Annotated in this window: 175 protein-coding genes and 12 pseudogenes (1 of these 187 cut by a window edge); 92 read left to right on the top strand and 95 right to left on the bottom strand. The window is 68.5% G+C overall.

The genetic code is table 11. The features are described 5' to 3' along the window. Window positions 1-288 precede the first annotated feature (288 nt). Window positions 289-2,916 carry a DNA mismatch repair protein MutS gene (gene mutS, locus FZ025_RS16190; RefSeq protein ID WP_046977273.1) on the top strand — a complete coding sequence of 876 codons (2,628 nt, stop codon included), beginning with the start codon at window positions 289-291 and terminating at the stop codon, window positions 2,914-2,916. A 130-nt stretch (window positions 2,917-3,046) separates the two neighbouring features. Here the strand turns inward: mutS and FZ025_RS16185 are convergent. After that, window positions 3,047-3,229, bottom strand: a pseudogene (locus FZ025_RS16185) (glutathione S-transferase); the annotation flags it as partial. 271 nt (window positions 3,230-3,500) lie between these two features. On the opposite strand from FZ025_RS16185, the gene katG reads away from it, so the two are divergent. Further along, window positions 3,501-5,750: a catalase/peroxidase HPI gene (katG, locus tag FZ025_RS16180; protein ID WP_046977272.1), complete on the top strand. Its 2,250-nt coding sequence runs from the start codon at window positions 3,501-3,503 to the stop codon at window positions 5,748-5,750. A 173-nt stretch (window positions 5,751-5,923) separates the two neighbouring features. Here katG and FZ025_RS16175 read toward each other — a convergent pair whose 3' ends face one another. Together FZ025_RS16175 and FZ025_RS16170 are read right to left on the bottom strand one after the other, a co-directional pair. Then, on the bottom strand, window positions 5,924-6,331 hold the full coding sequence (locus tag FZ025_RS16175) for an RNA-binding S4 domain-containing protein (RefSeq protein WP_046977271.1): 408 nt from the start codon (window positions 6,329-6,331) through the stop codon (window positions 5,924-5,926). A gap of 52 nt (window positions 6,332-6,383) precedes the next feature. Next, window positions 6,384-6,602 carry a hypothetical protein gene (locus tag FZ025_RS16170; RefSeq protein ID WP_046977270.1) on the bottom strand — a complete coding sequence of 73 codons (219 nt, stop codon included), beginning with the start codon at window positions 6,600-6,602 and terminating at the stop codon, window positions 6,384-6,386. Window positions 6,603-6,790: 188 nt separating this feature from the next. On the opposite strand from FZ025_RS16170, the gene FZ025_RS16165 reads away from it, so the two are divergent. Next, window positions 6,791-8,251, top strand: a complete 1,461-nt coding sequence (locus tag FZ025_RS16165) for an MATE family efflux transporter (RefSeq protein ID WP_046977269.1) — start codon at window positions 6,791-6,793, stop codon at window positions 8,249-8,251. A gap of 205 nt (window positions 8,252-8,456) precedes the next feature. On the opposite strand, the gene rplS is transcribed toward FZ025_RS16165, so the two are convergent. The 7 genes from rplS to ffh all read right to left on the bottom strand — a co-directional run bounded on the left by rplS (window position 8,457) and on the right by ffh (window position 14,336). Further along, window positions 8,457-8,873, bottom strand: a complete 417-nt coding sequence (gene rplS / locus FZ025_RS16160) for a 50S ribosomal protein L19 (protein WP_003470862.1) — start codon at window positions 8,871-8,873, stop codon at window positions 8,457-8,459. Window positions 8,874-9,004: 131 nt separating this feature from the next. Next, entirely contained in the window at window positions 9,005-9,787 is a 783-nt protein-coding gene (gene trmD, locus FZ025_RS16155) for a tRNA (guanosine(37)-N1)-methyltransferase TrmD (RefSeq protein WP_046977268.1), read from the bottom strand. 72 nt (window positions 9,788-9,859) lie between these two features. Further along, a complete protein-coding gene (gene rimM / locus FZ025_RS16150; RefSeq protein WP_046977267.1) occupies window positions 9,860-10,372 on the bottom strand; it encodes a ribosome maturation factor RimM in 513 nt (170 codons plus the stop codon). Window positions 10,373-10,415: 43 nt separating this feature from the next. After that, window positions 10,416-10,673, bottom strand: a complete 258-nt coding sequence (rpsP, locus tag FZ025_RS16145) for a 30S ribosomal protein S16 (protein ID WP_046977266.1) — start codon at window positions 10,671-10,673, stop codon at window positions 10,416-10,418. Between the two features lie 96 nt (window positions 10,674-10,769). Continuing rightward, the gene (locus FZ025_RS16140) at window positions 10,770-11,573 is read right to left on the bottom strand and encodes an aminotransferase class IV family protein (RefSeq protein WP_046977265.1); all 804 of its coding nucleotides are present in this window, start codon (window positions 11,571-11,573) and stop codon (window positions 10,770-10,772) included. Beyond that, entirely contained in the window at window positions 11,570-12,640 is a 1,071-nt protein-coding gene (locus FZ025_RS16135) for an NAD(P)H-dependent flavin oxidoreductase (protein WP_046977264.1), read from the bottom strand. The genes FZ025_RS16140 and FZ025_RS16135 overlap by 4 nt, the downstream gene beginning before the upstream one ends. Window positions 12,641-12,947: 307 nt before the next feature. Then, on the bottom strand, window positions 12,948-14,336 hold the full coding sequence (ffh, locus tag FZ025_RS16130; protein ID WP_104558908.1) for a signal recognition particle protein: 1,389 nt from the start codon (window positions 14,334-14,336) through the stop codon (window positions 12,948-12,950). Window positions 14,337-14,482: 146 nt separating this feature from the next. Here ffh and FZ025_RS16125 point away from each other — a divergent pair, with 146 nt between their 5' ends. Next, complete coding sequence (locus FZ025_RS16125) at window positions 14,483-15,277, top strand: cytochrome C assembly family protein (RefSeq protein WP_104558910.1); 795 nt, start codon at window positions 14,483-14,485, stop codon at window positions 15,275-15,277. Between the two features lie 149 nt (window positions 15,278-15,426). Here FZ025_RS16125 and FZ025_RS16120 read toward each other — a convergent pair whose 3' ends face one another. Continuing rightward, window positions 15,427-16,479: an aldose epimerase family protein gene (locus FZ025_RS16120; RefSeq protein ID WP_104558907.1), complete on the bottom strand. Its 1,053-nt coding sequence runs from the start codon at window positions 16,477-16,479 to the stop codon at window positions 15,427-15,429. A gap of 201 nt (window positions 16,480-16,680) precedes the next feature. Between FZ025_RS16120 and FZ025_RS22735 the strand changes: the two genes are divergently transcribed. Further along, a complete protein-coding gene (locus FZ025_RS22735; protein ID WP_280117185.1) occupies window positions 16,681-16,812 on the top strand; it encodes a hypothetical protein in 132 nt (43 codons plus the stop codon). Window positions 16,813-16,910: 98 nt separating this feature from the next. Here the strand turns inward: FZ025_RS22735 and FZ025_RS16110 are convergent, their stop codons facing one another. From FZ025_RS16110 to FZ025_RS16100, 3 genes are all read right to left on the bottom strand, one after another. Further along, on the bottom strand, window positions 16,911-17,384 hold the full coding sequence (locus FZ025_RS16110; RefSeq protein WP_046979611.1) for a hypothetical protein: 474 nt from the start codon (window positions 17,382-17,384) through the stop codon (window positions 16,911-16,913). Window positions 17,385-17,514: 130 nt separating this feature from the next. Then, entirely contained in the window at window positions 17,515-19,578 is a 2,064-nt protein-coding gene (gene fusA, locus FZ025_RS16105; protein WP_046979612.1) for an elongation factor G, read from the bottom strand. A 442-nt stretch (window positions 19,579-20,020) separates the two neighbouring features. Further along, window positions 20,021-21,181 (bottom strand): dipeptidase, encoded by a 1,161-nt coding sequence (locus FZ025_RS16100; RefSeq protein WP_046979614.1) that lies wholly within the window; start codon window positions 21,179-21,181, stop codon window positions 20,021-20,023. A 245-nt stretch (window positions 21,182-21,426) separates the two neighbouring features. On the opposite strand from FZ025_RS16100, the gene FZ025_RS16095 reads away from it, so the two are divergent. Further along, the gene (locus FZ025_RS16095; RefSeq protein WP_046979615.1) at window positions 21,427-22,695 is read left to right on the top strand and encodes a cation:proton antiporter; all 1,269 of its coding nucleotides are present in this window, start codon (window positions 21,427-21,429) and stop codon (window positions 22,693-22,695) included. Between the two features lie 204 nt (window positions 22,696-22,899). Here the strand turns inward: FZ025_RS16095 and FZ025_RS16090 are convergent, their stop codons facing one another. From FZ025_RS16090 to FZ025_RS16080, 3 genes are all read right to left on the bottom strand, one after another. Continuing rightward, complete coding sequence (locus FZ025_RS16090) at window positions 22,900-23,619, bottom strand: hypothetical protein (protein ID WP_046979616.1); 720 nt, start codon at window positions 23,617-23,619, stop codon at window positions 22,900-22,902. A gap of 107 nt (window positions 23,620-23,726) precedes the next feature. Then, complete coding sequence (locus tag FZ025_RS16085) at window positions 23,727-24,347, bottom strand: glutathione S-transferase family protein (protein WP_046979617.1); 621 nt, start codon at window positions 24,345-24,347, stop codon at window positions 23,727-23,729. Between the two features lie 82 nt (window positions 24,348-24,429). Beyond that, window positions 24,430-24,729, bottom strand: coding sequence for a hypothetical protein (locus FZ025_RS16080; protein ID WP_104558905.1), 300 nt, complete (start codon window positions 24,727-24,729; stop codon window positions 24,430-24,432). A gap of 18 nt (window positions 24,730-24,747) precedes the next feature. Between FZ025_RS16080 and FZ025_RS16075 the strand changes: the two genes are divergently transcribed. Then, window positions 24,748-25,731: a LysR substrate-binding domain-containing protein gene (locus FZ025_RS16075; protein WP_046979619.1), complete on the top strand. Its 984-nt coding sequence runs from the start codon at window positions 24,748-24,750 to the stop codon at window positions 25,729-25,731. Window positions 25,732-26,032: 301 nt separating this feature from the next. Next, a complete protein-coding gene (locus FZ025_RS16070) occupies window positions 26,033-27,442 on the top strand; it encodes an alginate lyase family protein (protein WP_104558904.1) in 1,410 nt (469 codons plus the stop codon). Window positions 27,443-27,534: 92 nt separating this feature from the next. Here the strand turns inward: FZ025_RS16070 and FZ025_RS16065 are convergent, their stop codons facing one another. Beyond that, window positions 27,535-28,332: an SDR family NAD(P)-dependent oxidoreductase gene (locus tag FZ025_RS16065; protein ID WP_046979620.1), complete on the bottom strand. Its 798-nt coding sequence runs from the start codon at window positions 28,330-28,332 to the stop codon at window positions 27,535-27,537. 173 nt (window positions 28,333-28,505) lie between these two features. Between FZ025_RS16065 and FZ025_RS22785 the strand changes: the two are divergent. Together FZ025_RS22785 and FZ025_RS22485 are read left to right on the top strand one after the other, a co-directional pair. Further along, window positions 28,506-28,772, top strand: a pseudogene (locus FZ025_RS22785) (dihydroxy-acid dehydratase domain-containing protein); the annotation flags it as partial. 76 nt (window positions 28,773-28,848) lie between these two features. Then, entirely contained in the window at window positions 28,849-29,316 is a 468-nt protein-coding gene (locus tag FZ025_RS22485) for an IlvD/Edd family dehydratase (RefSeq protein WP_053057259.1), read from the top strand. 81 nt (window positions 29,317-29,397) lie between these two features. Here FZ025_RS22485 and FZ025_RS16055 read toward each other — a convergent pair whose 3' ends face one another. Further along, window positions 29,398-30,024: a lytic transglycosylase domain-containing protein gene (locus FZ025_RS16055; RefSeq protein ID WP_053057260.1), complete on the bottom strand. Its 627-nt coding sequence runs from the start codon at window positions 30,022-30,024 to the stop codon at window positions 29,398-29,400. A 4-nt stretch (window positions 30,025-30,028) separates the two neighbouring features. Then, window positions 30,029-31,036, bottom strand: coding sequence for a hypothetical protein (locus tag FZ025_RS16050; RefSeq protein WP_146093610.1), 1,008 nt, complete (start codon window positions 31,034-31,036; stop codon window positions 30,029-30,031). A 301-nt stretch (window positions 31,037-31,337) separates the two neighbouring features. On the opposite strand from FZ025_RS16050, the gene FZ025_RS16045 reads away from it, so the two are divergent. Beyond that, on the top strand, window positions 31,338-31,667 hold the full coding sequence (locus tag FZ025_RS16045; RefSeq protein ID WP_046979622.1) for a hypothetical protein: 330 nt from the start codon (window positions 31,338-31,340) through the stop codon (window positions 31,665-31,667). 52 nt (window positions 31,668-31,719) lie between these two features. Here the strand turns inward: FZ025_RS16045 and sctC are convergent, their stop codons facing one another. From sctC to FZ025_RS15995, 10 genes are all read right to left on the bottom strand, one after another. Further along, on the bottom strand, window positions 31,720-33,531 hold the full coding sequence (gene sctC, locus FZ025_RS16040) for a type III secretion system outer membrane ring subunit SctC (RefSeq protein WP_046979623.1): 1,812 nt from the start codon (window positions 33,529-33,531) through the stop codon (window positions 31,720-31,722). Window positions 33,532-33,542: 11 nt separating this feature from the next. Further along, window positions 33,543-34,901, bottom strand: a complete 1,359-nt coding sequence (locus FZ025_RS16035; protein ID WP_208803820.1) for a helix-turn-helix transcriptional regulator — start codon at window positions 34,899-34,901, stop codon at window positions 33,543-33,545. A gap of 468 nt (window positions 34,902-35,369) precedes the next feature. Next, window positions 35,370-36,191: a type III secretion system export apparatus subunit SctT gene (sctT, locus tag FZ025_RS16030; RefSeq protein WP_046979625.1), complete on the bottom strand. Its 822-nt coding sequence runs from the start codon at window positions 36,189-36,191 to the stop codon at window positions 35,370-35,372. Continuing rightward, window positions 36,188-36,697 carry a type III secretory pathway component gene (locus tag FZ025_RS16025; protein ID WP_046979626.1) on the bottom strand — a complete coding sequence of 170 codons (510 nt, stop codon included), beginning with the start codon at window positions 36,695-36,697 and terminating at the stop codon, window positions 36,188-36,190. Before FZ025_RS16025 ends, sctT begins: the two co-directional genes overlap by 4 nt. Continuing rightward, window positions 36,690-38,006, bottom strand: coding sequence for a type III secretion system ATPase SctN (gene sctN / locus FZ025_RS16020; protein WP_046979627.1), 1,317 nt, complete (start codon window positions 38,004-38,006; stop codon window positions 36,690-36,692). Before sctN ends, FZ025_RS16025 begins: the two co-directional genes overlap by 8 nt. Then, window positions 38,000-38,737 (bottom strand): type III secretion system stator protein SctL, encoded by a 738-nt coding sequence (gene sctL / locus FZ025_RS16015; protein ID WP_046979628.1) that lies wholly within the window; start codon window positions 38,735-38,737, stop codon window positions 38,000-38,002. The genes sctN and sctL overlap by 7 nt, the downstream gene beginning before the upstream one ends. Further along, window positions 38,719-39,333, bottom strand: coding sequence for a type III secretion protein HrpB4 (locus FZ025_RS16010; protein ID WP_104558909.1), 615 nt, complete (start codon window positions 39,331-39,333; stop codon window positions 38,719-38,721). The genes sctL and FZ025_RS16010 overlap by 19 nt, the downstream gene beginning before the upstream one ends. Window positions 39,334-39,338: 5 nt before the next feature. Beyond that, window positions 39,339-40,118, bottom strand: coding sequence for a type III secretion system inner membrane ring lipoprotein SctJ (sctJ, locus tag FZ025_RS16005; RefSeq protein WP_046979630.1), 780 nt, complete (start codon window positions 40,116-40,118; stop codon window positions 39,339-39,341). Further along, the gene (locus tag FZ025_RS16000) at window positions 40,115-40,504 is read right to left on the bottom strand and encodes a type III secretion protein HrpB2 (protein ID WP_046979631.1); all 390 of its coding nucleotides are present in this window, start codon (window positions 40,502-40,504) and stop codon (window positions 40,115-40,117) included. Before FZ025_RS16000 ends, sctJ begins: the two co-directional genes overlap by 4 nt. A gap of 16 nt (window positions 40,505-40,520) precedes the next feature. Then, window positions 40,521-41,000, bottom strand: coding sequence for an HrpB1 family type III secretion system apparatus protein (locus tag FZ025_RS15995; protein WP_046979632.1), 480 nt, complete (start codon window positions 40,998-41,000; stop codon window positions 40,521-40,523). Window positions 41,001-41,195: 195 nt separating this feature from the next. Between FZ025_RS15995 and sctU the strand changes: the two genes are divergently transcribed. The 11 genes from sctU (at window position 41,196) to FZ025_RS15940 (ending at window position 49,894) form a co-directional block, all read left to right on the top strand. Further along, complete coding sequence (gene sctU, locus FZ025_RS15990) at window positions 41,196-42,284, top strand: type III secretion system export apparatus subunit SctU (RefSeq protein ID WP_046979633.1); 1,089 nt, start codon at window positions 41,196-41,198, stop codon at window positions 42,282-42,284. Further along, window positions 42,275-44,197 (top strand): FHIPEP family type III secretion protein, encoded by a 1,923-nt coding sequence (locus FZ025_RS15985; protein ID WP_104558901.1) that lies wholly within the window; start codon window positions 42,275-42,277, stop codon window positions 44,195-44,197. The genes sctU and FZ025_RS15985 overlap by 10 nt, the downstream gene beginning before the upstream one ends. Window position 44,198: 1 nt before the next feature. Then, the gene (sctP, locus tag FZ025_RS15980) at window positions 44,199-44,846 is read left to right on the top strand and encodes a type III secretion system protein SctP (protein ID WP_046979747.1); all 648 of its coding nucleotides are present in this window, start codon (window positions 44,199-44,201) and stop codon (window positions 44,844-44,846) included. Window positions 44,847-44,869: 23 nt separating this feature from the next. Continuing rightward, window positions 44,870-45,904 (top strand): type III secretion system cytoplasmic ring protein SctQ, encoded by a 1,035-nt coding sequence (gene sctQ / locus FZ025_RS15975; protein ID WP_046979748.1) that lies wholly within the window; start codon window positions 44,870-44,872, stop codon window positions 45,902-45,904. Then, entirely contained in the window at window positions 45,891-46,538 is a 648-nt protein-coding gene (sctR, locus tag FZ025_RS15970) for a type III secretion system export apparatus subunit SctR (RefSeq protein ID WP_046979758.1), read from the top strand. The genes sctQ and sctR overlap by 14 nt, the downstream gene beginning before the upstream one ends. Window positions 46,539-46,542: 4 nt before the next feature. Then, the gene (gene sctS, locus FZ025_RS15965; RefSeq protein ID WP_046979749.1) at window positions 46,543-46,803 is read left to right on the top strand and encodes a type III secretion system export apparatus subunit SctS; all 261 of its coding nucleotides are present in this window, start codon (window positions 46,543-46,545) and stop codon (window positions 46,801-46,803) included. 218 nt (window positions 46,804-47,021) lie between these two features. Then, window positions 47,022-47,636 (top strand): type III secretion system export control protein, encoded by a 615-nt coding sequence (locus tag FZ025_RS15960; protein WP_244292390.1) that lies wholly within the window; start codon window positions 47,022-47,024, stop codon window positions 47,634-47,636. Next, window positions 47,633-48,574: an HrpD5 family protein gene (gene hrpD5, locus FZ025_RS15955; protein WP_046979751.1), complete on the top strand. Its 942-nt coding sequence runs from the start codon at window positions 47,633-47,635 to the stop codon at window positions 48,572-48,574. Before FZ025_RS15960 ends, hrpD5 begins: the two co-directional genes overlap by 4 nt. 18 nt (window positions 48,575-48,592) lie before the next feature. After that, the gene (hrpD6, locus tag FZ025_RS15950; protein WP_046979752.1) at window positions 48,593-48,838 is read left to right on the top strand and encodes an HrpD6 family protein; all 246 of its coding nucleotides are present in this window, start codon (window positions 48,593-48,595) and stop codon (window positions 48,836-48,838) included. 199 nt (window positions 48,839-49,037) lie between these two features. Further along, entirely contained in the window at window positions 49,038-49,319 is a 282-nt protein-coding gene (locus FZ025_RS15945) for a hypothetical protein (RefSeq protein ID WP_046979753.1), read from the top strand. 104 nt (window positions 49,320-49,423) lie between these two features. Further along, window positions 49,424-49,894, top strand: coding sequence for a CesT family type III secretion system chaperone (locus tag FZ025_RS15940; RefSeq protein WP_046979754.1), 471 nt, complete (start codon window positions 49,424-49,426; stop codon window positions 49,892-49,894). On the opposite strand, the pseudogene FZ025_RS22945 reads toward FZ025_RS15940, so the two are convergent. Both FZ025_RS22945 and FZ025_RS15935 read right to left on the bottom strand, forming a co-directional pair. Continuing rightward, window positions 49,781-50,147, bottom strand: a pseudogene (locus FZ025_RS22945) (hypothetical protein); the annotation flags it as partial. The gene FZ025_RS15940 and the pseudogene FZ025_RS22945 overlap by 114 nt on opposite strands. A 199-nt stretch (window positions 50,148-50,346) precedes the next feature. Beyond that, window positions 50,347-51,101, bottom strand: a pseudogene (locus FZ025_RS15935) (IS5 family transposase). Between the two features lie 815 nt (window positions 51,102-51,916). On the opposite strand from FZ025_RS15935, the gene FZ025_RS15930 reads away from it, so the two are divergent. From FZ025_RS15930 to FZ025_RS15910, 5 genes and pseudogenes are all read left to right on the top strand, one after another. Further along, window positions 51,917-52,744 carry a winged helix-turn-helix transcriptional regulator gene (locus FZ025_RS15930; RefSeq protein ID WP_046981729.1) on the top strand — a complete coding sequence of 276 codons (828 nt, stop codon included), beginning with the start codon at window positions 51,917-51,919 and terminating at the stop codon, window positions 52,742-52,744. A 75-nt stretch (window positions 52,745-52,819) separates the two neighbouring features. After that, window positions 52,820-53,166, top strand: a pseudogene (locus FZ025_RS22475) (transposase); the annotation flags it as partial. A gap of 220 nt (window positions 53,167-53,386) precedes the next feature. Then, a complete protein-coding gene (gene hap3 / locus FZ025_RS15920) occupies window positions 53,387-53,845 on the top strand; it encodes an Hpa3 family type III secretion system protein (RefSeq protein ID WP_046981730.1) in 459 nt (152 codons plus the stop codon). Then, window positions 53,842-55,893, top strand: coding sequence for a type III secretion system effector XopF2 (gene xopF2, locus FZ025_RS15915; RefSeq protein WP_167523886.1), 2,052 nt, complete (start codon window positions 53,842-53,844; stop codon window positions 55,891-55,893). Before hap3 ends, xopF2 begins: the two co-directional genes overlap by 4 nt. 414 nt (window positions 55,894-56,307) lie before the next feature. Further along, on the top strand, window positions 56,308-57,636 hold the full coding sequence (locus tag FZ025_RS15910) for a hypothetical protein (protein ID WP_244292389.1): 1,329 nt from the start codon (window positions 56,308-56,310) through the stop codon (window positions 57,634-57,636). A gap of 110 nt (window positions 57,637-57,746) precedes the next feature. On the opposite strand, the gene FZ025_RS21885 is transcribed toward FZ025_RS15910, so the two are convergent. Continuing rightward, the gene (locus FZ025_RS21885) at window positions 57,747-57,986 is read right to left on the bottom strand and encodes a hypothetical protein (protein WP_167523860.1); all 240 of its coding nucleotides are present in this window, start codon (window positions 57,984-57,986) and stop codon (window positions 57,747-57,749) included. On the opposite strand from FZ025_RS21885, the pseudogene FZ025_RS15905 reads away from it, so the two are divergent. Further along, window positions 57,920-60,773, top strand: a pseudogene (locus tag FZ025_RS15905) (TonB-dependent receptor plug domain-containing protein). The gene FZ025_RS21885 and the pseudogene FZ025_RS15905 sit on opposite strands and share 67 nt — an antisense overlap. Window positions 60,774-61,041: 268 nt before the next feature. Here the strand turns inward: FZ025_RS15905 and FZ025_RS15900 are convergent. Beyond that, window positions 61,042-62,634, bottom strand: coding sequence for a phytoene desaturase family protein (locus tag FZ025_RS15900; RefSeq protein ID WP_046980417.1), 1,593 nt, complete (start codon window positions 62,632-62,634; stop codon window positions 61,042-61,044). Window positions 62,635-62,994: 360 nt separating this feature from the next. Between FZ025_RS15900 and FZ025_RS15895 the strand changes: the two genes are divergently transcribed. Both FZ025_RS15895 and FZ025_RS15890 read left to right on the top strand, forming a co-directional pair. After that, complete coding sequence (locus FZ025_RS15895) at window positions 62,995-65,139, top strand: M13 family metallopeptidase (protein WP_208803677.1); 2,145 nt, start codon at window positions 62,995-62,997, stop codon at window positions 65,137-65,139. A gap of 263 nt (window positions 65,140-65,402) precedes the next feature. Continuing rightward, window positions 65,403-67,412, top strand: a complete 2,010-nt coding sequence (locus FZ025_RS15890; RefSeq protein WP_046981314.1) for a M13 family metallopeptidase — start codon at window positions 65,403-65,405, stop codon at window positions 67,410-67,412. Between the two features lie 445 nt (window positions 67,413-67,857). Here the strand turns inward: FZ025_RS15890 and FZ025_RS15885 are convergent, their stop codons facing one another. Then, entirely contained in the window at window positions 67,858-68,055 is a 198-nt protein-coding gene (locus FZ025_RS15885) for a hypothetical protein (protein ID WP_046981313.1), read from the bottom strand. 269 nt (window positions 68,056-68,324) lie between these two features. Between FZ025_RS15885 and FZ025_RS15880 the strand changes: the two genes are divergently transcribed. Further along, on the top strand, window positions 68,325-68,675 hold the full coding sequence (locus FZ025_RS15880) for a helix-turn-helix domain-containing protein (RefSeq protein ID WP_046981312.1): 351 nt from the start codon (window positions 68,325-68,327) through the stop codon (window positions 68,673-68,675). Between the two features lie 198 nt (window positions 68,676-68,873). On the opposite strand, the gene FZ025_RS22730 is transcribed toward FZ025_RS15880, so the two are convergent. From FZ025_RS22730 to FZ025_RS15855, 6 genes and pseudogenes are all read right to left on the bottom strand, one after another. Further along, window positions 68,874-68,996, bottom strand: a complete 123-nt coding sequence (locus tag FZ025_RS22730) for a hypothetical protein (protein ID WP_280117172.1) — start codon at window positions 68,994-68,996, stop codon at window positions 68,874-68,876. 21 nt (window positions 68,997-69,017) lie between these two features. Continuing rightward, window positions 69,018-69,408, bottom strand: a pseudogene (locus tag FZ025_RS22470) (acetylhydrolase); the annotation flags it as partial. A 173-nt stretch (window positions 69,409-69,581) separates the two neighbouring features. Continuing rightward, the gene (locus FZ025_RS15870) at window positions 69,582-71,159 is read right to left on the bottom strand and encodes a DHA2 family efflux MFS transporter permease subunit (protein ID WP_104558615.1); all 1,578 of its coding nucleotides are present in this window, start codon (window positions 71,157-71,159) and stop codon (window positions 69,582-69,584) included. Window positions 71,160-71,167: 8 nt separating this feature from the next. Further along, complete coding sequence (locus FZ025_RS15865) at window positions 71,168-72,349, bottom strand: HlyD/EmrA/EmrK family protein (protein ID WP_046981153.1); 1,182 nt, start codon at window positions 72,347-72,349, stop codon at window positions 71,168-71,170. 10 nt (window positions 72,350-72,359) lie between these two features. Continuing rightward, window positions 72,360-73,844, bottom strand: coding sequence for an efflux transporter outer membrane subunit (locus FZ025_RS15860; RefSeq protein ID WP_104558614.1), 1,485 nt, complete (start codon window positions 73,842-73,844; stop codon window positions 72,360-72,362). An 8-nt stretch (window positions 73,845-73,852) separates the two neighbouring features. Beyond that, window positions 73,853-74,302, bottom strand: coding sequence for a MarR family winged helix-turn-helix transcriptional regulator (locus FZ025_RS15855; RefSeq protein ID WP_046981151.1), 450 nt, complete (start codon window positions 74,300-74,302; stop codon window positions 73,853-73,855). A gap of 239 nt (window positions 74,303-74,541) precedes the next feature. On the opposite strand from FZ025_RS15855, the pseudogene FZ025_RS15850 reads away from it, so the two are divergent. Next, a pseudogene (locus FZ025_RS15850) lies at window positions 74,542-74,975 on the top strand (helix-turn-helix transcriptional regulator); the annotation flags it as partial. 57 nt (window positions 74,976-75,032) lie between these two features. Next, the gene (gene parC / locus FZ025_RS15845; protein ID WP_046981150.1) at window positions 75,033-77,276 is read left to right on the top strand and encodes a DNA topoisomerase IV subunit A; all 2,244 of its coding nucleotides are present in this window, start codon (window positions 75,033-75,035) and stop codon (window positions 77,274-77,276) included. Window positions 77,277-77,449: 173 nt separating this feature from the next. On the opposite strand, the gene bfr is transcribed toward parC, so the two are convergent. Further along, the gene (gene bfr / locus FZ025_RS15840) at window positions 77,450-77,935 is read right to left on the bottom strand and encodes a bacterioferritin (RefSeq protein WP_046981149.1); all 486 of its coding nucleotides are present in this window, start codon (window positions 77,933-77,935) and stop codon (window positions 77,450-77,452) included. 220 nt (window positions 77,936-78,155) lie between these two features. On the opposite strand from bfr, the gene FZ025_RS15835 reads away from it, so the two are divergent. Both FZ025_RS15835 and FZ025_RS15830 read left to right on the top strand, forming a co-directional pair. After that, a complete protein-coding gene (locus tag FZ025_RS15835) occupies window positions 78,156-80,537 on the top strand; it encodes a penicillin acylase family protein (RefSeq protein ID WP_104558613.1) in 2,382 nt (793 codons plus the stop codon). A gap of 116 nt (window positions 80,538-80,653) precedes the next feature. Then, window positions 80,654-81,700, top strand: coding sequence for a right-handed parallel beta-helix repeat-containing protein (locus tag FZ025_RS15830; RefSeq protein ID WP_104558612.1), 1,047 nt, complete (start codon window positions 80,654-80,656; stop codon window positions 81,698-81,700). A gap of 184 nt (window positions 81,701-81,884) precedes the next feature. On the opposite strand, the gene asnB is transcribed toward FZ025_RS15830, so the two are convergent. The 6 genes from asnB to map form a co-directional block, all read right to left on the bottom strand. Next, complete coding sequence (gene asnB, locus FZ025_RS15825; protein WP_046980913.1) at window positions 81,885-83,579, bottom strand: asparagine synthase B; 1,695 nt, start codon at window positions 83,577-83,579, stop codon at window positions 81,885-81,887. 295 nt (window positions 83,580-83,874) lie between these two features. After that, window positions 83,875-85,002 (bottom strand): succinyl-diaminopimelate desuccinylase, encoded by a 1,128-nt coding sequence (dapE, locus tag FZ025_RS15820; protein ID WP_046980914.1) that lies wholly within the window; start codon window positions 85,000-85,002, stop codon window positions 83,875-83,877. 41 nt (window positions 85,003-85,043) lie between these two features. Beyond that, window positions 85,044-85,400 (bottom strand): arsenate reductase, encoded by a 357-nt coding sequence (locus tag FZ025_RS15815; RefSeq protein WP_104558611.1) that lies wholly within the window; start codon window positions 85,398-85,400, stop codon window positions 85,044-85,046. Between the two features lie 162 nt (window positions 85,401-85,562). Then, window positions 85,563-86,561 (bottom strand): 2,3,4,5-tetrahydropyridine-2,6-dicarboxylate N-succinyltransferase, encoded by a 999-nt coding sequence (gene dapD, locus FZ025_RS15810; RefSeq protein WP_046980916.1) that lies wholly within the window; start codon window positions 86,559-86,561, stop codon window positions 85,563-85,565. Further along, a complete protein-coding gene (locus tag FZ025_RS15805; RefSeq protein WP_046980920.1) occupies window positions 86,561-89,176 on the bottom strand; it encodes a [protein-PII] uridylyltransferase in 2,616 nt (871 codons plus the stop codon). The genes dapD and FZ025_RS15805 overlap by 1 nt, the downstream gene beginning before the upstream one ends. 29 nt (window positions 89,177-89,205) lie before the next feature. Further along, window positions 89,206-89,982: a type I methionyl aminopeptidase gene (map, locus tag FZ025_RS15800; protein WP_046980921.1), complete on the bottom strand. Its 777-nt coding sequence runs from the start codon at window positions 89,980-89,982 to the stop codon at window positions 89,206-89,208. A 225-nt stretch (window positions 89,983-90,207) separates the two neighbouring features. Here map and FZ025_RS15795 point away from each other — a divergent pair, with 225 nt between their 5' ends. The 23 genes from FZ025_RS15795 (at window position 90,208) to FZ025_RS15685 (ending at window position 117,428) form a co-directional block, all read left to right on the top strand. Further along, a complete protein-coding gene (locus tag FZ025_RS15795) occupies window positions 90,208-90,711 on the top strand; it encodes a Csu type fimbrial protein (protein ID WP_046980917.1) in 504 nt (167 codons plus the stop codon). 13 nt (window positions 90,712-90,724) lie between these two features. Then, the gene (locus FZ025_RS15790; RefSeq protein WP_046980918.1) at window positions 90,725-91,465 is read left to right on the top strand and encodes a fimbrial biogenesis chaperone; all 741 of its coding nucleotides are present in this window, start codon (window positions 90,725-90,727) and stop codon (window positions 91,463-91,465) included. Then, complete coding sequence (locus FZ025_RS15785; protein WP_146093559.1) at window positions 91,419-93,779, top strand: fimbria/pilus outer membrane usher protein; 2,361 nt, start codon at window positions 91,419-91,421, stop codon at window positions 93,777-93,779. The genes FZ025_RS15790 and FZ025_RS15785 overlap by 47 nt, the downstream gene beginning before the upstream one ends. Further along, complete coding sequence (locus FZ025_RS15780) at window positions 93,776-94,780, top strand: Csu type fimbrial protein (protein WP_046978823.1); 1,005 nt, start codon at window positions 93,776-93,778, stop codon at window positions 94,778-94,780. The genes FZ025_RS15785 and FZ025_RS15780 overlap by 4 nt, the downstream gene beginning before the upstream one ends. Before the next feature lie 79 nt (window positions 94,781-94,859). Then, entirely contained in the window at window positions 94,860-95,186 is a 327-nt protein-coding gene (locus FZ025_RS15775) for a Csu type fimbrial protein (RefSeq protein WP_046978824.1), read from the top strand. Window position 95,187: 1 nt separating this feature from the next. Continuing rightward, window positions 95,188-95,901, top strand: a complete 714-nt coding sequence (locus tag FZ025_RS15770) for a fimbrial biogenesis chaperone (protein ID WP_053057204.1) — start codon at window positions 95,188-95,190, stop codon at window positions 95,899-95,901. Between the two features lie 285 nt (window positions 95,902-96,186). Next, window positions 96,187-96,984 carry a 30S ribosomal protein S2 gene (gene rpsB, locus FZ025_RS15765; RefSeq protein WP_046978826.1) on the top strand — a complete coding sequence of 266 codons (798 nt, stop codon included), beginning with the start codon at window positions 96,187-96,189 and terminating at the stop codon, window positions 96,982-96,984. A gap of 147 nt (window positions 96,985-97,131) precedes the next feature. Next, window positions 97,132-98,010: a translation elongation factor Ts gene (gene tsf / locus FZ025_RS15760; protein ID WP_046978827.1), complete on the top strand. Its 879-nt coding sequence runs from the start codon at window positions 97,132-97,134 to the stop codon at window positions 98,008-98,010. Between the two features lie 115 nt (window positions 98,011-98,125). Beyond that, on the top strand, window positions 98,126-99,634 hold the full coding sequence (locus FZ025_RS15755) for a sensor domain-containing diguanylate cyclase (RefSeq protein ID WP_046978828.1): 1,509 nt from the start codon (window positions 98,126-98,128) through the stop codon (window positions 99,632-99,634). A 95-nt stretch (window positions 99,635-99,729) separates the two neighbouring features. Beyond that, on the top strand, window positions 99,730-100,452 hold the full coding sequence (gene pyrH, locus FZ025_RS15750) for a UMP kinase (RefSeq protein ID WP_104558608.1): 723 nt from the start codon (window positions 99,730-99,732) through the stop codon (window positions 100,450-100,452). 201 nt (window positions 100,453-100,653) lie between these two features. Further along, window positions 100,654-101,211 carry a ribosome recycling factor gene (frr, locus tag FZ025_RS15745; protein ID WP_104558607.1) on the top strand — a complete coding sequence of 186 codons (558 nt, stop codon included), beginning with the start codon at window positions 100,654-100,656 and terminating at the stop codon, window positions 101,209-101,211. A 38-nt stretch (window positions 101,212-101,249) separates the two neighbouring features. Beyond that, window positions 101,250-101,987: a polyprenyl diphosphate synthase gene (uppS, locus tag FZ025_RS15740; RefSeq protein WP_046981168.1), complete on the top strand. Its 738-nt coding sequence runs from the start codon at window positions 101,250-101,252 to the stop codon at window positions 101,985-101,987. Further along, entirely contained in the window at window positions 101,984-102,808 is an 825-nt protein-coding gene (locus FZ025_RS15735; RefSeq protein ID WP_046981163.1) for a phosphatidate cytidylyltransferase, read from the top strand. Before uppS ends, FZ025_RS15735 begins: the two co-directional genes overlap by 4 nt. 2 nt (window positions 102,809-102,810) lie before the next feature. Then, window positions 102,811-103,998: a 1-deoxy-D-xylulose-5-phosphate reductoisomerase gene (gene dxr / locus FZ025_RS15730; RefSeq protein WP_104558606.1), complete on the top strand. Its 1,188-nt coding sequence runs from the start codon at window positions 102,811-102,813 to the stop codon at window positions 103,996-103,998. A gap of 26 nt (window positions 103,999-104,024) precedes the next feature. Further along, complete coding sequence (rseP, locus tag FZ025_RS15725; RefSeq protein WP_046981164.1) at window positions 104,025-105,389, top strand: RIP metalloprotease RseP; 1,365 nt, start codon at window positions 104,025-104,027, stop codon at window positions 105,387-105,389. Window positions 105,390-105,474: 85 nt separating this feature from the next. Beyond that, entirely contained in the window at window positions 105,475-107,841 is a 2,367-nt protein-coding gene (bamA, locus tag FZ025_RS15720) for an outer membrane protein assembly factor BamA (RefSeq protein ID WP_104558605.1), read from the top strand. Window positions 107,842-108,260: 419 nt separating this feature from the next. Further along, complete coding sequence (lpxD, locus tag FZ025_RS15715; protein ID WP_046981166.1) at window positions 108,261-109,283, top strand: UDP-3-O-(3-hydroxymyristoyl)glucosamine N-acyltransferase; 1,023 nt, start codon at window positions 108,261-108,263, stop codon at window positions 109,281-109,283. After that, complete coding sequence (fabZ, locus tag FZ025_RS15710) at window positions 109,280-109,735, top strand: 3-hydroxyacyl-ACP dehydratase FabZ (protein ID WP_104558604.1); 456 nt, start codon at window positions 109,280-109,282, stop codon at window positions 109,733-109,735. Before lpxD ends, fabZ begins: the two co-directional genes overlap by 4 nt. A 19-nt stretch (window positions 109,736-109,754) precedes the next feature. Further along, window positions 109,755-110,546, top strand: coding sequence for an acyl-ACP--UDP-N-acetylglucosamine O-acyltransferase (lpxA, locus tag FZ025_RS15705; protein WP_104558603.1), 792 nt, complete (start codon window positions 109,755-109,757; stop codon window positions 110,544-110,546). A 23-nt stretch (window positions 110,547-110,569) separates the two neighbouring features. Continuing rightward, the gene (lpxB, locus tag FZ025_RS15700; protein ID WP_208803676.1) at window positions 110,570-111,856 is read left to right on the top strand and encodes a lipid-A-disaccharide synthase; all 1,287 of its coding nucleotides are present in this window, start codon (window positions 110,570-110,572) and stop codon (window positions 111,854-111,856) included. Beyond that, complete coding sequence (locus FZ025_RS15695) at window positions 111,853-112,545, top strand: ribonuclease HII (RefSeq protein WP_244292388.1); 693 nt, start codon at window positions 111,853-111,855, stop codon at window positions 112,543-112,545. Before lpxB ends, FZ025_RS15695 begins: the two co-directional genes overlap by 4 nt. Window positions 112,546-112,687: 142 nt before the next feature. Further along, complete coding sequence (dnaE, locus tag FZ025_RS15690; RefSeq protein WP_104558602.1) at window positions 112,688-116,275, top strand: DNA polymerase III subunit alpha; 3,588 nt, start codon at window positions 112,688-112,690, stop codon at window positions 116,273-116,275. Between the two features lie 193 nt (window positions 116,276-116,468). Next, on the top strand, window positions 116,469-117,428 hold the full coding sequence (locus FZ025_RS15685) for an acetyl-CoA carboxylase carboxyltransferase subunit alpha (protein WP_046977882.1): 960 nt from the start codon (window positions 116,469-116,471) through the stop codon (window positions 117,426-117,428). A 163-nt stretch (window positions 117,429-117,591) separates the two neighbouring features. On the opposite strand, the gene FZ025_RS15680 is transcribed toward FZ025_RS15685, so the two are convergent. Beyond that, a complete protein-coding gene (locus FZ025_RS15680) occupies window positions 117,592-118,047 on the bottom strand; it encodes a CopD family protein (protein WP_046977883.1) in 456 nt (151 codons plus the stop codon). 81 nt (window positions 118,048-118,128) lie between these two features. Between FZ025_RS15680 and FZ025_RS15675 the strand changes: the two genes are divergently transcribed. Both FZ025_RS15675 and FZ025_RS15670 read left to right on the top strand, forming a co-directional pair. Further along, complete coding sequence (locus FZ025_RS15675) at window positions 118,129-118,734, top strand: methyltransferase (protein ID WP_046977884.1); 606 nt, start codon at window positions 118,129-118,131, stop codon at window positions 118,732-118,734. 63 nt (window positions 118,735-118,797) lie between these two features. Continuing rightward, on the top strand, window positions 118,798-120,108 hold the full coding sequence (locus tag FZ025_RS15670; RefSeq protein WP_104558601.1) for a polyhydroxyalkanoate depolymerase: 1,311 nt from the start codon (window positions 118,798-118,800) through the stop codon (window positions 120,106-120,108). Window positions 120,109-120,140: 32 nt separating this feature from the next. Here the strand turns inward: FZ025_RS15670 and FZ025_RS15665 are convergent, their stop codons facing one another. Further along, window positions 120,141-120,638: a sensor domain-containing protein gene (locus tag FZ025_RS15665; protein WP_244292541.1), complete on the bottom strand. Its 498-nt coding sequence runs from the start codon at window positions 120,636-120,638 to the stop codon at window positions 120,141-120,143. 9 nt (window positions 120,639-120,647) lie between these two features. Between FZ025_RS15665 and FZ025_RS15660 the strand changes: the two genes are divergently transcribed. Next, the gene (locus tag FZ025_RS15660; RefSeq protein WP_046977886.1) at window positions 120,648-121,562 is read left to right on the top strand and encodes a peptidylprolyl isomerase; all 915 of its coding nucleotides are present in this window, start codon (window positions 120,648-120,650) and stop codon (window positions 121,560-121,562) included. Between the two features lie 331 nt (window positions 121,563-121,893). On the opposite strand, the gene FZ025_RS15650 is transcribed toward FZ025_RS15660, so the two are convergent. Further along, complete coding sequence (locus tag FZ025_RS15650; RefSeq protein ID WP_046977887.1) at window positions 121,894-122,802, bottom strand: DMT family transporter; 909 nt, start codon at window positions 122,800-122,802, stop codon at window positions 121,894-121,896. 213 nt (window positions 122,803-123,015) lie between these two features. On the opposite strand from FZ025_RS15650, the gene FZ025_RS15645 reads away from it, so the two are divergent. The 4 genes from FZ025_RS15645 to FZ025_RS15630 all read left to right on the top strand — a co-directional run bounded on the left by FZ025_RS15645 (window position 123,016) and on the right by FZ025_RS15630 (window position 127,764). Beyond that, on the top strand, window positions 123,016-123,957 hold the full coding sequence (locus FZ025_RS15645) for a LysR substrate-binding domain-containing protein (RefSeq protein ID WP_046977888.1): 942 nt from the start codon (window positions 123,016-123,018) through the stop codon (window positions 123,955-123,957). A gap of 161 nt (window positions 123,958-124,118) precedes the next feature. Then, entirely contained in the window at window positions 124,119-124,412 is a 294-nt protein-coding gene (locus tag FZ025_RS15640) for a hypothetical protein (protein WP_046977889.1), read from the top strand. Window positions 124,413-124,733: 321 nt separating this feature from the next. Continuing rightward, the gene (locus tag FZ025_RS15635) at window positions 124,734-126,530 is read left to right on the top strand and encodes a DUF885 domain-containing protein (protein ID WP_046977890.1); all 1,797 of its coding nucleotides are present in this window, start codon (window positions 124,734-124,736) and stop codon (window positions 126,528-126,530) included. Between the two features lie 364 nt (window positions 126,531-126,894). Further along, window positions 126,895-127,764: an EamA family transporter gene (locus FZ025_RS15630; protein WP_046977891.1), complete on the top strand. Its 870-nt coding sequence runs from the start codon at window positions 126,895-126,897 to the stop codon at window positions 127,762-127,764. Between the two features lie 52 nt (window positions 127,765-127,816). Here FZ025_RS15630 and FZ025_RS15625 read toward each other — a convergent pair whose 3' ends face one another. The 3 genes from FZ025_RS15625 to FZ025_RS15615 form a co-directional block, all read right to left on the bottom strand. After that, window positions 127,817-129,649, bottom strand: coding sequence for an ABC transporter ATP-binding protein (locus FZ025_RS15625; protein WP_046977892.1), 1,833 nt, complete (start codon window positions 129,647-129,649; stop codon window positions 127,817-127,819). A 172-nt stretch (window positions 129,650-129,821) separates the two neighbouring features. Continuing rightward, window positions 129,822-132,344, bottom strand: a complete 2,523-nt coding sequence (locus FZ025_RS15620; RefSeq protein WP_104558620.1) for a glycoside hydrolase family 3 protein — start codon at window positions 132,342-132,344, stop codon at window positions 129,822-129,824. A 59-nt stretch (window positions 132,345-132,403) separates the two neighbouring features. Then, window positions 132,404-135,169 (bottom strand): TonB-dependent receptor, encoded by a 2,766-nt coding sequence (locus tag FZ025_RS15615; protein ID WP_053057221.1) that lies wholly within the window; start codon window positions 135,167-135,169, stop codon window positions 132,404-132,406. 79 nt (window positions 135,170-135,248) lie between these two features. On the opposite strand from FZ025_RS15615, the gene FZ025_RS15610 reads away from it, so the two are divergent. Together FZ025_RS15610 and FZ025_RS15605 are read left to right on the top strand one after the other, a co-directional pair. Beyond that, window positions 135,249-136,793 (top strand): glycoside hydrolase family 30 protein, encoded by a 1,545-nt coding sequence (locus tag FZ025_RS15610; RefSeq protein ID WP_244292387.1) that lies wholly within the window; start codon window positions 135,249-135,251, stop codon window positions 136,791-136,793. Next, on the top strand, window positions 136,790-137,818 hold the full coding sequence (locus tag FZ025_RS15605) for a LacI family DNA-binding transcriptional regulator (protein WP_046979079.1): 1,029 nt from the start codon (window positions 136,790-136,792) through the stop codon (window positions 137,816-137,818). The genes FZ025_RS15610 and FZ025_RS15605 overlap by 4 nt, the downstream gene beginning before the upstream one ends. A gap of 681 nt (window positions 137,819-138,499) precedes the next feature. Here FZ025_RS15605 and FZ025_RS15600 read toward each other — a convergent pair. From FZ025_RS15600 to rraA, 3 genes and pseudogenes are all read right to left on the bottom strand, one after another. Next, window positions 138,500-138,910: a VOC family protein gene (locus FZ025_RS15600; RefSeq protein ID WP_208803675.1), complete on the bottom strand. Its 411-nt coding sequence runs from the start codon at window positions 138,908-138,910 to the stop codon at window positions 138,500-138,502. Next, complete coding sequence (locus FZ025_RS15595; protein WP_386269857.1) at window positions 138,907-140,496, bottom strand: serine hydrolase; 1,590 nt, start codon at window positions 140,494-140,496, stop codon at window positions 138,907-138,909. The genes FZ025_RS15600 and FZ025_RS15595 overlap by 4 nt, the downstream gene beginning before the upstream one ends. Window positions 140,497-140,552: 56 nt before the next feature. After that, window positions 140,553-141,033, bottom strand: a pseudogene (rraA, locus tag FZ025_RS15590) (ribonuclease E activity regulator RraA). 180 nt (window positions 141,034-141,213) lie between these two features. Between rraA and FZ025_RS15585 the strand changes: the two are divergent. The 3 genes from FZ025_RS15585 to FZ025_RS15575 all read left to right on the top strand — a co-directional run bounded on the left by FZ025_RS15585 (window position 141,214) and on the right by FZ025_RS15575 (window position 144,246). Further along, entirely contained in the window at window positions 141,214-142,044 is an 831-nt protein-coding gene (locus FZ025_RS15585) for a DUF72 domain-containing protein (protein ID WP_046979057.1), read from the top strand. 205 nt (window positions 142,045-142,249) lie between these two features. After that, window positions 142,250-143,215, top strand: a complete 966-nt coding sequence (locus FZ025_RS15580; protein ID WP_046979058.1) for a 2-keto-3-deoxygluconate permease — start codon at window positions 142,250-142,252, stop codon at window positions 143,213-143,215. Window positions 143,216-143,298: 83 nt separating this feature from the next. Then, window positions 143,299-144,246 (top strand): DMT family transporter, encoded by a 948-nt coding sequence (locus FZ025_RS15575; RefSeq protein ID WP_046979059.1) that lies wholly within the window; start codon window positions 143,299-143,301, stop codon window positions 144,244-144,246. A gap of 27 nt (window positions 144,247-144,273) precedes the next feature. On the opposite strand, the gene FZ025_RS15570 is transcribed toward FZ025_RS15575, so the two are convergent. Continuing rightward, the gene (locus FZ025_RS15570) at window positions 144,274-144,993 is read right to left on the bottom strand and encodes a pseudouridine synthase (protein ID WP_046979060.1); all 720 of its coding nucleotides are present in this window, start codon (window positions 144,991-144,993) and stop codon (window positions 144,274-144,276) included. A gap of 146 nt (window positions 144,994-145,139) precedes the next feature. Beyond that, window positions 145,140-147,146 (bottom strand): DEAD/DEAH box helicase, encoded by a 2,007-nt coding sequence (locus FZ025_RS15565; RefSeq protein ID WP_046979061.1) that lies wholly within the window; start codon window positions 147,144-147,146, stop codon window positions 145,140-145,142. Between the two features lie 159 nt (window positions 147,147-147,305). Between FZ025_RS15565 and FZ025_RS22465 the strand changes: the two genes are divergently transcribed. Beyond that, window positions 147,306-147,704 (top strand): hypothetical protein, encoded by a 399-nt coding sequence (locus FZ025_RS22465; RefSeq protein WP_053057222.1) that lies wholly within the window; start codon window positions 147,306-147,308, stop codon window positions 147,702-147,704. Then, window positions 147,680-147,901, top strand: coding sequence for an RNA-binding S4 domain-containing protein (locus tag FZ025_RS15555; protein WP_046979062.1), 222 nt, complete (start codon window positions 147,680-147,682; stop codon window positions 147,899-147,901). The genes FZ025_RS22465 and FZ025_RS15555 overlap by 25 nt, the downstream gene beginning before the upstream one ends. A 223-nt stretch (window positions 147,902-148,124) precedes the next feature. Here FZ025_RS15555 and FZ025_RS15550 read toward each other — a convergent pair whose 3' ends face one another. The 10 genes from FZ025_RS15550 to hflK all read right to left on the bottom strand — a co-directional run bounded on the left by FZ025_RS15550 (window position 148,125) and on the right by hflK (window position 161,945). Beyond that, window positions 148,125-150,794, bottom strand: a complete 2,670-nt coding sequence (locus tag FZ025_RS15550) for a M1 family metallopeptidase (RefSeq protein WP_046979063.1) — start codon at window positions 150,792-150,794, stop codon at window positions 148,125-148,127. Window positions 150,795-151,828: 1,034 nt separating this feature from the next. Beyond that, entirely contained in the window at window positions 151,829-154,186 is a 2,358-nt protein-coding gene (hsdR, locus tag FZ025_RS15545) for an EcoAI/FtnUII family type I restriction enzme subunit R (RefSeq protein WP_046979064.1), read from the bottom strand. Beyond that, the gene (locus FZ025_RS15540; protein WP_046979065.1) at window positions 154,170-154,469 is read right to left on the bottom strand and encodes a type II toxin-antitoxin system RelE/ParE family toxin; all 300 of its coding nucleotides are present in this window, start codon (window positions 154,467-154,469) and stop codon (window positions 154,170-154,172) included. The genes hsdR and FZ025_RS15540 overlap by 17 nt, the downstream gene beginning before the upstream one ends. Before the next feature lies 1 nt (window position 154,470). Continuing rightward, the gene (locus FZ025_RS15535) at window positions 154,471-154,758 is read right to left on the bottom strand and encodes a type II toxin -antitoxin system TacA 1-like antitoxin (protein ID WP_046979066.1); all 288 of its coding nucleotides are present in this window, start codon (window positions 154,756-154,758) and stop codon (window positions 154,471-154,473) included. A gap of 76 nt (window positions 154,759-154,834) precedes the next feature. Then, on the bottom strand, window positions 154,835-156,022 hold the full coding sequence (locus FZ025_RS15530; RefSeq protein WP_158185582.1) for a restriction endonuclease subunit S: 1,188 nt from the start codon (window positions 156,020-156,022) through the stop codon (window positions 154,835-154,837). Between the two features lie 17 nt (window positions 156,023-156,039). Further along, complete coding sequence (locus tag FZ025_RS15525; RefSeq protein ID WP_244292386.1) at window positions 156,040-157,782, bottom strand: class I SAM-dependent DNA methyltransferase; 1,743 nt, start codon at window positions 157,780-157,782, stop codon at window positions 156,040-156,042. A 127-nt stretch (window positions 157,783-157,909) separates the two neighbouring features. After that, complete coding sequence (locus FZ025_RS15520) at window positions 157,910-159,202, bottom strand: adenylosuccinate synthase (RefSeq protein ID WP_046979068.1); 1,293 nt, start codon at window positions 159,200-159,202, stop codon at window positions 157,910-157,912. Between the two features lie 262 nt (window positions 159,203-159,464). After that, window positions 159,465-159,650, bottom strand: coding sequence for a DUF2065 domain-containing protein (locus FZ025_RS15515; RefSeq protein ID WP_046979069.1), 186 nt, complete (start codon window positions 159,648-159,650; stop codon window positions 159,465-159,467). Window positions 159,651-159,933: 283 nt separating this feature from the next. Beyond that, window positions 159,934-160,797 carry a protease modulator HflC gene (gene hflC / locus FZ025_RS15510; protein WP_046979070.1) on the bottom strand — a complete coding sequence of 288 codons (864 nt, stop codon included), beginning with the start codon at window positions 160,795-160,797 and terminating at the stop codon, window positions 159,934-159,936. Further along, window positions 160,794-161,945 carry an FtsH protease activity modulator HflK gene (hflK, locus tag FZ025_RS15505; protein WP_046979071.1) on the bottom strand — a complete coding sequence of 384 codons (1,152 nt, stop codon included), beginning with the start codon at window positions 161,943-161,945 and terminating at the stop codon, window positions 160,794-160,796. The genes hflC and hflK overlap by 4 nt, the downstream gene beginning before the upstream one ends. Window positions 161,946-162,089: 144 nt before the next feature. Between hflK and FZ025_RS15500 the strand changes: the two genes are divergently transcribed. After that, window positions 162,090-163,094: an acrylyl-CoA reductase family protein gene (locus FZ025_RS15500; protein ID WP_046979083.1), complete on the top strand. Its 1,005-nt coding sequence runs from the start codon at window positions 162,090-162,092 to the stop codon at window positions 163,092-163,094. An 85-nt stretch (window positions 163,095-163,179) separates the two neighbouring features. After that, window positions 163,180-163,563, top strand: coding sequence for a twitching motility response regulator PilH (pilH, locus tag FZ025_RS15495; protein ID WP_046979072.1), 384 nt, complete (start codon window positions 163,180-163,182; stop codon window positions 163,561-163,563). Window positions 163,564-163,623: 60 nt separating this feature from the next. Here the strand turns inward: pilH and FZ025_RS15490 are convergent, their stop codons facing one another. From FZ025_RS15490 to nudE, 7 genes and pseudogenes are all read right to left on the bottom strand, one after another. Further along, window positions 163,624-164,055 carry an NfeD family protein gene (locus FZ025_RS15490; RefSeq protein ID WP_046979073.1) on the bottom strand — a complete coding sequence of 144 codons (432 nt, stop codon included), beginning with the start codon at window positions 164,053-164,055 and terminating at the stop codon, window positions 163,624-163,626. A 3-nt stretch (window positions 164,056-164,058) separates the two neighbouring features. Continuing rightward, on the bottom strand, window positions 164,059-165,027 hold the full coding sequence (locus FZ025_RS15485) for an SPFH domain-containing protein (protein ID WP_046979074.1): 969 nt from the start codon (window positions 165,025-165,027) through the stop codon (window positions 164,059-164,061). A gap of 67 nt (window positions 165,028-165,094) precedes the next feature. After that, window positions 165,095-165,271 (bottom strand): annotated as a pseudogene (locus tag FZ025_RS22460) (Mpo1-like protein); the annotation flags it as partial. Continuing rightward, the gene (locus FZ025_RS15475) at window positions 165,259-165,582 is read right to left on the bottom strand and encodes a YnfA family protein (RefSeq protein WP_046979075.1); all 324 of its coding nucleotides are present in this window, start codon (window positions 165,580-165,582) and stop codon (window positions 165,259-165,261) included. The pseudogene FZ025_RS22460 and the gene FZ025_RS15475, both read right to left, overlap by 13 nt. Next, window positions 165,579-166,358: a nucleoside triphosphate pyrophosphohydrolase gene (gene mazG, locus FZ025_RS15470; RefSeq protein WP_046979084.1), complete on the bottom strand. Its 780-nt coding sequence runs from the start codon at window positions 166,356-166,358 to the stop codon at window positions 165,579-165,581. Before mazG ends, FZ025_RS15475 begins: the two co-directional genes overlap by 4 nt. A gap of 273 nt (window positions 166,359-166,631) precedes the next feature. After that, a complete protein-coding gene (gene cysQ / locus FZ025_RS15465; RefSeq protein WP_104558596.1) occupies window positions 166,632-167,432 on the bottom strand; it encodes a 3'(2'),5'-bisphosphate nucleotidase CysQ in 801 nt (266 codons plus the stop codon). After that, a complete protein-coding gene (nudE, locus tag FZ025_RS15460; protein WP_046980926.1) occupies window positions 167,429-167,983 on the bottom strand; it encodes an ADP compounds hydrolase NudE in 555 nt (184 codons plus the stop codon). Before nudE ends, cysQ begins: the two co-directional genes overlap by 4 nt. A gap of 74 nt (window positions 167,984-168,057) precedes the next feature. Here nudE and bioA point away from each other — a divergent pair, with 74 nt between their 5' ends. Both bioA and FZ025_RS15450 read left to right on the top strand, forming a co-directional pair. Beyond that, the gene (gene bioA / locus FZ025_RS15455) at window positions 168,058-169,449 is read left to right on the top strand and encodes an adenosylmethionine--8-amino-7-oxononanoate transaminase (RefSeq protein WP_046980924.1); all 1,392 of its coding nucleotides are present in this window, start codon (window positions 168,058-168,060) and stop codon (window positions 169,447-169,449) included. After that, complete coding sequence (locus FZ025_RS15450) at window positions 169,440-170,171, top strand: 16S rRNA (uracil(1498)-N(3))-methyltransferase (protein ID WP_046980923.1); 732 nt, start codon at window positions 169,440-169,442, stop codon at window positions 170,169-170,171. Before bioA ends, FZ025_RS15450 begins: the two co-directional genes overlap by 10 nt. 177 nt (window positions 170,172-170,348) lie before the next feature. On the opposite strand, the gene FZ025_RS15445 is transcribed toward FZ025_RS15450, so the two are convergent. After that, on the bottom strand, window positions 170,349-171,371 hold the full coding sequence (locus FZ025_RS15445; protein WP_104558595.1) for a glucokinase family protein: 1,023 nt from the start codon (window positions 171,369-171,371) through the stop codon (window positions 170,349-170,351). 898 nt (window positions 171,372-172,269) lie between these two features. On the opposite strand from FZ025_RS15445, the gene FZ025_RS15440 reads away from it, so the two are divergent. From FZ025_RS15440 to FZ025_RS15395, 10 genes are all read left to right on the top strand, one after another. Beyond that, entirely contained in the window at window positions 172,270-174,888 is a 2,619-nt protein-coding gene (locus FZ025_RS15440) for a TonB-dependent receptor (protein ID WP_046978396.1), read from the top strand. Window positions 174,889-174,991: 103 nt separating this feature from the next. Further along, window positions 174,992-176,686, top strand: a complete 1,695-nt coding sequence (locus tag FZ025_RS15435; RefSeq protein ID WP_046978397.1) for an alpha-L-fucosidase — start codon at window positions 174,992-174,994, stop codon at window positions 176,684-176,686. Window positions 176,687-176,700: 14 nt separating this feature from the next. Further along, window positions 176,701-177,756, top strand: a complete 1,056-nt coding sequence (locus tag FZ025_RS15430; RefSeq protein WP_046978398.1) for a glycosyl hydrolase family 18 protein — start codon at window positions 176,701-176,703, stop codon at window positions 177,754-177,756. Between the two features lie 55 nt (window positions 177,757-177,811). Next, entirely contained in the window at window positions 177,812-180,295 is a 2,484-nt protein-coding gene (locus FZ025_RS15425) for a family 20 glycosylhydrolase (RefSeq protein WP_046978399.1), read from the top strand. Between the two features lie 16 nt (window positions 180,296-180,311). Further along, complete coding sequence (locus FZ025_RS15420) at window positions 180,312-183,026, top strand: beta-mannosidase (RefSeq protein ID WP_046978400.1); 2,715 nt, start codon at window positions 180,312-180,314, stop codon at window positions 183,024-183,026. Between the two features lie 29 nt (window positions 183,027-183,055). Then, the gene (locus FZ025_RS15415; protein WP_386268915.1) at window positions 183,056-185,806 is read left to right on the top strand and encodes a glycoside hydrolase family 3 C-terminal domain-containing protein; all 2,751 of its coding nucleotides are present in this window, start codon (window positions 183,056-183,058) and stop codon (window positions 185,804-185,806) included. 140 nt (window positions 185,807-185,946) lie between these two features. Continuing rightward, window positions 185,947-187,392 carry a glycoside hydrolase family 125 protein gene (locus FZ025_RS15410; protein WP_046978401.1) on the top strand — a complete coding sequence of 482 codons (1,446 nt, stop codon included), beginning with the start codon at window positions 185,947-185,949 and terminating at the stop codon, window positions 187,390-187,392. Between the two features lie 146 nt (window positions 187,393-187,538). Then, complete coding sequence (locus FZ025_RS15405; RefSeq protein WP_046978402.1) at window positions 187,539-189,887, top strand: GH92 family glycosyl hydrolase; 2,349 nt, start codon at window positions 187,539-187,541, stop codon at window positions 189,885-189,887. Window positions 189,888-190,033: 146 nt separating this feature from the next. Next, a complete protein-coding gene (locus FZ025_RS15400; RefSeq protein WP_046978403.1) occupies window positions 190,034-191,881 on the top strand; it encodes a glycoside hydrolase family 35 protein in 1,848 nt (615 codons plus the stop codon). Between the two features lie 310 nt (window positions 191,882-192,191). Next, a complete protein-coding gene (locus tag FZ025_RS15395) occupies window positions 192,192-192,860 on the top strand; it encodes an AbiV family abortive infection protein (RefSeq protein WP_046978411.1) in 669 nt (222 codons plus the stop codon). A gap of 79 nt (window positions 192,861-192,939) precedes the next feature. Here the strand turns inward: FZ025_RS15395 and FZ025_RS22040 are convergent, their stop codons facing one another. The 4 genes from FZ025_RS22040 to FZ025_RS15375 form a co-directional block, all read right to left on the bottom strand. Continuing rightward, on the bottom strand, window positions 192,940-193,857 hold the full coding sequence (locus FZ025_RS22040) for a hypothetical protein (RefSeq protein WP_208803673.1): 918 nt from the start codon (window positions 193,855-193,857) through the stop codon (window positions 192,940-192,942). A 3-nt stretch (window positions 193,858-193,860) separates the two neighbouring features. After that, a complete protein-coding gene (locus FZ025_RS15385) occupies window positions 193,861-194,646 on the bottom strand; it encodes a hypothetical protein (RefSeq protein WP_146093557.1) in 786 nt (261 codons plus the stop codon). A 941-nt stretch (window positions 194,647-195,587) separates the two neighbouring features. Beyond that, complete coding sequence (locus tag FZ025_RS15380; RefSeq protein WP_046978405.1) at window positions 195,588-195,812, bottom strand: hypothetical protein; 225 nt, start codon at window positions 195,810-195,812, stop codon at window positions 195,588-195,590. Between the two features lie 254 nt (window positions 195,813-196,066). Continuing rightward, window positions 196,067-197,449: an alpha-L-fucosidase gene (locus tag FZ025_RS15375; protein ID WP_104558593.1), complete on the bottom strand. Its 1,383-nt coding sequence runs from the start codon at window positions 197,447-197,449 to the stop codon at window positions 196,067-196,069. Window positions 197,450-197,558: 109 nt separating this feature from the next. Between FZ025_RS15375 and FZ025_RS15370 the strand changes: the two genes are divergently transcribed. Then, window positions 197,559-198,632 (top strand): sialidase family protein, encoded by a 1,074-nt coding sequence (locus FZ025_RS15370; RefSeq protein WP_046978406.1) that lies wholly within the window; start codon window positions 197,559-197,561, stop codon window positions 198,630-198,632. Window positions 198,633-199,106: 474 nt separating this feature from the next. Further along, a complete protein-coding gene (locus FZ025_RS15365) occupies window positions 199,107-200,606 on the top strand; it encodes a leucine-rich repeat domain-containing protein (protein ID WP_146093555.1) in 1,500 nt (499 codons plus the stop codon). A 136-nt stretch (window positions 200,607-200,742) separates the two neighbouring features. Here the strand turns inward: FZ025_RS15365 and FZ025_RS15360 are convergent, their stop codons facing one another. Both FZ025_RS15360 and FZ025_RS15355 read right to left on the bottom strand, forming a co-directional pair. Further along, window positions 200,743-201,465, bottom strand: a complete 723-nt coding sequence (locus FZ025_RS15360; protein WP_046978408.1) for a copper homeostasis protein CutC — start codon at window positions 201,463-201,465, stop codon at window positions 200,743-200,745. Between the two features lie 14 nt (window positions 201,466-201,479). After that, on the bottom strand, window positions 201,480-202,529 hold the full coding sequence (locus FZ025_RS15355) for a glycosylasparaginase (protein WP_104558592.1): 1,050 nt from the start codon (window positions 202,527-202,529) through the stop codon (window positions 201,480-201,482). Window positions 202,530-202,663: 134 nt separating this feature from the next. Here FZ025_RS15355 and FZ025_RS15350 point away from each other — a divergent pair. Next, window positions 202,664-204,218: pseudogene (locus tag FZ025_RS15350) on the top strand (IS3 family transposase). A gap of 390 nt (window positions 204,219-204,608) precedes the next feature. On the opposite strand, the gene FZ025_RS15345 reads toward FZ025_RS15350, so the two are convergent. The 8 genes from FZ025_RS15345 to pilG all read right to left on the bottom strand — a co-directional run bounded on the left by FZ025_RS15345 (window position 204,609) and on the right by pilG (window position 221,740). After that, on the bottom strand, window positions 204,609-209,264 hold the full coding sequence (locus FZ025_RS15345; RefSeq protein ID WP_244292384.1) for an RHS repeat-associated core domain-containing protein: 4,656 nt from the start codon (window positions 209,262-209,264) through the stop codon (window positions 204,609-204,611). Between the two features lie 219 nt (window positions 209,265-209,483). Further along, a complete protein-coding gene (locus FZ025_RS15340) occupies window positions 209,484-209,948 on the bottom strand; it encodes a chemotaxis protein CheW (protein ID WP_046981265.1) in 465 nt (154 codons plus the stop codon). Between the two features lie 44 nt (window positions 209,949-209,992). Next, window positions 209,993-211,351: a chemotaxis protein CheB gene (locus tag FZ025_RS15335; RefSeq protein ID WP_046981264.1), complete on the bottom strand. Its 1,359-nt coding sequence runs from the start codon at window positions 211,349-211,351 to the stop codon at window positions 209,993-209,995. Beyond that, window positions 211,338-218,237, bottom strand: coding sequence for an Hpt domain-containing protein (locus FZ025_RS15330; RefSeq protein ID WP_104559032.1), 6,900 nt, complete (start codon window positions 218,235-218,237; stop codon window positions 211,338-211,340). Before FZ025_RS15330 ends, FZ025_RS15335 begins: the two co-directional genes overlap by 14 nt. A 112-nt stretch (window positions 218,238-218,349) precedes the next feature. Further along, entirely contained in the window at window positions 218,350-220,386 is a 2,037-nt protein-coding gene (locus FZ025_RS15325; RefSeq protein WP_046977634.1) for a methyl-accepting chemotaxis protein, read from the bottom strand. Window positions 220,387-220,426: 40 nt separating this feature from the next. Beyond that, window positions 220,427-220,957, bottom strand: coding sequence for a chemotaxis protein CheW (locus FZ025_RS15320; RefSeq protein ID WP_046977633.1), 531 nt, complete (start codon window positions 220,955-220,957; stop codon window positions 220,427-220,429). A 1-nt stretch (window position 220,958) separates the two neighbouring features. Further along, window positions 220,959-221,321 carry a response regulator gene (locus FZ025_RS15315; RefSeq protein WP_046977632.1) on the bottom strand — a complete coding sequence of 121 codons (363 nt, stop codon included), beginning with the start codon at window positions 221,319-221,321 and terminating at the stop codon, window positions 220,959-220,961. A gap of 17 nt (window positions 221,322-221,338) precedes the next feature. Further along, window positions 221,339-221,740: a twitching motility response regulator PilG gene (pilG, locus tag FZ025_RS15310; protein WP_003472648.1), complete on the bottom strand. Its 402-nt coding sequence runs from the start codon at window positions 221,738-221,740 to the stop codon at window positions 221,339-221,341. 243 nt (window positions 221,741-221,983) lie between these two features. Here pilG and gshB point away from each other — a divergent pair, with 243 nt between their 5' ends. Both gshB and FZ025_RS15300 read left to right on the top strand, forming a co-directional pair. Beyond that, complete coding sequence (gshB, locus tag FZ025_RS15305; protein ID WP_046977631.1) at window positions 221,984-222,934, top strand: glutathione synthase; 951 nt, start codon at window positions 221,984-221,986, stop codon at window positions 222,932-222,934. Continuing rightward, window positions 222,931-223,812, top strand: a complete 882-nt coding sequence (locus FZ025_RS15300; RefSeq protein WP_046977630.1) for an energy transducer TonB family protein — start codon at window positions 222,931-222,933, stop codon at window positions 223,810-223,812. The genes gshB and FZ025_RS15300 overlap by 4 nt, the downstream gene beginning before the upstream one ends. A gap of 207 nt (window positions 223,813-224,019) precedes the next feature. On the opposite strand, the gene FZ025_RS15295 is transcribed toward FZ025_RS15300, so the two are convergent. Then, window positions 224,020-225,161 (bottom strand): IS3 family transposase gene (locus FZ025_RS15295; protein WP_208803672.1). Its coding sequence is split into 2 segments (ribosomal slippage): window positions 224,020-224,891 and window positions 224,891-225,161, totalling 1,143 coding nucleotides; the frame shifts between segments, so codons are not numbered across the junction. Between the two features lie 565 nt (window positions 225,162-225,726). On the opposite strand from FZ025_RS15295, the gene FZ025_RS15290 reads away from it, so the two are divergent. After that, a complete protein-coding gene (locus tag FZ025_RS15290) occupies window positions 225,727-228,711 on the top strand; it encodes a TonB-dependent receptor (protein WP_104559003.1) in 2,985 nt (994 codons plus the stop codon). Between the two features lie 57 nt (window positions 228,712-228,768). Here FZ025_RS15290 and FZ025_RS15285 read toward each other — a convergent pair. The 3 genes and pseudogenes from FZ025_RS15285 to yoaA all read right to left on the bottom strand — a co-directional run. After that, a pseudogene (locus tag FZ025_RS15285) lies at window positions 228,769-228,953 on the bottom strand (ADP-ribosylglycohydrolase family protein); the annotation flags it as partial. Beyond that, window positions 228,950-229,651: a tRNA (adenosine(37)-N6)-threonylcarbamoyltransferase complex dimerization subunit type 1 TsaB gene (gene tsaB / locus FZ025_RS15280; protein WP_046980199.1), complete on the bottom strand. Its 702-nt coding sequence runs from the start codon at window positions 229,649-229,651 to the stop codon at window positions 228,950-228,952. The gene tsaB and the pseudogene FZ025_RS15285, both read right to left, overlap by 4 nt. A 79-nt stretch (window positions 229,652-229,730) precedes the next feature. Then, window positions 229,731-230,686, bottom strand: partial view of a DNA repair helicase YoaA gene (gene yoaA / locus FZ025_RS15275; RefSeq protein ID WP_104559002.1) — the 3' portion only. Its footprint extends 1,045 nt past the window's final position; the window shows 956 of its 2,001 coding nt (coding positions 1,046-2,001); the start codon falls outside the window, past its right edge; its stop codon occupies window positions 229,731-229,733.

Below are 230,686 nucleotides of genomic sequence, written 5' to 3'. Positions count from 1 at the left end.
ACCCGAGCGCAGCTGATGCCCGGCCGGCCAGCCGGCGCAACCGCACCGGGCTTGAACTCGGCACCGAACGTGCTGCGCGTGGACAGAACATTCCTCGTGGCCCTGATCGGCCGTCCTGCAAGTGTCCATGGAAACGGGGCAGCACCCGGAGTTCCACAGTGGATCGGCAGATGGCGCGTCGGACCGTAGAGCCACGCTGGAGCTGCGCCACCCTGTCATTTGTTGGCTGCACGCGTCCATACTTGCCCACAGACAACCATCCCGAAATTCTTTAACCCATTGAATCCGATGCAAAATCGAGAGAAAACCCAAGCTCCTGGAAGCGCGGCAGAGCACACCCCGCTGATGAAGCAGTTCTTCGCCGCCAAGTCCGAGTACCCGGACCTGCTGCTGTTCTTCCGCATGGGCGATTTCTACGAGCTGTTCTACGACGACGCGCGCAAGGCCGCGCGGCTGCTGGACATCACCCTGACCCAGCGCGGTAGCTCCGGTGGTGCGCCGATCCCGATGGCCGGGGTGCCGGTGCATGCCTACGAGGGCTACCTGGCGCGGCTGGTGGCGTTGGGCGAGTCGGTGGCGATCTGCGAGCAGATCGGCGATCCGGCGCTGGCCAAGGGCCTGGTCGAGCGCAAGGTGGTGCGCGTGGTCACCCCGGGCACGGTCACCGACGAGGCGCTGCTCGACGAGCGCCGCGACACCTTGCTGATGGCGATCGCGCGCAACAAGCACGGCTACGGCCTGGCCTGGGCCGATCTGGCCGGCGGCCGCTTCCTGGTCAACGAGGTCGACAGCGAGGACGCGCTGGAGGCGGAGCTGGCGCGGCTGGAGCCGGCCGAACTGCTGGTGCCCGACGAGGACCAGTGGCCCGAGTTCCTGCGCGAGCGCCGCGGCGTGCGCCGCCGCGCGCCGTGGCTGTTCGACGCCGACAGCGGCCGCCGTCAGTTGCTCAACTTCTTCCAGCTGCACGATCTGAGCGCATTCGGCCTCGACGACGACAATTCCGGCAAGGGCCGGCGCGCCATCGCCGCCGCCGCCGCCCTGCTCGGCTACGTGGAGGAGACGCAGAAACAGCGCCTGCCGCATCTGACCGCGATCGCGATGGAGACCGCCAGCGAGGCGATCGCGATGAACGCCGCCACCCGCCGCCATCTGGAGCTGGACACGCGGGTGGACGGCGATACCCGCAACACCTTGCTCGGCGTGCTCGACAGCACGGTCACGCCGATGGGCGGACGCCTGCTGCGGCGCTGGCTGCACCGCCCGCTGCGCCTGCGCGAGGTGCTGGTGCAGCGTCACCACGCGGTCGGCACGCTGATCGACCGCGGCGCCGATGCCGACCTGCGCGACGCGTTCCGCGCGCTCGGCGACCTCGAGCGCATCCTCACCCGGATGGCGCTGCGTTCGGCGCGGCCGCGCGATTTCTCCACGCTGCGCGACGGCCTGGGCCTGCTGCCGGCGGTGCGCGCGGTCCTGGCGCCGCTGGATTCGCCGCGGCTGGCCGCGCTGGCCGCGGAACTGGGCCAGCACGACGAGATCGCGCACCTGCTGGCCTCGGCCATCGCCGAGCAGCCGCCGCTCAAGCTCAGCGACGGCGGCGTCATCGCCGCCGACTACGACGCCGAGCTGGACGAACTGCGCCGGCTCAGTACCCATGCCGACCAGTTCCTGATCGACCTGGAAGCGCGCGAGCGCGCCAGCAGCGGCATCGCCACGCTGAAGGTCGGCTACAACCGCGTGCACGGCTACTACATCGAGATCAGCAAGGGCCAGGCCGACAAGGCGCCGGTGCACTACACGCGGCGGCAGACGCTGACCAACGCCGAGCGCTACATCACCGAGGAACTGAAGAACTTCGAGGACAAGGTGCTGTCGGCGCGCGAGCGCGCGCTGGCGCGCGAGAAGCTGTTGTACGAAGCCCTGCTGGACACCCTGGGCGAACGCCTGGAACCGCTCAAGCGCGCCGCCGCCGCGCTCAGCGAACTGGACGTGCTGGCCGGCTTCGCCGAGCGCGCGCAGGCGCTGGACTGGGCGCAGCCGGAACTGGAAAGCGCGCCGTGCCTGCGCATCGAACGCGGCCGCCACCCGGTGGTGGAAGCGGTGCGCGAGCAGCCGTTCGAACCCAACGACCTGGACCTGCATCCGGAGCGGCGCATGCTGGTGATCACCGGCCCGAACATGGGCGGCAAATCCACCTACATGCGCCAGAACGCGCTGATCGTGCTGTTGGCGCACATCGGCAGCTACGTACCGGCCACGCGTGCGGTGATCGGCCCGATCGACCGCATCCTGACCCGCATCGGCGCTGGCGACGACCTGGCGCGCGGCCAGTCCACCTTCATGGTGGAAATGGCAGAAACCAGCTACATCCTGCACCACGCCAGCGCGCAGTCGCTGGTGCTGATGGACGAGATCGGCCGTGGCACCTCCACCTACGACGGCCTGGCCCTGGCCGACGCGGTGGCGCGCCACCTGGCCCACCACAACCGCTGCTACACCCTGTTCGCCACGCACTATTTCGAACTGACCGCGCTGGCCGACGAATCGGTCGCAGGCGGCGCCAGCGGCATCGCCAACGTGCACCTGGATGCGGTCGAGCACGGCGACAAACTGGTGTTCATGCACGCGGTCAAGGACGGCCCGGCCAACCGCAGTTTCGGCCTGCAGGTGGCGGCGCTGGCCGGCCTGCCCAAGGCCACCGTCGCGCAGGCGCGGCGGCGGCTGGCGGAACTGGAGCAGCGCGGCGGCGAGAGCCACGCCTCGCAGATGGTGCCGCAGGCGCTGGACGCGCCGCAGCAGTTCGGCCTGTTCGCCGCCGCGCCGTCGGCGGCGCAGGACGCGCTGGCGGCGCTGGACCCGGACGAGCTGACCCCCAAGCAGGCGCTGGAAGCCTTGTACCGGCTCAAGTCGCTGCTGTAGCGCCTTGCACGCAGCCTGCCCCGGACCGGACCGCACCTCCTCCACCCCGGCAGCCCCTCTCCCACCGGGAGAGGGGTTGGGGTGAGGGTCCGGCCGCGCAGCACACGCAACCGCTGCAGACCGCATTCCGCTAGACGCTAGCCGGCGCCACGCTCGCCGACATGTCCGGATTCGGATGCGCCGCGATCAACGCATCGTCGATGGCGTTGGCACGCAGCGCCCCGGGCCGGGCGACATGCTGTTGCGCGAAGGCGACGCATGCGGGACGCCGCTCGAGCAGGCCGACACGCAGGTAGAAACCCAGCACGGCCGCGGCAAGGCCAATCCGGTCGGCACGCTCCGGTCAAACCGCGGACACGGTCTACGGCGATCCTCGAGCCGCTCCGCACCGCCATTTCATAGAGATTACCTATCGATCCCGTAGGATCATTCGAATTCCCTACCGCAATGACTCCGCCTATCGTGTCTTCCAATCGCCGTGCGCCATGCTTGCATTCCTTGCATCCAAGCGCCCGGCCCCGCAATCACGCGCACCGTACGACCACGGCGCGCGGCCACCCAGCGTCCATCAAGGTAGCCTAGCCATGACCAGCGAATCGAAGTGCCCGTTCCACAGCGCCGCCAGCAGCGGCACCACGAACCAGGACTGGTGGCCGCAGCAGTTGCGCGTGGACCTGCTCAGCCAGCATTCGTCCAGGACCAATCCGCTGGGCGACACGTTCGACTACGCCAAGGCCTTCAACACACTCGACCTGCAGGCGCTGAAGCAGGACCTGCACGCGCTGATGACCGATTCGCAGGACTGGTGGCCGGCCGACTTCGGCCACTACGGCCCGTTGTTCATCCGCATGGCCTGGCATAGCGCCGGCACCTATCGCACCGGCGATGGCCGCGGCGGCGGCGGCCGCGGCCAGCAGCGCTTCGCCCCGCTCAACAGCTGGCCGGACAACGTCAGCCTGGACAAGGCGCGGCGCCTGCTGTGGCCGATCAAGCAGAAGTACGGGCAGGCGATCTCCTGGGCCGACCTGCTGATCCTCACCGGCAACGTCGCGCTGGAATCGATGGGCTTCAAGGCCTTCGGTTTCGCCGGCGGCCGCGAAGACACCTGGGAGCCGGACCAGGACGTGTACTGGGGCCGCGAGACCACCTGGCTGGGCGGCGACGTGCGCTATGCGCATGGCTCGGACGGTGTGGACAAAGCCGACGGCGTGCTGGTGTCCGACGACGATGCCGATGGTGACGTGCACACGCGCAATCTGGAAAACCCGCTGGCCGCGGTGCAGATGGGCCTGATCTACGTCAATCCGGAAGGCCCGGACGGCAATCCCGATCCGCTGCTCGCCGCCAAGGACATCCGCGACACCTTCGCGCGCATGGCGATGAACGACGAAGAGACGGTCGCGTTGATCGCCGGCGGCCATACCTTCGGCAAGACCCACGGCGCCGGCCCGGCCGACAATGTGGGCGCCGAACCCGAGGCCTCCGACCTGGACGCGCAAGGCCTGGGCTGGCGCAACCGCTTCGGCAGCGGCAAGGGCGGCGACACCATCACCAGCGGCCTGGAGGTCACCTGGACCACCACCCCGACGCAGTGGAGCAACGATTTCTTCGAACACCTGTTCAAGTTCGAGTGGGAGCTGAGCAAGAGCCCGGCCGGCGCGCACCAGTGGGTGGCGAAGAACGCGCAGGCGCTGATCCCGGACGCGCACGATGCGTCGAAGAAGCGCCTGCCGACCATGCTCACCACCGACCTGGCGCTGCGCTTCGATCCGGCCTACGCCGCGATCTCGCGCCGCTTCCTGGAGCACCCCGAGCAGCTCGCCGATGCCTTCGCCCGCGCCTGGTTCAAGCTGACCCACCGCGACATGGGCCCGCGTGCGCGCTACCTCGGCCCCGACGTGCCGGCCGAAGAACTGCTCTGGCAGGACCCGATCCCCGCGCTGGACCATGCCCTGGTCGATGCGCAGGACATCGCCGCACTCAAGCGCAGCCTCCTCGACTCGGGCCTGAGCATCGCGCAACTGGTCTCGACCGCGTGGGCCTCGGCCTCCACCTTCCGCGGCTCGGACAAGCGCGGCGGCGCCAACGGCGCGCGCATCCGCCTGGCGCCGCAGAAGGACTGGGAGGTCAACCAGCCCGAACAGCTGGCGCAGGTGCTGGCTGCGCTGGAACGCATCCAGGCGCAGTTCAACGGCGCCCAGAGTGGCGGCAAGAAGATCTCGCTGGCCGACCTGATCGTGCTCGGCGGCGCCGCCGCGGTCGAGCGGGCGGCGCAGAACGCCGGGCAGACGCTGACCGTGCCATTCGCGCCGGGGCGCATGGACGCCTTGCAGGAACAGACCGACGTCGAATCGTTCGCGGTGCTGGAACCGGTGGCCGACGGCTTCCGCAACTACAGCAAACGCCGCTACGCGGTGCCGGCCGAGGCGCTGCTGATCGACAAGGCGCAGCTGCTGACCCTGACCGCGCCGGAGATGACCGTGCTGGTCGGCGGCCTGCGCGTGCTCGGCGCCAATGTCGGCCAATCGGCGCATGGCGTGTTCACCAAGCGCGCCGACACGCTGAGCAACGACTTCTTCGCCAACCTGCTGGACATGCGCATCGAATGGAAGGCGACCTCGGATGCAAAGGAGCTGTACGCAGGCCGCGACCGCGCCAGCGGCGAACAACAGTGGACCGGCACGCGCGCGGACCTGGTGTTCGGTTCCAACTCGATCCTGCGCGCGCTGGCCGAGGTGTATGCCAGTGCCGACGCGCAGCAGAAGTTCGTGCGCGACTTCGTCGCGGCCTGGAGCAAGGTGATGGAGTTGGACCGCTTCGACCTGGCGGCCTGAGTTCGGCGACAGGCCCGGCATCGCCAAGGCGGCTGGGTGCCCTGTAGGAGGGACTTCAGTCCCGACTGCATGCTGCCTCGAAAAGTCCGCCGCTTCGCCCGTCGCGGCTGAAGTCGCTCGCACAAGGGTGTAGGCGCGGCAATGGCACACCGGCCCTTCGATCATGCCCCCGCCTACAGCGCGTCCAGGTCGCCCAGCGCGCGGATCAGGCGCCGCGCGCGCTTGTCCGGCTTGCCCTCAGGCGCCTGGTAGCCGTTGCGTTCGGCGCTGCGTTGCGCGCGTTGCTGCGCGCGACGCGCGCGCGAGGCCTCGCTCTCCAGGTACAGCGTCTGCGCGACGCTGGCCGGGCCGCGGTTGTCGCTGAGCGCCAGCACCTGGATCTCGAACACCTCGTCGCCGCGCTCCACCCGCAAGCGCTCGCCCACGCGCACCGCGCGCGAGGATTTCGGCCGCTGTCCGGCCACGTCCACCTTGCCGGTTTCCACCGCCTGCTTGGCCACGCTGCGGGTCTTGAAGAAGCGCGCGGCCCATAGCCAGACATCCAGCCGGACCACACTCGGTTGCGCTAGCGGTTCATTCATCGTGCTTACGGAAATCCACGTTCATCGGTCGGTCGTCGCGGCGCGCGCTGGACTACTGCAGCGACGCCGACGGATGGCGGCGCAGCCGGCGCTGGCTGACCGCCAGGCCGTCGGCGCGCGACGGGATCGCGCTGTCGCCCTCGCCGACCAGGCATTGCGGGGGTTCGCCCGGCCGCGGGTTGGCTCCGGTCCCACGCGCGTCGTCGGCGCAAGCGGCCAGCGCCAGCGCGCTGCATCCGATCCACTGCAGATTGCGGCGCGATCGCGGCATTGCAAGTTTCTCTGGTGGGTACTGCGCCGACAGCCTGCGCCCCGGCCTGCAGCTACGCCGCAAGCCAGCATCCGCATCGACGCATTCAGTCTAGGACGTTCCCAACCGCGCCACCTCTGCCATGCGTCGCCCCCCGGGTTCGCGTGCAGGTGCTAGTGTGCCGGGCTTCCCATCCGTGCAGGCATGCAATGCCCAAGTCCGCCGCGCTCACCGAAGGCCCGATCGGCCGGCAGTTGCTGCTGTTCTCGCTGCCGATCCTGGCCGGCAACATCGCGCAATCGCTGAACGGCTCGGTCAACGCCGTCTGGATCGGCCGTTATCTTGGCGAAGCGGCGCTGACCGCGGTGGCCAACGCCAACAGCATCATGTTCTTCCTGATCGGCTCGGTGTTCGGCATCGGCATGGCCGCCACCATCCTGATCGGCCAGGCGATGGGCCGCGGCGACGTGGCCCAGGCGCGGCGGGTGATGGGCACCAGTGCCACGTTCTTCATCGGCATCTCGGTGCTGATCGCGGCCGGCGGCTGGTGGCTGGCGCGGCACCTGCTCGCGGCGATGGGCACGCCGGCCGCCTCGCTGCCGCTGGCCGAGGCCTATCTGCGCGTGATCTTCCTGGCGATGCCGCTGCTGTACGCGTTCGCGTTCCTGTCCGCGGCGCTGCGCGGCGCCGGCGATGCGCGCACCCCGTTCCGCTTCCTGCTGCTGTCGGTGCTGCTGGACATCGGCTTCAATCCGCTGCTGCTGTTCGGGCTGGGGCCGTTCCCGAAACTGGGCATCGCCGGCGCCGCCTGGGCCACGCTGATCGCCCAGGCCATCGCGCTGGCCGGGCTGCTGCTGTATCTGCGCCACAAGCGCCATGTGCTGTGGCTGGGGCGGCAGGACGCGCGGCTGTTCCGCATCGATGCGACGATCCTGCGCGCGCTGATCGTCAAGGGCGTGCCGATGGGGCTGCAGATGGTGCTGATCTCGCTGGCGATGATCGTGATGATGTCGATGGTCAACGGCTACGGCACCGATACCTCGGCCGCCTACGGCGCCGCAATGCAGCTGTGGACCTATGTGCAGATGCCGGCGATGGCGATCGGCGCGGCCTGCTCGTCGATGGCCGCACAGAACGTCGGCGCGCAGCGCTGGGACCGGGTCGCGGCGACCGCGCGGCAGGGCGTGCTGTTCAACTTCCTGCTGACCGGCGCGCTGATCGCACCGCTGATCCTGCTCGACCGCTGGACCCTGGCGCTGTTCCTGCCGCCGCACAGCGCGGCGCTGGAGAGCGCGCGCCATCTCAACCACATCGCGGTGTGGTCGTTCCTGTTCTTCGGCGTGACCTTCGTGATCTCCGGCGTGGTCCGCGCCACCGGCGCGGTGCTCCCGCCGCTGCTGATCCTGGCGCTGTCGCTGTGGGGCATCCGCGTGCCGTTCGCGCAGCTGCTGCAGCCGCAGTTCGGCGCCGACGCGGTGTGGTGGAGCTTCCCGACCAGCGCGACCTGCTCGATGGGGCTGTCGCTGGCCTATTACCGCTGGGGCAACTGGCGCAAGGCGCACATGCTGGCGCAGCCGCGCCCGGAGGAAATGGCGCATCCCGCGGAAGTGCCGGCGCAGCCGCCGGCGCCGGTGGCCGACGTGGCGATCGCGCAGGATCCGGCGCGCTGAGCGCTGCGCGCGGACCCTGGACAGAACGGCCTAGCGCTGCATGCGAAAGCAGGCTGAAGCCCCGACCGGAAACCAACAGTCGCGGCAATGCCCATCGCAAGCGCGCATCTGCGCGCATCGCGACGCAGCTGCGCGCAGCAACCCCGCAAACGCAAACGGCCGCCCGAAGGCGGCCGTCGCGGCAGCGACCGGAGTCGCTGGGGGATTACTCGGCCTTGGCGGCGGCCGCAGCGGCCTGGCGCGCGACCTTGGCCTGCGCAGCGGCGGCCAGATCTTCCTTGATGCGGGCGGCCTTGCCTTCCAGGCCACGCAGGTAGTACAGCTTGCCGGCGCGGACCTTGCCGCGGCGCTTCACTTCGACCGAGTCGATGATGGCGCTGTGGCTCTGGAACACGCGCTCCACGCCGAAGCCGTGCGAGATCTTGCGCACGGTGAACGAGGAGTTCAGGCCGGCGTTCTTGGTACCGATCACCACGCCTTCGTAGGCCTGGACGCGCTCGCGGTTGCCTTCCTTCACCTTGACGTTGACGACGATGGTGTCGCCCTGGTTGAACTCCGGCAGCTTGCGCTGGATCTGGGCGGCTTCGAAGTCGGCCAGGATGGTCTTGTTGAGCTTGCTCATGGTGGGCACCGCTTGTGTCTGGTGAGGTGGTCCGGCAGTCGCCGCACGGCGATTGCGCGATATACGGATGGGCCAAGCACAGAGGGCTTGACCGGAAAGCCGCGCATTTTAACCCAGTCGTGCCGCCATGGCTAGGGCTTGGATGGATTTTCCTGCGCGGGCGACGGATCGGCCTGCAGGCCCTGGCGGAATTCCTCCAGCAGCCGCCGGTCGACCGCGCTCAGCGCGGCCTGGTCCAGCAGCTCCGGGCGCCGCAGCCAGGTCCGGCCCAGCGCCTGCATGCGCCGCCAGCGCGCGATCGCGGCATGGTTGCCGGAGCGCAGGATGGCCGGCACCTCGCCCAGCGCGTGCTCGCGCGGATGGGTGTAGTGCGGGCAGTCGAGCAGCCCGTCCGGGCCTTCGAAGCTGTCCTGGGCGGCGGACTCGGCATCGTTCAGCGCGCCCTCCTGCAGCCGGGTCACCGCATCGACCAGCACCGCCGCGGCCAGCTCGCCGCCGGACAGCACGTAGTCGCCGATCGAGATCTCCTCGTCCACCGCGGCGGCGACGAAGCGCTCGTCCACCCCCTCGTAGCGTCCGCACAGCAGCACCAGCCGCGGCAGCGCCGCCAGTTGGCGGGCCCTGGCCTGGGTCAGCGGCGCGCCCTGCGGGCTCAGGTAGATCACCGGCGCCGGTTGCGGGTCGGCGTCGCGCACCGCCTGCAGGCAGGCCTGCAGCGGCTCGATCATCATCACCATGCCCGGGCCGCCGCCGAACGGGCGGTCGTCCACCTTGCGGTAGCCGCCGGTGGCGTAATCGCGCGGGTTCCAGCCGTGCAGCGCCAGCAGCGCACGCTCCTGCGCGCGGCCGACCACGCCGAACGCGGCGCACTGGGCGACGAACTCGGGGAACAGGCTGATGACGTCGATGCGCATTGGGGCGGGGAATGGGGAGTCGGAAACGGAGAATGGCAGAGCAAAGAGCTCAGCCGAAGTCGGCAGCTTCGCTCAGAACTCGGGGTCCCAGTCGACCACGACCAGGTTGGCGTCGAAATCCACCGATTTGATGTAGTCCGGCTGCACGAACGGCAGCAGCCGCTCGCGGTCGCCGCGCACCACCAGCACGTCGTTGGCGCCGGTGGAGAACAGGTGCGAGACCTGGCCCAGGGCCACGCCGTCGACGGTGCGCACGTCCAGGCCTTCCAGGTCCACCCAGTAGTATTCGTCGGGCCTGGGCGGCGGCAAGGTATCGCGCGCCACGTAGATCTCGGTGCCGCGCAGCGCCTCGACCGCATCGCGATCGGTGACGTCGGGCAAGGTGACCACCAGGTGCTTGCTGGATTCGCGGCCGCGCACGCCGCTGAGGGTGCTTTCGCTGCCGTCGGGCTTGCGCACGATCCAGGGCTGGTAGCGAAAAATGGCGAGGCGCGGCTCGGTCCACGACTCCAGCTTGGCCTCGCCACGTACGCCGAAGGCGCCCAGGATCCTGCCCAGCAGGATACGGCGCTGGCTGTCTTTCATGGGTGCAAAAACCGAAGGGCCGCGCCAGGCGCGGCCCGCAGGATCAGGCCGCGGTGGCCTGGGCCTTCGCTTCGCGGTACAGGTTGCGCACCTTGTCGGTCAGCTGCGCGCCGTTGGACACCCAATGGTCCACGCGCGGCAGGTCGAGCACGATGCGCGGCTCGGCGCCCTGCGCGACCGGGTTGTAGTAGCCCAGGCGCTCGATGTTGCGGCCGTCGCGCGCGCTGCGCACGTCGGTGACGATGATGTGGTAGAAGGGGCGCTTCTTGGCGCCGCCACGGGTAAGGCGGATCTTGACCATGGTGAGTTTTCCGGTGTTGCCCAGTCGCCAGGATGGCGCGGTAAGCCGGCGATTATAGCGGGCGGGTGGAACCCTGCCAAGTCGCCCCCAGACGCGTCAGATGGCTTGCCAGGCTTGTGTCTCGACGGCGGCGTTCAGTATTTGCAACAGCTCCGCGCCCGGCCCCAGCGCCTGCCCGTCCACCGCGGCGATGGCCTGCTGGCCGCGCGCGTTGCAGGCGAACGCAGCGTAGTCCCCGGCCAGCAATTCATGCAGTTGCAGCGGCCGCACCTGTTGGGCGACGCCGAGCGCGGCCAGGCCGGCCTGCAGCAGCCGTTCCTGGGTGCCGCGCAAGGCCGGCGCCTGCGGCCACACCACGCCCTGCCCGTCCCAGGCGCCCAGGTTCCAGGTCGAGCCCTCGGCGATCAGACCCTGCGCATCGACGAACAACGCGTCGTCGAAGCCGGCCTGCAGCGCCAGCCGGCGCTGGTGGAACAGGGCGAAGCTGCCGGCGTGCTTGATCTGCGGCAGCTCGCGCGCGAACGCCACGCTGCGCAGCCGCAATGGCGTGGCGTCCGCCTGTGCCGGCGCCGCCAGCGACACCAGCAGCTGCGGCGTGCAGGCCGCGGCGGCGCGGCGGAAATCGAAGTCGCGCGCGAACACGCTGGCGCGCAGCGACGCATCGCCGCTGCCGAATGCGGCCAGCGCCGCGCGCAGCTCGGCGCGGATCCGATCGGCTGGCAGTTCGCTGCCGAACAGCGTGCGCGTGGCCTCGTCGAGCCGCTGCAGGTGCAGGTCGAAGCCGCGCACTGCGCCGGCGCGCACCTGCATCGTGCTGAAGTGGCCGTAGTTGACCAGCGCCGGCGCGGCCAACGCGTCCGCGCTCGCCGGGCGCCCGTTGCAAAAGAGTTGCCCGTTCACAGCAGCGCCTGCGCCTGATCCCACCAGCTGTCGAGCAATGCCGCCGCAGGTTGCGCCGGCGCCATCCACGCCGACTGCCCGGCCCAGGCCTGCATCGCCGCCAGGCGGCCGTCGCGCACCGCGGCCTGGCGCATCGCTGCGGTCAGCCCGCGCTGCACCGGGTAAGGCCGCGGCGGCGGCGCCGTGGCGGCGGCCGCGGCGCGCACGTAGTCGGTGGCCAGCGCACGGCCGAGGCGGCCGGAAAAGGCGCGGGTCAATGCGGTCTGCTCCGGCTCGGCGCGCGCCAGCCCCGCGGCCCAGGCGGGCGCCAGCGCCGCCTCCGGCGTGCGCAGGAACGCGGTGCCGATCTGCACCGCGCTGGCGCCCAGGGCCAGCGCGGCGGCGATGCCGCGGCCATCGCCGATGCCGCCGGCGGCGATCACCGGCACGTCCAAGCGGTCGGCCAGACGCGGCAAGAGCGCGAACAGCCCGGTCAACTGCTGCTCGGCGCGGGCCGCATCGAATGCGCCGCGGTGGCCGCCGGCCTCGGCGCCCTGCGCGACCACCGCATCGGCACCGACTGCCTGCGCCGCCAGCGCTTCGTCCAACGTGGTGGCGCAGGCGAACCAGGCGATGCCGGCCTGTTTCAGCCGCGCCACGAAGGCGGGCGGGAACAGGCCCATGATCGAGGAGGCCACCGCTGGGCGCGCGTCCAGCACAGCGGCGCATTGCGCATCGAAATCGGCCGGACCGGCATCGCCGGCAGTGGCCTCGACCGGCGGACCCCATTGGGCGAGGAAGGCGCGGGTGGCGGCCTCGGCGGCGGCATCGCGCAGCGGCGGCGGATCGGGCACCCACAGGTTGACCTGCGCCGGCCCGGAACTGCCCTGCCGGAACGCCTGCATCCAGTGGCCGATGTCTGCCGCCGACGACAGCACCGCGCCCATCGCGCCCATGCCGCCGGCCTGCGCGACCGCCACCGACAGCGGCACCGGGCAGGCGCCGGCCATCGGCGCCAGCAGGACCGGCGTGCGCAGGCCGAAGCGGGTGCAGAACGTGGTGACGCGGTGTTGCAGCGAATCGTTCATGGCGGGCAGATGCCGCGGTGGCGTGGCGGATGGCGCAGCGGATGATATCGCCAGTTTCTGCGCAGCGGCTGCGGGAGGTGGCTTCGCCCCGACCCTCACCTAGCCCCTCCATGCATGGCGAGGTGGCTTCGCCCCGACCCTCACCTAGCCCCTCCATGCATGGCGAGGTGGCTTCGCCCCGACCCTCACCTAGCCCCTCCATGCATGGCGAGGTGGCTTCGCCCCGACCCTCACCCCAACCCCTCTCCCGGGGGGAGAGGGGCTTTACGTGCGTCGGTGCTCCTTTTCGGGGCGCTGTTGCGCAGGCTCAGCGGAACGGCAGGCCGCCGCGGCCGCCCATGCCACCCATGCCGCCCATCATGCCCTTCATGCCGCGCATCAGGCCCTTCATGCCACCGCCGGCCATCTTGGACATCATCTTTTCCATCTGCTGGTACTGCTTCATCAGCTTGTTGACGTCGGCCGGCTGGGTGCCGGAGCCGCGCGCGATGCGGGCGCGGCGCGAACCGTTGAGCAGGGTCGGATTGCGCCGCTCCTTCTTGGTCATCGAGCCGATGATGGCGATCATCCGCGGCACGTCCTTGTTGCCGGCGACCTGCTGCTTGAGGTGCTCGGGGATCTGGCCCATGCCCGGCAACTTGTCCATCAGCCCGGAAATGCCGCCCATGTTCTGCATCTGCTCGAGCTGGTCGCGCATGTCGTTGAGGTCGAACTTCTTGCCCTTGGCGACCTTCTCGGCGAGCTTCTGCGCCTTGTCCTTGTCGACCTGGTGCTCGACCTGTTCGACCAGCGACAGCACGTCGCCCATGTCCAGGATCCGGCTGGCCAGGCGGTCGGGATGGAACACGTCCAGCCCGTCGGGCTTTTCGCCCACGCCGATGAACTTGATCGGCTTGCCGGTGATGTAGCGCACGCTCAGCGCGGCGCCGCCACGGGCGTCGCCGTCGGTCTTGGTCAGCACCACGCCGGTCAGCGGCAGCGCTTCGCTGAACGCCTTGGCGGTATTGGCCGCGTCCTGGCCGGTCATCGCATCGACCACGAACAGGGTTTCGGCCGGGTTGATCGCGGCGTGCAGCGCCTTGATCTCGGTCATCATCGCTTCGTCGATGGCGAGGCGGCCGGCAGTGTCGACCAATAGCACGTCGACGAAGGACTTGCGCGCATCGGCGATCGCGGCGCGGACGATGTCCACCGGCTGCTGCGAGGCCTCGGACGGGAAGAACAGCACGCCGACCTGCTCGGCCAGGGTCTTGAGCTGCTCGATCGCGGCCGGACGGTAGACGTCGGCCGAGACCACCATCACCTTCTTCTTGCGCTTTTCCTTCAGGTGCTTGGCCAGCTTGCCGACCGTGGTGGTCTTGCCCGCGCCCTGCAGGCCGGCCATCAGCACGATCGCCGGCGCCGGCACGTTGAGGTTGAGGTCGCTGGCGGCCGAGCCCATTACCGTGGTCAGCTCGTCGCGCACGACCTTGATCAGCGCCTGGCCCGGGGTCAGGCTCTTGAGCACTTCCTGGCCGACCGCGCGCACCTTGATGCGCTCGATCAGCGCCTGCACCACGGGCAGCGCGACGTCGGCCTCGAGCAGCGCGATGCGCACCTCGCGGGTGGCTTCGCGGATGTTCTCCTCGGTCAGGCGGCCGCGGCCGCGCAGGCGCTGCATGGTGCCGGAGAGGCGTTGGGTGAGGGATTCGAACATGCGGGCGGGTCGCAAATGGAAAACGGTTGCCGATTATAGCCGCGCCCGCCGGCGATCCCGGCGGCGGCGGCGTCCTGGCGCCTCCGCCGCGCCCGCAGGACGGTACCCGCGCCACCAGCGCCGGCCCGATATGCGAAACTGGCGCGATGCTCCTCATCCTCGTCGCGACCCTGCTGTACCTGACCGCCACCGGCCTGCTGGTCGGCTCGGTGGTGCGCGACCGGGTCGAGCGCAGCCGCGGCTGGCTGTGGGCGGCGCTGCCGGCGGTGGCGCTGCATGCGGGCTACCACGTGCAGGTGGCGCTGCACACCGCCGGCGGGCCGGACATGCACTTCTTCGCCGCGCTGTCGCTGGTCAGCCTGGGCATGGCGCTGATGACCGCGCTGGTCGGCGCCAGCGGGCGCATGGCGGCGCTGGGCGTGGTGGTATTCCCGCTGTCGGCCGCGCTGCTGCTGGCCTACCACTCGCACGGCCACGAGCCGGCGCCGGTGCTGGACTGGCGGCTGCAGCTGCACGCGTGGATGGCGCTGCTGGCCTACGCCACGCTCGGCATCGCCGCGCTGCTGGCGGTGATGCTGTGGCTGCAGGAACGCGCGCTGCGCCGTCGCGACTTCCATCCGTGGCTGCGTGCGCTGCCGCCGCTGACCGCGCTGGAGACGCTGCTGTTCCGCACCATCGTGGTCGGCTTCATCCTGCTGACCCTGACCCTGCTGACCGGGGTGCTGTTCGTGCAGGATTTCCTGGCGCAGCGGCTGGTGCAGAAGAGCGTGCTCAGCGTGCTGTCGTGGATCGTGTTCGGCGCGCTGCTGTTCGGCCGCTGGCGCTACGGCTGGCGCGGGATCAAGGCGGTGCACTGGACACTGGCGGCGATGCTGTTGCTGCTGCTGGCGTTCTTCGGCAGCAAGTTCGTGATCGAACTGGTGCTCGGGCATCCGCAGTAACGGCTGCGGGTAACAGGGGAGCCGGATTCATCCCTGTGGGAGCGACTTCAGTTGCGACGGGGCTTTATCGGGAATGCCCATCGCGACTGAAGGCGCTCCCACAAGACTCCGTTTACCTGCACCCGATTGAGCCGCCTCTGCATCACACCTCAATCTGCCAGCGCCGCCTCCACCGCGGCCCACTCGGCATTCGCGCCGACCTCGGCGAAGCGGTATTCGATGCGGTGCCGGTAGACCTGGCCGGGACGCAGGATGGTGTCGGGAAAGCCGGGCTGGTTCGGCGCATCCGGATAGCCCTGCGGCTCCAGGCACACGCCGCGGCCCAGGCCCGGATGCTGGCGGTCCAGCCAATGCCCTTCGTACAGTTGCAGCGCCGGCATCGCGCTGGCGATGCGCATGGCCACGCCGCTGTGCGGCGAATACAGCACGGCGCTGCAGTCGCGCGCCTGCGCCAGCACCAGGCAATGGTCGTAGCCGCCGCTCAGGTGCAGCTGCGGATCGGCGGCGATATCCTTGTCGGCGATCGCGCGCGGGCTGCGGAAGTCGAACGGCGTGCCGGCCACCGCAGCGATCTCGCCGCTCGGCAGCAGCGCCGCGTCGGCCACCGGCAGGTAGCGGTCGGCCGGCACCCGCAGCCATTGCGCGGCGGCCGCCACGCCGGCATCGCCGGCCAGGTTGAAGTACGGATGATGGGTGAGATTGAGCGGGGTCGGCGCATCGCTGTGCGCGACGAACTGCAGTTCCAGGGTGCGGTCGTGCACGCTGAACTCGGCGCTGACCTGCAGGTTGCCCGGATAGCCTTCCTCGCCGGCCGGCGAGTCGTAGCGAAGTTGCAGGCTGCGCTCGGACTGCGCCTGCACCGACCACACCCGGCGCCCGAATCCGCGCGCGCCGCCATGCAGGTGATTGGCGCCCTCGTTGGCGGCGACCGCGTAGCGCTGTCCGTCCAGGTCGAAGGCTGCGCCGGCGATGCGATTGCCGAAGCGGCCGACCAGCACACCGAGATAGGCGGGGTCGTGCAGGTACGCGTCCAGCGTCGGCAGGCCGAGCACCAGTTCGGTGCGGCCGCGCGCGGTGTCCAGGCTCAAGCTGCGCAGCAGGCCGCCATAGGTCAGCAGTTCCGCGCGCAGGCCCGCACCGCCGTCCAGGACCAGGCGTTGGATGGCGGTACCGTCGGGAAGCTGGCCGAAGATCGATGACATGCGCGGGTCCTGGTTGGGCGCGCGCGGAGTCCACGCGTGCCGCGCAGCATAACCAGCGCAGCCGCTCGCAAGCCATCGCCGCGCAATTGGCGCAGCGATGCACCACGCCGCACGGCAGCATCTGCGATTGCACGCTACTGCCAGGCGCGTGCGATGCCGCAGTCCACGCACGCAATCTGCGGCATTGCATCACTCGTGATGATGCGCGAGGCCACCAAGTTCCTGGCCGGGCTGCGCATGCACTACGACACCATCCCCGGCGGCTGGCCGCCGCGCGGCACGCTGGAAGTGGCGCTGCCGGCCAAGGCGATCGTGATGCTGAAGCTGCAATAGTCGCGGACGCCTTCGCGCCCACCCTCCCGTTGCGGGGCGCGGGCAGGTCGTGCGAACCACGCCGACGCAGGTCGGCGTGGTTTTTTTGTGTTCGGCGATTATTCCGGCGCGTCGGACAGCCGCGCGAACAGCGATTCGCCGGCCGGCGAGATCAGGTCGCTGACCGCCCAGCAGCCGTTGCCGCGGCGCTGCAGTTCGATCTTCACCGTACCCGGCCTGGTGGCCGCGCCGCCGAGCGCCAGCCGATAGTCCACCCGCACCTCCAGCACGGTGGCCAGGGAGCCGCCCGACACCAGGGTGAAGCGCGGCGTGCCCTGGATGTCGCCGTCCTGCGCATTGGTCCACGGGTCGTAGTGCAGGCGGCAGATGCCTTCGCGCTCGGCGCAGGCGAGCTCGGTCTTGATCGCATGCGCGAAGGACGGCGTCAGCAGCCCGTCCAGGTTCTGCGGCCGCCAATAGAAGTCGCGCGCCTGGTACAGCCGCGCGGCCACCTGCAGCGGCGTCGCGCACGGCGGTGCCTGCGCCGCGGCAAGCGCAGGCAGCAAGGCCAGGATGGCAACGAATCGGCGCATGCACGGCTCCGGGGTCGGGGGCGCCTATCAAGCCCGGATCGCGGCGCGCGCGCAAGCGCCGGGCAAAAAAAGAGGAGCCGGCGAACCGGCTCCTCAACGTCCTGCTGCCTGGCATGACGGTCAAGCGAACTCACGCCGCCCTGACCGCCGCGTAACCGTCGAAGGTCATGCTCGCCGAGGCGCGGCCCTGGGTCAGCGAGCGCAACGCGGTGGTGTAGGCCTGCAGTTGCGCCAGCGGTGCCTGCGCGAGCACGTCGGCGCGCGTGCCGTGCTCTTCGATCGCCACGACGCGTCCATCGCGCCGCTGCAGATCGCCGAGCACGTCGCCGACGCTGGCCGCCGGGGTGTCGATCGCCAGCGCCATCACCGGCTCCAGCAGCAGCGTGCCGGCCTGCGCCAGCGCCGCCTTCACCGCTTCCGACGCCGCACGCTGGAACGCCAGGTCCGACGAATCCACCGCATGCGCCAGGCCATCGACCAGCGCCACCTCCACGCCGACCACCGGGTAGCCGCGCGGGCCTTGCGCCAGCGCCGCACGCACGCCCTTCTCGGTCGCGGCGACGAAGGCCTTCGGCACCACGCCGCCGCGGCTGCGGTCCACGAACGCGACCTCGCCGTCCGCGCGCGGCACGATGTCCAGCACCACTTGCGCGAACTGGCCATGGCCGCCGTTCTGCTTGGACAGCCGCCCGACCACGCCCAGCGCCGCGGCGCGCAGCGTTTCCTGGTAGGCCACGCGCGGCGCGGCGCTGCGCACATCCACCTGCCACTCGCTGCGCAGGCGCTCCACGGTCACCTCCAGGTGCAGCTCACCCATGCCCCAGACCAGGGTTTCGCCGGTCTCGGCATCGCTGTCGACGCGCAGCGAGGGATCTTCCTGCGCCAGCCGCGCCAGTCCCTGCCCCATCCGCACCAGTTCCGCGGCATTGGCCGCGCCGAGACGCCACGCCAGCACCGGCGGCTGCGTGCGGATGCTCTCCAGCACCCAACGCTGATCGCCGTCGCTGAGCGTCTCGCCGCTGCTCGCGTCCTTCCAGCCGAGGATGGCCACGATCTCGCCGGCGCAGGCCTGCACCACGTCGTGGGTGCGCTGCGCCTGCACCACCGCCAGGCGCCCGACCCGTCGCAGGCGCCGCGCCTGCGACGTCCACACCGTGTCGCCGACACGCAAGGTGCCCGCATACACGCGCACGAAGGCCAGCGGCCCCTGCGCGGTATGCGCGACCTTGAACACCAGCGCCGCCAATGGACCGGACGGATCCGGCGCCAGTTGCGCAACGTGTGCGGCATCCGTGCCGCTGGCGTCATCCGCGTCGCGCGTCGCCGGCACCGGCGGGCGGTCCAGCGGCGACGGCAGCCAGTCGACGATCGCGTCCAGCAACGGCTCGATGCCCTTGCTCTTGAACGCCGAGCCGGCCAGTACCGGCACCCCGGCACCGGCCAGGGTGGCGCGTCGCAACGCCGCGCGCAGTGCGTCCGCGTCGATCGCACGCCCTTCCAGATAGGCCTGCGCCAGCGCGTCGTCGTGCTCGGCCACCGCGGCGATCAGTCGCTCGCGCGCAGCGGCGAACGCGGCAGCGTCCTGCAGGTTCCATGCACGCGCGGACATGCGTCCGTCGCCATCCCACGCCAGCACGCGGCGCCCGACCAGGTCGACCCAGCCGTCGAAGCCGGAATCGCCCGGCAGCGGCACGCCGACCGCCCACACCGTGGCGTCGAGCTTGCTGCGCAGCTGCGCCAGCACGCCGTCGAACGAGGCGCCGGCGCGGTCCATCTTGTTGACGAAGGCGAGCAGCGGCACGCCATGCCGGCGCGCCTGGCGCCACACGGTTTCCGATTGCGGCTGCACGCCGTCGACCGCGGAGAACACCGCGACCGCGCCGTCGAGCACGCGCAGCGAGCGTTCCACCTCGATCGCGAAATCGATGTGCCCGGGGGTGTCGATCAGGGTGAGTCGATGCGCCGGCTGCCCGCGCGCGGACCACTGCGCCTGCACCGCGGCCGCGCCGATGGTGATGCCGCGGGCGCGTTCGATGTCGGAGAAGTCGGTGGTGGCGGCGCCGTCGTGGACTTCGCCGACGCGATGGATCGCGCCGGTGGCCCACAGCAGGCGTTCGGTGAGGGTGGTCTTGCCGGCGTCGATGTGGGCGATGATGCCGAGGTTGCGCCAGCGGGAAAGGGTTTGGGTGTTCATGAGATGGGTTCCAGTGCCAACACGGAGAGGCCGCATGCCCCGGTTGGCGCGTGGGCATGCGGCTAGATTTCGGGTTCGGCGGCGTGGTGCATGGCACGTTCTCCTTCGCGTCTCGGAAGTGGGAAAGCTGGAAAAAAGGCAATAAAAAAGCACCCATCGGGTGCTCGTCTGCGGCGGATCGGCGGCGGCGGAGCGCTACGGCTCGGCGTTGTCCATACCGTCAGGCAGGCGCACCCGGCCCGCGCTGGCGCGCAGGGCATCGTTGGGCAATATCAGCAGCGGTGCGTGCGGCATGGGAGGGCGGGCGATACGGTGGACGAGGGCGCAAGTCTGGACCTGCGCCATAAGCGGGTCAATGCGTTCGGCGCAGCACCGCTGGAACAGTCCGGCGCGCTGCATGCAACGCCGCAGTCCACCGGCGCACGCGATCTGGGCGCGCGCGTCAGGCCGCCCAGATCGCGCCGAAGACCCGGTCGAAGTTCAGCCCCAGCACCTTTTCGGTCACCCGCGCGCCGTAGCCGTGGCGCAGCAGGCCATCGGCGACGCGTTCGAGCTTGCGCACGCTGTTGACGTCGGGCAGGTACGGCGTGCGGTTCTCGCCGGGTGCACCGATGCCGTCGCGGCGGCGCTGCTGCATCTGCTTGTCCATCTCGCGCACGTCCTGCGCGGTGACCGGGAAGAACATCGAATCGGTACCGATGCCGACGTGGTCCTCGCCGCACACGTCCAGCGCATGCCGCATGTGCCGCAGATAATCGGCCAGCTGCGGCTGGCGGCTGTCCTCGGTCAGGAACGGCAGCATGTAGATGCCCATCACCCCGCCCTTGTCGGCCAGCGCGCGCATGTCGCGGTCGAGCTTGTTGCGCGGATGCGCGAACACCGCGCTGCAGCCGGCGTGGGTGATCACCGGCGGCCGCTGCGACAGCGCGATGCCCTCGCGGGTGGTCTGCGCGTTGGCATGGCTCAGGTCCAGCGCCACGCCGAGCCGGTTCATCCGCGTGATCGCCTCGTGCCCGAGCGCGGTGACACCGCCGGCATCGCCGTCCAGGCAGCCGCTGCCGAACGGCGAGGCGTGGTTGTAGGACAGCTGCATCACGCGCACGCCGAGCTGGCGGAACAGGTCGATGCGCTCGGGCTTGTCCTCCAGCATCGCGGCCGATTCGAAGGAGAAGATCAGCGCGATCCTGTCCTCGCGCTTGGCCCGGCGCAGGTCGTCGTGGCGCAGCACTTTCAGGAAGTGCTGCGGATAGTGCTCGACCAGCGCCTGCGCGGCGGCGATGTCCTTCACCGCCGCTTCGAAGTCGCCGTCGGCGCCGCCCAGCGTGGTCTTCAACGCGGTCACGCCGGAATCGCGCAGCTGGCGTATGCGGTCGGCACTGTCGTCGTCGCCGGCCAGCTGGCCGATCGAGGCCAGGGTGTTGGCGTCGAGCACCAGCGCGCGCCGGTACAGCGCCGCGGCGTCGGTCGCGCCCTCGCGCTTGGCCGTGGCTGGCACAGCCGGCACCGCCGCCGCGCCTGCCGGCGCCGTCGCGGGCAGCAGCCCCGCCAGCAGCGCGCTGCCGGACAGGCCCAGCCATTGCCGCCGGGTCCATGCTTCGCTCATCGCCCTCTCTCCCGCTGTAATCAAGTGATGACCCACCCCGTGGCCGCTGACAGCCGTGCGCGCCGCCCCGCATAGCACTGCATCCGGCGCGCGGCGGTCAGTGCCGAAAGTACCGCCGGCGGTTCGCCGCGCCGGCCGGCGCTGCATGGCCGCGCCGGCCGGCACGCGTCGCAGGCGGCGGGCAAGCATGGCGTTCTCCGCCACGCGCTCCTATCATCCGCCGACCTATCAAGGATGCGCGCCCAATGACCACCCCGCAGATGTCGGTGTATTTCTTTCTGCAGGCGGCGGCGATCCTGTTGATATGCCGCCTGGTCGGCCTGCTCGCCAAGCGCGTGGGCCAGCCGCAGGTGGTGGGCGAGATGATCGCCGGCGTGGCGCTGGGGCCGTCGCTGTTCGGCCTGGTCCTGCCGGACCTGCAGCAGGCGCTGTTCCCCAAGCAGACCCTGGACATGCTGTACGTGGTCGCGCAGCTCGGCGTGGGCCTGTACATGTTCCTGGTCGGCACCGACTTCCGCGGCGACCATTTCCGTGCGCGCTACCGCAGCGCGATGAGCGTGTCGCTGGCCGGCATCGCGGTGCCGTTCGTGCTCGCGTTCCTGCTGCTGCCGTGGTTGCTGCACACCCCGGGCCTGTTCTCGGCCAAGGCCAGGACCCTGGAAGCCTCGCTGTTCCTCGGCGCGGCCATCGCCATCACCGCCTTCCCGATGCTGGCGCGGATCATCCACGAGCGCGGCCTCACCGGCAGTTCGCTCGGCACCCTGGCGCTCACCGCCGGCGCGGTGGACGACGCCGCGGCGTGGTGCATCCTGGCCATCGTGCTGGCCAGTTTCGGCGGCAGCTGGAACAGCGCCTACCTGGCGATCGGCGGCGGCGTGGGCTACGCGCTGTTCATGATGTTGGTCGGCCGCCATTGGCTGCGGCGCCTGGCCGACCACGTGCGTCCCGACCAGCCGCTCAGCACCAGCGTGCTGGCGGTGGTGCTGATGCTGTTCTGCCTCAGCGCCTGGGCGATGGACGCGATCGGCATCCACGCGGTGTTCGGCGGCTTCCTGCTCGGCGCCTGCCTGCCCAAGGGCGCGCTGACCGAGAAGCTGCGCGAGCAGCTGCAGCCGTTCGTGGTGGTGTTCCTGCTGCCGATGTTCTTCACCTTCTCCGGGCTCAAGACCCAGCTCAGCGTGCTGCTGGACCCGCAGATCCTGATCGCCGCCGGCGCGATCCTGCTGGCCTCGTTCCTGGGCAAGGGCATCGCCTGCTGGGCCGCGGCGCGCATCAGCGGCGAGAACAACCGCGACGCGATGGCGATCGGCGCGCTGATGAACGCACGCGGGCTGATGGAGCTGATCATCATCAACATCGGCCTGCAGGCCGGGGTCATCGAACAGGGTCTGTTCTCGATCCTGGTGCTGATGGCGATCGTGTCCACGCTGATGGCCACGCCGCTGTTCAACTGGGTGATGCGCCGCGCCGCCGCACGCGAGGCGGCGCCGGCGGTGGCCGGCGGCAGGCTGTAGCGCCCTGCGCGCCGCGCTGAGCATGTTCGAGCGCTGTAGTTGCAGGCGGCGCGTGATGCGAGCAAGGGTGGCGATAGGGCTTGCCGGTGAATTCCTGTCGCGGCCGATGGCCCGAGGCCATCCGGAGCCGCTCCTGCAAGTGCGGTTGCCTGCACCGATGAAACAACGGCGCCAGCTGCGCGCCGCGCATCCCGGATCGCCAGCTCACAGCGGCGTCAGCCGCCACAAGCCGTAGGGATTGGCGAACAGGTCGCCGGGCTGGAACTGCGTGCCGGGTTCGGCGTCGAGCCGGTAGCGCGGCGCCTGCGGCGCGACGGAGAAGGTGTGGCCTTCGCGCATCGCCGACGCTTCGGTGAACAGATACCAGGTGAAGCTGTGCAGCAGCGCAACCGGATCGGATGCCGCCTGCACAGCGACGATCGCGTCCTTCATACCGAAATGATGCATGCCGCAGGAATGGACCTGCGCGCCGGTGACGTTCAACACGTAGGCGCGATGCGCGCTGCACTGGGATCGCTCGGCGCACAGCTGGCGCCAGGCCGCCGCGCTGTGCGCGACACCGCTGCTCTCGACCTTCACCCCCAGGCCGCCGGCCTCCAGCAACGCCGCAGCCGCGGCCATCATCGCCTCGGCGCGCACCCTGGAGCCGCCCACGCCGATCAGGTAGGCGACGGACGCGTGCGCGTCGATGCGCGCCATCTCGGCGGAACCGCGCCAGTGCGGCCCGGCCGCAGCGAATGCCGCGGCCATGCGCGGATCGCGCGGCTCGTATTGCAGCTCGAACGCGTCGCCGGTTTGCACGTGCCGCAGAATCCGGCCGGCGAACAGATAGCCGCCGCTGCCGCGGACGATGGCGGCCAGGAACTGGCTGCGGTCCTGCCATGGGCCGGGAATGCACAGCACGATTCTCGGGGCCTCGATCACTTGCGGCTCTTTTCGTCAGGTGCCGGGCGGACAGGGGCGAGCGCTCGAACGCAAAGGCGGCAGACGCACAACGCGTCCGGCAGCGTCGTCCGGAGGCCATGCCTTGCTCAGGTCAGCGCCGTCATCACGCCCTTGCGGTAGGCCGGACGCCGTTGCAGGCGCCGGTACCACTCCTGCAGATGCGGCAGCGCCGGCCGCTCGATCGGCATCTCGAACCAGGCGTAGGCGAAGCTGCCGAGCGGGATGTCGCCCATCGCGAACTGCGCGCCCGACAGCCACGGCTGCTGCGCCAGCGCCGCATCGGCCATGCCCAGCAACTCGCCCGAACGCGCCAGCGCCGCGGCGATGCCGGTTTCGTCGCGCGCCTCGGGCGCGGCGCGCAGCGTGCCCCAGAACAGGTCGCGGAACGCGCCGGCGAAGCTCGAGGTGGTCCAGTCCATCCATTTGTCACCGCGCGCGCGCTCGGCCGGATCTTCAGGATACAGCGTGCCCGGCGCGTAGCGCGCAGCCAGGTAGCGCACGATGGCGTTGGACTCCCACAGCGCCAGGCCCTGGTCTTCGATCGCCGGCACCAGGCCGTTGGGATTCAACGCGCGGTAGGCGGGATCGGCGGTCTTGCCGAACGCGCCGCCGACCTCGATGGACGCGTACGCCACGCCGATTTCCTCGGCGCACCACAGCACCTTGCGCACGTTGCTCGAATTGTGTCGGCCCCAGATCTTCAGCATGGCAGCGCTCCTGTCGCGAGCGCCAATTCTATGCTGGCGCATACCGGCCTGCGGCGCCGGCACGCAGCAGCGGCGAGCGCGCTCAGTCGAACTGCAGCACGCAGCCGCCGCGCGCCGGCAATGCCACTTCCACGGTCTGCGTCGGCGCCACGGCGATGCGGCGGCTGGCCAGACCCAGCAGGCCGTCGCCATCGCCATCAGGTCGGGCCAGGTGCGCTGCCAGCCGCGCGGCCGTTGCCCAGCAGCTCGGCGCAGTCGAGCACGCTGTCGCCGAGCCGATGCGTGGCGGCGTCGTCCAGGCCGGTGCCGCGGATGCGCTTCTATTCTGGCCGGATGACCTATATGCAACAAATATCATTTTTGGCTTAATGTATACGAACATTCATATGTATTGGCCGCCATGCCTGCCGCCACGCCCTGGTTCGTCCGCGCCCGCCTGAAGACCCGGCAATTGATGCTGCTGCTGGCGATCGAGGAGGAAGGCAACATCCACCGCGCCGCCGCGACCTTGAACATGTCGCAGCCGGCTGCGTCGAAGTTGCTCAAGGACCTGGAGGACATGCTGGCGGTGCCGCTGTTCGAGCGCCTGCCGCGCGGCATGCGCTCCACCTGGTACGGCGAGGCGATGATCCGCCACGCGCGCATCGCCCTGTCCAGCCTGGGCGAAGCCGGCGCCGAGATCGAAGCGCTGAAGGCCGGCTATTTCGGCAGCGTCAGTGTCGGCGCCATCGCCGGGCCGGCGATGACCCTGCTGCCGGCCGCGCTGGCCCAGGTCACCGAACAGCATCCCTTGCTGCGCGTGGCGCTGCGCGTGGACGGCAGCGACGTGCTGCTGGAGCAGCTGGCGCAGAACAGGCTGGACATCGTGGTGGCGCGGCTGTTCGCGCACCACGACAAGCGCAACCTGCACTACCAGGCGCTGGCCGAGGAAGAGGTGCGCGCGATCGCCCGCCCCGGCCACCCGATCCTCACCATGCCGCAACCGGCGCTGCCCGCACTGGCCGCGGCCGGCTGGATCGTGCCGCCGGACGGCAGCGTGCTGCGCCACCGCTTCGAACTGATGTTCCAGAACGCCGGGCTGGAGCCGCCCAAGCGGGTGGTCGAGAGCTCCGCGCTGCTGCTGCTGCCGCAGCTGCTGCGCCACGGCGACTATCTGGCGGTGGTACCGATGGACGTGGCCCGGCATTTCGCCGACCACGGCAGCGTGGCGATCGTGCCGGTGGAGCTGTCGTGCCGGATGGACGCGTTCGGCATCATCACCCGCACCGACTGGCTGCTGTCGCCGGGCGCGCGGATCATGCTGCAGGCGCTGCAGGACGCCGCCGGGCCGGTGTACGGCGACGGCGAGCCGGCCGCGGACGGGGCACCGCCGGCAGATGCGTGAATGGGGCAATACCTAGAAGCGTCGCGGCCGCTGGTCCGGGCCGGGGCCCGGCCGCTCCTGCGCCTGCCAGCGGCTGCTGACTGCCCGGTTCAGATTACCGCTGCATGAACAATGGCAGCGTGTTGCAAAATCAGCAACAGAGTGTTGCAAGCGATGCCGCTTCCTGCCATCTTCCGCGTCCTTGCATGCATCGCATGCAAACGCGTCGGCATGCCCTGCTTGCCCGGGTTTTCCCGATGGCCACGATGGCGCAACAACGAACGATCCTCGCAATTTCACAACGATTGACATAGGACACAGCATGGCTCGCGACCGTTCACTCAGCTTTTTCGATGGCCTTTCCCCGACCGCCAGATCGGCTTCTCGCTGCCTGGCGCCGTTGACGGCAGCACTGTTGCTCTGCGGCAGTGGAGAGGCGTGTGCGGACGTAGCGGCCACGTTCGCGCATCCCGGCATCATGCATACCGCCAGCGACATCGCTCGCATCAAAGCGCACCTGTCGCAGGAGCCATGGGCAAGCGGCTACGCAAAATTGAAGAGCGACAACCTCTCCTCGCCGCTCTACCAGATTCAGGGCGGGCATTGCCCCAAGGTCGTGCGCGACGTGCCGTCCAAGACGCTGTGCATCAATCAATTCACCAACGACGGCAACGCCGCATACCAGCAGGCACTCATGTGGACACTGAGCGGCGATCCACGCTATGCCGCCAACGCCAAGGGGATCCTGAACGCCTGGTCGGGCACATTGACATCGATCGAAGGCCAGGACGCGCAGCTGGCGGCAGGACTGGTCGGCTTCAAGTTCGTGGCTGCTGCGGAGTTGATCCGCTATGGCGACGCGGGCTGGTCGCAAGATGACGTTAAAGCATCGGAACGCATGTTCGTCGACGTGTTCTATCCGGTCATCAAGGGCTTTGCCCCCAGGGCGAACGGCAATTGGGACAGCAGTTGCATGAAGACCATGATGGCCATCGGCGCGTACACGAACGACTGGCAGATGTTCAATCGCGCGCTCGATTACTACTACAACGGGCCTTCCAACGGAGCGCTGCTCCACTACGTCATCAATGCGGAAGGCGAAACCCAGGAAAGCGGACGCGATCAGGCGCACACCCAGCTTGGCATAGGCAACCTTGCGGAAATGGCCGAGGTGGCATGGGCACAGGGGTTCGATCTCTACGCTGCCTATGGGAACAGACTGCTGGCTGGCTTCGAGTACGTGGCCAATTACAACCTTGGCAACGAGGTACATTTCGTGCCCATGGTGGATACGACCGGCAAGTATCCCCACGACACGATATCCAGCATCGGTCGAGGCGAATTCCGTCCCATCTACGAAATGGTCTTGAACCATTACGTCCACCGTGGCGCGCTGTCGGCCCCGTTCACGCAGCAGGTAGCGGTAAAAATGCGTCCCGAAGGACGTACACCGTATGCCGACAACAACGGTTTCGGCACCTTGCTGTTCACCCGCGACGACACCCGGAAGATAACGCCCAGGGGCGTGGACGAGGCGCCTGAGGGTTTCGCCGCATGCGCCACGCAAGGCGGCGTCTGCAACGTCTCCCAGGGCACGGGTCTGGTCGCGTACGGTGCCAATGGGTCCTGGTATTACCGCAACGTGGGCGTCGGCCAGTCCGTCGCTTGCTCGAACGCCTCCTTCGCCGGTGCCGAGGCAGGTGCCGCCATGACCTGCTCCATTCAGCGCTGAGCGGGCAGGCCGGACGCGTTCGGCGCGGACACCGTCCGCGCCGACGCGATCCTCCGAATCAAGGCAGGGCAGCCGGGATCGGCCACCCGCCCTCAGGTCCAGCCCGCATCCACCACGAATTCCTGCGCGGTGATCGCGCGCGACTGGTCCGAGGCCAGGAACAGCGCCATGCGCGCGATGTCCTCGGGCATCACCTTGTCCGGCAGGCACTGGTTGCGCGCCAGTTCGCGCTCGCCGGCCTCATCCAGCCACAGCGCGACCTGGCGTTCGGTCATCACCCAGCCCGGGGTCAGCACGTTGATGCGGATCCGTGCCGCGCCCAGTTCGCGCGCCAGGCCACGGGTCAGCCCGTTCACCGACGACTTGGCGGTGGCGTAGACCGGATAGCCGCCGGTCTTGCTCTGCCAGCCGGTGGAGCCGAGATTGACGATCGAACCGCCACCGAGCCGCTGCATGCCCGGCACCACCGCCTGGATCGCGAAGAACGCGGCGCGCTGGTTGATCGCCACGCAACGCTCCCAGTACTCCGGGGTCACCGCGTCCAGCGCATGCCGGTCGTCGCTGCCGACGTTGTTGAGCAGCACATGGAAATCGCCCAGCTCGGCGGCGGCCTCGCCCAGCGCCGCCTGCAGCGCGGCCACGTCGGTGACGTCGCAGCGGCGCCACCACGGCTTGGCCAGGCCGGCGGCGGCCAGCCGCTCGGCCAAGGCCGCGCTGGCCGCAGCGGCCACGTCGACGAAGGCGACCTGCGCGCCCTGCCCGGCGAAGGCCTCGACCAGGGCCGCGCCGATGCCCGAACCGCCGCCGGTGATGAAGACGCGGCGCCCGTGCAGGCTGCCGTAGGTTGCGTTACCGGTGCTGTGGGGCGTCGCGCTTGCCGTGTTGTCCATGCCGTTTCGCTCTAGGTGGATGAGATTTTGATATATGAAAACAAATATCCATAGCCAGATATTTATTATTTTTCATGTATCAATATGCCCGCTGGCATCGCCAACGTAAAGCACTCGGGCGACGCCGCACAGGCACCGATCCGGGCCGATCATGACGCGAGGATTCCGCCAGCATGGGCTCACCCACCAAACCGGTCCGCCGCAGCCAGGCGTGGTTCGGTCGCGAAGGCAAGCAGGGTTTCTACTACCGCAGCTGGCTCAAGAGCGCGGGCCACCCGCACGACATGTTCGACGGGCGCCCGGTGATCGGCATCTGCAACACCTGGTCGGAGCTGACCCCGTGCAACGGCCACCTGCGCGAGCTGGCCGAGCACGTCAAGCGCGGCGTCTACGAGGCCGGCGGCTTCCCGCTGGAATTCCCGGTGATGTCGCTGGGCGAGACGCAGATGCTGCCCACCGCGATGCTGTTCCGCAATCTGGCCAGCATGGACCCTGAAGCCGTCCGGCCAGTACCTGATGGAAGATTTCTACTACGCTGGCGGGCTGCCGGCGGTGATGCGCGAACTCGGCGCCGCGCTGGACCTGGGCGCGCTCACCGTCAACGGCCGCAGCCTCGGCGAGAACGTGGCGCAGGCACCGTGCTGGAACCGCGCGGTGATCCACGCGCTGGACACGCCGTTCCGCGAGCAGGCCGGCAGCGCCGTGCTGCGCGGCAACCTGGCCCCGGACGGCGCGGTGATCAAGCCCTCGGCCGCGGTGCCGCACCTGCTGCGGCACCGCGGCCGCGCGGTGGTGTTCGAAAGCATCGAGGACATGAAGACGCGCATCGACGACGAGGCGCTGGACATTGCCCCAACCCCGGCGCGCGGCTGGAGCAGGCTGTACGTGGAGTACGTGGAGCACGTGCAACAGGCGCACCTGGGCGCGGACCTGGATTTCCTGGTCGGCGGCAGCGGCGCCGTGGTGGCGCGCGACTGGCATTGAGTCGCGACGCGTGGTCGCCCGACCCGCACGCCAAGCCGAGGCCGAGGCCGCAGGCAATCGCACTGCCTGCGGCAACGGCATTCAGCACGCGGCCAGATCGGAAAACGGGCAGCGATCGTCTTCCGGTGGTGGATCCCGCCGCAGCATGCGCTCGGCGATCTGCACCGGATCGCTCGCTGCCGCCGGCTGGCGCGACGCCGCGGCACCAGCCCGGCCATCCGCGCGCGCGCGCGCGACGCGCAAGTCCGGCCCTTGCGGCAGCGCCCCGGCCTGCTCGAAGCGCGCGAAGCGCTGGTCCGACTGCAGGATCTGGCGCACGGATTGCGCATAGCGGTCGCGCTCGGCAGGCGTCTCGGAATGATAGGCGCCCACCGCCGCCCAGCTGTTGCCGTACTTGTTCATCATCTGCCGCAGATGCCAAGCCGCCACGTAGGTGCTGGCGCAGGGATCCATCAACTCACGCACCGAGACCCCATAGTGCGACAGACGCGGCAGATGGATCGAGTTGATCTGCATCTGCCCGTAGTCCACGCTGCCGTTGGCATTGCGGTGCATCGCCTGCGGCTTGCCGCGCGACTCCTGCCAAGCGATGGCCTTGAGCACGCGTGCATTGACCCGCTGGTAGTCCGCGGCCTGTTCGAAGCACCCTGCATGCGCCAACGGCGTGGCGAGCCACGCCGCAAGCAACGCTCCGGCACGACGACGCATGAGGCTACGCCGACAACTGCGTCGCCACCCGCGGGGTCGCCGTGGCGTACGCTGGCAGGCTGGCAAACACGTCCACGGGGGCGGACGAATCGCTCTGGCCATCGGTGTCGGCCACTGCGTTGTCCGCGCCGCAGTCCAGCCCGTCCGTGGCACTCAGCGCCAGGGAGTCCGAACATCCCATCCCATTTGCCGTCGGGCACTGCGACGAGAAATCGGCGCCAACGGGCATGTCGATCCCGATCGCCGTGTCGGACCCGGCCTGGAACGCATCGCCCACCGCGTCGCAAGCCAGCGGCTGTTGTGGCTGCATGGACTGGCTGTCGCCGGCGAAGTCTTTTTGCAGCAGCGGATCGACCACGCCCGTGGCCATGGTGGTGGCTCCGTCGCGCAGCACCCGCCACGGATTGCCCGTCACCGCGTCGCCGATCACTTGGCCGGCCGCCCCCAACCCTGTGCCGCTCAGCGCCGCACCTGCGATACCTGCCGTAACGGCGGCGACAGCGCCCTCGGGGGTCAGGCACTCAGCCACGTTAAACACATTGCCAGCCATCTTCGCAGCGTCCATGCCCAGCGCGTCGACGCGGCCGTGCAGCGCGTCGTCGACGCAATTCAAGCCGCCGCTCACCAGCCCCACGCCGGAATCGGCAAAATTGTCGTACGCCTGCGTGACGCCCTGGCGCGTGTCGTCCAGCACGCTCTTGGCCCCACCGGCAATCTTGGTCAATAAAGGGTTCAAATGCGCATTGGCCACGCTTTCCGCGGCGATGGTGGGTACCGCGGTGACGAGGCTCACGCCGGCCTGCAACTCGTACTTGCCCGCATCCACCACCCCCTGGCCGGCCTGCCCCAGCTGCTTCAAGGCGCCGCCGAAATCCCCACAGCACACGTCGCCGACGGACTTTCCAGCATGCTCCGCCGCGCCGACCAAGTCTTTGCCTGCCCCCACGATAGCGCCCCCGATCGCGTTTCCGACATGCTCGAACGCATGACCAATACTCGAAAAAATACTCATAAAAAACTCCTCGATTGTTGGAGCAGACCTGTAGCGGCCCGCGAACTGCGGCGATGCGCCGCTGCAGTCCAACATATACCGATCCGCACCTAGCGCAGCCACGCCAACGAATCGATCGCTCCATCTGCGAAACAAGCGCGAACGCGCCGATCGGGCCGCCCGATCGGTGCGTTCGCTTCGCAAGCGGCGGACCGGCTTCGTCCATTGGCCGCCGCACGGCGGGCCGAATGACTATTTTTGCCACCGGGCGCAATGCCCATGCCATCCCAGCCAACGTCCACTCCACATCGATGAGATATCCATGAACGTTTCAGGACCCAACCTCGACCAGATCTACTCCCCCTACCAGCCGGCCTGCTCACCAGCCGACATGCCACCCCCGAGCCAGGCAAGCAATTCGTACCAGCTCGATGCGATGATGGCGATGATGGTCGCCATGATGCTGTTGCAGCGCGGCGGCCAGACGCAAGATCAGAATCAGAATCAGAACTACAACGGCAACGACATGATCGGAAACGAGTTGATGCAGATCATGATGCAGCTCATGATGGGCGGCTGCGACCCGAGCACGAACGGCAACGACATGATCGGTACGTGCCTGGCCTCTCCCAGCCGTCCGTCGGCGAACTGAGCATCGGCGCCTCGCTCGCGGCAACGAGCGAGGCGCATCCGCTGGGCCTGTCTCAGGGCGATATCACGTGCGGGGTCAGCAGGAACAAGCGCTGCACGCTGCTGCGCTGCCTGGAGCGATGCTGGAACAGCCGGCCCAGGACCGGCACCTTGGATAGCCCCGGCACGCCATTCACCTGATTCTCGTCGTCGTTGCTCTCGTAGCCGGCGATCAGCAGGCTCTCGCCGTCGTTGACGAAGGCCTGGGTATTGATCTGACTGGAAGAGATCACCGGAATCTGGTCGACTGTCTGCGCGGTCACCTGCCCGTCCTCGATGTTCACATCCAGGCGGATCTGCTTGGAATCGGAATTCGGCACCACCGTGGGCAGCACGCGCAGCGAGACGCCGGCGGACAAGCCGTACAGGTCCGCGCTCTGGTAGCCGGCCACGCGCACGAAGAAGCGCTGCCGTTGATCCATCATCGCCTCGACGTTGTCCAGGGTCGCCACCTTGGGAGTCGAGACGACCTTGGCGCGGTTGCTCTGCTCCAGCGCCGACACCCGCGTCATCAGGAAGCGCCCGGCATCGCCGAGCACGGCGGTGAGCACGCCGCCGCCGGGACTCAGGCCGTCGGCAGTATCGCCCAGCCCCGGCGTGGCGCCCGGCACCGGGTAGGCCAGCGCCGAACCTTTCCCATCGCCGCTCTGCAGGTCGAGGTGGCGATTGTGCAATCGCCAATCCACGCCGAGGTCGCGCAATGCGCCGTCCTGCACTTCGATGATCGTCGCATCGATCTGCAGCAGCTGCGGACGCGCATCCAGTTGCTGGATCAACGACGCATAGCCGTCCATGCGCTCCGGGCGATCGCGGATCACCACCGCATTGATGCGCGGATCGGCCTGGATATAGGGCAGGTTTTCGGCAGCGCCGCCACTGTGGTCGGCGCTCGCGCCGACGGTGGCGGCGCTGCCGCCGCTCGCCGCCGCAGACCCGCTATCGGCTACCGGCGTATTGGGCAACGGCGGCTTGACCTGAGCCTGAGTGCCGCCCAGGCCAAACCAGTTGTTGGGCAGCCCCACGCCGGATGATGCGCCGCTGCCGGCGCCGCCGGGATCGATCCGCGCCACACCGGTATCGCCACGCTCGCCCAGCGAGCGCATGCGCTGCTGGTCGCCGCCGCCTGCGCCGCTGCCGTCCGCCTGCGCCGAGCCGGACTGCCCGTACATGCCTCGCAGCAACGTGGCCAGGCCCGGGATCTGGTTGCTCTGGCCCTCGATCTGCGCCGTACGATCGGCGGCGCGGGCATAGCGCAGTGGAAACACGCGCGTCTCGGTGCCGTCGCGCTGTCCGCTGCTGCGGTCCACCGATCGCACCACTGCCGAGACGATGTCCACGTACCCCGGCGGGCCGGAGACGATCAGCGTGCGCGCCGTATCCTCGTAGCGGATTGGAAATCGTCGATCGACCAGCTCCATCCGTTGCAGCGCCGCCCGCACCTCGCCGGTGGTGGCCGCGGACAGGGTCAAGGTTGCGCTGGCGACTTCGTTGCCGCCCCACACCCGCAGCACCGTGCCATCGTAATACCAGACGAAGCCGTAGCTGGTCGCCAGCGTATCCAGGAATTTCTGCGGCGGTGTGGCGAACCTGCCGCTGACCGTACCGCTGACCTCCGGCGAGATCCAGGCCATCAGCCCCTGGCTGGAGGCGAAGTCGCGCAATACGTCCTTGAGATCCTTGTTGTCGACGGTGTACTGGAAATTGCCGCGATGCCATGGCACCTCGGCCGCCATCGCCGGGGCGATGGCCGCGTTCACTGCGATCGCCAACGCCACCGCCAAGCACGCGCGCGGCACTGCCGCCGATCGCCAACGATGCTGTTTCATTGGGCCTCCCGTCAGCGCTGCAAGGTTTCGGCGGGAACTTCGTCGAACTGCCGCCTATAGCACTTGACCAGCGCCGAGCGGCTCACCACGCCCCAATGCTCGGCCGCCTGCAGCACACCGCCGCAGCCGGATTCGGACAACAGCTCGTCGCGGATGCCCTGCATGCGGTAACGGCGCAGCACCTGGGTCGGCGACATGCCTGTGGCCGCCTTGAACGCGAGCTGCAAGGCGCGTCCGGTCACCCCGATCTGCGCGGCCACTTCGTTGATCGACAGGTCCGGGCGATGCACGTTTTCCAGCATATAGGTATAGGCGCGACGGTACTTGGCCGGCAAGCGCGCCGAAATGTCGTCGCTGCACTGCGTCACGGGACCGTCTTCCAGCGATCGCGCGACCTGCACTTCGCTGCGCAGGCATTGCACCGCATCCAGCGCATAGCGGTTGTACAGGCGCAGGGCCTGCTCGGTACGTCCGGTCGCATGGCAGATCTTGGCCTGGCAATACTCCAGCTCAAGATCCCAGCGCATCGATGCCTGCCTGACCACGCCGGCCAAGGCGCGCTCGGCCAGATCGGCGCGTCCTGCGGCCAGTGCAGCCAGCGCCAGCTCCAGCTTGGCGCCATGACGCGAGTTGCTGCCGCACGCCGATGCGTACTGCGGCATCGTATCGAAGACCGCGTCGAAGCAGCCGGTGTCTCCGGCAGCGATCCGCAGCAACGACCGCACGAACTGCAGCCGGCGCGCCAGCACCGGCATCGACTCGGCGACCTCGCCGGTAAAGCGTTTGATCTCGTCCGCATCGAATGTGCCGGTCCATTTCTCGTTGCACGCCGCGGCCTGCCAGAACACGTGATCGATCAGGCGTTCGGCGCGGCGGATGCTCAACTGCGCGAGCATGTCCAAGCGCAAGGCCTGGGCGACAGGAACCAGGCGATGGGCGATCTCGGTCTCCGCCGCCGCTTCCTGGGCGCGCTCCACGACCTGCAGCGCCTGCATGCTCTGGCCCAGATGGAAGTGCGACAGCGCCTTGCCCATCAGGCTCTCCGCCCGCAGCAGCTGATCGGCGTCGCGGTCCACCACCAATTGGCCGAAACAGTTCAGCGCCGCGCTGAGCCTGCGCTGCTGCAACATCTGCCAGGCGGTATTGCGGCAGGAAAACAGGCGCAGGTGCGCACCGCCGTTGCGCATGCGCTTCTGCGCCAGGCGATAGGCCTCCTCGGCCTCCTCTTCGTACTCCATCGTCAACAGTCCATCACCGATGGCGCGCAACAGGCTCGCCTCGCCGGCGCCGGCGCCGGCACCGTCTCCGTGCTCCTGATCGCGACGATGTTGCAGGTATTGCAATGCCTGCGGCCAGGCTCCGCTCAGAATTTTCTTCGAATAAGTCGGCAGCGCTTCATCATGGGTTAATGCAGAGATCGCAGCGAGATAAGTGGACAAAAACATGGCGTTGTCTCTCCGGGGGAGTGAGAGGAAAGAACTGCAGAAACTTCCGCAACACGTGAGGCGCGATGGCGCAATTCATTGTAGGTAGGCGCCGAAACGGAATTTCTCACTTAATCTCATGGCGATGATCAAAAAATCTCATTCTGTCGCCGTTGTCGGATAATTTTCTTCAAAAACATATTAATTCGACGCGGCTGCCGCCGATGCGAAGCGAACAAAGCCTAATTTCTACATTTCGCGAAGATCCACAATTAAAGCAATCGGCGAAAAACGCCGATTGGCTCCATCGACCGCGCCCATGCAGGCCGCGCGCGCAGCCGAACGGCGCTGGCGGCACGCAGCGGTGAAGGCTCAGGCGGCGACGGGCGGCGGCGCGAACGCGCGGCGACGCGGTCAATGGGTGCCGGGAGATCCGACCAGGAACTGGCCGATCTTGGCCTGGAAGTGGACGAAGGACAGCTCGTCCAGCAACTGCGAAACGAAGACTTGAATCAGCAACGCCAGCATCAGCAATGCCAGCGCGCCGCGCACCGGCTGGCTGAGGTTGGACGGCTCGAGCTTCTCGGCGCTGCGCGCAACCAGGCCGAAGCCCAGGTCGACAAGCACCAGGACCAGCATCACCGGCGCCGACAGCTTGATCGTTGCCGTCATCATGTTGTCGGTGCTCTGCAGCACGAATTGGGCGGCCAATTGACTGGTATCCGGCTGCAGTTTCGCCAGCGGCCACCACCGGTAGGATTCGAACACCGCGCCCAGCAGCGTGACCATGCCGCCCAGCACGTAGAACAGCGTGATCGACGTCTGCAGCATGGTGTTGGAAACCGGCGTACTCTGCTCGCCATGCATCGGGTTGTTCATCTGCACGTTGTTGAAACCGGCCAGGTCGTCGATCACCGTGCCCACGTTCTGCGCGATCCAGAAGATGCTCGATGCGGCATAGCCGATCATCAGGCCGAGGAACGCCTCTTTCCCGACCAGCGCGATCAGGGTCAGCGGATCGACCCGCGCAAACAGATCGGGGGGTTGTCCATAGGCGACGAAGCCCGCCAGCATATAGACCACGCCGTTGCGTGCGGCTCCTGGAATGGCGTCTTCGCCGGTTGCCGGCAACACCATGAACAGCACGAAGCAGCGCACGCATGCCACGGCCAGCAAGACCACCAGTCCGATGCCTTGCGAGTGCAGCCAGACCAGCGCCTGGTCGGAGGCGTTCACTCCCGCCTCGCGCGTTCGCCTGCGTCCAGGCGCGCGCGCGCCACGATGGTTTCGGCGATTTCCTCGTCCTCGGCAAGCTCGCGCTGCTCGGCGCGCTGGCGCTCGAGGCGATCGGCGCGCGCCTGGTATTGCTGCGCCTGGCGCGTATGCCGCGCCAGCCGCGCGCGCACTTGCGCGAGCTGCGCCTGCTGCGCGTCGCAGGCCTGCTGCGCACGCTCCAGCGCCTGCTCGGCGCCGCGCAGTTGCCGATCCAGTTCCTCGCGATGGCGCTCGCCGTCCAGCCACGACGCGATGCACATGCGCGGCGCCGCGCTCAGCTGCGCCTGCTGCTGCGCCCGGTCGCCGCAACGCTGCAGCAAAAGCGCCTGCTGCTGGGCGCAGCCCTGCAGCGAATCCTCAAGCGATTGCAGCTCGTGCAACGCCTCGCGCAATTGCGCCTGCGTCGCCTCGCCGCGGCGGCGATGCAAATCGGCCAGCAGCCGCCAGGGCGCCCGCCGTTCACTCATACACCACCTGCTGCAGTTGCGACAACGACTCCCGGTAATCGGCGACGTCGGCGGTTTCCTGGGCAAGGAACGCGCGGATCGCCTCGATGCGCGCCACCGCCTCGTCGGCCAGCGCGTCGCTGCCGGCACGGTATTCGCCGACCTGCAGCAGCGGCTCGATCTCCTGGTATTTGGCCAGCAGCCGGCGCAGCTGCGCGGCCAGCTCCGCATGCTCGCGGCCGACGATCTGGGTCATTACCCGGCTCAAACTGTTCAGCACGTCCACCGCCGGATACTGGTTGCGCGCGGCCAACTCGCGCGACAGCAACAGATGGCCATCGAGCAGGCCGCGCACCTCCTCGGCCACCGGGTCGGAACCCGACTCGTCTTCGGCCAGGACGGTATACAACGCGGTGATGGAACCGTTGTCGCCCATCCCGGCGCGTTCCACCAGCCGCGGCAATTCGGCGAACACCGACGGCGGAAAGCCGCGCCGCGTCGGCGGCTCGCCGCTGGCCAGGCCGATCTCGCGTTGCGCGCGTGCGAAGCGGGTCAGCGAATCCATCATCAACAACACGCGCAGGCCGCGGTCGCGAAAATGCTCGGCGATCGCGGTGCCGACATAGGCGGCCTTGGCGCGCTCCACCGCCGAGCGATCGGAGGTGGCGCAAACGATCACGCTGCGCGCCATGCCATCCTCGCCCAGGATGAACTCGATGAACTCGCGCACTTCGCGGCCGCGCTCGCCGATCAGCACGATGACGTTGACGTCGCAGCTGGTGCCGCGCGCGAACATGCCCAACAAGGTGCTCTTGCCAACCCCGGCCGGCGCGAAGATGCCCAGGCGCTGGCCCTCGCCCAGGGTGGTCAGCGCGTCCACCAGGCGGATGCCGGTGGACAGCGGCGCATCGATCAGACGGCGCCGCATCGGGTCCGGGGCTTCGGCATGGATCGGCACCTGCGCCTGGCACTGCACCGGGCCGCGCCCGTCTGCCGGCTCGCCCAGGCCGTCCAGCACCCGCCCCAGCAATTGCTCTCCCACCGGCACCGACAGCGGTCGCCCCTGGCCAATCACTCTGGTGCTCGCGGACAATCCGAGCATCGCCCCAAACGGCGCCAGCACCGCCTGATCGCGCGCGAAACCCACCACCTCGGCGCGCTGCAGCAAGCGGCCATCGGGATTGCGCAATTCGCAGACTTCGCCGATGGTGACCGCCAGCCCCTCCACGCGCAGCAGGGTGCCGACCAACTCGACCACCTTGCCGTAGCGTATTCCCGGCGCCAGCGCCGCCAGCTCGCGCCGCAGCGCGCCGCGGTCCACGTTCAGCACGAGACGGCCTCTGCGTCAGCCTCCTCGACAACAGCGCAGGCCGCCGCAGTGTCGTTGCCCAGCACTTTGCAGAGCACATCGCGCAAGCCGTCCAGTTGCAACTGCAATCCGGTTTCGAACACGCCGCTGTCCCACTCGCAGCGGCATTCGCCCGCTGCCAGCGTCGCGCATTCGGCCACCTCCACGCGCAACCCGCCCGCCTGCGCGGCGAGCCCATCGAATGCCTGCTGCGCGGCCGCGCCCTCGCCAGGCGCGACCTGCACCTGCAGGAACTTCGCCGCGGCGCAGGCCTGCTCCAGCGCATGCGCCGCCCGCCGATAGAGCGCGCCGCGGTCTTCGCCCAGGATCGCGGCGCACGCATCGACGACCACCTGCAGCAGCCGTTCGCGGCTGCGCAGCCATTGCTGGCGTTCGTCATGCAGCGCGCGCACCGCACGCAGGTTCCAGTCGCGCAGGGCGCCACGCCTGCCGGCGGCATAGCCAAGCCGGGCAACGCGCTGGAATCGTGCGCGCGCCGCGCTGCGCAGGCGTTCGGCTTCCCGCTGCGCGTTGTGCACCAACGCCTGCGCCTGGTGCTGGGCGCGTTCGGCGTCTTCCCGCAAACGCGCCTGCTGCTGTGCCTCGGCCTGATCCAACGACAGGACCGTGACCAATTCCTCGCGCCGTACGATGTCCTCGTCAATGGCGACATCGCTCCCCGCCCGCAACCAGATCATGCCGCGTTCTCCCATACCGTGGTCTCCTGTGCAAGTTCGCGCCATTGCGCGATGAAATCCCGGCTGCACCCATCGGCCGCCAATGCCGCCCCGCCCGGGTCCAGGCCGGCGCTGGCCGCGGCCATCCGCGCCAGGCCCGGCCAGGGCCACACGCCATCGGCAACCAGGCGGCACCAGCCGTCCAGATGCCATGCATGCTCGCCCGCGTCGCGCGCCAGCAACGGCAACCGCGTGGGCTCGACCGTGCAGTCCCGCAGCCATTGCCACAGCGGCGGGCCCAGGCGCTCGGCGAACCACTGCCGCGGCGCACGTTCGACGCAGTGGCGCAAGGCGTCCAGCCGCGAGTACAGCGCGCGCGTCAGCAGCAGCCGCCGCAACGGCGCTGGTTCCAGCAGCGCAAGATCGCTATCGGCATCCTCGAAGCACGCGGCCGGCAACGCGTCCAGCCCCAGCGCCGCGATCACCACGTCCTGCCGCCGCGCCAGCTCCGCGCCGGCCCAGGCCCGCCGCGGCAGCGCCGCTTCGCTGCACAGCGGCGGCGGGTCGGGCTGCCGCGCCAGCGCCTGCACCCGCATCCGGTAGCGCAGCAGACGCCGACCGGCCGCCGGCATCGCGGTCACTGCGCCGCGTCCTCGGATCGGGGCGGCCGCAACCGCAGCAGCAGCGCGCGCCAGCCACCATCGCGGCGTGCGAACCAGAACGCGGCGGCGCCAGCGGCGGCCAACAGCAGCAAGAGCAAGCCCCATGGTAGCCACCATGTCCACTCCACTGCCGGCGCCGCCTGCCCCGCCTCCAGCAGCTGCGCCGGCACCATGGTGACGCTGACGTTGTCGTAGCTGAGGCCCTCCACGCTGTGCACCACCAGGTTCTTGATGCTGGGCACCAGCGGCGTCACCTCGGTGCCCGGCCGGTACTTGACGAACACCGCGGCGCTGGACGGCTTGATCACGTTCGACAAGGGATCGTTGTTGGGCAGCACGATCTGCACATCCGCGGCGACCACGCCGTCGATTTCCGACAGCGTCTGCGACAGCTGCTGCGAGACGCCGTAGATGAAACGCACCCGCTCCTCGGTGGGCGTGGAGATCAGGCCGTCCTTCTTGAACATCTCACCGAGATTGGCGTGCTTTTCCCGCGGCAGGCCATGCGCGCGCAGCACCTCCAGCGCATCGGCCAACTGCGCCTGCGGCGCTGCCACCGACCAGGTCTTGCCCTCATCGGGACTCTCCTTCTCGGCGTGCACGCCCTTGCGCAACAGCACCACCAGCATCTCGTTGGCATCGGCCTCGCTCAAGCCGCTGTACAGCATGGCGCTGCAGCCGCTCAGGAAAAGCGTCAGCAGCAACGCGCACAGCCAGCGGCAGGCGCCTCGCCGGAACACGATGGCGCACGTCATTGGTTCTTGAACAAGGTCTGCACCGCGGACTTGCCGCCCTGGGCAACGCTGGTCCCCACGCTCAGGTGCACCATCGCCGTGGTCACGCGATCCATCATCTGCATCTGTCCGGCGACCAGTTCGTTCATGTTCATCGTCGGCGCGCGCGCGGCGAAGTCGTCGGCCTGGGCCAAGAGCCCGTGCATCGCCTTGTCCTCGGCGCTGATCAGCCGCCCGATGGCGTTGGGATGCTGCCCCAGCTGCAGGTTTGGCGCAACCTGATGGCCCTGCTGCAGCAATGCCTGGAACTGCTGTACCGACGCCGCCGACGGCGTCGCCGCGACCGGCGCGACGCCACTGCCAGGCACGACGGCGGTCACGGCGCTGATTGGCGCGATGGGGTTCATCTGCAATCCTCCTTGCTCAGGCGCGTAGGGAGCCGAACGGTGCTATGTCGAGATGGCCGCTGCTGTCGGCGTCGGCAGCGGCTTGGCCGGCATGCTCGGCGGCGTCCTCGGGCGGCACCTGCAGCGGCTGGCCGCTGAGCATCTTGACCAGCGCCACCGCGTTGGGATCGTCATTCTCGACGATCACCTGGTTGGCGCTGATCATCCACTCGGGGTCGCCGATGGCGAACAGGCAACAGGCGAGCAATGCCTTGCCGATCGACGCCGCATCCTGCATCGCGTTCAGGTTCCGCAGGATCCGTGCCGCATCGGTGAAGCGGTTGCGCCTGAGCGCCAGCCACGCATCGAAGATGTCCAGCGCCGAATTTTCCGGCCGCAGCACGCGCAGCGCCGCCAGCACGCCTTCGGCCTCGTTCAGGTCGCCGTTCTGCATCGCCGTGGTGACAATCTCGATCAGGCCGTTGGTGAACTCTTCTCTGGCTTGGAACGTCGTCATCGTCGTCTCTCCTGCTGCGCCTGGTCGAGACCGCACACTAGCGTCGATCCGGACAGCGCCGCGTCGGCCGAGCGAAATCCGCAACACACTCGCGAAGCCGCCGCCGCTTCGCCTGCGCGTCGGTGCGTTCGTGGCGAATCCGACCAGGCCCGCACCGTCTCTCCACAATCCGGTGCCCCAGCATGGCTTCAGGCAATGTCCGAGAAGACCGAAGAACCGACCGAGAAGAAACTGCAGGACGCGCGCCAGGACGGCGAGCTGCCGTTCAGCCAGGACGTCGGCATCGCCGCCGGCATGATCTGCGCCGTGCTGGCCATGCAGGTGTCCGCGGACTCGCTCGGCGCGCATCTGCGGGCGCTGCTGCATCTGGCGATGGACATGGGCAACAGCCGCGACGACACGGTCCTGCGGCAGAGCATGCAGCGCATGGCCATCGAAGGCGCATGGCTGACGCTGCCGCTGATGCTGGCGATCGTCGCCGGCCCGCTGTTCGTCGGCCTGCTGCAGACGCGCTTCAACCTGTCGTTCAAGAAGCTGCAACCGAAGCTGGACTCGCTGAATCCGGTCAGCGGAATCAAACGCACCTTCTCGGCGCGTACCCTGATCGACCTGTTGAAGATGCTGGTCAAGGCGCTGCTGATCGGCGCGGTCCTGTGGAAAGGAGTGGCATGGCTGATGCCGCTGCTGCTGGGCACGGCATACCTGCCGCTGCTGGACATCGCCCAGATCGGCTGGAGCGTCCTGATCCGCCTGTTCGGCATCACCTGCATCGTGCTGCTGGTCATCGGCGGCATCGACCTGGGGCTGCAGCACTGGCTGTTCATCCGCGACCACCGCATGAGCAAGGACGAGATCAAGCGCGAATACAAAGACTCGGAAGGCAATCCCGAAATGAAGGGGCAGCGCAAGCAGTTCGCGCACGAGGTGCTGTTCTCCGATCCGCGCGAACGCCTGCCCAAGGCCAAGGCGCTGGTGGTCAACCCTACCCACTACGCGGTGGCGATCGCCTACCAGCCCGAATTCGGCGTGCCGCAGGTCGTCGCCAAGGGCGAGGACGAGGGCGCGCTGGCGCTGCGCGAGGCGGCGCTGGCGCAGGGCCTGCCGATCATCGCCAATCCGCCGCTGGCGCGCGCGCTGTACAAGGTCGAACTGGACGCGGCCATTCCCGGCGAACTGTTCGCGGTGGTGGCGGCCATCCTGCGCTGGGTCGACGGCCTGGTCGGGGAATCGCCGGAGGCGGCGTCCGATTCGGCGGACGGCCTGGGTGCTGGCGCATGCGACTGACCCGCGGACTGCGCTACGGCGGCGAGGCAGCGATCGCACTGCTGGTCGTCGCCGTGGTGGCACTGATGATACTGCCGCTGCCTACCGCGCTGATCGACGCACTGCTCGGGGTCAACATCAGTCTCAGCGTGGTGCTGCTGATGGCCACGATGTACGTGCCGGACTCGCTGGCATTGTCCTCCTTCCCCTCGCTGCTGCTGTTCACCACCCTGCTGCGGCTATCGCTGAACATCGCCTCGACCAAGTCGATCCTGCTGCACGCCAATGCCGGCCACATCATCGACAGCTTCGGCAAGCTGGTGGTCGGCGGCAATCTGGTGGTCGGCATGGTGATCTTCCTGATCATCACCACGGTGCAGTTCATCGTCATCGCCAAGGGCTCCGAGCGCGTCGCCGAGGTCGGTGCGCGCTTCACCCTGGATGCGATGCCCGGCAAGCAGATGAGCATCGATGCGGATCTGCGCGGCGGCAATCTCAGCGCGGAGGACGCGCGGCGCAAGCGCGCGCGGCTGGCGCTGGAGAGCCAGCTGCACGGCGGCATGGACGGGGCGATGAAGTTCGTGAAGGGCGACGCCATCGCCGGCCTGGTCATCACCCTGGTCAACATCGTGGCCGGCATCATCATCGGCATCACCTACCACGGCATGAGCGCGGCCGAGGCCGCCAATCGCTTCGCGATCCTGTCCATCGGCGATGCGATGGTGTCGCAGATCGCCTCGCTGCTGATCTCCGTGTCCGCCGGCATCATGATCACCCGCGCCGGCGACGAAAACGACGCCGGCGACAGCTCGCTCGGCAACGAGATCGGCAAGCAGCTCACCCGCAGCACGCAGGCCCTGTTCTCCGCCGGCGGCATGCTGGCGTGCTTCGCGCTGGTGCCGGGCTTCCCGGCGCCGTTGTTCCTGCTGCTGGCCGCAACCATCGCCGGCAGCGGCTATTGGCTGCGGCGGCGGCGGCAGGCGTCCACCGGCCCGGTGCGCGGGCCGGTGAGCGGCGCCGCGCGCCGCGGCAGCAAAGGGCAGACGCCGACGATCGGCGATCACGCGCCGGACTTCGCCGCAGCGCTGTCGGTCAGGCTCGCCGCCGACCTCGCCGACCGCCTGGAGCCGGAGACGCTCAGCCTCGCCATCGAACACGAGCGCACGCAACTGGTCGAAGAACTGGGACTGCCATTCCCGGGCGTGAGCCTGTGGCGCACTGCGGATCTGCAGTCGCAGGAATTCGAGGTCCTGGTGCACGACGTCCCGGTGCAGCGCGAATGCCTGGCGCCGACCACGCGGCCGGAAGCGGAACTGGCAAGGCAGGCCACACGCCCGCTGCGCGAGCGCGCGCACCAGTTCCTCGGCCTGCAGGAAGCGCAATGGGTGCTGGAGCAGATCAATGCCGAGTACCCGGGGCTGGTGGCGGAGGTGCAGAAGTCGGTGCCGTTGCAGCGCACCGCCGATGTGCTGCGCCGCCTGCTCGAGGAGCGCGTGCCGATACGCAACATCAAGCTGATCATGGAAAGCCTGGTGATCTGGGGGCCGAAGGAGAAGGACCCGGTGATGCTGACCGAGTACGTGCGCGGCGATCTCGGTGCGTTCCTGGCGCACCGTGTCGGCGGCGGCGCGGCGCAATTGCCGGCACTGCTGCTGGAGCAGGCGCTGGAGCAGGCCATCCGCCAAGCGATCAAGCCGACTCCGGCCGGCAATTTCCTGACCATGGCCCCGGAAGACGCGAAGGCACTGACCGAACGCATCATCGCGCTGGCGGGGGAAACCCCGAGCGCGCCGCTGGCCCTGGTCACGTCGATGGACATCCGCCGCTACGTGCGGCGAATGATCGAAGCACGCATCGGCTGGCTGCCGGTCCACTCCTACCAGGAACTGAACGGCCATATCGAACTGGCGCCGATCGGGCGCATCGGTCTGTAGCATGCGCCGCCCGCTGCGTCCCACCATCATCGTCAACGTGCCCCTGGCGACGCCGTCCAAGCCGCGTCCGACGCCGTCCCCATCGCGCGCGCAATGGCTGCTGCACACCACCCTGCGCACTCGCAACCTGCGTCCGGGCCAGCTGCAACGCAAGCAGGAGGAGGACGCGGACGCCACCGGCGGCATGCTTGCGCCGGACGCGAAGCCTGAGCACGAATGCGACCGGGCCGACGCGTGCGACCGGGAACCGGCCGCCGCCGTGGCGCCGGACCAGGCGGACGCGCCGCAGCCCCGCCTCGCGCCAGACCCGGCCCTGTCCGCGAGCCTGGAGCGGCGTATCGCCCAGGCGCTGCTGGACGACAACCGCGCACGCCTGGCGATGCAGCGCGTCGCCGCGCACGTTGCCGCGTTCTGCAATGCCGCGCCGGTGCGCAACAGCGGCCTATGGGAGGCGCAGCTGGACCTGCGCGAAGACGTGCTGCCGGCCAGCCGGCTGTGGATGCAGCTTTCGCCTGGCTCGCTGTTACTTCGCTTCCGCTGCGGTACGCCGCTCGCACAGCGGCTAGTGTGCGCTGGTCGGCAGAGTCTGCACGCAGCTCTGCAGGCCGTGCTGCAGGAACACTGCGACGTGGAAATAGAAGTCGTTTGATTCCCTCCTCCCTTTCGACGCCCATGTCCAGTCCAGCGATCGCCGCCATCTCGCAGCTGCAGACCCGCTTGCCGCACGTCGCGCCTGGCGTGGCGCGCCTGGCGCGCCTGCTTTGCAGCACGCCGCTGGCGGAAGCGGCGGCGCTGTCGCTGCAGCGACGGCTGCACGCTGCGGGCCGCTACGCACGTGTCGGCCTGGAGCTTGGCGATGGCGGCCGGTTGTGGCTGTGCATGGACGTCAGCGCCGATCCCGGGTTGCGCGCGCTGCTCGTGGATACCTGCGCATCCGCATCGCAGCTCGCATTGGCGGCGCTGCTGCTGGACGCGCCGTTGGCGCCGCTGCAGCGGCTCGGCCTCGGCCAGACCCGCCTCGTCGAGTTCGCGGCCTGGCCGGGCGCCCTGCCGTCCGCATGCGGACCGGCGCTGGCGTTCGGCGATGCGCAGCTGCCATTGCCGTGCGTGCCGGTGGAGGCCTGCGCCAGCGCCATGCGCGCGCTGGAAGCGGCGGCCGCCGCGGTTGCCGCAGGCGCGGCGGCCGGCACGGCGCCGCCCTCCTTCCGGCTGTTCGCGCATCCCTGCCTTGGCCAGCGCCGCTACCGCAAGCAGCGGCTGGCCTCGCTGCGTCCCGGCGACGTGCTGATCGCGCCATTGCAACGCCACCGCGACGGCTATCGCGCCTGGCTGCACTGCGGCGCGGCCACCGGCCGGCAGTGGCGGCTGCCGGGCCGCATAGATCGAAACGCGTTCCATATCGAGGACATCGCCGAGATGAGCAGCAGCAACGAATCCGAGCCGAACGCGGTCCCGTCCGCAGCCCTGTCCGTCGAGCACGTGGACGTTCCGGTCCAGCTGCAGCTGGACCCGCTGGTCCTGCCATTGGGCGAGCTGGGCGCGCTGCACCCGGGGCACGTGCTCGAACTGAACGTCCCGGTGGAAGATGCCTGCGTGCATTTGACGGTCTACGGCCAGAGCATCGGCAGCGGCCGGCTGATCGCCATCGGCGACCAGCTTGGCCTGCAACTGGTCAGCGTGAACGGGCATGCGCATGCAGACGCCTGACTTCGGCACCATGCTGCTGCTGGTCCTGATGCTGGCGCTGCTGCCGTTCGCGGCCATGGTGGTGACGTCCTACACCAAGATCGTGGTGGTACTGGGCCTGCTGCGCAACGCCATCGGCGTGCAGCAGGTGCCACCGAACATGGTGCTCAACGGCATCGCCCTGATCATGTCCTGCTTCGTGATGGCGCCGGTGGGCATGGAGGCGATGCGCATCGCCCGCGGCGGCGGCGGCACCGCGGCCGGCGCCAACCAGGTGCTGGTGATGATGGATGCGGCGCGCCAGCCGTTCAAACGCTTCCTGCTGGCGCATACCCGCGAGCGCGAAAAGGCCTTCTTCATCCATTCGGCACGACAGATCTGGCCGAAGGAACAGGCCGACGCGCTGAAGCCCGACGACCTGATCGTGCTGGCCCCGGCCTTCACCCTGACCGAGCTGACCGACGCGTTCAGGATCGGCTTCCTGGTGTACCTGGCCTTCGTCGTGGTCGACCTGGTCATCGCCAACGCGCTGATGGCGCTCGGTCTGTCCCAGGTCACCCCGACCAACGTGGCGATCCCGTTCAAGCTGCTGCTGTTCGTGGCGCTGGACGGCTGGTCCACGCTGCTGCACGGCCTGGTCCTGACCTACAGGTGATGCCATGGGTGCCGACGACCTGGTCCGTTTCACCTCCGATGCGCTGATGCTGTGCCTGATGGTCTCGCTGCCGGTGGTCGTGGTCGCCGCGGCCTCGGGCCTGGTGATCGCGTTTTTCCAAGCCGTGCTGTCGCTGCAGGACGCCTCGATTTCCTTTGCGTTGAAGCTGATTGTGGTGATCGTCACCCTGGTCGTCGCCGCACCCTGGGGCGCCGGCGCAATCCTGCAGTTCGCCAAGACCATGTTCGGAGCCGCATTCCCATGATCAAGCCCCGTATCGGCCGCAGTGCGAGGTCGAGCTCGCCCGGCATCTGCGCGGACGAAACCCAATCGCCCGCCCACGCTGCGGCGGCGGATCATGCGCACGGCTGCGGCGAGGACACCATTGCCTGGACGCACGTCGCCGGCGCGGCACGGCTTCCGCCAAGCTGGCGCAGGCGCAGGCGCCTGGTCGCAGGCCGGCAGGTCGACGATGAAGGCGAGATGCCCGAGCACCCGGAACTGCAGCACGATCCGGATCAGGCCATCGACGCCGCAGCGTTGCAGGCGCATGCCGGTGGCCAGCAGCAACAGCATGGGCAATCGGACTCGCGCCACAGCCCGGGCGGCAGCCAGGCGCGGCATGCCGCAGCGGCCGTGTCCGAGCCGACCCAGTCGGCCACTGCGCCGGCAGCGGCAGCGCCGCTTGCCGGCGTCGATTCGGCGCTCGAGGAGCTCCTGCAGCGCTGCCGCGGCGAACCTTCCGACCTGGCCCAGCCAGCGTTGGCGCAGGCACTGCTGCGGCTGCGCGACGGCGTGCTCGATCGCGCGCTGCCGGCATCCTTCAACATGGCGACCTGGACGCTGCTGCGCGAACACCTGACCCGCGCGGCGCCAGCCGCCGCCGCGCCGGCACAGACGCTGCAACAGGTGCGAACGCAGCTGTTGCAATTGGTGCGACCGGCAGCGGACATGCCCACGGCGGCGGCGCAGTCGCTGCATCTGCTGTTGCCGCTGCTATTGCTGCACGCGGAACGGCCGCGCCGCGGCCGCCATCTGCAACGCACCCTGGCGATGCTTGACACCTTGTGTGCCGGCATGGAAGGAGTTCGCGCATGAACGTGGAGCTTCGCATTCTGACCGGACGTCATGCAGGCACCCGGTTAACGTTGCTTCCAGGCAGTTACCAGCTGGGTCGCGAAGAAGACGTCGATCTGCAGCTGACCGACTGGACCGGCCCCACGCTCACCCTGGAGATCGATGCAGATGCAAACCTGCGCTACACAATCGAAGATCCTGCAGCTGCGGCCCAGCCGATGCGGCACTTCGTGCCCGCGTGCTTCGATGCCATCGTGCTGTGCGCCGGGCCTGCCGAGCAGGTTTGGCCGGACGAGCTGCAATTGCTGCGCGCTGCGCTGCAGCCGCAGAGCGCTGCGCTGCATGCGCCCGCGTCTGCCGCACGGTCCGCGCCGCGCAACCGGCGCCTCGCCTGGATCGCGCTGGTGAGCGCGCTCGCGCTGACATTGACGGCATGGTGCTACGACGCACCGGGCGCGCATCGCCGGCACGCCGCGCCGACGCCACTTGCGCAGGCGCGCCAGGCGTTCGTGCGGATGGGACAGACGGAACTGCGCCTGCGCGACGCCGCCGACCACGTGGAGGTCGAGGGCATGGTGCGCAGCGAGGCCGATGCGCAGCGCGTCGAGCAGTGGCTGGACCAGCATCCAGGACCGTGGCAGATGCATTTCGGCGTGGCCGAGAGCCTGATCGAATCGATGAGCGAATCGCTGCACGAGCCGAGCCTGAGCATCCGCTACCGCGGCCACGGCGTGTACGCAGTCGCAGGCGCCAGCGAACACCGCGACGCGGTGCGGCGCAGGCTCGAGCAGCTGCAGCGCGACATGGGATCGCAAGTGCTCAGGATCGATGCCAGGCTGCGTGCGCTGGATCCGCGCGATGCATTGCCGGACACCTACGACACGGCCCTGTCCGTGGACGAGCTGCACTACGTCGAGACCCCCGACGGCTCCAAGCACTTCAACAGCATCTCTCAATAAACGACCGGTGACGCCGCCATGTTCGAGACATTCGATTCCAGCATCGCCAACGACCTGAACACGCTGCTGCAGACGCATCGGGAAGATCCGTCCGGGCAGCGCCTGGAGCGCGCCATCGCCGCCCTCGGCGAGGCCGCCGAGCGGGCTCGCCAGCATTGGATAACGTCCGCCGACGCCAGCGAACGCAGCCAGGCGCAGGCGCTACATGAGGGGTTGCGCGCTGCCGCCGAGGTGGTGGCCCAGGTGCGCAGAACCAACGTATAGAAATTTGCAGCAGCTGCAACGAAAGCCACTGGAGATCTGTGGATATCTGCTACCGATAGCAGCTGGAAAAACAGATTTCCCAAGCGACTTGCAGCCGCTCTTTGACCCTGCGGGGTCAACAGCGATCCGCGCGGCAACCCCGCGGAAAACCACGCGAAAGCGTGTTCATCAAAAGCCACAAAGTCCAGGAGATAAAAAAATGACCATTTATTCTTCGCTATTCAATCCCCTCATCGCCGGTAAAGGCTTCTTAAATCAAATTGGCACCGCTGGCCTTTCCGCCGCCACCTCCATGGGCAACACCGCCATCGCCCATCAGCAGATTCAACACACGCTCGGCTCGATGTCAGCAAATGTCACGGACCAGGAAAACATGATGGATCAAATCACCCAGATGCAGAATGAATTGAATATGCGCATGGCAATGGATCAGCTTATCAAGCAGGCCGGCAGCAACGCCAAGTCCCTAACCCAGGGTTGATGGCGCTGATCGGTAGCCGCCATGCGCGCTGCCAGCGACGGCGTGGCATCCCCGGGATGCCACGCCGTTCATACGCTTGCAACTAAATTCCGGTTCGCAGCACGATGAGCGACCCAGCCTTCACCGCGCTGATCGAGGAATTGTGCGACGCGCTGGACATGGTTGCGCCCGACATCGCCGGCAACCATTTCTCGTTCGAGAGCGACGGGTTCCAGATCACGCTGCGCTATCCCGACCCGGCCGCGCTGGCCGAATCGGATGCGGCGATGTACCTGTTGGTCGGCTTCGGCGTGATGCCGCCCGGCCGTACCCTGCAGGCATTCCGGCTGATGCTGGAAGCCAACCTGAGCGTCTATGCGCAGGACCAGGCGCAGCTGGGACTGGAGCCGGCCAGCGGCGAAGTCGTACTAATCGCGCGCGTGGCGCTGGACGCCGACATCGATGGTGGCTGGCTCGCCGATCTAGTGAACCACTATGTACAGCACGGCCGCTACTGGCGCGATACCATCCTCGCGTGTACGGACGAAATGTACGCGGCGCTGTGTACTGGAGAATATCTCTGGATCCGAGTCTGACCCACCCGCGTCGCCCGCGTTTTCCGGTTCCTTCACGCTACGGAACACGCCGCGCCCGATCTGCTCTTCGGTCAAGTCGCGGAAGAACCGCTCGACCAGGTTCAGCCATGACGCGCTGGTCGGGGTGACGTGTCGTCGTGCGTGCGCGTCTGCGCGCGCGCTTGAGCGGAAGGCCCGGCTGCGTGCGGTCCAGCGCCTGAATCCGGTTCTTCTCGTCCACGCACAGCACGAGCGCCTTCTCCGGCCGGTCCAGCTATGACCCCACCAGCTGCTGGCCACGCCGCCGTCGGTGAGCAAGATCATCTCAGCGCGCCGGGCCTACTTGCGCGGGGTCTTGCCGCCGCGGAGCCAGCGGCTCAACCCGGCGCGTTGTTCGCTCGTAAGCTGGATCGGGCTCATGCACCCTACGATTAGGTGCTGTCTTGTTGGAAACACTCCACTAGGGCGTGTCATCAATTAAGCAGGATGACAGAGGCGATCCAGTAAATCGCGCCGCGGAAGTTGCCGGCGGTCTTGTCGTATCGGGTGGCAATGGCCCGGTACTGCTTGAGTTTGGCAAAGAAGTTCTCGATCAGGTGTCGATCCTTGTACAGCACCCGGTCGTAGTCGCGCTGCACTTTGCGCGTTGGATGGGAGGGGATGACAATCTGCGTCCCCTGCCGCTGCATCGGCTCGATGACACGTGCCCTGGCATCGTAGGCGCGGTCAGCGAGCAGGGCGCCGACCGACAGTTGCGGCAGCAACGCATCTGCACCTTCCAGATCCGACGCCTGGCCTGCGGTCAGATGAAACGCCACCGGATTGCCCAGTGCATCGACCACGGCGTGGATCTTGCTGCTTAGCCCGCCGCGGCTGCGTCCGATGGCCTGCGGCGCCCCCCTTTTGCCCCGGCGCTGTGCTGATGCGCCCGGACGATGGTGCTGTCGATCATCGCGTACTCATTGTCCGCCTCCTCTGACAGGGCGTGGAACACGCGTTGCCAGACGCCGGACCGGCTCCAGCGGCTATGCCGCAGGTGGATCACGCGGAAGTCGCCGAAGCGCTCAGGCAGATCCCGCCAGGGGATGCCGGCTCGGTAGCGGTAGAGCACGGCTTCGACAAACAGCCGGTTGTCCTTGGCGGTCACACCCACATGGCCGGCTCGGCCGGGGAGCAGGTCACGGATGCGATCCCACTGATCGTCTCGCAGGGCGTAGCGGCGTGCCATTGCAGGGGTGTGCAGGAAAGAAAGGGGCAACAAGCATCGCCTATCCGAACAATTGATGACAATCCCTAGCCGCTTCCCCGCACCCTGAGACACGCTGCGCCGCATGGCGTTGGCTCGATGCCGCGATAGCCGAGCCGACACGCACCGCTCCAGGCCGCGGTCGAGTTCGCGCCGGCCTTCGCACCGCGATCGCGACAGCGCTGCGACCAGCGCATGGCGTCTGCGCACACATCCACCAGCGCAGCGCTGCGCCCGACCGCGAGCGCCACCGCGCATCTGTGCGCCGATCGGCTCCATTTCCGTCGCGGCGACTCTCCGGCGGCGCAGCGCTGCAGCACCGCCAGGCATTGCCATCGCCGGCAGGCGCAGGTCTGCTGGCTCGGGCTCGGGTGCCGCCGCACCCGGACGGGCCTGCGCCAGCGGCCGATGCAGGCGTCGCTTCGCCCCAACCGATCACGCACGCGGCACTGCCGGACCCGGCCCGAAGCGCTTAGCACAGGCCCGCCCGCGGCGGATGAACCGGTGCTGGCTTGGCAAGTACAACCACAGTCGGAGAATGACCGCAAGCTAAAGCAATCGATGTCATAGGCTGCAATTTGAGAACGGAGTGTTGCTAATTCCTTGTCTTTCTCGTGATTATGTGGAGCCAGTGCTGCTTTGACGCGCCATTGTCTACCTCCCCGATAGCGACTCCGCGATATTTGTATGCGCTCCGACACCATCGTCACCCTCCGTTCTTTCGCCGGCGCCCGCGCCACCGCAACATCCACTTGCCCGCACGGCGGCACCGCTGCCGGCGCAGTTAGGAGAACGCGATGACGCGCTCGGATTTGGCCCCTCGAGGACAGCACTACGCGCTGCTGAGCCGCGATGCCGCCCTGGTCGCCCAGGTCACCGAGAGCTTGCGCAACCTGCGCCCGGAACTGCACGTGTTCAGCGACGAACTCGACGTGCTGCGCGCCCTGCGCCAGTCCCCGTGCGAATTGATCCTGTTCGACGCGAACTGCGCCTCGCCGCTGGACAGCGCGGTGCTGGCCTGGCAGAACTGCCACCAGGGCCGGCCGATCCCGCTGATCGTGATCGGCCGCTTTCTGAGTTCCACGGCAATCTTCGATTGGTATCGCGCCGGCGCGCTGGATGTGCTCAGCATCCCTTTCGACAACAACGAACTGCACGTCCGCGCCGCCCTGGCCACGCGCAGGCTGGAGCCGGCCGCCAACGACGACCAGCGCATCGGTGTGGGGGCCTATCGGCTGGATCGCGCCAGCAGCATGGTCTATCTGAACGACGAGCCGATCAAGCTGACCGCGCGTGAGTTCTGCATCGCCTGGCTGCTGTTCTCCAACCCAGGCGTGTGCTTGCGGCGCTGCCAACTGGCCAAGACGATCTGGGGCAACAACAGCGACTTCACCGACCGCACCCTGGAGCAGCATATCTACAAGCTGCGCAAGAAATTGCGGCTGTGCAGTAGCGGCAGCGTGCGCATTCACACCATCTACTCGCATGGCTATCGGCTGGAGCTGAGCAACAGCGACTGTCCTGCCGAATCGTCATTGCCCCCATCGTCCTTGCCCGCGGCGCTCACCAGCGTCTACGCACCCTCGATGGACGCTCCCATCATTCCCCCGCGGCTGGGAACGTAGTTCAGTCATCCATCCGCCCGGGTGGTCGCCACCTGCCCGACCTGGCCTGCGGCGCGCACCTTGGCGCCTTTGCGGATGTTGCACACTGCCGGGACGCGCAAGAAGACATGCCCCGGCGACATGCGTCGTGGACGATTCGAGCGAATCCGGCCGCTCCTGGAACAGGTGGAACAGGCGCGCACGCGCACCAAGCGACTCATGTGGCCTAGACGAGGTGCAGTGCGCGGTGCTGTACCTGCTGCGGACCGGCTGCCGATGGCGCGTACTCCCCGGTGGTTTCCCGAAGTGGCGAACGGTGCGCTCGGACTGTGCCAACTGGAGCGACCTGGCCGCTGAGGGAGTGCGCCTGCGGGAGCGGGCGCTCAAAAGATCGGGTTGGCGAGACCGAAAACAAACAGGGGCGTAACGCCAGTAGCGCGTTCCACGTTGGATGCGTGCGATGGGGAATCGGGATTACGCAAGCCATACGGCTCACAACTTCCGCAACAGCCTGCCGCTGCCGCTGGTTTCGCTTTCACGGCATTCGCTTCGCCTGCTCCCGCGTCCGGCACCGAGGCGGCGCCTTCAAATGCAAGCCGCAGCTGCATCCACGCAGCGCGGTGTCGGATCGCGACGCCCCTCTCCCCTAGCGTCGACCATCCCATGCCCGACAACAACGAAGCCCCCCCATTGCCCACCTCGACCCGGGCCTTCTTCGCGCAGATCGGCCTGCATCTCGGCGTGGACACGGACCTCATGCTGGCCGCTGCCTGTGGCGAACCCTTCGTGGCTCCCTCGGGACTGCTGTGCCGCCTGCATGCCGAACAACACGAAGCGACATGCCGCGCCTATCCCGAAGTGCTACTGCCGCTGGCCGGCGCCGAACTGGGCGGCGCGGATGTCGAGCGCCTGCTGGCGATCCAGGAGCATGCGCTGACCGAATATGGTTGGCGGCTCGGCCTCGCCGACGAGGGCCTGTTGTCGCTGCGCCCGCTGTTCTATCCCGATGGCGCCGAGCAGGTCGCCACGCAGTTGGACCAGGCCCAGGCCCTGGGCCGCGCGATTCTTTCCGCGATGCTGGAAGAAGCACCGGCCGCGCACAGCGTGGAGGCGCAGCGGTGAAAACGACGATACCGGGCACCTCCGGCAGCCCTTCGCGCACGCAACTCGCCCGCGCCAACGAAGCGGCCGCGGCGCGCCAGTCCCCCGCGCAGGAAGAAGCCTTGCCCGGTCCACACACCGGTCCGCTCGCCGCGCTCGCATCGCCTCCTCCGCAGCGGCAGCGCAGCGGACGCGAGCAGATCGGCATCCAGCACGCATCAGGCAGCGCCACGCCCCCCCAGGGAATCGCCGGGGAAGTGCGTCTGCAGATCGAGTATGAGATCGCGCACGCCGCCCCCGATCCCACGCGGTCCGCATACTTGCAGTTGCACAGGCAAGACGTGGGGGAGCAGTCCTTCCATTCCGCGTTCGGATCCTTCTCGCATCTGCAGACCGACGAATCGACGGCCTCGGACCACCAGAACCCCGAGTGCGCGGCTACCGCGCGCCGCGAGTTGGCAGAGCACTTGCGCCGATACGACGCGGTAGCCGATGCGACCGATGCGACCGAGAGCCAAGCGCAACTGGAGCAGGAATACATCGGCTGGGCGGCGGAACGACTGCAGCAGCGGCGCGAGGCGTTCGGCCCGAACGGCGGCTATCGATTCAACGTGGACATGAAAGCGGCGGGCACGGACGCATCGCTGCCGACGGCCTACCGGGCACTCAAGGGCTTCCTGGCGTCGGCGCTGCGGATGCCGTTCGGAAACGCGGCCGCCACCCAACTCGACAAGAAAGACGGCGAACTCACCCCCAAGTTCTGCCCTACCGTCGCTGGCGGAGCCGCCGCGGGCCTCGGCTCCGCCTTCACCGAACAAATTCTGTTGAGCGCGATCGAGCGCCGCGCGCGCCTGGCCAACATGCCGGCATTCAGGCCGGTGCCGCCGGCCATCCTCAGCCCGGAGCCGGGACCGGTACGGATGGAGATCACGCCAGAGGGAACCAAGCGCTTCTGGCGGCCGCCGCACGCCGACCAGCTGTCGCAGCTCGGGAACCATGACGACCGCCCCACCTTCGAAGTGCTGCAGTGCGACGCGCAAGACCGGCAACGGCAACTGCTACAGCGGCAGAAGCTGCTGGAAGGCCACGCCGAAGCGACATTCCTGCGACCGCTGCTGAGCGGTGGATTCAGCGGCATACGCCGCGGCCTCAGCCCCGCCAGCGTGCTGCTGTCGCCGATCAAGGTGCTGGGTACCTCCATGCTCAGCTCCGGCACCGGCGGCGCGCTCACCAATGCGATTCTCGAGACCGGCAAGGCGCTGCCCTGGACCGGCCAGGCCCGGGTGGACAACCTGGTCGGCGGAAGCCAGACGGTCAACCTCTTTCGGCTCGCCCGCCCCGACGAATCCATGGAACCGCTCCGCTGGGGCGACATCCGGCGGCTGCACAACACGCTGCTGGATATCGTCCAGGAAGCGGGCGCGCTGGCAGCGCAACCGCTTACCTCGCCGCGCATGGCGATGCGTACCGCGCGCGACCTGCTGCTGCACCACATCGGCGGCAACATCTTCAGCAGTTGGGTCGCCACCGGCGGAGGCACGCTCCTGGCATCGTTGGTCAGAGGCGGCTACGGCGCGCCTCCCGCCGACGAAATGCTGTCCTCGCCGGGCAGCGTTGTCCAGCAATCCGGGCAAGCCTTTTCCGACAATACCGTCTGGCCCGCGCTCAACAGCACCCTCGGCGATACCAGCCAGAATCTGGCGGCCAGCCTGGACCGGCGCCGGGACAGCGAACAGGCGCGCCTGTGGTCGAAGGCGGCGACCATGCGCAACCAGCTGCTGGCGCAGATCGACACCGTCCGCCGGAACGCCGACGGCGCTCAGGATCAACGCCTGCACGAGCTTGCCGGCACACTGTCGCAATCGTTGGAGCACCGCGGAGGCGCGGCCGACCTCGATGCAGCGCTCGGCGCGATCGATCGGGTCCTCGGCGAGCCGGGTGGCGCCACCGAGGCGACACTGGAACGATTGCGCGTGCTGAAAGACACCGTTGCGCAGCAGCGCGCAGTGCTCGTGCGAAGCCAGGCGTTGCGCGAGTGGCGCAGCGGGCGGCGGCAGACAAGCGCGTAGCCCGGTCGCGCGGTGCATGCGGTTTGGCGCACGCCGGGCGCCAAGTCGAGGCCGTCGCGTGCCAATCGCGGGCGCTCCACGCCCCTCTCCCCCGAAGGAAAGGAAAGATCCATGCGCACTTTGAATCGAGCAGCCAGCCCGTCGCCAGCAACCGCGTCCGCCTCGCGGGCGCATGCCGCAGGCGCGGAAAACGAACGCGCCGGCGACGCCAGCGCCTGCCTTGTCTCCTCGACAGCGCCCTTTCCAGCAGGACTGGATGGCCTGCCGCCGTCGCGCAGGTCGCACCGCCGCTCGAGTTCCGAAGCAACCTCAGCGTCGAGTGCGTCATGGCGCACGGACGATGGCGATGCGTCCCCCGGCACTCCAGGCTCCGTAGGGTCAGCCGCTTCGTTCGCAACCGCGCCGGAAGATCTGTTGGACAGTGCCGCGGCGAGCGACGGCGAATCCGACCCTGGCCTTGCACCCGCGCGCGACCACGTTGCCATCGACATCGACATCGAACAGAACCCCGCGCCGGAGATCAGCCAATCGCGCCAGCTCCTGCCGCACTGGTGCGATGCCGGCACCGGCGCGATCGGACGCGGTGCGGCGACCGTCAGGGATGCCGTCTTCAACTACTTCGCCCAATCCGGCGCAGTGTCCGGATTGCGCGTGTTCACGGCCGACCGCAAATTTCTGGGCGCGGCGTTCGGCCATCTGATTCATCAGTTCGCCGCGGTCGGCACGACCACCTTCCTGCGCGAAATGGGCGGCGAGGCGCTGCTCGCCGCCCTGCGCAAACTCCCGCCGGAAGTGTTGATCCCCCTGCACGTGGCGACCGGTTCGGCAACCATGGCGTTGCACCATCTGCGACAGAAGCGCGAGCAACGCAATCCCGACGCCGCCGCGCGCGGCTTCCACAACCTCAGTCCCGCGCAGTGGAACGGGCTGTCGGAGCGGCAGCGCGAAGAAAAGAAGCAGGAGCAGCGCCGTTATTCCGATGCGGTCTCGACCTTGGCCTTGGCCAGCGTGGCCGGCAACATCGCCATGGGCGCAGCCGGTCCCGCTGTGGGACATCCCGAAATGAGCGCACGCCTGCTCGCGTCGGATATCAAGATCGCCACCTACGCGCTGGCACGCGACGCGGTCCAGGCCATGTTCCGCATGGTCGGCACCGCAGCACGGACCAACGGCGGCGTGAGCGGCGCGCACACCACCGCGGCAGGTCACTTCTACTCGATGGCCAACGTCGTCGCCAACAACGTCGGCGCAGTGTTCGTGCCGGCGGAGCTGGACAAGGCCAGGTTGGCATTCGCCGGACTGGCACCGATGCTATCCAAGGCCGATTCGATCCACACGCTGCTGCACTCCGCTGCGGTCAAGGCGGCGATCAATACGCTGCTGGAAGCCGCCGACTGGACCAACGTCACCCAGGAAGAGGCCAACCAGGCAGGCACGCGGCAGCAATGGGATCCGGCGCTCAAGGGCAAACGCGAAGACTTCATGCGCGTCCTGGATCAATCGATCGCCCGCACCGCCGCGATCAACTCCAACGTCGCGCTCAGCACCGCGTTGTCGCTGGTCGCGGAGATGGCGGAACTGTCCTTGCCGGCCGCATCGCTGCTCAGCAACACAGCGGCGGGTGTGGCGGCGGGCATGCAGTACAAGATCATCGCCGGCACATGGCAGGCCGAGGCAGCGGTCAGAGCCGAGGAGGATCGCCATCGGCCAGCACTCGAGCCGGATGGAACCGCGCCTGCATAGCGCCAGGCGCGGATGCCGGTCTGCGCTGGCCGCGTCCGGTTCTCCGCAGCGTGCCGTTTTGCTGGGGAGCCAGGCGCACAGGCAGCGAATGCCGTATTCGATTCGCCCCTTCAATAGCGCAAATCGGCGCCGAACATGCCGTGCTTCAGGCATTCGTTTGCGGATGCAGACAAATGCAGGCGATCGCCGAAACAGACGACGGCTGCGCATAACTCCTGATTAACTGCATGTAGTTTTTGCGCCGCGCACGGATGCGACACCACTTCAAGGCGCACGCCGTGGCATGACGCCGCTTGCCTTGCTTCTTGGCTTTCCAGGAGTAAAGACAGAAATAAGCGATCGGCGGACACATCGTTTCAATCGCAGCCGTCTGAGCGCGGCGCTGGTGGCCGCCACGGCGGTGCCGGCCGCGTTCGGCGCCTTCGCGCAGGACAGCACCGCCACCAAGGCGACCGACCTGGAGAAGATCACCGTCACCGGTTCGCTGATCCCGCAGAGCCAGATCGAGACCGCCACGCCGGTCACCACCATCACCGCCGAAGACATCAAGGCCCGCGGCTTCAACTCGGTGGCCGAGGTGCTGCAGAAGAGTTCGTTCGCGACCGGTGGCGTGCAGGGTGGTCAGACCTCCGGCTCCTTCACCCAGGGCGCGAAGACCGTCAGCCTGTTCGGCCTGCCGCCGGGCTATGTGAAGTACCTGATCGACGGCCGGCCGATGTCGAACTATCCGGCGCTGTACAACGGCAGCGACACCTTCAACAACATCAGCGGCATTCCGATCGACCTGGTCGACCGCATCGAGATCCTGCCGGGCGGCCAGTCGTCGCTGTACGGCTCGGACGCGATCGCCGGCGTGATCAACGTCATCCTCAAGAAGAAGATGGACGGCGCGGTGTTCAGCATCCGCGGCGGCGGCTACTCCGACGGTGGCGGCAGCAACGTCCGCGCGACCTTCGCCGACGGCTGGAGCTCCGCCGACGGCCGCACCTCCGTGCTCGGCGGCGTGCAGTACGAAGAGAAGGATCCGATCTGGGGCTATGACCGCGATCTGACCAAGCAGTTCAATACCCAAGGTTATTCCGCGCAGCTGGTCAGCCGCGACTTCCTGGTGAACAGCCGCACCACCAGCTACAAGTTCCTGGACCCGGCCAATTGCGCGAATGTCGCCGGGCTGTTCGGCGGCACCATGGAACTACGGAATCGCCCGGGCTTCGGCGACGGTCTCTACTGCGGCTCGAAATACTCGCCGGGCTACCGGACGCTAGATGCCGGTCAGAAGTCTCTTCAAGCTTATTTACACGGTACGTTCGGCCTCAACGATAACGTGCAAGTGTATGGCGACGTGCTGTACAGCGCATGACGAAGTCAAGTACCACTCCGGCTCCAACTTCCTGTGGTGGGGCACCTCGGCGGACTTCGGCTATTACTACGATACCGGCTTGCGTCAGTTGGTTAATCTGCAGCGGTCGTTCGCACCGGAAGAAGTCGGCATCAACGGTTTCGACGACACGATGAGCCGCGACAAGAGCGATTCGGTCCGCGTCACGTTCGGCGCGCAGGGTACGCTTGGCCAGTCGAGCTGGGATTACGACGCCGGCGTGACTTACACCCAGTACGAGTTGCAGGAAAGGAACTTCGTCCGCTTCGCAGATGAGATCGATCAGTTCTTCATCGACAGGGTGCTCGGCCCGCAGCAGGGCACGGTCTCCGGCTATCCCGCTTATTCTCCGAACTACGGGGCTTTCTACCAGCCCATCACGCCAGATGAATTCGCCAGCTTCACCGGCCATGCCACCAACAAGAGCAAGACCTCCGACGGCATGCTGCGCCTGCAGCTGACCAACGCCGGGCTGTTCGGCCTGCCCGGCGGCGATGCGGGCCTGGCCGTGGTCGGCGAATACGGCAGGCAGAAGTGGAACTACGATCCGGCGCCGGAAATTCTCAACGGCGAAGTGTGGGGCCTGACCTCGGTGACCGGCGGCGGCGATCGCGACCGCTACGCGCTGACCTCGGAACTGCGCCTGCCGGTGTTCGCACCGCTGACCATCACCCTGGCCGGCCGCTATGACGCGTTCAAGGCCGGCGGCAGCACCGTCGACAAGCCGACTTACAGCATCGGCATGGAATACCGCCCGTTCCAGTCGCTGCTGCTGCGCGGCAAGTACGGCACCGCGTTCCGTGCGCCGACGCTGTCGGACCAGTACCAGGGCCCCAGTGGCTACTACAGTTCGGTCGTGGACTACTACCAGTGCGCACAGCGCGACTACCTGCCCGGCAACACCGACAACTGTCCGGAGCAGTATTCCAGCGCACAATTCTTCGGCACCCAGTCCGGCAACCTCGGCCTGAAGCCGATCAACGCCGACGTGTGGAGCGCCGGCTTGGTGTGGTCGCCGCTCGACCGCATGGCGCTGACCGTCGACTACCTCAACTGGAACATCCGCGATGAAGTCACCCAGCAGAGCGCCGACGCACTGAGCCTGCAGGACTATCGTTGCCGGGCCGGCATCGACGATATCGACTCGTCGCTGTGCGTCCAGGTGATGTCCCAGGTCCAGCGCGATGCGTTCGGGGAACTGGTCGGCATCTCCACGCCGAAGATCAACGTTTCCAACCAGAAGCTGGAAGCAGCGACCGCCTCGTTCCGCTACGGCTACGACTTCGGCCGCTGGGGCGATCTGAGCACCGTTGTCAGCTACAGCGAAAACCTGCGCCACAAGTACGTGCAGTACGCGGGAGACGAGCCGGTCGACCTGCTCGACGATCCGCACTGGAGCACGGACCCCAAGCGCAAGGCCGATGCCTCGCTGACGTGGAAGATCGGCGACGTCTCGACCACCTGGTACGCCACCTGGTTCGACAAGACCCCGAACTACGCGGCGGCCAACTTCAGCCAGAATGATGACGAGGCAGCGCGCGCCGGCAAGCTGCCGTCGCACATCGTCCACAACGCCAGCATCGCCTACACGGCGTTCGAGGGCATGGAGCTGTCGCTGATGGTGAACAACGTGTTCAACAAGATGCCGCCCTTCGACGCCTCCTACCCGGGCAGCTCGAGCTCGCCGTACAACGCGTACAACTTCGACGTGTACGGCCGCGCGTACTACCTGGAAATGCGATACGCGTTCGGCAAGTAACAACGCATCACGCGACACCGACGCCCACCCGCGAGGGTGGGCTTTTTTGTGGTTCTCCACCCAAATCCGGAGAAGACAACGGATCTTGAGGAAGAAATAGGCGTCATCGCAGTCCCCGTCGCCATGCGTTTGAACCGCTCCGGGAAGGAGGTTTTTCGCGCACCGCGGCGTAAGCGCCGGCATTGCCTTCACCGCCGATGTCCAGGGAAACGCGGGCAATGCTCGCCCCCTTCTTCACCGCGCGCCGTCCCTTATACATACGCAAGCCTCAGCGACCCAGCAGCGCCATCGCCGCATTGTGCCCGGGCGCGCCGGTCACGCCGCCACCCGGATGAGTCCCGGAACCGCACAGGTACAGGCCGGGAATCGCGCCGCGGTAGTTGGCCTGGCCGAGCATCGGGCGCGCGCTGAACAATTGGTTGAGGCTCAGCGCGCCGTGGAAGATGTCGCCGCCGATCAGCCCGAAGGTGCGTTCCAGATCCAGCGGGGTCAGCGCCTGCTGGCCCAGCACCGAGGCGGCGAAGCCCGGTGCGTAGCGTTCGACGGTGGCGATCATCCGCTCGGCGACCTCGTCGCGATGCGCGTCCCAGCTGCGCCCGTCCGCCAGCTGCGGCGCCACATGCTGGCAGAACAGGCTGGCCACGTGCTGGCCGGGCGGCGCCAGCGAGTCGTCCAGCGTGCTCGGGATCAGCAGTTCGACGATGGGTTCGCGCGACCAGCCGTGGTCGCGCGCATCGCGGTAGGCGCGGTCCATGTAGTCCAGGCTCGGCGCCAGGATGATGCCGGCGGTGAGGTGGTCGCCCGGCCCCGGCAATGCGCGGAATTCCGGCAATCGCGACAGCGCCACGTTCATCCGGAACGTGCCCGAGCCGCAGCGCCACTGCGCCATGCGCTCGCGGGTGGCGGCGGGGACGTGCGCCGGATCGAGCAGGCCCTCGTACAGCAGCTTGGGATTGACGTTGGCGACGACGCGCCGCGCCTGCAGGCGCTCGCCGCGTTCGGTGACCACGCCGACCGCGCGCCCGTCCTCGACCAGGATCTCGCGCACGCCGGCGTCGGTGCGGATCTGCGCGCCGGCGGCGGTCGCCGCCTTGGCCATCGCCTGGGTGATCGCGCCCATGCCGCCGAGCGCGTGGCCCCAGGCGCCCTTGACCCCGTTGCTCTCGCCGAACACGTGGTGCAGCAGCACGTAGGCCGAGCCCGGCGTGTACGGGCTGGCGTAGTTGCCGACGATGCCGTCGAAGCCGAACAAGGCCTTGACCGGGTCGCTCTCGAACCAACGCTCCAGGTAGTCGGCGGCGGAGATGGTGAACAGGTCCAGCAGCTCCTGGCGCAGGCCGGGGTCGAGCGCATGCAGGCGGCGGCCGAGGCGGCCGGCGCGCAGCAGTTGCGACAGCGCCTGCGCCCAGCCGCCATCGGTGACGTTCGGCGGCGGCTGCAACGCCAGCGCGCGCAGCACGTCGGCGATGCGTTCCAGCCGCGCTGCGTAGGCCGGCAGGCGCTCGGCGTCGCGGGCGGAGAACTTCGCCACCTGCGCCTGGGTGATGCCGGCGCCGGCCAGCAGGTAGCGGTCGTCGGGCAGCGGCACGAAGTTGTTGCAGCGGCGCGGCACGATGCGCAGGCCGTGCGCGGCCAAGTCGAGATCTGCGATCACCTTCGGCTGCAGCAGCGACACCGTGTAGGACGCCACCGAATTGCGGAAGCCCGGGTGGAATTCCTCGGTGACCGCGGCGCCGCCGACCACGCCGCGCCGCTCCAGCACCGTGACCTTCCAGCCGGCGCGGGCCAGGTAGGCGGCGCAGACCAGGCCGTTGTGGCCGGCGCCGACGATCAGGGCATCGCAGGACGGTTCGCGCTTCATCGTGCAGATAGTATGCGAGTCCCTCGCAAGAGCCCGCATATCCCTGTAGCGGCAAACCATAAAGCCCCTCTCCCCCCGGGAGAGGGGTTGGGGTGAGGGTCCGGCGCGAAGCGTCTCGTGGAATTGGGTGCACGAGGCTTCGCCCGCACCCTCATCCGGCCCTGCGGGCCACCTTCCCCCGAAAAGGGGGCCATGGTCCCGGTGGGAAAAGGGGTGCGCTGGCCTGCGCGCGCGGCGCAGCGGCGGCCAGTCGGCCGCGCCCCGGCTGACCGCAGCACCCAGCCCATGACCTTCGACACCCCTGAAACCCCCGGCGGCGGCGTAAAGTCTCGCCAGGCCCATCCGGGCCATCCCGTATCCATGCTGGCTTGGAGCTTCCTTGTGACCTTTCGCAATCCCCAGATGCTGCTGTTGACCCTGGCCGTGAGCGCCGCCCTGAGCGGCTGCAGCAAGCCCGAGGCGGCAGCGCCCGCCGCCGACACCGCCAAGACCGAGGCCGCCGCGCCTGCGCCTGCCGCCGCGCCGGCCGAGCTGAAGCTCGACACCAGCAAGCTGCCGCCCTACAACGCCTTCAGCGCCAACGACCTGGACCCAAGCAAGGACGCCTGCAGCGACTTCGCCGGCTACGTCAACGGCAAGTGGCTGGCCGCCAACGAAATCCCCAAGGACCGCAGCAGCTGGGGCGCGTTCTCGATCCTGGACGAGCGCTCGGTCGCCGTGCAGCACCAGCTGGCCGAACAGGCCGCCGCGGCGGCCAACGCGCAAGGCGTGGACAAGATCGTCGGCGATTTCTGGGCCTCGGGCATGGACGAAGCCAAGGTCAACGCGCAGGGCATCGCGCCGCTGAAGGCCGACCTGGCCGCGATCGACGGCCTCAAGGACGGCCCGGCGGTGGCCGAATATCTGCGCCAGAGCGCGGCCAAGGGCGAGAACGGCCTGTTCGGCTTCGGCGCCGAGGCCGACTTCAAGAACTCCTCGATGAACATGGCCTACGCGATGCAGGGCGGCCTGGGCCTGCCCGACCGCGGCTACTACTTCGACGCCGACAAGAAGGACAAGCTCAACGCCTACCAGGTGCACGTGGCCAAGGTGCTGGAGCTGTCCGGGCTGCCGGCCGCCGCTGCGGCCACGCAGTCCAAGGACGTGGTGGCGCTGGAAACGCGCCTGGCCAAGGTCTCCAAGTCCAGCGAACAGATGTCGCGCGACGCCGAGCTGGCCTACAACCCGATCGCCCCGGCCGCAGCCGACAAGCTGACCCCGAACTTCCCGTGGACCAAGTTCTTCGAATCGCAGGGCGTGGCGGTGCCGGAGACGTTCTCGCTGGCGATCCCGGCGTTCCACCAGGAAGTGAGCAAGGCGCTGGGCGACACCGATGCGTCGGTGTGGCGCGCCTACCTGCGCTTCCACACCGTCGACAGCGCCGCGCCGTACCTGAGCGATGCGTTCGCGCAGGAGAGCTTCGCGTTCTACGGCAAGGAACTCAACGGCCAGGCCGAGATCAAGCCGCGCTGGAAGCGCGTGCTCGGCAGCATCGAGGACGGCGCCGGCGAGGCGATGGGCCAGATGTACGTCAAGGTCGCCTTCTCGGCCGACGCCAAGGCCACGATGCAGCAGCTGGTGGACAACCTGCGCCAGGCGCTGAAGGCGCGCATCGAGAACGTCACCTGGATGAGCCCGGAGACCAAGGCCAAGGCGATCGCCAAGTGGGAGACCTTCACCCCGAAGATCGGCTACCCGGACAAGTGGCGCGACTACAGCGGCCTGCGCACCCAGCGCGACAGCTACCTGGACAACGTGCGCGCCGCCACCGCGTTCAACTACACGTACAACCTGGGCAAGATCGGCAAGCCGGTGGACAAGACCGAATGGGGCATGACCCCGCAGACGGTCAACGCCTACTACAACCCGCTGCAGAACGAGATCGTGTTCCCGGCCGCGATCCTGCAGCCGCCGTTCTTCGATCCCACTGCCGACGACGCGTTCAACTTCGGCGGCATCGGCGCGGTGATCGGCCACGAGATGACCCACGGCTACGACGACCAGGGCGCGCGCTTCGGGCCGACCGGCAACTTCGAGAACTGGTGGACGCCGGCCGACGCCAAGAACTTCGCCGCGCTCACCGGCAAGCTGGTCAAGCAGTTCGACGCCTACAAGGTGGACGGCAAGCCGGTCAACGGCAAGCTGACCCTGGGCGAGAACATCGCCGACCTGGGCGGCCTGTCCACCGCCTACGACGCGATGAAGAAGGCCACCGCGGGCAAGGACGATCCGAAGGTCGGCGGCATGACCCGCGACCAGAACTTCTTCCTCAACTGGGCCACCGTGTGGCGCACCAAGTACACCCCGCAGAACGCGATGGTGCGCCTGGCCACCGATCCGCACGCCCCGGCGCAGTTCCGCGCGATGGGCGCGCCGTCGAACCTGCCGGCCTTCGCCGCCGCGTTCCAGTGCAAGGCCGGCTCGCCGATGGTGCGCGCCGGCGACAGGCAGGTCGTGATCTGGTAAGCGCAGCGCTCCGCTGCAACGCGAAAAGGCCCGGCATGTCCGGGCCTTTTCTTTGCGCGCTGCGCGCGCCGGACCGTGGAGCGCGCGTTTGCGCGGGTACCGCAACGACGGCGGATCCGTGCGCAACGGCGCAGCGGCGGCACCCGCACGGCCGCCTGGCGCCCATGCACAGCCATCTGAACCGGCCAGGGCGCCATGGCCACAGCGGCGGGCCGCAGCTTGTTAAACTCCGCCGACTTTAATCCTGACCGGATTCGTTCCCGATGCTCAATGCCCGTCCGCTTGCCCTCGCTGTCGCCCTCGGCCTGATCGCCCTGGCGTCCACCGCCGATGCCGCGCCCAAGAAGAAGCGCGCCGCCGCCAAGGCGCCCGTCGTCAGCGCCGCCTGCACCGATTTCTACGACTACGCCAATGCCGACTGGCTGAAGAGCAACCCGCTGCCGCAGACCGGCGCGGTCACCGCGCTGGGCCAGTTGTCCGCGCGTGCGCAGCAACAGCAGCGCGATCTGCTCGACGCCTCGATGCAGTCGCCGCAGAACGCGGTGCAGAAGGCGCTGGGCGATTTCTGGGCCAGTGGCCTGGACGAAGCGGCGGTGGAGAAGGACGGATCCAACCCGATCGCGCCGCTGCTCAGCCGCATCGATGCGATCAAGAAGGCCAAGGACGTGCCGGCCTCGATCGCCGCGCTGCACCAGATCGGCATCCCGGTGGCGTTCAACTTCGGCGCCGACGTCGACCTGAAGGCGCTGGACCGCCACATCGGCTACTTCATGCAGGGTGGCATGGGCCTGCCCGACCCGGCCTTCTACACCCGCACCGATGCCGACGCCGTGGCGCTGATGGGCCGCTACCGCGCCTACGTCAGGCAGATCCTGACCCTGACCGGCACCGCGGCGGCCAAGCTCGATGCCGACACCCAATCGGTGCTGCAGATCGAGACCGCGCTGGCGCGCAGCGCCAAGTCGCTGGCCGGCATCAACAACCCGTTCAACAACTACGCGCCGATCTCCACCAAGGACCTGAACAAGCAATACCGCAACCTGCAGCTGGACGCGTTCCTGAAGGCGCAGGGCATCAACGACGACCTGGTGTCGCTGGCCGACCCGGACATGTTCAAGCAGCTCGACGGCATGATCGCCAGCATCAAGCCCGAGCCGTGGAAGGCCTACCTGCGCTGGCGCGTCGGCGATGCGATGGCGCCGTACCTGTCCAAGAGCTTCCGCGACGCCAGCTTCGAGTTCCGCGGCCGCGTGCTGGAAGGCCAGGCCCTGCCGCCGCAGCGCTGGGCGCAGGTGCTGGACGCGATCAACGTCGCCGCCGGCCCGATGCTGGGCCGCGAGTACGTCGGCCGCTATCTCAACGCCGACACCCGCCGCCAGGCCGAGAGCATCGCCGACCAGGTGCGCGATACCCAGATCGCCGCGCTCAAGCGCGGCAGCTGGCTGAGCGCGTCGGCGCGCACCGAAGCGCAGGCCAAGCTCGCCGCGCTGAAGATCGAGGTCGGCGCGCCGCGCCGCGACCTGGACTACGGCGTGCAGCCGATGGGCCGCGGCAGCTTCGGCGGCAACATGCTGATCGCCTCCACCTGGCGCCACCGCGAGGAAATGAAGCGCATCGGCAAGGGCAACGCCGACCGCCGCTGGGACGTGCTGCCGCAGCAGCCGGCGCTGACCTACGACATCGCCCAGAACCGCCTGATCGTCACCGCCGCGGTGCTGCAGGCGCCGGTGTTCGTCGCCGGCGGCGATGCCGCCGCGCTGTACGGCGGCTATGGCGCACTGGTCGCGCACGAGCTGATCGGCGCGATCGACAGCAAGGGCAGCCTGGTCGATGCCAAGGGCGAACTGCGCAGCTGGTGGACCGCGGAAGACAAGAGCGCGTGGAGCGCATTGAGCGCGCGCGCCGCGGCGCAGTACGGCGCCTACGACTTCCCCGGCGTGAAAGGCGCCAAGGTCAACGGCCAGCTGACCCAGGAAGAAGACCTGACCGACATCGGCAGCGTCGAGCTGGCCTGGCAGGCCTACGCCGCGGCCCAGCCCGCCGCCGGCGATGCCGGCAAGCAGGCGTTCTACAAGGCCTGGGCCGGCCTGTGGGCGCAGCAGCTGTCGCCGAACGAAGCGGTGCAGCGCGTCACCGCCGACGTGCACGCGCCGGGCCGCTGGCGCGCCAACGGCCCGCTGGCCAACCTGCCCTCCTTCGCCGCCGCCTTCACCTGCAAGGCCGGCCAGCCGATGGTGCGCAGCGACGCCGAGCAGATCCGCGTCTGGCCGTGATCGCAATTCGATAAGCAGTGCATGCATGACGGCGCGGGCAACCGCGCCGTCGTCGCGTATGCCGCCGGCGATCCGTGGCGCGCGGTATCGGGAGCAGGCGAGTGACTGAAGCGTCCTGCACGCTGCCCGGCGCAATCGCCTCACCCGCAGCCGGGCGGCGATCTGCCCCGCACGCATCGCGATGGAGTCAAGCGGCGTGCTTCAGCTTCTTGTTGGCATCGTCGTTGGGCGACAGGCATCCGCGCGCCGAGGCGGGCGCGCGGGATTGGAGAAGCCATGGATATAGCTGGCGATAGCGGCGTGGGCTGCCGCCTTGCTCGCGTACACGCCGGTGGCGTCCTCGTTGTTGCCTGCGCCGGACGCAGCGCTCGCTTCGGCGGCCCACGCCGGTCGGCAGTGCATGCCGCTGCGGCGCGCTCATGCCGTTTGGCGCACACGCACGCACTCAGCGATCCGGCGGCCGGAACGCGCCGATGTCCACGCGCACGCCGTTCACCCACACCGCCACCATGTAGGCGCGATAGCCGGGGTTGTGGCGCTCGGCGGCGCGCGCGGCCAGATACGCGTTGGCGGCGTGGACCAGCACGTACAGGACCGGCTCCAGGTGCGCCACGCGCCTGAGTTTCACTTCGTAGGTGGCCATGCCCCACCCTTTGCCGCGGCGGCGGCCGGGGTTGCCTGGCGCAGCGCCATTGCGCTGCGCTGCGATGTCGCTGCGACGATGATGAAAAATGGGCGAAACACCATGCACTCCTCGGTCGTCCGTGTCCGGCGTGCGCGCCCTCACGCATCGGCGTAGCCCGCACCGTCAAAGTATCGGATTCCCGAACATCTAGAGTCAAGCATGGCTGTACGACAAGGCTGCGGATGCTCCATATCTTGGTAGGCCCTGTAACTGCAAGGCCCACCGCGATGAAAAGCTTCGGCGACCGATTGCGCGAAGCCAGGAAAGCCGCCGGGCTGACCCAGGAACAATTAGGTTTCGCGCTGGGCGTGACCAAGTCGTCGGTGTCGGCATGGGAGAACGATCGCGAGACCCCGAGCTTTCGCCTGTTGCCCAACCTGCGCGGCGTGCTCAAGCGCTCGCTGGACGAACTGATCTGCGGCCAGGGCCACAGCGGCGCGCGCCTGCAGGACCTGCCGGCCGATTACGCGCTGCAGGCGCACGACACCCACGAACAGGCGTTGCTGACCCGCTACCGCAATCTGCCGGCGCGGCGCCGCGAAGCGGTGCTGGAACTGCTCAAGCCGGACAAGGGCTGAGCGCGCCGCCGCATCCGCTCTCGCCTCACCGCTATACCTGCATAAGACCCAAGCGGCTTTAGCCGCGACCGGGCATTCCCGGTCAGCGGCTCGGTCGCGGCTGACGGCCCAAGGCCACGTAGAGCCGTTGCTACAGGACCGCCGTGGCAGGCAAGTCCCTTCCGGCAAGAATCCCCAGTAGCACAGCGTCGGCGTGTTTCAGCCGCCCACGCCGATCTCGCGCAGCGCCTCGCCCCAGATCCGGTAGCCGTCCTCGCTGGGATGGGTGCTGTCGGGCATCAGCGCCGGCGGCAGGCGGCCGTCGGGCTGCAGGCCATCCACCTCGGCGTGCTGCAGGCGTCACAGCACGTGCTCGGTGGCATCGCCGCTTGAAGCCGAGGTTGAGCGCGCCGCGGCTGCCGTAGAAGGTCTGCCAGGTCGGCTGGAAATCCTCGTCGGGCGGACTCGCCTTGTCGTCGTTGTGGGTGATCGCATCGTCGATCAGCAACAGCGGCGTGTCCGCATGCGCGCGCGCCTGCTCCAGCACCTGCTGGTGGCGCTGCGCCCACCAGGCTTCGTGCAGGCGATCGCTCGGCGTGGCCGCCGCCACGCCCGCGTCGGCCTGCGCGCTGGCGCCGCCGAGGGCGCCGAGGCACAGCAGCAACAGTACCGCACGCTGGCGGGCGCGTGCGCCGGCGCAGCGCGGCAGCGAGAACGCCAAGCGAGACCGCAGTACGCGCAGAAAACGCGGCATGTCCGAACCTGCCGATGCGTGCGAGGGGGCGGCATTCTGGTCCGCCGCTCGCTGCGGCGGCAAGCGCGGCGCCCGCCCGCCCGCCCGCGCGGGCAGGTGCAGGTGCGCGCGCATCCGCCGCACAAACGAAACCCCGCACAAGGCGGGGTTTCTCGGTTGCCGGCAGCCTGGACTCAGTGACCGCCCGCGGCGGCCGCCCCGCCGCCGCCCGCGAACGGCGGCTTGGCCAGCCACAGGAAGAAGATGATGCCCAGGAACGTCCAGCCCAGCAGGTAGAAGATGTCGTTGAAGCCCATCTGCGAGGCCTGGTGGTTGATGGTGTTGTTGAGGAAGGCCGCACCGCTCTGCAGGTCGCCCTGCCCCATCGCCTGCACCTGCTCCTGCATGCCCGGCGTGTAGGTGGAGATGTGCTCGGTGAGGTGCGCATGGTGCAGCTGCGTGCGCTTGGCCCACAGATAGGTGGTCAGCGAGGCGGCGAAGCTGCCGCCCAGCGTACGCAGGAACGTGGCCAGGCCGGAACCGGCCGCGATCTCGCGCCCGTCCAGGTCCGACAGCAGGATCTGCAGCACCGGCATGAAGAACAGCGCCACGCCCACGCCCATCAGCAACTGCACCCCGGCCACGTGGGCGAAGTCGACCTGCAGGCTGAAGTCCGAGCGCATGAAGCTGGTTACCGCCATGGCGATGAAGGCGAGGCTGGCAAGCATGCGCAGGTCGAAGCGCGCGGCGTACTTGCCGACGAACGGGGTCATCAGCACCGGCAGGATGCCGATCGGCGCGGTGGCCAGGCCGGCCCAGATCGCGGTATAGCCCATGTCGCGCTGCAGCCACTGCGGGATCAGCAGCGACACGCTGAAGAACGCGGCGTAGGCCACGATCAGCGCCATGCTGCCGGCGCGGAAGTTGCGGTGGCGGAACAGGCGCAGGTTGACGATCGGATCCTTGTCGGTCAGTTCCCAGATCAGGAACACCGCCAGCGCCACCGCCGAGATCGCGGCCAGCACCACGATCTTGTCCGAGCTGAACCAGTCCTCGTCGTTGCCCAGGTCCAGCACCAGCTGCAGGCAGCCGACGCCGATGATCAGGGTGATCAGGCCGACGTAGTCCATGCGCGGGCGCTCGGTCGGTTCCAGACGGCCGCGCAGCTGCGCGCCGACCACGATCGCGGCGATGATGCCCAGCGGCACGTTGATCAGGAAGATCCATTCCCAGCTGTAGTTGTCGGTGATCCAGCCGCCCAGGATCGGGCCGGCGATCGGCGCGACCACGGTGATCATCGCCAGCAGCGCCAGGGCCTGGCCGCGTTTCTCGCGTGGGTAGATCGACACCAGCAGGCTCTGCGTGATCGGGTACATCGGCCCGCACACGAAGCCCTGGATCGCGCGCGACACCACCAGCATGCCCATGCTCTGCGCCAGGCCGCACAGCAGCGAGGCGATGGTGAAGGACAGCGTGGCCCACACGAACAGTTTGGTCTCGCCGAAGCGCCGGCTCAAAAAGCCGGTCAGCGGCAGCGCGATCGCGTTGCTGACCGCGAACGAGGTGATGACCCAGGTCGCCTGCTGCGAGCTGGCACCGAGGTTGCCGGCGATGGTCGGCAGCGAGACGTTGGCGATGGTGGTGTCGAGCACCTGCATGAACGAGGCCATCGCCAGGCCCACCGTGCACAACGCCACGCTGGGCGGGCGGAACGCGGCGGCCGGGGCGCCCGGAGTCCCGGGCGCGGCAGGAGTGGCAGCTTGGTTGGACATGGCCGGACTCAGTTCGCCTTGGCCGCGTCGGGCAGGTTGGCATGGATGATCTGGGCGATGGCCGTGTCGGCCTGGCCCAGCTGCTGCGCATAGACGTCGGTATCCAGCAGCGTGCCGGTGGCGAACTTGCTCGGCAGCACGCCGCCGCTCTGCTGGTGCAGGTTCACGTCCACCTTCATCGACAGGCCGATGCGCAGCGGGTTCTGCGCCAACTGCCGGGGATCGATGGCGATGCGCACCGGCACCCGCTGCACGATCTTGATCCAGTTGCCGCTGGCGTTCTGCGCCGGCAGCAGCGAGAACGCGCTGCCGGTGCCCAGGCCCAGGCTCTGCACCGTGCCCTGGTAGCGCACCGCACCGCCGTACAGGTCCGACTCCAGCTCCACCGGCTGGCCCAGGCGCATGTGCTTGAGCTGGGTTTCCTTGAAGTTGGCTTCCACCCACACCTGCTCCAGCGGCACCACCGCCATCAGCGCGGTGCCGGGCTGCACGCGCTGGCCGACCTGCACCGAACGCCGCGCGATATAGCCGGAGACCGGCGCGACGATCGCGCTGCGGGCGTTGTTGAGGAACGCCTGGCGCACCTGCGCGGCGGCGGCCTGCACGTCGGGCTGGTGGGCCACGCCGTTGTCGTCGATCAGCGCGCGGTTGCGCTCCACCGTCTCGCGCGAACCGCTGACCGCGGCCTGCGCGGTGGCCAGCTGGTCGCGCGCATGCGCCAGTTCCTCGGCGGAAATCGCCCCGGTGGCGACCAGGCTGCCGCGGCGGGCGACGTCGGCGCGGGCGCGCTGCAGGGTCGCCTGCTGCGCCGACAGTTCGGCCTGCGCGCCCTGCACGCTGCGGAACAGGCCGCGCACCTGGCGCACGCTGCGCGCCAGATTGGCCTCGGCCTGCTGCAGCACGACCTGGGTGTCGGCCGGGTCGAGCTCGACCAGCAACTGGCCGCGCTCCACGCGCATGCCGTCGTCGGCGCCGATGCTGACCACGGTGCCGGTCACCATCGGCGTGATCTGCACCAGATTGCCCTGCACGTAGGCGTCGTCGGTGCCTTCGTGCCAGCGGCCGGAGACGAAGTACCAGATCGCCAGCGCGATCAGCACCAGCACCACCAGCACGGCCAGGCCGCGCAACAGCTTGCCGCGCCGGCTGGGGGCGGGAGCGGAGGAATCGGGAGTCGTTGTCTGATTCATTGCGGCGGTCTCAGGAATGCGTGGAAGCGGAAGAGGTCATCGGCGCGGCGGCCGCGGGGGCGGCTTCGTAGCCGCCGCCCAGCGCCTGGTTCAGGCGCACCGAGACCAGGATCTGGTTGGATTGCAGCGCGGCCAGGCGCTGCTGCGCCTCGAGCAACTGCTGCTGCACGCTCAGCACGTCCAGGTAGTTGCCGATGCCGGCGCGGTAGCGCTGCTGCGCCAGGTCGAAGGCGGCCTGCGCGGTGCCCACCGCCTGCGCCTGCTGCTGCGCCTGCTGCGCCAGCGAACGCGCCGCGCTGACCTGATCGGCGACCTCGCGCAGCGCCGCCACCAGCGCCTGGTTGTAGCTGGCCACCGCCAGGTCGTATTGCGCGTCGCGCTCGGCCAGTTGGCTGCGCAGGCGGCCGCTGGCGAACAGCGGCAGGCTCACGCTCGGCGCGAACACGCCGAGCACGGCGTCGCCCTTGAACAGGTCGGCGGGATTGGCCGCGGCCACGCCGCCGAGCGCGAGCAGGTCGATGCTGGGATAGAACTGCGCCTTGGCCGCGCCGATGCTCTGCGACGAGGCCTCGACCCGCCAGCGCGCCGCGACCACGTCCGGACGGCGCCCGAGCAGGTCGCTGGGCAGCGCCGACGGTAGCTGCACCGCCACCGGGTCCAGCGGCCGCGGCCGCTCGATCTGCAGGCCGCGATCCGGACCGCGGCCGAGCAAGGCCGCCAGCGCGGTGCGCGCCTCGTCGATCTGCTGCTGCGCCGCCTGTTGCTGCTGGCGCGCCGCCGGCACCCGCGCCTCGGCCTGGCGCAGCTGCAGGTTGCTGTCGATGCCGGCGTCGCGGCGCTGCCGCACCAGCTTCAGGCTGCTGTCCGAGCGCACCAGCTCTTCGCCGGCCAGGTCGTACAGGCGCCAGGCGTAGCCGAGCTGCGCATAGGCGCGGGCCACGCCGGCCGACAGGTCCAGGCGCGCGGCCTGCGCATCGACCTGCGCCGCATGCGCCTGGTCCACCGCCGCTTCCCAGACCGCGCGCTTGCCGCGCCACAGGTCGAAGCCGTAGCTGAAGTCCAGCAGCGCCTGCTCGTCATGGATGTACTTGCCGCCGATCTCGTCGCCGGCCAGCCCCTTGGGCAGCTGCAGGCCGGTATAGCCAGCGGACAGCGACAGCTTGGCGTCGCGGTCGGCATCGGCGGCGCCGGCCTGGGCCTGGGCCAGGCGCAGCCGCGCGTCGGCCGCGTCCAGGCTCGGCGTGCCCTGCAGCGCCTCGGCGATCAGCGCATCCAGCTGCGGATCGCCCAGCGCCTTCCACCAATCCTGCTGCGGCCATGCGGCCGGCGCCAGCCGGTCGGCGGCCAGGGTCTTGCCGGCCTGCAGCTGCCGGTCGGGGTCGAGCCGGCGGCCCTGCGGCTCCAGGCCGCGGCTGCTGGCGCAGGCGGCCAGCGCCAGGGTGAGTGCCGCGGCCACGAACGGGCGCAGGCGATGGGACGAAGCGGAGAGGGTCATAAGCGGAGTCATGGCGAATTGAGGGAGTCGCGGACGCGGGTCAATAGCGAAGTGAGCTGCTCGCGCTCATCGGCGGAGAGATCGCGCAGCGCGCTGGCGATGGCTTCGTCGCCGCGCTGCTTGAGCTGTTGCCACAGCGCGCGGCCTTCGTCGGTCAGCACGATCTGCAGCGCGCGGCGGTCCTGCGCATGCGCTTCACGGCGCACCCAGCCCTGGTCCTGGAACTTGTCCAGCAGGCGGGTGACCGCGCTGGGGTTCTGATCGATGGCCTGGGCCAACGCGTTGGCGGTGCATGGCGACATGGACGCCAGCGCCTTCATGCCGATGTAGTGGCTGAAGCCCAGGCCGAGCCGGAGCTCGGTCATGGCGTCGTCCAGGCGGCGCATCAGGCCGCCGCGCACCTGCCGCAGCAGCAGGCCGAACGACGGCGAACCTGGGAGGGAGGGAGCGCAGTTCATGGGTGCCAATTATTTTCATTTGGAAATATATGTCAAGAAAATATCTCGAAAATAAGTAAACGCCGCATTGCAGCAGCGCGACACTGGCGTAGCGGCGCCGAGGCCTGGCCCAGCTGGTGAGCCCGGCCGCCTGCGCCGGACTGCCCGATCGCCCCTGCGTGATCGGCATGAACGGCCTGTTGCACGAACTGCTGCTGCGGGTCGCGGCGTGGGGCGTGCCCGATGCCCTGGACGCGGACCGGCAGCGGATTTGCGTGGTGCTGCTGGACGAATTGCGCCAGGCGCCGCTCGAACGCCTGCACCTGCCGATGCCCAGCGAGCGGCGCCTGCTGCGCATCGCCGCGCAGTTGCTGGCCGCGCCTGGCGCCGCTCGCTGGCGCAGTGGGCGCACTGGGCCGGGCTGTCGCCGCGCAGCCTGAGCCGGCATTTCCGCAGGGAAACCGGACTCGGCTTCGCCGGCTGGCGGCAGCAGGCGCGGCTGGCCGGGGCGCGGCGCCAGCTCAGCGACGGCGCCAGCGTCGCCGATGCCGCGCACCGGCGCGGCTACCGCAGCCCCAGCGCCTTCGTCGCCGCCTTCCGCGGCCATGTCGGCCATCCTCCGGCCCGCTACCTGGCCAGCGCCGGCCGCGCCGCCGGCACGCGCGGCTTGGCATCGCCGGCCGCATCCGGATAATCGACCGGCTGACCTGCGGCGCCCGCCGCCGCGTTCCCCTATAGGTATTTCCCGCGCATGACCGATCTCGCCCGCCCCACCTTCCACGGCTTCGAACAGCTGCCGCTGCGCGAATACGCCGAACGCGCCTATCTCGACTACTCCATGTACGTGGTGCTGGACCGCGCCCTGCCGTTCCTCGGCGACGGCCTGAAACCGGTGCAGCGGCGCATCATCTATGCGATGAGCGAGCTGGGCCTGAACGCCACGGCCAAACCGAAGAAGTCCGCGCGCACCGTCGGCGACGTGATCGGCAAGTACCACCCGCACGGCGACAGCGCCTGCTACGAGGCGCTGGTGCTGATGGCGCAGCCGTTCTCCTACCGCTACCCGCTGATCGAGGGCCAGGGCAACTTCGGCTCCACCGACGACCCGAAGTCGTTCGCGGCGATGCGCTACACCGAATCCAAGCTGACCCCGATCGCCGAAGTGCTGCTCGGCGAACTCGGCCAGGGCACGGTGGACTGGTCGCCGAACTTCGACGGCACCATGGACGAGCCGACCTGGATGCCGGCGCGGCTGCCGCACCTGCTGCTCAACGGCACCACCGGCATCGCCGTGGGCATGGCCACCGATGTGCCGCCGCACAACCTCAACGAGATCGTCAGCGCGCTGATCCGCCTGCTCGACGATCCCGACGCCAGCGTCGCCGACCTGTGCGAGCACGTGCACGGCCCGGACTACCCGACCACCGCCGAGATCATCACCCCGGCCGCCGACCTGCGCGCGATCTACGAGACCGGGCACGGCAGCGTGCGCGCGCGCGCCACGTTCCAGAAGGAACACGCCAACATCGTGGTCACCGCGCTGCCCTACCAGGTGTCGCCGTCGAAGGTGATCGAGCAGATCGCGCAGCAGATGCGCGCCAAGAAGCTGCCGTGGCTGGAAGACATCCGCGACGAGTCCGACCACGCCAACCCGGTGCGGGTGGTGCTGGTGCCGCGCTCCAACCGGGTCGACGCCGAGCAGCTGATGGGCCACCTGTTCGCCACCACCGACCTGGAGCGCAGCTACCGGGTCAACCTCAACGTGATCGGCCTGGACGGCCGCCCGCAGGTCAAGAATCTCAAGACCCTGCTGGAGGAATGGCTGCGCTTCCGCAGCGACACCGTGGTGCGCCGGCTCACCCATCGCCTGGAGAAGGTCGAGCGCCGCCTGCACCTGTTGGAAGGCCTGCTGGTCGCGTTCCTCAACCTGGACGAAGTGATCCGCATCATCCGCAGCGAGGACGAGCCCAAGCCGGCGCTGATCGCGCGCTTCGCGCTCAGCGAGGAACAGGCCGACTACATCCTGGAAACCCGCCTGCGCCAGCTGGCGCGGCTGGAGGAGATGAAGATCCGCGGCGAGCAGGACGCGCTGGCCAAGGAGCGCGAACAGCTGCAGGCGGTGCTGGCCAGCAAGACCAAGCTGAAGAAGATGATCAAGGACGAACTGGTCGCCGACGCCAAGAAGTTCGGCGACGCGCGCCGCTCGCCGCTGGTGCAGCGCGGCGCGGCGCAGGCGATCGACCAGACCGAACTGGTGCCGAGCGAGCCGATGACCATCGTGATGTCGGAGAAGGGCTGGATCCGCGCGGCCAAGGGCCACGACGTGGACCCGGCCGGCTTGTCCTACCGCGACGGCGATAGCCTATTGGCCGCGGTGCGCGGGCGCAGCACGCAGCAGGTGGCGTTCCTGGATTCGGAAGGCCGCGCCTACTCCACGCTGGCGCATTCGCTGCCCTCGGCGCGCGGCAACGGCGAGCCGCTGACCGGGCGTTTCTCCCCGGCCTCCGGCGCATCGTTCCAGGCCATGGCCAGCGGCGAGAACGACAGCCGGCTGCTGCTGGCGTCCTCGCACGGCTACGGCTTCGTCACCCGCTTCGAGAACCTGACCAGCCGCAACAAGGCCGGCAAGGCGCTGCTCAATCTGACCCCGAACGCCAAGGTGCTGCCGCCGGCATCGGTGAGCGATCCGGACACCGACCGCATCGTCGCGGTGACCAGTGCCGGCCACCTGCTGGCGTTCCCGATCGCCGAGCTGCCCGAGCTGGACAAGGGCAAGGGCAACAAGATCATCGACATCCCCAAGGCCAAGCTCGGCACCGAGCGGGTGGTGGCGATCGCCGCGGTCGCGCCGGGCAATACGCTGCTGGTGAAGAGCGGGCAGCGCACCATGTCGCTGTCGTTCAAGGACCTGGACGCCTACCTGGGCGTGCGCGCCAGCCGCGGCGGACTGCTGCCGCGCGGGTGGCAGAAGGTGGATGACCTGGCGGTGGAGTGAAGCGGCCGGGATTGGGGATTCGGGATTGGGGATTCGCAACAGCGAGTAGCGAAAAGCAAAATCGGCCCTTTCGGGCCGATTTTTTTTTGCCTCGCCATGCATCGGCGGTGAGCGGTAGGCTCTACCGAGTCCCGAGTCCCGAGTCCCGAGTCCCGAGTCCCGAGTCCCGCCAGTTACTCCCCCACCCCACTGCCACCGATCTTCGAGGTCTGGTACAGCGCCATGCCCAGGCGCTTGATCAGGCCCAGCTGCTGTTCCAGCCACCAGGCGTGGTCTTCCTCGGTGTCCTTGAGCTGGGCCAGCAGCACGTCGCGGCTGACATAGTCGCCGTGCTGCTCGCACAGCTTCATGCCCGCGGCCAGGTTCGCGCGCACTTCGTATTCGACCGTCAGGTCTTTTTGCAGCATGTCCTCGACCGTGCGCCCGGGCTCGAACGCATGCGGGCGCATGTCCGGGTCGCCTTCCAGGAACAGGATGCGCCGCAGCAGCGCGTCGGCGTGCTCGGTCTCCTCTTCCATCTCGTGGTTGATGCGCGCGTACAGCGCCTGCAGGCCCTGATCCTCGTAGCGCCGCGAGTGGATGAAATACTGGTCGCGTGCGGCGAGTTCGCCGCGCAGCAGGTCCTTGAGGCATTGCACAACGTCAGGATGTCCCTTCATGGGGCAGGCTCCATAGCAGCGAAGGCCACCATGGTGCCCGAGCCGCGCGCACGGTGTTCCAATCGGAATCATTAGCATCCCGATTCCATCGGCGCGGACGCGTGCACCGGCGCGATCCAAGCTGACCACGGCCCAACCGTGCGCAGGCGCCAGCCAGGGTTGCGCAGGAACGACACGCAGTCGCGTCTAGAATCCAGGATTGGCCGGCGGAGATGCTTGGATGCGGCGAAGCAGGTGGAAACGAGGAACGCTGTGGCTGGCGGCGCTGGCGAGCGGCCTGGCGCTGGCGACATGGCTGCTGCTGCACGGCAGCCTGGCCACGCTCGACGGGCAGGCCGACTTGGACGGGCTGGCGGCGCCGGTACGGATCCAGCGCGACGCGCTGGGCACGGTCACCATCGACGCCGGCAACGAGGCCGATGCGATGCGCGCGCTCGGCTACGTGCATGCGCAGGAACGCTACTTCCAGATGGACCTGATGCGCCGCGCCGCCGCCGGCGAACTGTCCGAGCTGGTCGGCAACGCCACGCTTGGGCTGGACCGGCAGCGCCGCATGCATCGCCTGCGCGCGCGCGCCGCCGCGCAACTGGCCAGCTTCGGCAGCGGCCATGGCGCGGCGCTGCAGGCCTACAGCGCCGGCGTCAACCGCGGCCTGCACGCGCTGCGGGTACGGCCGTGGCCCTACCTGCTGCTGCTCAAGGCCCCGCGCGCCTGGCAGCCGGTGGACTCGGTGCTGGCCGGCGACGCGATGTATTTCGACCTGCAAGGCCGCCAGCTCGAGCGCGAACTGTCGCTGTACCGGCTGCAGCAGCACTTGCCGGCGCCGCTGTTCGCGCTGCTGCGCCACGACGGCAGCAGTTGGGACGCGGCCCTGGACGCCCCGGCGCGCGGCGACGCCACCCTGCCCGACGCCAGCCAGGTCGATCTGCGCAGCCTGCCCGGCGCCGCCGCCGACGGCGGCACCGCGGAGCATGCCGCCCCCGGCAGCAACAACTGGGCCATCGCCGGCAGCCGCAGCGCCGACGGCCGCGCCATCGTCGCCAACGACATGCATCTGCAGCTGGGCGCGCCCAGCCTGTGGTTCCGGGTGCGGCTGCGCTACGCCGACGCGCAGGCGCCCGGCGGCCGCGTGGACATCACCGGGTTTTCGCTGCCGGGCCTGCCGGCGGTGATCGTCGGCAGCAACGGCCATGTCGCCTGGGGCTTCACCAACAGCTATGCCGACACCAGCGACTGGTACCGGCTGACCCCGTGCGCGGCGCAGCCGCAGCCCGGCTGCACCGCGGTCGTCCGCCACCGCGAGCGGATCAAGGTGGCCGGCGGCCTGGACGTCGCGCTGGAGGTGGAAGACACCGCCTACGGCCCGATCCTGCAGCACGAACCGGACGGCACGGCGTTGGCGCAACGCTGGGTGGCGCAGCTGCCCGGCGCGCTGAACCTGGGCCTGGCCGATCTGGCCCGCGCCGATTCGCTGGCCGGCGCCTTCGCCAGCGCGCAGCGCATCGCCACCCCGGCGCAGAACATGCTGCTGGCCGACAGCGCCGGACACATCGGCTGGCGCGTGCTCGGCGCGCTGCCGCTGCGCGGCCCGGGCTGCCCGAGCGATGCGCTGGTCCACGACGTCAGCGCGGCCGTGCCGGCGGCGCAGCGCTGCGCGCCCTGGCCGATCGCCACCGCGCATTCCCCGCAGCGCATCGACCCCGCCGACGGCCAGCTGTGGACCGCCAACGCGCGCGTGGTCGGCGGCGAGGAGTTGGCAGTACTGGGCGATGGCGGCTACGCGCTGGGTGCGCGCGCGCGGCAGATCCGCGACGACCTGCGCCTGCATCCGCAGCTGGACGAACGCCAATTGCAGGCGATCCAGCTCGACGACCGCGCACTGCTGTTGCAACGCTGGTGGACGCTGCTGCAGCAACGCGACGGCGGCGCCGCCACGCCGGCATTGCACGCGCTGGCGCAGGCCAGCAAGCACTGGGAAGGTCGCGCCAGCACCGACTCGGTGAGCTACCGGCTGGTGCGCGCCTGGCGCCTGGCGCTGCTGACCCGGATCCGCAACGGCCTGATCGCCCCGGCCCGCGCCGAACTCGGCGCCGATTACGCCATGCCGCCGCTGCCGCAGCTGGAAGCGGTGGCCTGGCCGATGCTGCAACAGCAGCCGCCGCATCTGCTGCCGCGCCGCTACGCCAGCTGGCAGGCCCTGCTGGAGGACGCCGCCGCCGAGGTCCGCGACCAACCCGGCCAGGACGCGCCGCTGCCGCAGCGCCGCTGGGGCGACCAGAACATCGCCGCGATCTGCCATCCGCTGGCGCGATCGCTGCCCGGATTTTTGCGCGGCTGGCTGTGCATGCCGGCCGAACCGCTACACGGCGACAACGACATGCCGCGGGTGCAGCGGCCGGACTTCGGCGCCTCCGAGCGCATGGTGGTCGCGCCCGGCCACGAGGCCGACGGCATCGCGCACATGCCCGGCGGCCAGAGCGAGCATCCGCTGTCGCCGTTCTGGGGTGCCGGCCACGACGACTGGGTACAGGGCCGCGCATCGCCGTTCCTGCCCGGCCCGGCCCGCTACACGCTGACGTTACGGCCGCCTGCGCGACAATGACGGGTTGAAGCGCCACCCGTGCACCGCACTGTCCAACCTGCCGCCGCGGCCAGCACGCGGCATCTGCTGCCCAAGGGCGGCGCCCACTCCCTCCCCCAAGCGAAGCCTGTCCCCCGATGAATTCCCGCCCCCTGCTCGCCCTCTTGCTGCCGTTCGCCGCCTGCCTGTCGAGCGGCTGCGCCACCGCCGCCGCGCCCGCGTCCGCGTCCGCCGCCACCGACTGCAGCGTGCGCGCCGAGCCGGGCGACGACCTGCAGGCCGCGGTGGACCGCGTGCCCAACGACGGCAAGCCGGCCACGGTGTGCCTGACCGCCGGCGAGTTCCACGTGACCAGGCTGCTGTCGATCCAGCGCGACGGCCTGCGCCTGCGTGGCCAGGGTGACGCCACCGTGCTGCACATGCAGGACGGCGTGCAGCAGCCGGTCATCGTGGTTGGCGACTACCAGAACGAGCGCCCGCAGCGGCCGATCCGCGACGTGACCGTCGAGCAGTTGCAGATCGTCGGTGGCAGCGCCGACAAGGAATTCATGCCCGAGCGCCCATACCTGAGCAACAGCCTGGTGGTGGTGCGCGCCGGCCAGAACATCCGCCTGTCCGGGCTGCGCGTGAGCAAGTGCCGCAGCGCCTGCCTGCTCAGCGAGTACGACAGCCGCGACCTGCTGATCGAGCGCAACGACGTATCCGCCGCGATCTGGGACGGGGTCTCGTTCAACCGCACCGCCAAGGTCAAGCTGATCGACAACTACATCCACGACAACGTCGCCGCCGGCATCACCACCGAGCACCTGGAAGACAGCGAGATCCGCAACAACCGCCTGGAACGCAACGGCAGCCAGGGCGTGTACCTGGCCGATGCGCGGCGCAACCTGTTCGTCGGCAACCAGTTCACCGACAACAAGGGCGCCGGCATCTACCTGGCCTGCTCGATCCGCCAGCGCACTCCGGAGATCCTGTGCTGGGACAACAGCATGAGCCAGGACAACACCTTCGAGCACAACAGCTTCCAGGGCAATCCCTACACCTACACGATCGGCGTGGACCGCGCCGCCAACTGCAGCGGCGCGGACTTCCGCCAGAACCTGTGGCGCAAGAACAACCAGGCCGATGCCTCCGGCGTGGACATCCAGCCGGAGCGCTACGGGCGCTGCATGCGCTTCGAGTAGGCCTGGGTCCGCGCGGCGGCGGCGGACGGCACGCAGCGGGCGAAATAGGATCGCCCGATCTTCTAGCGCATGCTCTATCCGCGCAGTGGACCCTGTGGTCGCTAATCGTTGCGTTGGTCGCGGTCGTCAGCGCCGCAGCCCAGGCTCTGCGTGCCGCCGGCAAAACGCCAGCGGCACGCGCATATCACGCTTCCAGCGCCTGTTCGTGCACCCCGGCCACCGCGCGGCCGGACGGATCGGCCATCGTCGCGAAGCTGGCATCCCAGGCGATCGCCGCCGGCGAGGAGCAGGCGATCGACTTGCCGCCGGGCACCGTCTCGGCCGCGGCCGGCGTGGGGAACGCGCGCTCGAACAGCGTGCGGTAGTAATAGGCTTCCTTGGTCTGCGGCGGGTTGACCGGGAAGCGCTTGTCGGCCGCGGCCAGTTCGCGGTCGCTGACCTGCGCCTGCGCATGCGCCTTGAGCCCATCGATCCAGCCATAGCCGACGCCGTCGCTGAATTGCTCCTTCTGCCGCCACAAAATCGAATCGGGCAGATAGCCTTCGAAGGCCGCGCGCAGCACGCCTTTTTCCATGCGGATCGCGCCGCCGCTGGTCTTGTCGATCATCTTGTACTGCGCGTCCATGCGCATCGCCACGTCCAGGAACTCCACGTCCAGGAACGGCACGCGCGGCTCCACGCCCCAGGCCATCATCGACTTGTTGGCACGCAGGCAGTCGTAGTTGTACAGCGCGTCGAGCTTGCGGATCAGCTCCTCGTGGAATTCGCGCGCGTTCGGCGCCTTGTGGAAGTAAAGATAGCCGCCGAAGATCTCGTCGCTGCCCTCGCCGGACAGCACCATCTTCACCCCCATCGCCTTGATCCGCCGCGCCAGCAGGAACATCGGCGTGGACGCGCGGATGGTGGTGACGTCGTAGGTCTCGATGTGCCGGATCACTTCCGGCAGCGCGTCCAGGCCTTCCTCGAAGGTGTATTCGAAGCCGTGGTGCACGGTGCCCAGCGACTCGGCGGCGATCGCCGCGGCGGCCAGGTCGGGCGAACCCTTCAGGCCGATCGCGAACGAATGCAGGCGCGGCCACCAGGCCTCGGCCTCGTCGTTGTCCTCGATGCGCTTGCGTGCGAAACGCGCCGCCACCGCCGCCACCAGCGAGGAATCCAGCCCGCCGGACAGCAGCACGCCATACGGCACGTCGGTCATCAGCTGGCGGTGCACGGCGCGCTCGAAGGCCTCGCGCAGTTCCTGCTTGCTCACCTGCACGCCCTGCACCGCGGCGTAGTCGCGCCACGGCTTGCGGTAGTACTGCACCAATTCGCCGCTGGCACTGTCGTAGTAATGGCCCGGCGGGAACTGGGCGACGTCGGCGCAGCTGTCGGCCAGCGACTTCATCTCCGAGGCCACGCGCAGCCGGCCTTGCTGGTCGTGGCCCCAGTACAGCGGGCACACGCCCATCGGATCGCGCGCGATCAGCACGCGCCCGGCGGCCTTGTCCCACAGCGCGAAGGCGAAGATGCCGTTGAGCCGGTTGAGCAGCGCCGCCGGCTGCTCCTCGCGGTACAGCGCGTTGATCACCTCGCAGTCCGAGCCGGTCTGGAACGCGTAGGGCTGGGTCAGCTGCTTCTTCAGTTCGCGGTGGTTGTAGATCTCGCCGTTCACCGCCAGCGCCAGTTGCCCGTCTGCGGAAAGCAACGGCTGCGAGCCGCCGGCCGGATCGACGATGGCCAGGCGCTCATGCACCAGGATCGCGCCGTCGTCGACATACACGCCGCTCCAGTCCGGACCGCGATGGCGCTGCCGCTGCGAGCAGTCCAGCGCCTGCCGGCGCAGCGCCTGCAGGTCGTCGCCCGGTTGCAGGCCGAAGATGCCGAAGATCGAACACATGGAAAAGCTCCTGGATGGTGTGGGGGGTAACAGGTGGTTGCGGCGATGGCCTGGAGCGGTGCCGGCCGGCACCGCGATGCGGCGAAAGATTTCACACATAAAAAAACCCGCATCGGCCGATGCGGGTTTTCTGAATACTGGGCGTGGTGTTTCGGTAGCGCCTAGTCGCAGACCCGCATCGGCCGCGCACGATTATTCGCCAGCGCATGATTGCGGCCGTTGGCGTGGATCGGGCGGAGGGCGGGCAGCGAGGTCATGCGGCGAACGTAACCCGGCCGGCGGGACGGCGCAACTGTTACGACAGCAACCGTTCGATCAGGCGCAGGTACAGCGCGGGCAACGCCTCCAGGTCGGCGACGCGCACATGCTCGTCCACCTGGTGGATGCTGGCGTTGACCGGGCCGACCTCGATGCATTGCGCGCCCAGCGGCGCGATGAAGCGCGCATCGGAGGTGCCGCCGCCGGTGCTCTCTTCCGGCGCCGCGCCGGCGAAGGCGCCCAGCACCTCGCGCGCGACGCTGCGCAGGCGCCCTTCCGGGGTGTAGAACGGCTCGCCGCTGCGGTGCCAGCGCAGCGTGTAGTCCAGGCCATGGCGGTCGAACAGCGCGGCGATCTCCGCTTCCAGCCGCGGCGCGTCCCAGTGCGGGGTGTAGCGCAGGTTGAAGGCCACCTGCAGGTCGCCGGGGATCACGTTGTTGGCGCCGGTGCCGGCATGCAGGTTGGAGATCTGCAGGCTGGTCGGCGGGAAGCTCTCGTAGCCGTCGTCCCAATGCCGCGCGACCAGCTCGGCCAGCGCCGGCGCGGCCAGGTGGATCGGATTGCGCGCCTTGTGCGGATACGCCACGTGGCCCTGCACGCCTTTCACCAGCAGCGTGGCGGACAGGCTGCCGCGGCGACCGACCCGCAGCAGGTCGCCGAGTCGTTCGGTGGAGGACGGTTCGCCGGTGATGCACCAGTCGATGCGCTCGCCGCGCGCGCGGAAGGTCTCGGCGACCTTGCGCACGCCGTCCAGCGCATCGCCTTCCTCGTCGGAGGTCAGCAGCAGCGCCAGCGTGCCGGGGTGCTGCGGATGCGCGGCGACGAACTGCTCGGCGGCGACCACGAACCCGGCCACGCCGCTCTTCATGTCGGCGGCACCGCGTCCGTACAGCACACCGTCGCGGATCTGCGGCACGAACGGATCGCTGGCCCAGGCCTCGCGCGGCCCCGGCGGCACCACGTCGGTATGGCCGAGCAGCGCCAGCACCGGCGCGCCGCTGCCATGCGTGGCCCACAGATTGTCGACCTGACCGAAGCGCAACCGCTCGATGGCGAAGCCGGCGCGCGCCAGCCGCTGCGCGATCAGGTCCTGGCAGCCGGCGTCGTCCGGCGTGACCGAGGGGCGGGCGATCAGGTCGCAGGTGAGGTCAACGACGTCGGACATGGCGGGAAATCACTGTAGGAGCGCAAGTGCGCGACTGACGCTCAGCCCACGCCGAAGCGCTGCTTGAAGCCGTTGTCGGAAAAGCCCTGGCTGAGCTGGCCATCGTCGGCGACCACCACCGGCCGCCGGATCAGTTGCGGATATTCGCGCAGCAACAGTTTCCATTCGGCCTCGGAGCCGGGCACTTTCCTGTTGTCCGGCAGCTGCCGCCAGGTGGTCGAGGATTTGTTGACCAGCGCATCGAAGCCGCCGGCCTTGCCGGCCCATTCGAGCACGGTCGCCGGATCGGGCTTGTGCTCGCGGTAGTCGACGAACGCATAGGCCACGCCGAAGCGCTCCAGCCATTTCGTCGCCTTCTTGCAGGTATCGCAGTTCTTCAGTCCGTACAACGTCGTCATCGAAAATGTCCCATCAAGCGATAAAGCCCCTCTCCCAGCGGGAGAGGGGTTGGGGTGAGGGTACGGCGCGAAAGCGTCTCGCGGACCCAACTACACGGAGCTTCGCCCGTACCCTCATCCGCCCCTTCGGGGCACCTTCTCCCAGTGGGAGAAGGAGATGCGTCAATCGGCCAGGCCGCGCAGCAGGTCGTTGACGCTGGTCTTGCTGCGGGTCTTGGCATCGACCTGCTTGACGATCACCGCGCAGTACAGCGAATGCGAGCCGTCCTTGGACGGCAGCTGGCCGGACACCACCACGCTATACGGCGGCACGTAGCCGTAGGATACCTCGCCGCTGGCGCGGTTGTAGATGCGCGTGCTCTGGCCGATGAACACGCCCATGCCGATCACGCTGTGGTGGCCGACCACCACGCCCTCCACCACTTCCGAACGCGCGCCGATGAAGCAATGGTCCTCGATGATGGTCGGGCCGGCCTGCAGCGGTTCGAGCACGCCGCCGATGCCGGCGCCGCCGGACAGGTGGCAGTGCTTGCCGATCTGCGCGCACGATCCGACCGTGGCCCAGGTATCGACCATGCTGCCCTCGCCCACGTGCGCACCGATGTTGGTGAAGCTCGGCATCAGCACCACGTCCTTGCCGAAGTAGCTGCCGCGGCGCGCGATCGCGCCCGGCACCACGCGCACGCCGGCCTTGCGGAACTCGGCTTCGTGGTAGCCGGCGAAGCGCGCCTCGACCTTGTCCCAGAACGGCGCCGGCTGCGCGTCGACCACCGCCATCTCGTTGACCCGGAAGTACAGCAGCACGGCTTTCTTCAGCCATGCGTTGACCTTCCAGCCGCCATGCCCGTCGGGCTCGGCGACGCGGAACTCGCCGCTTTCCAGGCCATCGATGACGCGGTTGACCACCGGCCGGGCCGAGCCTTCGATCTCGTCCAGGGTCAGCGCGGCGCGGCGCTCGAAGGCGCTGTCGATGGTGAACTTCAGCTCGTCGGCGCTGGCGCCGGCGGCCGGCTTGGCACGCACCGGCCTGGCCGGCGACTTCGGCGCGGCGCTGGGCTTGGCCGCCGCGGTGGTGGCGACGGTCTTCTTGGCCGCCGCCTTTTTCGCGGCGGCCTTGCTGGCGGCGACGGGCTTGGCGGCAGCAGGTTTCTTGGTGGCCATTAGCGGGATTCTCCAGGTGGGGTATCGGGGTCCAGACAGGCCTGCAGTGCGGCGTGCAGCGCCTGGCGGGAGGAGTCGGGCAACGGCAGGTTGTGCTCGTCGGTGATCTGGAACACGTCCTCGGCGCGCTCGCCGAAGGTGGCGATGCGCGCGTCGTGCACGCGCAGCTGCTGGCGGCGCAGCACCTGCGCCACGTTCGACAGCAGCCCCGGCCGGTCCGGCGCGAACAGGCTCAGGCGGGTGCGGCGACCGTCCACGCTCTGGCGGAATTCGATGCGCGGGGCGAAGCGGAAATGGCGCAGCTGGCGCGGCACCACGCGCCGCGCCGGGCGCAGCCGGGTCAGGTCGCCGGACAGCGCCTCGCGCAATGCCGCCTCCAGCTGCGCGGTGTCGCCGCTGGCGAAGGCATCGGCCGGCATCACCTCGAAGGTATCGAAGATCGCCTCGTGCGGCGCGTCGAGCACGCGTGCGCGGTGGATGCCGTAGCCGAGCCGGTCCAGGGTCATCACGATCGCGGCGAACAGGCCGTCGCGGTCCGGCGAGTAGACGAACACTTCCAGCGCGTCGTCGTCGGGCGTCACCGGGCGCACCTTGACCAGGGTGCCGCCCAGCTCCACTTCCATCAGCGCACCCGCCTGCCAGGCGAGCTGCTCGGGGCGGAAGCGCAGGAAGCTCTCGTCCGGCATGCCGGCGAACTGGCGGTCGATGACCGCATCGTCGTGGCCCTGGATGTGCATCAGCGCGCGGGTGGCCTCGCGCGCCTCCTGCACCCGCGCGGCCACCGGCACCGAATGCTCCAGGCCCTCGCGCAGCGCGCGCCGCGCGGCGAAGTACAGGTCGGCCAGCAGCCGGTCCTTCCACGCGTTCCACAGCTTGGGGCTGGTGCCGGCGATGTCGGCGCAGGTCAGCAGGTACAGATAATCCAGGCGCTCGCGGTCGCCGACCAGGGTGGCGAAGCGGTGGATCACGTCGGCATCGGAGATGTCCTGCTTCTGCGCGGTCACCGACATGCGCAGGTGCTGCTCGACCAGCCACGCGACCAAATCGGTATCGGCAGCGCTGAGCCCGTGGCCGACGCAGAACGCGCGCGCGTCGACCGCGCCGAGGTCGGAGTGGTCGCCGCCGCGGCCCTTGGCGATGTCGTGGAACAGTCCGGCCAGCAGCAGCAGTTCCGGCTTGCGCAGCCGCGGCCACACCTCGTGCGCGATCGAGAAACGGTCGTCGGCGCGCGCGCTGGCGAATACCGCAATGTTCTTCAGCACCATCAGCGTGTGCTGGTCCACGGTGTACACGTGGAACAGGTCGAACTGCATGCGCCCGGACACCTGCGCGAACGCCGGGATCCACTGCCCGAGCACACCCAGCCGCGCCATCCGGGTCAGCGAATGCACCGCGCGCGGGCCGCGCAACAGGGCCAGGAAGCGCTCGCGCGCCAGCGCGCTGGCGCCGTCGTAGGCGGGCAGCTGCGGCAGCGCCTCGGCCAGCGCGCGCGCGGTCAGCGAATGCAGGCCGCGCACCTCGCCGTGCGCAGCCCAGGTCGCGAACAGCGCGAACACCTGCACCGGATCGGCCTGCGGCCAGGCCTCGGCATCGGCGGCCAGGTAGCCGCGGCGCAGCGAGAAACCGGCGCCCAGCGGCTGCGGCTGCGGCTGCGCCTCGCCGTCGAACTGTTCCTCGAAGCGCTGCAGCAGGCGGTCGCTGATGCGCCGGATCATCGCCGCGCTGCGATAGAAGCGCTGCATCATCTTCTCCACGCCCAGGCTCTCCGGGTCGTCGACATAACCCAGACGCTGCGCCAGCGCCTTCTGGTAGTCGAAGCGCAGCCGCTCCTCCGGGCGCCCGGCGACCAGGTGCAGACCGAAGCGCAGCCGTGCCAGCGCCCTGCGTTCGCGCGCCAGCGCATCGGCCTCGTCGTTGCCGACATGGCCCAGGCCGACCAGCGCTTCCAGGTCGCGCACGCCGAACGCGCGCAGCGCCATCCAGCCCAGCGTATGCAGGTCGCGCAGGCCGCCCGGCCCGTCCTTGATGTCCGGCTCCAGGTTGTCGGCGGTGTCGCCGAAGCGCTGGTGGCGGGTCTGCAGCTCCTCGCGCTTGGCCAGGAAGAACGCGCGCGGCGGCCACACCAGCTGCGGCGCGATCGCCGCGGCCAGCGCCGCGCGGGCGGTGGCATCGGCGAGCAACGGGCGCGCCTCGATCAGCGCGGTCAGCACGGTCTGGTCGGCACAGGCGGCAGTGCATTGCGCGGCCGAGCGCACCGCGTGGCTGACCGGCACGCCGGCATGCCAGAGCAGCGCGAACAAGCGCGCCAGCGCCTGTTCGTGGGCGCGCTGCTGTTCGGCCTCGCCGAGCACCAGCAGGTCGACGTCCGAGCGCGGGAACAGCTCGCCGCGGCCGTAGCCGCCGACCGCGTACAGCGCCAGCCCGGCGTCGCGCGGCAGGCAGCGGCTCCAGGCATGCTTGATCAGCTGGTCCAGCGCGCGCGCGCGCAGCGCCAGCAGGCGGTCGATGTCGTCGCCCTGGTCGAAGCGCTTGCTCAGCCGCGCATCGGCCTGGAGCAGCAATTGCCGGGCCGCGGCAGCCCATTGCGCATCGTCGACGGCCGCCTCGTCGGGCATGCCGGCATCGGCACCAGCCGGCAGCAGGCTCACGGCTCGCCGAGGCCGCCGGGCGACAGGGTCAGCACGTCCACGCCGTCCTCGGTGACCGCGATCATGTGCTCCCACTGCGCCGACAGCTTGCGGTCCTTGGTCACCACGGTCCAGCCGTCCGGCAGCACGCGGGTGTAGCGCGAGCCTTCATTGATCATCGGCTCGATGGTGAAGGTCATGCCCGGCTTCAGCACCAGGCCTTCGCCGGGCCGGCCGTAGTGCAGCACCTGCGGTTCGTCGTGGTAGACCTTGCCGATGCCGTGGCCGCAGTACTCGCGCACCACGCTGAAACGCTCGGCTTCGGCGTACTGCTGGATCGCGTGGCCGACGTCGCCGAGCGTGGCGCCCGGGCGCACCGCGCGGATGCCGCGCCACATCGCCGCGTAGGTCGCCTCGACCAGCCGCCGCGCCATCACCGACGGGGTGCCGACGTAATACATGCGGCTGGTGTCGCCATGCCAGCCGTCCTTGATCACGGTGACGTCGATGTTGACGATGTCGCCGTCCTTCAGCACCTTGCTCTCGCTGGGGATGCCGTGGCAGATCACGTTGTTCACCGAGCTGCATACCGTCTTCGGGTAGCCGCGGTAGCCGACGTTGGCCGGCACCGCCTGCTGCACGTTGACGATGTGGTCGTGGCAGACGCGGTCCAGCGCGGCGGTGCTCACGCCGGGCTTCACATGCGGCCCGACGATGTCGAGCACTTCGGCGGCCAGGCGACCGGCGATGCGCATCTTCTCGATGTCCTGGGGAGTTTTCAGATTGACGGTCATGCCCGCCATTATCGCTCATCCGCGGCTTTCCTGAACGCGTCCATGCGTACTGCCGGGTTTTTGGCACCCGGTCGCCAGCCGCCTTCTTCACGAAATTAAACCTGCAGAAGCGTGAATCCAGCACGATCAAGAACTGAATACATATCCATGAACGTGTGCAATGGCCTACGCTTTGCATTGGCTTCCGGCACCGACGGACTCCGTCATTCCGAAGAGCCTCACTCCATGCAAGCCTTCCCCAGTGCACTCGCCGTCGCCGCGTTGCTGGCCGCCGGGACCGGCGTGGCGTCCGCCCAGACCGACTCGCGCACCTTCAACGTCAAGATCCAGATCACCAGCGTCTGCGACATCCAGACCGCACCGACCGACGTCGATTTCGGCAGCGTCAACTCCACCCAGAGCTCGATCAACAGCACCGGCACCTTGAACGTGCGCTGCACCTCGGGCACCCCGTACAACATCGCGCTCAACGCCGGCAGCGGCTCCGCCGCGACGGTGACCTCGCGCACCATGGGCAGCGCCGATGCGGGCAATACCGCACGCGTGCCGTACGCCCTGTACCGCAACTCGGCGCGCACCCAGAACTGGGGCTCGACCATCGGCAGCGACACCCAGGCCGGCACCGGCAATGGTGCGGTGCAGCCGCTGGTCGTCTACGGCCAGGTCGCCAGTACCAATTACCCTGCCGGTTCGTACAGCGACGTCGTCACTGCCACTGTCACCTGGTAACCGGAGCGTTCCCATGTCCCTGCGACCCGACTTCGCGTTGCGCTTGCCACTCGCCCTGGCCCTGTGGCTGGCGGCGACGCTGGCGGCGCAGGCCGCCAGCCTGCAGGTCGCGCCGACCTCGGTGCAGCTGACCGCGGAGGAGACGGCGCAGGGCCTGTGGCTGAGCAACAGCGGCGACACGCCGCTGCAGGCGCAGGTGCGGGTGTTCCGCTGGCGCCAGCAGGACGGCGAGGACCTGCTCGAGCCCAGCGACAGGATCGCGATCAGCCCGCCGATGCTGCAACTGGCGCCGCACTCGCGGCAACTGGTGCGCATCATCCGCCTGGACGATGCGCCCAGGACCACCGAGGACACCTATCGGGTGCTGGTCGACGAACTGCCGTCGGCGGACGCCGCTGCCGGCACTGCGGCCGGACTGCAGTTCGTGCTGCGCTACTCGGTGCCCATCTTCGTCAAACCGGCCGCCGCCGCGGCGCCCGCGCTGCAGGCACGGCTGATCCGCGACGCCGGCGCGCCGGCCTTGGAGGTCGTCAACCAGGGCAGCGAACACGCGCAGCTGGTGGACCTGTATTTCGTCGCCCGCGACGGCACCCGTGCCGCGATCGCCGACGGCCTGGCCGGCTATGTGCTGCCGGGCCAATGCAAGCGCTGGCCACTGCCTGCTGCACTGGTACGCGCCGACGGCGCGTTCAAGGCCACGATCAACGGTGAACCCATTGCTCAATCGCTTGCGCTGGAAGCACAGGCTCCTTGAACTGCTGCTGGCGCTGTGGGCCAGCGCCGCACAGCTTGCCGCCGCCCAGCCCAACGGCCTGCCAACGGAACAGGAAACGCTGTATTTGGAAGTCACCCTCAACGAGACCCGCAAGCCTGGACTGTTCCGCTTCCAGCGCGACCCCGACCGCATGCTGGCCGAGGCCGCCACGCTGCGCCAGCTCGGCCTGCGCATCGACGCCGACGCCACCGCCGCGATCGCGCTGGAGAGCCTGGACGGGGTGCGCTACCGCTACGACGCCGGCCTGCAGCAGCTGGCGATCGATGCGCCGGTGGCGCTGCTCGACGTGCCGCTGACCCGGATCGACGCGCAGGCCAGCGGCCCGACGCTGCCGGCGACCAGTTCGCCCGGCGCGCTGCTGGACTACGACCTGTACGCCAGCCGCCAGGGCAGCGCCAGCAATCTCACCGCGGGCGGCGAACTGCGTGCCTTCGGCCGGGGCGGCAGCCTGCTCGGCCGCGGCATGTTCCGCCAATCCTTCGTCGGCCGCCTGTACCGCGCACCGCAGCGCGACTGGCGCAGCCAGGCGATCCGCCTGGACACGCAGTGGCAGTGGTCGCTGCCCGAGAGCATGACCAGCGTGGTGCTCGGCGACACGCTGAGCAGCAGCACCAGCTGGAGCCGCACGCTGCGCCTGGGCGGGGTACGCGTGGGCCGCGATTTCGGCCTGCAGCCGTACCGCGCGACCACGCCGCTGCCGGAATTCCTCGGCGAAGTGACGGTGCCCTCGAGCGTGGACCTGTACGTCAACGGCATCCGCCAGTACGGCTCGGAGTTGCCGGCCGGGCCGTTCCAGCTGTCGGCGGCGCCCGGCGTGGACGGCGCCGGCAACGCGCAGCTGGTCATCACCGACGCCTACGGCCGCAGCCGTTCGGTCGAATTCCCGTTCTACGCCACCCAGGACCTGCTGGCCGACGGCCTGGACGACTGGTCGCTGGCGCTGGGCCGGGTCCGCGAGGGCTACGGCAGCGACGCCTTCGCCTATGCCGGGGACACCGTCGCCAGCGCCAGCTGGCGCCGCGGCGCCAGCGCCCGCTTCACCGCCGAGGCGCACGCCGAGGCCGGCGCCGGGGTGCGCAACGCCGGCGCCGGCGGCATCTGGCTGCTGCCGCGCGCCGGCGTGGTCGGCGCCTCGCTGGCGCACAGCCAGGGCGATGGCCGCAGCGGCCGCCAGTACGCGCTCAGCTACCGCTGGAACAACGGCCGCTTCAACGTCTCGATGGATACCCAGCGCGCGCAGCGCGGCTATCGCGACGTGGCCTCGCACTACGGCGCGGCGCCGCCGCGGATCAGCGAGCGCGCGCTGGCCGGGGTCAGCTGGGACCAGGTGGGCAATGTGTCGATGAGCTATGTGCGCCTGTCCTACCCGGACAGCGGCGACCTGCGCTATGCCAGCCTGTTCTGGACCCGGGCGCTGCCGTGGCAGTCCTCGCTCAATCTGAGCGTCAACCAGAATCTGGGCCAGGCCAGCGACCGCAGCATGTACCTGGGCTGGTCGATCGCGCTCAGCGGCGCGCGCCAGGCCAGCGTCGCCCTGCAGCGGGTCGGCGAGCGCATGAGCGTGGCGGCCGATCTCAGCCGCGCGGCCGCCGCCGACGGCGGCAGCGGCTGGCGGCTGCAGGCGCGCAGCGGCCAGGACAGCGCCGGCGGCCTGGCCGAGGCCACCTGGCGACGCGACACCGCGCACTATGCCGCCGGCCTGGCCAGCGACGGCGGGCAAACCTATGGCTATGCCGAAGCCTCCGGCGGCCTGGCCCGGATCGGCGGCGGCTGGTTCCCCGGCCGCGATCTCGACCAGGCCTTCGCGCTGGTCTCCACCGGCGGCGTCGGCGGTGTGCCGGTGCTGCTGGAAAACCGCCCGATCGGGGTCACCGACGCACGCGGTTTCCTGATGGTCACGCCGCTGCTGGGCTGGCAGCACAACCAGGTGTCGATCGATCCGATGCAACTGCCGCCGCAGCTGCGCCCGGAGCGGGTCGACCAGATCGTGGTGCCGCGCGACCGTACCGGCGTGGTGGTGGACTTCCCGATCCGCAGCAGCGACGGCGTGCTGGTGCAATTGCACGATGCGCAGGACGCGCCGCTGCCGGTCGGCAGCCGGGTGCGCGGCGCGGGCATCGACGCGGTGGTCGGCTACGACGGCGAGGCCTACCTGGAAGGGCTGAAGCTCGGGCGCAACGACCTGCAGGTGGACATGGACGGCAGCAGCTGCAGGGTGCGCATCGAGCACACGCCGCAGCGGCGCCCAGCCCGCCTGGGACCGCTGCGCTGCAGCGCGGGGCGGGCGCCGTGAGCCGCACCGCATGGCTGTGCGCCACCCTGCTGGCGCTGGCGCCGCTGCGCGCCGGCGCCACCACCACCTGCACGGCGGTGACCACCGCGCTGGACTTCGGCAACGTCTCCACCAGCGCCGCCACCGACAGCAGCGCCCAGATCACCGTCACCTGCCAGACCGGCGCGCTCAGCATCCTGGGCACGATCTACGTGCGCATGTGCCTGAACATCGGCGAGGGCGCGCAGGGCGGCGGCCTGGGCATCGCGCCGCGGCGCATGCTCAATCCGCTCAACGACAGCCTTGGTTTCCAGCTGTACCGCGACAGCGCGCGCAGCCTGATCTGGGGCAGCGCGCTGAACGCCTCCACGCCGCTGCAGGTGGACCTGACCTATTCGTCGCTGCTGATCGGCGGCAGCGGCAGCGCCACCTACACCCTCTATGGGCGCGTCCCGCTGCAGAGCGGCATCGCCACCGGGCTGTACCAGAACAGCTTCAGCGGCGTGTACACCAACCTGCAGTACCGCTACGACGAACCCCTGATCGGCACCCCGGCGGTGCTGCCCGCCTCCTGCACCACCGGCGGCAAGGGCGGCGGCACTGCGGTGCAGTTCCCGTTCGTGAGCTCGGCCAACGCGGCCCCGCTGTGCACCATCGCCAGCATCGCCGACCTGGACTTCGGCAGCCACTCCGGCCTGGTCGATACCGCGCTGAACTACACCACCGCGCTGAGCATGAACTGCCGCCGGCGCACCGCCTGGCAGGTCAGCCTGGACAATGGCCAGTACGCCAGTGGCAGCATCCGGCGCATGCGCAACGCCGCCGGCCAGTACCTGCGCTACGAGCTGTACCGCGATGCGGCGCGCAGCCAGCGCTGGGGCAGCACCCTGAACAGCGATACCCAGACCGGCACCGGCACCGGCAGTCCCCAGTCGCTGACCCTGTACGGCCAGGTCCCGGCCGCGCAGATACCGCCCCCGGGCAGCTACAGCGACGTGGTCAAGGTGACGATTACTTACTGACAACCGAACGCCTGCGTACGCACGGTAAAGTTCGCCTGCCGTGCGCCGTTATCTGTCGCATCTCCCTCGGAATGCCGCGATGACCGCCATGCCGTTCCTGCAATCGCTGCTGCTCGCGAGCCTGTGCGCGGTCTGCGCAGGCGCGTCGGCGCAGCACCTCGGCGCCAACGAAAGCGCGGCATTGCGGGTCGGCATCCGCCTGTTGCGCAGCTGCGAGATCAGCACCGCCGAGCGCAACCAGCCCGGGGCGGCCGCCACCCAGGTGGCCTGCACCCGCCCGCTGCCCTACCAGGTCAGCATCGACGGTGCCGCCGCGCCCAGCGCGTCCGGGACGCTGGCGCTGGGCCTGAGCCTGGCGGATGGACTGCCGCGCCAGGATGCGCGCTACGCCACGGTCGCGTTCTAACGTGGGCGGGCGCCGTTGCGCACGGATCGCCGGCCTGCTGCTGGCGCTGCTGCCGGGCATGGCCGCGGCGGCCGGCGTACGCATCAGCCCGGCCATCGTGCAGATCGCGCCCGGCGCGCAGACCACCGAGATCTGGCTCAGCAATACCCAGGACCGGCCCTGGCAGGCGCAGGCCCGGCTGTATCGCTGGGATCAGGCCGAGGGCATGGACCGGCTGCAGGCGACCGACGACGTCCAGCCCAGCCCGCGCCTGATCGACATCCCCGCGCAGGGGCGGCAACTGCTGCGGGTGGTGCGCACCGGGCCGGCCGCGACCGACCGCGAGATCGCCTACCGCCTGGTGCTGGAAGAGCGCGCGGCCGCGGCCACCGGCCCCGCCGACCCGCGCCTGCTGCTGCGCTATTCCACCCCGGTGTTCCTGGTTCCGCCCGGTGCCGCGCCGGCCGCCGCGCTCAGCGTCAGCCTGGTCGCCGGCGCCTATGGCCACGAACTGCAGGTGCGCAATCGCGGCACCGCGCACGCGCGGCTGAGCGACCTGAGCTTCATCGGCGCCGACGGCCGCCTGCTGACCCTGTTCCACAACCTGGCCGGCTACGTGCTGGCCGGGGAACGGAAGCGCTGGCCGCTGCCGGCCGAGGTCGGGACCGCGCGCGGCGGCCATTTCGCCGCCCGCCTCGACAGCCAGACCGAGCTGCAGCCATTGCTGGCCGAATGACCCGGCTGGCGCGCATTTGCGCCCAAGGCCGCGGCCCGTTATAGTTCCGCGGCTTCGCTGCGCCCGCCCGGGCCAGCGCACCGTCCACGCCGGACGCACCGGCGAATCCACACCTGCTGCCATCGCCCGTGCCGGGGTGCTCCGCGAGGAGTTCGGTCACGTAAGGCCGCAGGGAAGCCCAACCCCGGAATCGTCGTGCACGCCGCGCAAGGGCCTGCATGTCCATGCGCAGACTTCACCTCAAACAGCCCGCGCATGGCCGGTTCCCCATCAGGAGTCACTGCAATGCCTCAGGTCACCATGCGTCAGATGCTGGAAGCCGGCGTCCACTTCGGCCACCAGACCCGCTACTGGAACCCCAAGATGGCGCCGTACATCTTCGGCGCGCGCGGCAAGATCCACATCATCAATCTCGAGAAGACGGTTCCGCTGTTCAACGACGCGATGAACTTCATCTCCAGCGTCGCGCAGAAGCGCGGCACCATCCTGTTCCTGGGCACCAAGCGCAGCGCCCGCGACTCGGTGAAGGAAGAAGCCGAGCGTTGCGGCCAGCCGTTCATGACCCAGCGCTGGCTGGGCGGCACGCTGACCAACTTCCGCACCGTCAAGCAGTCGGTGGCGCGCCTGAAGGAGCTGGAATCGGCCGAAACCGACGGCACCTTCGACAAGCTGGTCAAGCACGAAGTGCTGACCCTGCGCCGCGAGCGCGACAAGCTGCTGGCCTCGCTGGGCGGCATCAAGGAAATGAACCGCCTGCCCGACGCGCTGTTCGTCATCGACATCGGCCATGAAGACATCGCCATCAAGGAAGCCAAGAAGCTCGGCATCCCGGTGATCGCGGTGGTCGACACCAACTACAACCCGGAACTGGTGGACTACGCCATCCCGGGCAACGACGACGCCATCCGTGCCGTGCAGCTGTACGCCCGCGCCGCCGCCGACGCCGTGCTGGAAGGCAAGGCCGCCGCGCCGAACGCCGCCAGCGTGCGCGAGGAAGAGTTCAGCGAAGCCGGCGACGACAAGGGCCGCGGCCCGCGCAGGAACGGCAAGAAGGCCGAAGAAGCCGCCCCCGCCGCCGAGTAAGCGGCGCGCCATGCGATTGCGCGAGCATGCGCAGTCGCCGCCCGGCGCGCGCTGCGCGCCCGGGTCAGCGGGCGCCGCAAACGCCCGTTTCCCAGAATTCCCGGTCGGCCGCAAGCCGGCCCTTTCCCACCTTTTGTGAGGTCACCCGTGGAAATCACTGCTTCCCTGGTCAAGGAACTGCGCGAGCGCACCGGCGCCGGCATGATGGAATGCAAGAAGGCGCTCACCGAGAACGCCGGCCACATCGACAACGCCGCCGAGTGGCTGCGCAAGTCGGGCCTGGCCAAGGCCGACAAGAAGGCCGACCGCGTCGCCGCCGAAGGCCGCATCGCGATGGCCCAGGACGGCGCCAAGGCCGTGCTGGTCGAGATCAACTCGGAGACCGACTTCGTCGCCAAGGACAACAACTTCCTGGCCTTCACCGAAGCCGTGGCCCAGGCCGCGCTGCACTCCGGCGCCGCCGACGCCGAGGCGCTGAAGAGCGCCAAGCTGCCCGGCGGCGAGACCGTCGAGGAAGCCCGCGCCGCGGTCATCGCCAAGGTCGGCGAGAACGTGCAGGTGCGCCGCCTGGTGCGCATCGACAGCGCCAACAACGTCGCCGCCTACGTGCATGGCGGGCGCATCGGCGTGCTGGTCGAGGTCAAGGGCGGCGACATCGAGCTGGCCCGCGGCATCGCCATGCACATCGCGGCGATGAACCCGCCGCATGTGAAGGCCGCCGACGTCCCGGCCGACTTCGTCGCCAAGGAAAAGGAAATCGAGCTGGCCAAGATGTCGGAAAAGGACAAGGCCAAGCCGGCCGACATCCTGGAGAAGATCATCAGCGGCAAGCTCGCCAAGATCGTCAACGAGGTCACCCTGTACGGCCAGCCCTACGTGCTGAACACCGACCAGAGCGTGGAACAGGCGGTCAAGGCCGCCGGCGCCGACGTGATCGGCTTCCAGCGCCTGGCCGTGGGCGAAGGCATCGAGAAGGTGGTGGAAGACTACGCCGCCGAAGTGATGAAGCAGGCCGGCCTGGCCTGAGGCCGGCCCGCCCGGAGAAAAAAAGCCGCGCCTGGTCGCGGCTTTTTTTTTGCCGGTGGTACGCTGGGCACGCTGGGACGCGTCGCTGTCCCGATCACATCCCACGCGGAACCGCATGCGCCCTGAACTCGAAGCCATCCTGGCTCATTCCCGCAACCTGCCCTCGCCGCCCGGGATTGCGTTGCGCATCATCGACCTGGCCCAGGATCCGGACGTCGATCTGGCCACCACCGCCGACACCATCGCGATGGACATGGCGCTGAGCGCGCGCATGCTGCGCATCGCCAATTCGCCGCTGTACGCCAGCCGGCGCCGCATCGACAACCTCGGCCAGGCGCTGACCATGCTCGGACTCAACGCCGCGCTGAGCCTGGCGCTGGGCTTTTCGATGGTGCAGAGCCTGCGCAACGGCACCACCGCCTCCAGCGACCTGCAGGAACGCATCTGGCGGCGCAGCGTGCTGTCGGCGCTGGCCAGCCGCCTGCTCGGCCAGGCCATGGGCCTGCGCAAGCACGAGGAACTGATGCTGGCCGGGCTGCTGCAGGACATGGGCGCGCTGGCCCTGCTGCACGTCTGCCACGACGACTACGCGCCGCTGCTGCGCGAGGCCGGCAACAGCGGCAGCCAGACGCTGGCCGCGCTGGAGCGCGAGCGGCTGGGCTGCGACCACGCCGAGGTCGGCGCCTGGCTGGCGCAGAAGTGGAAGCTGCCCGGCTACCTGCAGCGCAGCATCGGCCGCAGCGCCAGCGCCGAGCCGGCGCCGGACACGTTCGGCAGATGCGTGCTGCTGTCCGGCAGCGTCGCCGACATCTGGCTGAGCGCCGACGCCGATGCCGCGCGCGGCCTGGTGATGGAGCGCGCGTATCGCGAACTGCAGCTGGACAGCCGCCGCTTCGACGAGGTGATCGCCGGCATGGCCGAAGCCCTGCCGGTCATCGGCCCGATCTTCGACGTGCGCATCGCACAGCCGGAGCGGATCGACGCGATCATCAGCCATGCCCGCGAACTGATGGTGATGCGCAACCTGCGCGAGATCCAGGAAGCCACCCATGCGCGGCACCAGGCCGACGAATCGGAGCACCGCACGCGCCGCCTGGCCGAGCAGGCCAGCCGCGACGCGCTGACCGGCATGTACAACCGGCACCAGCTGGATATCCTGCTCAGCCAGCAGTTCGACCTGGCCAGCCGCCACGACTGGCCGCTGTCGATCGCCTTCATCGACCTGGACGACTTCAAGAAGATCAACGACGCCCACGGCCACCTGATCGGCGACCAGGTGCTGCGCGCATTCGCACAGGCCTTGCAGCCGCTGCTGCGCGGCAGCGACACCGTGGCGCGCTTCGGCGGCGAGGAATTCCTGGTGCTGCTGCCCAACACCAGCGAGGAAGCCGCGCTGAACGTGATCCGGCGCATCCTCACCGACATCGTGCAACGGCCGATGGTCGAACTGAAGAGCGGACCGCTGCACATCAGCTTCTCCGCCGGCGTCGCCACCCAGGGCGGGCGCGAGCGCTTCGGCACCGCGCAGGAACTGCTGCAGGCCGCCGACGACATGCTCTACAGCTCCAAGCACGGCGGCCGCAACCGGGTCACCGCACGCTCGTTCCGCGACACCCTGGCCTGAACCCGGCCGGTGCGCCGCGGCAGCGGCGCGGCAGATTCCCGTCGCGCTTCGGCTAGAATCTGGTGGTTTGCCCGTCCCCCCCCAACGAGGTCGCCATGTCCCAGCTCGCCTATCGCCGCATCCTGTTGAAACTTTCCGGCGAAGCGCTGATGGGGGACGGGGACTACGGCATCGACCCAAAAGTCATCAACCGCCTCGCCCATGAAGTGATCGAGGCGCAGCAGGCCGGTGCGGAAGTGGCGCTGGTGATCGGCGGCGGCAACATCTTCCGCGGCGCCGGCCTGGCCGCCGGCGGCATGGACCGGGTCACCGGCGACCACATGGGCATGCTGGCCACGGTCATCAACGCACTGGCGATGCAGGACGCGCTGGAAAAGCTCGGCGCCAAGGTGCGGGTGATGAGCGCGATCAAGATCAACGACGTGTGCGAGGACTTCATCCGCCGCCGCGCGATCCGCCACCTGGAAAAGGGCCGCATCGCGATCTTCGCCGCCGGCACCGGCAATCCGTTCTTCACCACCGACTCCGGCGCGGCGCTGCGCGCAATCGAGATCGGCGCCGACCTGCTGCTGAAGGCGACCAAGGTCGATGGCGTGTACGACAAGGACCCGAAGAAGCACGCCGATGCGGTGCGCTTCGACAGCCTGACCTACGACGAAGTGATCGCCCGCAACCTGGAAGTGATGGACACCGCGGCCTTCGCGCTGGCCCGCGACAGCGACCTGCCGCTGCGCATCTTCAACATGGGCCAGCCCGGCGAACTGCTGAAGATCCTGCATGGCGCCGAGATCGGGACGCTGGTGAAGGGGCGTAGCTGAAGAGCCGGGAATCGGGAATCGGGAATCGGGACTAGGGAATCGCAAGAGCGTTGCGCGCCGCAACATTGACGCGAGGCTACTTCCCCGCGGCGCGCGGTTGAGTCAATCGTGCTGGGAACTGCCTTTGCCATTCCCCATTCCCGATTCCCCATTCCCAGCAGGCTATAATCGTCCGATTAAGATTCAGCACGGACACCGGCGATGCTCAACGAAATCAAACAAGACGCACAGACCCGCATGGCCAAGAGCATCGATGCGCTGCGCCATACGCTCATCAAGGTGCGGACCGGCCGCGCCTCGACGGCCCTGGTCGAGCACCTGAAGGTCAATTACTACGGCTCGGAAATGCCGCTGAGCCAGGTCGCCAGCATCGCCGTGGCCGATGCCCGCTCGCTAACCATCAGCCCGTGGGAAAAGCAGATGGTCAGCGCGGTGGAGAAGGCGATCCTGGCCTCGGACCTGGGCCTGACCCCGAACACCTCCGGCACCACCATCCGCCTCAACCTGCCCGCACTGACCGAAGAGCGCCGCCGCGAGCTGTCCAAGGTCGTGCATGGCGAAGGCGAAGACAGCAAGGTCGCCATCCGCAACATCCGCCGCGACGCCAACCAGCAGATCAAGGATCTGCTGAAGGACAAGCAGGTTACCGAGGACGAGGCCCGCGCCGCCGAGGACGACATCCAGAAGCTGACCGACAAGGCGATCAAGGACGTCGACGACGTGGTCAAGGGCAAGGAACAGGAACTGATGGCGGTCTGAGCCTGCGCCTCGCGGCCATGCCGTCCGACCCCCCTTCCATGTCCCTGCCCCGCCACATCGCCATCATCATGGATGGCAACGGCCGCTGGGCGCAGCGCCGCCGCCGGCCGCGCGTGATCGGCCACCGCGCCGGTGCGCGCGCGGTCAACCGCACCATCGACTTCTGCCTGGAGCGCGGCATCCCCGCGCTGACCCTGTTCGCCTTCTCCAGCGAGAACTGGGGCCGCCCGCAGGAAGAAGTGGACGCGCTGATGAAGCTGTTCCTGCACGCGCTGGACCGCGAAGTCGAGGAACTGCAGCGGCGCGGCGTGCGCGTGCGCTTCATCGGCGACCGCTCGCGCTTCGCGCCGTCGCTGCGCGAGCGCATGGCCCAGGCCGAAGCCGGCACCCAGCACAACCAGGCCCTGCACCTGTCGATCGCGGCCAGCTACGGCGGCCGCCAGGACATCGCCCAGGCCGCACGGGCGCTGGCCGAAGAAGTCGCGGCCGGGCGCCTGCGCCCCGAGCAGATCGACGAGGCGCTGCTGTCGGCGCACATGGCGCTGGCCGACCTGCCGCCACCGGACCTGTTCATCCGCACCGGCGGCGACACGCGCATCAGCAATTTCCTGCTGTGGCAGCTGGCCTACACCGAACTGTGGTTCACCGAGACCCTCTGGCCGGAGTTCGGCGCCGAGGTGCTGCAACAAGCCCTGGACGACTACGCCAGCCGCGAGCGGCGTTTCGGCCTGACCAGCGCGCAAGTCGCCCCGGCGACGGAGAACACATCCGCATGACCCGCACCCGTGTCATCGCCGCGCTGATCATGGCCCCGCTGGCCATTTGCGCCATCCTGCTGCTGCCGACCCAATGGCTGGCGGCCCTGGCCGCGCTGATCTTCCTGGTCGGCCTGTGGGAGTGGCTGAAACTGGCCGAGGTCGACGACACCTTGCCGCGCACCATCCTGCTGGTGCTGAACCTGCTGCTGATGGTGCTGCTGGTGTGGGCCTCGGCCGGCTCGCTGGTGCTGTTCCAGCTGACCACCCTGGTCGGCGTCGGCTGGTGGTGCGTGGCGCTGCTGTGGCTGCGCTTCTTCCAGTTCGGCTCCGACCATGCCACCTACGCGCGGGTGTTCAAGCTGGCCGCCGGCACCCTGGCGATCGTCCCGGCCTGGGCCGCACTGGGCCTGATCCATGCCAGCGAGCCGAACGGGCACCGCTGGCTGCTGACCGCGCTGGTCACGGTGTGGGCCGCCGATTCCGGCGCCTATTTCGCCGGGCGCCAGTTCGGCAAGCACAAGCTGGCGCCGCGGATCAGCCCCAACAAGACCGTGGAAGGCCTGCTCGGCGGGCTGCTGGCCGGGCTGGTCTGCGCGGCCGGCTTCGGCTGGCTGGCCGGGGTCGCCCTGCCGCAGCTGCCCGGCCTGCTGCTCGTGGCCGCGGTCAGCGTGCTGGCCTCGGTGGTCGGCGACCTGTTCGAGAGCCTGCTCAAGCGCCACGTCGGCGCCAAGGACTCCGGCAACATGATCCCCGGCCATGGCGGCGTGCTGGACCGCATCGACGGCGTGCTGGCGGCGTTGCCGATCTTCGCGCTGGGCAAGGACATCTTCGGGTTCTGAACATGTCCGATGCCGTCCGCTCCATCGCCGTGCTCGGCGCCACCGGTTCGATCGGCGCGTCGGCGCTGGACGTGATCGCGCGCCATCCGCAGCGGCTGCGCGCCAGCGTGCTGGCCGCCGGCGGCAACCTCGCCGCGCTGCTGGCGCTGTGCGCCGCGCACCGGCCGGCGCACGCGGTGATCGCCGATCCGGCCCTGTACCCGGCGCTGCGCGATGGCCTGCGCGCTGCCGGGCTGCGCACCGAGGCGCATGCCGGCGCCGCCGCGCTGGAGCAACTGGTGGCCGGCGACGCCTGCGACAGCGTGGTCGCCGCCATCGTCGGCGCCGCCGGCCTGGCCTCGACCCTGGCCGCGGCCCGCGCCGGCAAGCGCCTGCTGCTGGCCAACAAGGAATCGCTGGTGCTGGCCGGCGAACTGGTCACCGCCGCCGCCGCCGCCGCCGGCGCCGAGATCATCCCGATCGACAGCGAACACAGCGCGATCTTCCAGTGCCTGCGCTCACGCCAGGCCGGCGCCGAGGTGCGGCGGGTGCTGCTGACCGCCTCCGGCGGCCCGTTCCGCGGCTGGGACCGCGCCCGCCTGCAGGCGGTGACCCCGGCGCAGGCGGTGGCGCATCCGAAGTGGTCGATGGGAGCGAAGATCTCGGTCGATTCGGCGACCTTGATGAACAAGGGCCTGGAAGTGATCGAGGCGCACCACCTGTTCGCGCTGCCGCCTGCGCGCATCGAGGTCCTGGTGCACCCGCAGAGCCTGGTCCACTCGCTGGTCGAGTTCATCGACGGTTCCACCTTGGCGCAGATGGGTTTGCCGGACATGCGCACCACCCTGGCGGTGGGCCTGGGCTGGCCGCAGCGGATCGAATCCGGGGTCGCCGGGCTGGACCTGCTGGCCCATGGCCGCCTGGAGTTCGAGCCGGCGGACCTGGACGCCTTTCCCTGTCTGGGCCTGGCCTGGCGCGCGCTGCAGGCCGGCGGCAGCGCCCCGGCGATCCTGAATGCGGCCAACGAAGTGGCTGTTTCAGCCTTTCTTCAGGGCCGTATCGGTTTCCTATCGATTCCTGCGCTGGTCGAGAACGCCCTGACCGTGCTGCCCGCAGGCGCGGCCGACTCCCTGGACGCGCTGCTGGCGGCGGACGCGCAATCGCGCAAGATCACCGAACTCGCCATTGCCCGCCAGCCTGCCCATGTCTGACACGCACGCCCCTATGAGCCACGCGCATGGGTGATTTCATCGGGTCCGTCTGGTGGATGCTGGTCAGCCTGGGCGTGCTGGTGACCTTCCACGAGTTCGGCCACTTCTGGGTCGCCCGCCGCTGCGGGGTCAAGGTGCTGCGCTTCTCGGTGGGCTTCGGCAAGCCGCTGTGGTCGTACTACGACCGCCACGGCACCGAGTTCGCGATCGCCGCGATCCCGCTCGGCGGCTACGTCAAGATGCTCGACGAGCGCGAGGGCGAGGTGGCCCCGGCCGAGCACAGCCAGGCCTTCAACAACAAGAGCGTGTGGCAGCGCATCGCCATCGTCGCCGCCGGCCCGATCGCCAACCTGGTGCTGTGCGTGGCGCTGCTGTGGGCGATGTTCGTGATCGGCAAGCAGGATTACGCCGCGGTGGTCGGCCGCGCCGAGGGCCTGGCGCTGCAGGCCGGGCTGCAGCCGGGCGAGCGCATCGTGCGCATCGGCACGCGCGAGGTGTCCAGCTGGAGCGATGCCAGCATGCAGCTGACCGTGGCGGCGATGGACGCCGCCGACGTGCGCGTGCAGACCGAGGACGCGCAGGACGGCGCCAGCCGCGTGCATACGCTGCGCCTGTCGCAGCTGCCTGCCGGTTTCGACGAGCAGCAGGTGCCGCGCCTGGCCGGCCTCACCTGGCGCTTCACCCTGCAGCCGGCGATCGTCGCCAAGGTGACCCCGGGCTCGGCCGCCGACGGCGTACTGCGCCCTGGCGACCGCATCCTGGCGGTGGATGGTGCCTCGGTCGCCAGCGTCGACCAGGTCGCCCCGCAGGTCCGGGCGCTGGCCAGCAACGGCGGCAGCGGCCTGGTCGAGGTCGAGCGCAACGGCGAGCGGCTGGCGCTGGAGGTGCGCCTCACCCCCAGCAAGGACCCGCGCCTGCAGGGCCTGTCGCTGGGCGTGGACCTCGGCCAGCAGGACCGCCCGCCGCCGGCGTTCGACGCCAAGCTGCAATACGGCCCGCTGGCGGCGATCCCGGCCGCGTTCCGCGAGACCGGCAGGCTGGCCGGGGATACGCTGGGGATCATCCGGCGCATGCTGACCGGCCAGGCCTCGATCAAGAACGTGTCCGGGCCGATCACCATCGCCAAGGTCGCCAACGTCTCGGCCAAGCAGGGCCCGGACTGGTTCCTGTATTTCCTGGCGCTGCTGTCGCTGAGCCTGGCGATCATGAACCTGCTGCCGATTCCGATCTTGGACGGCGGGCACTTGCTGTATTACCTTATTGAGTTGGTCAAGGGCAGCCCGCTGAGCGAGCGTGCCATGGCTGCGGGGCAGTTCGTCGGTCTGACGATGCTGGCCGGGCTGATGGGGTTGGCGTTCTACAACGACATCTTCGGCCAGGTTGTGCGATGAACCCGATGCTGATCCACCCGACCCGCTGTCGTCGTCTTGCGCCGGCGCCCATGCAACAACGATATCGACCTCTACCGGACGTGACATGACGCGATTTCCCACTCGCCGCCTGCTAGCCCTCGCCCTCGCCGCCAGCCTCAGCCTGCCGGTCCTGGCCCAGGCGACGGAGCCCTTCACCGCCAGCGACATCCGCGTCGACGGGCTGCAACGCATCTCCTCCGGTACCGTCTTCACGTATTTGCCGGTGGAACGCGGCGACACGGTGGACGACGCCAAGGTCGGCGAGGCGATCCGCGCGCTGTACCGCACCGGCTTCTTCGAGGACGTGCAGGTCGATCGCCAGGGCAACATCCTGGTGGTCACGGTCAAGGAACGCCCGGCGATCAACAAGCTGACCGTCACCGGCAACAAGGACATCAAGAGCGAAGAGCTGCTCAAGGGCCTGTCCGACATCGGCCTGACCGAGGGCGGCACCTTCGACCGGCTGAGCCTGGACCGGGTGACCCAGGAACTGACCCGCCAGTACAACAACCGCGGCAAGTACAACGTCGAGATCACCCCGACGGTGAGTCCGCTGGACCGCAACCGGGTCGACGTGGCGATCGCGATCAAGGAAGGCAAGGCCGCCAAGATCCAGCACGTCAACATCGTCGGCACCGAGAAGTTCGCCACCGTGGACATCCTGGAGGGCTGGGAATCGCGCGAGCACAACTGGCTGTCGTGGTACCGCCGCGACGACCAGTACTCCAAGGAAAAACTGTCCGGCGACCTGGAGAAGCTCAACTCCTGGTACCTGGACCGCGGCTATGTCGATTTCAGCGTCGATTCCACCCAGGTGGCGATCAGCCCCGACAAGCGCGACATGTACCTGACCGCCGGCATCACCGAGGGCGAGCAGTACAAGATCTCCGACATCAAGGTCACCGGCGACACCGTGCTGCCGCAGGAAGAGATCGAGAAGCTGGTGATCCCGAAGCCGGGCGACACCTTCTCGCGCGCGCTGCTGGAGTTCAGCTCCGACGCGATCACCAACACCCTCAGCAACATCGGCTACGCCTTCGCCAAGGTCAACCCGATCCCCACCACCGACCGCGAGAAGCGCACCGTCGCGATCAACCTGCAGGTGGTGCCGGGCCCGCGCGTGTCGGTCCGCCGCATCGTGTTCAAGGGCAACACCCGCACCTCCGACGAAGTGCTGCGCCGCGAGATGCGCCAGTTCGAGAACAGCTGGTACTCGCAGGCGGCGATCGACCGCTCCAAGATCCGCCTGCAGCGCCTGGGCTACTTCGAATCGGTGGACGTGGAAACGCCGCCGGTGCCGGGCAGCAACGACAAGGTCGACGTGGTCTACAGCGTCAAGGAGACCACCTCGGGCAGCTTCACCTTCGGCCTGGGCTATTCGCAGACCTACGGCGTGACCACCTCGATCCAGCTGTCGCAGAACAACTTCCTCGGCGGCGGCAACCGCGTCTCGGTGGACGCCTCGCGAAGCAGCTACCAGGAGCGCTACGCGTTCTCCTACACCAACCCGTTCTTCACCGACGACGGCGTCTCGCTGGGCTACAACATCTCCTACCGCAAGCTGGACTACTCCGACTTCGGCACCGCGCAGTACAACAGCAAGAACGGCGCAGCGCAGATGATCTTCGGCGTGCCGATCACCGAGAACGACACCGTCTCGCTGATGTTCGGCATCGACAGCAACCAGATCACCACCTACGCCGGCTACACCCCGCAGGCGATCATCGACTACATCGACGCGATCGGCCAGCGCACCTTCCATGCCTGGCGCAGCGAACTGGGCTGGGCGCGCGACACCCGCAACGACTACTTCATGCCGACCCGCGGCATGTACCAGCGCGTCGGCCTGGAAGCCACCCTGCCCGGCTCCACCGTCGAGTACTGGAAGCTGAACTACCAGATCTCCAAGTACTGGATGCTGATTCCGTCGCTGGTGCTCAACACCCGCGCCGAGTTCGGCTACGGCGACAGCTATGGCAGCGACGTCAGCCGCACCATCACCAACGCCGACGGCACCACCCGCAGGGTCACTGCCACGGGCCTGCCGTTCTACGAGAACTTCTACGCCGGCGGCACCAACTCGGTGCGCGGCTTCGAGGACAACACCCTCGGCCCGCGCTCGGAGGTGACCGCCTCGTACAGCCGCGGGCAGCCGCTGGGCGGCTCGTTCAAAACCGTGGGTTCGGCGGAAATGTACTTCCCGAAGCTGTTCGACAGCCCGTCGGCGCGCATCTCCGCGTTCGTCGACGTCGGCAACGTGTTCAGCGGCGTGGACAGCTACAAGACCAACGAACTGCGCGCCTCCACCGGCGTAGCGCTGCTGTGGCGCGCACCGGTCGGCCCGATCTCGATCAGCTACGCGGTCCCGTTGAAGAAGGAAGACAACGACGAGATCGAGCGCCTGCAGTTCACCTTTGGCGGGCAGTTCTAGGAACTGCCCACCCGCCGCCAGGGCTTTGGCCCTGGCGGCCCCATGCTCCTGCTGTGCAGGAGCATGGGCCCCGGAGGCTTGGCTTTCCAAATCCCCGCGCCTTCGGCGCGCCCCCTTTACTAAAGGGGGGAGCGCGTCAACGCGTTCGCGCTGACGCCCCACGATTCGTCGTGCGAATCGCGGGCCCCGGCTCGTCTTCTCCCAAATCCCCGCGCCTGTCGGCGCGCCCCCTTTACTAAAGGGGGCTTGGCTCCGGTCATTTGGCTGCCGTCTTTGTTGGTCGGCACGAGCTAGGCGCGGATTTTTCTCCGGTGGGCTGGCCGCAAGCTGACCGGTCTGTAGGCGGCAGCTGACCAGCCGCGCTGCCTGCTGCGCAGGGGCAGCATGACCGTGTCGATGGCACACGGTAGAATCCCCGGGTGAATATTCCTTCCCATACCGCACACGAGATCGCCGAGCGCTTCGGCCTGCAAGTGCATGGCGACGGCGGCGTCGCCGTGCATGGCGTGGCCACGCTGGCGCATGCCGGCGCCGGCCAGCTCAGTTTCCTGGCCAATCCGCGCTATCGCGCGCAGCTCGTCGACAGCGCCGCGGCGGTGGTGGTGCTGCGCGCCGACGACGCCGAGGCGGCGCCCGGCACCGCGCTGATCGCGCGCGATCCGTACGTCGCCTTCGCCAAGATCGCCGCGCTGTTCGACGTGGCGCCGGCGCGTCCGCCCGGCGTCCATCCCAGCGCCAGCATCGACCCCAGCGCGCAGATCGCCGCCAGCGCGCACGTCGGCGCCTTCGTCAGCATCGGCGCGCGCAGCGTGATCGGCGACGGCTGCGCGATCGGTCCGGGCTGCGTGATCGGCGACGACTGCACGCTCGGCGACGGCTGCGAACTGATCGCCCGGGTCACCCTGGTCACCCGCGTGCGCCTGGGCAAGCGCGTGCGCATCCATCCCGGCGCGGTGCTCGGCGCCGACGGCTTCGGCCTGGCGATGGACGCCGGCCACTGGATCAAGGTGCCGCAGCTCGGCGGCGTGACCATCGGCGATGATTGCGAGATCGGCGCCAACGCCTGCGTCGATCGCGGCGCGCTGGAAGACACCACGCTCGAGGAAGACGTGCGCCTGGACAACCTGGTGCAGGTCGCGCACAACGTGCACATCGGCGCGCACAGCGCCATCGCCGGCTGCACCGGCATCGCAGGCAGCGCCAAAATCGGCCGCTACTGCATGCTCGGCGGCGCGGTCGGCGTGGTCGGCCACCTGGAAATCTGCGACAAGGTGGTGATCACCGGCAAGTCGGTGGTGCGCAATTCCATCCATGCGCCGGGCGAGTATTCGTCCGGCACCCCGTTGACCGACAACCGCACGTGGCGCAAGAACGCCGCGCGCTTCAAGCAGCTCGATGCCCTGGCCCGTCGCATCCTGTCTGTCCGCAAGGAGAAGCAATGAGCCACGACCAGCCCCTGCCGGACATCAACCAGATCCAGGCCTTGATCCCGCACCGCTATCCTTTCCTGCTGGTGGACAAGGTGGTGTCGCTCGACTTCGAGAGCCGCAAGATCGTGGCGCACAAGAACGTCAGCATCAACGAGCCGTACTTCCAGGGCCACTTCCCGGGACAGCCGATCATGCCCGGCGTGCTGATCATCGAGGCGCTGGCGCAGGCCGGCGGCGTGCTGACCCAGCTCGCGCTGGGCCGCGATGCGCAGTCCAAGCTGTTCTACATGGTCAAGGTCGATAACGCCCGCTTCAGCAGGCAGGTCGTGCCCGGCGATGTGCTGGAGCTGCACGTGGAAATCAAACGGGTGATCCGCAACATGGCCGTGTATTACGGCGAAGCCAAGGTCGACGGCAAGATCGTCGCCTGCGCCGAAGTGCTGTGCGCCGGCACCCGCGAATGATCCAGGCAGGAGACCTGCAATGAGCGACAACGCCCCTCTCATCCATCCCACCGCGGTGATCGATCCGTCGGCGAGGCTGGCGGCGGATGTGCGCGTCGGCGCCTTCACCCTGATCGGCGCCGAGGTCGAGATCGGCGACGGCAGCGTGATCGGACCGCATTGCAGCATCGTCGGCCCGGCCCGGATCGGCCGCGGCAACCGCCTGGTCGGCCATGTCGCGCTCGGCGGCGATCCGCAGGACAAGAAATTCGCCGGCGAGCGCACCGAGCTGGTGATCGGCGACCGCAACGTGATCCGCGAGTTCGTCACCGTCAGCCGCGGCACCGGCAACGGCGGCGGCATCACCCGCGTCGGCAGCGACAACTGGTTCCTGGCCTACACCCACGTCGCCCACGACTGCGTGGTCGGCGACCATTGCGTGTTCTCCAACAACACCACCCTGGCCGGGCATGTCGAAGTCGGCGACCACGTGATCATCAGCGGCTTCGCCGGCGCGCACCAGTTCTGCCGCATCGGCGATCACGCCTTCCTCGGCATGGGCGCATTGATCAATGGCGACGTGCCGCCGTTCACCATGGTCGGCGGCAACTCGCTGGGGCGCCCGCGCGGCATCAACAGCGAAGGCCTCAAGCGCCGCGGCTTCGATCCCGAGCGCCTGGCCGCGATCAAGCGCGCCTACCGCGCGCTGTACGTGGCCGGCCTGCCGCTGGCCGAGGCCAAGCAGCAACTCGCGGTGCTGGCCGACAGCAGCGAGGACGTACGCGCGATGCTGGAATTCATCGAAGCCAGCGAGCGGCCGTTGTTGCGATGAGTGCGGGGAATGGGGAATCGGGAATGGGGAATGGGAAGAGCGGTAGTAGCCCGCCCGGCCGCAGCCCCGCTCTTGCTTCACCCATTCCCCAGTCCCCATTCCCGATTCCCGGCACAGCAAAGCTGCGCATCGCCCTGGTCGCTGGCGAAGCCTCCGGCGACCAGCTTGGCGCCGGGCTGATCGAGGCGCTGCGCGCGCGCTATCCGCAGGCCGAATTCGCCGGCATCGGCGGCGATGCGATGCGCAACGCCGGCTGCCAGACCTGGTTCGATGCCAGCGAACTGGCGGTGATGGGGCTGATGGAAGTGCTGCGGCATCTGCCGCGGCTGCTGAAACTGCGCCGCGCGCTGCGCCAGCGCCTGCTGGACTGGCGCCCGGACGTGTTCGTCGGCATCGATGCGCCCGACTTCAATCTCGGCGTGGAGCGCTGGCTCAAGCAGCGCGGCATCCGCACCGTGCACTACGTGAGCCCGTCGGTGTGGGCGTGGCGCGAGCGGCGTGCGGCCAAGATCGGCGCCAGCGCCGATCGGGTGCTGTGCCTGTTCCCGATGGAACCGCCGATCTACGCCAGGCACGGCGTGGATGCGCGCTTCGTCGGCCACCCGATGGCCGACGCGATCGCGCTGCACGGCGACCGCGATGCGGCGCGCGCCGAACTCGGCCTGCCGGCCGGCGCGACCGTGCTGGCGGTGCTGCCGGGCAGCCGCCTGGGCGAGATCGGCCGGCTCGGCGACACCTTCTTCGCCGCCGCCTGGCAGGTACTGCAGCAGACGCCCGGCGCGCACGTGGTGGTGCCGGCCGCCAACTCCGCGTGCAAGGCCTTGCTGGCCGAGCAGCTGTCGCGTTCGGCGCTGCCGGTGGTGTATTCGCACCTGCTCGACGGCCAGGCCCGCAGCGCGCTGCTCGCCGCCGACGTGGTGCTGCTGGCGTCCGGCACCGCCACGCTGGAGGCGATGCTGGTGAAGCGGCCGATGGTGGTCGGCTACAAGGTCGCGCCGCTGACCTACCGCATCGTCAAGGCGCTGGGCCTGCTCAAGGTCGACCGCTACGCGCTGCCCAACATCCTCGCCGGCCGCGACCTGGCGCCGGAACTGATGCAGGACGCCTGCACCCCGGACGCGCTCGCCGCCGCGCTGCTGCACTGGCTGCACGCTCCGCAGGCGGTGGCCGCGCTGCAGCCCGAGTACGCGCGCCTGCACCAGTTGCTGCGCCAGGACGCGTCGGCACGTGCCGCCGATGCGGTGCTGGAGTTGCTTGGGAGCCGGGAATCGGGAGTGGGGAATGGGGAATCGTCGGGAGCAACGGCATGAAGCGCTCCGTTCCGGCTCCGTTGCCGCAGCAGCCGCTTTTGCCCCATTCCCCATTCCCCACTCCCGATTCCCGGCTCTACGCCGGCGTCGACGAAGCCGGGCGCGGACCGCTGGCCGGGCCGGTGGCGGTGGCCGCGGTGGTGTTCGATCCGGCGCGCACCCGCATCAACGGCCTGGACGACTCCAAGCAGCTGACCGCCGCGCGCCGCGAGACGCTGTACGCGCGCATCGTCGAGCGCGCGCTGGCCTGGCAGGTGGTGCTGATCGAGGCCGAGGAGATCGACCGGCTGAACATCTACCAGGCGACGATGCTGGGCATGCGCCGCGCGGTCGAAGGCGTGGCGCATGTGGCCGGGTTCGCGCGCATCGACGGCAACCGCGTGCCCAAGGGCCTGCCCTGCGCCGCCGAGGCGCTGATCGGCGGCGACGGCCTGGACCGCGCGATCATGGCCGCCTCGATCGTGGCCAAGGTCACCCGCGACCGGATCATGCGCCAGTTGCACGAACAGCACCCACACTACGGCTTCGACCTGCACAAGGGCTACGCCACCCCGGCGCACCTGGCCGTGCTGGCCGCGCACGGCCCCTGCCCGCAGCATCGGCGCAGCTTCGCGCCGGTGCGCCGCGCGCTGCAGAATCGGGACTCGGGACTCGGGACCCGGGACCCGGAACAGCCGCAGATCGCCTAGTTTCCGGCCCGCGACAACGCGCGCGGGGTCCGCGCGCGCGGACCACCGGGTCCCGAGTCCCCGGTCCCGAGCCCCGAGCTTGTCAAGCCTTGCCCGGCCCCGCCCCCGCCGCTACCCTGCCCGGGCATCGTTCTGGTTCCGCATGTCCACTTCCCGCTTCGCCCATCTGCACGTCCACACCGAGTTCTCGCTGGCGGATTCGACCATCCGTGTGCCCGAGAAACCGGATCAGGCCGACCCGAAGAAAGCCAGGCAGGCCAACCTGCTCAGCCGTGCGGTCGAACTGGAGTTGCCCGCGCTCGCGGTCACCGACCTGAACAACCTGTTCGCGCTGGTCAAGTTCTACAAGGCCGCCGAAGGCGTGGGCATCAAGCCGATCGCCGGCGCCGATCTGCTGATCGCCGACAGTCCCGGCGAGACGCCGTGGCGGCTCACCGTGCTGTGCCGCAACCGCGACGGCTACCTGAGCCTGTCGCGGCTGCTGACCCGCGCCTGGCTGCAAGGCCACCGCAACGAAGGCGGCGTGGCGATCCGCCCGGAGTGGCTGCAGAGCGGCAGCGACAACCTGTTCGCGCTGGCCGGGCGCGACAGCCTGGCCGGGCGCCTGGCCGGCGAAGGCCGCCACGACCTGGCCGAGCAGCAGCTGGCCGACTGGCAACGCATCTTCGGCGACGGCCTGCACCTGGAGCTGACCCGCACCGGCCGCGGCGGCGAGGAAGCGTTCAACCAGTTCGCACTGCACGCCGCCGGCACCCGCGGCTTGCCGGTGGTGGCCAGCAACGACGTGCGCTTCCTGTACGCCAGCGACTTCGCCGCGCACGAGGCGCGCGTGTGCATTTCCTCCGGCCGCGTGCTCGACGACCCCAAGCGCCCGCGCGACTACAGCGACCAGCAATACCTGAAGTCGTCGCAGGAAATGGCCGCGCTGTTCGCCGACATTCCCGACGCGCTGGACAACACGCTGGCGCTGGCGCAGCGCTGCAACATCGAGATGCAGCTGGGCACCTACTTCCTGCCCGCGTATCCGGTGCCCGACAACGAGACCCTGGACAGCTGGATCCGCAGCCAGTCGCGCGACGGCCTGGCCGCGCGCCTGGAGAAGAACCCGCTGGCGCCGGGCAAGACCCGCCAGGACTACGTCGACCGGCTCGAGTTCGAGCTGGACACCATCATCAAGATGGGCTTCCCCGGCTATTTCCTGATCGTGGCCGACTTCATCCAGTGGGGCAAGAACCAGGGCATCCCGATCGGCCCGGGCCGCGGCTCCGGCGCCGGCTCGCTGGTGGCGTGGGCGCTGCAGATCACCGACCTGGACCCGCTGCCGTACAACCTGCTGTTCGAGCGCTTCCTCAACCCCGAACGCGTGTCGATGCCCGACTTCGACATCGACTTCTGCATGGACCGCCGCGACGAGGTCATCGACTACGTCGCGCGCAAGTACGGCCGCGACCGGGTCAGCCAGATCATCACCTACGGCACCATGGCGGCCAAGGCGGTGGTGCGCGACTGCGGCCGCGTGCTCGGCTTCCCGTACGGCCTGGTCGACGGCGTGGCCAAGCTGATCCCCAACATCCTTGGCATCACCCTGAAGGACGCGATGGGCGAAGGCAAGGATTCGGAAATGGCCTCGCCGGAGCTGATCCAGCGCTACCAGAGCGAGGACGACGTCCGCGACCTGATGGACCTGGCGCGGCAGCTGGAAGACCTCACCCGCAACGCCGGCAAGCACGCCGGCGGCGTGGTCATCGCGCCGACGCCGCTGTCCGACTTCTGCCCGCTGTTCGCCGAACACGACGTCGACAACCTGGGCAGGAACCCGGTCACCCAGTTCGACAAGGACGACGTCGAGCAGGTCGGCCTGGTCAAGTTCGACTTCCTCGGCCTGCGCACGCTGACCATCATCGATTGGGCGGTGAAGGCGATCAACGTGCGCCATGCGCGCGCCGGCATCCCGCCGGTGGACATCACCGCACTCCCGCTCGACGACGCGCCCACCTACAAGGGCATCTTCGCCTCGGGCAACACCGGCGCGGTGTTCCAGTTCGAATCCTCGGGCATGCGCCGGCTGCTGAAGGACGCCAAGCCCGACCGCTTCGAAGACCTGATCGCGCTGGTGTCGCTATACCGCCCCGGCCCGATGGACCTGATCCCGGACTTCAACGCGCGCAAGCATGGCCAGCAGGAGATCGTCTACCCCGATCCGCGCACCGAAGCGATCCTGAAGGACACCTACGGCATCATGGTGTACCAGGAGCAGGTGATGCAGATGGCGCAGATCGTCGGCGCCTACTCGCTGGGCGGCGCCGACCTGCTGCGCCGCGCGATGGGCAAGAAGGTGCCGGCGGAGATGGCCAAGCACCGCGAGATCTTCCGCGAGGGCGCGGCCAAGGGCGGCGTCGGCGAGGCCAAGGCCGACGAAATCTTCGACCTGATGGAGAAGTTCGCCGGCTACGGCTTCAACAAGTCGCACGCCGCCGCCTACGCGCTGGTCAGCTACCAGACCGCGTGGCTGAAGCGGCACTACCCGGCCGAGTTCATGGCCGCGACGCTGTCCTCGGACATGGACAACACCGACAAGGTGGTCGGCTTCCTCGACGAGGTGCGCAACCTCGGCCTGACCGTGCTGCCGCCGCGGCTCAACGCCGCGGCCTACATGTTCGCCGCGGCCACCCCGGACACCATCCAGTACGGCCTGGGCGCGATCAAGGGCGTGGGCCGCGGCGCCTGCGAGGCGATCGTGGCCGAGCGCGAGCGCGGCGGCGAATACACGTCGCTGCTGGATTTCTGCACCCGCGTGGAATCGGCCAAGCTCAACAAGCGCAGCCTGGAAGCGCTGATCAACGCCGGCGCGATGGACGGGCTGGGCAGCAACCGCGCCACGCTGATGCTGCAGCTGCCGGAGGTGATGAAGGCCACCGAGCAGATGGCGCGCGAGCGCGCCTCCGGGCAGAACTCGCTGTTCGGCGGCGCCGACACCAGCGCCCCGGCGCTGCGCCTGGAGCTGCCGGAAAGCACGGAATGGCCGCTGGGCCAATTGCTGAGCGGCGAACGCGAGACGCTGGGCTTCTACCTCAGCGGCCACCCGTTCGACCCCTACCGTGAGGAAGTGCGCGAGCTGGTCGGCTGCGACCTGGGCGCGCTGGAAAAGATCTGCGCGCAGTCCGGCGGTGGGCGCGGCGGCAGCGGCGGCGAGAAACGCGCCTGGCGCCCGGAAACCAGCGCGCTCCTCGCCGGCCAGGTGGTCGGGGTGCGGCGCAAGGGCGACAGCCAGGTGTTCGTGCAGCTCGAGGACGGCCGCGGCCGGGTCGAGTGCAGCGCGTTCACCGATGCGATCGCCGAGTTCGGCCACCTGCTCACCCGCGACCGCATCCTGATCGTCAAGGGCGGCGTGCGCGAGGACGAATTCAATGGCGGCTATGCGCTGCGCATCCGCCAGTGCTGGGACTACGAACAGATCTGCACCCACCACGCGCAGCGCCTGTCGCTGCGCCTGGACCTGCGCCAGCGCAGCACCTGGCCGCGCATCGACGCGCTGCTGGCGCGCCACCGCCCCGGCAAGACCGCCCTGCGCCTGGACCTGCTGCTGCAGTCCGAACACGGCCCCGTGGCCGGCATGCTCGACCTCAACGGCAGCCACGCGGTGCGCGTGGACCCGCAGCTGCTGGACACCTTGCGCGCCGATCCGGGCGTGCGCGCGGTGAAGGTCAAGTACAGCCCGCCGTGGGCTTGAGAGCCGGGAGTGGGGAATCGAGAATCGAGAATGGGAAAAGCCGGCTCTGCGTTGACCGCAGGAACTGGGGCTGCCCGGCTTTATCGATTCCCGAATCCCTATTCCCCATTCCCACCCTCAACCGCACGGCCCCGTACGGGTGACGGGCACCGGTTCGGCTAAACTCCCCTCCTTACGTTCACGACGGCGTCCAATGAATCCGAACTACCTCGACTTCGAGCAACCCATCGCCGATCTGGAAGCCAAGATCCAGGAACTGCGCAATGCCAGCACCGGCCCGGCGGTCAACGTCGACACCGAAGTACGTGCGCTGCAGGACAAGCTGCGGGTGCGCACCGCGCAGATCTTCCGCGACCTGTCCTCGTGGCAGATCTCGCAGCTGGCGCGGCATCCGCAGCGCCCGTACACGCTGGACTACATCGAGGTGTTCTGCGACGAGTTCCAGGAGCTGGCCGGCGACCGCGCGTTCGCCGACGACAAGGCCATCGTCGGCGGCCTCGGCCGCATCGACGGGCGCCCGGTGGTCATCATCGGCCACCAGAAGGGCCGCGACACCAAGAGCAAGGTCGCGCGCAACTTCGGCATGCCGCGCCCGGAGGGCTACCGCAAGGCGCTGCGGCTGATGAAGCTGGCCGAGCGCTTCAAGCTGCCGCTGCTGACCTTCATCGATACCCCCGGCGCCTATCCCGGCATCGGCGCCGAAGAGCGCGGGCAGAGCGAGGCGATCGCGCGCAACCTGCTGGAAATGGCCGAACTGAAAGTGCCGGTGATCTGCACCGTGATCGGCGAAGGCGGCTCCGGCGGCGCGCTGGCGATCGGCGTCGGCGACCGCACCGTGATGCTGGAATACGGCACCTATTCGGTGATCTCGCCGGAAGGCTGCGCCTCGATCCTGTGGAAGGACGCCGGCAAGGCCAAGGACGCCGCCGAGCAACTGGGCCTGACCGCCAAGCGCCTGTCCGCGCTGGGCCTGGTCGACAAGGTCGTGCGCGAGCCGATCGGCGGCGCGCACCGCAACCCCACGCAGATGGCCAGGCGCCTGAAGGCGGTGCTGCTCAACGAACTGGACGCGCTGGAAAAACTGCCGGTCGCGCAGTTGCTGCAGAAGCGCTACGAGCGCCTGCGCGGCTACGGGGCCTACGAAGCGGCCTGATCGCGGCGGCACGCTGCCGCGGGGAATAGGGAAACGGGAATGGGGAATCGTAAAAGCCGCTGCCCTTGCCGCCACTGGCTGGCGAGTCCCGGTCGGTGAGTGCGCGTTTGAGGTCACCGGCATGCCGCTGTGCCGATTCCCGATTCCCTATTCCCGGCTTCGCTCAAAACGGCTTGGCCAACACCAACCAGATCACCACCAGCAACGCCAGCACCGGCACTTCGTTGAACAGGCGCAGCGCGCGCGCGGACGGCAGTGCGCGCGCCTGCGCCACGCCCTTGAGCCAGCGCCCGCTGAAGAGGTAATAGCCGAGCAGCAGCGCCACCAGGCCCAGCTTGGCGTGCAGCCAGCCGCTGTGGCCGGGCGCGACCATGGTCGGGAAGTCGGGCAGCACCTTGTAGCCCAGCCACAGCGTCAGCCCCAGCAGCAGCGCCAGGCCGAACATCATGTGGCCGAAGCGGTACAGGCGCCGCCCCATCAGCAGCAGCCGCGCCTGCACCTGCGGCTGCCCTGCGCTCTCGGCGATGTTGACCAGGATCCGCGGCAGGTAGAACACCGCCACCATCCATGCGACCACGAACAGCAGGTGCAGGGACTTGATCCACAAATAGAGTTGCATGCGCTGGCTCCGGGTCGCTGGCGTAGGATGTCACGCCATTTTCGCCGATTCGCATCGCGCCCGCACGGACCACCAGCCCGCATGGACAAACAGTACGACGCCGACTATTTCCAGCGCTGGTATCGCCGCGACGCCATCGGCGGCAACGCGCGCCTGGCGCGCAAGGTCGCGCTCGCCGTTGCCCAGGCCGAGTACTACCTGGAACGGCCGGTGCGCAGCGTGCTCGACATCGGCTGCGGCGAAGGCGCCTGGCGCGCGCCGCTGCTGACGCTGCGGCCGAAACTGCGCTATCTGGGCTTCGACAGCAGCGACTACGCGATCGCGCGCTACGGCCGCCATCGCAACCTGCGCCCGGCGCGGTTCGGCGATTTCGCCTGGCTGCGGCCGTGCGCGCCGGTGGACCTGCTGGTGTGTTCGGACGTGCTGCACTACGTGCCCAGCCGCGAACTGCGCCAGGGCCTGCCGGGCCTGGCCGAACTGTGCGGCGGGGTCGCGTTCCTGGAGACCTTCGCGATGGAGGACGCGTTCGATGGCGACCACGCCGGCTTCCAGCCGCGTGCGGCGCGCTGGTACCGGCGCCAGTTTGGTGCGCTGGGGCTGCGCCCAGTGGGCAGTCATTGCTGGCTGTCGCCAGCGCTGGCAGGGGATGCAGCGGCGCTGGAAGCAATTGGTCTGGTGCCCCATTAAGGTGCAACCAGCTCGGATAGGATATGCTGCACGGCAGCATACGCTCAGGATGGAAACACCGGCATGCTTTACCAGTGGCACGAACTGACCCGCAACCTGCTCGCCCCCTGGGTCCACCAGGCCGCGGCCAACGCCAAGATCTTCTCCGACGCCAATAGCCCGTGGGCCGCGCTCCCGGGAGCCGAGCGTCTGGCCGCCAGCAACGAACTGCTGCACCGGCTCGGCAAGGACTACGAGAAGCCGGCGTGGGCGCTGGACCATGTCGAGGTCGATGGCCACCCGCTGCCGATCGTCGAGCAGGAAGTGCTGCGCAAGCCGTTCTGCCGGCTGCTGCGCTTCAAGCGCTTCAGCGACGACGCCAAGGTCGTGGCCGCACTCAAGCGGCAGCCCGCCGTGCTGGTGGTGGCGCCGCTGTCCGGCCACCACGCCACGCTGCTGCGCGACACCGTGCGCACCCTGCTGCGCGACCACAAGGTCTACGTCACCGACTGGATCGATGCGCGCATGGTGCCGCAGGGCGACGGCGACTTCGGCCTGGACGACTACGTCAACTACGTGCAGGACTTCATCCGCCACATCGGCGCGGACAAGCTGCACGTGATCAGCGTGTGCCAGCCGACCGTGCCGGTGCTGGCCGCGGTGTCGCTGATGGCCGGGCGCGGCGAAGCCACGCCGCGCTCGCTGGTGATGATGGGCGGGCCGATCGATGCGCGCCGCAGCCCGACCCAGGTCAACGACCTGGCCACGCGCAATCCGCTGTCCTGGTTCGAGCACAATCTGATCCACACCGTGCCGCAGGGCTATCCAGGGCACGGCCGGCAGGTGTATCCGGGTTTCCTGCAGCACACCGGATTCATGGCGATGAACCCCAGCCGGCATTTCATGTCGCACTGGGACTTCTATGCCGACCTGGTCAAGGGCGACCTGCAGGACGCCGCGGCGCACCGCCGCTTCTACGACGAATACAACGCGGTGCTGGACATGCCGGCGAGCTACTACCTGGACACGATCCGGGTGGTGTTCCAGGAATTCCTGCTGCCGCGCGGGGAATGGGCGATCGGCGGCGAGCGCGTCGATCCGGCGGCGATCCGCGACACCGCCCTGCTCAGCATCGAAGGCGAGCTGGACGACATCTCCGGCCTGGGCCAGACCGCCGCCGCGCAGGACCTGTGCACCGGCATCGATGCCCAGCGCCGGCAGCACCTGGAAGTGGCAGGCGCCGGCCATTACGGCATCTTCAGCGGCCGCCGCTGGCGCGACATCGTCTATCCGCAGGTGCGCGCATTCATCGCCGCCAATGCCTCGGCCACGGGGCAGGCGCCGAGCGGCAACGTCACCCCGCTCAAGCGCCGCGGCAGCCGCAAGGCCGGCTGAGCGGCCGGCCGCGGCCGGCCGCGGCGACACCGTCATTGCGCCGCGCTGTGCACCAGCAGGTGCTTGGCCAGCATGCCGTGCAGCTTGCCGACCGCCCGCGCCAGGTGCAGCGTGGCGAACAGCAGCACGCTGCCCAGCGCACCGACCAGCGGCAGCAGCCACAGGCCGGAATCGCCGAAGCGCAGGTCGCCGAACTTCAGCCCCACGTGGATCTCGTTCGGAAACAGCAAGCCCGGCGGCGCCGCCGGCAGCGCCAGCGCCGTGCTCAGCCGGGCGACGAACACGCCGAAGTAGACGATTCCCAGCGGCAGCATCAGCACGAAATACAGCATCGTGGTCCAGGGAGGTGGCCCTGCGCTTCTCCAACGCGCAGATGGGCGCGCTGCGGCAGCAGCAGCATGCGACTGCGCTGCCCGCGGCGGCGGCGGCCCAGGAAGCGCAGGACGCCCCGCAGCGCGCTGGGCGCGCTGGGCGGCGTTGGCGTTGGCGCAGCGGCGGTGGCTGGGTAAGAATCGGCTACCGTCCTCCAGGCTGCCGCCATGCGCTTGCGCCCCACCCTGCTCGCCCTCGCGTTGCTGTCGTCCGCCGCCTGCGCACTGGCGGCCGCGCCTGCCGCGCCGTACCGCAGTCCGCAGCAGATCCTGGACGCCTCCAAGCCCAGCGACTGGCGCACGCCGGACCCGGCCAACACACTGTATCTGGACCTGGACAGTGGCCGCGTCGTCATCGCGCTGGCGCCGGCGTTCGCGCCGCAGCACGTCGGCAATATCCGTACCCTGGCCCACGAGCACTTCTGGGACGGCCTGAGCATCTACCGCTCGCAGGACAACTTCGTGGTGCAGTTCGGCGATCCCGACGGCGAGGAGGCGGACAAGGCCAAGTCGCTGGGTTCGGCCAAGCGGCACCTGCCCGCCGAGTTCCAGCGCGCCGCCAGGGGCCTGGCCTTCCAGGCGCTGCCGGATCGCGACGGCTGGGCGCCACAAGTGGGCTTCGTCGACGGCTTCCCGGCCGCGCGCGACCCCAGGAACGGCAAAGCGTGGCTGGCGCACTGTTACGGCACCCTCGGCGCCGGCCGCAACAACGACGAGGACAGCAGCATCGGCGCCGAACTGTACGTGGTCACCGGGCAATCGCCGCGGCAGCTGGACCGCAACATCACCGTGGTCGGGCGCGTGGTCAAGGGCATGGAACTGCTCAGCGTGATTCCGCGCGGCCCGGACCCGATGGGCTTCTACGCCAAACCCGAGCAGCGCACGCCGATCCGCGCGATCACCCTCGCCAGCGACCTGCCCGAAACCGAACGCACCCCATTGCAGCTGCTGCGCACCGATACCCAGACCTTCCGCGACGTGGCCGAAGCGCGGCGCAACCGCAGGGACGCTTTCTACAAGCGCCCGGCCGGGCACATCGACCTGTGCAACGTGCCGCTGCCGGTGCGCACGCCGCCGCAGTAGTTCGCCCCCGCACTCGTCAGCGCACTGGCGCACTGCCCTGCGTCGGCTCTCCGCCGGGCGCTCAGGCCACTGGCGCCGCGCCGCGGCGCTCGGGGGGGCGTCCGCGTGCAGGAAACGGGTGACCAGCACGCGTGGCTGTTCCACCCCGCATTCGCTGAGCAGCATGCCGATCTTGCCGCGGCGATAGGCGCCATGCGCGATAGGCGTCAATCGCGCTGGTATTGCCGCGGATACGCGGCCGCATCGATCTGCGCCAGCGCCTGCAGCAGTTCGGCATTGGCCTTGTAGGCGAATTGCGAGGCCGGCAGCGAAGACGTCATCGGCACGTTCCTCAACGCGCGCGCTGGCTGAAGGCGACGCTGCCCAGGATCAGCACGCCGGCCAGCAGCATGCTCCAGGTCAACGGCTCGCCGAGGATCGACCAGGCCAGCAGCGCGCCGAACACCGGGATCAGGTAGGTCACCGTCGAGGCGCGCGCCGGGCCGATGCGCTGGATCAGCCGGTAGTACATCAGGTACGCCAGCCCGGTGCAGAGCACGCCCAGCGCGCCGGCGCAGGCCCAGGCCACCGCCGACACCGGTGCCGCCGGCCAATGCGTCCACGCCAGCGGCACCAGCAGCAGCGCGCTGCAGCCCAGCGTCGACGCGGCCGACGCCGCCGGCGGCAGGTCGCCCATGTGCCGCTTCACCAGGTTGTAGCCGATGCCGTACAGCAGCGCAGCGGTGGCGCCGGCGAAGGCGGCCGGCCCCACGCTCAGCCCGGCGGACTTGCCGGTGGCCAGCACCAGCACGCCGACGAAACCGACCAGCAGCGCGAGCGCGCGGCGCGTGCCGATCTTCTCGCCGAAGAACAGGAACGCGATCAGCGCGGTGAACAACACCGTCATCGCATTGCAGATCGCGCCGATCGCGGCCGGGGCGTGCTGCGCGCCCCAGGCGAACAGCAGGAACGGCAGCACGGAGTTGAGCACCCCGATCGCCGCCAGCGTCGGCCAGCGCCGCAGCGGGAAACGCGCGCGCGCCAGCCACAGGAACGGCAGCAGCACCGCCGCGCCCAGCGCCAGGCGCAGCTCCACCAGCGCGTAGACGCCGAACTGCGGCGCGGCCACGCGCATGAACAGGAACGAGCAGGCCCAGACGATGCCCAGGAACAGCAGTTCCAGCGGCGTGCGCCAGTCGCGCAGCGCCGGTGCCGGATGGCGGTCGGCCGGAGTGCCGGACGCGGGGTTGGCTGCATTCACCGTGTTGTCTCCTGGGGTCATCGTGTCGGTTGCCGTCGATGGTGCCGGCGCCCGGTCGCGCCTTGCCGCGGCCGCGGCGCAAGCCGTGAACGCGCCCTTGTGAGCGCCACCCCGGCCGCGCGCCTTGTGCATGGCTGCCATGATCGCGCCACACCGCAACGCCCACAAGCGCGTAGTATCGTCGCAAGCCACAAATCTGCCGCGTGTCTGCCGATGCAACTGCGTCCTGCCCTGTTGCCCGCGCTCGGCGTGTTCGCCGCCGCCGCGCGCCACCAGAACTTCGCCCATGCCGCGGAGGAACTGCACCTCACCGCCAGCGCGGTCAGCCACCATGTGCGCAAGCTGGAGGCGCTGCTCGGCGCGCCCCTGTTCCAGCGCCATGCGCGCGGGGTCAAGCTGACCGCCGAGGGCCGGCAGCTGGCCGATGCGGCCAGCGCGGCGCTGGCCGATATCGCCGCGGTGGCCGGCAACCTGCACCCGCAGGCCGACACCGCGCCGCTGCGCATCACCACGCTGCGCTCGCTGTCCTACTGCTGGTTGCTGCCGCGGCTGCCGCGCTTCTGCCAGGCGCATCCGCACGTGCGCCTGGACATCCAGACCGACGCGGCGTTCTCGCGCTTCGAGGATGGCGGACCGGACCTGGGCATCCGCTACGGCCAGGGCGCGTGGCCCGGGCTGACCTCGCACCACCTGATGGACGATGCATTGTTCCCGGTGGCCTCGCCGGCGCTGCCGCAGCTGGCCACGCTGCGCCGCCCCGAGCAGATCGCGCAGCTACCGCTGCTCGGCGACATGTCGCCGCAGGGCTGGCGCGACTGGTTCCGCGCCGCCGCGGTGCGCGGCGTGGAGCTGCCGCCGATGCACACCTTCAACGACAGCACCGATGCGATGCGCGCGGCGGTGTACGGCGTCGGCGCGGTGCTGGCGCGCAAGCACATCGCCCAGCCCTACCTGCAGCGCTACGAACTGGTGCGCCTGCCCGGCCCGGCGCTGAAGGCGCGTTATTCCTACTACATCGTGCATCCCGGCCACCGCCTGCCCAGCCCGGCGGCCAGCCAGTTCATCGACTGGCTCAAACGCGAGGCGCTGGACGAACGTACGCCGCTGCCGGCATTGCCGGCGGAACTGCTGGGGCTGCCGCCCAGGGCGGGTTAGCTTTTTCTCGCCTGGTTGCAGCCTCGGCCGCGGCGCTGCCGGTGTCGGTCTTCGACGTCGCCGCATTGGGCGGCGCGGCGCCGCAATCGCGCTGAGCCGTCATCACTTCGCCTTAGCCGGCGTCTGCCTAGCCTTGCCTGCCCCTGCTCAGAGGAAGGCCCATGCCCCTGCTCCGTATCCGCATCACCGGCAGCGAAGACGACGCCCGCGCCATCATCAACCTGCTCGGCAGCCTGGAAGGCATCGAGCACGTCGAGGAAATCGACGATCTGATGCGCCATATGGACGACGACGATTCCAGCTCTGCCGGGCTGCCCGACGACCAGGGTCCGGGCACCCACGAAGTGGAGATCGAAGCCGGCAACGCCGCCACCGCGCTGAAGGTGCGCGAGGCCGTGGAAGCGCTGGCCTTCGACCTGGAAGTGATCGTGGAGTTCGAGCAGGACGAAGGCTAAGTCCTTTCTCCCGCTCGCCCACAGACCAGGGACATCGTCGAAAATGCGCCAACGCCCCTGGGGCGTGTCCTCAATCCCCAGGCAGATCGCGCCACGCTTGCGCGTGCAGGCTGCGCCAGATCCTCGGCATGGGTGCTGTGGCTGCCGATCTCGCCGCCACTGCCGGCCTGCGCGATCAGCGGTTCCACCTTCGCCGGCACGATGCGCACGCTCAGCGTGGCCTGCGGATGCTCGCCGCCACGCTGCAGCGTAATCCAACGGCAGGTGCGCGCGCCGCGGCCGCCGCCTATGCTTGGGAATCGACCCACCCCAGGAAACCCGATGCGCAAGCACCTGCTCGCTGCCGCCCTGTTCGCCGCCCTCGCCGGCTGCCAGAAACCCGCCGACGCGCCGACGGCGGCGTCCGCGGCCACGCCCGGCGCGACCGCCGACGCCGCCTTCGCCGCGTTGTCCAAGCGTGCCGTGGACACCTGGATGCAGCTGTCCCCGGTCGGCGCCACCCAGACCGGCGATCACCGCTACGACAGCGCGCTGGACGACCTCAGCGCCGCCGGCCGGCAAAAGAGCCTGGACGCGAGCAGGCAGCTGCTGGCGGAACTGGACAAGCTCCAGGTGGCCAAACTCTCGCGCGAGAACCAGGTGGATACGGCGATCCTGCGCAACCAGGTGCAGTCGGACATCTGGAGCCGCGAGGTGTCGCAGAGCTGGGCCTGGGATCCGCAGGTCTACAACGGTCTGGCCGGCGGCGCGATCTACGGGCTGATGGCGCGCGAATTCGCGCCGCTGCCGGAGCGGCTGAAGTCCGCCACCGCGCGCATGGAGAAGATCCCGGCGCTGTTCGCGCAGGCGCGCGCGAACCTGGACCCGGCGCGGGTGCCGCTGATCAATGCGCAGACCGTGGCCAAGCAGAACCAGGGCATCCTCAGCATCGTCGACACCTTCATCGCTCCGCACGTCAAGCAACTGCCGGACGCCGACGCGCAGCGCCTGCAGGCCGCGATCGACGGGCTGAAGAAAGCGGTGGCCGAGCAGCAGACCTGGCTGGACAAGACCCTGCTGCCCAACGCCAAGGGCGATGTCCGCATCGGTGCGGAGAAATACGACCAGAAGCTGAAGTTCGCCCTCAACTCCTCGCTGTCGCGCGCCGAGATCAAGCAGCGCGCCGAGGCCGAGCTCAAGCGCGTGCGCGAGCAGATGTACGGCATCGCCCGCACCGTGCTGAAGGACGCGCCGAACGCGCCGACGCTGGCCGATGCACCGAGCGAGACGCAGCAGCAGGCCGCGATCGAGGCGGCGCTGGAGCTGGCCTACGCGCAGCATCCGGCGCGCGACAAGGTGGTCGACGACGCCAAGGCGGCGCTGGCCTCCTCCACCGAATTCGTCCGTGCCAAGGACCTGCTGACCCTGCCCGACGCGCCGGTGGACATCATCCTGATGCCCGAGTTCCAGCGCGGCGTGGCGGTGGCCTATTGCGACTCGCCCGGTCCGCTGGACAAGAACCTGAAGACCTTCTACGCGGTGTCGCCGATTCCCGACGACTGGAGCGCGCAGCAGGCCGAATCGTTCCTGCGCGAATACAACGGCCGCATGATCCACCTGCTGAGCATCCACGAAGGCGTGCCCGGCCACTACGTGGAAGGCTGGCACTCGGCCAAGTTCCCCTCGACCCTGCGCGGCGTGCTGCGTTCGGGCACCTTCGCCGAGGGCTGGGCGGTGTACACCGAGCGGATGATGCAGGAGCAGGGCTACCTGGACAACGATCCGCTGTTCCACCTGGTGCAGCTGAAGTTCTACCTGCGCACCCTGGCCAACGCGCTGCTCGACCAGGGCGTGCACGTCGATCACTGGAGCAAGCAACAGGCCATGCGGCTGATGATGCACGACACCTTCCAGCAGCAGAGCGAAGCCGAGGGCAAGTGGGTGCGCGCGCAGCTGACCTCGGCGCAGCTGCCGACCTACTTCGTCGGCGTGCAGGAGCACCTGGACCTGCGCAAGGCGATGCAGGCCAAGCTCGGCGACAGGTTCGACCTGAAGGCCTACCACGACCAGGTGCTGTCCTACGGCGCGCCGCCGGTGCGCTTCGTGCGCGAGCTGATGCTGGAGGAGCCGATTCGGTAAGTCGGCGGGACTCGGGACCGGGGACTCGGGACCCGGTAAAAGCCTTCAACCGAAGATCCCGCACGATCCAACTGGAGAAAAGCCCCCTTGAGTCAAGGGGGCGCGCGCCGACAGGCGCGGGGGATGTGGGAGATGGTGAGCTGGGGCCCACGGTTTGCGCAGCAAATCGTGGGGGCGACAGCGCGAATGCGCTAGCGCCGCTCAAATGCAGGCGTGATTGGCATCGCAGCTCACGCAGCAGACTTGCACAACAGAGGGCGCAAACGCGCGCGGAGCTCGCCACGTTGCAGAAGAATACCGAAATGAATCGCGCCGCCATATTGCGCCAGCCCGCCCTCCCTGCAAGCAAGTGCAGGAGGCGCCCGTGAACGCCGCGGCACGCTCGCCTTGGCCGGCCCTGGCGCTCCTGGCCAGCATCGTCTCGCTGTCGCTGGGCACCTCGCTGGCCAAGCGGCTGTTCCCGGTGCTCGGCGCCGAAGGCACCACCTTCGTGCGGGCCGGCCTGGCCGCGCTGTTGCTGTTCGCGCTGCACCGGCCTTGGCGGAACCTGCCGAAGGTACGCGCACTGTGGCCGATCGCCATCTACGGCAGCGTGCTGGGGGCAATGAACCTGTTGTTCTACCTGTCGCTGCGCACGCTGCCGTTCGGCATCGCCGTGGCGATCGAATTCACCGGACCGTTGGCGGTGGCGCTGCTGGCGTCGCGCCGTGCACTGGATTTTGTCTGGATTGCATGCGCGGTCGTCGGCATGGCCCTGCTATTGCCCTACGGTGGCCATGGCTCCGCACTGGATCCTGGCGGGGTGCTGCTGGCCCTGGCCGCGGCGGCGTGCTGGGCGCTGTACATCGTGATCGGCCGCCATGCCGGGGCCGGCGGCGGCGGCCAGGCGGTGGCGCTGGGATTGTCGGTCGCCGCGGTGGTGACCGCGCCGTTCGGCGCGCCGCGGATCGGCCCATTGCTGCATGACGGCATGCTGCTGGTCCATGCCGGCGGCATGGCGCTGCTGTCCAGTGCGCTGCCATTCTCGCTGGAGATGTACGCGCTGCGGCGCCTCCCCGCGCAGACCTTCGGCATCCTGCTGAGCCTGGAACCGGCCATGTCCGCGCTCGCCGCGTGGCTGCTGCTGGGCGAACGCCTCGGTGCCCGGCAGTGGGGCGCGATCGGCTGCATCGTCGTCGCCTCGGCCGGCAGTGCGCTCACCGCCGACAGGCGTGCGGCCGCGGCGTCGGCTTAAGGGCCAAGGCGCAGGCGGCACGGCGCGGCGCGCGCCTTGCGCCTCTGCGCACTCATGCATCGACCGCCACGAAGCCGCCGGTCTGCCGCGCCCACAGCCGCGCGTACAGGCCGCCGCGCGCGACCAGTTCGGCGTGGGTGCCGGTTTCGACGATCGCGCCCTGGTCCATGACCACCAGCCGGTCCATGCGCGCGATGGTCGAGAGGCGGTGCGCGATCGCGATCACCGTCTTGCCCGCCATCAACTCGTCCAGGCTGTCCTGGATCGCCGCCTCCACTTCCGAATCCAGCGCCGAGGTGGCTTCGTCCAGCACCAGGATCGGCGCGTCCTTCAGCAGCACCCGGGCGATGGCGATGCGCTGGCGCTGGCCGCCGGACAGCTTGACCCCGCGTTCGCCGACATGCGCTTCATAACCGCTGCGGCCTTCGCCGTCGCGCAGCGCGTCGATGAAACCGTCGGCGCGCGCCTTGCGCACCGCCGCGTGCAGCTGCGCCTCGCTGGCATCGGGGCGGCCGTACAGCAGGTTGTCGCGGATCGCGCGGTGCAGCAGCGAGGTGTCCTGGGTGACCAGGCCGATCTGCCCGCGCAGGCTTTCCTGGGTCACCGTGGCGATGTCCTGACCGTCGATCAGGATGCGCCCGCTTTCCAGGTCGTACAGCCGCAGCAGCACGTTGACCAGGGTCGATTTGCCCGCGCCCGACGGTCCCACCAGGCCGATCTTCTCGCCCGCACGCACCTGCAGGTCGAGCCCGGCGATGACCCCGCCGCGCTTGCCGTAGTGGAAATGGATGTGTTCGAAACGCACCTCGCCGCGCGTCACCTGCAATACCTGCGCATCGGCGCGGTCCTGCACCTGGATCGGCTGGGCCACGCTCTCCATGCCGTCCTGCACGGTGCCGATGTCCTCGAAGATGCCGTTGATCACCCACATGATCCAGCCGGACATGTTGTGGATGCGGATCACCAGCCCGGTGGCCAGGGTGATCGCGCCGACGCTGATCCGGCCCTGGCTCCACAACCACAGCGCCAACGCGCAGGTGCCGACGATCAGGAAGCCGTTCAAGGCCGCGATCGACAGGTCCATGGCGGTGGTCATCCGGGTCTGCCCGCGGTGCTTGACCGCCAGTTCCTGGATCGACTCGCGCACGTAGGCCTCCTCGCGCTTGGCATGCGCGAACAGTTTCAGCGTGGCGATGTTGGTGTAACCGTCGACGATGCGGCCCATCGCCTGGGAGCGCGCTTCCGAGGCGATCCACGCGCGCTGCTGCATGCGCGGCACGAAGTACGCCATCAGCGCCACGTAGGCGACCAGCCAGGCCAGCAGCGGCGCCATCAGCCGCACGTCGGCCTGCGCGAACAGGTACAGCGCAGTGCCGGTGTAGACCAGGATGTACCACAGCGCATCGACCATCTGCACCGCCGATTCGCGCAGCGAGGTGCCGGTCTGCATGACCCGGTTGGCGATGCGTCCGGCGAAATCGTTCTGGAAGAAATTCAGGCTCTGCCGCACCACGTAGTTGTGCATCAGCCAGCGCGTGCGGTTGCTCAGCCCGGGCATGATCGCCTGGTTGACCAGCAGGTTGTGCAGTCCGGTCAGCAGCGGCCGCGCGATCAGGGTGATGGCCGCCATCCACAACAACTCGTCGCGGTGGCGCGCGAAGAAGTCCGGCCCCGGCGCCTCGGCGACCAGGTCGACGATGCGGGCGAGGAAATCGAACATCGCCACTTCGACCAGCGCCAGCAGCAGCCCGGCCACCAGCGTGGCGGCGAACACCGGCCACACCGGGCGCAGGTAGAACGCATAGAAGCGCCACACCCCGCGCGGCGGCATGCGTGGGTCGATGGCGGGAAACACGGGAATCAGCGACTCGAACCAGCGGAACATTGGCGGACCAGCGACGAACGGGGCGTCAGGGTAGCGTATCGCGCGTCAACGACAGCTTGCCTGCGCCGCGCCGCGGCGGCGCCACGACGCAGCGACACGCTCGCAGCGTCCTCGCCGTTACCGATCCCGAATCCCGGCTTCCAACAGCCGAATGGCTGGTCATCCCCGCCACTCAATCGCAGCGCAGCGCATCGGCCGCATCGGCGGCGCCGGCCACGATCTGGATGCGGGCGAACGCCGCCGCGAACGGCGCATCGGCGTCGATCGCGAACGGCATGTCGATGCCCCCCAGATCGGCGCCGCGTTTGCCGAAGCAGGCCAACGGTACGCTCACGGTGCGTTTGCCCGGCCCGGCCGCGGCCAGCAACGGGCCGATGTCCACGCCCTCGCCGCAGCCGCGCACGCAGCCCAGGCGCAGCGTCACCGGCGCGCTTGGCGCATGCGCGACCGCCACGTCGAACTGCAGCGCGGCGCGCGCCTGCGCCATCGCGCTCAGGTTCTGGCCGCCGGCGCTGCTGGCGAACAGCCGTGCCGGCGCATGCCAGGTCACCTGCTTGGCGTCCTGCTGGGTGTTGACCTGCACCGTGCGCACGCTCAGCGCCGGATCGGGTTGCGGCCACTGCACGACCGCGTTGAGGTCGTCGCCGAGCGCGCGCTCCTGGCCGCGCGCGGCCAGCTTCAGCGCGAACGGCGCGGCGTCGCGCAGGTTGAACACCGGCAGCGCGGTGGCCGCGCCGCAGTCGGCCGGCAAGCGCACCGGCAGCGTGCCGACGCGGCCGCCGCGGGCGTAGCGCAATCCGTAGCCGACCGCGAACAACGGCGGCCGCGCCGGATCGGCCGGCGCCAGCGGCGGCGGACAGGCCTGCCCTGGCCACGGGAAGCCCAGTTGGCCGCGGAAATCGTACGCGCCGCCGAACAGCACGTCGGCCACGCCGCCGCCCTCGGTTCCCGGCAGCCAGGCGGCGACGAACGCCTGCGACAGGTTGAGCAGATCGTTGACGTACAGCGGCCGCCCGGACAGCAGCACCGCGATCACCGGCTTGCCGGTCGCGGCCGCGTCCTGCAGCGTCTTCAGGTCCTCGGGATGGCGCTGGCTGTGCGCCATCGTGGCGGAGGCGACGATGTCGCCGCTGCCCTCGGCGTAGGGCGTTTCGCCGATCACCGCGACGATCGCGTCGTAGCTGCCCGGTGCGGCCGCGGCGACCGAATCGGCGTAGCGCACCCGGTCGGCGTCGCCCAGCTCGCGCAGGCCGGCCAGGAGGCTCTGCGCATTGGGGAAGTCGGCGTTGCGGTTGTCGGTGCCCTGCCAAGTCAGCGACCAGCCGCCGGCCTGGTCGGAAAGGCTGTCGGCGCTCTTGCCGACCACCAGCAGGCGCTGGCCGCGACGCAACGGCAGCGCGCCGCGCTCGTTCTTCAGCAGCACCAGCGATTCGCGCACCGCGCGCCGCGCCAAGTCGCGATGCACCAGCGCGTCCTCGCGCCCGGCATAGCGGCTGGCGGAGGGCTTGTGCGCGAACAGGCCGGCGCGCAGCTTGACCCGCAGGATGCGCCGCACCGCATCGTCGATGCGCGCCTGCGCAATCTGTCCGGCCTGCACCTGGGCGACGGTGTTGTCGATGAACGCCTTCCAGTCGTCGGGCACCATGACCATGTCCATGCCGGCGTTGATCGCCTGCGCGCAACTGGCGTTGCCGCAGCCCGGCACCTGGCCGATGCCGTTCCAGTCGGAGACCACGAAGCCGTCGAAGCCCATCTTCTGTTTCAGCGCCCCGGTCAGCAGCGGTGCAGCGCCGTGCATCTTGCCGTAGTCGATGCCGGCGGCGACGTCGTTCCAGCTGCTGTAGGAGGCCATCACCGTCTGCACGCCGGCCTCGATCGCGCCGTAGTAGCCCTGGCCGTGGATATTGACCATCTGCGCCTTGCCGATCCGCGCCACGCCCTGGTCGTGGCCATGCTCGGTGGCGCCGTCGCCGAGGTAGTGCTTGGCGGTGGCCAGCACGCTGGCGTCGTCGCCGAGTCGGCCCTGCATGCCGCGCACGTAGGCGGCGCCGTAGCGGCGGACCAGCGCCGGGTCGGACGAGAAACTCTCATAGGTGCGTCCCCAGCGCGGATCCTGCACGACCGCCAGGGTAGGCGCGAATGCCCAGGCGATGCCGGTGGCACGGCTGGCCTCGGCGGTGGCGCGGCCGATCTGCTCGACCAAGGCCGGGTCGCGCGCCGCGCCCAGGCCGATGTTGTGCGGGAACAGCGTGGCGCCGTACACGTTGCTGTGCCCATGCACGGCATCGGTGCCCCACACGATCGGGATCGGCACTTGCGCGTCGGTACTCATCGACGCCTGGTAATAGGCGTCGGCCAGTTGCAGCCAATCGCCGACGCGCGCGTGCTTGTCCTTGCCCGGCCACGAGCCGCCGCCGTTGAGCACCGAGCCGATGTAGTACTGGCGCACCTGCTCGGGCGTGATCGACTTGATCTCCGCCTGGGTCATCTGCCCGACCTTCTGCGCCAGGGTCATGCCGTCCAGGATCTGCGCGACCCTGGCCTCGATCGCCGGATCGGGCGTCACCGCGCTGCGCAGCGCCGGCCAATCGCGCAATGGTGCCGGTGCCGGTGCGGTCGGCGGTGCGGCATCGGCCACGGCGGCGAGAGTGGCGGCGGCGAGCAGCGCGCGCGCCCAAGGGTGCGGTGTGGACATCCGGTTTCCTCCATCGAAGTGCGGGAGCGCGCCGGGCGTGGCGCGCGCGGTCGGCCAGTTCACAACCGGTAGCGAAAGCCGATCAGGTACTGGCGGCCGTATTCGGTGTATTCCTCGGGCAGGAAGACGGTCGAGGAAACGCCGGCAGCGCTGACCTCGGTGCGGAACGCCTCGTTGGTCAGATTGTTGACCTGGAACATCAACGACAGGCCCTTCAGCCGGCTGCTGTCGGGAAAGTCGTAGCTCAGCTGCAGGTCGGTGACGCGCTCGCTGAGCGTGTTGCGGTAGCTACGCTGGCCGAACAGCGAACCGTATTCGCCACGGTAGGCATCGCGGTAGCGCTGGCTGACGCGCGCGCCGAAGCCGTGCTTCTCGTAGAACAGCGTGGCGTTGGCGACGATCTTGGACAGGCCGGGGATGGTGTCGGTACCGGGCGAGTTGTCGCTGGGATCGGGATCGATCGACGATTCGGTGTAGGAGCCGTTGAGCTGCACGCCGAAGCCGTCGAGGCGCTCGCTGAACACGTCGCCGGTGACGCTGGCGGCGAATTCGACGCCGCGCATGTAGCCGCCGCTGCCGTTGGCCCAGGTGCTGAAGGTGCCGATGTTGGAGACCGGTGTCTGCCCGTCCGGGTTGTAGCCGGTGAAATCCCAGGTCAGGTTCTGCCGGTAGATGTAGGTCTGCAGATCCTTGTAGAACAGCGCCAGGCTCACGTAGCTGGCCGAGCCGAAGTACTTTTCCAGCGACAGGTCGAGCGCATCGGCGCGGTACGGCTGCAGCGTCGGGTTGCCGCCGCTGCCGCTCCACAGCCCGGTGGTGGTGTCCACCGCGGCGCTGGCGTCGGCGCTCAGGTAGTTGATCGGCGGCCGCATCAGCTGCTTGGCCGCGCCCATGCGCGCCATCCAGCCGTCGCCGAAATCGAACACCAGATTCAGGCTCGGCAGCGCGTCGTGGTAGCGCGCGCCCAGCGTCTGCGCGCCGACCACCGCACCGCCGCTGGCGTTGAAGCCGGTCGAGGACTGGTCGCTGGTGATGTACTGCAGGCCGGCGTTGCCGCGCACGCGCACGCGCTCGCCCAGGTCCATGTCGATGTTGGCGCGCAGGTAATAGGTGTTGACGTGCTCGTCGACCACGTAGTCCTTGCGCAGGTCGTCGTTGCTCTCGGACAGGGTGACGTCGTAGTAGCGCGACAGCAGCGCGCGCGGATCGAAGCTGAGAATGTCGCCGATGCCGGCGAAGCCCAGCGAGGTCGGCGCATACAGCAGCGACGGATCGACCAGGGTCGGCGTGCGCCCCGGCAGGTCGGCGAAGTACACGTCGGCGCGCTTGTCCTTGCTGCGGCGATTGACGTTCACGCCGAGGTCGAAGCTGCGCACGAACGCAGTGTCGACGTCGTAGTTGAATTCCAGGCGGCCGGCCTTGATCTCGTCTTTCTGCCAGGAATTCTCCAGGCGCCCGTCGTGGCCCCACTTCTGCGGATCCCACAGGTACACCGTCGCCGGATCGGCCAGGTTGGCGAGCGAATAGCGCGCGAACGCGTTGCTCAACGGCAGGTCGAAGCCGATGTCCTGCGGATCGGCCAGCCCGGCGTAGGTCTCCAGCTGCGATTGCCGGCGCTCGGCGCGCGAGTAGTTCAGGTCCAGGCTCAGCGACCACGGCTCCCAGTGCAGGGTGTTGGTCCAGCCCACCGAAAGCAGCTTGTCCTGGCGGTCGTTGCGATCGTTGCGCAGCACCGGCTGCACGCCGCTCAGGGTGCCCTGGGTGATGATCGGCACGCCCTGTCGGTCGGTGGTGGCGATGTCGCGGTAGGCGACCTGCTCGCCCAGCGCATTGCTGAAGTCAGGCGCGTTGGACCACATCGCGCCGTGCATGGCTTCCTTCTGGTCGAACTTGGACCAGTAGCCGTCGAGCACGCTGTGGAAATGCGCGTTCGGCTTGTATTCCAGGGTGCCGATCACGCCGTCGCGGGTCAGCTCGCGCGACTTGATCCACGCCTCTGATCCCTGCAGCGCGACCGCGCCCGGCGGCTTGCCCGCCTGCGTGGCGCCCCAGCTGTCCGGATTGCCCCACCACCAGGATTTGTAGTGCTTTTCCTGGAACGGCGAATTCAAGCGCGCCACGCCGAGCGCGACGCCGATGGTGTCGCCGGCGAACTGGTCGACGTAGGACGCCGCGGCGCGGTAGCCGGTGTCGTGGCCGTCGGCGCTGAGCTTGCCGAAGGAATTCTTCTCGCCGTTGCCGCTGACCACGATGCGGCGTTCGTCCAGGTCCAGCGGGCGGATCGTCTTCAGGTCCACGGTGCCGGACAGGCCCTGCCCGATCACGGCGGCATCGGCGGTCTTGTAGACGGTCACCGCGTTGATCAGCTCCGCCGGGAACTGGTCGAACTCCACGCCGCGGCTGTCGCCGGTGCTGACCTGCTCGCGGCCGTTGAGCGTGGTGCCGACGAACTGCTCGGACATGCCGCGGATGTTGATCACCTGCGCGCGCCCATCCACGCGCTGAGTGGCGACGCCGGGCAGCCGCGAGAGCGAATCGGCGATGCTCACGTCGGGCAGCTTGCCGATGTCCTCGGCCGAGATCGTCTCGATGATCAACGACGATTCGCTCTTGGCCTCCACCGCGCTCTCGATCGCATGGCGGATGCCGGTGACCTTCACCGTGTCCAGCGTGCCGACCGTGTCCTGCGGTGCCGGCGCAGCCGCCGTGGCGGTTTGCGCGTGCGCCTGCTGCAGCGCGGCGATGCAGCAAGCCAGTGCCAACAGCCGCCGCGACGGCGCGCCGCGACGTGCGCGGCCCACGAAGAATTCTTGCATGCCCATCATGTGATGCCCCTCCCGGCATTTTTGACAGCGCTGTCATACTCGTCGTATCCAGTGCGGTCAATTCCGCGAGGAGCAAGCGATGCCGCAGCCATGCAAGCTCATGAAGTTTCTCGCCAATGCGGCGCAGCGCTGCGCGCAACCGCTGCGCCGCAACATGGGGTTTGCGCGGCATTGCAGGGTGTCTTCGGCTGCCCGGCAGCGGCCGGCGGCCGCGCTTTGCGCTGCGCTGCTGGGCTTTTCTAGCGGCGTCGCCAGCGCCGACCCGCTGCCGCCGCCGGCCGCGGACATCCAGGCCTGGATCACCACCCAGGACCATCGCCAGGCGCTCGCGCCGGCGCCGGCCGCGCGCTGGGGAGCGCAGACGCACGCCGACATCCGCATCGATCCCGCGGCGCGACGCCAACGCATGCTCGGCTTCGGCGCCTCGATCACCGACTCCTCGGCCTGGGTACTGCAACGACTGCCGCAACCGCGCCGCGATGCGCTGATGCACGAACTGTTCGGCCGCGCCGACGGCGGCCTGGGGCTGAGCTTCGCGCGGTTGACCATCGGCGCGTCGGATTTCTCGCGCCATCACTACAGCCTCGACGACACGCCGGACAACGCGCCCGATCCGGCGCTGGCGCATTTCAGCATCGCGCCCAATCGCGACGACGTGCTGCCGATCGCGCGGCAGGCGCTGGCGATCAACCCCGAACTGAAGATCATGGCCTCGCCATGGAGCGCGCCGGCATGGATGAAGACCAGCGGCAGCCTGATCGGCGGCACGCTCAAGCCCGAGTACTACGACGCCTTCGCGCGCTATCTGCTGCGCTACGTCGACGCCTATGCGCAGGCTGGCGTGCCGATCGTTGCGCTGACCCTGCAGAACGAACCGGGCTTCACCCCCAAGGACTACCCCGGCATGCGCCTGGAGGCCGCGCAGCGCGCGCAGCTGATCGGCCGCCACCTCGGGCCGCTGCTCGAGGCCCGCCGCGGCGCGCCGTTGCTCTTCGACTGGGACCACAACTGGGACCAGCCGCAGGAGCCGCTGGCGGTCCTCGCCGACGCGCAGGCGCGGCGCCACGTCGCCGGCATCGCCTGGCACTGCTACGCCGGCGATCCGGCCGCACAGAGCCCGGTGCAGGCGGCCTACCCGGACAAGGATGCGTACATGACCGAGTGCTCCGGCGGCGACTGGGAACCGCTGCGCAGCGGCGGGCTGACCCTGCAGACGCGGCGGCTGATCGTGCAGTCGGTGCGCCACGGTGCGCGCGGCGTGCTGTTCTGGAACCTGGCGCTGGACCTGCACGGCGGCCCGCATGCCGGCGGCTGCGACACCTGCCGCGGCGTGATCGATGTCGATCTGCACGGCGAGCGCGTGGTGCGCAGCGACGAGTACTATGCGCTCGCCCATGCCAGCCGCTTCGTGCGCCCGCAAGCCTGGCGCATCGATTCCAGCGAAGGCGGCGAAGGCGTGGACAACGTGGCGTTTCTGAATCCGGACGGCTCGCGGGTACTGGTGGTGGTCAACAGCGCGCACGCCGCGCGCACGCTGTCGGTGGCCGAGGACAAGCACGGCTTCGGCTACACGCTGCCGGCGCGCAGCGTGGCCAGCTTCGTGTGGCCGGCGCCGGCGCGATGAGCAAGCGGGCCACGCAGGGCCTGCGCATCGAGGACGTGGCCGCACGCGCCGGGGTCTCGATGAAGACCGTGTCGCGGGTCATCAACGGCGAGCCCAACGTGCGCGAGCAGACCCGGCGCAAGGTCGAGCAGACCATGCAGCGGCTGGGCTACCAGCCCAACCCGTCCGCGCGCAGCCTGGCCGGCCAGCGTTCCTACGCGGTGGCGCTGGCCTACGACAACCCCTCGTACTATCAGATGGAAATCCAGAACGGCGTGCTCGAAGCCTGCCGTGCGCAGCGCTACACGCTGATGCTGGCGCCGGTGGACCGCGCCCGCGCCGACCATGCCGATGCGTTGGTCGCGCTGGCCCGGCACCAGCATATCGACGGACTGCTGCTGATCCCGCCGCTGACCGACGACGACGCGCTGCGGCGGCGTCTGGATGCGGAGCGCATCGCACTGGCCTGCATCTCGCCGCGGCGGCAGCGCCATTGGCCCGGCGTGCGCCTGGAAGAACGGCGCGCCGCACGCGAACTGGTTGGCGAACTGGTGCGGCTCGGCCATCGCCGCATCGCCCACATCCGCGGCCTGCCCGGCCATGGCGCCACGCAATGGCGCCTGGCCGGCTATCGCGACGCGCTGGCGGCCGCCGGCATCGCCTACGACGAACGCCTGGTGGTGCCGGGGCGCTTCGACTTCGCCTCGGGCATCGAAGCCGCCGAGCAGTTGTTGCGGCAGCGCCGCCGTCCCAGTGCGGTGTTCGCCGCCAACGACGAGATGGCCGCCGGCGTGCTGCGCAGCGCCAGCCTGCGCGGCCTGCGCGTGCCCGCCGACCTGTCGGTGTGCGGCTTCGACGACACCCTGGTTTCGCAGCAGGTCTCGCCGGCCCTGGCGACGGTGCAGCAACCGCTGCAGCAGATGGGGCGGCGCGCGCTGGAACTGCTGCTGGCGCGGCTGCGCGCACCGCAACCGCCAACCTGCGAAACCCTGCCGCACCGCTTGCTGCTGCGCGATTCACTGGGATCGCCCGCGGCACAGCGCTGAGCAACGATGCGGCGCGCGCGCAACGCGTGGCCAGCTGCATGCTGTCCCGGCGATCCTGCAGGCAATACCGCAGATGGCCGGTCGAATAGGCTGGCACGATAGGCGGCATCACCGGTTGGCTGGACGAGGGCTTCGCGCTGGTGCGCGGCGATACCGGTGCCGACGCCGGATGATCGATCGCAACTGCTTGCCGCTGCGCGCGTATCCGTGGGACCGGTGCCGCCGCGATATGGCTTCTTGCGTGCAGCCGATCCGGCTTCTTGTAGGAGGGACTTCAGTCCCGACTGCCACCGAAGCCGGAGCACTTCTGGCTTCGAGGTCGCGGCTGAAGCCGCTCCTACAACGAGCGGTGCGCGTCGAAGGCCATCCGTGCAGCCGACCCTGCTCCTTGTAGGAGGGACTTCAGTCCCGACTGCCACCGAAGCCGGAGGCCTTCCGGCTTCGGGGTCGCGGCTGAAGCCGCTCCCACAACGAACTGCGCGCGTCGAAGGCCATCTGCATGGCCGACCCGGCTTCTGTAGGAGGGACTTCAGTCCCGACTGCTGCCGAAGATGGATGCTTTCCGGCTTCGGGGTCGCGGCTGAAGCCGCGCCTACAACCGGCCTGGCGATCGGCGCCTGTTGCCGACGCGGTGCACCGCGAACCGGGACAGCGGCCAACCGCAGTGCAGCCGCCTGGCCGTCACTCCGCGCGGTGGCAGCACACGCACAGCTTGTTCCCGTCCAGGTCGCGGAAGTACGCGCCGTAATAGTCCGGGTGGTAGTGCGCGCGCAGCCCCGGCGCGCCTTCGCAGCGCGCGCCCTGGGCCAGCGCCAGCGCATGGCAGCGCTCCACCTGCGCTCGGCTCGCCGCCTGCAGCGCGAGCATCTGCCCGTTGCCGGGCGTCGCCGGCCGGCCGTCGAAGGCACGGCCGATCAGCAGCAGCGGCCGCGGCGCATCCGGCGTCGTCCAGCCGGCCCAGCCGCGCGCGTCGTCGCGAAACTTCAGCTGCAATCCCAGCACCTGCAGCAGCGGCGCGTAGAACGCGAACGCGGCCGGAAAGTCGTTCACCCCGAGGTGCACATGCGAGAGCATCGGCATCGCCTGGCTCACGATGCGGCGGCCACCGGGGTCAGCAGCAGATCCTGGAAATCGAAGCTGAAATCGGTCAGCGGCGAGATCGCCTCCATGCGCACCTCGCGTACCTTGCCGTCCGGCGTCAGCGCGAAGTTGACGAAGGCATCGGCATTGAGCGAGCGGTCGCGCCAGCGCACGATGAAGGTGTCGTGCTGCCAGTGCTGCAGCGTGCCGACCAGCTGCGCGGTCTTGCTGAAGCGCAGTTCCAGCTGCCTGCCGCGCTGCACGATCGCCACCTCGCCGTACCACGGATCGCGATAGCTGCCGGCGTAGCCGGCCAGCGGCAGCGACGGCCTGGAGGTGGCATCGCGCGCGGCCTGGTGCTTGCTCCAGTCCTCGTCGGCCTTCGCATCGGCCTTGGCCACCGCGGCGGCGTAGGCGCCGGTCCAGTCGGTCGCCGACGCGCCCAGGTAGGCGTCGAGCACCTGCAGGGTCAGCGCGTTGAACGCCGCGCCCACTTCCTGGTTGGTCAGCACGATCACGCCCAGTTTCTGTTCCGGCAGCAGGGTCAGCCGCGACACCATGCCCGGCCAGCCGCCGGTGTGCCAGACCAGCTTGTGCCCGCGGTAGTCGCTCAGGCTCCAGCCCTCGCCGTAGCCGGCGAAGTTCGGCTTGGCCGGCAGCAGCTGCGGCACGCTCGGCTCGGCGATGGCGATCGGGGTGATCAGCTGCCACATCTCCTGCTGCCGCTGCGCGCTGAACAAACGCCGCTCCTGGCCATCGGCCGACGGCAGGCGACCGCCGTCGAGCTGCACCTGCATCCATTTGGCCATGTCGTGCACGCTGGCGTAGATGCCGCCGGCGCCGGAATTGTTCGACCAGGTCAGCGGCGGCACCGGGCGCAGGTCGCGGAAGTCGAACTTGGCATGGCCGACCGCGGCGCGGTCGCCGGGCTGCAGGTAATCGCTGTTGATGCGCGCACCGCTCATCCCCACCGGCACGAAGATGCGCTGGCGCACGAACTCGGCATAGGACTGCCCGGAGACCTGCTCGATCAGCTTCTGCGCCACCGCGTAGAGGATGTTGTCGTAGGCATAGCGGTCGCGGAAGCCGCCCTTCAGCGGCACCTGCGCCAGGCGCCGCACCACCTCCTCGTTGCTGTAGCTGGTCGCCGGCCAGAACAGCAGGTCGCCGGCGCCCAGGCTCAGCCCGCTGCGGTGGCTGAGCAGGTCGCGCACGCGCATCTCGCGGGTCACGTAGGGATCGGCCATCTGGAACCACGGCAGGTGCTCGATCACCCGGTCGTCGAGTTTCAGCTTGCCCTCGTCGGCCAGGATCGACAGCGCCGCGGCGGTGAACGCCTTGGTGTTGGAGGCGATCGCGAACAGGGTCTGCGCGTCCACCGGCTCGGGCTTGCCGAGTTCGCGTACGCCGTAGCCGCGCTCCAGCACCAGCTGCCCGTCCTTGACGATGGCGATGGCGATGCCAGGCACGTCGAACTGCTTGCGCACGCGCTCGACCCGCGCATCCAGGTCCTGCAGCGCAGGCGGCAACGCGGCGTTGGCCGCGGCCGGCGCTTGCGCCTGCGCGGTGGCCGCCATCGCCAGCAGCAGGCAGCCCATCGACAGAGTCTTCAAATCGGTATCTCCAGCAAGGAAAGGAAAAGGCGCCGGCGCGCTCACGCCGGGAGCAGCGCCTGCGCGGCGACCAGCACCCCGTTGCGTTCGGCGTACAGCCAGTGCCCGGGCACGCACGCCACGCCGGCAAACTGCAGCGGCGCCTCGCCCTCGCCGAGGCCGCGCCTGTCGGTCTTGCACGGGCACGCGGCCCGCGCCGGCACGCCCAGCGGCAGCGCCGCCAACGCCTCCACGTCGCGCACGCCGCCGTGGATCAGCAGCCCGGCCCAGCCCCGCACCGCGTGCTCGGCGATCCGGTCGCCGAGCAGCGCGCAACGCAGCGAACCCTGTCCATCGACGACGATGCCGCGACCGACGCCGGGCGCGGCCGCCAGCTCGCGCACCCGCGCGGTGTCCTCGAAGCAGCGCACGGCGACGATCGCGCCGCAAAACGCGGCGTGGCCGCCGTCGCCGCGGACCACGAGGGTTGGCGACCTGCGCCTGGGGATGGGCGTCGCACAGCACGGGCGTGGTCCAGGGCATGGTCGGTCGGGCAGCGGGCGTTGCCTGGATGGTAGCGCGACGCCTGCAGCGGCGGCACAGCGGCCGTTGCAGGCCGCCATGCCGCCATGCCGCCATGCCGCCGCAATCGTGCGGCCATGCACACGACAGTGGCCCGGGCTGCGGCACAATTCGCGTTCTGTCCGCGCCGGCGTGCATGCCATGAACGATCTCTTCGACTCCGCCGCGGCCGCGCCGGACGGCATCCGCGTCGGCATCGGCGGCTGGACCTATGCGCCATGGCGCGGCGGCATGTTCTACCCGCAGGGACTGGTGCAGCGCCGCGAGCTGGAATACGCCAGCCGCCACGTCAGCAGCATCGAGATCAACGGCACCTCCTACGGCACGCAGCAGCCGGACACCTATGCGCGCTGGCGCGACCAGGCGCCGGCGGATTTCCTGTTCTCGGCCAAGGCGCCCAAGCGCATCACCGGCATGCGCAAGCTGGCCGCGGCCGGCGCGCAGATCGAGGATTTCGTCGGCGGCATCGCCACGCTCGGCGACAAGCTCGGCCCGCTGCTCTGGCAGTTCGAGCACGGCCGCACGCTCGAGCTCGATGATCTGGCCGCGTTCCTGGACCTGCTGCCGCATCAGGCCGGCGGTCGCCGCCTGCGGCATGTGCTGGAAGTGCGCGACCCGGCCTGCGTCGGCCCGCGCCTGCTGCAGCTGGTGCGCGGCCATGGCGTGGCCACGGTGTTCACCGATTCGCCCGACTATCCGTCCTTCGCCGATCTCAGCGCCGACTTCGTCTACGCGCGGCTGATGCGCAGCCGCGCCGATCTCGTCCACGGCTATGCGCCGAAGGAATTGCGCGCCTGGGCAGCGCAGGCACAGGCCTGGCGCCGCGGCGAGGATGCGGACGCGCTGCCGCATGCCGGCGCGGCGGCGGCCGCGGCCAGGCCGCGCGAGGTCTTCGTCTATTTCATCAGCGCGGCCAAGCAGCGCAATCCGGCCGCGGCGATGGCGCTGCTGGCCGAACTCCGCACGCGCTGAGCAAACGGCAGCGGCGCGAGCGAGCGCCGGTAAAAGCGACCGCCGGCACAGTGGCGCTGCGACGCGCGACTGAACGCAGCGCAGACGGCGCTGCGCCGCGACAGCCTTCGCGCCATGCAGTTGCAGTACAAGCGGAAGCGCAGAGCGACACCGGCGCGTGCCGGCGCCGGATGCGACCTTCTCCCGAGCGGACATCACAACCCCGATGCAGATCAAGCACACCCTCGAACGCGTCCCCGGCGGCATGATGCTGGTGCCGCTGTTACTCGGCGCCGCCTGCCATCGCGCGTGGCCGCAGGCCGGCGCCTTCCTCGGCTCGTTCAGCCAGGGCCTGATCGGCGGCGTGGTGCCGATCCTGGCGGTGTGGTTCCTGTGCATGGGTGCCTCGATCCAGCTGCGCGCCAGCGGCCGGATCCTGCGCCAGTCGGGCGTGCTGCTGCTGACCAAGCTCGGCGTGGCCTGGCTGGTGGCGGTGCTCGCGGCGCAGGTGCTGCCGCCGGCGGGGATCGCGCAGGGCTGCTGCAGGGGCGTCTCGGTGCTGGCCCTGGTCGCGGCGATGGACATGACCAACGGCGGGCTGTTCGCCTCGCTCATGCAGCAGTACGGCAAGCCCGGCGAAGCCGGGGCGGTGGTGCTGATGTCGCTGGAATCGGGGCCGTTGATGACCATGCTCATCCTCGGCAGCGCTGGCGTCGCCGTGTTCGAGCCGCGCCTGTTCCTCGGCGCGGTGCTGCCGCTGCTGGTGGGCTTCGCGCTCGGCAACCTGGATCCGCAACTGCGTGCGCTGTTCGCCGCGGCGGTCCCCGCACTGATCCCGTTCTTCGCCTTCGCGCTGGGCAATACGCTGGATCTGCACGTGATCGCCAGCGCCGGCGTGCCCGGCGTGCTGCTCGGCGTGCTGGTCGTCGTCGTCACCGGGATCCCGTTGCTGTTCGCCGATCGGCTGCTCGGCGGCGGCAGCGGCAGCGCCGGCATCGCCGCCTCCAGCACCGCCGGCGCGGCGGTGGCGACGCCGGCGCTGATCGCGGCGATGGCGCCGCAATTCCGTGCCGCGGTCCCCGCCGCCACCGCGCTGGTGGCGACCTCGGTGATCGTGACCTCGCTGCTGGTGCCGGTGCTGACCGCGCTGCACGCACGGGCGCACGCCAGGCGCGCGCCGCCCGGCAGCTGACGCGCGGCCCTGGCGACGCGATTGCAGCATCCCCGGCGAACACGCCGTCCGCCGCGCCGCCGGTTTACGCGACAATAGACGCCATGCCCCTGCACCCCACCAGCAAAGCCCAGCTGCAAATCCATTTCTGCGTGCTGCTGTGGGGCATCACCGCGATCCTCGGCAAGCTGATCACCCTGCCGGCGCTGCCGCTGGTGTGGTGGCGGATGCTGATGGTGGTGGCGGCGCTGGCGCTGCTGCCGCGGGTGTGGCGCGGGCTGGCCGCGTTGACGCCGAAGCTGGCGCTCGGCTACGCCGTGGTCGGCGCGCTGGTCGGCCTGCACTGGCTGACCTTCTACGGCGCGATCAAGCTGGCCAACGCCTCGGTGGCGGCGACCTGCATCGCCCTGGCGCCGGTGTTCACCGCGGTGATCGAGCCGTGGGTGGCCAAGCGCCCGTTCCGTCCCAGCGAACTGGCGTTCGGCCTGGCGGTGCTGCCGGGCGTGGCCCTGGTGGTCGGCGGCGTGCCCGACGGGATGCGCGCCGGCGTCGCGGTCGGTGCGGTGTCGGCGCTGTTCGTGGCCGCGTTCGGCTCGCTCAACAAGCGCCTGGTCGACCATGCCGACCCGCTGACCGTGACCGCCGTGGAACTGGGCGCCGGCACCCTGACCCTGACCGCGCTGGCGCCGCTGCTGCCGTTCGTGCTGCCGGCGCTGAGCGGCCCGCTGCTGGTGCTGCCGAGCCTGCACGACACCCTGCTGCTGCTGGCCCTGGCGCTGCTGTGCACGCTGCTGCCGTTCGCGCTGGCGCTGGTCGCACTGCGCCGCCTCAGCGCCTACGCGGTGCAGCTGGTGACCAACCTGGAGCCGGTCTACGCGATCGTGTTCGCGATCGTGCTGCTGGACGAACAAAAACAACTCACCGCGCGGTTCTACCTCGGCGTGGCGGTGATCCTGGGCGCGGTGTTCCTGCATCCGCTGCTGACCCGCAGCAAGTCGGTGCAGCACCCGGAACTGCTGGCGACCTGCGACGCCAAGAACGCGCTGGAGTGAACCCGCCGCACGGCGCGGCCGCCGCGCTCAGAACGCATCGCGTTGCGGCAGCAGGCCGCGCAGCTCCTGCTCGGCGAGGTTGCGCCACTGGCCCGGCTTCAGCGCGCCGAGCTTGATGTTGTCGATGCGCACCCGGCGCAGTTGGGTGACGCGGTAGTCGAACGCGGCGGCCATCAGCCGGATCTGCCGGTTCAGGCCCTGCTCGAGCACGATGCGGAAGCCGAACTTGGCGATGCGCGCGGTGCGGCACGGCAGCGTGGTCTCGTTGTGCACGCGCACCCCGCGCGCCATGCCGCGCAGGAATTCGTCCGTGACCGGCTTGTTCACCGCCACCAGGTATTCCTTCTGGTGGCGGTTCTCCGCGCGCAGGATCTCGTTGACGATGTCGCCGTTGCTGGTCATCAGGATCAGCCCCTCGGACTCCTTGTCCAGGCGCCCGACCGGGAAGATGCGCTGCTCGTGGCCGACGAAATCGACGATGTTGCCCTTGACCTCGCGCTCGGTGGTGCAAGTCACCCCGACCGGCTTGTTCAGCGCGATATAGACGTGGCGGCGGCCGGATTTGAGCTTGGCGCGCGCGCGCAGCGGCTGTCCATCGACCTGCACCTCGTCGCCCTCGCCCACCACCGCGCCGACCCCGCCGGGCCGGCCGTTGACGGTGACGCGGCGCGCGGCGATCAGGCGGTCGGCCTCGCGGCGCGAACAGTAGCCGGTTTCGGCGATGTGCTTGTTGAGGCGGGTGGACATTGAGCTGGGAATGGGGAATGGGGAATCGGGAGTGGCAAGAGCGGGCTGCTGCCATCTGAGGCAATGGCTAGCTCCGGGAAGGAAGGCGGGGTGCGGCAGCGGGAACGCCCCCATTTCCCGATTCCCTACTCCCTATTCCCGGCTCTTCAGCGCTTCGGCGGACCCTTGCGCGGCGGGCGCTCGCCGGCGCGGTCGGCGATGCGCGTGGCGGCGCCGGCCGGGCGCGGACCGGCCGCGTTCGGTCGGCCGCCGGGCTTGCCGGCGGCACGCGCGAACTTCGGCTTGAACGGCGTGCCGGCGCCGGCATCGTCGCCGTCGAGCCTGCGCATCTGCAGTTGCTGGCCGGAGACCCAGACCTTCTTCAGGTGGGTCAGCAGCTCGCGCGGCATGTCCGCCGGCAGGTCCAGCACCGAATGGTCGTCGTGGATGTCGATGCGGCCGATGTACTTGCTCTCCAGGCCGGCCTCGTTGGCGATCGCGCCGACGATGTTGGCCGGCTTGACCCCGTGCTGGTGGCCGACCTCGATGCGGTAGCTCTCCATGCCCACTTCCGGCTCGCCGCGCGGCGCCTTCGGCGCCTTGTCGCGGCGCGGCGCCTCGAAGCTGCCGACGTCGCGCTGGTAGTCGAAGTCCGGTCCCTGCGCGGCCGCCGCGGGACGCGGCGCACGCGGCGCGCGCGCGCCCTCGTCGCGGCGCGGCGGGCGCGCCTCGCGGTCGAACTTCGGCTCGAACTTGGGACGCTCCGTGCGCTCGCCGCGGTCGGCGCGCTCGCGGCGCTCGGCGCCGGGCCGCTCGAAACGCTCGCCCTGCGGCGCGCGGGCGCGCTCCGGCGCCAGCAGCAGCGGCGTGTCGCCCTGCAGCAGGCGCGCCAGCGCCGCGGCCACTTCGACCATCGGCACGTTCTTCTCGGTCTCGAAGCGCTGCAACAGATCGCGGTAGGTGTCGATGCCGCCGCTGGCGATGGTCTCGCTGATCTTCTCCATGAAGCGGGTCACGCGCTGGTCGTTGACCGCGTCCACGCTCGGCAGCTGCATCTCTTCGATCGGCTGCCGGGTGGCGCGCTCGATCGCGCGCAGCATGCCCTTCTCGCGCGGGCTGACGAACAGGATCGCCTCGCCGCTGCGGCCGGCGCGGCCGGTGCGGCCGATGCGGTGCACGTAGCTTTCGGTGTCGTACGGGATGTCGTAGTTCAGCACGTGGCTGATCCGCTCCACGTCCAGGCCGCGCGCGGCCACGTCGGTGGCGACCAGGATGTCGAGCTTGCCGTCCTTGAGCTGCTGGATCACCCGCTCGCGCTGCGACTGCTGGATGTCGCCGTTGATCGCCGCAGCGGCCAGGCCGCGCGCCTGCAGCTTCTGCGCCAGCTCGTCGGTGGCCGCCTTGGTACGCGCGAACACGATCATCGCGTCGAACGGTTCCACTTCCAGGATGCGGGTCAGCGCATCGAGCTTGTGCAGGCCGCTGACCGCCCAGTAACGCTGGCGGACATTCGCCGACGTGGTGGTCTTGGAGGCGATGATGACTTCGGCCGGATCGTTCAGATAGGTCTGCGCGATGCGCTTGATCGCGGTCGGCATGGTCGCCGAGAACAGCGCCACCTGGCGCGAGGCCGGCAGCTTCTTCAGCACCGCCTCGACGTCGTCGATGAAGCCCATGCGCAGCATCTCGTCGGCCTCGTCGAGCACCAGCGTGCGCAGCTCGGACAGGTCCAGGGTGCCGCGCTCGAGGTGGTCGATGACCCGCCCGGGGGTGCCCACCACCACGTGCACGCCGCGCTTGAGCGCCGACAGCTGCTGCACGTAGGGCTGGCCGCCGTACACCGGCAGCACCTGGAAGCCGGGGATCGCGCCGGCGTAGCGATGGAACGCCTCGGCGACCTGGATCGCCAGCTCGCGGGTCGGCGCCAGCACCAGCGCCTGCGGCTTGCGCTGGTTGAAGTCCAGCCGCGACAGGATCGGCAGCGCGAACGCGGCGGTCTTGCCGGTACCGGTCTGGGCCTGGCCGAGCAGGTCGCGGCCGGTCAGCAGCGCGGGGATGGTGGCGGCCTGGATCGGCGACGGGGACTCGTAGCCGATATCGGCCACGGCCTTCATCACAGCAGGCGAGAGGCCGAGATCTGCGAACAGCAGCGGCGCGGGGGTATCTTGGGACATGGGAGACTCCGGAGGCGCCGCAGAGAACCGGCAGGCGCAAAGAAGCGCATTGTGCGCCTTGGCGGGCCGCATGTCGAAACCGGGTGAACGACGCCGTTCAGGCGTGAGAAACCCCGGCCTGCCGCGAACCACCTTGCAGCACCTTGCACGACCGGTCCCATGCCCGACGCTCCCACCCCCACCGACTTCGCCACGCTGTTCCAGGCGCACCGCGGCATTGCGGCGCAGGTGGCCGGCAGCGTGCCGGGCCGGCTGCTGCATATCGACTACGGCGCGCCGGTGCTGCAGATCCAGCGCCGGATCGCGCGCACCCGCCGCTGGTACGTCGGCAGCGGCGTGGTCTGCGGGCTGTCGTGGCGGCTGCCGTGGGTGCCGGTGCTGACGCTTGAGCGCGGCAGCCGCTGCGGCGCGGTGAGCGCGCAGATGTCCTTCGCGGCGTGGCGCGGCGCGAAGTCCGAGCGTTGGTGCGAAGTCCGAGCGTTTCGTCCGCGGATGACCGACAATGGGCGCCGATTTCCGAACAGCGCCCCCCAATGCAGACCATCGATCTCCAGTTAGAAAGCGACTACGTCGAACTCAAGCACCTGCTGAAACTGACCGGCGTGTGCGACAGCGGCGGCGCGGCCAAGACCGTGATCAGCGAAGGCCAGGTGCGCGTGGACGGCGAAGTCGAGCTGCGCAAGGCCTGCAAGATCCACGCGGGCCAGGTGGTCGCGCTGGACGAGGTGCAGATCCGGGTGATCGGCAAGGTATGAGCGCAGGCGGCGCGGCCTGCGCGCCGCGGCGTTCCCGGCAGCCTCACGCGGCAGCCTCACGCGGCAGCCTCACGCGGCGACCGCGACGTGCTGACCAGCACATGCTGATCAGCGGCCCCACCCGGCCGGCCGGGTTGGGCCACTGATCAGGAGCCTTTTGCACTCCCCTCAGAAGCGCTCCCGCCAGCAGCCGGCCGGGCGCTCAGTCGGCAACCGCCAGGCCTCACCCCTTGCGCGCCACCAACCACGCCCTGATCTGCGGCAACCGCTGCGCACGCAGCTTCGCCCGTGTCCGGATGTTGGCGATGGCCACTTCTGCATCGCGGCGCAAGGTGGGAGCGAGGGAGCGGTCGGCATACGCCTTGATCTTGTCGGCCATCTGCAGGTCGATGGAGCCGGCACCCAGACGCGGGTAGTAGCGGGGGCGCGAGTTGGAGTCGATCAGCGTGTCCACGCGCGCGCGATGGGCCACGGCGAAATCGAAGGCCAGGTCCGGATGCTCGCCGGATACCACCGAGATCATGGCGGCGCTGTTGGTGGCGCCAGGCTCGTCGGTCAGCGCCATGTCCAGGGCGCGTTGCGCGAGCGTGGCGTCCTTGGCGGCGGCCAGCAGCAGGTAGTCCTGGTTGTGGATCATTGAGGAGGTTTCCTGCTGCGCCATGCGGTGCAGCGCGTCCCAGGTTGCGGCGTCGGCGGTGCGCGCGACGATGCCGAGCACGCTGATGCGCAGTTCCGGCGACAACGCCGTGGGGTCGGCCTGGAATGCGGCGAAGCGGTGGCGCGCTTCGGCGATCACGTCTGCCTCGCCCATGCCGCCGAGCATATCGATCAGGCTCACACGCAGTTGCTTGACCTGGGCGGAGTCGCCGTCGCGGTCGTCCCAGCCCAGCGTGGCGAACTCCGGCAACAGCCGCGACAGCGCGTAGCGGCGCCAGGCGGCCTGGCCCTTGGGGTCGGCCTGGAACAGGTCGTCGATGCCGGCGTAAACGCCGGACACCATGGCCCACAGGTCCGATGCCGCGCCCACCGGCACCTTGCCGGCCAGGTCGAGCAGATCCGATTGCGGCTGCAGGCCGACGGCGCCCAGTGCGCTGGTGTCCAGCAGCACGCCGAGCTGGTCCACCACCGGCAAGGTGCCGAAACCGGCGGTCAGCGCCTTGAACTGTGCGGGTGCGTAGAGCGTGCGGTAGTAGCCCTTCTGCCCGGCATTGACCAGCACCGGTGCGGCGCAGCCGGGCAGTTGCAGCTGCGCGCTGCCGTCCACCAGCACGCGCAACTCGCTGCCGCCGCTGCGCACGGCCACCGGCACATGCCAGCGCAGCGGTTGCTTGTCGGGGCGGTCGAGGGTGTACTCGCCCTGCTCGAGATGGACCGTGGTGGTCCCGGCGCTGCAGCTGGCGGCGACCTTGATCAGCGGCACGCCGGGCTGCAGGGTGAAGTCGTGCGCCACCTGCAGGAACCGCCTGCCGGGCGCGGCGGCGTCGATTTCCTGCCACAGGTCGCTGGTGACCGCGTTGCCGTAGGCGCGCTTCTTGATGTAGCGGCGCACGCCATCGCGCCATGCATCGGCACCGACGTAATCCTCGAGCATGCCGATCACCGCCGAGCCCTTCCCGTAGGTGATGCCGTCAGCGGCCTGGCTGGCCTGTTCGGCGATCGCCACCTTCTGCACCACCGGGTGGGTGGTGGCGTAGGCATCGCTGCCCATGGCGGCGCGGCTGACGTAGGCCGCGCCGGTCTTGTCGATATCCCATTCCGGATGCAGCCTGGCGGTGGTGCGGCCTTCCAGCCAGGTGGCGAAGCCTTCGTTGAGCCACAGGTCGTCCCACCAGGCCATGGTCACCAGGTCGCCGAACCATTGGTGCGCGATCTCGTGCGCGGCGGTGGTGAACACGCTTTGCCGATCGGTCACGCCCGACACCGCCGGATCCAGCAGCAACGAATGCTCGAAGGTGAAGATGGCGCCCCAGTTTTCCATGGCGCCGAAGAACTGGCTGCTGCCCGGCGCGGCGATGTTGTCCAGCTTGGGCAGCGGATAGCGCACGCCGAAGTAGTCGTTGTATTCGCGCAGCACGTCGCGGCCGGACTCCAGCGCGAAGCGCGCCTGCTCGGCCTTGCCCTGCTGCGCGATCACGCCGATCTCGGTGCCGTTGTCGCCTTTGAGCGCGGCGCGCTCGAAATCGCCCATGCCCAGGAACAACAGGTAGGTGGACATCTTCGGCGTGGTCTGGAACGCGACGCGCTTCAGGCCATTGCCGAGGTCGGTGGTGGCGGCCACGGGCATGTTGCCGACCACCATCTGCGTGGCGGGTGCATTCACCGTCAGGTCGAAGCTGGCCTTGAAGTCGGGTTCGTCCCAGGAAGGAAGGAAACGGCGCGCGTCGGAGCTCTCGAACTGCGTATACAGCGCGCGGCGCTGGCCGTGCGGGGTGGCGTAGTCCAGCGCGAACAGGCCGTTGGGCTGGGTGTTGATGACGCCGCTGTAGTCGATGGACAGCGCGTAGCGGCCCGGCGCCAGCGGCGCGTCGAAGACGAAGCTGGCGGTCTGCGCCGCGGCGTCGGTGGCGACCTTGGCGACCATCGCGGCTGTTGCTTTGCCGCCGGTCAGGGTGCTGCGGCCGAAGCGCAGGTTGGCCGCCTGCAGCACGATGCGGTCGGTGGCCTGCAGCACGTCGAGCTCGATGCGGACCTTGCCGTCGAACGTCATCTTGTCGGCGTGCGGGGTGATCTCCAGCGCGTAATGGCGCGGCCTGGCGGTGCGCGGCAATTGCGTGGTGACCGCGGCGGCCGGCGCGGCGACGACGCTGGGCGCAGGAGGTTCCGGCTGGGCGAACGTGCACGGCGAGGCGCTGGCCAAGGCCAGGGCGATAGCGGTCGTCAGGATCTGGCGCATGGGGGCTCTTCGAATGGGCCGGTGCAGGATACAGACGGCGTGGCGCGTTCGACGCGGCCGCCTGGAACACAGACAGCAGGCAATCAGGTCGGGCCGCCTGGACCCCGCTATGCCGATCCGATGACAGCGGCTAGGTCATGCCAGTTGCCTGAGTTGCGCCTCGCTGGGAAAGTCACGCACGCGAAAGCGCGGCGGATGCACCGCCGGCTGCTGCCGTATACGCCCAGCGGACACACGCTGGGCCGCGGCTCGGCGAACGCGCTGCCAGTCGTCGGCGCACTCGATTGTCGCGACCGGCTGCTCCACCGTCCCACCGCGCTGCAGCAGTAGTTCCTAGCGCCTGCAGCGCGTCGAGCGGCAGATCCGGGCCGGCCTCGGCCAGCGCGGCAGCCGTGTCGCGCAGGACGAGCGCGACCCAGCGTTCGCGGCCGCCGTGCTTGGCCCGGTACAGCGCGGCGTCGGCGATACGCAGGCTCAGCGACCAGTCGTCGCCGGGCTGCGCGGGGAACAGCTACGCCCGCGACGACCTCGACCTGCGCTGCCAGGATCCGCAGGCCGCTGATGGGCCAGCGTCTACGTGCAGAACTTCGCCGACGGCAAGGTGCGCACCAACCTCGCCAGCCGCTTCGTCGGCGCCGACGGCGGCTACCTGTGCCTCCTCGTTCCATGAAGTGACCCGCCCGCCGCGAACGGCGGACGGGAAGTCGGGAGGCTCGAAACCGCAGACAGCCGGCGGGCGTATTCCCCCTTGCGGGTGTTGTATTCGCCGCCCTCCCGACATAGGCATCGCGTCGGCTGCGCCTACAAAATTTACAGGCACAAAAAACCCACCGGTTTGTCGGAGGTGGGTACCGCTGTCTGCGGAGTTTCGAGGCTCCGTAAGACCGAGAATGCTATCGAAAATTCCACATCAAGCACAACGGGGAACAGCAACGATGCACCCGATATTTCATTCAATTCGAAAAAGGGTACAGCCCGATTTTCCGCAAGGTACCGGTGGCCACGAGAAACCTGAGCCGGCCTCATTTTCTGCCTCACCGAAATAAATGGGCCTGAATATCAACGAACGCCCGACGGATGTTGTCAACGCTCCCAAGCGCACGCTTGGCGTCATTGACACCGCCGTAGCGGATACGCAAGAAGTCGGCAACCTTGCCTGATGCCAATTCCTGAATTCCTTCGTATTGGTACTTATCCAGCACAAATTCGAGAAATGCGCGCATCTCGCGCTCGTAACCCCCCAGGCCGGTTTCCTTTGCGGACGCTACACGCGCAGAGCGCGCACGCGGCGCCAGCGTGAAGCGCACATAGGCCAGCACGTCGAAGATGTCGCTGTTGGGCGCGTCGATCAGACGGCGCATGTCATCCAGCCGATCGCTGTCGTAACCGAGACCGGTAAGGCGCTGGATGAACGCCTCGCGCCTGTCCGGATCGCTCCAGACCGCGCGCAACTCATCCTCGTCTGCCACCAGGGCGCCGAGGTCGCCGAACAACTGCTGCATGAACTCCTGCGCTGTGATCTGCCGGCCGTCATGCCAGTACGTCGTGGCCGACACGTAGCGAATGCTGCGCTCATGGCCATCCGACAGCCTCACCACCACGCGCTCGGGCGGCGGCGGTTCACCGACGCCGGTGGGATGACCCCCCATCCCATCCATCCCATCCATCCCATCCTCGCCAGGTCTCCTGGGCCTGCGGGGTTCGGGCGGCGCATCTGGCGGCAACGGCTCGCCGTCCCACGCCGGGTCGTTGAAATGCGCGTAGGCCTTCACGAAGTCGTAGATGGTGAAGTAATCCTTGCCCTCGAAGGTACGGGTGCCGCGCCCGATGATCTGCTTGAACTCGATCATCGATCTGACCGGGCGCAACAGCACGATATTGCGCACGTTCAGCGCATCCACGCCGGTGGAGAGCTTCTGCGACGTGGTCAGGATGGTCGGCAGGATCCTTTCGTTGTCCTGGAACTCGCGCAGGTGGCGCTCGCCGAGTTCGCCGTCGTCGGCCGTCACACGCTCGCAGTAGTGCGGATCGGGGTTGTCCTTGATCTGGTTGATGAAATTGCGCACCCTCGCGGCGTGTTCCTGAGTGGCGCAGAACACCAGGGTCTTCTGGCGCTGGTCGATCTGGTCCATGAATTCCTGCACGCGGCTTCGTTCGCGCTGGTCGATCACCAGCCGCGTGTTGAAGTCGGCCTCGGTATAGGTCCTGTCGCGATCGATTTCGCCTGCCAGCACCACGTCACCCTCGGAGAACCGGTACTCGTCGAGCGTGGACGCCATCTGCCGCACCTTGAACGGCGTCAGGAAGCCATCGCCGATGCCTTCCTTCAGCGCATACGTGTACACCGGCTCGCCGAAGTAGGCGTAGGTGTCGCCGTTGACGTCGCGCTTGGGCGTCGCGGTCAGACCGAGCTGCACCGCGGGCTTGAAATACTCGAGGATCGCGCGCCAGGTGCTCTCGTCACGGGCGCCGCCGCGGTGACACTCGTCGATGACGATGAAATCGAAGAAGTCCGGCTCGTAGCCTTCGAACGTGAACTGCGCGTCACCGGATGCGTCCTCCGAGTCGCCACCGCCGGTCATGAAGGTCTGGAAGATGGTGAAGAACACGCTGGCGTTGCGCGGAATCCCGCCTTTCTTCCGGATCTCCTCCGGACGGATCCGGCACAACGCATCCGGCGGGAACGCGCTGAACGCATTGAAGGCTTGGTCGGCGAGGATGTTGCGATCGGCCAGGAACAGGATGCGCGGACGGCGCACCGGGTCGCGGCTCAGGTTCCACCTCGAATGGAACAGCGTCCATGCGATCTGGAACGCGATGGAGGTCTTGCCGGTGCCGGTGGCCAGGGTCAGCAGGATGCGGTCGCGGTCATTGGCGATGGCGTCCAGCACCGCCGTGATGGCGTTGTGCTGGTAGTAGCGCGGCTGCCACTTGCCGCCGCCGGTCTCGAACGGCACCGCGCCGAAGCGCTCGCGCCAGTCGTTGCCGTCTGGAAAACAGCGTAGCCAGAGTTGTTCCGGCGTCGGGAACGGCAAGGCGATGTCGCCTTCCGCGCCGGTCTGCATGTCGATGCCATACCAGCCGATGCCGTTGGTGGCATACGCGAAGCGCGCCTTGAGCCGCCCGGCATAGTCCTTGGCCTGGCCCACGCCCGTGGTGTGGCCCAGCCCGGCGCGCTTGGCCTCGATCACCGCCAGCTTGCGGCCGCGATAGCGCAGCACATAGTCCGCCGACAGCGCGGTGCCACGCTGGCCGCCGCCGAGGATGCGGCCGGGGCAGATCAGTTCGCGCTGGACCTGCGCGCCCTCCGCCACACCCCAGCCGGCGTCCCGTAACACCGGGTCGATACGGTTGGCGCGGGTGTCCGCCTCGGTTTCATGTGTCGCGTGCATAGCCCGCCTCCCGCTGTGCGCGAATCGCCAGCACGACCACCGTGTCGGTCACATCCACATAGCGATACAACGCCACGTCACCGCGCGAACCGCGGCCCATCACCAGTTCGCGGTTGTCTCCATGCACCGGACGGCCGATCAACGGATTGCCTGCCAGCACGTCGAACGCGCTGACGATCTCCTCGGCCCTCTCTTCTGCATGCGCGCTCTCTTGGTCGCGCAAATACGCGGCGATCCGCTCCAGATCCTCGATCACGCCGGGGCCGAGGCGAATGCGCGCCACTTCAGTCTTCCAGCTTGCGCGCCACTGGCCGCTTCGCAGGCTTTCCTGCAACCCGGGCCCTGAAGTAGCTGCGCGCCTCGTCCCACGGGATGGTCTCACCCGTCTCCAGGAACTCGGCCCAGCGCTGATCGGCCTGGGCGTGGAAGTCGGCGCGCCGCTCGGCCAGCTCGGCCTTCTCGGCGATGGCTTCCAGGATGAAGTTGTGCGCCGTGGTGCCGGCCGCTTCCGCCGCCTTGGCGATGCGGGCCTTGAGCGCGTCCGGCAGGCGGATGGTGGTGGTGGTGCTCATGCGGGGCTCCCGGCGATGGGTTCGAGGCAATGTAGCACATGTGTGTTACAGGTAGCAGGTAGCCGACCGAGCAGGGTCAGCTCAGCTGGCCGGAGAAAGCGGCTTCAAGCAAGGATTCTCGCAGGGCGGCGATATCCGCGATCTGCGCTTTGTAAGAGGTGCGTAGCGCTGTAGCCGAGTTGAGCAGCGCTTCCGACCTCGCAATGACTTCACGCTGCACGGCAATGTCAGGCACGACGAAGCGAAGGTTCCGCAGATCCTTGATGTTGATCTGCATAAGCGCGGCTCCATACGTCTTCTCAGCAATCTCACTTCGGATGGCGCCAAAGCAAAATTGGAAGTACGCGAAATCACGTAAGACCCGAGTCGGATCGAACCGGATGGGAACGATGCCGCGCGTGACGTTGGCACCAGCCAGTTCGTCTGCAGCAACCGAAATGGCACCGGTGCTGCCCCTTACGCAGAGTAGAAGCTCTCCGCCCTGCAGCGTCGTTCGTGCATAACCGCGTGCAGCGCGTAGGTCAATTCGTTTCAAGCCGGCAAGGCCCACTTCTCGCTGCGTCAAATCAACGGGACGCACGATTGGTAGCCCATCACTTACCTCGTCTCCCGGCTGGACGATTCCATAAGACAGGCCGCAATCCGGATGCACTACATCCTGCAGGGCAAGCGAGCTTGATTGACTGGCGATCGCTTCGAATTCGTCGCCCAAGGCGCGTCGAAGAAGACCTTCAGCAGCTTGGAGACTCTCTTCGGAATTTGCGCGGGCGCGGTCGAGGGCGGCGAAGGCCTTATCCAGCACTGCGACGATGCGCTTCTGCTCGTCCAGTGGCGGTAGCGGAATCATCACCGCTGATACGAGATCGATATTCAAGTTTCGAACCGTGGATCCCGCAGCCCGACGATCGAACTGTGCAAAAGCTTCAGGGCTACTAAGTACGTAGTAGAGGTAGCCTTGATCGACTCGTTCGTAATCTGGCTTCAGGACAAGCCATCCATCGTGAATGCAGCCGGAAATCCGAAGAATGTAAGGGCGCCCAAAGCTCATTGAATTGGAAAGAAGGAAGTCGCCTTCATCTACCCAACGCGAATGTCTAACTCCGTCGCGCCGAATCTTCTCCGCGGTGGAGCCGATATAGCGCCCGCCCTTCTCCGTGTCGCTAATCTTGATCCAGTTGACCCCATCTGATTCATGAGTAATGAATCTGCTGATTGGCCGAGGCGATCCGCCTCGCGCAACATCAGCGATGTCGGCAATCGCCACTTTGCTCCAGGCCTCCCTCACAACATTCCCCTCACCTGCGCCAGCAACTTCGCCGTCTCCGCATCCCGCGCCAGCATGTCGTCGATGATCTGCTGCGGGCTGCGCTGCGGCGCGGCCTCCGGTGCGTGAGGGTTCTTGACCGACAGGTCGCAGGTGGTGGCATCCACATCGGCCACATCGACCGTCCAGCTCTTCTCGCTGCCTGCCTTGGTCTTCTGCAGTGCCACGAACTCGACAAGATCCGCATCGTTCAGCGGCGTGGTCTTGCCCATTGAGCGGCCGGGGTCGAGCCGGTAGTACCAGATGCTACGCGTGGGGGCACCCTTGTCGAAGAACAGCACCACGGTTTTCACGCCCGCGCCCTGGAAGGTGCCGGACGGGCAGTCCAGCACGGTGTGCAGGTTGCAGCTGGCCAGCAGCTCGCGGCGCAGTTCGATACTGGCGTTGTCGGTATTGCTGAGGAAAGTGTTCTTGATCACCACCGCGCCACGGCCGCCCGCCTTCAGCTTGCGGATGAAGTGCTGCAGGAACAGATAGGCCGTCTCGGACGAGCGGATCGGGAAGTTCTGCTGCACTTCCTTGCGCTCGCCGCCACCGAACGGTGGATTGGCCAGCACGATGTCGTGGCGATCCTTCTGCTGGATATCCATGACGTTGTCGGACAGCGTGTTGTAGTGACGGATGTTGGGCGCGTCGATGCCGTGCAGGATCATGTTCATCACGCCCAGCACGTAGGCCAGCGACTTCTTCTCCTGCCCGTAGAAGGTGCGGCGCTGCAGGGTACCCCAGTCCTTGGCGGACAGGTCGTCGCGGCGCAGGTGCTCCCAGGCTTCGCACAGGAAGCCCGCGCTGCCGCAGGCGCCGTCGTAGATGGTCTCGCCGATCTGCGGCTGCACCACCTGGATCATGGCGCGGATCAGCGGACGCGGGGTGTAGTACTCGCCGCCGTTGCGGCCTGCGTTGCCCATGCGCTTGATGCGGGTTTCGTACAGGTCGGACAGCTCGTGCTTGGCCTCCGAACTGCCGAAGCTCAGCGTGTCCACGATCTGCAGCACGTCGCGCAGGGTGTAGCCGGAACGGAAGCGGTTGGACACTTCCGAGAAGATCTCGCCGATCTTGTACTGCAGGCTGTCGGCCAGGACGGTGCTGTCCTTGAACGATTTGAGGTGCGGGACGAGCTTGCCGTTGACGAACTCGATCAGATCGCTGCCGATGCGCGCGTTGGGGTCGGGCTTGCCGTCCTGCGTCTTCGGCGCGGCCCAGTCCTGCCAGCGATAGGGCTTGGCCAGGATGGCATCGTAGGCCTTGCCCTTGAGCAGGGCTACATCGGCCCACTCGTGTTCCATGTCATCCAGGTACTTCAGGAACAGCAGCCACGAAGTCTGCTCGGCGTAGTCCAGTTCGGATGCCAGCCCCTCGTCATTGCGCATGGCCTTGTCGATGGCATTGAAGGCCTGACCATAGGTACCGCTGTCGCCGTTGCGGCCGTTGCCACTCCTGGGCGTCTTTGCACGCGTCGTCGCCACGGTGCGGGATCCCGCTTTGCCGTTACCGGCTGCAGGGCTGCCTTCGGCCAGCGCCACGGACCCGCCACGGCCGCGACCGGGGACGATCCTGCCTTCTTCGATCAAATGCCCCTTGACCCGCTGGTAGGTGCTGTCCGCCCAGCCGAGTTCGCTCAGAAGACGCTGATTGCCGGCCTTCCCCTCCAGAGAGGTGAGGGTTTCGATGAAACGTCTTGCCTGTGATTCGAGTGTCATGCTTCCGGTTCAACCTTGTAACGGTGCATCCGACGATGTCTTTTTTAATCAGAACTTTAGCCGCCAGCTCCAGGCGACTCAACGAAAAAGCCCCGCAGTGCGGGGCTTTTTACGACCTGCGCTCAACTCACGCGAACGGATCCTGCAACACCATCGTGTGGTCGCGGTCCGGGCCGGTGGAGACGATGGAGATCGGGCAACCGGCCAGTTCCTCCAGCGCGCGCAGGTAGGCGCGGGCGGCGGGCGGCAGTTCGTCCCACACGGTGATGCCGTGGGTGTTCTCGGTCCAGCCGGGGAACTCCAGGTACACCGGGGTGCACTCTTCCCAGCCCTGCGCGTCCAGCGGCGCGTATTCGGTGCGCTTGCCGCGGTATTCATAGGCGATGCAGATCTTCAGCTTCTCCATGCCGTCGAGCACGTCGAGCTTGGTGATGCACAGGCCGGAGATGCCGTTGATGGCCACGGCGCGCTTGAGCGCGACTATGTCCATCCAGCCGCAGCGGCGCGGGCGACCGGTGGAGGCGCCGTACTCGGCGCCGCGGTCGCGGATGCCCTGGCCGACGTCGTCGTCCAGTTCGGTCGGGAACGGGCCGCCGCCGACGCGGGTGGCATAGGCCTTGGCGATGCCCAGCACGTAGTCGATCGCATCGGCGCCGACGCCGGTGCCGGCCAGCGCGCCGCCGACGGTGGTGTTGGAACTGGTGACGTACGGGTAGGTGCCGTGGTCGATGTCGAGCAACGCGCCCTGCGCGCCTTCGAACAGCACGCGCTTGCCCTGCTTGCGCAGCTCGTGGAGGATGCCGGCCACGTCGTACTTCATCGGCTGCACGTAGTCGCCGAAGGCCAGGGCTTCGTCGAAGGTCTTCTGGAAATCGACCGCGTCCACGCCCAGGTACCTGGTCAGCACGAAGTTGTGGTAGTCCAGCGCGGTGCGCAGCAGTTCTTCCAGCTGCGGCGGGTAGTGCAGGTCGGCGATGCGGATGCCGCGGCGCGCCACCTTGTCTTCGTACGCCGGGCCGATGCCGCGGCCGGTGGTGCCGATGGCCTTGCCGCCGGCGGCCTTCTCGCGGGCCTGATCCAGGGCGATGTGGTACGGCATGATCAGCGGCGCGGCCGGGGAGATCTTCAGGCGCGAACGCACTTCCACGCCGGCTTCCTCCAGCTCGCTGATTTCCTTGATCAAGGCGGCCGGGGAGATCACCACGCCGTTGCCGATCAGGCACAGCGCGTCTTCGCGCAGGATGCCGGACGGGATCAGGTGCAGCACGGTCTTCTTGCCGTTGATGACGAGGGTGTGGCCGGCGTTGTGGCCGCCCTGGAAGCGCACGACGGCGCCGATTTCCTCGGTGAGCAGATCCACGATCTTGCCTTTGCCTTCATCGCCCCACTGGGCGCCGAGCACGACAACTGACTGACCCATGGTTGGGTAACTCCTGGTTTGCTGCGCGGCCATCGGGGCCGCACGGATGTGGTGGCCATGCACGGGTCTTGCCGGCGCCGGTACGGCCGCTCCATCGGGGAGCGTCCAGGCGGCGGCAGGCCCCTACACGGAAAAGCCGGTCGAGGCGCTCGTGTGGAGCGGGCCCGGCCGGCTTTTGTGCATTCTCCGGGTTTTGGGTGACGCTCACCACCCCCTCGGTCGCCGCGTTCAGCGGCGCCGGCCCGGAGCAACCGGCCGCGACTCAGGCGCGGACCCACCACAGGGCCAGCAGCCCCACCGCCAGGGCCATGCCGCCGGCGATCCGCAACTGCGCGGCCGGCATGGCCAGCATCTGCTGCACCAGCCGCTTCCACGCCTCCGGCGCCACCAGCAGGACCAGGCCCTCGAAGACGATCATCAGACACACCGCGGCGATCAGATCGTGCATGGGGAGTCTCGGGCAAGGGGCGGATGGCCGCGGCGCGGCAGGGCTGAAGCGGCTTTCTTCCATGTCTACAGGCAACCAAAAACTTGTGGGAGCGACTTCAGTCGCGACGGGCTTCACCGGTCAGGCCCGTCGCGACTGAAGTCGCTCCCACAACAGTCCGCAGGCTGGGACTACACGAGTCGCGCCTGCTCCAGGCCGGCATGCGCATAGCAAATCATCACACCGCCAGGGACCGTGACCTGCTTTTACGAATCCCAAATCCCGAATTACCAATCCCGGACCCTCAGCGCTCGCTCTTGAGGTACTGCAGGAACGGATCGTTCTTGTCCAGCACGATCACCGCGTTGCCGTCGGCCATTGCGCCGCGGTAGGCCTCCAGGCTGCGGTAGAACGCATAGAACGACGGGTCGGCGGAGCCGGCCTTGCCGTAGATGCTGGCGGCCTGCGCATCGCCTTCGCCGCGCAGCTTCTGCGCATCGCGCTCGGCCTCGGCAACCAGCACGGTGCTCTCGCGGTCGGCCTGGGCACGGATGGTCAGCGCCTGCTCCTCGCCCTCGGCGCGCAGCTTGCTGGCTTCCTGCTTGCGCTGCGCGCGCATGCGCTCGTACACGTCGGTGATCACCTGGCTGTCGGTCGGCAGGTCGATCTGCTTGATGCGCAGGTCGGTGATCTGCATGCCCAGGGTCTTGCCGGCGGCGTTGATCGCGTTCAACTGCTGTGCGATCAGCTCGCTGCGGTCGCCGGACACCAGCTGCTGCAAGGTGCGCGCGTTGATCTGGTTGCGCAGCGAATCGATGATGATCGGCGCCAGGCGCGCGTTGGCCACCTTCTCGTCGCCGCCGGTGGCGCGGTAGAAGGCGCGCACGTCGGAGATGTAGCCGATGGCGAAGAAGTCGACGCTGACGTCCTTCTGCTCGGCGGTGAAGTAGCGCGCCGGCGGCGTGTCCAGCACCTGGAAGCGGCGATCGAACACGCGCGTGGACTCCACCAGCGGCAGCTTGAAGTGCAGGCCCGGCTTGAGGTCGGCGCGGGCCACGCGGCCCAGGTTCAGCACCATCGCGGTCTGGTCTTCGCGCACCACGAACACCGAGCCGAGCAGCGCGAACAGCGCCACGACGGCAACGCCCGCCCACAGGGAAATTCTCATGGCTGCACCTCCTCACGGCCGTTCGGGCGCGGTGTGCGCTCCGGACTGCGGATACTCTCGGCCGGGCTGCTGGACAGCGACGGCATCAGCACATCCTGCGGCAGCGTCGGCACGCCGCCGCTGCTGGACGCCGGCGGCGCGGCGCTGGCGCCGCTCTTGCCGCCATCGGCCGGCATCGGCACGTAGATCAGCTGGCGGCCGTCGCCGCCGATGACCTTGCGGTTCTCCGACAGCACCTTCTGCACCGTTTCCAGCCACAGCCGCTTGCGGGTGACCTCCGGCGCGTTCTGATACTGCTGCTGCAGCAGGCTGAAGCGCTCGGCATCGCCTTGCGCACGGGCGATCGACGCTTCCTTGTAGCCTTCGGCAACGGTGCGGGTGCGCGCGGCCTGGCCGCGCGCTTCCGGCACCATCTTGGCGGCATAGGCCTGGGCCTCGTTGATCAGCCGCTCCTTGACCTGCTGCGCGCCGTTGACCTCGTCGAAGGCCGGCTTCACTTCTTCCGGCGGACGCGCGTCGGGCAGGGTCAGCCCGGTCACGATCAGGCCGGTGCGGTAGGCGCTGAGCGCGGCCTGCAGGCGGTCGCGCGCGGCGGTGGCCATCGGCCCGCGGTTGTTCAGCACCACGTTGAGGTCGGCGCGGCCGACCTGTTCGCGCACCGCGCTCTGCGCGGCCTGCTCCAGCACCTGGTCGGCATTGCGCGAGCCGAACACGTACATGCGCGGGTCGTCGATGCGGTACTGCACGTTGAGCGAGACGCTGACGATGTTCTCGTCGCGGGTCAGCACCGGCACCTGGTTGCTGAAGGTCTTGATCTCGGTGGCGTTGACCTTGCGCACCGATTCGATCGGCCACGGCAGCTTGAAGCTCGGGCCCGGCTGCAGGATCCGCGAGAACTGGCCGAAGCGCAGCACCACACCGCGCTGCTGCTCGCCGATCAGCTGGAAGCAACTGAACAGCAGCAACAGCACCGCCGCGGCCAGTACCCAGCGGCCGATGTTGCCGCCATCGCCGCCGAACAAGTCCTTGACGGGACCGGGCAGCCCGCCCCACTTGCCGCCACCATTGCCGCCACGAGGCTTCCAGGGACTGCGCCCGTTATTGTCCGGGCCATCTCCGCCCTTGCCGCCGGGTGTATTCCAGGCCATGCATGCTCCAAGAAGATAGGTGGCGGCGCGTCGGTCCGCGCCGGTCACCGTAAGTGAGTCGCCGATTCTACAAGATGGGGCAGATCCGACGTTTCGAAAGGGCTATCTTGGTGCATTCCTTACGTGCCGACCAAGGTGTTCGCCATGTCGCTCCCCGCCAGCTTCCCCGCCTTCCGCATCCACCAGGACGATGCCGGCTACCGCGCCGCGGTCGAACCGGTGGGACTGGACCAGCTCAGTCCCGGCGACGTGGTGATCCGCGGCGCCTGGTCGTCGGTGAACTTCAAGGACGCGCTGGCCGGCACCGGCCAGGGCAAGATCCTGCGCCGCTTCCCGCTGGTCGGTGGCATCGACGTGGCCGGGCATGTGGTCGCCTCCAACGATCCGGGGTTCAAGGAGGGCGATGCGGTGCTGGTCACCGGCTGCGGCCTCAGCGAGACCCGCGACGGCGGCTACAGCCACTACGCGCGGCTGGAGGCCAAGTGGGTGGTGCCGCTGCCGGCCGGGCTGAGCCTGCGCGAGAGCATGGTGCTGGGCACCGCCGGCTTCACCGCGGCGCTGGCGCTGCTGCGCCTGCTCGACAACCGGCAGACCCCGGCGCACGGCCCGCTGTGCGTGACCGGCGCCACCGGCGGGGTCGGCTCGCTGGCGATCGACCTCTTCAGCCGCGCCGGCTTCGAGGTGCATGCGGTCAGCGGCAAGGCCGACCGCGCCGCGCACCTGAAGGCGCTGGGCGCCAGCCAGGTGCTGGGCCGCGAGGCGCTGCAGAGCAAGCGCCCGCTGGAGTCGGTGCGCTTCGGCGGCGGCCTGGACAATGTCGGCGGGGCGATGCTGACCAGCCTGCTGGCGCAGACGGCCGCGTACGGCAACGTCGCCAGTGCCGGGCTGGCGGCGACCCCTGGGCTGGACATGACGGTGATGCCGTTCATCCTGCGCGGGGTGTCGCTGCTGGGGATCGGCTCGGCCGGCACCGCGCGCGACCTGCGCGACCGCATCTGGCAGCACCTGGGCAGCGACTGGAAACCGCGCCACCTGGACGCGATCTGCACCCGCGAGGTGGACCTGTCCGGCCTGCCCGAGGTGTTCGCGACGATGCTCGCCGGGCAGTCGTTCGGGCGCACCGTGGTGCGGCTGGATCCGGCCGCGTAGACGCGCCCGGGGGTTTGTGATGCGCAGCGCTTTCCGGCTGCGCGCCGCTGCCACTACACTCGTGTCTCCAAGGTGGGGGGAATACATGGCACGCATCCTGATCGTCGACGACTCGCCGTCGCAGTTGCTGGGCATCCAGCGCATCGTCGAGAAGCTGGGCCACGAAACGCTCACCGCCACCGACGGCGCGGCCGGCGTGGAAGCGGCCAAGGCGGCGCTGCCGGACCTGGTGCTGATGGACGTGGTGATGCCCAACCTCAACGGTTTCCAGGCCACCCGCACGCTGCGCCGCGAGCCGAGCACGCAGAACATCCCGGTGATCCTGGTCACCACCAAGGACCAGGACACCGACCGCATGTGGGGCATGCGCCAGGGCGCCCGCGCCTACATCACCAAGCCGTTCTCCGAGGACGAACTGTCCGAGGTGATCGAGCGGGTGTTCAGTGGCGAGGATGCGCCGAAGGGCTGAGGGGGGCGGGACTCGGGACCCCATCCTGCCGTCCCGAATCCCGAGTCCCGAATCCCGACCTCACTGCGCCTGCACCAGCAGCGTCATGCCATCGACCCCGACGATGCGCACCGCGCTGCCGGCGGGCAGGTCGGGGCCGCCGACCACCCAGAACGCGTCATCGACCTTGGCGCGGCCGCGGCCGGCCTGGATCGGCTGGTCCAGGATCACCACCCGGCCGATCAACTGCTCGGCGCGGCGGTTCAGCAGCGGCCGGTCGCTGACCTGGTCGCGGCCGCGGAACCAGGTGCGGTAGACCTGGATCGAGACGAAGCTGAGCACCACGAAGGCGCCGATCTGCAGCAGCAGCGACAGATCCGGCAGCACCAGCACGGCCACGAACACCGCCGCGGCGGCGAAGCCCATCCACAGCATGAACGCGCCCGGCGCCAACGCCTCGGCCGCGAACAGCAGCAAGGTCAGCGCGCCCCACGCCACCACCTCGGCGCGCATGGTTCAGGCTCCACTGCGCGGCGGCATGCCGCGCGGCACCGCCGGCGGCGCGGACTGCTGCTTGCCCAGCGCCTCGCGCGCCAGTTCGCCGATGCCGGCGATCGAACCGATGATGCCGCTGGACTCCATCGGCATCAGCACGAACTTCTGGTTCGGCGCGGTGGCCAGTTCCTTGAACGCCTCCACGTACTTCTGCGCGATGAAGTAGTTGATCGCCTGCACGTCGCCCTCGGCGATCGCCTTGGACACCATCGCGGTGGCGCGCGCTTCGGCCTCGGCCAGGCGCTCGCGCGCCTCGGCGTCGCGGAATGCGGCTTCCTTGCGGCCTTCGGCCTCCAGCACCGCGGCCTGCTTCTCGCCCTCGGCGCGCAGGATTTCCGACTGCCGCGAGCCCTCCGCCTCGAGGATCTGCGCGCGCTTCTCGCGCTCGGCCTTCATCTGCCGCGCCATCGAATCGATCAGGTCGCGCGGCGGCTGGATGTCGCGGATCTCGATGCGGGTGACCTTGATGCCCCACGGATTGGTCGCATGGTCGACCACGCTGAGCAGCTGCGCGTTGATGGTCTCGCGCTGGCTCAGCGATTCGTCCAGGTCCATCGAGCCGATCACGGTGCGGATGTTGGTCTGCACCAGCGCGATCGTGGCGATCTCCAGGTTCGACACTTCATAGGCCGCCTTGGCCGCGTCCAGCACCTGGAAGAACACCACCCCGTCCACCCGCACCACCGCGTTGTCCTTGGTGATCACGTCCTGGCTGGGCACGTCCAGCACCTGCTCCATCATGTTGACCTTGCGGCCCACGCCATAGACCACCGGAATCAGGAAGTGCAGGCCGGGCGACAAGCTATGGGTGTAGCGGCCGAAGCGCTCCACCGTCCACTGGAATCCCTGCGGCACCATGCGCACGGTCTTGAACAGCACGATCACGCCCGCGACCAGGATCACCAGGGCGAGGAAATAGGTGGACGGCATCAGGTTGCTCCATTAACCAAGGGACGAAGACACCGCGAGTATAGCGAGCGCCGGCAGGCCGCCAGCGCTACCAGCGGAGACGCCCGAGCAGCATGTGCTTGAACATGACCCAGTCGCCGGCGAACGAATACAGCGGATGGCGGAAGGTCGCCGGGTGGTTCTTCTCGAAGAAGACATGCCCGGCCCAGGCGCAACCGTAGCCGCACCGCGGCGCTGCCCACAGCCCGCCGCTCAGGCCTGCCGCGGCGCGAACATGATCACCGCCATGCCGAGCAGGCACAGGCCGGCGCCGAGCAGGTCCCAGCGCGTGGGTCGGATCGATTGCAGCGCCCACAGCCACAGCAGCGCCACCGCGATGTAGACGCCGCCGTACGCGGCGTAGACGCGGCCGCTGGCCTCCGGATGCAGACTCAGCAACCACACGAAGGCGGCCAGGCTGGCCGCCGCCGGCAGCAACAGCCACGCGCTGCGCTGCTCGCGCAGCCACAGGTACGGCAGGTAGCAGCCGACGATCTCGGCCAGCGCGGTCAGCGCGAACAGCAGCAGCGTCTTCACTGCGCCGCGTCGCGTTCCTGGCGCTTGGCGCGCTGCCAGTAGGCTTCCTGCTGCTGCAGCGACAAGCCGTCCAGCGCGCCGCCGTCGCGCTGTGCCAGCTGCTCCATCGCGCGGAAGCGGCGTTCGAACTTGTGGTTGGCATGGCGCAGCGCGGCACCGACATCGACCTGGGCGTGGCGCGCGAGGTTGGCGCAGACGAACAGCAGGTCGCCGATCTCGTCCTGCAGCCGCGCCTGGTTGTCCTGCACCGCGCCGCGCGCGAACTCCGCACGCACCTCCTCCAGTTCCTCCTGCAGCTTGTCCAGCACCGGTGCCGGCTGCGGCCAGTCGAAGCCGACCCGCGCCGCGCGCGCCTGCAGCTTCACCGCGCGCTGCCATTCCGGCAGGCCGCGCGCGATCCCGGCCAGCGCCGAACGGTCGGTCTTGCCGGCCGCGGCGCGCTCGCTGCGCTTGATCTGTTCCCAGTTCAGGGTCTGCTGCCCGGCGTCGGCGACCTGGCTGTCGCCGAACACGTGCGGATGCCGGCGCCGCATCTTGTCGCAGATCGCCGCGACCACGTCGTCGAAGCCGAAGGCGCCCTGCTCGCGCGCCATCTGCGCATGGAACACCACCTGCAGCAGCAGGTCGCCGAGCTCGTCCTTCAGTTCGCCCAGGTCGTTGCGGTCGATCGCGTCGGCCACCTCGTACGCCTCTTCGATGGTGTACGCGGCGATGCTGGCGAAATCCTGCTCCAGGTCCCAGGGGCAGCCGTGCTCGCGATCGCGCAGGCGCGCCATGATCTCGAGCAGGGCGGGAAGGTCGTCGCGGGCTGCGGTCACGTGCGGGTTCCGATGCGACGGCAACGGCGCCGCCTGCCGGTTAGTTTGGCAGAGCTGCGCGCACGATGAGCGGCCGGCGGCATGGCGAGCGGCGACGCGGCGCATGCGAACGGCCTGCGGCGCATGGCGGCAACGCCGTCATCGCGCCTGGCGGCCGAGGGCGCGCATTGCGGCGGCGTCAGCCGCGACGCCGCCTTGCAGACCTCCGCCGATGCCGGCGGCGGCGTCCGCTCAGCCCAGCCAGGTCCGCCACGGCAGCGCCGGGTCGCCCAGCGCGATGAAATCGCCGTTGAGCAGCGATGCGCGCCGGTTGTAGCGGAACGGCTTGCCGGTAGCGGCGGCGAGCAGCGTGCCGCCGGCGGCCTGCAGCACGCACTGGCCGGCCGCGGTATCCCATTCGGAGGTCGGGCCGAAGCGCGGGTACACGTCCAGCTCGCCGTCGGCGATGCGGCAGAACTTCAGCGACGAGCCCTGTGCGACCACCTCGGTCTCGCCCATGCGCAGCAGCAGCGCGTCGGTGCGCGGATCGCGGTGCGAGCGGCTGGCCGCCACCCGCAGCGGCGCGCTGGCCGGCCTGCGCGTGTTCAGCGCGGTGTCGCGGAAACCGTCGCGGCGGTACGCCTGTTCGCCGCGCACCGCGTGCCAGAGGCGGCCATCGACCGGCGCCTGGACCACGCCGAACACCGGCGCGCCCTGGTGGATCAGCGCGATATTGACGCTGAACTCGCCGTTGCGCTTGACGAACTCGCGGGTGCCGTCGAGCGGGTCCACCAGCCAGTAGCTGGTCCAGTGCTCGCGCACGTCCCACGGGATCTGCGCCGCCTCCTCGGACAGCACCGGCAGGTCCGGGGTCAGCCGCTCCAGGCCCTCGACGATGATCCGGTGCGCGGCCAGGTCGGCCTGGGTCAGCGGGCTGGCGTCGGCCTTGTGCTCGACCTCGAAGCCGGTGGCGTAGACCGCCATGATCGCCGCGGCGGCGTCGATGGCGATGGCGATGACGGTTTCGCGCAGGTCTGCGGTGATGCGGATCATCCGGCACGACCCAGCCACTCGCGGGCGATGAACAGCGCCGCCAGCGAACGCCCTTCTGAAAAATCCTCACGCAACATCAATTGATCCAGTTCAGCCAGTTTCCAGGGCACCACTTCCAGTTCCTCCGGCTCGTCGCCGGCCAGTTTTTCGGGATAGAGGTCTTGCGCCAGCACCAGCCACGACTGGTGGCTCATATAGGTGGGCGCCAGGGTCATCGCGCGCAGCACCTGCAGCTGCCGCGCGCCGTAGCCGGCCTCTTCCTTGAGTTCGCGGTCGGCCGCCTGCAGCGGCGTCTCGCCCGCGTCGATCCGGCCCTTGACCAGGCCCAGCTCGTAGCGGTGCACGCCGGCGGCGTACTCGCGCACCAGCAGCACGGTCTGCGCGTCCAGCATCGGCACCACCACCACCGCGCCGTGGCCGGGGGACTTGAGCCGGTGGTACACGCGCCGTTCGCCGTTGCTGAACTCCAGGTCCAGCTCCTCGACCTTGCGCTCCATGGCCGACTCGCCGCGCTCGCGCAAGGCGTGGATGATCGGCAACGGACGGCTCACGCCGGCACCCCGCGGCGCGTTGCGGCGTCGGCCGATAGAATGCACGGAGCGAAGAACCTGTTCATGAGCGCGAAATGCTAACAGACCTGACCGCATCACAGACTGCCGCCGCCTGGCGGCAACGCGACCTGGCCGTGTTGTGGCACCCGTGCACGCAGATGCGCGAGCATCCGGACACCCTGCCGCTGCTGCCGATCGCCCGCGGCGAAGGCGCCTGGCTGATCGATCACGAGGGCAACCGCTACCTGGATGCGGTGAGCAGCTGGTGGACCAATCTGTTCGGCCACAGCGAGCCGCGCATCGCCGCGGCCATCGCCGCGCAGGCCACCGAGCTGGAGCAGGTGATGCTGGCCGGCTTCAGCCACGCCCCGGCGGTGGAGTTGGCCGAGCAGCTGCTGGCGCTGGCGCCGCGCCAGGACGGGCGCGCGCCGCTGGCCAAGGTGTTCTATGCCGACAACGGCTCGGCCGGGGTCGAAGTGGCGCTGAAGATGGCGTTCCACTATTTCCACAACCGCGGCGAGACCCGCCGCACCCGCTTCGTGGCGCTGGAGAACGGCTACCACGGCGAGACCATCGGCGCGCTGGCGGTCGGCGACATCCCGCTGTATCGGCGGGTGTACGCGCCGCTGCTGTGCGAAGCGCTGTTCGCGCCCTCGCCCGACGCCTACCTGGCCGCACCGGGGCAGAGCGCGCGGCAGCGCGCCGATGCCGCCGCCGATGCGCTGGCCGACCTGTTCGACCGCCATCCCGGCGAGATCTGCGCGGTGATCCTGGAGCCGCGCCTGCAATGCGCCGGCGGCATGCGCATGCACGATCCGGCCTACCTGCGCCGCGCACGCGAACTGTGCGACGCTAACGGCGCGTTCCTGATCGCCGACGAGATCGCCACCGGCTTTGGCCGCACCGGCACCTTGTTCGCCTGCGAGCAGGCCGGGGTGATGCCGGACCTGCTATGCCTGTCCAAGGGCCTGACCGGCGGCTTCCTGCCGCTGTCGGCGGTGCTGGCCACGCAACACCTGTATGACGCCTTCCTCGACGACAGCCGCGAGCGCGCCTTCCTGCATTCGCACAGCTACACCGGCAATCCGCTGGCCTGCGCCGCTGCGCTGGCCTGCCTGCGGATCTTCCGGCAGGACGACGTGATCGCGCGCAACCGCGGCACCGCCGAAACCATGCGCGCGCTGTCGGCGCCGTTCAACGACCACCCGCACGTGGCCGACGTGCGCCAGGCCGGGATGGTGGTCGCGTTCGAACTGACCCGCAATGGCGACAAGCGCACCCCGTTTGCAGCCAGCGCGCGGGTCGGCCTGTGCGCGTACCGCGCCGCGCTGCGGCGTGGCGTGGTGCTGCGCCCGCTGGGCGACGTGCTGTACTGGATGCCGCCGTACTGCGTGGACGATGCGCAGCTGGCTCTGCTCGCCGAGACCACCCTGGCCGCGATCGACGAGGCGGTGGCATGCGCCTGACCCGCTGCCATGTCGATCTGCCGCTGCGCGCCGGCGACGACGTGGTGTTGCCCGCGGACGTCGCCGGGCACCTGCTGCGCGTGCTGCGACTGCGCGAGGGCGACCGCTGCGTGCTGTTCAACGGCGACGGCTGCGACTACGACGCCGAACTGCTGCAGGCCGGCAAGCGCGGTGCCAGCGCGCGGATCGGCGCGGTGCGGCCGGCGCACAACGAATCGCCGCTGGTGATCACCCTGCTGCAGGGCGTGGCGCGCGGCGAGAAGATGGACCTGATCCTGCAGAAGGCGACCGAACTGGGCGTGGCCGCGATCGTGCCGGTGTGGGCCGAGCGCACCGAGGTGAAGCTGGATGCGGCGCGCACCGACAAGCGCGTGGCGCACTGGCGCAGCGTCGTCGTCGCGGCCTGCGAACAGTCCGGCCGCGCGCACGTGCCGCGCCTGGCCGCACCGCTGGCGCTGGCCGACGCCGCCGCTGCCGTGGCCGGCGCGCAGCTGAAGCTCACCCTCGATCCGCAAGGCGAACACCGGCTGCGCACGCTGGACATCGGTGGCAACGCAACGACGCTCGCGATCGGCCCGGAAGGCGGCTGGTCGCCGCGCGACCGCGCCACGCTGCACGCCGCCGGCTTCGCCGGCCTGCGCCTGGGACCGCGCATCCTGCGCACCGAAACCGCCGGCCTGGCCGCGATCGCCGCATTGCAGGCGCGCTGCGGCGACCTGTGAACCGGCGCACGCAATCGTGTAGACATCGATGACCGCAGGCGCGCGACGGGGGCGCCGCCGACACCGCGCGAATCGCGGATTTCCCCTGCAAAACAGCACTTTTCTCAGCGATTCGTCGCCCCCGATGCGCGTTGACAGCGCGCTGTTCACGCAGACGCGCAAGCGCGACGGCGTCGCTCAGCGCTGCTGCTGCAGGAACCAGTTCGCCGCGCCGATCACGCCGAGCTGGCCGTGCTCGACCAGCCTCACCGGGATCTGCTCCAGTGCCGGCCGCATCGCGCCCTTGTTCAAATAGCGCTCGACGAAGCTGCTGGCGGCCAGGAACGCGCCGATCTGCGGCAGGAAGCCGCCGGCCAGGTAGATGCCGCTCTGGATGCCGTACAGCAGCGCCATGTCGCCGACCACGCTGCCGAGCAGGCCGCAGAACGCCGACAGCGCCGCGTGCGCCTGCGGATCGTGGCCGCCCAGCGCCGCCGCGGTGACCTCGCTGGGCGCGGCATGCACCGGCGCGGCATCGTGCAGTTCGCACAACACCTTATAGAGGTTGAACAGACCGGGGCCGGACAGCAGGTGCTCCACCGGCACATAGCTGCGCGAGCGCAGCAGCCGCTGCGCGATCGCCATCTCCAGCTCGCTGCCGACCGGCAGGGCCGCGTGGCCGGCCTCGGTGGCCAGCACCACCGCGCCGCCGTTGGTCGGAATCCACACCGCCGCACCGAGTCCGGTACCGGGACCGATCACCAGCGCCGGTCCGCGCTGCGCCTTGCGCGGGCCGGTCAGGTGCAGCACTTCGCTGGCGTCCATCGACGAGGCCGCGTAGGCCACCGCCTCGAAATCGTTGACCAGGTGCAGCGCCTGCAGGCCCAGGCGCTCGCGGATCTCCGGCGGCGACAGGCTCCACGGCAGATTGGTGGTGATCACCCTGCCGTCTTCCAGCGCATAGCCGGCGCTGGCGATCACGCCACGGGTGGGCGCCGGGCCGGGCACGCCGGACAGGAACTCGCCGATGATCTCGGTCAGGCCCGGATAGTCGGCGCAGCGGTACTTGCGGTAGTCCAGCAACGTGACCGTCTGCACGTCGCCGCCGGCATCGCCACGCGAGACCAGGCCGATACGTACATGAGTGCCGCCGACATCGGCGGCAATGAAAGGCTCGGCGTGCGGCCCCGCCGCTGCAACTGGTGTACTGCTTGCGGACACGTCTTCTCCCGTTGCGCCGGACAGGGCGCACGCCGATTGGCCTGTTGATCGATCGAGTTTCAGACCATATTGACAACGTTGTCAAGATGAATTTCACCCAACTGCGGCTCTCCCGTCGCTGCTTCCACAATAAGCGATCGCGAAGGATTCGTCGCCCTATTCCGACAAGACACCGACATTGCCGACGCAAGCCAAACCGCCAGGGCGAGTGGCCTGCAGAATTCGCCGCAATGCACAAATTCTGCGCTGCGGGCCGTAGCGGCCGCAGGCTGCAGCCCGCTGCTGCGGTCGCCGCGAAAGCGCATTCCACGCCCTGTCCACGCATGTATTTCCGTTCCAGGACAAGCACCTACGCATGGGTCCTGAGGCCTTGGCGGTTCAGCGCCGTGCCGTGCCGTCGCATGCACGCCGAAAATTGTCAAAATATCGTGAAGTAAGTATTGACAACGCTGTCAACGCTATTCCAGACTCGCGTCATCGCAAGTTTTACAGCTTCAAGACATGCCACGTTCAGGGATGCCGGACCGCGCTTCGGCACGGTCCGCCGCCCTGGCAAGGCACGCGCCGCGGAGGTCCCTCGGCAGCGGCCGCACCGGCAGGCGAACGGCTGCAAACGCGCCGTGCACGGAAGGGGTCGTTCCCCCGCCCGCGCATCGGGCATCCGCTACATGCATTGCTTTGCTGGACTTAGTTGTCGCCCAACAGGAAACAAGGAAGGACCGGTGCCCTCGGTGCCGCCGGCCGGCCACTTCCGCGTCAACGACCGGACGACGCGCACCGAAACGCGATACGCGCCGCCACCGCAAGGTGTCGCGCCATCCACAGGCCGGGCAGCGGCCAGCACGCCGGAACATCGGTTGGCACCTCATGCCCATGTACTAACCCAGAGGTTTAGCCAATGAATAGCCGCACCACCACGTTAGCCATCAGCATCATGGCCGCGCTGTACCTGTCCGGTAATGCAATGGCGCAGGAAGCACCCGCTTCCAGCGCGGAATCGAAGAACGTCCAGGAACTGGACACCATCACCGTCACCGGCTACCGCGCCTCGCTGGAGAAGAGCCAGGCGGTGAAGCGCTCGGCCAACTCCATCGTCGATGCGATCAGCGCCGAGGACATCGGCAAGTTCCCGGACACCAATGCCGCCGAGTCGCTGGCGCACCTGCCGGGCATCAGCGTGGACCGCCAGTTCGGCGAAGGCGAGAAGGTCAGCATCAACGGCACCGACCCGGCGCTGAACCGCGTGCTGCTCAATGGCCAGACCATCGCCTCGGGCGACTGGGGCGGCAACCCGTCCGACACCAGCGGCCGTACCTTCAACTACACCCTGTTGTCGCCGGAAATCATCGGCCTGATGGAGGTCTACAAGACCCCGGAAGCGCGCATCGACGAAGGCTCGATCGGCGGCACCGTGATCGTGCACACCCGCACGCCGCTGGACCTGCCGAAGAACACCATCCGCGGCTCGGTCGGCTACAACTACAACGACCGCTCGGAAGAAGGCAACCCGCGCGGCTCGGCGCTGTGGAGCTGGAAGAACGACGACGAGACCTTCGGCGCGTTGATCTCCGCCACCCACGACAAGCAGGACATCGCGCGCGCCGGCATCGAGTTCTTCGGCTACGGTACCGGCGCCAACATCCCCGCCACCGCCAATGTCACGGGCGACGGTGGTAACGTTGCTACCGCCAAGATCCCGGCCGGCATCAACAGCGCCTACTTCCAGCAGACCCGCGAGCGCAACGGCCTGCAGGGCGCGCTGCAGTGGAAGCCGAACGAGCAGAACGAGTTCAACCTGACCGGCATCTACATCAAGGGCAAGTACAACAACTTCAGCGAATCGCGCTACGTCTGCCCGGCGTGCAACAACGACCTGCAGAAAGTTACCAGCGCCAACGTCGAGAACGGCTACATCACCTCCGGCACCGTCACCGACGGCGCCGCCGGCCAGCCCTATGCCCAGCTCGACACCAACTACCGCGAAAGCACCGTCACCACCAAGAGCGTGAACCTGCGCCACGACTGGTCCGGCGACAACTGGGTGTTCACCACCCAGGCCGGCACCACCAAGGCCACCGGCGGCAAGAATCCCGAGTACCTGATGAAGTTCCTGCTGCAGGACGGCGGCTACAACTTCAACTACGACGGCAGCCACACCGGCGTCACCTACGACGACAACAGCGCGTCCAACTGGGGCCTGGCGTCCGGCCAGCAGGCCGGCGGCGTCGAGTACACCACCACCGAAGACAAGGAAAAGTACTTCCAGTTCGATGCGGCACGCGATCTGCAATGGGGTCCGTTCAACAAGCTGCTGGTGGGCTACAAGTACATCAACCACGACAACGGCCAGAACTCGCGCGGCAATGCGATCTTCGCCAACCAGGACGTGCTGCTCACCGGCTTCAGCCCCGGCACCACACCCGGCGGCCTGTACGACGGCCTGGGCGCCAGCGGCGACCTGGTCAACTGGCCGACCGCCAACCTCAATTCGGTGCTCAAGTACCTGAAGTCGCTGCCGCAGGCGGCGCTGACGCCCAAGTACGGCCAGATCTACGACGTCAAGGAAATCACCAGCGACCTGTACGCGCAGATGAACTTCGAAGCCGGCAAGTTCCGCGGCAACGTCGGCCTGCGCTATGCCGATACCAAGGACAAGTCGCAGTACTACCAGACCAACGATGGCGGCACGACCTACACCTTCCAGCAGGTCAGCAACGAGTACAAGAAGCCGCTGCCCAGCTTCAACATCGCCTACGACCTGGACGACACCAAGGTGCTGCGTTTCTCCGCAGCCAAGGTGATGGCACGCCCGCGCTACAGCGACCTGGCCGGTTCGTTCACGCTCAACAGCACCAGCGGCGACCTGACTGCCAGCGGCGGCAACCCGGACCTGAAGCCGTACGCGTCGACCAACTACGACCTGGCCGCCGAATGGTATTTCGCCCCGTCCAGCATGCTGTCGGCCGAGGTGTTCTATCGCGACATCAGCTCCTACATCGTCAGCACCACGACCACCGAGATCCTCAGCGACCCGACCAACGGCATCGTCAACCAGCCGTACAGCGTGACCCGTCCGGTCAACGCCACCGGCGCCAAGGTCAAGGGCGCGTCGCTGAACTACCAGCAGGCGTTCGGCTACGGCTTCGGCCTGCAGGCGAACTACACCTACGCCGAGTCCAGCTCCGAGGACGGCCTGAACCTGCCGTACCTGTCGCGCAACACCTACAACGTGATCCCGTACTGGGAAAACGGTCCGTGGATGGTCCGGGTGAACTACAGCTACCGCTCCAAGTACTTCACCCAGATCGGCCGCCTGGACTCGAACGTGTTCACCGACGCGTACAAGCAGCTCGACCTGACCGCCTCGTACGAGATCAACGACTGGATGAGCGTCAGCGTCAGCGCCACCAACCTGCTCGACTCCACGTACTACTGGTACAACGAGGTCAAGTACGCGCCGATCGGCATGTACAAGAACGGCCGCGGCTACCAGGCGCAGCTGAACTTCAAGTTCTGATGCAGCACTGGCGCGCCACCGACCCTCCACGGTGGCGCGTCCTTTTTTTGCCCGGCGGTTGGTTTGCGCCGGCATCGCGTTCTCCACAGAGGAGTGCAGTTCCATGACGTCCGAGACCCGCCTGCGCGCGGACCGATCCCGCCACGCCGGAGCTGTACGCAGAACGCTGGCCAGCAGCTTTTCCCTCATTCTCGCGTTGGCGGCCATGCCCGCCTGCGCCGCGGATGCGCCGTCGCCGACCGCGCCCACCGCCACCACGCTCAGCCCCGAACAGATCGACCAGCAGTGGCTGCAGGCCACCGCCAGGTACGCGCCCGAACGCGCGCGGCTGGTGCGCGAGGCCGATGCCGGCGCGCGCAAGGGACCGTTCCGCCCGGACTGGGCCTCGCTGAAGCACTACCGTTCGCCCAGCTGGTACGACAACGCCAAGTTCGGCATCTTCATCCACTGGGGCGTGTTCTCGGTGCCGGCGTTCGGCAACGAGTGGTACTCGCGCAACATGTACCAGCCCGACAGCAAGGACAGCCAGGACTACGCGCACCACCGCGAGAAGTACGGCCCGCAGTCCACCTTCGGCTACAAGGACCTGATCCCGCTGTTCACTGCGCCCAAGTTCGACCCGCAGGGCTGGGCCAAGCTGTTCCGCGAGGCCGGCGCGCGCTACGTGGTGCCGGTGGCCGAACACCACGACGGCTTCGCGATGTACGACTCGCAACTGTCGGACTGGACCGCGACCAAGATGGGTCCCAAGCGCGACGTGATCGGCGAGCTGTCCAAGGCGATCCGCGCCGAAGGCCTGCATTTCGGCCTGTCCTCGCACCGCGCCGAGCACAACTGGTTCTTCGACGGCGGCCGCACGTTCGACTCGGACGTCAACGATCCGCGCTACGCCGGCCTGTACGGCCCGGCGCAGATCCGCTTGCCGGGCAAGGACGATGCGGACGTCGCCAACGACTGGACGCCGGTGTCGCAGGCGTGGCTGGACGACTGGCTGGCGCGCACCACCGAGCTGATCGACCGCTACGACCCGGAGCTGATCTACTTCGACTGGTGGATCGCGCACCCGACCTTCCGCAGCACCTTGCCGACCATGCTGTCGTACTACTACAACCACGCTGCCGCGCGCGGCGACGGGGTGGTGGTGAACTACAAGCTCGGCGCGTTCGCGGAAGGCGCCGGCACGCTGGACATCGAGCGCGGCCAGCTCACCGGCATCCACCCGACCCACTGGCAGACCGATACGTCGGTCAGCAACGCCTCGTGGGGCTATGTGGAGAACGATACCTACAAGACCCCGACCTTCATCGTGCACATGCTGGTGGACGTGGTCAGCAAGAACGGCAACCTGATGCTCAACATCGGTCCGCGCGCCGACGGCTCGATCCCCGACACCGAGCGCGACATCCTGCTGTCGATCGGCAAGTGGCTGAAGACCAACGGCGCGGCGATCTACGACAGCCAGCCGTGGCGCAGCTACGGCGAAGGCCCGACCGAAGTGGTCGGCGGCACCTTCCAGGACACCAAGACCAAGCCCTACACCGCCGAGGATTTCCGCTTCACCACCGGCCACGGCGCGCTGTACGCGATCGAGCTGGGCTGGCCGGCCGGCGGCAAGGCGCTGATCCGCTCGCTCACGCCCGCCGACGGCGTGCGCGGTGTGACCCTGCTCGCCACCGGCAAGAAGGTGCCGTTCGAACAGCGCGCCGACGGCCTGCACCTGACCCTGCCGGCCAAGCCGGCCGGCGAACACGCCTACGTGTTCCGCATCGACCTGCCCTCCCCCACTTCCACCCGCTGACGGATATTCCCCCGATGATGAAGCGATTCGCAGGGCTGCTGCTTGCCCTGGCCATGGTCTGTACCCCGGCCATGGCCAAGAACCCGACCGCGCTGTTCTATCTGATGAGCACGCAGAAATCGACCAACGCGTTCCTGGCCAACGTCGACAAGATCGACGTGGTGGTGCCGACCTGGTACGGCGTGGACCAGAACGGCCTGGTCAACGGCACCCCCAACGCCTACATCTACGCCATCGCCAAGCGCAAGCAGCTGCGGGTGATGCCGATCCTGTCGATGACCACCGGTCGCGACGGCTTCCACACGCTGATGCACGACGAGGATGCGAAGAAGCGCATGATCGCCTCGCTGCTGATCCACGGCAAAAAGAACGGCTACTACGGCTTCCAGTTCGATTTCGAGAACATCGCCTGGACCGACCGCGACGCCTACACGCTGATGGTCAAGCAGACCGCCGACGCGCTGCACAAGGCCGGCTTCAAGATGTCGGTGGCGGTGGTGCCGAACGCGCCCGGCTATGCCGAAGGCGGGCAGTTTTCCAAGTGGATGTGGGAATACTGGCGCGGCGCCTACGATCTGAAGGCCCTGGGCCAGGCGGTGGACCTGGTCAGCCTGATGACCTACGACCAGCACACCCGCTGGACCACGCCCGGCCCGGTCGACGGCATGCTGTGGATGAAGAAGCACCTGGACTACGCGCTGACCCAGGTGCCGAAAGATAAATTGTCGCTGGGCATCGCCACCTACGGCTATCGCTGGTACACCGGCAACCCGGTGAAGGAAGACGGCACGGAAGCGTCGAACATCTCGGCGACCTACATCGACGCCGACGAATCCTTCCCGCTGGCAATCGAGCAGAACGCCACCGTGCAGTGGGATGCGCAGGAGCAGGAGTCGTGGTTCTACTTCTACCGCGACGACATGCGCGAGTGGGTGTTCCGCCCGGATGCGCGCAGCTTCCGCGCGCGCTACGACCTGGTGAAGGAATACGGCCTGGAAGGCTTCAGCTGCTGGGTGCTGGGCGCCGAGGATCCGAAGCTGTGGGACGCGCTGCCGACCGCATCGCGCTGATCCGTTACGCGCCGATCCACTAGGATAGGCATCCGCACAGCACGAGGTAGACCGAATGATTGCAGCAGGTGCACGCCAGCGCACGCCACACCGCCCGACGACCGCCCCGGCGGGCGTCGCGGCGGCGTCCCGCAGCACGTGGCTGGGGCTTGCCCTGTTCGCCCTCACTGCCGTGCTGAGCGGCTGCGACCGCCAGGCCCCCGCCGCTGCGGACACGGCCAAGCCCGCCGCCGCGCCCGCGCCGGCTGCGCCGAAACCGGTCAGCACCGCGCCGTTGCCGCTGATTCCGGCACCGGCGCAGGCCAAGCGCGGCAGCGCCACGTTGACCATCGGCACCGGCAGCACGCTGTCGGTACCGACCGACGACGAGGCGGCCATGCGCGTGGCCCGGCAACTGGCCGCGCTGCTGGAAAAAACCCGCGGCCTGGCGCTGGAGGTGCGCGCCGAGACCATTCCGGCCAACGGCGCCATCCGCCTGCAGATGAATCCAAACGCCCCGGTGGAAGCGCCGGAAGGCTACGGGCTGGACGTGGACGGCAGCACCATGCTGATCCAGGCGCGCGACGAGCGCGGCCTGTTCTACGGCGCGATGAGCGCCTGGCAACTGCTCACCCCCGATGCCGACAAGGGCGAAGTGGACGTGCCGGAGGTCAAGATCCGCGACTGGCCGCGCTTCGGCTGGCGCGGCCTGCTGCTCGACGTGGCCCGCCACTTCCACGGCCCGGACACGGTCAAGCACGTCATCGATGCGATGGCCGAGCACAAGCTCAACGTGCTGCACCTGCACCTGACCGACGACCAGGGCTGGCGCATCGAGATCAAGCGTTATCCCAAGCTCACCGAGATCGGCGCCTGGCGCACCCCGCCTGGCGCAGGCACGCAGGGCGTGCCCGACCGTTACGGCGGCTTCTACACCCAGGACCAGATCCGCGACCTGGTCGCCTACGCCGCCGCGCGGCATATCACCATCGTGCCGGAACTGGACATGCCCGGACACGCGCAGGCGGCGGTGGCGGCGTACCCGGAACTGGTCGGCGTGACCAGGCAGCGTCCGAAGGTGTCGGTGGACTGGGGCGTCAATCCCTACCTGTTCGACACCGACGAAAAGAGCATGAGCTTCATCCAGGGCGTGCTCGACGAAGTGCTGGGGCTGTTCCCCTCGCAGTACATCCACATCGGCGGCGACGAAGCGGTCAAGGACCAGTGGCAGCGTTCGCCCGCGGTGCGCGCGCAGATGCGCAAGCTCGGGGTCAAGGACGCGCACGCGATGCAGGGCTGGTTCAACCAGCAGTTGTCCGACTACCTGAGCAAGCACCAGCGGCGCCTGATCGGCTGGGACGAGATCCTGGAAGGCGGCCTGCCGGCGAGCGCGTCGGTGATGTCGTGGCGCGGCGTCGATGGCGCGGTGACCGCGGCCAGGCAGGGCCACGACGTGGTCCTGGCGCCGGCCGGCTGGCTGTACCTGGACAACCTGCAGAGCGCACGCAACGACGAGCCCAACGGCCGCCTGGCGGTGCTGCCGCTGCAGAAGGTCTACGAGTTCGATCCGGTCCCGGCCGCGCTCAACGCCGAGGAAGCCAAGCACGTGCTCGGTGCGCAGGCCGCGCTGTGGGCCGAATACATTCCCTCGGCCTGGCACATCGACCATGCGCTATTCCCGCGCCTGGGCGCGCTGGCCGAGGCGGCGTGGTCGCCGATGGCGGTGCGCGGCTGGGACGGCTTCCTGCAGCGCCTGCCGGCGCAGCTCAACCGCTACCGCGCGCTCGGCATCGACTACGGCGACGGCGCGTTCGCACCGGACATCGCCATCCAGGGCGGCGACAACACGGCGCTGGACAGCGGCAAGGCCAGCATCGCGCTCGGCAACCAGGCCAGGTTCGGCAGCTTCCGCTACACCACCGACGGCAGCGAACCCACCGCCGATTCGCCGCGCTACGCCAAGCCGTTCGACGTGACCCTGCCGGTCACGGTGCGCGCGGCCACCTTCGCCGACGACGGCAGCGTGCTGGCCGCCGCGCGCACCCGCATCCTCGACCGCCCCGGCCTGCTCAGCCGCGACACCCAGGGCCTGGGTTCCTGCGCCGACGGCAACCTGGGCCTGCGCGTGCCGCTGCTGCCGGACCTGCCGGGCAAGGACACGCCGGTGTTCAACATCGACCTGTTCGGCAGCTGCTGGCGCTATGCCGACGCGCGCCTGGACGGCATCCGCAGCATCCGCATCGATGCGGCGCGGCTGGCGCGCAACTACGGGCTGGCGCACGACCAGGCCAAGGTCAAGCAGTACCCGGCCAAGAGCGCACGCGGCGAACTGGAAGTGCGCCTGGGCGACTGCAAGGGCAAGCTGCTGGCGCGGATCCCGCTGCCGGCCGGCAAGGCGCTGGGCGAGCAGTTCTCGCTGGAAGCGCCGCTGCCCAAGCAATCCGGCACGCACGACCTGTGCCTGCGCTCCACCGCCCGCATCCACGGCCCGTACTACGCCATCGGCGCCGTCCACCTGATCGAAACCACCGCGCAGGCGCCCCCCGCCGCCGCGCGTTGACCCTGGAGAGCCACGCATGACCCAGCCGCATCGCCGTTCCCGTTCCGCGCCGCGCGCGCGCTTCCCCGCCCGGCTCGGGCTGTTGCTGGCGCTGGGCCTGCCCGCACTGACCTTGCCGGCGCTGGGCCAGGCGGCGGTACCGGCGACGCTGTCGCTGCAGCAGGGCTGGCAGCTGCGGCTGGCGCCGGGCGAGGCGCACGCCAAGGCGTTCCCGAAGGCGGCGCAGTGGCTGCCGGCGCAGGTGCCAGGCACGGTGCAGACCGACCTGATCGCCGCCGGGGTGGTGCCGGATCCGTTCTATCGCGACAACGAGGCCAAGATCCAGTGGGCCGGGCTCAGCGACTGGCAGTACCAGACCCGCTTCAAGGCCGACGCCGCGCTGCTCGCGCGCGAACACGTGGAGCTGGTGTTCGACGGCCTGGATACCTACGCCGAGGTCTACCTCAACGGCAAGAAACTGCTCGCCGCCGACAACATGTTCCGGCAGTGGCGAGTCGATGCCAAACCGCTGCTCAAGCGCGGCGACAACGTGCTGGAAGTGCGGCTGTTCTCGCCGATCAAGAAGATCCAGCCATGGCTGGCCAAGCAGCCGTACGCGCTGCCCGGTGCTTACGACTCGGCGTTCGGCGACGAACCGGTGGCCCGGCACAGCTCCACCTACGTGCGCAAGGCGCCGTACACCTTCGGCTGGGACTGGGGCCCGCGTATCGTCACCGCCGGCATCTGGCAGGACGTGCGCGTGGAAGCCTGGGACGCGCTGCGCGTGGAAGGCCTGCACGTCGCCCAGCAACGCGTCGATGCCGACGCGGCGCAACTGCTCGCGCAACTGGAGGTGCAGGCCGGGCGCGGCGGCGAGGTGCAACTGGAGCTGGACGTGCTCGGCCCCGACGGCCAGCGCGTGGCCCAACTGAGCCAGAAAGCGGTGCTCGATCCCGGCAGCAACACCCTCACCGTGCCGGTGCGCATCGCCAAGCCGCAGCGCTGGTTCCCGGTCGGCTACGGCAAGCAGGATCTGTACACGTTCAAGGCGCGCCTGCGCGACACCGCCGGCGACAACTACGCCACCCAGCGCGTCACCGGCCTGCGCAGCGTCGAGCTGCGCCGCGACACCGACAAGTGGGGCAAGGGCTTCGCGATCGTGGTCAACGGCATCCCGGTATTCGCCAAGGGCGCCAACCTGATCCCGTTCGACAGCTTCCCCAGCCGGGTCGATGCCGCGCGCATGCACGGCATCCTGCAGTCGGCGCGCGACGCCAACATGAACATGCTGCGCATGTGGGGCGGCGGCCACTACCAGCCGGACAGCTTCTACGAGGACGCCGACCGCCTCGGCATCATGATCTGGCAGGACTTCATGTTCGGCGGCGCGATCCCGCCCTACGACGTGGCGTTCCGCGAGAACACCCGCGCCGAGGCCGAAGCGCAGGTCAAGCGCCTGGGCGACCACCCCAGCATCGTGATCTGGTGCGGCAACAACGAAGTGCAGACCGGCTGGGAAAACTGGGGCGACCGGGTCAAGTTCAAGCAGTCGATCGATCCGGAAGAACGCAGCCGCATCGAGCGCGGCATGACCACGCTGTTCGGCACCGTGCTGCGCGAAGCGGTGAGCAAGTACGACAGCGACACGCCGTACTGGGCCACCTCGCCCGGCACAGATTTCGACGGCGCCGCCGACCAGCCCGACGACGGCGACATGCATTACTGGAAGGTATGGGGCGGCCCGGCATTGCCGGTCACCGAATACCTCAACGTGACCCCGCGCTTCATGTCCGAGTACGGCCTGCAGTCGTTCCCGGAGATGCGCACGATCCGCGCCTTCGCCGAACCCGGCGACCTGCAGCCGGAATCGCCGGTGATGCGCGCGCACCAGAAGTTCGACAAGGGCAACGGCAACCAGCGCCTGCTGCTGTACATCCGCCGCGCATTCGGCGAGCCAAAGGACTTCGAAAGCTTCGTGTACCTGAGCCAGCTGATGCAGGCCGAAGGCATCGCCGTGGCCGCCGAGCACCTGCGCGCGTCGCGGCCGCAGTCGATGGGCTCGCTGTACTGGCAGCTCAACGACGTATGGCCGGGCGCGTCCTGGTCGAGCCTGGACTACTTCGGCCGCTGGAAGGCGCTGCACTACCACGCCAAGCGCTTCTACGCGCCGGAACTGATCGCCGCGCTGCGCAACGGCAAGGGCCAGACCGAGGTGACGCTGGTGTCCGACCGCACCGTGCCGCTGGCCGCGCGCTGGCGCATGCGGGTGATGGACGTGTCCGGCAAGGTGCTGAGCAAGAGCGAGAAGCCGGTGACCCTGGCGCCGCTGTCCAGCGTGCGTGTGGGCAGCTTCAGCGATGCGCAGCTGCTGCGCCGCGCCGATCCCAAGCGCAGCTTCGCGGTGTTCGAACTGCTCGACGGCGCGCGCGTGCTGTCGCGCAACCTGGTGTTCTTCGACGCGGCCAAAAACCTGCACTTGCCCAGCCCGGACATCCGCACCGAGTTGCGTGCCGATGGCGACGGCTATGCGCTGACCCTGACCAGCACCAGCGTGGCACGCGAAGTGTGGCTGGCGTTCGGCGACCTGGATGCGACGCTGTCCGACAACGCGTTCGACCTGTTGCCGGGCGAACCGCTGAGCCTGCACGTGCGCAGCAGCGCCACGCTGGAACAGCTGCGCGGCGCCTTGCAGGTGCGCGATCTGGCAGGCACGCTGGCCGGTGCGCCGCCCGAGCCGGCGGAGGCGAAGTGACGCGGAGGGGGAAGACACGTCGGCCTGCCATGCTGGACGATGCGCACACCGTGCTGTTCGGCTCGCCGACGTCGGTGGCGGTGCTGGGCGAGGTACTTTTGTGGGAGGGACTTCAGTCCCGACGCCTTATTGGTAACACCCGGTCGGGACTGAAGTCCCTCCTACAGGTGTCATGCGTGCTCGGGCTGCTCTCCTCCCCGCTCGCGCATGCCGACGACGCCGACGACCGCGCCGCCGCGCTGGTGGCGAAGATGACCCGCGAGGAAAAGATCGCGCAGGCGATGAACGATGCGCCGGCGATTGCGCGCCTGGGCATACCGGCCTACGAATGGTGGAGCGAGGGCCTGCACGGCATCGCCCGCAACGGCTACGCCACCGTGTTCCCGCAGGCGATCGGCCTGGCCGCGACCTGGAACACCGGCCTGCTCGAGCAGGTCGGCACGGTGACCTCGACCGAGGCGCGCGCCAAGTTCAATCTCGCCGGCGGCCCCGGCAAGGACCACCCGCGCTACGCCGGGCTGACCATCTGGTCGCCGAACATCAACATCTTCCGCGACCCGCGCTGGGGCCGCGGCATGGAGACCTACGGCGAGGACCCCTACCTCACCGGGCAGCTGGCGGTGGGCTTCATCCACGGCCTGCAGGGCGACGACCCGGCGCATCCGCGCACCATCGCCACGCCCAAGCACCTGGCCGTGCACAGCGGCCCGGAACCCGGCCGCCACGGCTTCGACGTGGACGTGTCGCCGCGCGACCTGGAAGCGACCTATACCCCGGCGTTCCGCGCCGCCATCGTCGAGGGCCGCGCCGGTTCGGTGATGTGCGCCTACAACGCGCTGCACGGCACCCCGGCCTGCGCCGCCGACTGGCTGCTCAACGGACGCCTGCGCGGCGACTGGGGCTTCAAGGGCTTCGTCGTCTCCGACTGCGATGCGGTCGACGACATGACCCAGTTCCATTACTTCCGCGCCGACAACGCCGGCTCTTCCGCCGCCGCGCTCAAGGCCGGCCACGACCTCAACTGCGGCCACGCCTATGCCGAACTGGGCCAGGCGATCGAACGCGGCGACGCCGACGAAGCCCTGCTCGACCAATCGCTGGTGCGGCTGTTCGCCGCGCGCTACCGGCTCGGCGAACTGCAGCCGCAGCGCAAGGACCCGTACGCGCGGCTGGGCGCCAAGGACGTGGACAGCGCCGCGCACCGCGCACTGGCGCTGCAGGCCGCGCAGCAATCGCTGGTGCTGCTGCAGAACCGCAACGCCACCCTGCCGCTGAAGCCAGGCCTGCGGCTGGCGGTGATCGGCCCCAATGCCGACGCGCTGGCCGCGCTGGAAGCCAACTACCAGGGCACCTCGGCCGCGCCGGTGACGCCGCTGCTCGGCCTGCGCGAACGCTTCGACGCGGCGAACGTGCGTTACGCGCAAGGCGCGCCGCTCGCCGCCGGCGTGCCCGGCATGATCCCCGAGACCGCCTTGCGCAGCGACGGCAAGCCCGGCCTGCGTGGCGAGTATTTCGACAACGTCGATCTGGCCGGCACGCCGCGCACGCAACGCCAGGACCGCGTGGTCAGCTTCAACTGGGACCAGGTGGCGCCGGCCAAGGGCGTGGACAAGGACCGCTACTCGGTGCGCTGGAGCGGCGAGCTGCTGCCGCCCGGGCCGGGCGACTACACCCTGGCGGTGCGCGTGGCGCGCTGTTTCGATTGCGCCGGCCACGATCCGGTGCGGCTGTACATCGACGACACGCTGGTCGTCGCCGGCAACGCCGAGGACAAGCACGTGCCCGCCGGCATGCACAACGCCGATGGCCGCAACGTCGAGACCGTGCTGCATTTCGACGATGCGCGTCCGCGCCGCATCCGCCTGGAACTGGAGCATCGCGGCCAGGACCAGGGCCTGCGCCTGGAATGGCTGGCGCCGGCCGCGCCGCAACTGGCCGAGGCCGAACGCGCGGTCGCGCAGGCGGACGCGGTGGTCGCCTTCGTCGGCCTGTCGCCGGACGTGGAAGGCGAGGAACTGCGCATCGACGTGCCCGGCTTCGACGGCGGCGACCGCAACGACCTCGCCCTGCCCGCGCCGCAGCAGGCGCTGCTGGAACGCGCCAAGGCCAGCGGCAAGCCGCTCGTGGTGGTGCTGATGAGCGGCAGCGCGGTGGCGTTGAACTGGGCCAGGCAGCATGCCGATGCGATCGTCGCGGCGTGGTATCCGGGGCAGTCCGGCGGCACCGCGATCGCGCAGGTGCTGGCCGGCGACGTCAACCCGGGCGGCCGCCTGCCGGTCACCTTCTACCGCTCCACCAAGGACCTGCCGGCCTACCTCAGCTACGACATGAAGGGCCGCACCTATCGCTACTTCAAGGGCGAGCCGCTGTTCGCGTTCGGCAGCGGGCTGAGCTACACCCGCTTCGCCTACGCCGCGCCGCAGCTGTCGGCGACGACGCTGCAGGCGGGCGCCAACCTGCAGGTGCGCACGCAGGTGCGCAACAGCGGCGCGCGTGCCGGCGACGAGGTGGTGCAGGTGTACCTGGAATACCCGCAACGCGCGCAGTCGCCGCTGCGCACCCTGGTCGGCTTCCAGCGGGTGACGCTGCAGCCGGGCGAAACGCGCGAGGTGAGTTTCGAGCTGGGACCGCGGCAGCTGAGCGATGTCGATCGCGCCGGCCAGCGCACGGTGCAGCCCGGCGACTACCGCGTGTTCGTCGGCGGCGGCCAGCCCGGCACCGACGCGCCTGGCGGACAGGCGACGTTTTCGATCAAGGGCACGGTGCCCATCCCGCGGTGATCGGCACATGCGCCCCCTGTAGGAGCGGCTTCAGCCGCGACCGGACGTTACCGGTAACGATTGGTCGCGGCTGAAGCCGCTCCTACGGAAAGCGACGCACTGAGCCACAACCACGCACAACGACACACCAGGAGTTCCACATGCCCTCCCGTCGCGATGTCCTCCACCTGCTCGGCAGCGCCGCCGGCGCCGGCCTGCTCGCCAGCGCCGTGCCCGGCTTCGCCGCGTCCGGCGCAGCGGCGGCAGGCTTGCCCAGCAAGCGCCCGGCACCGGCGCAACGGCGCTTCGTCAGCGCCGCGGTGGAGCAGCACCTGCGCACGGTCAAGGCCGGCATCGGCGATCCGCGCCTGGCCTGGCTGTTCGAGAACTGCTATCCGAACACGCTCGATACCACGGTGGAGGCCGGCACCCGCAACGGCAAGCCGGATACCTTCGTCATCACTGGCGACATCGAGGCCATGTGGCTGCGCGATTCCTCGGCGCAGGTGCATCCGTACATCCCGCTGGCCAAACACGATCCGGCGCTGCGGCGCATGTTCCATGGCCTGATCCAGCGCCAGGCCTACTGCATCCAGCTCGATCCCTATGCCAATGCGTTCCTGCCCGACGGCAAGCGCCAGCGCCTGAAATGGTCGGTGGACGACATCACCGAGATGAAGCCCGGCGTCGGCGAGCGCAAGTGGGAAGTGGATTCGCTGTGCTATCCGATCCGGCTGGCGCACGACTACTGGCGCGCCAGCGGCGACACCGCCCCGCTCGACGACGACTGGCGCGCGGCGATGCACGTGGTGGTCAAGACCTTCCGCGAGCAGCAGCGCCTGCACGACCGCGGCCCCTACACGTTCCAGCGCCCCTCGCCGCTGGCCACCGAGACCCTGGTGCTGGAGGGCTACGGCCAGCCGACCAAGCCCAACGGCATGATCCACTCGATGTTCCGCCCGTCCGACGACGCCTGCGTGTACCCGCTGTTCGTGCCGGCCAACCTGTTCGCGGTGACGTCGCTGCGCCAGCTGGCGACGATGAGCGAAGCGCTGCACCACGATGCCGCCTTCGCTGGCGAATGCCGCGCGCTGGCCGACGAAGTCGAGACCGCCACGCACAAGTTCGGGCAGATGCGCGATGCCGATGGGCAAGCGTTCTGGGCGTATGAGGTGGACGGCTACGGCAACCAGCTGTTCATCGACGACGCCAACGCGCCGGGCCTGCTGAGCCTGGCCTACCTGGGCTGCTGCGATCGCCGCGACCCGCTGTTCCTGCGCACCCGCCAGCTGGCATGGAGCGAGCGCAACCCGTACTTCTTCAAGGGCCGCGCCGCCGAAGGCGTGGGCGGCCCGCATGCCGGACTGCGCATGATCTGGCCGATGTCGATCATGCAGTACGCGCTGGCCAGCGACGACGACGCGCAGATCCGCCAATGCCTGGCGTGGCTGAAAAGCACCGACGCCGGCAGCGGCTTCATGCACGAAGCCTTCGACCAGGACGACCCGAGCACATTCACCCGCGCCTGGTTCGCCTGGGCCAACACCTTGTTCGGCGAACTGATCGTCGACCTGCACCAGCGCAAGCCGCATCTGCTGCGCAACTGATGCCGCTCGCGGCGTGTTGTGGGAGGAACTTCAGTCGCGACGCGCATTCCCGAGAAAGCGTCGGGACTGAAGTCCCTCCCACAACCGCCGTCTCCACCGCAGTTCCCAGACCTCAACCTCTCCGCTGCACATCTCGAGGACACGCCATGGCCACACGACGCGGTTTCCTGCAGGGCGCCATCGCCCTGGCCCTGTTCGGCAGCAGCGGCATCGCCCGCCTGGCGCAGGCGCGCGCGGGCAGCTACGCGCTGCCCGCCGACGCGCGCGCCAAGGCCGAGCTCACCCGCCACGTCGACGTGTTCATCGGCACCGGCGGCCACGGCCATACCTTCCCCGGCGCCACGCTGCCGTTCGGCATGGTGCAGCTGAGCCCGGACACCTACAACGCGGTATGGGATGCGTGCTCCGGCTACCACGCATCCGATGGCTCGATCATGGGCTTCTCGCACACCCACCTGTCCGGCACCGGCATCGGCGACCTGCTCGATTTCCTGGTGGTCCCGGCCACCGGCGACGTGAAGCTGGCGCCCGGCACCCTGCAAGATCCGGACGCCGGCTACCGCTCGCGCTACGACCATGCCGACGAAGCCGCCTCGCCCGGCTACTACCGGGTGCGCCTGAAGGACAGCGGCGTGCACGCCGAGCTGACCGCCACCGCGCGCGCCGGCCTGCACCGCTACCACTTCCCCAAGGGCAAGCCGGCGCACCTGCTGCTGGACCTGTGCCACGGCATGCAGGACAAGCCCGAGATCGCGACCCGGGTCAGCGACGCGCAACTGCGCATCGTCGATGCGCGCACCCTGACCGGCGGGCGCCGCGTGTACCAGTGGGCGCCGGGCCGCTACATCTACTTCGCCATGCGCCTGTCGCGGCCGTTCGCCAAGGCGCAGCTCTACTCCGAAGACCAGCCGCTGGCCGCCAGCGCACGCCAGGCCGACGGCACCCATCTGAAAGTGGCGCTGCACTACCCCGATGCGGCCGACGCGCCGCTGCTGGTCAAGGTCGGCATCTCCGCGGTCAGCGCCGAGAACGCCCTGGCCAACCTCGACGCCGAACTGCCCGACTTCGATTTCGCGCGCGTGCACGCCGCCGCGGTGGCCGCGTGGGAGAAGGAACTGGCGCGGGTGCACATCGACAGCGACGACGACGACGACGCGCAGCAGCGCATCTTCTACACCGGCCTGTACCACAGCCTGCTCGCGCCGACCCTGTTCAGCGACACCGATGGCCGCTACCGCGGCATGGACCTGCAGGTGCACCAGGCGCCCGCCGGCTACCACAACTACAGCACCTATTCGCTGTGGGACACCTATCGCGCGCTGCACCCCTTGCTGACCTTGGTGCAGCCCGAACGCGTGCCCGACCTGGTGCAGTGCCTGGTGCGCGGCGCCAACGAATGCCCGGACGGCGTCGGCATCTGGCCGCTGCAAGGCGTGGAGACCGGCTGCATGATCGGCTACCACTCCGCCGTGGTGCTGGCCGAAGCGCACGCCAAGGGCTTTACCGGCATCGACTACGCCGCCGCCTGGCCGGCCTACCGCAAGCGCGCGATGGACGACACCACGCACGGCCTGGACGAGTACCGCAAGCGCGGCTACATCCCCAGCGACAGCGTCGACGAAGCGGTCAGCCGCACCCTCGAATACGCCTACGACGACTGGGCAGTGGCGCACCTGGCGCAGGCCGCCGGCGCCACCAAGGAAGCAAGCGCCCTGCGCGAACGCTCGCGCAACTACCGCAATGTGTTCAACCGCAAAAGCGGCTTCGTGCAGCCGCGGCTGAGCAACGGCGACTGGGCCGCCCCGTTCGACCCGCGCGCGATGGGCCACATGGCAAAGTGGCGCGACTTCACCGAATCCAACGCCTGGCAGGCCACCTTCCTCAACCAGCACGACCTGTACGGCTACATGGAACTGTTCGGCGGCCGCGACGGCTTCCTCGCCAAGCTCGACGAACTGTTCTCCACCAGCTCCGAACTGCCGGCCGACGCCCCACCGGACATCGACGGCATGGTCGGCCAGTACGCACACGGCAACGAGCCCAGCCACCACGTGGCCTACCTGTTCGCCTACGCCGGGCAACCGTACAAGACCCAGGCGATGGTGCGGCGGCTGCTGCGCGAGCAATACCACGACGCGCGCAACGGCCTGTCCGGCAACGAGGACTGCGGGCAGATGAGCGCCTGGTTCGTGCTCAGCGCCCTGGGCTTCTACGCCGTGGACCCGGTCAGCGCCACCTACGTGCTCGGCAGCCCGCTGTTCAAGCGCGCCGACGTCGATGTCGGCCACGGCCGCACGCTCAGCGTCGTCGCCCACGGCAACAGCGCCGCCAACGTCTACATCCAGCGCGCGCGCTGGAACGGCAAGCCCTACACCCGCAGCTGGCTGCGCCACGCCGACCTCGCCGCCGGCGGCACCCTGGAACTGAAGATGGGCCCGAAGCCGAATCCTGCATTCGGCGCAGCCAAGGAAGACCTTCCGCCGTCGTTCGTTTGAGAGCCGGGATTGGGGATTGGGGAATGGGGATTGGTTGATTCCCCCACTCCGTTTTCCCCGCGCGCGTGACGCAGACGAACTGCGTTGCGCGCGTACCGCATCGCCGGTCGCCTTCCAATTCGTAGTGCCCTTTTCGAGAGGCCCCCATGCCACGCAAGACCCTCGCTGCCCTCGCCCTCGCCTTGGCGTTCGCCCTGCCCGCCACCGCCGTGCACGCGGCCGACGCCAGCGCATGGCCCGCCTTCGCCACCCAGGGCAACCACTTCACCCGCGACGGCAAGCCGTACCAGATCATCTCCGGCGCCATCCACTTCCAGCGCATCCCGCGCGCCTATTGGAAGGACCGCCTGCAGAAAGCGCGCGCCATGGGCCTGAACACCGTGGAGACCTACGTGTTCTGGAACCTGGTCGAACCGCGCCAGGGCCAGTTCGATTTCAGCGGCAACAACGACCTGGCCGCCTTCATCGACGAAGCCGCCGCGCAGGGCCTCAACGTGATCCTGCGGCCCGGCCCCTACGTCTGCGCCGAATGGGAAGCCGGCGGCTATCCCGCCTGGCTGTTCGCCGAACCCGGCATGCGCGTGCGCAGCCAGGACCCGCGCTTCCTCGCCGCCAGCCAGGCCTACCTCGCCGCCGTCGCCGCGCAGGTCAAGCCCAAGCTCAACCACAACGGCGGCCCCATCATCGCCGTGCAGGTCGAGAACGAATACGGCTCCTACAACGACGACCACGCTTACATGCAGGCCAACCGCGCCATGTTCGTCAAGGCCGGCTTCGACAAGGCCCTGCTGTTCACCGCCGACGGCGCCGACGTGCTGGCCAACGGCACCCTGCCCGACACCCTGGCGGTGGTGAACTTCGGCCCCGGCGACGCCGAAAAAGCCTTCCAGAGCCTAGCCACCTTCCGCCCCGGCCAGCCGCAGATGGTGGGCGAATACTGGGCCGGCTGGTTCGACCAGTGGGGCGCCAAACACGCCGCCACCGACGCCGCCAAGCAGGCCAGCGAATTCGAATGGATCCTGCGCCAGGGCCATTCCGCCAACCTCTACATGTTCGTCGGCGGCACCAGTTTCGGCTTCATGAACGGCGCCAACTTCCAGAAGAACGCCAGCGACCATTACGCCCCGCAGACCACCAGCTACGACTACGACGCCGTGCTGGACGAAGCCGGCCGGCCCACGCCCAAGTTCGCCCTGTTCCGCGACGCCATCGCCCGCGTCACCGGCGTGCAGCCGCCCGCCCTGCCCAAGCCGATCCGCTTCGCCGACCTGCCCGCCACCCCGCTGCGCGAATCCGCCTCGTTGTGGGACAACCTGCCCGCGCCGGCCGCCACCACCGACACCCCGCAGCCGATGGAGCGCTACGGCCAGGCCTACGGCTACATCCTCTACCGCACCACCGTCACCGGCCCGCGCAAGGGCAGCCTGTACCTGGGCGAGGTGCGCGACTACGCCCGCGTCTACATCGACCGCACCCTCGCCGGCAGCGCCGAGCGCCGCCTGCAGCAAGTGGCCGTGGACGTGGACATCCCCGCCGGCCCCCACACCGTGGACGTGCTGGTGGAAAACGGCGGCCGCATCAACTACGGCGCCCACCTGCCCGACGGCCGCGCCGGCCTGGTCGACCCCGTGCTGCTCGACGGCAAGCCGCTGACCGGCTGGCAGACCTTCCCGCTGCCGATGGACGAGCCGAGCAAGCTCACCGGCTGGACCACCGCCAAGGTCGAAGGCCCCGCCTTCCACCGCGGCACCGTCAAGATCGGCACCCCCACCGACACCTTCCTGGACATGCGTGTCTTCGGCAAAGGCTTCGCCTGGGCCAACGGCCACAACCTGGGGCGGCATTGGAAGATCGGGCCGCAGCGGGCGCTGTATTTCCCGGCGCCGATGCAAAGCAAGGGCGAGAACAGCGTGATCGTGTTCGATCTGGATAGCGCGGGGGATGCGCGCGTGCGTGGGGTTAAAGGGCAGGTTTGGAGTATGCCGGGGAATTGAGTTACTCGCGGAATTCGCCGTCCAGTGCATCTGGATGGCGCGGGATCAAACAACTTGTCTACAAATAAGGCCGTCGGCGGTTCCGCGGAGCGGCCTTTAACTTGTGACGGCCGTCAACAAGTGATAGCGTCGGCCTTGCGCGGGGATGCACTGGGGAATGGCCGTGGGGTTAGACGCAAGGATTAGGCGACAGTGAGGCCGGCGAAAGATCAGAACTGGAGTTCATGATATCCGAGAGGTAGCAGGATAGGTGCGCCACGCATCTGTGTTTTACACACCGTTTTGTAGTCGAATGGTAGTTAGGTGGCAGATGAAAGATATCAGCGTAGTGTCGCTAACAACGCTTGCAGCGGAAGCGTTGGCAAACGCCGAAGCACTTCTGCATGAAGCTAGCACCCTCCTCTCTGCCAACCATTACGCCCGCGCTTACTTCCTTGCAGTAGCATCAATCGAGGAGGTTGGCAAAGCTGCAATTGCCTTCAACGCAGCGGGTAGAAATCTCAGCGACCAGAAGGTTGCAAAGGCCATTCGGAACAAACTCTTAGACCACAAGTCAAAAATCATCTCAGCGTTCGCCTCATCTCTGCATCTGACCAACAAGAAGAATCTATCAGAGGCAATTGAGGCAACAATGGGCTTGATTAGCGACCTTCGTCGTGGTCGCGAGCCGTCGATGTACACGGAGATCCTTATGGACGGTTCGGTTAGAAAACCATCAGAGATTGTTCGGCCCGTGGCGGCAAGAGATACCGTTAGGTTAGCTCAACACTGCTTGATTCGTGCACAAAGCTACATCCCTAACAGCCAGCCGCCTAGGGCTTCGGCGGCTAACGATTTTTTCTATACACAGTCAACAGCCAAGCTTCAGGAGATCATGGGCCAGGAGCAGTTCTCCGGCTTCTATACAGATCGCATCGATGTTGGCTTACACGACTTGGAGGAGGCAATATATGCTTTCGTCAACCGCTCCGCCGACTAACAATTCATTCAAGCGTTAAATCGCAATGTTGAAAAATCTGCTCACCAGCAATCTCCTTCTGTCTTTGACGGCCATAGCACTACTTGCTGCCGGCGTAGCAGCGAGCGTATTTTTCTCTGACTTCTTTTGGCTCAACCGCTTCTGAACAAAGGGCCAGAGGAAATATCCATTTCAAGCACATATTTCCTCTGACCCCTTTGTTGTAGTTGCCCAAGCACATATTTCCTCTGACCCCTTTGTTGCCCCCCTTTGTTGCCCCGATGGGGCCGGTGTAGTCGTTGACCGGATTATTGTCTTGCGCGGTCTGCTTGACTTGTGCGTAGGCTACGCTTCCGGCCAGCTCCGCACTTGGAGCGTTGAAACCATGCTGAATTTCATGGCCCAATACGAAGGTAAGGTCTGCCGACCCGAAGTTGGCCGGCGGCACGGCCAGACTGCTCGGCGGCAGGCTCATGGTATGACCCGCAGGGTTGTAGGTGCCGCCGGCCACGGTGCCACTGAGCGATGCGAAGTGCTGCAAGGGCGCAGCCTGCCCCTGCCCCGGCGGGGTCACGGCCCGCTTGATTTCGGCAGCGAGTACCGGCGAGCCGTTGATGGTGGATTGCAGGTTCGTCACCATGTCCTGCGTCACCGGCTCGGCCACGTTGGCGGCGTCCACATAGCTGGTGTGAGCAAAGCGCAGCGACATGTCCTGCACACGCAGCGCGGCGACCAGATCGGCACTGGGCGCCGTTCCAGTGGTCTGAAAGCTGGTGGCGGGCAGCGTGACGATGCCCGAAGCCATGTCGTAGGTGCCGGCCAGATTCGCAGGCGCACCCGCTTGCGGCAGCGCAAAGCTCCTCAGTTGGCCGTTGGCTGCATCCTGATTCAGGTGTTGCAGGAGGTTGGCGTCCTGAGTGATGGCGGCACGCAGTTGAGCTTCCTGATCGGGCGTGACGCCGGGCCGTGCTGCGAATTGGCCGATGGCCGCTTGCAGTTGGGCATTGGGATTGACCATCCCTTAAGCTCCTGTGCCGACACTGATGGATTCCACGCAGAAGTTCTCGGGTTTCGCGTCTGATGCAACCACTTCGCGCCGCTCACGAATGAGCACCCCGACATTCCCGCGCGTAAAGGTATAACCCGGCAATCGAAAGAACCTTCGCTCCGCAAAGTTTTCCTTGCCTGTTTTCGGGTCGTAAATGGCTGGCGGCATCGGGGAATCGTATTGCGCCAGGTCTTCGCGCTCTACGAAACCCATTTTTTTCAGTTCCGCCACATAGGCGTAGAAATCCATGCCGCACACCGGGGCCATGTCGGCGCGATCATCATTGTTCTCTTGGCCCGCCGGCCGATTGGTGAATTGATAGGTGATGCTCTTTCTCTTGAGTTCCGGATCGTCATAGTAAGAGAGGCCGTAGTACCAGCCAGACTCCGGCAGGTGCATGGTAAAAAAACCGCCATGCGTCTCTGGTGTGGGCGTGAAGCGTAATCGCATCGCCCCTTGCAGGCGTTCTAACGACAATTCATCAATCGAATTCAAGCTGTCGATCAGCTTCAAGAAGCGCTGCCCGATCTCTTCTGGCGTCAGGTCCGGGAACTCGTCCAGCGTGTGCGGGCGATAGGCGTCGGTAGCAGGTGCATTCATGGCGGCAGGTTCCTTGGACGGTGAGGCTGGCGATGGCGATCCGGAGGGTGTATGAGCGCAGGCCGTCATCGCGATGCCGAGCGCCAGCGCCGGCACATGGCGGATCAACTCTTTGACCCCGTTCGTAGCTCTTCTGCCTGAAGTTCTTTTAATGGACATGCCGGCTCCTATGCCAACCGCTCTTGCCCACAAGTCTAGCCAAAAAGATGGACTATGGTCCCAACTGGCATCCTGTAGAAGTTTTCCTACAGGAGCATCTGGTTACGGTGCGCAGTCGGCGCACATCGATGTTGCAGCGATCTCCGACTCGCTCGCACCCAACGGCAGGAATTGTCTAACCTCCTGCGACGGGGCGTCGGCATCACACCTGCCATGACCAAGACTCGATACAGCACCAAAGCCCAGTAACGGGGTCAGCTTCACTTAAAAGCTCACCTTCGCGTTACAGCCCCAAACCAGTTGACATCCCAAAAAACCAGTAGCGCCATTCCCTCCAAGGAGCGTAGAAACTCCTCACGTAGCGGCACCCACCTCCATCAAACCGGTGGGTTTTTGTGCCTGTCCGCAGGCACACTCCGACGCGCGGTCTGCGTCGGGAGGGCGGCGAATACAACACCCTTCGGGGAAATGAGCCGCCGGCTACGTGCGGTTTCTAACCTCCCGACATCCCGTCGCCATTTGGCGCGGGTTCCTGTCGACGTCCCCCCGCGCTGAGTAGCGGTCAGGTTTAGAGTCCGGGGTGGGTCAGATCAGCCGCAGCTGCACACCACGGGCATGTGCCCAAGCGACCATTGCCTTGCCGCAGAACTCCTTGCAAACAAAGGGCCAGAAACAAAGGGCCAGAGGAAATATCCGATTGAACCAAATATTTCCTCCGGTCCCTTGCCCCAGACATCCGCTCTGGCCTTTTGGGTTGGCGCTGGCCGCTACGGCCCTGCCTGGACCCACAGAGCGTGTCGGCGTTCGGCGATGCCACGCCACCGCCTGGAATGTGGCCTGCATGGTGCGCGCCATCTTCGATCAGGGGGCGGGCAACGGGGCAAGCGGCATTGACGGGCAAGCCGCCTGTGCAAGCCTGAAGCCCCGGCACTGGAACCCGGCTATTCGACAGCCACCGCATCGCGCATGCGCAGCGACGCGGCCGATGGCACCAGCAGCGGGCAGGCCTGCCGCGCAGACTGCGTGCGGCTCACGAACGCCATCAGCTGCACGGCTTCCTCGGTGGACAAGGACCGTCCGCGGCTGCGGACGCCGTCGGCGAACGCGCGCAGCGGATCGGTTGGCGCTGCCGCCGTGGCGGGAGGGTTGCTGGCTGGTTCGGACATGGCGCGTTCCCGGGAAATCGACAGCGGACGCAACGCCTGTCGCGGCACGGCCGATGGCCATGCCGCACGGTCGCGCCGCGTTTCGCCCGGCGCTCGCAGCGCCCGGCATCTCCTGGATAACGGCGCGGCGGCGGCGGACTGAAGCGCCGTCGGTCGGGCCGCATGTCCGCGACCCGCGTGCTGCGTGCGCTGCGCGCTTTTTTTCGCTGCGCCGGATCGCAAGGCGGCCACGCCAGCTTGCCGCGGCCGCACGCTCAGCGCGCGACGGCGCCCGTGCCGGTGTCGAACAGCTGGAACTCGCGGATATGCGCCGCGTCGGCGCTGGACAGGATGTTCAGGCGCACGCGCGAGGCGGTCACCGCCGGGAAGTGATCGATCTTCATGTGCCCGATCGCCTGCGCCTGCGCGACCTTGACCCAGGCGCCGTCGCGGAACACTTCCACCGCGTATTTCTGCACCCGCTGGCCGTCGTTGAGCCACTCCATCGCCATCGCGGTATCGAAGGTCAGCGGCTGCTTGAACTGCAGCTCCAGCGTGGCGTGGTGCGAGCCGGCCGGCGCGCTCCAGAAGGTGTCGCGGTCGCCGTCCACCGCCGCGGCGATCGCGTCGTCGGCCTTGAGCCGGCCGCGCACCAGGTTGCGCTCGGCGCCGTAGCGCGCCTGCAGCGCCTGGCCCATTTCCTGCAGGCGCTTGACGTCGGCGTCGGGCAGCAGGCCGTGCGTGTCCGGGGCGATGCCCAGCACCAGCTGGCCGCCGCGGCCGACGCTGTCTTCCCAGATCCGCACCAGCTCATCCACGCTCTTCAGCGTCTGCTCGCTGTTCGGGTGCCAGAACCACTGCAGCGTGTGCAGCGGCGTGTCCACTTCCACCGGGCGCCAGCGCAGGTAGCCGTGGCGGTCGATCACGTCCCAGTTTTCGCCCTCGATCACCCCGGCCTCGTTGCCGACCCAGCGCACGTCGCCGTATTCGAACAGCGCGGTGTCGGCGAACACCATCGCGTTGGCCTGATAGGTCCGCAACTCTTCCAGGTACTTGCCGAAGTTGTAGACGTGGCCGGCGCTGCCGGCGCCGTCCAGCCACCACTCGGTCAGCGGGCCGTAGTGCGAGGCCAGTTCCACCAACTGCGCGGCGTAGTACGTGTCGTAGGCCGTGGGATCGGCGTACCTGGGTTCGTGGCGGTCCCACGGCGACAGGTAGATGCCCAGGCCCATGCCTTGCTTGCGCACCGCCTCGCTGGTCATCTTCACCAGGTCGCCCTTGCCACCCAGCCACGGGCTGTTCTTCACCGAGTACGCGCTCTCGCCGGTGGGCCACAGCGAGAAGCCGTCGTGGTGCTTGGCGACCAGGATCAGGTATTTGGCGCCGGCCGCCTTGGAGGCGCGCGCCCACTGCGCGGGGTCCACCTGGTCCGGGTTGAACAGCTTCGGGCTGGCGCTGCCGTCGCCCCACTCGCGGTCCAGAAAGGTATTGGTGCCGAAGTGCACGATCACGCCGAACTCCAGGTCCTGCCAGGCGACCTGCTGCGGCGACGGCTTCACCTCGGAAAAGTTCTGGGCCAGCGCATGCGGCGCGGCCAGCGCGGTCAGGCCCAGCGCGGCCAGCCAGCGGATCGGAGAGAGCGGGCGGTTCGGCGGCATCGCAGGTCCTCGCAGTCGTCGGGGCAGCCGTTGCTGCCGGCGCAACCAGCATATGGTATTTAATTGATGATAAATAGGTATCTTCAAGACCGTGCAGGACCAGACCACAATGCTGCGCTCGTCACTATTGCCCCTGTTGTCGCTGCTGGCCATGCGCGCCATCGCCGCGCCGGCGGCCGGCCTGCCGTCGCCGATCGTCTACAGCGAATTCGTCAACGCCGACGCACCGACCGCGCAATGCCATGCCTCGAGCCTGCTGGAAACCCGCGACGGCCTGCTCGCCGCCTGGTTCGGCGGCCGCCACGAGGGCGCCGACGACGTCGGCATCTGGGTCGCGCGACGCGACGCGCAGGGCTGGCGACCGGCGCAGCGCGTGGCCGACGGCGCGCAGCCGCAGGGCGCGCCGCTGCCGGCATGGAACCCGGTGCTGTTCCAGCCGGCGCAAGGACCGCTGCGGCTGTTCTACAAGGTCGGCCCGGACCCGAAGCGCTGGTGGGGCATGCAGACCACTTCCGCCGATGGCGGCGCGCACTGGTCCACGCCTGCGCGCCTGCCCGACGGCATCCTCGGCCCGATCAAGAACAAGCCGGTGCAGCTGGCCGACGGCCGCATCCTCAGCCCCAGCAGCAGCGAGGACGCCGGCTGGGTCGCGCACATGGAGTGGTCCGACGACGACGGCGCGCACTGGACCCGCGGCCCGGCACTGAACGACCCGGCGCGGATCGGCGCGATCCAGCCCAGCGTGCTGGTGCACGCCGACGGCCGTGTGCAGGCGATCGGCCGCAGCCAGCAGAACCACGTGTTCAGCACCTGGTCGCGCGACCACGGCCGCAGCTGGGAAGCGATGACCCTGCTCGCCCTGGCCAACCCCAATTCCGGCACCGACGCGCTGGTCCTGGCCGACGGCCGCTCGCTGCTGGTCTACAACCCCACCGAAGCCGGCAAGGACTGGTGGGACGGCCGCGGCGTGCTGGCGGTGGCGCTGTCCGCCGACGGCACCCACTGGACCCGCGTGCTGACCCTGGAAAACAGTCCCCACGAAGAGTTCTCGTACCCGGCGGTGATCCAGACCCGCGACGGGCTGGTGCACATCAGCTACACCTGGAAGCGCATCCGCATCAAGCACGTGGTGCTGGATCCGGCACGGCTTGGCTGCCGCCCGATCACGCCCGCCGCGCGCTGAACCTTGCCGCGGGCTGGCGCTGCCCGCACCGATCGGCGAGCGGATGGTTCGCCACAGGCACACGCACTTCGTCCCGCGGCTTGGGCACGGTGCGCCGACGCCGGATGATCTTCGCTGATCGCACAACCTGGCACAGACTGAGGACAGCACATGTTCCGCACCACTCGCGGCCGCACTCCCCCGGGTCAACCCAACGCCGATCGTCAGAGACCAGGTGCTTCGACACAAACGCCCGCGGCTCCTGCAGGATCGCCGCCCGATCCCGCGGCCGGCGCCGCGATGGAACGCACAGGTGTTCCCCTGCATCCGCCGGTCCGGCGCCAGAATCAGCCGCAATCCGGCGCCTCGTCTTCAACCGCGCCACGTCCTGCGCGCGTGCTGCGCAGGATGGCTCAGATATCAAGAAACTCAATACTGCCCGGTTCATCCGCGACGGCGGCCCCGGAGCCGGCTGCCGAACCTGGACTGCCACACTTGAACGACACCGAACGCAGGCGCTTCCATCTCGACGCTACCGAATCGCCACAGCTGTTGTCGCGCACCGCCATGGCGCCGCCGCGGCTCCAGGGCGCAGGTCTACAGCGAACCACGAGCATGCAGGATCTCCCATTCGAGCAACAAGTGCAGAAATGGCAGCACGAGTGCGAGCAGAATCTCGCCTCATGGGAGCCTAGTTGGAAAGATGTGACCAGACGTATGAATGGCGCGGAACGTCATGTACCAACGGCTCTGCAGCACACGGCAGACATACTCATCCGCGCAGTCGATCCAAACTGCAGGACATTGGAAATCGAAAGCCGCCCACTGCCAAGTCTCCCCACAGGGATAACAAAACTCGCCAACCTTAATAGTATAAAGATTATCTCCGCTTGCCTGCAGTCGCTTCCAGAATCCATCGGAAACATGAGAAATCTTCGCGATCTGCAACTCAGTCAAAATCCGTTAACGGCTTTGCCCGCTTCGCTGTGCAACCTTAGTAGATTGGAGACGCTCAACGTTTTCAATAGCCCCAAGCTCATGGCGCTTCCCGATAATTTGGTGAGTCCCGATGCCACCGGTCAAATGCAGGGCCTGACCAGCCTGAAAGACCTGACATTGGGTAATACCGGCCTGACGTCGCTCCCCGCCTCTGCGACAGGCTTGCTTAAACTTCAGAAACTTGATCTCAGTGGCTCGCCCGTGCAAAGCCTCCCGTCTGACATGCACAGATTGAAAAATTTGCTGGAGCTGCACCTAGATAAGGCCAAGATCGAACTGCTTCCGCCAGCACTGTGCGACTTGTCGCAGCTGGAGCAACTCAAGTTGAGTAGGTGCCAGCAATTACGTGCGCTCCCGGAGAAACTGGGGCAGCTCGGGGAGCTTGAAGTTCTCGATCTGCGCGGCTGCAATAATCTGGCCGCGCTTCCTGCAACAATTGCGCAGCTGCCTGCCGGCTGCAAGATCACGGTCCCCTCTCATCTTCAAGCTCAGCTCGCTAATCTGCGGCCACCTGATGTCATCGAAGCTCGGCTCGCCACAATCGCCGCCAGCCAAATTCAGCTCACATCGGACGAAATCAACGCTACTGGAGTGGCGATGCTAGAGTTGTTGTCCGAAGGCAAGAATCCATTCCTGCTGGGCAATCCAAGCTACGAACGAGAATCTCGACCTGGGGAAGCCGCTAGAACGCTAGGTGAAAGTGATGCCATCAAACGGATGCTGTGGGAAAGCGATATCGAAAGAAAGCGCGACATGTTGGCGGAACGCGCAGAACACGGTTCCCATGATGAGGAGTGGAAACGTCTAAAGAATGCAAATTTGCAAGGTTACACAGAAACGTCTGAAGCCAACTATGTCAACCTCGTCAAAGCTGTTCAAATGTGGGAGGCACGCGAGAGAGCGGTGCTATTTAAGCCAGAAAATCGCAAAGCATTTCCAGTGCTGCCTATTTTTCTACCTGAGCAACCGGAAGCTGACTCGCACGCCAACCCGTAGCACGCATAGGACTAGCTGCGCACTCGCAGATCGGGCGTTGTTCTGCAAACCGGCCACGGCGACCGGCACGGCGCTCGATGTCCACCATGGCGCACGGGGTTTTCCCTGGCGTCCCCGGCGGCTCGTCGCCAGGGCGCTACGGCTCCTGCAACAACGCCACGATCCGGCGCACGCGCGCAACGTCGGTGCGCTGGTAATCGCCGCCCAGGTCGCGAATGTACGCATGCGGCGCATGCACCTGCGCGCCGACCGGCGTACGCGCCGAAGCGTGCAGCTCGCGCGCGCCGGTCTGCATGCGCAGCGCGCGCACGTTGTGCTCGGACACGCCGGCCCCCGGCATCACGCTGATGCGATCGCCGGCCTGGCGCACCAGCGCGGCGATGCGCTCCATGCCGTCCAACGCCGTCGCGCGCGCCCCCGAGGTCAAGACGCGTTCGCAGCCCAGCGCGATCGCATCCTCCAGCGCCCGCGACGGATCGGCGCTGACATCGATCGCGCGGTGGAAGGTCACCCCGAGCGTTCCGGCGGCCGCGATCAGCACCCGCATCGTCGCCATATCCACTTCCCCAGCCGGATCCAGCGCCCCCAGCACCACCCCGTCGCAGCCCAGCCGCACGCACTGCTCCACGTCGCGGCGCATCGCCTCCACTTCCGCTTCGTCGAACACGAAATCGCCGACCCGCGGGCGGATCAGCACGTACAGCGGAATGGTCAAGCGATCGCGCAGCACCGCCAGCGTGCCGAACGACGGCGTCAGCCCACCGCCGTCCAGGCCGCCGCACAGCTCCACCCGCATCGCCCCGCCGGCCTGCGCCGCCAGCGCCGAACCGATCGAATCGGCGGCAACCTCCAGTCCCATCGGCACGACCCGGCTCACGCGGCCGGCTTCGCGAAATGGCTCTGCCCCGGCAGCAACAGATCCTGCCGCTGCGCATCGCAGACCGCGTAACTGAAACCGGGCTGGATCGCGAACGCACCGACCTCGCCACGCTTGTTCATCGCCAGGAACCCGACCTGCAGGTCACGCGTCAGCTGCGGCTTGCGCCGCACGATCCGCATCACCACCTCGCGGCAGGCCTCGGCCGGACTCTTGCCCTGGCGCATCATCTCCACCACCGCGAAACTGCCGACATTGCGGATCACTTCCTCGCCGACGCCGGTCGAGGTCGCGCCACCGACCTCGTTGTCCACGTAAAGACCGGCACCGATGATCGGACTGTCGCCGACCCGCCCGTGCATCTTCCACGCCATGCCGCTGGTGGTGCAGGCCCCGGACAGATTGCCGTGCGCGTCCAGCGCCAGCATGCCGATGGTGTCGTGGTTGTCCTTGCCGCCGGGCAGCGTGCCCTTCTGGTAGGCGCGGTTCTCGATGTTCGCTTCCGGCTTGTACTCGGATTTCTTCAGCCACTCCTTCCACGCCTTCTCCGACGACGGCGTCAGCAGGTTGGTGCGCTCGAAGCCCTGCGCCAGCGCGAACTGCAGCGCCCCGTCGCCGACCAGCATCACGTGCGGCGTCTTCTCCATCACCCGCCGCGCCACCGAGATCGCATGCACGATGTCCTCCAGCGCGGCCACCGACCCGCAGCCGCCGGTGTGATCCATGATGCAGGCATCGAGCGTGACCCGCCCATCGCGGTCGGGATAGCCGCCCAGCCCCACCGTCGGATTGTCGGGGTCGGCCTCCGGCACCCGCACCCCGGCCTCCACCGCATCCAGCGCCGCGCCACCGCGCGCCAGCACCTGCCACGCCGCCTGGTTCGCCGCGATCCCGAAATCCCAGGTCGAGATCACCCGCGCCGCGCCGCGCGGCAGCGGTGCGACGCCGTTGCTGGCGGCGGCCCGTGCGCGCGGCAACGCGGCGGCCAGGCCGGTGGCGAGGGCGCCGAAGGCGGCGGTCTTGAGGAAGTGGCGGCGTTCGTGCATTGGGTGGGCTCCAGCGCGGGGAAGGATGGCGCAGCGCAAAGCGCGCGCGGTTGGCCTTGCATCATGCGCCCTACGTCAGAATAGTTGTCGCCCCGATAGGATCCGAAGCCAAGGGGCGATGACGAGAGGTTGAAGTGGCACGATACGGACAACAGTTCAAGAACAGGGCGGTGGCGCGTTTGCTGCCGCCGGAGAGCGCGGCGGTAAGCGATGTGTCGCGGGAGAGTGGCGTCTCCGAAGCGACGCTGGAGCGTTGGCTGAGCCAGTCGCTGGCCGAACCGCAACGTGAGCGGCTGTGGACGTCGGCGGCGCGGTTCGATGCGGTGTTGACGACGGCCAGCCTGGACGAGGCTTCGCGTGGTGCATGGTGCCGCAGCAACGGGGTGTACCCGCAAGAGCTGACGCGGTGGCGCGAGGCGGCCCAGCGCAGCTTGGCCGAGCCTGGCGAGATTGGAGCCGATACTCGACAGGACAAACAGGACCGGCGTCGTATCCGGGAGCTTGAGCGCGAGTTGCGGCGCAAGGACAAGGCGCTGGCCGAGACGGCCGCGTTGCTGGTGCTGTCAAAAAACTCGAGACGATCTTCAGCAAAGGCGAGGACGAATGATCGTTCTGGAAGATCGTCAAAGCCTGGTGGCCGACATCGAACAAGCCCCCCGTGATGGTGCCCGGCTGGGACAGGCCTGTCGCATTGCCGGCATCGATGTCCGCACCCTGCAACGATGGAGGTCCAATGACAGTCTGGTCACTGGCGATCGACGTCCACACGCGGTACGAAAGCGCCCAGCGCATGCGTTGACCGAGGACGAGCGTGCTCAAGTGCTGAACGTCGCCAACGAACCGCGTTTTGCCGACATGCCATCGGCGCGCATCGTGCCGATGCTGGCCGACGAAGGCCGCGACATCGCCAGCGAATCGAGCTTTGCCCGCATCCTGCGCGAATACGGCCAGAACGCCCGCCGCGGCCGTGCTCGCGCCCCGCGCCCCAGCCGGGCGCCGAGCACGCATATCGCCACGGCGCCGGGCCAGGTCTGGTGCTGGGACATGACCTACTTGCCGGCCGAGGTGGCAGGTCGCTGGTTCCACCTGTTCCTGATCATGGATCTGTACAGCCGCAAGATCATCGGTTGGGAGGTGCACGACAGCGATGGGGCAGAACATGCCACGCACCTGGTCAGGCGCACGGCGCTGGCCGAGAACATCGTGCTTCAGGATCCCGCACACCGCCCGGTCTTACACGGCGACAACGGCGCCTCGTTCAAGGCCACCACCGTGCTGGCGATGCTGTACTGGCTGGGCATCAAGCCGTCGTACTCGCGCCCGCGCGTGAGCGACGACAATGCCTTCGTCGAATCGCTGTTCCGCACCGCCAAGTACCGCCCCGAGTTCCCGGCCACCGGCTTTGCCGACCTCGACGGCGCGCGCCAATGGGCAGCGAACTTCGTACGTTGGTACAACGTCGAGCATCGCCACAGCAGCATCGGCTATGTCAGCCCCGAGCAGCGGCACGCCGGACAGGACCTGGCCATCCTCCAGGCCCGTCATGGGCTGTACCAGCAAGCACGTCAGGCCAACCCGGCACGCTGGAGCGGTCGAACCCGGAACTGGGAGCGCATCACTGCCGTCGCGTTGAATCCGGAGAAGGAGGCCGCCGTCGCGGCAGCCACTGAAACTCAAGAAGCCGCATGAATCAGGCGACAACTATCTTGACATGCACCGCATGCGGCAGAGCGGGGTGGGATTGAATGGGTGATGCGTCATCGAATTGCCCGTGGCGAGTCAGACGGTGGATCAAATACATCTATAGCTGCTGCGACCAGATAACCCAGTGGTATATCCAGTTATTTCACCCCGACGGAATCATCCGAAGCTACATGTTTTTGCTGAAGTTCTCGTACGCAATCGTTAGTGCAACCATGCCTACCACACCACACACGGACAACCAAAACCCCCACCTATCACCCACAGAACGAAAAGGCTTCCTTTTGGGGAAATTCATATAGGCAATCCAACGCATCCCTCCACCAACCATCAAGCAAAAAACGAAAGAGAGCATAAGCACAATGTAAACACCCTTCATCACTTACCTCCACACTTATTGCATTCTTTTTTCTCTAGAACAATGGCTTGCCCGACCCCCACAGAATAAAGCGAACCATCAAAGCCTCCTTGAGATTGATGCCAACCCGAGCCTTTTGCGCCTGTATCGAGTGACGTCCAAGCTCCGCCTATCGTAATTTTCTGATAAAGCTGGTAGCCGGGACCAAAAGAAACCGAACCCACCGAAAACTTAGCATATGGGCCATTAAAAATATTTGGATCAGGCACCCCATCGGCGTCCGAAAGTTCCACAGATGATCCAGTCATAGATATTGGATAACCGATACCACCAGCCCCTCCCAAAGCCATGATGTATACATACGCAAGACCTCCATCGGGGCATGGTGAAGTAAGCTGATAAAAATCAATGAAACCGCCATACCGGCCCGCACCTCCACCTACACCGTAGCTATTTCCTTTCCATGTTGCCAAGCCCCAAGCATCGCTATGATCCAAAGGAGCCTGCAAAGAGTATCCATAGGTATTTAGGCCGCCATTCAACCCAATCGGATCACTCTGCCCATACCGCCCCGTGCTGGGGTCATAGTCCCGGAAGTAGTTCTGGTTGAACCCTGTCGCCGCATCGTAGCGCTGCCCCGGGAAGCGCATGTCGAACACGAACGCGGTGCCGTCCTTGTCCGGGTCCTGATCCGGTGAGGTGTTGCCGAATGCTTCGCCCTTCAGGTCCCAGGTCCAGATCGCCACGTCGCGCACCGGGTCGATCACCGCGCGCGGGGTGCCCAAGTGGTCCGGCTGCACGTAGCGCAGGCTGTTCTTGGCCAGCACGCCGACCGGCAGGTCGTCCAGCCAGATCGCTTGCTGCAGCGACGCGCCGTTGGCGTCGTAGTTGCCAAGCCAGTGTCCGCTCTCGTCGTACAGCGTGTAGGTGTTGGTCTTGTCCACCCGACGCACCTGCTCGCCGCGGCCGTTGTAGCCATATTTCATGACCACCGTGCCGGCGCGCTTGGCCTGGCTCATCCGGCCCGTGGCGTCGTAGGCGAACTCCTGCGCGGTGCCGCCAATGGAGAGGGTGTTGCCGATCGCGTCGTAGGTGCGCGCGGTGCCGGCTACCGCGCTCAGGCGATGCTTGGTGGTCGGATAGGTGTAGCTCTGCGTGCTGGTATTGACCTTGGCGCTGAGCCGGTTGCCGGTGGCGTCGTAGCTGTAGCCGTCGATCACCGTGCCGGTCGGGCCGTCCTTGAATGCGGTTAATCGGCCCAGGGCGTCGTAGTCCAGGCTGACCACCGGGGCGGTGTTGCCGGCGGCGGTCAGGGCGCTGAGGTTGCCGGCCGGGTCGAACGCGAAGCCGGTGCTCAGGCCGTCGCTGCGGGTGTCGCTGACTGCCAGCGGGCGGTAGTCCTGATCCAGCACGCGCTGCATCGGGCGGCCGTTGCCGTAGGACCAGCTCGCCACCGGGCCGAACGGGTAGTAGGTGGCGTTGCCCAGCAGCACCTGCCGGGTGCCGCCGGCCGGGGTCACGCCCACTTCCGTGGTCTGGCCTTGGGCGTTGCGCACGTAATCCACCGCCGCGCCGTCGGGATAGGTCAGCCGGCTCAGCTGGCCGGCCTTGGTGTAGGCGTAGCGCAGCACGAACACCTTGCCGTTGGTGGTCTGCACCTTGCGCACCAGGTCGCCGAAGCGGTCGTAGCAGTAGTCGGTGGTGCCGCTGCTGTCCTGCATCCGGGACAGGCGGCCGATGGCGTAGGTCTCGCCGCTGGCGCATGTGGTCTGGCTGACGTCGTAGGTGTAGGTGACGTTGTGGCTGCTGGTCGGATAGGTGACCTTGGTCAGCCGGTTCAGCGCGTCGTAGCTGTAGGTGGTCTTGATGTTGCGCGCATCGGTCTGCGTGGCACGGTTGCCGGCGCTGTCGTAGGTGTACGTGGTGACGCCGGTGTCAGGGCTGGTGAGCTTGGTCATGTCGCCCAGACCGTTGTAGGCGTAGGTGGTGTCCAGGCCCTTCGGGTCGGTGACTTTGGTCAGGTTGTCCAGCGCGTCGTAGCCGAACTTCGTCTCCGCGGCGATGCCGCCCACGTCCTGCAACGTGCGGGCGAGGCGATTGAGCGGGTCGTAGTCGTTCTGGGTTACGTGACTAAGCGCATCGGTGACGGTCTTGGTGTTGCCGTTGGCGTCATAGCCGAAGTCGGTCGGGTCGCCGCTGGCGGTAGCCTGCGTCGCCAACTGGCCGAGCTGGTTGTAGACCCGCGACAGCGTGCGCTTAAGTGTGCCTGACGCGTCCTTGGTGTCTTCCTTGACCCGGTTGCCGGCGTTGTCCAGCGTGTAATGCAGCGTGTTGCCGGCGTTGTCGGCGATATCGGTCAGGCGGTGCGCCGTGTCGTAGGTGAAGGCGGTGAAGGCGCCGTCCGGCTGGGTCACCTGCTTGACCAGGCCGGTCGGCCAGTAGTCGATCAGGGTGATGCGGTCGTCGCTCTCGCCGGTGTCGTCAGTGCCGCGCACCTTGCTGGCGGTCAGCCAGCCCCGGGGGTGGTAGGTGAAGTCGGTGATGGTGCCGTTGGCGTCCTTCATCGACAGCATGCGGCCGGCGCCGTCATAGGATAGGTACTCGGTCACCTGGCCCAGGGCGTTGGTGAATTTCCAGAGGTCGCCTTTGCGTTGGGGGCACGTTGCAGGTGTAGTAGCGCAGGTCGTATCGTCGGATGGGTAATAGCTGTAGAAAGCTACATCAGAAGAGGTTACAGACGGCCCATCAATGCTTTTCATGAGCCCAACAAGAGGGCATGCATCTGTCGTATTTGCAACATCCGATTCTGCGCAGTATGCGTAGCTAGTCTGCCGCACACCCACTGGCGCAGAAGCTTGGGATCCACATTGATATGAAAGTGCCGAAGACTCGCCCGGAGCGTATTCACAATAAAAAGAAAGCAATCCCGCAGAATTATATGCAAACTTTTCCAACGAAACGACACCTTGCGAGGTACTGACCTTCTTTTCTACAACATGATTTTTATCGTCGCGTGCAGTCTCGGTAGAACGTTCCTGCAAAGTTTGAACAGCCACCGTTGAAACCCTGACGGCATCGGAAGCAGAAGCGACTGCATCGGAGTAGCTATGACTTGCACTCACCCCCCGTCTATCAATTGAAGAAGTGAGTCTTCCATTCTGGTCGTAGCCATCTACTTTTGTGCCCGCGCTGCCGGAAATACCGGTAACCTGTTTGAAAGCGCCATTGGATAACGCATACGAAAGGGACTCTCCTAACGGCGTAGTGACTAGCGCACTTTCGCCATCGACATAGCTAATTCTTGTCTCTGCAACCTTGGTGCCAGCAGCGTGCAGCGCACTACCTTCAACAAAGCCACGGGAATCATAAGAAAATGTCGCATAGCGCTCAGCACCATCCGCAATACCTGTCAGCAGATGACGGATATTAGCTGGGCTAGATTCTTCCTCGTTGTAATAATAGGAACGAACCGATCCATCAGCATAGTTGGCAGCGACCAGATTCCTTTCCGAATCATAGTCGTAATCAACATAGCCACCATCGCTTTGGCTTACGCGCTTCAAAACGCCATTGGCATAGCTAAAACTTAGTGTACGGCCCAAGCCATCCGTCGCCAGAACCAGTTGGCCGCGCTGGTATGTCAGCGCCACATCGTAAGCGGCACCTTTTTCCGAAACAATGCTGAGCAAGCTTCCATCTGTTGAGTAAAATCGCTTTTCGCCATTGGCTTTGGTTAGAAGATAAGACCCATCATCCAGAACAACCAATAGATCTTCGCTGTTCTGAGCCCCTCGATAAATGTGATAGCCGGTCTGAATAAAAAATTGATAAACCCCGTCCTCTGTCGTGATGGATGGCCTGGTAAGGCCACTCACCCTCTCCAAAAATGTGTGCCCCCAACCGACTCCAACAGCATCGCCCTGCTGAATCTCTTGCAACGAGTGGTAATAGCGAGAGAATGGTTTTCCAGCGAACCAAAGGTCTGGCTCGTTACGCATTTTATCCGCTGTTGCGGGGAAGCACGGATTTTCATTAGCCGGACAAGAAGGCGTCTGACTTGGACCACCCACATCTCGTTTGACTATACGCTGCTCAGGTTTTCCGGCAGTACAAAGATAGGGCCAAATTGCGATATAATCCGGATTGCCAGTGTTATTATATGCCGGATTGTAGCCCCAAATTGGCCAGAACCCGACAGGACAATCATAAGTCTGCACCTTTACCAGCTGAAACTGCCATGGGTCGGGATAGTCCTGCCCCCAGCCTGGGCACCAAGTATCATTTTTAAGCCACCTATCCTGTGGCGTCATGAAATCCAAATAACCAGCACCGTAATAATCACGACTATATACGAACGGCTCACCATACGACCCTTCAACACGTATATTAGAGAAGGTGCAATCCGGATAAACTCCTTGGAAATAGGTCATCATGTTATGGACTATCTCCGCCTCATCCGCACAACGCCCAGGAAAATTGGGATCTTCTGCCTGCTTGCAGAATCCCGGGATAGCTTCATAACCCCACCCACCAATAGAGTAGCTTGGGGGATTGAAGTGGGTCGGCGCTTGATCAGGAGCCACATAGACAAGACTCACTATTGGTGTCGCGCTCTGATCGTTGACTTCAGTCCTGGAACGAATCAGTTGCTTACCATAGGCGAAATAAGTCCGCATTTCGGCCTCAGCCTCCTGGAGGGAAGCAAAGCAAGCACTCTCATAACAATACTGACTGGACTGGACGGCGGCCGCATTCCCACATAGAAACGTGGAAGCAAGAGCAAGCACAGCCGTACAAACACCCAAAAACAGCCTTGGCATACAAACTCCCTTTCATAGCCTTGTCAATTCACACATGCGTCAGCGCTACAACGATCTCTCTATTTAAGCCACTACCTAAAACCGCTCCCCAATCATCCCCTCGATCGCCTCCATATCCGGCAACAACGCACTCTGCTCACCCAGCAGCACACGCATATGCACGCCAGCAGGCAACGTTTCCTCGGAGGCGTCGGCAAGCAAGCCATCGCGCGGGACCGAGATCAGTTGCGGGAAGGATTGGGTGATCAGGGCGAAGTACGGCAGGTCGGGGTTGCCGCCCAGCGCCTTCAGCACGACGATCTTGTTGTTGGAGGCGACGGTCTCGCTGCCCAGGCCGGTCAGGCGGGCGAACGAGAGCAGCGGGACTTTCCAGCCGTACCAGGCGATCTGGCCGAGCAGCCAGTGCGGGGCGTCGGGCAGCGGTTCGACCGGCACGCGCGACATCACTTCGGCGACGGTGGCGTTGGGCAGCAGCGCCCGCTCGCTGCCGGCCTGGATCAGGACACCGCGGATTTCGTCGTTGCTGGCGTAGCTGCTCATGGATTACGTCGTCCTGGAACCGGGAAAAACGCGCGGGCGGCGGCTCAGCCGCCCCATCGCGCGGACAGGGCCTGCGCCAGCTGCACCGGGTCGCCACCGGGATGGCCGCGGCCGATCAGCTGCGTCGCGGCGGCCGGGTCGTAGCAACCGTCGCCGGTCTGGCCGGCGACCCAGGCGCCTTGCGCGGCGAGCGCAAGCACGTCGTCGACCTGTTGCGGGTCGCTGCCGCTGAGCAGCAGCACGGCGCTGTGCGCAGCCGGCAAGCCGCCGACCACCGAGGCACCGGCGGCCTGGGCAATGAAGCGCAGGCCGGCTTTTTCGCCGCTGCGCACGCCGACGTCGTCGGGCAGGATGTAGACGTTGCCGACGCCGACCGCCTGGCCGGCTTCGGCCAGCAGCACCGGCAGCGCGGACACGCGCGCGATCTGCTTGACCAGGTTGCCGTAGCGGCCGCCGTCCAGGCGCAGTTGTACCAGCAGCGGCTGCGGGAAGCCCGCCGGCAATGCGGCGAGCAGGCGACGGATGGCATCGGGACCGCCGATACCGGCCATCACCAGCACCGCGCCCTGCGCGACCGTGACTGCAGCGGCGGCGTTATCGATGGCGGCCTCCACCTCCGAGTCCAGCGCGACCAGCGACAGGCCTTCGGTGGAAATCTGCATCTGGCTCAGCGGCGCGCGCGCCTGCACCACCAGCGGCGCGTCGTCGTCCACCAGCGACCAGGCGCTGGCCGGCAGCGGCGGCGGCGCGCTGACCGGCGCGGTGGCGGACACCGCCGCGAGCGGGGCCGCCGCTTCCTGCGTGGTTGCGGACGCGACTGTATCGCCAGCGGCGATCTGGTCGCGCGAGAACTGCATGTCCTCGAAGCCCGGCGCGGCATCGGCCGGCGGCTGCCAGGCATAGAAACTGTCGCCGGGCACGGTGGTGGCGAAGCTGGCCGCTTCCTCGACATGGAAGCCGATCGGCGCGCCTTCGTGCAGTTGCGCCGGGGTCGCCGGCAGGCCCGGTTCGGGCTGCAGGCCGGTGTCGGTTTCGCGCCCCGGCGGCAGCACGTCCTGGTGGCCTTGCAGCTTGGCCGCCAGGTGCCGCGCCCAGCGCTGCGCTTCCCAGCCCTCGCGGCGCGCGGCCAGTTCGGCCTCTTCGAAGATCACGGTGACGCCGGGCAAGTCCAGCGCCGCATCCAGCCGCTCCAGCGCGTCCTCGATCGCCGGTTCCAGCGCGATCAGCACCGCGTCGGGCGCGGCGTCGGCCAGGGTCTGCGCATCGATCGCGCCGGGGTCGTCCTCGAGCACGATCGCCGCGCCGACCTGGTGCAGCGCCTCGCGCAGGCGCTCGCGCGCCTGGCCGGGACGCGCCAGCAGCGCGACCGGAGTGCCGCCGGCGGCGCCGTCATTCACGAACACGGGCGACCCCCAGCAGGTCGTACACGTTGCGCATCAGATCCAACTCTTGGTAAGGCTTGCCCAGGTAGCGCTGCACGCCGATCTCGAAGGCGCGCTGGCGGTGCTTGTCGCCGCTGCGCGAGGTGATCATCACGATCGGCACTGATGTGTAGCGGGGGTCGGCGCGCATCGCGGTCGCCAGTTCGTAGCCATCCATGCGCGGCATCTCGATATCCAGCAGCATCAGGTCGGGAACGCGCTCTTCGAGGCGCTCCAGCGCCTCGATGCCGTCACGGGCGGCGATCACGTCGAAGTTGTGGCGTTCCAGCACGCGGCCGGTAACCTTGCGCATGGTCAGCGAATCGTCGACCACCATCACCAGCGGCACGCGCCGCTGTTCGGTCGGCGCCGCTTCCACCACCGGCCGCGCCGGCTGCGCCAGGTAGCGGCGCACCAGCGGGGCGACGTCCAGGATCACCACCACGCGGCCATCGCCGGTGATGGTGGCGCCGTAGATGCCGGGCACCGAGGCGATCTGCAGGCCGACCGGCTTGACCACGATTTCGCGGTTGCCGAGCACCTGGTCGATCGCCACCGCGGCGCGCAGGTCGCCGGCGCGCACCAGCAGCAGCGGCACCTGCATCTGCCCTTCGGCCCGCGCCGGCGCCTGGCCGACCAGCGAGCCGAGGTCGTGCAGGGCGAATTCCTCGCCGCTGTAGTGGTAGCCGCCGTCGGCCGCTTCGAAACGCTCGCGGCTGATGCGGCCGATGCCGCTGACCGAGGCCACCGGCACGGCGAAGGTGGTCTCGCCGATCTGCACGAACACCGCCTGGGTCACCGCCAGGGTCTGCGGCAGGCGCAGGGTGAAGGTCACGCCCTGGCCCCATACCGAGTGGATGTCCACCGAGCCGCCGAGCTGGCGCACTTCGTTGCGCACCACGTCCATGCCCACGCCGCGGCCGGCCAGCTGGCTGACCTGGTCGTAGGTGCTGAAGCCGGGGGCGAAGATCAGCGAATCCAGCTCTTCGTCGGACAGCGCGGCGCCGATCGCGATCAGGCCGCGCTGTTCGGCGCGGTGACGGATCGCGTCGCGGTTGAGGCCGGCGCCGTCGTCGGCCACTTCCAGCACGATTTCCGAGCCTTCGCGGCGCAGACGGATGGCGATGCTGCCCTCTTCCGCCTTGCCCGCGGCGCGGCGCTGCTCCGGCGTTTCCAGGCCGTGCGCGACCGAGTTGCGCAGCATGTGCTCCAGCGGCGCGATCATGCGGTCGAGCACGTTGCGGTCGAGTTCGCCGTGGGTGCCTTCCAGGGTCAGATGCACCTGCTTGCCGGTCTCGCTGGCGGCCTGGCGCACCACGCGGCGCAGCCGCGGCACCAGGCCGTCGAACGGCACCATGCGCGCGCGCATCAGCCCGTCCTGCAGTTCCGAACTCACCCGCGACTGCTGTTGCAGCAGACCGTCGTACTGGCGCGCCAGGTCGTCGAGCACGCCTTGCAGGCCGCCCAGGTCGGCCGCCGATTCGTTCAGCGCGCGGCTGAGCTGCTGCAGCGTGGAGAAGCGGTCCAGTTCCAGCGGATCGAAGCTCTGCTCGGTCTGGTCCTGTTCGCGCTGGTAGCGGGCGACGATCTGCGCTTCGGTTTCCAGGTCCAGGCGGCGCAGCTGGTCGCGCAGTCGCGCATTGGTGCGGTCCAGTTCGGACATCGCGCCACGGAACGCGCCGAGCTGCTGTTCCAGGCGCGAGCGGTAGATCGCCACTTCGCCGGCGTGGTTGACCAGGCGATCCAGCAGGTCGGCGCGCACGCGCACCTGTTCCTGCATCGGCCGCGCGATCGACTCCTCGTCGAGCGTGCCGTCCACCGGCAGCGGTGCCGACAGCGGCGCCGGCGCCGGGGCGGGCACCGAGGCCGGATCGACCGCGGCCTGGATCATCGCCGCCACGTCGGCATCGGCGTGGGCGTGGGCATGGGCACCGGCAGCGGCGTCGACAGCGACCCCGATATCGACGCCGGCATCCAGCGGCAGGCTGCGGCCGTGCGTGCGCGCGTGGAAGCGGCCGATCAGGTCGACCGGCATCGCCACCGCGCGGTGGTTGCCGGTGAGGGTGAGCAACTGGTGCAGGCGGTCGAACCCGCGTTCGAGCAATTGCACGTCGCCGCGATCGAGTTCGGTGCGATTGGCGGCCACCGCTTCCAGCAGCGATTCGATGCCGTGGCCGAGGTCGCCGATCGGATTGACCCCGGCCATGCGCGCGCCGCCCTTGAGCGTGTGCAGGTCGCGCTGCAGGCCGGCGAGCGCGTCGCGGTCCTGCGGCGCGGCGCGCAGTTCGGCGATCAGGCGGTCGCAATGGTCGAGCAGGTCCTTGCCTTCCTCGACGAAGATATCGACCAGCTCGCGGTCCAGGTCGGCGAAGTCCAGCGGACCGAGATCGACTGCGGCCAGGTCGTCCGCGGCGGTGTCGGCGGGTGCGGGTTCGGCATCCATCTCCGCGGCGTGCGCGGCGTCGCCCGCATGCGCGGCATCGTCCGCTGCGGCAGCGGCGAGGTCGGCCGGATGCGTCTGGTCGGCATACGCCGCATCGACATACGGCGCTTCGACCGGCGCTGGGTCGGAGCCTGCAGCGTCCTCGTGCGTGGCAGCGTGCGCCGTCGCGTCGGCCGGATCCGCTTGTTCGGCTTCGGTCGTCGCGGCATGCGCAGCGTCGGCATCGGCATCGGCGAATTCGGGCGCGGCATGCACGCTGTCTTCGGCATGCGCCGCCGCGTCGTCCGCCGCCGGCAACGGTTCGGCATCGTCGTTCGCCGAGACCGGCTCGCTGCCGCGCCAATGCGTGGACGGTTGCACCGGCTCGGCGTTGAATGCATAGCCGTGCGGATCGCGCTCCTGGTCGTGCTCGCTCTGGTCGTGCGCGCCTTCAACCGGCTCACCTTCGATGTGCCCGGCCTGGTCGTGCGCGCCTTGCTGCGGGTCTTCCTGGCGCTCGCCGTGATGGGTTTCGTCGTGCGTCGCGCCATCGTCGGCCGCTACGTCCTGCTCCTGCGTCTCGACCGTCGCTTCCACAGGCGGCGGCAGGTCGCTGTCCGCCGGCACGCGCTCCTCGGCCAGCGGCGCGTCGACGGTCAATTCGTCGAGCTTGCCGTCCTGAGCCAGCAGTGCCTGTTCGTCGGCGTCGATTGCGACAGGCTCGCTGTCGGCCGGCGCAGCGGCGACCGCGCTCGCTTGCTCTGCTGCGCCGTCCGCATCGTGCGCAACGTCGGATGCGGCGCTGTCGCGTTCGTGTGCGTCGAATGCAGCCGCCGACGATCCCATGTCGTCGGCAGCTTCTTCGCTCGGTGCATGCGAATGCGCGGCATCGAATGCCGATGGCGCATCGACTGCAGGCGCCACCGAGGCCTCGGCATCGGCGCTTTCGGCGACAGGCGCGGCGGCAGCACGTTCCGCGTCCGTGCCGGCCGCTTCGAGATGCCTGGCATCGCCCAGGTACGCCGACAGATCGTCGGCCGAGGTGAGTTCCACCGCCTGCAGCAACTGCGCGTCCAGCCCGGCATCGGCGTGCGACTGCGGCGCGTCTTCGTCGTCCTCGTCGTGCACGACCGAAGGCCACTGCACTTCCGGCAGCGTGGCGACCAGCGCCTGCAGGCGCTGCGCCAGTTCGGTGAACGGGGGGATCACCGGCGACGGCGCCTGCAGTTCCTCGATGGTGGCGGCGATGGCGTGCGCGGCATCGGCGAGCGCACGCACGCCGTCGGCGCCGGGCGCCACGGCGGCGGCCAGCAGGCGCTTGACGTAGCTCTCGGCCGGGCCGGTGACCTCGGTGATTTCCGGCACGTCGGTCATCGCGAACGCGCCGCTCATCGTGTGCACCGCGCGCAGCAGCGCCTCGGTGGCCGGCTGCGGCGCATGCTGCAGCCAGTCGCGGACCGTCTCCAGGTGGGTGCCGACCTCGGCTTCGAGGATCTCGCGCAGCACGCTGTCCACCGAGGCCGGCGTGCCGGCGCGCGGTGCGGCAGCGGCCGGCGCTGGCGCGGCGGCGAAATAGTAGGCGTCCTCGCCTGCCGCGATGCGGTCGGCGACCATCTGGATCGCGTCCAGGTCGGCATGGATGACACCGTGCCCGCGCAGCGCGGCATTGAGCTGCGGCAACACCTCGTAGGCCAGTTCGACCATCGTCACCACCGCCGGACTGGCCGCACGGGTGCCATCGAGCACGCGATTGAGCATGCCCTCGATCTTCCAGCTGAACTCGCCGAGCACGCGCGCGCCGACCAGCCGACCGCTGCCCTTCAGGGTGTGGAACACGCGACGGATCGGACGCAGGCTTTCCTGCTGGTTCGGCGCGGCGCGCCATGCCGGCAGCAGGTTGCCGAGGTTGACCAGCTCCTCGTCGAATTCCTCGAGGAACACCTCGCGGATGTCGGCGTCGATCTCGCCGCCGTCGTCCACGAAGCCGCCGTCGATGGCTGCGGGCGCAGGCGCTTCGGCTTCTTCGACGGCATCGCTGGCCGCTGCCGCGTAGCCGTCGCTGGTGTCGGTTGCGGGGTCGGCCGCGGCAGGCGCGGCGGCGACATCGAACTGGGCGGCGGCGGCGTCGAGTTCGGCGAGGAACGCCGCCGACGCGACGTCCAGCTCGATCGGCTGGATGCTGGCCTTGTGCACGCCAGGCGCCGGCGCTTCCGGTTCCGGGATCGGCTCCGGCCAGGTCAGGTCGACGAACGGACTCTGTTCGGCGCCTGCATCGGCGCCGGCATGCTCTGCCTGGCCGGCATGCGCGGGCGGCGCTGCGCCGCTATCGGCCTCGGTTACGAACACGGTATCGCTCGACGACAGGTCGATGGTGGGCGTGTTGTGTTCGGCGGCCAAGCCGCTGTCGTCGTCGGCCAGGGTCGCCGGCGTCTCGTTCCAGACGATGCTGTGGACCTCGTCGGACGCGGTCTCGGCGAAGGCCGGCGCATCTTCCAGTTCGATCACCAGCACATCGTCGTGGGCGTTGTCGCTGGGTGCGGCGGCCGGCGCGTCGACGATGACAAAAGCCGGATCGTCGTGCTCGGCAGCGGATTCGAGTTCGGCGGATTCGGCGGCCACCGGATCGAAACCGTAGCCGGTTGACGCTGCATCGTCGGTCGCCGCGGGCGCGGCCTCGGCATGTGCGAAGGCCTGGTCGCGCGACGCATCGGGACTCTCCCAACGCAACGCATCGCCTTCCAACGTCAGCGTGTCGGTCCTGATCTGCAGCGGCTCGGCAGCGGCCGACCACTCTTCCTGTTCGGCGGCGACCGGATCGAAACTGATCGGCGCTGGCGCGACGGCGGAAGCATTCTCGTCGTCTACAGCATTGACCGACGCGGCGGACGGCGCGGCGTCGGCGGCGACGTCGATGTTCTCGGCGGTCTCGGCAGACTCGGTGTTCCCGGCGACCTCGGTGTCCTCCTGCAGCGTCCACTGCGGCGCCTGCGGCAGCTCGCCCGGCAGCGGCGGCGGCATGCTGGTGGCGATCGGCGCATCCGCGACCGGTGCCAGATCCCAGGACGGCACCGGCGGCGGTGCGGACACCGCACTCGGCACGTCGGCGATGTCATCGGCCGCCACGGCACCCCGCTCCGCCACGGGCGCGAGCAACAGCGCATCGGCCACCTGCGGCACCACGCCCTGCGGCGCCGGCGCAGCGCTGGGCAGCGGCCAGTAGCGCAGCGTTTCCAGGCTGCTGCGGGTGATGTCGAGGATTTCCTCGCGGCCCGGGCGGCGCTCGCGCAGCGCTTCCAGGTAGTACTCCAGGCTGGCCATCGCATCGGCCAGCGTGTCCAGCTGGCGCCCGCTGGGCACGCGGCGCTTGCCGATCAACTCGGTGGCCACGTAGCGGCGCACGCCTTCCAGGTAATCGGCCGGCTGCGGCAGTTCCAGCATGCGCAGCGCACCGGCGACCTCGCCGAGCAGGCGCGGCACCTCGCTCAGGCGCTCGTGTTCCCAATTGGTCTCGATGAAGGCGACGAAATGCTCGCGCGCGGCGGCGAAATTGGCGATCGCCTCGTGCGCCAGCACTTCCACCGTGCGCCGCGCCTCGGCGGCGCTGGCATCGTCGTGGATGCCGGCGCTGGCGCCGAGATAGGCGACCTGGTCGTCGAGCGAGGCATCCACGTACAGCAGCGCGCCGGCGATATCCAGCAACAGGCCCTCGTCGGCCTGGCGCTCGCCCTGGACGATGCTGCGCAGCGCATCGCGCTGCTGCACGACCACGCCGCGGGCCACGCCCAGGCCCATCACGCCGAGGGTGTCGGCGACGCTGCCGAGTTCGTCGACCTGGGTCTGCAGCGCGGCGACGTCGCCGCCGGTGCGCAGGTGCAGGTCGAGCGCGTCCTTGACCCGCAGCAGTTCTTCCTTGATCGCGGTGCCGACGGTGTCGAGCAGTTCGCGGTTGCGGCCGCTGAGGCTGCCGCGGGCATGATCAAGCTCGGCCTCGGTGGCGGCGCTGGCGTCGGGCGACAGCGCGAACAACGCGCCTTCGCTGAGCCCGGGCTCGCCGCGCGAAGCGCGGATCTCGTTGAGCAGCGGCAGCAGCACGATCGGAATGTCGCGATGGCCGTCCTGCAAACGCTCCAGGTAATCGGGCAACAGCACGGTGCCGCGCATCAGCGTGGCGCAGGCTTCGTCGCGATCGGGCACCTGGCCGTTCTGCACGGCGATGGCCAGCAGTTCCAGTTCCTCGGCGACCATCGCCGGCGCATACAGCTCGACCATGCGCAAGGTGCCCTGCACCTGGTGCAGGTAACCGGCGCAAAAGCGCATGCGGCTGGTGTCGGCCGGGTCTTCGACGAAGTATTCGATCTCCCCGCGCACCTGACGCAGGGTCTCGTCCAGCTCCGGCTTGACCCAGCCCAGGGCGGCATGGCTCATCGCATCGCGCAGCGCGCTCATCGCGGCGCTCCCGCGGACGGCCACGCGCCGCGCGTCGCCAGCGCGGCGGCGGTGTGCAGGGAGTGTTCACGGTAGGTCATGTGCGCTGTCCTTCCACCCTGTTCCGATCCGCTCACGCCGGCAGCTTGAAGTCGGCGACCGAGCGCCGCAGGTCCGCCGCCAGCTGCGCCAGCCGTCCGATCGAGTCGGCGGTCTGCTCGGCACCCTGCGAGGTCTGGCCGGTGATGCGGCGGATCACCTCCATCGTCTGGGTGATGTCGGTCGCCGCGGCGGACTGCTGGTGCGCGGCGATGGAGATGTTCTTGATGAGGTTGTTGAGCGCGTTGGAGACGCGCTCGATCTCGGTCAGCGCGGTGCCGGCGTCTTCGGCCAGGCGCGCGCCGGACACCACTTCGGAGGTGGTCTGCTCCATCGAGCTGACCGCTTCGTTGGTATCGGCCTGAATCGTCTGCACCAGGCCTTCGATCCGGCGCGTGGCGCCGGAGGTGCGTTCGGCCAGGCGCTGCACTTCGTCGGCGACCAGCGCGAAGCCGCGACCGGCCTCGCCCGCCGAGGCGGCCTGCACCGCGGCGTTGAGCGCCAGGATGTTGGTCTGCTCGGAAATGTCGTTGATCAGTTCGACGATCGAGCCGATCTCCTGGGTCGATTCGCCCAGGCGCTTGATGCGCTTGGAGGTTTCCTGGATCTGGTCGCGGATCTGGTCCATGCCCTGGATGGTCTCGCGGACCACGCCGGCACCTTCGGCGGCGATCACCACCGAGCGCTGCGCCACCTCGGCCGACTCGCTGGAGTTGCGCGAGACCTGTTCGATGCTGGCGGCGATTTCGTTGATGCGCTCGGACGCCGAGCCGATCTGCTCGGCCTGGTGGCCGGCGGCCTCGGCCAGTTGCAGCGCGGTGGCCTGGGTCTCCTCGGTGGAGATGGCGACCTTGGCCGAGGTGTCGTTGATCGTGGTGACCAGGTGGCGCAGCTCGTCGACCGCGTAGTTGATCGCGTCGGCGATGGCGCCGGTCATGTCCTCGGTGACCGAGGCCTTGACGGTCAGGTCGCCTTCGCCGAGCGAACTGATTTCGTCGAGCAGGCGCATGATCGCCTGCTGGTTGCGGCTGTTGTATTCGACCTGGGTCTGGTAGCGGATCTCCTGCTCGCGGCTGCGGCTGCGCACCGAGGTCCAGACGAAGCCGATGATCGACAGCAGCGCCAGCAGGCCGGACACCACGCCCAGCCAGAAGTTCGGGAACAGGCGGGTGTCGCGGGTGGAACCGAACGCGGAGAACGCGTCGAACAGCGTCTTGCTGTCGTCGAGCATCTGGTCCGAGCCGGCGGTCAGCGCCGCGGCCGAGGACTGCGCGGCGAACAGGCTGCGCGAGCTGGCCAGTAGCGCGTCCAGGTCCTTCTTCATTTCCGCCCACTGCGCCTGCGACTGCTCCAGCGCGGCCAGCGCGGCGGCGTTGCGCACCGGCGCGATGCCCAGCTCCTCGTTGCCGTTGCGCAGGCCCTCGAGCATCTGCCCGAACACCACCGAATCGCGCGCCAGCGCATCGCCGGCGCTGGCCGCGCCGCTGCCGCCCGCCCGCATCTCGGTGACGCGACGGGCCATGGTGCCGGCCACCACCACCTGCTGCAGGGTGTTGTAGATCTGCGCGGCGGGGGCGCCGCCGACGGTCATCGCGCGCACCACTTCGTTGAGCTGCGCCTGCAACTGCGGCACGCCGCCGACGAAGCGCTCGGCGTTGCCGGCCAGCGCCAGCACCGCCGGCTCGCTGTCCACCACCTGCTGCGCGTTCTTGCCCAGCGGGGTCCAGGTGCGGTTGAGCTCGGCCAGCGGGCCGGCGATGCCGGTCTCGTTGGCGTAGCGTGCGTTGAGTCCGGCGACGGTACTCACCACCCGTGCCTTGGTCTGCTTGAATTCCCTGTAGGTGGCCGCGTTGCCGGACACCGCATCGCGGCCCTGGTTGGCCAGCTGCTGCGACAGCACCTGCAGGTCGGCCGCGCCGGTGCTGGCGCCGGCCAGGCGATTGCCCTGCCAGGTGGCCACGCCGGTATTGGCGCCGAACACGATCAGCGACAGCGCCAGCAGGCCCAGCCAGAAACTCGTCCCCACGCTGCCAAGCTTGCTGGCCTTGGGGGCGTCCGCTGCAGTACTCATGATTCGACCTCGATCTTCGATGCGAAGGCAGGCCGCGCGCTCAGGCGGCGGCTTGACGGAATTCGGGTGTACGCGACAGCAGCGACAGCGAGAACACGCCCCAGTCGTGGCTGTCGCCGCGGAACGCGCGATCGACGAAATGCGCGTAGCGGCCCTGCGCCAGGTCGCCGGGTTCCACCGCCTGCGCTTCGGCGAAGCTGCGCTGGCCGAACAGTTCGTCGATGGTCAACGCCACGTCGCCGCCACTCTGGCGCATGATCAGCACGCGCTGGCCTTCCAGCAGCGAAGTGCGCTGGCCTTCCATGAATTGCTTCAAATCGACCACCGGGAACAGGTTGCCGCGCAGGTTGCCCACGCCCAGCAGCCACGGCTGCGCGCCCGGCACCGGGGTGATCGGCGGCATGCGCACGATTTCCACCACCTCGCGGAAGTCGGACACCAGGTGCCGGCTGCCGACGCGGAAGCCGACCCCGCGCCAGATGTTCGCGTCGAATTCGCGCTCGGGCATCTGCACCGCGTGCGCCAGGCTGCGCCGCTCGTAGGCCTCGAGGATGTCGAAGGGCGAACGCACGTCAGCCGACCAGTTGGTTGATGCGGGCGATCAGCTCGTCTTCGCGCGGCGGCTTGACGATGTAGTCGGTGGCGCCCTGGCGCATGCCCCAGACCTTGTCGGTCTCCATGCTCTTGGTGCTGATGATCAGCACCGGGATGTGCCGGGTGGCCTCGTCGCGCGACAGCGCGCGGGTGGCCTGGAAGCCGCTCATCCCCGGCAGCACCACGTCCATCAGCACCAGGCTGGGCGCCTGCTCGCGGACGAGCTTCAGCCCGTCCTCGGCGTTGTCGGTGGCGAGCACCTCGTGCCCGGCTTTTTCCAGCCACTGCGTGAACACCGCCCGGTCGGTCGGTGAGTCCTCGATCAACAAGATTCGAGCCATGCTGCCTTTCCCCCTGGTCAGGCGTTGACGTATGTGCGGATCGCGCCCAGCAGCTCTTCGCGTGTGAAGGGCTTGGTAAGGTACTGCTCGGAGCCGACGATGCGCCCGCGCGCCTTGTCGAACAGGCCGTCCTTGGAGGACAGCATGATCACCGGCGTCGCCTTGAACAGCTGGTTGCCCTTGATCAGCGCGCAGGTCTGATAGCCGTCCAGCCGCGGCATCATGATATCCACGAAGATGATCTGCGGCTGCTGATCGGCGATCTTGGCCAAGGCCTCGAAGCCGTCGGTGGCGGTGACCACCTCGCAGCCCTCGCGCTTCAACAACGTTTCGGCGGTGCGGCGGATCGTCTTCGAGTCATCGATCACCATGACCCTCAGTCCTGCGAGTTCCCCACCCGCAGTCGTGTTTTCACTCATTCACTTGCCCCCAGGCGCGCGACGCTTCATCGGATCCGGCCTCGCTGCGAAGCGACATGTATCCCAAGACCCGCACTTACTGTCAAGGCCGCCGCCACGGGTCTGCGTTGGACCACTTTCAAGCGCGAACTATGTCACAGTTTGATTGCGGACGCGCGACGCCGCGCGGCGTCGCGCGGCAGCCGTTGCGCGCCCCCGCCACCGACCCGCTACCATCCTCCATTCAGTCCCCCAGGTGCCGCCATGCCGTTCGATGTCATCGTGGTGATGGATCCCATCGCCAGCATCAAGATTGCCAAAGACACGACCTTCGCGATGTTGCTGGAAGCGCAGCGCCGCGGGCACCGCTTGCACTATGTGCGGCCTGGCGGGCTGTCGCTGCGCGACGGCAGCGCGCTGGCGCAGGCGGCGCCGCTGCAGGTGCGCGACGACACCGCCGGCTGGTTCGAACTGGGCGCGTTCGCCGAACTGGCGTTCGGCACCGGGCAGGTGGTGCTGATGCGCAAGGACCCGCCGTTCGATCCGGAGTTCCTGTACGACACCCAGGTGCTGAGCGTGGCCCAGCGCGCCGGCGCGCAGGTGATCAACGACCCGCAGGGCCTGCGCGACTTCAACGAGAAGCTGGCCGCGCTGCTGTTCCCGCAGTGCTGCCCGCCGACCCTGGTCAGCCGCGACGCGGCCGCGCTCAAGGCGTTCGTGCTCGAACACGGCCAGGCGGTGCTGAAGCCGCTGGACGGGATGGGCGGGCGCTCGATCTTCCGCAGCGGCACTGGCGACCCCAATCTCAACGTGATCCTGGAAACGCTGACCGGCGGCGGGCGCACGCTGGCCCTGGCGCAGCGCTTCATCCCGGACATCAGCGCCGGCGACAAGCGCATCCTGCTGATCGACGGCGTGCCGGTGGACTACTGCCTGGCGCGGATCCCGCAGGGCGACGAATTCCGCGGCAACCTGGCCGCCGGCGGCCGCGGCGAAGGCCGCCCGCTGAGCGAGCGCGACCGCTGGATCGCCGCCCAGGTCGGCCCGGAGATGCAGCGGCGCGGCATGCGTTTCGTCGGCCTGGACGTGATCGGCGATTTCCTGACCGAGGTCAACGTCACCAGCCCGACCTGCGTGCGCGAACTGGACGCGCAGTTCGGGCTGAACATCGCCGGGCTGCTGTTCGACGCGATCGAGGCCCACCCGGCGCGATGAGCGCGGCCGCCGCGACGCCCGCGCCGCGCATCGGCGAGCGCGAACGGCTCAGCGCCACCCTGGTGCTGTCGCTGATCGTGCACGGCCTGCTGATCCTGGGGATCGGCTTTGCGATCGACGACGACGCGCCGCTGGTGCCGACCCTGGAGGTGATCTTCAGCCAGACCAGCACCGCGCTGACGCCGAAGCAGGCCGATTTCCTGGCCCAGGCCAACCAGCAGGGCGGCGGCGAGCACGACACCCCGCAGCGCCCGCGCGACAGCCAGCCCGGCATCGTGCCGCAGCAGCGCGACGGCCTGGCGCCGCAGGCGCTGCGCGCGCAGACCGCGGCGGCGGCAGCGGAGCCGACCCCGCGCGTGGTCAGCAGCGCGCGCGGCGAACAGCTGCAGCCGGCGCCGCAGACCCAGCCGCGCACCGAGCAACCGACCGAGCCGGTGGATGCGCAGCGCGAGCAGCGCGACGCGGAGATGGCGCGCCTGGCCGCCGAAGTGCACCTGCGTTCGGAGCAGTACGCCAAGCGTCCGAACCGCAAGTTCGTCTCCGCCAGCACCCGCGAATACGCCTACGCCAATTACCTGCGTGCCTGGGTGGACCGCGCCGAGCGCGTCGGCAACCTCAACTATCCCGACGCAGCGCGGCGGCAGCGGCTGGGCGGCCAGGTGGTGATCAGCGTCGGCGTGCGCCGCGACGGCAGCGTCGAGAGCAGCCGCATCCTGCGCTCCAGCGGCGTGCCGATGCTCGACGCCGCGGCGCTGCGCGTGGTGCAGCTGGCGCAGCCGTTCCCGCCGCTGCCGCATACCGACGACAACATCGACATCCTGCAGGTGACCCGCACCTGGGTGTTCCTTCCCGGCGGCACGCTGTACGACGACCGCTGAGCGCGCGCGCAGCGCGGCCGCGACAAGCCCCTCTCCCATCGGGAGAGGGGTTGGGGCGAGGGTACGGCCGCCACGGATCGCCTGGCGGCACCGAACATTTAGAGGCTTCGCCCGTACCCTCATCCGCCCCTGCGGGGCACCTTCTCCCGACGGGAGAAGGGATGAATTGTCGTGGTCAAGTTTTGGTGGACACGGAGATAGGGGATTTCAGGTGGTGGCTTTCTCGTAGTCGGCAGGCGATCGATAGCCGAGGGTGGAGTGCAGCCGGTGGGTGTTGTAGAAGGCGACGATGTAATGGGCGATGTCGGCAACGGCCTCGGCGGGGTTGGCGTAGCGGCGCTGCCAGACCCGCTCCATTTTCAGGTTCAGGAAGAACCGCTCCATCACCGCGTTGTCCCAGCAGTTGCCCCGGCGGCTCATGCTGGCGAGCAGACCGTGGCGTGCCAGTAGGTCGCGGTGGGCCTGGCTGGCGTATTGGCTTCCACGGTCGGTATGCACGATCAGCCCCGGCTTGGGCTGGCGCAGGGCGATGGCCATCTGCAAGGCGGTGCAGACCAGCTCGGCAGGCATGTTCGGGGCCATCGCCCAGCCGACCACCTTGCGTGAGTACAGGTCCAGCACCGCGGCCAGGTACAGCCAGCCGCGCTCGGTGCGGATGTAGGTGATGTCGGCCACCCAGGCCTGGTCGGGGGCTTCCGGGTTGAAGCGCCGATCCAGAAGGTTGTCGGCTACCGGCATCTCGTGCCGGCTGTCGGTGGTATGGACGAACTTGCGCTTCCAGCGCGCCTTCAGCCCCTGCTGCTTCATCAGGCGGCGGACCCGATAGCGACCGGCGGGCAGGCCCTGGGCCTTCAGGGCGGCGCACAGCCGGCGGCTGCCGTAGTTGCCGCCGCTAGCCTGGAAGGCCGATTGCAAGGGCGCCGTGAGGGCGCAGGCCCTCGGCGCTGACCGCCGCCGAGCGGCATACACCCCAGAACGGCTCACGCCCACAAGCCGGCACAACCGGGTGGTGTCGGCCTTCTCCTGCCACTGATGGATCATCTGCTGGATCACTTCAGTTCCCGGGCGAAGAAGGCCGATGCTTTTTTTAGGATCGACACATCCTCGCCTAGCCGCTGGTTCTCACGCTCCAGTTGGCGGATGCGTTGCTGCTCGGGGGTCAGCGGCCTGCCTTGTCCCGGCTGGCCAGCCTGCTCGGCCTCGGACTGGGACAACCACCGGCGCACCGCGCTATCGACCAGGTCCAGGTCGCGGCACACCTGGCCCACACTCAGGCCTTGGTCTTGGATCATCTGCACCACCTGTAGCTTGAAGGCGGTGTCGAAAGTTCTACGGCTACGGGGCGTCATGTCGTTCAAAGTCCTCGTTGGAGACGATCATCCCCTATCGAGGTGTCCACGAGAATTAGACCAGGACAAATCGAGCCCCTCTCCCATCGGGAGAGGGGTTGGGGTGAGGGTACGGCCGGCACGGATCGCCTGGCGGCACCGAACGTTTCCAGGCTTCGCCCGTACCCTCATCCGCCCCTGCGGGGCACCTTCTCCCGCAGGGAGAAGGAACAAATCGAGCCCCTCTCCCACCGGGAGAGGGGTTGGGGTGAGGGTGCGGCCAGCACGGATCGCCTGGCGGCATCGAACATTTCCAGGCTTCGCCCGTACCCTCATCCGCCCCTGCGGGGCACCTTCTCCCGACGGGAGAAGGGAGTTGCACCACGTGGCGCCGCATGCGCGCCCACGGCAAGGACCGAGATAACCATTGGTGCCAGCGACATAACGACGCGGCATTTCTGAATAGGCATCACATTAAGGTTAATGGTGGCGGGGAACGTTACCGCGCACACCGCATCGCCAAGGACGAGTGACTCGGAAGCAGGCGCGGCGCATCCCCGCCCCCACCACCCGAGCCGCCTCCTCCATGCCCCCCCTCCTTCGCAGGCCCGCCCTGCTCGCGCTGGCGCTGAGCGCCGCCCTCGCCGCGCCGCCCGTCCTGGCCCAGTCCACCACCGGCGCCGTCGCCGGCCAGGCGCCGGCCAACGCGCAACGCGTGCAGGTCCGCAGCGACAGCGGCCTCAGCCGCGAAGTCGCGGTCGATGCGCGCGGCCGCTACAGCATCGGCCAGCTGCCGCTGGGCACCTACACCATCGTCGCCAAGGGCGCCGACGACGCCGTGCTCGGCAGCCGCGAGGGCGTGGGCCTGACCGTCGGCGTGGTCACCGACGTCTCCTTCGCCGCGGTCACCAGCCTGACCGGGGTCATCGTCAGCGCCGACCGCGCCGCCGCGGCGATCGACGTGAGCAGCGTGGACTCGCGCACCGTGATCGATGCCGAGCAGCTGCAGCGGCTGCCGCTGGGGCGCTCGGCCGAGGCGATCGCGCAGCTGGCGCCCGGCGTGGCCGGCAACAGCGGCAGCGGCACCTATGTCGGCCCGACCGGTGCGCAGTTGCTCAGCTTCGGCGGCTCTTCGGCCGCGGAGAACGCCTATTACATCAACGGCTTCAATACCACCGATCCGCTGCGCGGACTGGGCGGGCTGACCCTGCCCTACGGCAGCATCGACCAGTTGGAGGTCTATACCGGCGGCTACAGCGCCAAGTACGGCCGCTCCGATGGCGGCGTGATCAATGCGGTCGGCAAGCGTGGCAGCAACGACTGGCATTTCGGCGGACAGGCGACCTGGGAGCCGGACGGCCTGCGCTCCTCGCAGAAGGACGTCTACGCGCCTGGCGACGGCAGCCTGTACCGGCCGGACAGCAAGAGCAGTTCCACGCTCAGCACGCAGAGCCTCTACGCGGGCGGCCCGCTGATCCAGGACACGCTGTTCTTCTTCGGCTCCTACGAACTGCAGCGCCAGGACGGCGGCAGATTCTACGGCGCGCGCGAAACCAACACCGGCTACTACGACGACGACTACCGCCAGCCGAGCTGGTACGCCAAGCTGGACTGGAACATCAGCGACAGCCAGCTGCTGGAGATCACCGGCGCCTCCAGCCGCTACATCACCCGCGGCAGCTACTACGACTACAGCGGCTACGACATCGGCCATCGGCGCGGCAGCGCCGACACCACCAAGACCGGCGGCGACCTGTGGACCGCCAAGTACACCGGCTACCTCACCGACCGCCTGACCTTCGGCGCCCAGTACGGCAAGCAGCGCACCGACGACTACACCGGCAACCCCAACTACAACGGCGCACTGACCTACGTCGACGACGCCTCGTTCCAGAACCCCGCCTATACCGGCGGCACCCCGATCACCAACGCGCAGACCACGTCCTTGCTGGTCGATCCCGACCGCGGCAACCGCACCGACAACCTGCGGCTGGACCTGAACTACGTCATCGGCGAGCACAGCATCACCATCGGCATCGACAACCAGAACGCGCGCGCGCTCAACCGCGGCTCGGTGGCCTCGGCCGACGGCTACTACTGGATCTACGGCCAGTCCAACCCGAGCGTGCCGATCAATACCGGCCTCGGCGTGCCGGCCACCGGCGGCTATGCCAACGGCGAGGACGGCTACTACGTGCGCAGGTACGTGTACAGCGCGCTGGCCTCGGTGCGCGCGGTGCAGCGCGCGCAGTACATCGAGGACAACTGGCAGGTCAGCGAGCGCTTCCTGCTCAGCCTCGGCCTGCGCCTGGACCAGTTCACCAACTACAACCGCGACGGCGACGCCTACATCAAGCAGACCAGCGGGCAGTGGGCGCCGCGCCTGGGCTTCAGCTGGGACGTCGACGGCGATGCGCGCTTCAAGGTCTACGGCAACGCCGGCCGCTACTACCTGGCGCTGCCGCTGAATCCGGCCTTCAACGCGGCCGGCGCGACCCTGGCGACCTCGACCTACTACACCTACGGCGGCATCGACGCCAACGGCTACCCCACCGACCTGACCCAGATCTCCGGCGCGGTCTCCTCCAACAACTACTACGGCATCCTGCCCGATCCCAAGACCGTGGCCACGCAGGGCATCAAGCCCTCGTTCCAGGACGAGTTCATCCTCGGCTTCACCAAGGCCTGGGGCGACAGCTGGGTGTACGGCGCCAAGGGCACCTACCGCGTGCTGCGCAGCGGCGTGGACGACTACTGCGACAGCGACACGGTGTTCGCCGCCGCGGCGGCGCAAGGGCACGCGGTGACCCTGGCCAGCAATCCGGTCAGCTGCTGGCTGATCAATCCGGGCAAGTCCAACACCTTCACTCTGGTGGATACCTCGGGCAACTACGTCAGCGTGCCGCTGAGCAATGCCGAGCTGGGTTTTCCCAAGTTCAAGCGCAACTACTACGGACTCAACCTGTCGCTGGAGCACCCGTTCGACCAGCGCTGGTACGGGCGCTTCGACTACACCTGGTCGCGCAGCTACGGCACCACCGAGGGCCAGCTGCTGTCGGGCATCGGCCAGACCGCGGTATCCACCACCCAGTCCTGGGACTTCGCGCAACTGATGGAACACACCAACGGCCCGCAGAGCAACGACCATACCCATCAGTTCAAGTTCTACGGCTATTACCAGTTCAGCCCCGAATGGCTGGTGTCGGCCAATCTCAAGCTGCAGTCCGGCACGCCGTTCAGCGCGCTCGGCTCGTACGGCGCCGACCAGAGCGATCCGTCCGGCTACGGCATCGCCTACCACTATTACCAGGGCGAGGCGGCACCGCCGGGCAGCCAGGGCCGCCTGCCATGGTTGAAGCAGCTCGATCTCGGCGCGTCGTGGCGGCCGGCGTACGCCGACCACAAGCTGGCCTTCAACCTGGACGTGTTCAACGTCTTCAACGGCCAGGCCGCGCTGTGGAAGTACCCGTATTCGGAAACGGATCCGGGCAACAGCGATCCGGTGTACGGCGCGGCGTTGCTGCGCCAGGCACCGCGCTCGCTGCGGTTGAGCGTCAGCTACGACTACTGAGTAGAGCCGGCGATGTGCAGGGCGCCGGCCGAGGGCGGCCGGCGTCCCCGCCCGTCCTCACCGCGCGAGGCTGGCCCGATGCAGGCGATCGGCCAGCGCGACGATCCCCGCTGCATTCTGCGCGCGCGCCAGGCGGCGGGGATGCCGTCGATGCCGTAGAAGGCGCCAGCCAGCTGCCCGCAGCTCGCCGCGGTGCCAGCGGCGGCGTCGCCGAGATTGGCCGCGCGCAGCACCACGCTCATCGTACGGCCCGCTGCGCCTGCTGCTCGGCCAGGGTCAGCGCCACGTTGTCGCGCAGGTAGGCCGGCTCGGCGCGCTCCGGCGCGACCGCTTCGCCGCGCGCATACGCGGCCAGCGCCAGGCTCAGCACGTCGGCGGCATGCGGCAAGGCCTGCGCATCGACGCTGCGCAACTGCGCGTGCAGGCGCCGCCGCAGCACGCCGTCGATCGCCGCCAGGCCGGTGCCGACGCCGTGCCAGTGCGCATCCGCATCCGGCAGCACGAACGCGTCCGGGGCCAGCACCTGCTCCGGCGTCAGCGCGTGCAGACCGTCGGCGTGGCGCGCGAACGTGGCCGCGTAGATCTCGCCCATGCGCGCATCGATCGCGGCCAGCACGCGCGGCGCAGCGGCCGGCGCGCGCAAGGCCAGCGCGTGCAAGGTGGACACCGGCAGCACCGGCAGATCCAGCGCCAGGGCGATGCCCTGCGCCAGCGCGATCGCCAGGCGCACGCCGGTGAACGCGCCGGGGCCGCGGCCGAAGGCGATCGCATCGAGCTGGCTGCGGGCGATGCCGGCCTCGGCCAGCAACTGCTCGGCCCACGGCAGCGCCAGCTCGGCATGCCGGCGCGGCGCGAGTTCGAAGCGCTCCAGGACCTTGCCATCGACATGCACGGCAACGGACAGGGCTTCTGTGGCGGTTTCGAAGGCGAGGATGTTCATTGGGGGCCGGGAATCGGAAATGGGGATTCGGGAATCGAAAAAGCGAAGCGAAGAGCGAGAAGCGGATGCCGGGCGCCGGCTAGTCGAACGGCGGCGACGCGACGTCGTCGTGATTATCCACCAGCGCCGCGGCGCCGGCGCCGAAGAACTGGCGCACGTCCTCGACATCGCGCGTCCGTGCGAACGGCGGCAGCGACTCCAGGAAGGTGCGGCCGTAGGATTTGGACAGCAGCCGCGGATCGCACAGCACCAGCACGCCGCGGTCGCTCTCGCTGCGGATCAGCCGGCCCACGCCCTGCTTCAGCGCGATCACCGCCTGCGGCAGCTGTTCGTCGCGGAACGGGTTGCCGCCGTCGCGGCGGATCGCGTCCAGCCGCGCCTCGAATACCGGATCGTCCGGCGCGGCGAACGGCAGCTTGTCGATCACCACCACGCTCAGCGCATCGCCGACCACGTCCACGCCTTCGCGGAAACTGGCCGAGCCGAGCAGCACGCCGTTGCCGGACTCGCGGAACCGCTGCAGCAAGCTCGCGCGCGGCGCCTCGCCCTGCACGAACAGCGGCCACGGCCCGTCGCGCAGCGCCTCGGCGGCTTCGCGCAGCGCGCGGTGCGAGGCGAACAGCAGGAACGCGCGGCCCTGCGAGGCCTGCAGCACCGGATGCAGCGCCGCGATCAAGGCGGTGCCGAAGCCGCGCGCGTTCGGGTCCGGCAGCGCCGGCAAATAACACAGCGCCTGCCGCGCCCAGTCGAACGGACTGGGCTGCAGCAGGGTCATCGGATCGCTCAGCCCCAGGCGCGTGGCGATGTGCTCGAAATCGCCCTTCACCGCCAGCGTCGCCGAGGTGAACACCCAGGCCGCGTGCGACTTCTCGCGGTGCAGGCGCAGCGGGCCGGACACGTCCAGCGGCGTGCGCTGGCAGCGGAAGCCGCGCGCGCTCAGTTCGTACCACAGCACGTCGCTAGATGGCGGTGCCGGCTCGGCGTCGAAATCCGGGATCGGCGCGTCGTCGCCGAGCCAGTGGCCCAGGCGCGCGC

The organism is Xanthomonas hyacinthi, assembly GCF_009769165.1.
Taxonomy (GTDB): Bacteria; Pseudomonadota; Gammaproteobacteria; order Xanthomonadales; family Xanthomonadaceae; genus Xanthomonas_A; species Xanthomonas_A hyacinthi.
This window is presented reverse-complemented; position numbering and strand designations above follow the sequence as displayed.

Coding starts and splice junctions, on each gene's coding strand:
- mutS (WP_046977273.1), top strand. CDS start 289: ATGCAAAATCGAGAGAAAACCCAAGCTCCTGGAAGCGCGGCAGAGCAC.
- katG (WP_046977272.1), top strand. CDS start 3,501: ATGACCAGCGAATCGAAGTGCCCGTTCCACAGCGCCGCCAGCAGCGGC.
- FZ025_RS16175 (WP_046977271.1), bottom strand. CDS start 6,331: ATGAATGAACCGCTAGCGCAACCGAGTGTGGTCCGGCTGGATGTCTGG.
- FZ025_RS16170 (WP_046977270.1), bottom strand. CDS start 6,602: ATGCCGCGATCGCGCCGCAATCTGCAGTGGATCGGATGCAGCGCGCTG.
- FZ025_RS16165 (WP_046977269.1), top strand. CDS start 6,791: ATGCCCAAGTCCGCCGCGCTCACCGAAGGCCCGATCGGCCGGCAGTTG.
- rplS (WP_003470862.1), bottom strand. CDS start 8,873: ATGAGCAAGCTCAACAAGACCATCCTGGCCGACTTCGAAGCCGCCCAG.
- trmD (WP_046977268.1), bottom strand. CDS start 9,787: ATGCGCATCGACGTCATCAGCCTGTTCCCCGAGTTCGTCGCCCAGTGC.
- rimM (WP_046977267.1), bottom strand. CDS start 10,372: ATGAAAGACAGCCAGCGCCGTATCCTGCTGGGCAGGATCCTGGGCGCC.
- rpsP (WP_046977266.1), bottom strand. CDS start 10,673: ATGGTCAAGATCCGCCTTACCCGTGGCGGCGCCAAGAAGCGCCCCTTC.
- FZ025_RS16135 (WP_046977264.1), bottom strand. CDS start 12,640: ATGAACGATTCGCTGCAACACCGCGTCACCACGTTCTGCACCCGCTTC.
- ffh (WP_104558908.1), bottom strand. CDS start 14,336: ATGTTCGAATCCCTCACCCAACGCCTCTCCGGCACCATGCAGCGCCTG.
- FZ025_RS16125 (WP_104558910.1), top strand. CDS start 14,483: ATGCTCCTCATCCTCGTCGCGACCCTGCTGTACCTGACCGCCACCGGC.
- FZ025_RS16120 (WP_104558907.1), bottom strand. CDS start 16,479: ATGTCATCGATCTTCGGCCAGCTTCCCGACGGTACCGCCATCCAACGC.
- FZ025_RS22735 (WP_280117185.1), top strand. CDS start 16,681: ATGCGCGAGGCCACCAAGTTCCTGGCCGGGCTGCGCATGCACTACGAC.
- FZ025_RS16110 (WP_046979611.1), bottom strand. CDS start 17,384: ATGCGCCGATTCGTTGCCATCCTGGCCTTGCTGCCTGCGCTTGCCGCG.
- fusA (WP_046979612.1), bottom strand. CDS start 19,578: ATGAACACCCAAACCCTTTCCCGCTGGCGCAACCTCGGCATCATCGCC.
- FZ025_RS16100 (WP_046979614.1), bottom strand. CDS start 21,181: ATGAGCGAAGCATGGACCCGGCGGCAATGGCTGGGCCTGTCCGGCAGC.
- FZ025_RS16095 (WP_046979615.1), top strand. CDS start 21,427: ATGACCACCCCGCAGATGTCGGTGTATTTCTTTCTGCAGGCGGCGGCG.
- FZ025_RS16085 (WP_046979617.1), bottom strand. CDS start 24,347: ATGCTGAAGATCTGGGGCCGACACAATTCGAGCAACGTGCGCAAGGTG.
- FZ025_RS16080 (WP_104558905.1), bottom strand. CDS start 24,729: ATGTTCGTATACATTAAGCCAAAAATGATATTTGTTGCATATAGGTCA.
- FZ025_RS16075 (WP_046979619.1), top strand. CDS start 24,748: ATGCCTGCCGCCACGCCCTGGTTCGTCCGCGCCCGCCTGAAGACCCGG.
- FZ025_RS16070 (WP_104558904.1), top strand. CDS start 26,033: ATGGCTCGCGACCGTTCACTCAGCTTTTTCGATGGCCTTTCCCCGACC.
- FZ025_RS16065 (WP_046979620.1), bottom strand. CDS start 28,332: ATGGACAACACGGCAAGCGCGACGCCCCACAGCACCGGTAACGCAACC.
- FZ025_RS22485 (WP_053057259.1), top strand. CDS start 28,849: ATGGAAGATTTCTACTACGCTGGCGGGCTGCCGGCGGTGATGCGCGAA.
- FZ025_RS16055 (WP_053057260.1), bottom strand. CDS start 30,024: ATGCGTCGTCGTGCCGGAGCGTTGCTTGCGGCGTGGCTCGCCACGCCG.
- FZ025_RS16050 (WP_146093610.1), bottom strand. CDS start 31,036: ATGAGTATTTTTTCGAGTATTGGTCATGCGTTCGAGCATGTCGGAAAC.
- FZ025_RS16045 (WP_046979622.1), top strand. CDS start 31,338: ATGAACGTTTCAGGACCCAACCTCGACCAGATCTACTCCCCCTACCAG.
- sctC (WP_046979623.1), bottom strand. CDS start 33,531: ATGAAACAGCATCGTTGGCGATCGGCGGCAGTGCCGCGCGCGTGCTTG.
- FZ025_RS16025 (WP_046979626.1), bottom strand. CDS start 36,697: ATGAGTGAACGGCGGGCGCCCTGGCGGCTGCTGGCCGATTTGCATCGC.
- sctL (WP_046979628.1), bottom strand. CDS start 38,737: ATGGGAGAACGCGGCATGATCTGGTTGCGGGCGGGGAGCGATGTCGCC.
- FZ025_RS16010 (WP_104558909.1), bottom strand. CDS start 39,333: ATGCCGGCGGCCGGTCGGCGTCTGCTGCGCTACCGGATGCGGGTGCAG.
- sctJ (WP_046979630.1), bottom strand. CDS start 40,118: ATGACGTGCGCCATCGTGTTCCGGCGAGGCGCCTGCCGCTGGCTGTGC.
- FZ025_RS16000 (WP_046979631.1), bottom strand. CDS start 40,504: ATGAACCCCATCGCGCCAATCAGCGCCGTGACCGCCGTCGTGCCTGGC.
- FZ025_RS15995 (WP_046979632.1), bottom strand. CDS start 41,000: ATGACGACGTTCCAAGCCAGAGAAGAGTTCACCAACGGCCTGATCGAG.
- sctU (WP_046979633.1), top strand. CDS start 41,196: ATGTCCGAGAAGACCGAAGAACCGACCGAGAAGAAACTGCAGGACGCG.
- FZ025_RS15985 (WP_104558901.1), top strand. CDS start 42,275: ATGCGACTGACCCGCGGACTGCGCTACGGCGGCGAGGCAGCGATCGCA.
- sctP (WP_046979747.1), top strand. CDS start 44,199: ATGCGCCGCCCGCTGCGTCCCACCATCATCGTCAACGTGCCCCTGGCG.
- sctQ (WP_046979748.1), top strand. CDS start 44,870: ATGTCCAGTCCAGCGATCGCCGCCATCTCGCAGCTGCAGACCCGCTTG.
- sctR (WP_046979758.1), top strand. CDS start 45,891: ATGCAGACGCCTGACTTCGGCACCATGCTGCTGCTGGTCCTGATGCTG.
- sctS (WP_046979749.1), top strand. CDS start 46,543: ATGGGTGCCGACGACCTGGTCCGTTTCACCTCCGATGCGCTGATGCTG.
- FZ025_RS15960 (WP_244292390.1), top strand. CDS start 47,022: ATGCCCGAGCACCCGGAACTGCAGCACGATCCGGATCAGGCCATCGAC.
- hrpD5 (WP_046979751.1), top strand. CDS start 47,633: ATGAACGTGGAGCTTCGCATTCTGACCGGACGTCATGCAGGCACCCGG.
- hrpD6 (WP_046979752.1), top strand. CDS start 48,593: ATGTTCGAGACATTCGATTCCAGCATCGCCAACGACCTGAACACGCTG.
- FZ025_RS15945 (WP_046979753.1), top strand. CDS start 49,038: ATGACCATTTATTCTTCGCTATTCAATCCCCTCATCGCCGGTAAAGGC.
- FZ025_RS15940 (WP_046979754.1), top strand. CDS start 49,424: ATGAGCGACCCAGCCTTCACCGCGCTGATCGAGGAATTGTGCGACGCG.
- FZ025_RS15930 (WP_046981729.1), top strand. CDS start 51,917: ATGACGCGCTCGGATTTGGCCCCTCGAGGACAGCACTACGCGCTGCTG.
- hap3 (WP_046981730.1), top strand. CDS start 53,387: ATGCCCGACAACAACGAAGCCCCCCCATTGCCCACCTCGACCCGGGCC.
- FZ025_RS15900 (WP_046980417.1), bottom strand. CDS start 62,634: ATGAAGCGCGAACCGTCCTGCGATGCCCTGATCGTCGGCGCCGGCCAC.
- FZ025_RS15895 (WP_208803677.1), top strand. CDS start 62,995: ATGCTGGCTTGGAGCTTCCTTGTGACCTTTCGCAATCCCCAGATGCTG.
- FZ025_RS15890 (WP_046981314.1), top strand. CDS start 65,403: ATGCTCAATGCCCGTCCGCTTGCCCTCGCTGTCGCCCTCGGCCTGATC.
- FZ025_RS15885 (WP_046981313.1), bottom strand. CDS start 68,055: ATGGCCACCTACGAAGTGAAACTCAGGCGCGTGGCGCACCTGGAGCCG.
- FZ025_RS15880 (WP_046981312.1), top strand. CDS start 68,325: ATGAAAAGCTTCGGCGACCGATTGCGCGAAGCCAGGAAAGCCGCCGGG.
- FZ025_RS15870 (WP_104558615.1), bottom strand. CDS start 71,159: ATGTCCAACCAAGCTGCCACTCCTGCCGCGCCCGGGACTCCGGGCGCC.
- FZ025_RS15865 (WP_046981153.1), bottom strand. CDS start 72,349: ATGAATCAGACAACGACTCCCGATTCCTCCGCTCCCGCCCCCAGCCGG.
- FZ025_RS15860 (WP_104558614.1), bottom strand. CDS start 73,844: ATGACCCTCTCCGCTTCGTCCCATCGCCTGCGCCCGTTCGTGGCCGCG.
- FZ025_RS15855 (WP_046981151.1), bottom strand. CDS start 74,302: ATGAACTGCGCTCCCTCCCTCCCAGGTTCGCCGTCGTTCGGCCTGCTG.
- parC (WP_046981150.1), top strand. CDS start 75,033: ATGACCGATCTCGCCCGCCCCACCTTCCACGGCTTCGAACAGCTGCCG.
- bfr (WP_046981149.1), bottom strand. CDS start 77,935: ATGAAGGGACATCCTGACGTTGTGCAATGCCTCAAGGACCTGCTGCGC.
- FZ025_RS15835 (WP_104558613.1), top strand. CDS start 78,156: ATGCGGCGAAGCAGGTGGAAACGAGGAACGCTGTGGCTGGCGGCGCTG.
- FZ025_RS15830 (WP_104558612.1), top strand. CDS start 80,654: ATGAATTCCCGCCCCCTGCTCGCCCTCTTGCTGCCGTTCGCCGCCTGC.
- asnB (WP_046980913.1), bottom strand. CDS start 83,579: ATGTGTTCGATCTTCGGCATCTTCGGCCTGCAACCGGGCGACGACCTG.
- dapE (WP_046980914.1), bottom strand. CDS start 85,002: ATGTCCGACGTCGTTGACCTCACCTGCGACCTGATCGCCCGCCCCTCG.
- FZ025_RS15815 (WP_104558611.1), bottom strand. CDS start 85,400: ATGACGACGTTGTACGGACTGAAGAACTGCGATACCTGCAAGAAGGCG.
- dapD (WP_046980916.1), bottom strand. CDS start 86,561: ATGGCCACCAAGAAACCTGCTGCCGCCAAGCCCGTCGCCGCCAGCAAG.
- FZ025_RS15805 (WP_046980920.1), bottom strand. CDS start 89,176: ATGCCCGACGAGGCGGCCGTCGACGATGCGCAATGGGCTGCCGCGGCC.
- map (WP_046980921.1), bottom strand. CDS start 89,982: ATGACCGTCAATCTGAAAACTCCCCAGGACATCGAGAAGATGCGCATC.
- FZ025_RS15795 (WP_046980917.1), top strand. CDS start 90,208: ATGCAAGCCTTCCCCAGTGCACTCGCCGTCGCCGCGTTGCTGGCCGCC.
- FZ025_RS15790 (WP_046980918.1), top strand. CDS start 90,725: ATGTCCCTGCGACCCGACTTCGCGTTGCGCTTGCCACTCGCCCTGGCC.
- FZ025_RS15775 (WP_046978824.1), top strand. CDS start 94,860: ATGACCGCCATGCCGTTCCTGCAATCGCTGCTGCTCGCGAGCCTGTGC.
- rpsB (WP_046978826.1), top strand. CDS start 96,187: ATGCCTCAGGTCACCATGCGTCAGATGCTGGAAGCCGGCGTCCACTTC.
- FZ025_RS15755 (WP_046978828.1), top strand. CDS start 98,126: ATGCGCCCTGAACTCGAAGCCATCCTGGCTCATTCCCGCAACCTGCCC.
- pyrH (WP_104558608.1), top strand. CDS start 99,730: ATGTCCCAGCTCGCCTATCGCCGCATCCTGTTGAAACTTTCCGGCGAA.
- frr (WP_104558607.1), top strand. CDS start 100,654: ATGCTCAACGAAATCAAACAAGACGCACAGACCCGCATGGCCAAGAGC.
- uppS (WP_046981168.1), top strand. CDS start 101,250: ATGTCCCTGCCCCGCCACATCGCCATCATCATGGATGGCAACGGCCGC.
- FZ025_RS15735 (WP_046981163.1), top strand. CDS start 101,984: ATGACCCGCACCCGTGTCATCGCCGCGCTGATCATGGCCCCGCTGGCC.
- dxr (WP_104558606.1), top strand. CDS start 102,811: ATGTCCGATGCCGTCCGCTCCATCGCCGTGCTCGGCGCCACCGGTTCG.
- rseP (WP_046981164.1), top strand. CDS start 104,025: ATGGGTGATTTCATCGGGTCCGTCTGGTGGATGCTGGTCAGCCTGGGC.
- bamA (WP_104558605.1), top strand. CDS start 105,475: ATGACGCGATTTCCCACTCGCCGCCTGCTAGCCCTCGCCCTCGCCGCC.
- fabZ (WP_104558604.1), top strand. CDS start 109,280: ATGAGCCACGACCAGCCCCTGCCGGACATCAACCAGATCCAGGCCTTG.
- lpxA (WP_104558603.1), top strand. CDS start 109,755: ATGAGCGACAACGCCCCTCTCATCCATCCCACCGCGGTGATCGATCCG.
- lpxB (WP_208803676.1), top strand. CDS start 110,570: ATGGGGAATGGGAAGAGCGGTAGTAGCCCGCCCGGCCGCAGCCCCGCT.
- FZ025_RS15695 (WP_244292388.1), top strand. CDS start 111,853: ATGAAGCGCTCCGTTCCGGCTCCGTTGCCGCAGCAGCCGCTTTTGCCC.
- dnaE (WP_104558602.1), top strand. CDS start 112,688: ATGTCCACTTCCCGCTTCGCCCATCTGCACGTCCACACCGAGTTCTCG.
- FZ025_RS15685 (WP_046977882.1), top strand. CDS start 116,469: ATGAATCCGAACTACCTCGACTTCGAGCAACCCATCGCCGATCTGGAA.
- FZ025_RS15680 (WP_046977883.1), bottom strand. CDS start 118,047: ATGCAACTCTATTTGTGGATCAAGTCCCTGCACCTGCTGTTCGTGGTC.
- FZ025_RS15675 (WP_046977884.1), top strand. CDS start 118,129: ATGGACAAACAGTACGACGCCGACTATTTCCAGCGCTGGTATCGCCGC.
- FZ025_RS15670 (WP_104558601.1), top strand. CDS start 118,798: ATGCTTTACCAGTGGCACGAACTGACCCGCAACCTGCTCGCCCCCTGG.
- FZ025_RS15660 (WP_046977886.1), top strand. CDS start 120,648: ATGCGCTTGCGCCCCACCCTGCTCGCCCTCGCGTTGCTGTCGTCCGCC.
- FZ025_RS15645 (WP_046977888.1), top strand. CDS start 123,016: ATGCAACTGCGTCCTGCCCTGTTGCCCGCGCTCGGCGTGTTCGCCGCC.
- FZ025_RS15640 (WP_046977889.1), top strand. CDS start 124,119: ATGCCCCTGCTCCGTATCCGCATCACCGGCAGCGAAGACGACGCCCGC.
- FZ025_RS15635 (WP_046977890.1), top strand. CDS start 124,734: ATGCGCAAGCACCTGCTCGCTGCCGCCCTGTTCGCCGCCCTCGCCGGC.
- FZ025_RS15625 (WP_046977892.1), bottom strand. CDS start 129,649: ATGTTCCGCTGGTTCGAGTCGCTGATTCCCGTGTTTCCCGCCATCGAC.
- FZ025_RS15620 (WP_104558620.1), bottom strand. CDS start 132,344: ATGTCCACACCGCACCCTTGGGCGCGCGCGCTGCTCGCCGCCGCCACT.
- FZ025_RS15615 (WP_053057221.1), bottom strand. CDS start 135,169: ATGATGGGCATGCAAGAATTCTTCGTGGGCCGCGCACGTCGCGGCGCG.
- FZ025_RS15610 (WP_244292387.1), top strand. CDS start 135,249: ATGCCGCAGCCATGCAAGCTCATGAAGTTTCTCGCCAATGCGGCGCAG.
- FZ025_RS15605 (WP_046979079.1), top strand. CDS start 136,790: ATGAGCAAGCGGGCCACGCAGGGCCTGCGCATCGAGGACGTGGCCGCA.
- FZ025_RS15595 (WP_386269857.1), bottom strand. CDS start 140,496: ATGGGCTGCCTGCTGCTGGCGATGGCGGCCACCGCGCAGGCGCAAGCG.
- FZ025_RS15585 (WP_046979057.1), top strand. CDS start 141,214: ATGAACGATCTCTTCGACTCCGCCGCGGCCGCGCCGGACGGCATCCGC.
- FZ025_RS15580 (WP_046979058.1), top strand. CDS start 142,250: ATGCAGATCAAGCACACCCTCGAACGCGTCCCCGGCGGCATGATGCTG.
- FZ025_RS15575 (WP_046979059.1), top strand. CDS start 143,299: ATGCCCCTGCACCCCACCAGCAAAGCCCAGCTGCAAATCCATTTCTGC.
- FZ025_RS15570 (WP_046979060.1), bottom strand. CDS start 144,993: ATGTCCACCCGCCTCAACAAGCACATCGCCGAAACCGGCTACTGTTCG.
- FZ025_RS15565 (WP_046979061.1), bottom strand. CDS start 147,146: ATGTCCCAAGATACCCCCGCGCCGCTGCTGTTCGCAGATCTCGGCCTC.
- FZ025_RS22465 (WP_053057222.1), top strand. CDS start 147,306: ATGCCCGACGCTCCCACCCCCACCGACTTCGCCACGCTGTTCCAGGCG.
- FZ025_RS15555 (WP_046979062.1), top strand. CDS start 147,680: ATGCAGACCATCGATCTCCAGTTAGAAAGCGACTACGTCGAACTCAAG.
- FZ025_RS15550 (WP_046979063.1), bottom strand. CDS start 150,794: ATGCGCCAGATCCTGACGACCGCTATCGCCCTGGCCTTGGCCAGCGCC.
- hsdR (WP_046979064.1), bottom strand. CDS start 154,186: ATGCACGCGACACATGAAACCGAGGCGGACACCCGCGCCAACCGTATC.
- FZ025_RS15535 (WP_046979066.1), bottom strand. CDS start 154,758: ATGAGCACCACCACCACCATCCGCCTGCCGGACGCGCTCAAGGCCCGC.
- FZ025_RS15525 (WP_244292386.1), bottom strand. CDS start 157,782: ATGACACTCGAATCACAGGCAAGACGTTTCATCGAAACCCTCACCTCT.
- FZ025_RS15520 (WP_046979068.1), bottom strand. CDS start 159,202: ATGGGTCAGTCAGTTGTCGTGCTCGGCGCCCAGTGGGGCGATGAAGGC.
- FZ025_RS15515 (WP_046979069.1), bottom strand. CDS start 159,650: ATGCACGATCTGATCGCCGCGGTGTGTCTGATGATCGTCTTCGAGGGC.
- hflC (WP_046979070.1), bottom strand. CDS start 160,797: ATGAGAATTTCCCTGTGGGCGGGCGTTGCCGTCGTGGCGCTGTTCGCG.
- hflK (WP_046979071.1), bottom strand. CDS start 161,945: ATGGCCTGGAATACACCCGGCGGCAAGGGCGGAGATGGCCCGGACAAT.
- FZ025_RS15500 (WP_046979083.1), top strand. CDS start 162,090: ATGTCGCTCCCCGCCAGCTTCCCCGCCTTCCGCATCCACCAGGACGAT.
- pilH (WP_046979072.1), top strand. CDS start 163,180: ATGGCACGCATCCTGATCGTCGACGACTCGCCGTCGCAGTTGCTGGGC.
- FZ025_RS15490 (WP_046979073.1), bottom strand. CDS start 164,055: ATGCGCGCCGAGGTGGTGGCGTGGGGCGCGCTGACCTTGCTGCTGTTC.
- FZ025_RS15485 (WP_046979074.1), bottom strand. CDS start 165,027: ATGCCGTCCACCTATTTCCTCGCCCTGGTGATCCTGGTCGCGGGCGTG.
- mazG (WP_046979084.1), bottom strand. CDS start 166,358: ATGGCGCGCCTGCGCGATCGCGAGCACGGCTGCCCCTGGGACCTGGAG.
- cysQ (WP_104558596.1), bottom strand. CDS start 167,432: ATGATCCGCATCACCGCAGACCTGCGCGAAACCGTCATCGCCATCGCC.
- bioA (WP_046980924.1), top strand. CDS start 168,058: ATGCTAACAGACCTGACCGCATCACAGACTGCCGCCGCCTGGCGGCAA.
- FZ025_RS15450 (WP_046980923.1), top strand. CDS start 169,440: ATGCGCCTGACCCGCTGCCATGTCGATCTGCCGCTGCGCGCCGGCGAC.
- FZ025_RS15440 (WP_046978396.1), top strand. CDS start 172,270: ATGAATAGCCGCACCACCACGTTAGCCATCAGCATCATGGCCGCGCTG.
- FZ025_RS15435 (WP_046978397.1), top strand. CDS start 174,992: ATGACGTCCGAGACCCGCCTGCGCGCGGACCGATCCCGCCACGCCGGA.
- FZ025_RS15430 (WP_046978398.1), top strand. CDS start 176,701: ATGATGAAGCGATTCGCAGGGCTGCTGCTTGCCCTGGCCATGGTCTGT.
- FZ025_RS15425 (WP_046978399.1), top strand. CDS start 177,812: ATGATTGCAGCAGGTGCACGCCAGCGCACGCCACACCGCCCGACGACC.
- FZ025_RS15420 (WP_046978400.1), top strand. CDS start 180,312: ATGACCCAGCCGCATCGCCGTTCCCGTTCCGCGCCGCGCGCGCGCTTC.
- FZ025_RS15415 (WP_386268915.1), top strand. CDS start 183,056: ATGCTGGACGATGCGCACACCGTGCTGTTCGGCTCGCCGACGTCGGTG.
- FZ025_RS15410 (WP_046978401.1), top strand. CDS start 185,947: ATGCCCTCCCGTCGCGATGTCCTCCACCTGCTCGGCAGCGCCGCCGGC.
- FZ025_RS15405 (WP_046978402.1), top strand. CDS start 187,539: ATGGCCACACGACGCGGTTTCCTGCAGGGCGCCATCGCCCTGGCCCTG.
- FZ025_RS15400 (WP_046978403.1), top strand. CDS start 190,034: ATGCCACGCAAGACCCTCGCTGCCCTCGCCCTCGCCTTGGCGTTCGCC.
- FZ025_RS15395 (WP_046978411.1), top strand. CDS start 192,192: ATGAAAGATATCAGCGTAGTGTCGCTAACAACGCTTGCAGCGGAAGCG.
- FZ025_RS22040 (WP_208803673.1), bottom strand. CDS start 193,857: ATGGTCAATCCCAATGCCCAACTGCAAGCGGCCATCGGCCAATTCGCA.
- FZ025_RS15385 (WP_146093557.1), bottom strand. CDS start 194,646: ATGTCCATTAAAAGAACTTCAGGCAGAAGAGCTACGAACGGGGTCAAA.
- FZ025_RS15380 (WP_046978405.1), bottom strand. CDS start 195,812: ATGTCCGAACCAGCCAGCAACCCTCCCGCCACGGCGGCAGCGCCAACC.
- FZ025_RS15375 (WP_104558593.1), bottom strand. CDS start 197,449: ATGCCGCCGAACCGCCCGCTCTCTCCGATCCGCTGGCTGGCCGCGCTG.
- FZ025_RS15370 (WP_046978406.1), top strand. CDS start 197,559: ATGCTGCGCTCGTCACTATTGCCCCTGTTGTCGCTGCTGGCCATGCGC.
- FZ025_RS15360 (WP_046978408.1), bottom strand. CDS start 201,465: ATGGGACTGGAGGTTGCCGCCGATTCGATCGGTTCGGCGCTGGCGGCG.
- FZ025_RS15355 (WP_104558592.1), bottom strand. CDS start 202,529: ATGCACGAACGCCGCCACTTCCTCAAGACCGCCGCCTTCGGCGCCCTC.
- FZ025_RS15345 (WP_244292384.1), bottom strand. CDS start 209,264: ATGCGGACTTATTTCGCCTATGGTAAGCAACTGATTCGTTCCAGGACT.
- FZ025_RS15340 (WP_046981265.1), bottom strand. CDS start 209,948: ATGAGCAGCTACGCCAGCAACGACGAAATCCGCGGTGTCCTGATCCAG.
- FZ025_RS15330 (WP_104559032.1), bottom strand. CDS start 218,237: ATGAGCGCGCTGCGCGATGCGATGAGCCATGCCGCCCTGGGCTGGGTC.
- FZ025_RS15325 (WP_046977634.1), bottom strand. CDS start 220,386: ATGAGTACTGCAGCGGACGCCCCCAAGGCCAGCAAGCTTGGCAGCGTG.
- FZ025_RS15315 (WP_046977632.1), bottom strand. CDS start 221,321: ATGGCTCGAATCTTGTTGATCGAGGACTCACCGACCGACCGGGCGGTG.
- pilG (WP_003472648.1), bottom strand. CDS start 221,740: ATGAGTGAAAACACGACTGCGGGTGGGGAACTCGCAGGACTGAGGGTC.
- gshB (WP_046977631.1), top strand. CDS start 221,984: ATGCCGTTCGATGTCATCGTGGTGATGGATCCCATCGCCAGCATCAAG.
- FZ025_RS15300 (WP_046977630.1), top strand. CDS start 222,931: ATGAGCGCGGCCGCCGCGACGCCCGCGCCGCGCATCGGCGAGCGCGAA.
- FZ025_RS15290 (WP_104559003.1), top strand. CDS start 225,727: ATGCCCCCCCTCCTTCGCAGGCCCGCCCTGCTCGCGCTGGCGCTGAGC.
- tsaB (WP_046980199.1), bottom strand. CDS start 229,651: ATGAACATCCTCGCCTTCGAAACCGCCACAGAAGCCCTGTCCGTTGCC.